The 230,686-nt window shown below is 57.1% G+C and carries 189 protein-coding genes, 3 tRNA genes, 2 pseudogenes, 1 CRISPR repeat array and 2 riboswitches (2 of these 197 cut by a window edge); of the genes and pseudogenes, 129 read left to right on the forward strand and 65 right to left on the reverse strand.

Annotated elements, in window-relative coordinates; all coding sequences use genetic code 11:
- Positions 1–556, reverse strand: the 5' portion of a protein-coding gene (locus tag ACOBR2_RS03655; protein ID WP_420238712.1) for a class I SAM-dependent methyltransferase. Its footprint begins 56 nt before the window's first position; the window shows 556 of its 612 coding nt (coding positions 1–556); its start codon is at positions 554–556; its stop codon lies beyond the left edge, outside the window.
- A gap of 697 nt (positions 557–1,253) precedes the next feature.
- Here ACOBR2_RS03655 and ACOBR2_RS03660 point away from each other — a divergent pair.
- Positions 1,254–1,898: a M16 family metallopeptidase gene (locus tag ACOBR2_RS03660; RefSeq protein WP_420238713.1), complete on the forward strand. Its 645-nt coding sequence runs from the start codon at positions 1,254–1,256 to the stop codon at positions 1,896–1,898.
- A 107-nt stretch (positions 1,899–2,005) separates the two neighbouring features.
- A complete protein-coding gene (locus tag ACOBR2_RS03665) occupies positions 2,006–2,227 on the forward strand; it encodes a divalent metal cation transporter (RefSeq protein WP_420238714.1) in 222 nt (73 codons plus the stop codon).
- A gap of 487 nt (positions 2,228–2,714) precedes the next feature.
- On the opposite strand, the gene ACOBR2_RS03670 is transcribed toward ACOBR2_RS03665, so the two are convergent.
- Both ACOBR2_RS03670 and ACOBR2_RS03675 read right to left on the reverse strand, forming a co-directional pair.
- On the reverse strand, positions 2,715–3,671 hold the full coding sequence (locus ACOBR2_RS03670) for a hypothetical protein (RefSeq protein ID WP_420238715.1): 957 nt from the start codon (positions 3,669–3,671) through the stop codon (positions 2,715–2,717).
- A gap of 51 nt (positions 3,672–3,722) precedes the next feature.
- A complete protein-coding gene (locus ACOBR2_RS03675; protein WP_420238716.1) occupies positions 3,723–3,974 on the reverse strand; it encodes a hypothetical protein in 252 nt (83 codons plus the stop codon).
- 1,854 nt (positions 3,975–5,828) lie between these two features.
- Between ACOBR2_RS03675 and ltrA (ACOBR2_RS03680) the strand changes: the two genes are divergently transcribed.
- The 4 genes from ltrA (ACOBR2_RS03680) to ACOBR2_RS03695 all read left to right on the forward strand — a co-directional run bounded on the left by ltrA (ACOBR2_RS03680) (position 5,829) and on the right by ACOBR2_RS03695 (position 10,144).
- Positions 5,829–7,136 carry a group II intron reverse transcriptase/maturase gene (gene ltrA, locus ACOBR2_RS03680; RefSeq protein ID WP_420236302.1) on the forward strand — a complete coding sequence of 436 codons (1,308 nt, stop codon included), beginning with the start codon at positions 5,829–5,831 and terminating at the stop codon, positions 7,134–7,136.
- A gap of 219 nt (positions 7,137–7,355) precedes the next feature.
- Positions 7,356–8,663 carry a group II intron reverse transcriptase/maturase gene (gene ltrA / locus ACOBR2_RS03685; protein ID WP_420236301.1) on the forward strand — a complete coding sequence of 436 codons (1,308 nt, stop codon included), beginning with the start codon at positions 7,356–7,358 and terminating at the stop codon, positions 8,661–8,663.
- Positions 8,664–9,072: 409 nt separating this feature from the next.
- A complete protein-coding gene (locus ACOBR2_RS03690; protein WP_420239968.1) occupies positions 9,073–9,615 on the forward strand; it encodes a reverse transcriptase domain-containing protein in 543 nt (180 codons plus the stop codon).
- Positions 9,599–10,144, forward strand: a complete 546-nt coding sequence (locus ACOBR2_RS03695; protein WP_420238717.1) for a group II intron maturase-specific domain-containing protein — start codon at positions 9,599–9,601, stop codon at positions 10,142–10,144. The genes ACOBR2_RS03690 and ACOBR2_RS03695 overlap by 17 nt, the downstream gene beginning before the upstream one ends.
- Before the next feature lie 185 nt (positions 10,145–10,329).
- Here ACOBR2_RS03695 and ACOBR2_RS03700 read toward each other — a convergent pair whose 3' ends face one another.
- Positions 10,330–10,914: a TetR/AcrR family transcriptional regulator gene (locus ACOBR2_RS03700; protein WP_420238718.1), complete on the reverse strand. Its 585-nt coding sequence runs from the start codon at positions 10,912–10,914 to the stop codon at positions 10,330–10,332.
- A gap of 130 nt (positions 10,915–11,044) precedes the next feature.
- Here ACOBR2_RS03700 and ACOBR2_RS03705 point away from each other — a divergent pair, with 130 nt between their 5' ends.
- Positions 11,045–11,332, forward strand: coding sequence for a hypothetical protein (locus ACOBR2_RS03705; RefSeq protein ID WP_420238719.1), 288 nt, complete (start codon positions 11,045–11,047; stop codon positions 11,330–11,332).
- Between the two features lie 71 nt (positions 11,333–11,403).
- Positions 11,404–11,787 carry an NAD(P)H-binding protein gene (locus tag ACOBR2_RS03710; RefSeq protein WP_420239969.1) on the forward strand — a complete coding sequence of 128 codons (384 nt, stop codon included), beginning with the start codon at positions 11,404–11,406 and terminating at the stop codon, positions 11,785–11,787.
- Positions 11,788–11,824: 37 nt separating this feature from the next.
- Here the strand turns inward: ACOBR2_RS03710 and ACOBR2_RS03715 are convergent, their stop codons facing one another.
- The 3 genes from ACOBR2_RS03715 to ACOBR2_RS03725 all read right to left on the reverse strand — a co-directional run bounded on the left by ACOBR2_RS03715 (position 11,825) and on the right by ACOBR2_RS03725 (position 13,815).
- A complete protein-coding gene (locus ACOBR2_RS03715; RefSeq protein WP_420238720.1) occupies positions 11,825–11,965 on the reverse strand; it encodes a helix-turn-helix transcriptional regulator in 141 nt (46 codons plus the stop codon).
- A 340-nt stretch (positions 11,966–12,305) separates the two neighbouring features.
- Positions 12,306–13,544 carry a tyrosine-type recombinase/integrase gene (locus tag ACOBR2_RS03720; protein WP_420238721.1) on the reverse strand — a complete coding sequence of 413 codons (1,239 nt, stop codon included), beginning with the start codon at positions 13,542–13,544 and terminating at the stop codon, positions 12,306–12,308.
- Positions 13,545–13,740: 196 nt separating this feature from the next.
- Positions 13,741–13,815: transfer RNA gene (locus ACOBR2_RS03725), tRNA-Val, on the reverse strand.
- Between the two features lie 185 nt (positions 13,816–14,000).
- On the opposite strand from ACOBR2_RS03725, the gene ACOBR2_RS03730 reads away from it, so the two are divergent.
- The 12 genes from ACOBR2_RS03730 (at position 14,001) to ACOBR2_RS03785 (ending at position 27,477) form a co-directional block, all read left to right on the forward strand.
- Positions 14,001–14,963, forward strand: a complete 963-nt coding sequence (locus ACOBR2_RS03730; RefSeq protein ID WP_420238722.1) for an RNA polymerase sigma factor — start codon at positions 14,001–14,003, stop codon at positions 14,961–14,963.
- 42 nt (positions 14,964–15,005) lie between these two features.
- Entirely contained in the window at positions 15,006–15,530 is a 525-nt protein-coding gene (locus tag ACOBR2_RS03735) for an anti-sigma factor family protein (RefSeq protein WP_420238723.1), read from the forward strand.
- 196 nt (positions 15,531–15,726) lie between these two features.
- Entirely contained in the window at positions 15,727–16,365 is a 639-nt protein-coding gene (locus ACOBR2_RS03740) for a DUF3106 domain-containing protein (RefSeq protein WP_420238724.1), read from the forward strand.
- A 144-nt stretch (positions 16,366–16,509) separates the two neighbouring features.
- Positions 16,510–17,130: a putative colanic acid biosynthesis acetyltransferase gene (locus ACOBR2_RS03745; RefSeq protein ID WP_420238725.1), complete on the forward strand. Its 621-nt coding sequence runs from the start codon at positions 16,510–16,512 to the stop codon at positions 17,128–17,130.
- A 235-nt stretch (positions 17,131–17,365) separates the two neighbouring features.
- Positions 17,366–18,070 (forward strand): L-ribulose-5-phosphate 4-epimerase AraD, encoded by a 705-nt coding sequence (gene araD / locus ACOBR2_RS03750; protein WP_420238726.1) that lies wholly within the window; start codon positions 17,366–17,368, stop codon positions 18,068–18,070.
- Between the two features lie 385 nt (positions 18,071–18,455).
- Positions 18,456–21,317, forward strand: coding sequence for an ATP-binding protein (locus ACOBR2_RS03755; RefSeq protein ID WP_420238727.1), 2,862 nt, complete (start codon positions 18,456–18,458; stop codon positions 21,315–21,317).
- On the forward strand, positions 21,310–22,743 hold the full coding sequence (locus ACOBR2_RS03760) for a sigma-54-dependent transcriptional regulator (RefSeq protein ID WP_420238728.1): 1,434 nt from the start codon (positions 21,310–21,312) through the stop codon (positions 22,741–22,743). The genes ACOBR2_RS03755 and ACOBR2_RS03760 overlap by 8 nt, the downstream gene beginning before the upstream one ends.
- Before the next feature lie 320 nt (positions 22,744–23,063).
- Positions 23,064–23,369: an Asp-tRNA(Asn)/Glu-tRNA(Gln) amidotransferase subunit GatC gene (gatC, locus tag ACOBR2_RS03765; protein ID WP_420238729.1), complete on the forward strand. Its 306-nt coding sequence runs from the start codon at positions 23,064–23,066 to the stop codon at positions 23,367–23,369.
- Between the two features lie 90 nt (positions 23,370–23,459).
- Positions 23,460–24,893: an Asp-tRNA(Asn)/Glu-tRNA(Gln) amidotransferase subunit GatA gene (gene gatA / locus ACOBR2_RS03770; RefSeq protein WP_420239970.1), complete on the forward strand. Its 1,434-nt coding sequence runs from the start codon at positions 23,460–23,462 to the stop codon at positions 24,891–24,893.
- Between the two features lie 210 nt (positions 24,894–25,103).
- Positions 25,104–25,895, forward strand: a complete 792-nt coding sequence (locus ACOBR2_RS03775) for a class I SAM-dependent methyltransferase (RefSeq protein ID WP_420238730.1) — start codon at positions 25,104–25,106, stop codon at positions 25,893–25,895.
- A gap of 149 nt (positions 25,896–26,044) precedes the next feature.
- Entirely contained in the window at positions 26,045–26,764 is a 720-nt protein-coding gene (locus tag ACOBR2_RS03780; RefSeq protein WP_420238731.1) for a hypothetical protein, read from the forward strand.
- A 101-nt stretch (positions 26,765–26,865) separates the two neighbouring features.
- Positions 26,866–27,477, forward strand: a complete 612-nt coding sequence (locus ACOBR2_RS03785; RefSeq protein ID WP_420238732.1) for a hypothetical protein — start codon at positions 26,866–26,868, stop codon at positions 27,475–27,477.
- Positions 27,478–28,306: 829 nt separating this feature from the next.
- On the opposite strand, the gene ACOBR2_RS03790 is transcribed toward ACOBR2_RS03785, so the two are convergent.
- On the reverse strand, positions 28,307–29,704 hold the full coding sequence (locus ACOBR2_RS03790) for an IS1182 family transposase (RefSeq protein WP_420236173.1): 1,398 nt from the start codon (positions 29,702–29,704) through the stop codon (positions 28,307–28,309).
- Positions 29,705–30,907: 1,203 nt separating this feature from the next.
- Between ACOBR2_RS03790 and yajC the strand changes: the two genes are divergently transcribed.
- The 9 genes from yajC (at position 30,908) to ACOBR2_RS03835 (ending at position 40,480) form a co-directional block, all read left to right on the forward strand.
- Positions 30,908–31,231 carry a preprotein translocase subunit YajC gene (gene yajC / locus ACOBR2_RS03795; RefSeq protein ID WP_420238733.1) on the forward strand — a complete coding sequence of 108 codons (324 nt, stop codon included), beginning with the start codon at positions 30,908–30,910 and terminating at the stop codon, positions 31,229–31,231.
- Between the two features lie 39 nt (positions 31,232–31,270).
- Positions 31,271–32,911: a protein translocase subunit SecD gene (gene secD, locus ACOBR2_RS03800; RefSeq protein WP_420238734.1), complete on the forward strand. Its 1,641-nt coding sequence runs from the start codon at positions 31,271–31,273 to the stop codon at positions 32,909–32,911.
- A 105-nt stretch (positions 32,912–33,016) separates the two neighbouring features.
- A complete protein-coding gene (secF, locus tag ACOBR2_RS03805; protein ID WP_420238735.1) occupies positions 33,017–33,979 on the forward strand; it encodes a protein translocase subunit SecF in 963 nt (320 codons plus the stop codon).
- 245 nt (positions 33,980–34,224) lie between these two features.
- Positions 34,225–34,950: an energy transducer TonB gene (locus tag ACOBR2_RS03810; RefSeq protein WP_420238736.1), complete on the forward strand. Its 726-nt coding sequence runs from the start codon at positions 34,225–34,227 to the stop codon at positions 34,948–34,950.
- 140 nt (positions 34,951–35,090) lie between these two features.
- Entirely contained in the window at positions 35,091–35,834 is a 744-nt protein-coding gene (locus tag ACOBR2_RS03815; protein WP_420238737.1) for a MotA/TolQ/ExbB proton channel family protein, read from the forward strand.
- A 156-nt stretch (positions 35,835–35,990) separates the two neighbouring features.
- A complete protein-coding gene (locus ACOBR2_RS03820) occupies positions 35,991–36,416 on the forward strand; it encodes an ExbD/TolR family protein (protein ID WP_420238738.1) in 426 nt (141 codons plus the stop codon).
- 68 nt (positions 36,417–36,484) lie between these two features.
- Positions 36,485–36,922, forward strand: coding sequence for an ExbD/TolR family protein (locus tag ACOBR2_RS03825; protein WP_420238739.1), 438 nt, complete (start codon positions 36,485–36,487; stop codon positions 36,920–36,922).
- Positions 36,923–37,184: 262 nt separating this feature from the next.
- Positions 37,185–38,021, forward strand: a complete 837-nt coding sequence (locus ACOBR2_RS03830; RefSeq protein WP_420238740.1) for a tetratricopeptide repeat protein — start codon at positions 37,185–37,187, stop codon at positions 38,019–38,021.
- 152 nt (positions 38,022–38,173) lie between these two features.
- Positions 38,174–40,480 (forward strand): TIM-barrel domain-containing protein, encoded by a 2,307-nt coding sequence (locus ACOBR2_RS03835; RefSeq protein WP_420238741.1) that lies wholly within the window; start codon positions 38,174–38,176, stop codon positions 40,478–40,480.
- A 297-nt stretch (positions 40,481–40,777) separates the two neighbouring features.
- On the opposite strand, the gene ACOBR2_RS03840 is transcribed toward ACOBR2_RS03835, so the two are convergent.
- From ACOBR2_RS03840 to ACOBR2_RS03850, 3 genes are all read right to left on the reverse strand, one after another.
- Positions 40,778–41,848, reverse strand: coding sequence for a SurA N-terminal domain-containing protein (locus tag ACOBR2_RS03840; RefSeq protein WP_420238742.1), 1,071 nt, complete (start codon positions 41,846–41,848; stop codon positions 40,778–40,780).
- Positions 41,849–41,973: 125 nt separating this feature from the next.
- A complete protein-coding gene (locus tag ACOBR2_RS03845; RefSeq protein WP_420238743.1) occupies positions 41,974–42,933 on the reverse strand; it encodes a DsbA family protein in 960 nt (319 codons plus the stop codon).
- Positions 42,934–43,028: 95 nt separating this feature from the next.
- Positions 43,029–45,440, reverse strand: a complete 2,412-nt coding sequence (locus ACOBR2_RS03850) for an LPS-assembly protein LptD (protein WP_420238744.1) — start codon at positions 45,438–45,440, stop codon at positions 43,029–43,031.
- Positions 45,441–45,859: 419 nt separating this feature from the next.
- Here ACOBR2_RS03850 and ACOBR2_RS03855 point away from each other — a divergent pair, with 419 nt between their 5' ends.
- A complete protein-coding gene (locus tag ACOBR2_RS03855) occupies positions 45,860–47,299 on the forward strand; it encodes an RDD family protein (protein ID WP_420239971.1) in 1,440 nt (479 codons plus the stop codon).
- 263 nt (positions 47,300–47,562) lie between these two features.
- Here the strand turns inward: ACOBR2_RS03855 and sthA are convergent, their stop codons facing one another.
- Entirely contained in the window at positions 47,563–48,969 is a 1,407-nt protein-coding gene (gene sthA, locus ACOBR2_RS03860) for a Si-specific NAD(P)(+) transhydrogenase (protein ID WP_420238745.1), read from the reverse strand.
- 443 nt (positions 48,970–49,412) lie between these two features.
- The gene (locus ACOBR2_RS03865) at positions 49,413–51,125 is read right to left on the reverse strand and encodes a HAMP domain-containing methyl-accepting chemotaxis protein (RefSeq protein WP_420238746.1); all 1,713 of its coding nucleotides are present in this window, start codon (positions 51,123–51,125) and stop codon (positions 49,413–49,415) included.
- Between the two features lie 295 nt (positions 51,126–51,420).
- Here ACOBR2_RS03865 and ACOBR2_RS03870 point away from each other — a divergent pair, with 295 nt between their 5' ends.
- From ACOBR2_RS03870 to ACOBR2_RS03880, 3 genes are all read left to right on the forward strand, one after another.
- Positions 51,421–52,788, forward strand: coding sequence for an acetylxylan esterase (locus ACOBR2_RS03870; RefSeq protein ID WP_420238747.1), 1,368 nt, complete (start codon positions 51,421–51,423; stop codon positions 52,786–52,788).
- A gap of 143 nt (positions 52,789–52,931) precedes the next feature.
- Positions 52,932–53,228: a nucleotidyltransferase family protein gene (locus ACOBR2_RS03875; RefSeq protein WP_420238748.1), complete on the forward strand. Its 297-nt coding sequence runs from the start codon at positions 52,932–52,934 to the stop codon at positions 53,226–53,228.
- A 24-nt stretch (positions 53,229–53,252) separates the two neighbouring features.
- Positions 53,253–53,576 (forward strand): DUF86 domain-containing protein, encoded by a 324-nt coding sequence (locus ACOBR2_RS03880; protein WP_420238749.1) that lies wholly within the window; start codon positions 53,253–53,255, stop codon positions 53,574–53,576.
- On the opposite strand, the gene ACOBR2_RS03885 is transcribed toward ACOBR2_RS03880, so the two are convergent.
- Positions 53,573–54,073: a GNAT family N-acetyltransferase gene (locus tag ACOBR2_RS03885; RefSeq protein WP_420238750.1), complete on the reverse strand. Its 501-nt coding sequence runs from the start codon at positions 54,071–54,073 to the stop codon at positions 53,573–53,575. The genes ACOBR2_RS03880 and ACOBR2_RS03885 overlap by 4 nt on opposite strands.
- A gap of 89 nt (positions 54,074–54,162) precedes the next feature.
- Here ACOBR2_RS03885 and ACOBR2_RS03890 point away from each other — a divergent pair, with 89 nt between their 5' ends.
- From ACOBR2_RS03890 to plsX, 3 genes are all read left to right on the forward strand, one after another.
- The gene (locus tag ACOBR2_RS03890) at positions 54,163–54,714 is read left to right on the forward strand and encodes a YceD family protein (protein ID WP_420238751.1); all 552 of its coding nucleotides are present in this window, start codon (positions 54,163–54,165) and stop codon (positions 54,712–54,714) included.
- Between the two features lie 152 nt (positions 54,715–54,866).
- Positions 54,867–55,055 (forward strand): 50S ribosomal protein L32, encoded by a 189-nt coding sequence (gene rpmF, locus ACOBR2_RS03895; protein WP_420238752.1) that lies wholly within the window; start codon positions 54,867–54,869, stop codon positions 55,053–55,055.
- 10 nt (positions 55,056–55,065) lie between these two features.
- Positions 55,066–56,121 (forward strand): phosphate acyltransferase PlsX, encoded by a 1,056-nt coding sequence (gene plsX / locus ACOBR2_RS03900; RefSeq protein ID WP_420238753.1) that lies wholly within the window; start codon positions 55,066–55,068, stop codon positions 56,119–56,121.
- Between the two features lie 348 nt (positions 56,122–56,469).
- Here plsX and ACOBR2_RS03905 read toward each other — a convergent pair whose 3' ends face one another.
- Together ACOBR2_RS03905 and rsmA are read right to left on the reverse strand one after the other, a co-directional pair.
- Entirely contained in the window at positions 56,470–57,744 is a 1,275-nt protein-coding gene (locus ACOBR2_RS03905) for an ABC transporter permease (RefSeq protein ID WP_420238754.1), read from the reverse strand.
- Between the two features lie 146 nt (positions 57,745–57,890).
- The gene (rsmA, locus tag ACOBR2_RS03910) at positions 57,891–58,679 is read right to left on the reverse strand and encodes a 16S rRNA (adenine(1518)-N(6)/adenine(1519)-N(6))-dimethyltransferase RsmA (protein ID WP_420238755.1); all 789 of its coding nucleotides are present in this window, start codon (positions 58,677–58,679) and stop codon (positions 57,891–57,893) included.
- Positions 58,680–59,006: 327 nt separating this feature from the next.
- On the opposite strand from rsmA, the gene cysD reads away from it, so the two are divergent.
- From cysD to ACOBR2_RS03930, 4 genes are read left to right on the forward strand one after another with little or no spacing between them, the layout of a single operon-like run.
- Positions 59,007–59,957: a sulfate adenylyltransferase subunit CysD gene (gene cysD / locus ACOBR2_RS03915; RefSeq protein WP_420238756.1), complete on the forward strand. Its 951-nt coding sequence runs from the start codon at positions 59,007–59,009 to the stop codon at positions 59,955–59,957.
- Positions 59,957–61,723: a sulfate adenylyltransferase subunit CysN gene (gene cysN / locus ACOBR2_RS03920; RefSeq protein ID WP_420238757.1), complete on the forward strand. Its 1,767-nt coding sequence runs from the start codon at positions 59,957–59,959 to the stop codon at positions 61,721–61,723. Before cysD ends, cysN begins: the two co-directional genes overlap by 1 nt.
- The gene (locus ACOBR2_RS03925; protein WP_420238758.1) at positions 61,724–62,422 is read left to right on the forward strand and encodes a phosphoadenylyl-sulfate reductase; all 699 of its coding nucleotides are present in this window, start codon (positions 61,724–61,726) and stop codon (positions 62,420–62,422) included.
- 29 nt (positions 62,423–62,451) lie between these two features.
- The gene (locus ACOBR2_RS03930; protein ID WP_420238759.1) at positions 62,452–63,672 is read left to right on the forward strand and encodes an anaerobic sulfatase-maturation protein; all 1,221 of its coding nucleotides are present in this window, start codon (positions 62,452–62,454) and stop codon (positions 63,670–63,672) included.
- 59 nt (positions 63,673–63,731) lie between these two features.
- Here the strand turns inward: ACOBR2_RS03930 and ACOBR2_RS03935 are convergent.
- From ACOBR2_RS03935 to ACOBR2_RS03945, 3 genes are all read right to left on the reverse strand, one after another.
- Positions 63,732–63,816: transfer RNA gene (locus tag ACOBR2_RS03935), tRNA-Leu, on the reverse strand.
- A gap of 174 nt (positions 63,817–63,990) precedes the next feature.
- Positions 63,991–65,529 (reverse strand): hypothetical protein, encoded by a 1,539-nt coding sequence (locus ACOBR2_RS03940; protein WP_420238760.1) that lies wholly within the window; start codon positions 65,527–65,529, stop codon positions 63,991–63,993.
- A 467-nt stretch (positions 65,530–65,996) separates the two neighbouring features.
- Entirely contained in the window at positions 65,997–68,009 is a 2,013-nt protein-coding gene (locus tag ACOBR2_RS03945) for a glycoside hydrolase family 88 protein (RefSeq protein ID WP_420238761.1), read from the reverse strand.
- A gap of 326 nt (positions 68,010–68,335) precedes the next feature.
- Here ACOBR2_RS03945 and htpG point away from each other — a divergent pair, with 326 nt between their 5' ends.
- Positions 68,336–70,201: a molecular chaperone HtpG gene (gene htpG / locus ACOBR2_RS03950; protein ID WP_420238762.1), complete on the forward strand. Its 1,866-nt coding sequence runs from the start codon at positions 68,336–68,338 to the stop codon at positions 70,199–70,201.
- Between the two features lie 275 nt (positions 70,202–70,476).
- Here htpG and ACOBR2_RS03955 read toward each other — a convergent pair.
- The 3 genes from ACOBR2_RS03955 to ACOBR2_RS03965 all read right to left on the reverse strand — a co-directional run bounded on the left by ACOBR2_RS03955 (position 70,477) and on the right by ACOBR2_RS03965 (position 72,506).
- Positions 70,477–70,563 (reverse strand) — tRNA-Leu (locus tag ACOBR2_RS03955).
- A 211-nt stretch (positions 70,564–70,774) separates the two neighbouring features.
- The gene (locus ACOBR2_RS03960) at positions 70,775–71,206 is read right to left on the reverse strand and encodes an OsmC family protein (protein ID WP_420238763.1); all 432 of its coding nucleotides are present in this window, start codon (positions 71,204–71,206) and stop codon (positions 70,775–70,777) included.
- 208 nt (positions 71,207–71,414) lie between these two features.
- Positions 71,415–72,506, reverse strand: a complete 1,092-nt coding sequence (locus ACOBR2_RS03965; protein ID WP_420238764.1) for an A/G-specific adenine glycosylase — start codon at positions 72,504–72,506, stop codon at positions 71,415–71,417.
- Between the two features lie 343 nt (positions 72,507–72,849).
- On the opposite strand from ACOBR2_RS03965, the gene ACOBR2_RS03970 reads away from it, so the two are divergent.
- From ACOBR2_RS03970 to ACOBR2_RS04005, 8 genes are all read left to right on the forward strand, one after another.
- Entirely contained in the window at positions 72,850–73,710 is an 861-nt protein-coding gene (locus ACOBR2_RS03970; RefSeq protein ID WP_420238765.1) for a hypothetical protein, read from the forward strand.
- Between the two features lie 403 nt (positions 73,711–74,113).
- Entirely contained in the window at positions 74,114–75,490 is a 1,377-nt protein-coding gene (locus tag ACOBR2_RS03975; RefSeq protein WP_420238766.1) for an alginate export family protein, read from the forward strand.
- A gap of 178 nt (positions 75,491–75,668) precedes the next feature.
- Positions 75,669–76,460: a VOC family protein gene (locus ACOBR2_RS03980; RefSeq protein ID WP_420238767.1), complete on the forward strand. Its 792-nt coding sequence runs from the start codon at positions 75,669–75,671 to the stop codon at positions 76,458–76,460.
- A 756-nt stretch (positions 76,461–77,216) separates the two neighbouring features.
- On the forward strand, positions 77,217–79,115 hold the full coding sequence (locus ACOBR2_RS03985) for a 30S ribosomal protein S1 (RefSeq protein ID WP_420238768.1): 1,899 nt from the start codon (positions 77,217–77,219) through the stop codon (positions 79,113–79,115).
- 503 nt (positions 79,116–79,618) lie between these two features.
- Positions 79,619–82,357 carry an alanine--tRNA ligase gene (gene alaS, locus ACOBR2_RS03990; protein ID WP_420238769.1) on the forward strand — a complete coding sequence of 913 codons (2,739 nt, stop codon included), beginning with the start codon at positions 79,619–79,621 and terminating at the stop codon, positions 82,355–82,357.
- Between the two features lie 192 nt (positions 82,358–82,549).
- Positions 82,550–84,760, forward strand: a complete 2,211-nt coding sequence (locus ACOBR2_RS03995; RefSeq protein ID WP_420238770.1) for a S9 family peptidase — start codon at positions 82,550–82,552, stop codon at positions 84,758–84,760.
- Between the two features lie 139 nt (positions 84,761–84,899).
- A complete protein-coding gene (locus ACOBR2_RS04000) occupies positions 84,900–85,451 on the forward strand; it encodes a regulatory protein RecX (protein WP_420238771.1) in 552 nt (183 codons plus the stop codon).
- On the forward strand, positions 85,448–86,389 hold the full coding sequence (locus ACOBR2_RS04005) for a hypothetical protein (protein WP_420238772.1): 942 nt from the start codon (positions 85,448–85,450) through the stop codon (positions 86,387–86,389). Before ACOBR2_RS04000 ends, ACOBR2_RS04005 begins: the two co-directional genes overlap by 4 nt.
- An 83-nt stretch (positions 86,390–86,472) precedes the next feature.
- Here ACOBR2_RS04005 and ACOBR2_RS04010 read toward each other — a convergent pair whose 3' ends face one another.
- Complete coding sequence (locus ACOBR2_RS04010) at positions 86,473–87,192, reverse strand: SDR family oxidoreductase (protein ID WP_420238773.1); 720 nt, start codon at positions 87,190–87,192, stop codon at positions 86,473–86,475.
- A gap of 327 nt (positions 87,193–87,519) precedes the next feature.
- Between ACOBR2_RS04010 and ACOBR2_RS04015 the strand changes: the two genes are divergently transcribed.
- Both ACOBR2_RS04015 and ACOBR2_RS04020 read left to right on the forward strand, forming a co-directional pair.
- Positions 87,520–89,424, forward strand: a complete 1,905-nt coding sequence (locus ACOBR2_RS04015; RefSeq protein WP_420238774.1) for a hypothetical protein — start codon at positions 87,520–87,522, stop codon at positions 89,422–89,424.
- A 120-nt stretch (positions 89,425–89,544) separates the two neighbouring features.
- A complete protein-coding gene (locus ACOBR2_RS04020; RefSeq protein ID WP_420238775.1) occupies positions 89,545–90,876 on the forward strand; it encodes a hypothetical protein in 1,332 nt (443 codons plus the stop codon).
- Positions 90,877–90,915: 39 nt separating this feature from the next.
- Here ACOBR2_RS04020 and ACOBR2_RS04025 read toward each other — a convergent pair whose 3' ends face one another.
- Positions 90,916–92,985, reverse strand: a complete 2,070-nt coding sequence (locus ACOBR2_RS04025; protein ID WP_420238776.1) for a right-handed parallel beta-helix repeat-containing protein — start codon at positions 92,983–92,985, stop codon at positions 90,916–90,918.
- Positions 92,986–93,085: 100 nt separating this feature from the next.
- Complete coding sequence (locus ACOBR2_RS04030; protein ID WP_420238777.1) at positions 93,086–95,353, reverse strand: hypothetical protein; 2,268 nt, start codon at positions 95,351–95,353, stop codon at positions 93,086–93,088.
- A gap of 486 nt (positions 95,354–95,839) precedes the next feature.
- Here ACOBR2_RS04030 and ACOBR2_RS04035 point away from each other — a divergent pair, with 486 nt between their 5' ends.
- From ACOBR2_RS04035 to ACOBR2_RS04045, 3 genes are all read left to right on the forward strand, one after another.
- A complete protein-coding gene (locus tag ACOBR2_RS04035) occupies positions 95,840–97,498 on the forward strand; it encodes an MGH1-like glycoside hydrolase domain-containing protein (protein ID WP_420238778.1) in 1,659 nt (552 codons plus the stop codon).
- 89 nt (positions 97,499–97,587) lie between these two features.
- Complete coding sequence (locus ACOBR2_RS04040; RefSeq protein WP_420238779.1) at positions 97,588–99,858, forward strand: exo-alpha-sialidase; 2,271 nt, start codon at positions 97,588–97,590, stop codon at positions 99,856–99,858.
- A gap of 14 nt (positions 99,859–99,872) precedes the next feature.
- The gene (locus ACOBR2_RS04045; RefSeq protein WP_420238780.1) at positions 99,873–100,841 is read left to right on the forward strand and encodes a glycoside hydrolase family 43 protein; all 969 of its coding nucleotides are present in this window, start codon (positions 99,873–99,875) and stop codon (positions 100,839–100,841) included.
- Positions 100,842–101,142: 301 nt separating this feature from the next.
- Here the strand turns inward: ACOBR2_RS04045 and ACOBR2_RS04050 are convergent, their stop codons facing one another.
- Positions 101,143–102,699: a DUF5060 domain-containing protein gene (locus ACOBR2_RS04050; protein WP_420238781.1), complete on the reverse strand. Its 1,557-nt coding sequence runs from the start codon at positions 102,697–102,699 to the stop codon at positions 101,143–101,145.
- 502 nt (positions 102,700–103,201) lie between these two features.
- On the opposite strand from ACOBR2_RS04050, the gene ACOBR2_RS04055 reads away from it, so the two are divergent.
- The 3 genes from ACOBR2_RS04055 (at position 103,202) to ACOBR2_RS04065 (ending at position 107,492) form a co-directional block, all read left to right on the forward strand.
- Positions 103,202–104,830, forward strand: a complete 1,629-nt coding sequence (locus ACOBR2_RS04055) for an alpha-L-fucosidase (protein ID WP_420238782.1) — start codon at positions 103,202–103,204, stop codon at positions 104,828–104,830.
- Positions 104,831–105,639: 809 nt separating this feature from the next.
- Positions 105,640–106,062 (forward strand): response regulator, encoded by a 423-nt coding sequence (locus ACOBR2_RS04060; RefSeq protein ID WP_420238783.1) that lies wholly within the window; start codon positions 105,640–105,642, stop codon positions 106,060–106,062.
- Between the two features lie 425 nt (positions 106,063–106,487).
- Entirely contained in the window at positions 106,488–107,492 is a 1,005-nt protein-coding gene (locus tag ACOBR2_RS04065; RefSeq protein ID WP_420238784.1) for a PIN/TRAM domain-containing protein, read from the forward strand.
- A 143-nt stretch (positions 107,493–107,635) separates the two neighbouring features.
- On the opposite strand, the gene ACOBR2_RS04070 is transcribed toward ACOBR2_RS04065, so the two are convergent.
- Positions 107,636–107,959, reverse strand: a complete 324-nt coding sequence (locus tag ACOBR2_RS04070) for a rhodanese-like domain-containing protein (protein ID WP_420238785.1) — start codon at positions 107,957–107,959, stop codon at positions 107,636–107,638.
- A 275-nt stretch (positions 107,960–108,234) separates the two neighbouring features.
- Between ACOBR2_RS04070 and ACOBR2_RS04075 the strand changes: the two genes are divergently transcribed.
- From ACOBR2_RS04075 to ACOBR2_RS04095, 5 genes are all read left to right on the forward strand, one after another.
- Positions 108,235–108,666: a hypothetical protein gene (locus ACOBR2_RS04075; protein ID WP_420238786.1), complete on the forward strand. Its 432-nt coding sequence runs from the start codon at positions 108,235–108,237 to the stop codon at positions 108,664–108,666.
- Positions 108,667–108,821: 155 nt separating this feature from the next.
- Entirely contained in the window at positions 108,822–109,688 is an 867-nt protein-coding gene (locus ACOBR2_RS04080; protein WP_420238787.1) for a PilZ domain-containing protein, read from the forward strand.
- Between the two features lie 75 nt (positions 109,689–109,763).
- The gene (locus ACOBR2_RS04085) at positions 109,764–111,161 is read left to right on the forward strand and encodes an IS1182 family transposase (RefSeq protein WP_420236173.1); all 1,398 of its coding nucleotides are present in this window, start codon (positions 109,764–109,766) and stop codon (positions 111,159–111,161) included.
- Positions 111,162–111,429: 268 nt separating this feature from the next.
- Positions 111,430–111,738, forward strand: coding sequence for a type II toxin-antitoxin system prevent-host-death family antitoxin (locus tag ACOBR2_RS04090; protein WP_420238788.1), 309 nt, complete (start codon positions 111,430–111,432; stop codon positions 111,736–111,738).
- A complete protein-coding gene (locus ACOBR2_RS04095; RefSeq protein WP_420238789.1) occupies positions 111,735–112,175 on the forward strand; it encodes a type II toxin-antitoxin system VapC family toxin in 441 nt (146 codons plus the stop codon). The genes ACOBR2_RS04090 and ACOBR2_RS04095 overlap by 4 nt, the downstream gene beginning before the upstream one ends.
- On the opposite strand, the gene ACOBR2_RS04100 is transcribed toward ACOBR2_RS04095, so the two are convergent.
- Positions 112,144–113,013: a TerC family protein gene (locus ACOBR2_RS04100; protein WP_420238790.1), complete on the reverse strand. Its 870-nt coding sequence runs from the start codon at positions 113,011–113,013 to the stop codon at positions 112,144–112,146. The genes ACOBR2_RS04095 and ACOBR2_RS04100 overlap by 32 nt on opposite strands.
- Before the next feature lie 274 nt (positions 113,014–113,287).
- Between ACOBR2_RS04100 and serS the strand changes: the two genes are divergently transcribed.
- The 8 genes from serS to ACOBR2_RS04140 all read left to right on the forward strand — a co-directional run bounded on the left by serS (position 113,288) and on the right by ACOBR2_RS04140 (position 121,317).
- The gene (gene serS, locus ACOBR2_RS04105; RefSeq protein WP_420238791.1) at positions 113,288–114,616 is read left to right on the forward strand and encodes a serine--tRNA ligase; all 1,329 of its coding nucleotides are present in this window, start codon (positions 113,288–113,290) and stop codon (positions 114,614–114,616) included.
- Complete coding sequence (locus ACOBR2_RS04110) at positions 114,613–115,035, forward strand: hypothetical protein (protein WP_420238792.1); 423 nt, start codon at positions 114,613–114,615, stop codon at positions 115,033–115,035. The genes serS and ACOBR2_RS04110 overlap by 4 nt, the downstream gene beginning before the upstream one ends.
- A gap of 90 nt (positions 115,036–115,125) precedes the next feature.
- Entirely contained in the window at positions 115,126–115,821 is a 696-nt protein-coding gene (locus tag ACOBR2_RS04115; RefSeq protein WP_420238793.1) for a LolA family protein, read from the forward strand.
- Between the two features lie 81 nt (positions 115,822–115,902).
- Complete coding sequence (locus ACOBR2_RS04120) at positions 115,903–116,541, forward strand: HAD family hydrolase (protein ID WP_420238794.1); 639 nt, start codon at positions 115,903–115,905, stop codon at positions 116,539–116,541.
- A 324-nt stretch (positions 116,542–116,865) separates the two neighbouring features.
- A complete protein-coding gene (locus ACOBR2_RS04125) occupies positions 116,866–117,258 on the forward strand; it encodes an energy transducer TonB (protein ID WP_420238795.1) in 393 nt (130 codons plus the stop codon).
- Between the two features lie 643 nt (positions 117,259–117,901).
- Positions 117,902–118,954, forward strand: a complete 1,053-nt coding sequence (locus tag ACOBR2_RS04130) for a DUF5715 family protein (protein ID WP_420238796.1) — start codon at positions 117,902–117,904, stop codon at positions 118,952–118,954.
- Positions 118,955–119,089: 135 nt separating this feature from the next.
- A complete protein-coding gene (locus tag ACOBR2_RS04135) occupies positions 119,090–119,851 on the forward strand; it encodes a YIP1 family protein (protein ID WP_420238797.1) in 762 nt (253 codons plus the stop codon).
- Positions 119,852–119,919: 68 nt separating this feature from the next.
- Positions 119,920–121,317: an IS1182 family transposase gene (locus ACOBR2_RS04140; protein WP_420236173.1), complete on the forward strand. Its 1,398-nt coding sequence runs from the start codon at positions 119,920–119,922 to the stop codon at positions 121,315–121,317.
- 348 nt (positions 121,318–121,665) lie between these two features.
- On the opposite strand, the gene fabF is transcribed toward ACOBR2_RS04140, so the two are convergent.
- A complete protein-coding gene (gene fabF, locus ACOBR2_RS04145) occupies positions 121,666–122,910 on the reverse strand; it encodes a beta-ketoacyl-ACP synthase II (protein WP_420238798.1) in 1,245 nt (414 codons plus the stop codon).
- 3 nt (positions 122,911–122,913) lie between these two features.
- Positions 122,914–123,156: an acyl carrier protein gene (locus ACOBR2_RS04150; protein ID WP_420238799.1), complete on the reverse strand. Its 243-nt coding sequence runs from the start codon at positions 123,154–123,156 to the stop codon at positions 122,914–122,916.
- Positions 123,157–123,512: 356 nt separating this feature from the next.
- Between ACOBR2_RS04150 and rmuC the strand changes: the two genes are divergently transcribed.
- Positions 123,513–125,126 (forward strand): DNA recombination protein RmuC, encoded by a 1,614-nt coding sequence (rmuC, locus tag ACOBR2_RS04155; RefSeq protein ID WP_420238800.1) that lies wholly within the window; start codon positions 123,513–123,515, stop codon positions 125,124–125,126.
- A gap of 41 nt (positions 125,127–125,167) precedes the next feature.
- Here the strand turns inward: rmuC and ACOBR2_RS04160 are convergent, their stop codons facing one another.
- Together ACOBR2_RS04160 and ACOBR2_RS04165 are read right to left on the reverse strand one after the other, a co-directional pair.
- A complete protein-coding gene (locus ACOBR2_RS04160; protein WP_420238801.1) occupies positions 125,168–125,743 on the reverse strand; it encodes an HIT family protein in 576 nt (191 codons plus the stop codon).
- An 84-nt stretch (positions 125,744–125,827) separates the two neighbouring features.
- The gene (locus tag ACOBR2_RS04165) at positions 125,828–126,637 is read right to left on the reverse strand and encodes a YqjF family protein (protein WP_420238802.1); all 810 of its coding nucleotides are present in this window, start codon (positions 126,635–126,637) and stop codon (positions 125,828–125,830) included.
- Positions 126,638–126,974: 337 nt separating this feature from the next.
- Between ACOBR2_RS04165 and ACOBR2_RS04170 the strand changes: the two genes are divergently transcribed.
- The 11 genes from ACOBR2_RS04170 to ACOBR2_RS04220 all read left to right on the forward strand — a co-directional run bounded on the left by ACOBR2_RS04170 (position 126,975) and on the right by ACOBR2_RS04220 (position 137,136).
- A complete protein-coding gene (locus ACOBR2_RS04170; RefSeq protein WP_420238803.1) occupies positions 126,975–128,501 on the forward strand; it encodes an FAD-dependent thymidylate synthase in 1,527 nt (508 codons plus the stop codon).
- A gap of 180 nt (positions 128,502–128,681) precedes the next feature.
- Positions 128,682–130,127 (forward strand): TolC family protein, encoded by a 1,446-nt coding sequence (locus ACOBR2_RS04175; RefSeq protein ID WP_420239972.1) that lies wholly within the window; start codon positions 128,682–128,684, stop codon positions 130,125–130,127.
- A gap of 136 nt (positions 130,128–130,263) precedes the next feature.
- Positions 130,264–131,061 (forward strand): 6-phosphogluconolactonase, encoded by a 798-nt coding sequence (gene pgl / locus ACOBR2_RS04180; RefSeq protein ID WP_420238804.1) that lies wholly within the window; start codon positions 130,264–130,266, stop codon positions 131,059–131,061.
- A complete protein-coding gene (gene glk / locus ACOBR2_RS04185; RefSeq protein ID WP_420238805.1) occupies positions 131,058–132,077 on the forward strand; it encodes a glucokinase in 1,020 nt (339 codons plus the stop codon). Before pgl ends, glk begins: the two co-directional genes overlap by 4 nt.
- A 117-nt stretch (positions 132,078–132,194) precedes the next feature.
- Entirely contained in the window at positions 132,195–132,479 is a 285-nt protein-coding gene (locus ACOBR2_RS04190; protein ID WP_420238806.1) for a hypothetical protein, read from the forward strand.
- A 164-nt stretch (positions 132,480–132,643) separates the two neighbouring features.
- Positions 132,644–134,041 carry an IS1182 family transposase gene (locus ACOBR2_RS04195; RefSeq protein ID WP_420236173.1) on the forward strand — a complete coding sequence of 466 codons (1,398 nt, stop codon included), beginning with the start codon at positions 132,644–132,646 and terminating at the stop codon, positions 134,039–134,041.
- Between the two features lie 194 nt (positions 134,042–134,235).
- Entirely contained in the window at positions 134,236–134,418 is a 183-nt protein-coding gene (locus tag ACOBR2_RS04200) for a hypothetical protein (protein WP_420238807.1), read from the forward strand.
- A gap of 126 nt (positions 134,419–134,544) precedes the next feature.
- Positions 134,545–135,291: a 3-oxoacyl-[acyl-carrier-protein] reductase gene (gene fabG, locus ACOBR2_RS04205; protein ID WP_420238808.1), complete on the forward strand. Its 747-nt coding sequence runs from the start codon at positions 134,545–134,547 to the stop codon at positions 135,289–135,291.
- A gap of 252 nt (positions 135,292–135,543) precedes the next feature.
- Entirely contained in the window at positions 135,544–136,527 is a 984-nt protein-coding gene (locus tag ACOBR2_RS04210; RefSeq protein WP_420238809.1) for a hypothetical protein, read from the forward strand.
- Positions 136,528–136,611: 84 nt separating this feature from the next.
- The gene (locus ACOBR2_RS04215) at positions 136,612–136,872 is read left to right on the forward strand and encodes a type II toxin-antitoxin system RelB/DinJ family antitoxin (RefSeq protein WP_420238810.1); all 261 of its coding nucleotides are present in this window, start codon (positions 136,612–136,614) and stop codon (positions 136,870–136,872) included.
- A 135-nt stretch (positions 136,873–137,007) separates the two neighbouring features.
- A complete protein-coding gene (locus ACOBR2_RS04220) occupies positions 137,008–137,136 on the forward strand; it encodes a type II toxin-antitoxin system mRNA interferase toxin, RelE/StbE family (RefSeq protein ID WP_420239973.1) in 129 nt (42 codons plus the stop codon).
- A gap of 216 nt (positions 137,137–137,352) precedes the next feature.
- On the opposite strand, the gene hcp is transcribed toward ACOBR2_RS04220, so the two are convergent.
- Positions 137,353–138,996: a hydroxylamine reductase gene (hcp, locus tag ACOBR2_RS04225; protein ID WP_420238811.1), complete on the reverse strand. Its 1,644-nt coding sequence runs from the start codon at positions 138,994–138,996 to the stop codon at positions 137,353–137,355.
- 147 nt (positions 138,997–139,143) lie between these two features.
- Between hcp and ACOBR2_RS04230 the strand changes: the two genes are divergently transcribed.
- The 4 genes from ACOBR2_RS04230 (at position 139,144) to ACOBR2_RS04245 (ending at position 141,944) form a co-directional block, all read left to right on the forward strand.
- Positions 139,144–139,335, forward strand: coding sequence for a hypothetical protein (locus ACOBR2_RS04230; protein ID WP_420240055.1), 192 nt, complete (start codon positions 139,144–139,146; stop codon positions 139,333–139,335).
- A gap of 91 nt (positions 139,336–139,426) precedes the next feature.
- The gene (locus tag ACOBR2_RS04235; RefSeq protein ID WP_420238812.1) at positions 139,427–140,482 is read left to right on the forward strand and encodes a glycosyltransferase family 9 protein; all 1,056 of its coding nucleotides are present in this window, start codon (positions 139,427–139,429) and stop codon (positions 140,480–140,482) included.
- Positions 140,479–141,111, forward strand: a complete 633-nt coding sequence (locus tag ACOBR2_RS04240; RefSeq protein WP_420238813.1) for a methyltransferase family protein — start codon at positions 140,479–140,481, stop codon at positions 141,109–141,111. The genes ACOBR2_RS04235 and ACOBR2_RS04240 overlap by 4 nt, the downstream gene beginning before the upstream one ends.
- Before the next feature lie 116 nt (positions 141,112–141,227).
- The gene (locus ACOBR2_RS04245; RefSeq protein WP_420238814.1) at positions 141,228–141,944 is read left to right on the forward strand and encodes a DUF3108 domain-containing protein; all 717 of its coding nucleotides are present in this window, start codon (positions 141,228–141,230) and stop codon (positions 141,942–141,944) included.
- A 64-nt stretch (positions 141,945–142,008) separates the two neighbouring features.
- On the opposite strand, the pseudogene tnpA reads toward ACOBR2_RS04245, so the two are convergent.
- Positions 142,009–142,368 (reverse strand): annotated as a pseudogene (tnpA, locus tag ACOBR2_RS04250) (IS200/IS605 family transposase).
- Between the two features lie 78 nt (positions 142,369–142,446).
- On the reverse strand, positions 142,447–143,664 hold the full coding sequence (locus ACOBR2_RS04255; protein ID WP_420238815.1) for an MFS transporter: 1,218 nt from the start codon (positions 143,662–143,664) through the stop codon (positions 142,447–142,449).
- Positions 143,665–143,964: 300 nt separating this feature from the next.
- Here ACOBR2_RS04255 and mtaB point away from each other — a divergent pair, with 300 nt between their 5' ends.
- A complete protein-coding gene (gene mtaB, locus ACOBR2_RS04260; RefSeq protein ID WP_420238816.1) occupies positions 143,965–145,383 on the forward strand; it encodes a tRNA (N(6)-L-threonylcarbamoyladenosine(37)-C(2))-methylthiotransferase MtaB in 1,419 nt (472 codons plus the stop codon).
- 3 nt (positions 145,384–145,386) lie between these two features.
- Here the strand turns inward: mtaB and ACOBR2_RS04265 are convergent, their stop codons facing one another.
- Complete coding sequence (locus ACOBR2_RS04265; protein ID WP_420238817.1) at positions 145,387–145,779, reverse strand: type II toxin-antitoxin system VapC family toxin; 393 nt, start codon at positions 145,777–145,779, stop codon at positions 145,387–145,389.
- A complete protein-coding gene (locus ACOBR2_RS04270) occupies positions 145,776–146,033 on the reverse strand; it encodes a type II toxin-antitoxin system VapB family antitoxin (RefSeq protein ID WP_420238818.1) in 258 nt (85 codons plus the stop codon). The genes ACOBR2_RS04265 and ACOBR2_RS04270 overlap by 4 nt, the downstream gene beginning before the upstream one ends.
- A 278-nt stretch (positions 146,034–146,311) precedes the next feature.
- Between ACOBR2_RS04270 and infC the strand changes: the two are divergent.
- The 4 genes and pseudogenes from infC to ACOBR2_RS04290 all read left to right on the forward strand — a co-directional run.
- Positions 146,312–146,845: pseudogene (infC, locus tag ACOBR2_RS04275) on the forward strand (translation initiation factor IF-3); the annotation flags it as partial.
- Positions 146,846–147,183: 338 nt separating this feature from the next.
- Positions 147,184–148,296 (forward strand): LacI family DNA-binding transcriptional regulator, encoded by a 1,113-nt coding sequence (locus ACOBR2_RS04280; protein WP_420238819.1) that lies wholly within the window; start codon positions 147,184–147,186, stop codon positions 148,294–148,296.
- Positions 148,297–148,537: 241 nt separating this feature from the next.
- Positions 148,538–149,275, forward strand: a complete 738-nt coding sequence (locus ACOBR2_RS04285) for a response regulator (RefSeq protein ID WP_420238820.1) — start codon at positions 148,538–148,540, stop codon at positions 149,273–149,275.
- 26 nt (positions 149,276–149,301) lie between these two features.
- Positions 149,302–149,967 (forward strand): response regulator, encoded by a 666-nt coding sequence (locus ACOBR2_RS04290; RefSeq protein ID WP_420238821.1) that lies wholly within the window; start codon positions 149,302–149,304, stop codon positions 149,965–149,967.
- Between the two features lie 199 nt (positions 149,968–150,166).
- Here the strand turns inward: ACOBR2_RS04290 and ACOBR2_RS04295 are convergent, their stop codons facing one another.
- The 4 genes from ACOBR2_RS04295 to ACOBR2_RS04310 form a co-directional block, all read right to left on the reverse strand.
- The gene (locus ACOBR2_RS04295) at positions 150,167–151,564 is read right to left on the reverse strand and encodes an IS1182 family transposase (protein WP_420236173.1); all 1,398 of its coding nucleotides are present in this window, start codon (positions 151,562–151,564) and stop codon (positions 150,167–150,169) included.
- Between the two features lie 75 nt (positions 151,565–151,639).
- Complete coding sequence (gene nadB, locus ACOBR2_RS04300) at positions 151,640–153,235, reverse strand: L-aspartate oxidase (protein ID WP_420238822.1); 1,596 nt, start codon at positions 153,233–153,235, stop codon at positions 151,640–151,642.
- Positions 153,236–153,260: 25 nt separating this feature from the next.
- The gene (locus ACOBR2_RS04305) at positions 153,261–153,527 is read right to left on the reverse strand and encodes a BrnA antitoxin family protein (protein ID WP_420238823.1); all 267 of its coding nucleotides are present in this window, start codon (positions 153,525–153,527) and stop codon (positions 153,261–153,263) included.
- A complete protein-coding gene (locus ACOBR2_RS04310; protein ID WP_420238824.1) occupies positions 153,524–153,799 on the reverse strand; it encodes a BrnT family toxin in 276 nt (91 codons plus the stop codon). The genes ACOBR2_RS04305 and ACOBR2_RS04310 overlap by 4 nt, the downstream gene beginning before the upstream one ends.
- A gap of 118 nt (positions 153,800–153,917) precedes the next feature.
- On the opposite strand from ACOBR2_RS04310, the gene aroB reads away from it, so the two are divergent.
- Complete coding sequence (aroB, locus tag ACOBR2_RS04315; protein ID WP_420238825.1) at positions 153,918–155,009, forward strand: 3-dehydroquinate synthase; 1,092 nt, start codon at positions 153,918–153,920, stop codon at positions 155,007–155,009.
- 187 nt (positions 155,010–155,196) lie between these two features.
- Positions 155,197–156,111 (forward strand): bifunctional enoyl-CoA hydratase/phosphate acetyltransferase, encoded by a 915-nt coding sequence (locus ACOBR2_RS04320; protein ID WP_420238826.1) that lies wholly within the window; start codon positions 155,197–155,199, stop codon positions 156,109–156,111.
- A gap of 70 nt (positions 156,112–156,181) precedes the next feature.
- On the opposite strand, the gene ACOBR2_RS04325 is transcribed toward ACOBR2_RS04320, so the two are convergent.
- A complete protein-coding gene (locus ACOBR2_RS04325) occupies positions 156,182–157,642 on the reverse strand; it encodes a glycosyltransferase family 39 protein (RefSeq protein WP_420238827.1) in 1,461 nt (486 codons plus the stop codon).
- A gap of 231 nt (positions 157,643–157,873) precedes the next feature.
- Between ACOBR2_RS04325 and ACOBR2_RS04330 the strand changes: the two genes are divergently transcribed.
- The gene (locus ACOBR2_RS04330) at positions 157,874–161,443 is read left to right on the forward strand and encodes a glycosyltransferase (protein ID WP_420238828.1); all 3,570 of its coding nucleotides are present in this window, start codon (positions 157,874–157,876) and stop codon (positions 161,441–161,443) included.
- Positions 161,444–161,947: 504 nt separating this feature from the next.
- Here ACOBR2_RS04330 and ACOBR2_RS04335 read toward each other — a convergent pair.
- Positions 161,948–164,032 carry a S9 family peptidase gene (locus ACOBR2_RS04335; RefSeq protein ID WP_420238829.1) on the reverse strand — a complete coding sequence of 695 codons (2,085 nt, stop codon included), beginning with the start codon at positions 164,030–164,032 and terminating at the stop codon, positions 161,948–161,950.
- 71 nt (positions 164,033–164,103) lie between these two features.
- Between ACOBR2_RS04335 and ACOBR2_RS04340 the strand changes: the two genes are divergently transcribed.
- Positions 164,104–164,913: a TPM domain-containing protein gene (locus tag ACOBR2_RS04340; RefSeq protein WP_420238830.1), complete on the forward strand. Its 810-nt coding sequence runs from the start codon at positions 164,104–164,106 to the stop codon at positions 164,911–164,913.
- A gap of 99 nt (positions 164,914–165,012) precedes the next feature.
- Positions 165,013–165,603 carry a LemA family protein gene (locus ACOBR2_RS04345; protein WP_420238831.1) on the forward strand — a complete coding sequence of 197 codons (591 nt, stop codon included), beginning with the start codon at positions 165,013–165,015 and terminating at the stop codon, positions 165,601–165,603.
- 104 nt (positions 165,604–165,707) lie between these two features.
- Here the strand turns inward: ACOBR2_RS04345 and ACOBR2_RS04350 are convergent, their stop codons facing one another.
- The 3 genes from ACOBR2_RS04350 to ACOBR2_RS04360 form a co-directional block, all read right to left on the reverse strand.
- Positions 165,708–168,620, reverse strand: a complete 2,913-nt coding sequence (locus ACOBR2_RS04350) for an IPT/TIG domain-containing protein (RefSeq protein WP_420238832.1) — start codon at positions 168,618–168,620, stop codon at positions 165,708–165,710.
- A gap of 561 nt (positions 168,621–169,181) precedes the next feature.
- On the reverse strand, positions 169,182–170,111 hold the full coding sequence (dapA, locus tag ACOBR2_RS04355) for a 4-hydroxy-tetrahydrodipicolinate synthase (protein ID WP_420238833.1): 930 nt from the start codon (positions 170,109–170,111) through the stop codon (positions 169,182–169,184).
- Between the two features lie 122 nt (positions 170,112–170,233).
- On the reverse strand, positions 170,234–171,094 hold the full coding sequence (locus tag ACOBR2_RS04360) for a TIGR03435 family protein (RefSeq protein ID WP_420238834.1): 861 nt from the start codon (positions 171,092–171,094) through the stop codon (positions 170,234–170,236).
- A gap of 165 nt (positions 171,095–171,259) precedes the next feature.
- On the opposite strand from ACOBR2_RS04360, the gene ACOBR2_RS04365 reads away from it, so the two are divergent.
- The gene (locus ACOBR2_RS04365) at positions 171,260–172,024 is read left to right on the forward strand and encodes a LamG domain-containing protein (RefSeq protein WP_420238835.1); all 765 of its coding nucleotides are present in this window, start codon (positions 171,260–171,262) and stop codon (positions 172,022–172,024) included.
- A 50-nt stretch (positions 172,025–172,074) separates the two neighbouring features.
- Positions 172,075–172,536: direct repeats of the CRISPR family, unit length 37 nt; unit sequence GTTGCATCTACTCGATGCACTTTATCTGCGATGTAAC.
- A gap of 432 nt (positions 172,537–172,968) precedes the next feature.
- Here ACOBR2_RS04365 and ACOBR2_RS04370 read toward each other — a convergent pair.
- Together ACOBR2_RS04370 and ACOBR2_RS04375 are read right to left on the reverse strand one after the other, a co-directional pair.
- Positions 172,969–173,817: an FkbM family methyltransferase gene (locus ACOBR2_RS04370; protein ID WP_420238836.1), complete on the reverse strand. Its 849-nt coding sequence runs from the start codon at positions 173,815–173,817 to the stop codon at positions 172,969–172,971.
- 13 nt (positions 173,818–173,830) lie between these two features.
- Positions 173,831–174,322, reverse strand: coding sequence for a hypothetical protein (locus ACOBR2_RS04375; protein WP_420238837.1), 492 nt, complete (start codon positions 174,320–174,322; stop codon positions 173,831–173,833).
- A gap of 526 nt (positions 174,323–174,848) precedes the next feature.
- Here ACOBR2_RS04375 and nrdR point away from each other — a divergent pair.
- Together nrdR and ACOBR2_RS04385 are read left to right on the forward strand one after the other, a co-directional pair.
- On the forward strand, positions 174,849–175,325 hold the full coding sequence (nrdR, locus tag ACOBR2_RS04380; protein ID WP_420238838.1) for a transcriptional regulator NrdR: 477 nt from the start codon (positions 174,849–174,851) through the stop codon (positions 175,323–175,325).
- Between the two features lie 226 nt (positions 175,326–175,551).
- Positions 175,552–175,776 carry a hypothetical protein gene (locus ACOBR2_RS04385; RefSeq protein ID WP_420238839.1) on the forward strand — a complete coding sequence of 75 codons (225 nt, stop codon included), beginning with the start codon at positions 175,552–175,554 and terminating at the stop codon, positions 175,774–175,776.
- A 76-nt stretch (positions 175,777–175,852) separates the two neighbouring features.
- Here ACOBR2_RS04385 and ACOBR2_RS04390 read toward each other — a convergent pair whose 3' ends face one another.
- From ACOBR2_RS04390 to ACOBR2_RS04405, 4 genes are all read right to left on the reverse strand, one after another.
- Entirely contained in the window at positions 175,853–176,620 is a 768-nt protein-coding gene (locus ACOBR2_RS04390) for a PAS domain S-box protein (RefSeq protein WP_420238840.1), read from the reverse strand.
- Between the two features lie 3 nt (positions 176,621–176,623).
- Positions 176,624–177,580: a diguanylate cyclase domain-containing protein gene (locus ACOBR2_RS04395; RefSeq protein ID WP_420238841.1), complete on the reverse strand. Its 957-nt coding sequence runs from the start codon at positions 177,578–177,580 to the stop codon at positions 176,624–176,626.
- Positions 177,581–177,760: 180 nt separating this feature from the next.
- The gene (locus ACOBR2_RS04400; RefSeq protein WP_420238842.1) at positions 177,761–178,537 is read right to left on the reverse strand and encodes a PAS domain-containing protein; all 777 of its coding nucleotides are present in this window, start codon (positions 178,535–178,537) and stop codon (positions 177,761–177,763) included.
- A 5-nt stretch (positions 178,538–178,542) separates the two neighbouring features.
- Positions 178,543–179,517 (reverse strand): diguanylate cyclase domain-containing protein, encoded by a 975-nt coding sequence (locus tag ACOBR2_RS04405; protein WP_420238843.1) that lies wholly within the window; start codon positions 179,515–179,517, stop codon positions 178,543–178,545.
- A 260-nt stretch (positions 179,518–179,777) separates the two neighbouring features.
- Between ACOBR2_RS04405 and asd the strand changes: the two genes are divergently transcribed.
- The 4 genes from asd (at position 179,778) to ACOBR2_RS04425 (ending at position 184,656) form a co-directional block, all read left to right on the forward strand.
- Complete coding sequence (gene asd, locus ACOBR2_RS04410) at positions 179,778–180,821, forward strand: aspartate-semialdehyde dehydrogenase (RefSeq protein WP_420238844.1); 1,044 nt, start codon at positions 179,778–179,780, stop codon at positions 180,819–180,821.
- Between the two features lie 167 nt (positions 180,822–180,988).
- Positions 180,989–182,407, forward strand: a complete 1,419-nt coding sequence (gene lysC, locus ACOBR2_RS04415) for a lysine-sensitive aspartokinase 3 (RefSeq protein ID WP_420238845.1) — start codon at positions 180,989–180,991, stop codon at positions 182,405–182,407.
- A gap of 242 nt (positions 182,408–182,649) precedes the next feature.
- Entirely contained in the window at positions 182,650–183,327 is a 678-nt protein-coding gene (locus tag ACOBR2_RS04420) for a 4-hydroxy-tetrahydrodipicolinate reductase (RefSeq protein ID WP_420238846.1), read from the forward strand.
- Between the two features lie 105 nt (positions 183,328–183,432).
- Positions 183,433–184,656 (forward strand): aldose epimerase family protein, encoded by a 1,224-nt coding sequence (locus ACOBR2_RS04425; protein WP_420238847.1) that lies wholly within the window; start codon positions 183,433–183,435, stop codon positions 184,654–184,656.
- Between the two features lie 82 nt (positions 184,657–184,738).
- On the opposite strand, the gene ACOBR2_RS04430 is transcribed toward ACOBR2_RS04425, so the two are convergent.
- Positions 184,739–185,194, reverse strand: a complete 456-nt coding sequence (locus ACOBR2_RS04430) for a GNAT family N-acetyltransferase (RefSeq protein ID WP_420238848.1) — start codon at positions 185,192–185,194, stop codon at positions 184,739–184,741.
- Positions 185,195–185,566: 372 nt separating this feature from the next.
- Between ACOBR2_RS04430 and ACOBR2_RS04435 the strand changes: the two genes are divergently transcribed.
- The gene (locus ACOBR2_RS04435) at positions 185,567–187,639 is read left to right on the forward strand and encodes a tetratricopeptide repeat protein (protein WP_420238849.1); all 2,073 of its coding nucleotides are present in this window, start codon (positions 185,567–185,569) and stop codon (positions 187,637–187,639) included.
- 68 nt (positions 187,640–187,707) lie between these two features.
- On the opposite strand, the gene ACOBR2_RS04440 is transcribed toward ACOBR2_RS04435, so the two are convergent.
- Together ACOBR2_RS04440 and ACOBR2_RS04445 are read right to left on the reverse strand one after the other, a co-directional pair.
- Positions 187,708–189,342, reverse strand: coding sequence for a nitronate monooxygenase (locus ACOBR2_RS04440; protein WP_420238850.1), 1,635 nt, complete (start codon positions 189,340–189,342; stop codon positions 187,708–187,710).
- A 212-nt stretch (positions 189,343–189,554) separates the two neighbouring features.
- Positions 189,555–190,814, reverse strand: a complete 1,260-nt coding sequence (locus ACOBR2_RS04445; protein ID WP_420238851.1) for a magnesium transporter MgtE N-terminal domain-containing protein — start codon at positions 190,812–190,814, stop codon at positions 189,555–189,557.
- A 283-nt stretch (positions 190,815–191,097) separates the two neighbouring features.
- Between ACOBR2_RS04445 and ACOBR2_RS04450 the strand changes: the two genes are divergently transcribed.
- On the forward strand, positions 191,098–191,526 hold the full coding sequence (locus ACOBR2_RS04450; protein WP_420238852.1) for an ATP-binding protein: 429 nt from the start codon (positions 191,098–191,100) through the stop codon (positions 191,524–191,526).
- Positions 191,527–191,613: 87 nt separating this feature from the next.
- Positions 191,614–191,958 (forward strand): STAS domain-containing protein, encoded by a 345-nt coding sequence (locus tag ACOBR2_RS04455; protein WP_420238853.1) that lies wholly within the window; start codon positions 191,614–191,616, stop codon positions 191,956–191,958.
- An 88-nt stretch (positions 191,959–192,046) separates the two neighbouring features.
- Here the strand turns inward: ACOBR2_RS04455 and ACOBR2_RS04460 are convergent, their stop codons facing one another.
- Complete coding sequence (locus ACOBR2_RS04460; RefSeq protein WP_420238854.1) at positions 192,047–192,529, reverse strand: GatB/YqeY domain-containing protein; 483 nt, start codon at positions 192,527–192,529, stop codon at positions 192,047–192,049.
- A 218-nt stretch (positions 192,530–192,747) separates the two neighbouring features.
- Here ACOBR2_RS04460 and ACOBR2_RS04465 point away from each other — a divergent pair, with 218 nt between their 5' ends.
- Together ACOBR2_RS04465 and serA are read left to right on the forward strand one after the other, a co-directional pair.
- The gene (locus ACOBR2_RS04465) at positions 192,748–193,917 is read left to right on the forward strand and encodes a pyridoxal-phosphate-dependent aminotransferase family protein (protein WP_420238855.1); all 1,170 of its coding nucleotides are present in this window, start codon (positions 192,748–192,750) and stop codon (positions 193,915–193,917) included.
- 175 nt (positions 193,918–194,092) lie between these two features.
- The gene (gene serA / locus ACOBR2_RS04470) at positions 194,093–195,913 is read left to right on the forward strand and encodes a phosphoglycerate dehydrogenase (protein WP_420238856.1); all 1,821 of its coding nucleotides are present in this window, start codon (positions 194,093–194,095) and stop codon (positions 195,911–195,913) included.
- Positions 195,914–196,263: 350 nt separating this feature from the next.
- On the opposite strand, the gene ACOBR2_RS04475 is transcribed toward serA, so the two are convergent.
- The 3 genes from ACOBR2_RS04475 to ACOBR2_RS04485 all read right to left on the reverse strand — a co-directional run bounded on the left by ACOBR2_RS04475 (position 196,264) and on the right by ACOBR2_RS04485 (position 199,275).
- Positions 196,264–196,962 (reverse strand): anaerobic ribonucleoside-triphosphate reductase activating protein, encoded by a 699-nt coding sequence (locus ACOBR2_RS04475; protein ID WP_420238857.1) that lies wholly within the window; start codon positions 196,960–196,962, stop codon positions 196,264–196,266.
- Positions 196,943–197,119, reverse strand: a complete 177-nt coding sequence (gene nrdD / locus ACOBR2_RS04480) for an anaerobic ribonucleoside-triphosphate reductase (protein ID WP_420238858.1) — start codon at positions 197,117–197,119, stop codon at positions 196,943–196,945. The genes ACOBR2_RS04475 and nrdD overlap by 20 nt, the downstream gene beginning before the upstream one ends.
- Before the next feature lie 137 nt (positions 197,120–197,256).
- Positions 197,257–199,275 carry a ribonucleoside triphosphate reductase gene (locus tag ACOBR2_RS04485; RefSeq protein ID WP_420238859.1) on the reverse strand — a complete coding sequence of 673 codons (2,019 nt, stop codon included), beginning with the start codon at positions 199,273–199,275 and terminating at the stop codon, positions 197,257–197,259.
- A gap of 102 nt (positions 199,276–199,377) precedes the next feature.
- Positions 199,378–199,590: riboswitch (cobalamin riboswitch) on the reverse strand.
- A 258-nt stretch (positions 199,591–199,848) separates the two neighbouring features.
- A riboswitch (cobalamin riboswitch) is annotated at positions 199,849–200,044 on the forward strand.
- 221 nt (positions 200,045–200,265) lie between these two features.
- Here ACOBR2_RS04485 and metE point away from each other — a divergent pair.
- Complete coding sequence (gene metE / locus ACOBR2_RS04490) at positions 200,266–202,560, forward strand: 5-methyltetrahydropteroyltriglutamate--homocysteine S-methyltransferase (RefSeq protein ID WP_420238860.1); 2,295 nt, start codon at positions 200,266–200,268, stop codon at positions 202,558–202,560.
- Positions 202,561–202,641: 81 nt separating this feature from the next.
- Here metE and ACOBR2_RS04495 read toward each other — a convergent pair whose 3' ends face one another.
- The 3 genes from ACOBR2_RS04495 to efp form a co-directional block, all read right to left on the reverse strand.
- A complete protein-coding gene (locus tag ACOBR2_RS04495) occupies positions 202,642–203,025 on the reverse strand; it encodes a hypothetical protein (RefSeq protein ID WP_420238861.1) in 384 nt (127 codons plus the stop codon).
- 95 nt (positions 203,026–203,120) lie between these two features.
- Entirely contained in the window at positions 203,121–203,411 is a 291-nt protein-coding gene (locus tag ACOBR2_RS04500) for a hypothetical protein (protein ID WP_420238862.1), read from the reverse strand.
- Positions 203,412–203,467: 56 nt separating this feature from the next.
- Entirely contained in the window at positions 203,468–204,028 is a 561-nt protein-coding gene (efp, locus tag ACOBR2_RS04505) for an elongation factor P (RefSeq protein WP_420238863.1), read from the reverse strand.
- Between the two features lie 575 nt (positions 204,029–204,603).
- Between efp and ACOBR2_RS04510 the strand changes: the two genes are divergently transcribed.
- Positions 204,604–206,016: a UDP-glucose dehydrogenase family protein gene (locus tag ACOBR2_RS04510; protein WP_420238864.1), complete on the forward strand. Its 1,413-nt coding sequence runs from the start codon at positions 204,604–204,606 to the stop codon at positions 206,014–206,016.
- Between the two features lie 73 nt (positions 206,017–206,089).
- A complete protein-coding gene (locus tag ACOBR2_RS04515; protein ID WP_420238865.1) occupies positions 206,090–207,019 on the forward strand; it encodes a UDP-glucuronic acid decarboxylase family protein in 930 nt (309 codons plus the stop codon).
- Here ACOBR2_RS04515 and ACOBR2_RS04520 read toward each other — a convergent pair.
- Positions 206,987–207,376 carry a hypothetical protein gene (locus tag ACOBR2_RS04520; RefSeq protein WP_420238866.1) on the reverse strand — a complete coding sequence of 130 codons (390 nt, stop codon included), beginning with the start codon at positions 207,374–207,376 and terminating at the stop codon, positions 206,987–206,989. The genes ACOBR2_RS04515 and ACOBR2_RS04520 overlap by 33 nt on opposite strands.
- Before the next feature lie 79 nt (positions 207,377–207,455).
- Between ACOBR2_RS04520 and ACOBR2_RS04525 the strand changes: the two genes are divergently transcribed.
- The 18 genes from ACOBR2_RS04525 to ACOBR2_RS04610 all read left to right on the forward strand — a co-directional run bounded on the left by ACOBR2_RS04525 (position 207,456) and on the right by ACOBR2_RS04610 (position 227,772).
- Positions 207,456–208,028 carry a UpxY family transcription antiterminator gene (locus ACOBR2_RS04525; protein WP_420238867.1) on the forward strand — a complete coding sequence of 191 codons (573 nt, stop codon included), beginning with the start codon at positions 207,456–207,458 and terminating at the stop codon, positions 208,026–208,028.
- 133 nt (positions 208,029–208,161) lie between these two features.
- Positions 208,162–208,758: a TetR/AcrR family transcriptional regulator gene (locus ACOBR2_RS04530; protein WP_420238868.1), complete on the forward strand. Its 597-nt coding sequence runs from the start codon at positions 208,162–208,164 to the stop codon at positions 208,756–208,758.
- A gap of 174 nt (positions 208,759–208,932) precedes the next feature.
- Entirely contained in the window at positions 208,933–210,138 is a 1,206-nt protein-coding gene (locus ACOBR2_RS04535) for a glycosyltransferase (RefSeq protein ID WP_420238869.1), read from the forward strand.
- Between the two features lie 218 nt (positions 210,139–210,356).
- Positions 210,357–212,549: a GumC family protein gene (locus tag ACOBR2_RS04540; protein WP_420238870.1), complete on the forward strand. Its 2,193-nt coding sequence runs from the start codon at positions 210,357–210,359 to the stop codon at positions 212,547–212,549.
- Positions 212,542–213,486 (forward strand): polysaccharide biosynthesis/export family protein, encoded by a 945-nt coding sequence (locus ACOBR2_RS04545; protein WP_420238871.1) that lies wholly within the window; start codon positions 212,542–212,544, stop codon positions 213,484–213,486. Before ACOBR2_RS04540 ends, ACOBR2_RS04545 begins: the two co-directional genes overlap by 8 nt.
- A 79-nt stretch (positions 213,487–213,565) precedes the next feature.
- A complete protein-coding gene (locus tag ACOBR2_RS04550) occupies positions 213,566–214,675 on the forward strand; it encodes a hypothetical protein (RefSeq protein ID WP_420238872.1) in 1,110 nt (369 codons plus the stop codon).
- Positions 214,676–214,786: 111 nt separating this feature from the next.
- Positions 214,787–216,031 (forward strand): glycosyltransferase family 4 protein, encoded by a 1,245-nt coding sequence (locus ACOBR2_RS04555; RefSeq protein ID WP_420238873.1) that lies wholly within the window; start codon positions 214,787–214,789, stop codon positions 216,029–216,031.
- Positions 216,022–217,389, forward strand: a complete 1,368-nt coding sequence (locus ACOBR2_RS04560; RefSeq protein ID WP_420238874.1) for a hypothetical protein — start codon at positions 216,022–216,024, stop codon at positions 217,387–217,389. Before ACOBR2_RS04555 ends, ACOBR2_RS04560 begins: the two co-directional genes overlap by 10 nt.
- A 163-nt stretch (positions 217,390–217,552) precedes the next feature.
- A complete protein-coding gene (locus ACOBR2_RS04565) occupies positions 217,553–218,809 on the forward strand; it encodes a glycosyltransferase family 4 protein (RefSeq protein WP_420238875.1) in 1,257 nt (418 codons plus the stop codon).
- The gene (locus ACOBR2_RS04570) at positions 218,806–219,234 is read left to right on the forward strand and encodes a hypothetical protein (protein ID WP_420238876.1); all 429 of its coding nucleotides are present in this window, start codon (positions 218,806–218,808) and stop codon (positions 219,232–219,234) included. Before ACOBR2_RS04565 ends, ACOBR2_RS04570 begins: the two co-directional genes overlap by 4 nt.
- 122 nt (positions 219,235–219,356) lie before the next feature.
- Positions 219,357–220,466, forward strand: coding sequence for a glycosyltransferase family 4 protein (locus ACOBR2_RS04575; protein WP_420238877.1), 1,110 nt, complete (start codon positions 219,357–219,359; stop codon positions 220,464–220,466).
- A 65-nt stretch (positions 220,467–220,531) separates the two neighbouring features.
- Positions 220,532–221,143: an acyltransferase gene (locus tag ACOBR2_RS04580; RefSeq protein ID WP_420238878.1), complete on the forward strand. Its 612-nt coding sequence runs from the start codon at positions 220,532–220,534 to the stop codon at positions 221,141–221,143.
- 23 nt (positions 221,144–221,166) lie between these two features.
- Positions 221,167–222,108, forward strand: coding sequence for a hypothetical protein (locus tag ACOBR2_RS04585; protein ID WP_420238879.1), 942 nt, complete (start codon positions 221,167–221,169; stop codon positions 222,106–222,108).
- Positions 222,109–222,199: 91 nt separating this feature from the next.
- Positions 222,200–223,453 (forward strand): hypothetical protein, encoded by a 1,254-nt coding sequence (locus ACOBR2_RS04590; protein WP_420238880.1) that lies wholly within the window; start codon positions 222,200–222,202, stop codon positions 223,451–223,453.
- Between the two features lie 117 nt (positions 223,454–223,570).
- Positions 223,571–224,521, forward strand: coding sequence for a hypothetical protein (locus tag ACOBR2_RS04595; RefSeq protein ID WP_420238881.1), 951 nt, complete (start codon positions 223,571–223,573; stop codon positions 224,519–224,521).
- Positions 224,522–224,602: 81 nt separating this feature from the next.
- Positions 224,603–225,667 (forward strand): GDP-mannose 4,6-dehydratase, encoded by a 1,065-nt coding sequence (gene gmd / locus ACOBR2_RS04600; protein ID WP_420238882.1) that lies wholly within the window; start codon positions 224,603–224,605, stop codon positions 225,665–225,667.
- Positions 225,664–226,623, forward strand: coding sequence for a GDP-L-fucose synthase family protein (locus tag ACOBR2_RS04605; protein ID WP_420238883.1), 960 nt, complete (start codon positions 225,664–225,666; stop codon positions 226,621–226,623). The genes gmd and ACOBR2_RS04605 overlap by 4 nt, the downstream gene beginning before the upstream one ends.
- 165 nt (positions 226,624–226,788) lie before the next feature.
- Entirely contained in the window at positions 226,789–227,772 is a 984-nt protein-coding gene (locus tag ACOBR2_RS04610; protein ID WP_420238884.1) for a hypothetical protein, read from the forward strand.
- Between the two features lie 289 nt (positions 227,773–228,061).
- Here ACOBR2_RS04610 and fliB read toward each other — a convergent pair whose 3' ends face one another.
- Both fliB and ACOBR2_RS04620 read right to left on the reverse strand, forming a co-directional pair.
- On the reverse strand, positions 228,062–229,366 hold the full coding sequence (gene fliB / locus ACOBR2_RS04615) for a flagellin lysine-N-methylase (RefSeq protein WP_420238885.1): 1,305 nt from the start codon (positions 229,364–229,366) through the stop codon (positions 228,062–228,064).
- Positions 229,367–229,550: 184 nt separating this feature from the next.
- Positions 229,551–230,686 carry the 3' portion of a M3 family metallopeptidase gene (locus ACOBR2_RS04620; protein WP_420238886.1) on the reverse strand. The gene runs 853 nt beyond the window's last position, so only the last 1,136 of its 1,989 coding nucleotides appear in the window; its start codon lies off the right edge, out of view; the stop codon is at positions 229,551–229,553.

The following is a 230,686-nucleotide window of genomic DNA, read 5'->3' on the forward strand; positions in this document are numbered from 1 at the left end:
TAGTCGTCTTCAGCGGATCCACAAGCACTGCATCCATCTCATCTGTCAATTCCAGGAGCATCTCCTCATCCACCAGGAACCACTTGGAACCATCTCCAATCACAAAGACATTGCGACCTACCCGCTCGAAGTCCATTCCAATTCTGGAACCCAATCGGCAGAACAGCATGCCACCAGGCCTCAGCACCCGCCATAGCTCTGTCAGCATAGCCCGGAAATGTTCTTCATCCCGCGCAAAGTGAAGCACCGAGTTGCAGATCACCACATCTGCAAACCCGTCTGGAAACGGTATCTGTTCAATGAACCCGACCTGGAAGTTCTCCGCGGGCAATCCGGTCAAAAGCGAAGCAGAAAGCAGGCGAACATGCTCAATACTGTCGGCATCCTCATCCACTGCAAATACTTCGCATCCTTCACGCAACAGATGGACCAAATTTCTTCCGTATCCACAGCCGGCATCGAGGACGCGCATACCTGCGGCGATGTTTCCTCGCAGAATCTGATCAAATACGTAAATATCAATCTGTCCGAATTGTTCCTGAACATTGAGTGCCACTCTGTCACCGTCCCGTCCCGTTGCGCTTCCACTCGTTGACTCGCTTGCATTCGCCACGCATTCCACACTCTATAGTGCCTCCAAAACTTGATTGGAGCGATTGAGCGTGCAAGGCTCATCTGTGAGTTGTAGCAGACTACTGACTGGTGACACCATAGGTCCCAATGCAAACGGAGTACTGAATGAAGATTTCAGTCTGGTCTAGTTCGATGCCAAGGACAGGGAAGCGATCGGGACTCAGGTGTCGTATTCTAGCAATTTCGAAAACAGTAACGGGAAAACTCCCATGTGGCCAGAATCGATTCTGGAATGATGCAAAATTCTCAATGTACTCCTTAGCCTTCTATGAGTGCATTGAGAATTGGCAACAGCTGAAGATGATGAGCGCGCTCATTCTCTGGACTGCCGATTATCGAGTGTCTGGAACGGATGGCGACCATATGAGTCTATATTCCACTTGGACGAAAGTCTAGACGCAAAGATGTTGTTCCAGCATCTGAAGGCTGGCGGGCACCGCATCAAGGGCTCGTCGCCGGCCTGCATCCCTCAGAGCGAAGCAGGCGGCCCGGTCGTCTATCTCCCAGCATGGCGTTTACGACATGATTCCCATTCACTGGAACTCCGCTGAGATAGCCCGCACCACCGCTGGGTATAATCGGGGCCGAAAATCGTACCCAAAAAACTGAAAGGAGAAAGCGTGCGCATACGAAGACTTTTCGCAATCTTCTTCACGTCCATTGTTCTGGCTGCCACAACTCTGGCTCAGAGTTTGCCGCAAGGCGTTCAGAAAGTTACCTCCATTGAAGGTGTCTCGGAATATGCTTTTCCGAATGGTTTGCATGTTTTGTTGTTTCCAGACAACTCCAAACCCAAGATCACCGTTAATGTCGTTTACCTGGTTGGCTCGCGCAACGAAGGTTATGGCGAAACCGGTAGGGCGCACCTGTTGGAGCATATGACCTTCAAGAGCTCGAAGTCGGGCAGAGAACTCTTCAAGGAACTTACCGACCGGGCGGGCGGCTTCTTCAACGGAACCACTTCCTACGACCAGACGATGTATTTTGAAAACTTCAACGCGAGCGACGAGAACCTGCGTTGGGCTTTAAACCTGGAAGCCGATCGCATGGTCAATATGACCATGCTCAAGAAGGATCTGGACACCGAAATGACGGTGGTTCGGAATGAAATGGAAGCCGGCGAGAACAGCCCGGAGCGTGTTCTGGAGGAACGCGTTCTGGCTGCGGCCACGAAATCAATTATGCCTTCATGCTGCTCCTTGACGCGTTGCATCTGTCCAATGCACTTTAACTTCATTACGCTATCGCGACACATCGATATTTGATACGGGATGCTGTTGTTGCATCTCTACGACGCACTCATACGGATATGACTCTGGGATTCCAACGGCGTTTAAAATGATTTGATGTCGGCAGCGTTTGCTGATGCAGAATGCGCACTATTGAAATTTTTATTCTGCCCCAGACTCAGCCCGGTTTTCTGGAAATGGGGCAGGCAATGATTTCGCCGCATATTCGTCAAGCCGGGCTCTTATACCTCGCCATCGGTATCATCGGCGCAACCGTAATGCCCCACAACCTGTACCTGCACTCGGCTCTGGTGCAAACGCGCAAGTTCCAGCAGGACGAACCGTCCAACCTGATGCAGCGGTAAAGGGCTTTGAAGGCTTGTTCTCAGGACTGTCGCCGCAACACTGCTGATGCCGACCCGGTTCAGTACCGAGATCGGCTAGTCGGAAGCAATCCGCCCAGGCGTTTTGAACTGACGAGAACAGGCATTACCACGTTTCCAGACTGAATGCCGTCGTTTTAAACAATCCGAACAGGCCTCCGTCTTTGCACGGTAGAGGTCAACACGAAGATACCTGGGCTTTAATACAATTGGGGGTGCTGAACAGGGTGCCGAATAATTGATGGCGCTATGGCGAAACATTCCGGGAGTAATCTGTGGGGGAAGCTCTTGAGCTTCCCTAGGCCGGGGTCTGTGCTCTCCCAGGTGCCCAAAGGCGAAGCGAAGCACCTGGGGCACCCATCTTCATTGGTTGTTCTCACTTCTCCCTGCACCTTGGGCCACCCGCCGTTCAATGCTGATGCTGTATTCCAGATGGCGTAGAAATAGCCTACAGAGTAGGGGCTATTGTTTAGTGTTTCTTCGGTGAACTGTGCAGTTCTCCCAATATTCGATTTTCAAAGGATGCAAGCGCCCGTTCGCTGAAGCCTAGCAACATCGGCACAGTAATGACAATCAAAGCCTTGATAATTGCCGCGCATGGAGATGAAGGCGCAGAACAGACATTCAAGGCATCTGAAAAGGTTTGAGTCTGAATCGAGATTGGCAGGACGCCCCATCCCAACAGGCCGCACCCAATGATACTTGCAGTAATACCAACACCAATTCGTGAGAGTACACGGCGACGATATGCGTCAAGTTCACCTGAGAGACTAGCATCCAACGCTGGCATTTTGGCCATGACGCTGATACAGCTTCCCGTTGCACCAGCAAGCAACAGGGCTGAAAAGATCAAGAACGGAAACTTTGGCGCAAGATACAGCGCAGCGATTGCCAGCAACAACATACCTACGCTTGTGCCAAACAACCAACGCATGTATGTGTCCATCGTGTCTTCATAGTCATCTATGAAGTCTTTCCATGCATCCGCTTCTGCGTAAATGGAATAGAGTGCTCCGCGGGCGCTATGCGGGTCATTGGCAGCATTCTTCAGTTTGTCAGTAAACAATTCACGGAGCCTCTTTGGTGATGACTTCGGTATTCCCCAACCTTCAACGGTGTCTATTTCAAGAATGGCTTCATCATAAATTTCATTGACAGGGCAAAAATAAGCAGCGAACAACCCCTGTGATTCTCCGTCTTCCTTAAAGTCGTCTAAGTCATCCGCAGTGGTGGCGTCTTTGGCTTTAGTTTCAATTTCTGTAAGACGCTCCAGCACTGTTTTCAATAGGTCAGTGTTCAGCTTGTCATCTTCAGCGCGTGGGCGCTGCGCCATCAACTCAACACGCAGCCTGTCACCAGTGATGCTTGACAGAGCCCCAATGCGAGCCTTTTCCAACTTGCGGGCTTGACGTGTCGTTTGAGCCATCAGCATTCATCACTAATTCAGTGTTTGAGTGTGGAAGCAGTTGGCAAGTTGCTATTCGTGCAACTTGCCAATGTAGGTATGTGCGCCGGAATCAAAGCCAATCCAGTTGCCTTCATCGTCAATGTCACAAGCTGGCGGAATAGTCAAGTTGGCTTCTTCAGCAGCAGCTTCAACAATCTCTTCAGTGATGCGCTGACCGTATAAGGCATCCAGCATCCAGCGCCAGCCAATTACGGTGCCGCGATGGTATTCCATGCTGCGGCTCTCGGAACTCCGCTCATATTCAGCGTGGAACGTCTTCAACAGGCTTGCTCCAAAACTGGCGAGCGCCTTTTTCTCGTCTGGCGTTGGCGTTTGCTTCAAAATGGCTATACCACATTTTAGGCCCCTTTTGATCCCGCCGTGCTGCTCCGGCCCCGGCAAGCGGAAGTCTGGAGTGAAACCCCACAATGCGCCCTAGAGGATGCCAGTTTCACTTTACTTTCACTGGAATCCGGCTTGATTCGTCTAAGTTGTTGATTTTGTTTGCGTACCCAACGGAATTTGAACCCGAGTTATCGCCGTAAAAGACGGATTGGTCTTGAGAAACGGTGCGTCCAGCGAAGGCTGGCATGATCAGTGGGTGCAAGTCCCACCGGGGTAAAAGTCCAAGCCCCGTAGCTTGAATGGCAGGAAGGCTGGAAACTGAGATTCCTGAAGCCCATTGACGAAGCCATCTACAAGGATGGTGAGCGAGTTGCCGGGCCGTAACGCAAGTAAACCCATATGGCCTCGAAAGGACAAAATCCGAAGGCCGAGCCTCCCGTTTTCAGGCGAAGGCAGCATGGAGCATCGCATGGACTGTTGCGGCGCAACACTTCGGCGGGGTTGGTAGGGACAGCACGGTGACAAGGTCATGCTAAGCAACTGGAGAAACCCTCCTCGTCCCGTCGAGAAATCGGCGGAGCAGGGAAGCCGTATAACCGGTGACACCGGGAAGTCTGTAGACGGCGAGAGGGATTCGGCCGGGTCTGTAGTGTGCGCTGAGCAGCGCATTGTTCAGGAGGGTTGAAGTCCCTCCAGCGCCCGGATGAGGGGCGCTGTATCCAAAAGCGGGGTTAACGCCTCGCTGGCCGGAGAAGAGAGAAGGTATGGAGAAGCCTAAACGGGCACGAAGGCGAAAGCTTGATACAGCCAAGGTGAACCTGAAGCCGCTCTCTGCGTTACTCCGGAGGACAGGGTGTCCGCCGTGAGGCGGAATCCGAAGGGTATGCGGAGAAGTACCGGGCCGTAATCGACGGGGGCCACCCCGATGATGAACTGGTCGGCCAAAGGTGGGGCAAGGTCGAGCCCGCACTATGGGGGCGAAGGCGTTCTCATTCACCCACCGCACCAAGGTGTTTGCAGACAGCACGGTACGGAAGAACATTGCGTGACCTCAGGAGGACTGGCATCGTCTCCGGGTGGCACCGGAGTAAGCAGACCTATAAGCGAGAGCGAAATGGCGAGCGATGCGTTGCCAGTAGTCGGACGGCTGAATAGTGTGCGCTGAGCAGCGCATTGTTTAGGAGGGTTAAAGTCCCTCCAGCGCTCGGATGAGGGGCGCTGTATCCAAAAGCGGGGGTAATGCCTCGCTGGCCGGAGAAGAGAGAAGGTATGGAGAAGCCTAGACGGGCACGAAGGCGAAAGCCGGATACAGCCAAGGTGAACCTGAAGCCGCTCGCTGTTGTACTTCGGAGGACAGGGTGTCCATCGTGAGGTGGAATCCGAAGGGTATGCGGAGAAGTACCGGGCTGTAATCGATGGGGGCTACCCCGAAGATGAACCGGTCGGCCAAAGGTGGGGCAAGGTCGAGCCTGCACTATGAAGGCGAAGGCGTTCTCATTCACCCACCGCACCAAGGTGTTTGCGGGCTGCACGGTACGGAAGAACAATGCGTGACCTCAGGAGGACTGGCATCGTCTCCGGGTGGCACCGGAGTAAGCAGACCTATAAGCGAGAGCGAAAAGGCGAGCAATGCGTTGCCAGTAGTCGGACGGCTGAACAGTACCTGAAGCATGGTGAAAGCCATGTGACCGGGCAACCGGCGGCGGAAGTGGGCCGGGGAAGGCAGCCGACGAAGGCGGTTGGGAAGAAAGAGAAGGGCAGTGAGTAAGGACGGAAAGGTGGATCAGTTCCATGAGTGAAATACCCGTACATTTCCGCCCGAGGAGACTGTCTGACTGGATCAACCCGACGGATGCAAAGAAGGTCCATTCATTAATCGACAAGGTATACAAGCGGAAGAACCTGGAGATGGCCTGGGAGAAGGTACGGAATAACCGGGGCAGTGGAGGAGTCGATGGACAGAGCCTGGAAGAGTTTTCCGCACAACTGGATCAGCAGTTAGATCGGTTGCACAGGGAACTCAAGGATGATGTCTATCAGCCACGACCGGTGCGGCAGGTGCAAATCCCGAAAGCAGGCAAGCCGGGGGAGTATCGGATGCTAGGGGTCCCGACAATTTTTGATCGGGTATGCCAGCAGGCGCTACTCAATCGGTTGGAGCCGATATTCGAACCAGTATTCGATGAAGCCAACTTCGGATATCGGCGAGGGCGATCGACGCAGGACGCAATGCGCAAGGTGTGGAAAGAAATCCAGCGCGGATCGGAGTGGATTGTGGAAGGGGACTTGAAGGACTTTTTCGGGTCTGTCAACCATGAGAAGCTTCTTGCGCTGGTAGCCCAACAAATAGCCGACGGCCGGGTGCTGCGCCTGATACAGGCAATGCTCAAGGCTGGAAGTTATGGCAAAGGGCGACTCTATCCTACCGAGCGTGGGACTCCACAAGGCGGGGTGGTTTCACCCGTTTTGAGTAACGTACTCCTGACTCCGTTTGATCGGGAAATGCGTCGCAAGGGGTATCTGGTAACGAGGTACGCGGACGACTGGGTCATCACCTGTAAATCCGCGGCAGAGGCGCGAGCGGCGATAGTAGCAGCGCAAAAGATACTGGAGCAATTGGATGTGGTACTTCATCCGCAGAAGACGCGAATAGTCCACGTTCGACAAGGATTCGAATTCCTTGGTTATAAGATCAAGCGAGGCAAGCGGCCACTCCGGCTGATGCCTCACCAGATCAAAACCGGGGTGCGTGACGGTGATCTCTATGCGTACCCAAAGGAAAAGTCGATCCGTCGCTTCATGGATCAACTGCGCGAGCGAACTCGGCGACGCGTGCCACTGAAAACTTCAGAACTGATCGCGAACCTCAACCCTGTAATCCGGGGATGGGGCAATTACTACAAGCGCGCCCACGTCCGAAAGCTCTTCAATCGTCTCAACGGCTGGATCGTACATCGCATCCGGTCGCACCGCTGCAAGCGCTGGCGTAACGGTGGCTGGAGACAGCTACCCGAAACCAAGCTGTACGGGGAGTACGGGCTTGTGAACTTGGTTCAGTTAATACCTTCAATTGCATCCCGGAAGCGAGAGTCTTCGTGAAAGCTGGATGCGGGAAAACTGCACGTCCAGTTTGAGCGGCGGACGGTGGCCAGCATCTGGGAAACTCGGTGCGCCACCTCCGACCCGACACCTGAAGCATGGTGAAAGCCATGTGACCGGGCAACCGGCGGCGGAAGTGGGCCGGGGAAGGCAGTCGGCGAAGGCGGTTGGGAAGAGAGAGGAAGGCAGTGAGTAAGGACGGAAAGGTGGATCAGTTCCATGAGTGAAATACCCGTACATTTCCGCCCGAGGAGACTGTCGGACTGGATCAACCCGACGGGTGCAAAGAAGGTCCATTCATTAATCGACAAGGTATACAAGCGGAAGAACCTGGAGATGGCCTGGGAGAAGGTGCGGGCTAACCGGGGCAGTGGAGGAGTCGATGGACAGAGCCTGGAAGAGTTTTCCGCGCAACTGGATCAGCAGTTAGATCGGTTGCACAGGGAACTCAAGGATGATGTCTATCAGCCACGACCGGTGCGGCAGGTGCAAATCCCGAAACTAGGCAAGCCGGGGGAGTATCGGATGTTAGGGGTCCCGACAATTTTTGATCGGGTATGCCAGCAGGCGCTGCTCAATCGGTTGGAGCCAATATTCGAGCCGATATTCGATGAAGCCAACTTCGGATATCGGCGAGGGCGATCGACGCAGGACGCAATGCGCAAGGTGTGGAAAGAAATCCAGAGCGGGTCGGAGTGGATCGTAGAAGGGGATTTGAAGGATTTCTTCGGGTCTGTCAACCACGAGAAACTTCTTGCACTGGTAGCCCAACAAATAGCCGACGGCCGGGTGCTGCGCCTGATACAGGCAATGCTCAAGGCTGGAAGTTATAGCAAAGGGCGACTCTATCCCACCGAGCGCGGGACCCCACAAGGCGGGGTGGTTTCACCCGTTTTGAGTAACGTACTCCTGACTCCGTTTGATCGGGAAATGCGTCGCAAGGGGTATCAGATAACGAGGTACGCGGATGACTGGGTTATCACCTGTAAATCCGCGGCAGAGGCGCGAGCGGCGATAGTAGCAGCGCAAAAGATACTGGAGCAATTGGATGTGGTACTTCATCCGCAGAAAACGCGGATCGTCCATGTCCGACAGGGATTCGAATTCCTTGGTTACAAGATCAAGCGAGGCAAGCGGCCACTCAGGCTGATGCCTCAAAAGATCCGAACCGGGGTACGTGACGGTGATCTCTATGCGTATCCGAAGGGAAAGTCGATCCAGCGCTTTATGGATCAAGTGCGTGAACGAACTCGGCGACGTGTGCCACTGAATACATCAGGACTGATTGCGCACCTCAACCCTGTAATTCGGGGATGGGGAAATTACTACAAGCGCGCCCACGTCCGAAAGCTCTTCAACAGACTCAACGGCTGGATATTGCAACGCATCCGGTCGCACCGTTGTAAACGCTGGCGGAACAAGGGCTGGAGACAGCTCCCTGAAAGCAAGCTGTACGGTGAGTATGGGCTGGTAAACCTTATTCAATTAATTCCTTCGATTGCATCCCAGAAGCGAGAGTCTTCGTGAAAGCTGGATGCGGGAAAACTGCACGTCCAGTTTGAGCGGCGGACGGTGGCCAGCACACGGGGGAACCCAGTGCGCCACCTCCGACCCGACAGCGAGGAAGCGGAGTAATGCCCGCAGAGCGAAGAGGCCCTGCTGTTTGTAACGGCTCTAACAAAAAGGGAGGCAAGGGTGAAATGACAAACACGCCCATCAGTTTGCAGGACCTGAGAAGGAGTCTATATGTCAAGGCGAAGACTGAACTGTCTTGGCGTTTCTGGGGACTATACGTCCACGTCTGCAAGATGGAGACTTTGCGCGAAGCTTACCAGATGGCGGGAAGCAACCGCGGGGCACCGGGTATTGACGGAGTCACGTTCGAAGCCATTGAGGAAAGCGGAGCGGAGAGCTTTCTCGTGCAGATTCGAGATGAATTAGTTACCAACACGTATCGGCCCATGCCAGCAAGGAAGAAGGAGATTCCAAAAGGTGGGGGACGAAAGTCCGCACCCTGTCGATTCCCGCTATCCGTGACCGCGTGGTCCAGGGGGCGTTAAAACTCATCCTGGAGCCGATCTGCGAAGCTGACTTCCAAGCAGGGTCGTTTGGATATCGACCGAAACGGACGGCACATGAAGCCGTGGCCCGGGTGGCCAGAGCGATCGTCGAAGAGAAGACGCGCATTATTGATTTGGATTTATCCGCCTATTTTGATAACGTGCAGCACTCGCTGCTGTTAGATAAAGTGGCTCGGCGAGTCCGTGATGATGCGGTCATGCATTTGCTCAAGATGATTCTGAAGGCAACCGGTAAGAAAGGCGTTCCCCAAGGCGGTGTGATTTCACCTCTTCTCAGTAACCTCTATCTGAATGATGTAGACCGGATGCTGGAAAAGGCGATGGATACCACACGAAGGGGGCAAGTCAACCAACATCCAGTATGCGCGTTTTGCGGACGACATGGTGATCTTGATTGATGCTGAACGGCGGAGTGACTGGCTGGTAAAGGCGATAGACAAACGGCTGCGCGAGGAGTTCGCGAATCTGCGCGTTGAGATCAACGAAGACAAGAGTCGAATGGTGGATCTGAAGAAGGGAGAGGACTTTACTTTCCTGGGTTTTGAGTATCGGCGCATACTCAGCTTTCGGCAGAAGGGACGGCCATACTACGCGCCCAAGCTGAAGAAGCGAACAGCGTTGTATGCAAAACTCAGGGAGGTCTTCCGGCAGCATGTCAGCTGGCCCGTTGAAAGTGTGATTGCGAAAATCAATCCGATATTGCGTGTCTGGGTGAACTACTTTCGGTACGGTCATACGAGTTCCTGTTTTTCAAAGGTCAAACAATGGGTGGAAATGAAGATCAGGAAACATCTGAAACGTGCCCGGGGACGCAACGGCTTTCCCTGGAAGCGACGGAGTAGTGAGTGGCTTTATGATGGGCTGGGTCTGTTTAACGACTACCAGCTTCTTCGATGGTCCGGCACGAAAGTTGCCCCAGTAAGATAGGCCCCATAAACCCTGGCAAGAAGCAAACAGGTGCGCCCAGTGCGGTAAATCCGCACGCTGGGTGCGATGTGGCGGGGGCTGGAAACGGATTCACGGTTTGGCTGCTGAGGCACTCCCAAAGGAAACAGGGAGAAACGGCTAGGCCAGACCTACGGGACACCGCGCCAGTCCTCGACCCGACCGGCCTATTCGATGGGGCGTGAGCCTGTGATGAGGATTTCCACCAGCCTCCTGGCGCTTTGTTGCCAGCCAGCACCGGAGGCTACGTGGGCAACCCCGATCAGCGCTCGAAGCAGGTCGAAGGGGACAAGATCCCGCCGTATATCGCCGCTCTCGATCGCGCGTTTCACCAGCGCGTCAATCGCTGCCTGGACCTGGCCGCGAGAACCCTCAAATAGCTTCGATGGACCGCCAACCATGCTATTCAGTGCCGGCGCAATGATCTGCTTGGCGGCGATGTGGTCGACGAACAATAGCATCCAGGCTCGCAATGCCTCAACCGGGGGCATGGTCTCAGCAAATTTTCCCTCTGCCGCAGCTAGTTTTTCCACTTCGCTGCGATAGACCGCTTCGATCAAGGCATCGCGCGTGGGAAAGTGACGATACAGAGTCCCAGGGCCCACTTCAGCCTGTTTGGCAATCTCGTCCAAACTGGCATCCGCGCCAAAACGTGTAAACGCCTCCTTCGCAACCTCCAAAATACGCTCGCGGTTTCGCTGCGCATCCGTGCGCGGCTTTCGGGGGACGGGTTGTGAACTCTTCTTCGCCATGGGTAAAAATAATTGCAACCGGAGGCAGTCTCCGGTAATCTGTTAATTCGGAGGATGTCTCCGTTTTAATCGGAAAACTTGGACCTGTCAATAGCGGTCTCTGATTCTTGCAGCTTGGGGGGCGCGGAATATGAATCAAATCGTTTCTTATGGATCTTCGAAGAACTCCAATCCACGCACTGTTGGCCTGATGAAGTCAGCGGAGCAAGAGTTGGCAGCATTCTTCAACGCCGTCAAACAATTGTTCGGGAGAGAACAGGCGGAGCTTTCAGCGGAAGATTGGCTGCACGAGTTGGCTGAAAACGATGGCTCACCCTTCTCAACCTGCGACTGGCGATTGATCACCGTCAAGGTGTCGACTCGGCTCGCAACCCGAGTGAACGTTTCTTCCTTATTAACCGAATTCACAAATGTGTAGGAGGAACAGAAGATGCGGTTTTTGTCACAGGAGCTACAGGCTTCATAGGTTCGACTGTCGTCCGTGAGCTAATCGATGCTGGTCATCAAGTGCTTGGCCTTGCTCGCAGCGATGCGTGCGTAAAATCTCTGATCGTCGCCGGCGCTCAGGCGTATCAAGGCGACCTCGAAGACCTGGAGAGCCTGCGCAGCGGAGCAGCCGCGTCCGATGCTGTCATCCACACTGCCTTCCAGCATGACTGGTCGAGGTTTGCGGAGAGCTGCGAACTGGACAAGCGCGCCATCGAAGCCGTCGGCGCAGTTCTTCAGGGTTCCAGCCGTCCGTTCATCGTTACTTCCGGCGTTGGAGTAGCTCAGGGCCGCGCCGCCACCGAAGACGATCCACCATTTTCTTCTCCATCCCTTCCTCGTGTATCTGAGGTGACGACTCCCATTAGCGGCCATTCTCCTGTGTGAGTCGTGCCGCAATCCAGGTTTCAATATCGGATTCCAGCTAGGCCACGGCCCGCGAGCCCAGGCTATGCGGCGCGGGAAATTCGCCACGTTTGATGAGCAGATAAATCTGCGAACGGCTGAACGGTACTCGGCATTGCACCTCTTTTAAGCGAAGAAATTTGTGAAGTTGATTGCCCAATCTACATCCTCTTCATGCGATGACAGAAAATCGTCGAAGGTGATAAACCTGTCTGCCTTCTCTGCATTAGGAATGTAGGGCGTTTAGAGAAAAAATGCATATTTGCCAAAGGGGGATAAATCCGTTCCTATGCACTAAAAGTGGTGCTTTTTGGTTAAACAAAAGACACGAGGAAGACTGTAGGGAATGAGTGGAATATATGAGCGGCGCAAAAAATAAATTTCCATGGAGTCGCAAAGATAAATTTCTTGTGGATCGGTTCACAGGGCGAGACAAAAGGCGGTTGCTCATGGCCTTCTTTCGTCTATTTCGTTTCTTTCGTATTAAGAGGTTGCCGTATTTAGGCAACTACCGCCTGATGTGTAAAAGGCAAGAGTTTGCCACCGCGTTGTGTCTTTTCCAGATAGTCTGCCCAGTCCTGCATCATTTTGGCGCGCGGCTCCAAGTAGAGTGCCTGATTGTAAGCGGCGCTCACCGCATTGCGCGGCGCATGGGCAAGCTGCAATTCGATGTGCTCATGCGCATAGCCTTGCTCATGCAGAATGGTCGAAGCCAAACCCCGGAAGCCATGACCTGTCATCTGCCTTTTGTACCCCATACGCTTGAGAGCCATCAGAATCGTCATATTCGACATGGGACGTTTCACACTGCGTTCACTCGGAAGAACGAGTTCGCTGGTGCCGGAAAGAGGCCGCAACAGTTCCAGGACTTCGATGGCCTGATCGGACAACGGGACAATATGAGGCAAAGCCATCTTCATGCGCTCAGCCGGGATATTCCAACGGTGCGCCTCAAAATCTATTTCGCTCCAGTGCGCCTCGATCAACTCCGAGGTGCGTACAAAGGTCAGCGCTAGAAGTTTCATGGCCAACCGCGTGACCACCCTGCCGCGATAAGTTTCTATTGCGCGCAACAGAACAGGAAGCTCCTGCACATCGATGCGCGCCATATTGATCTTCTTGTGAGGTTTCAGAACATCCGCAGGGCGAAAATCAGCCACTGGATTTCGCATCGCGTAGCCGTGCGCGATTGCGTAGCGAAAGATCTGCCCACAGGTCTGCAAAAGCCGTTTGGCCAGATCCGCAACGCCGCGCTCTTCAACAAACTTGACCAGGGAAACCAGTTCCGCAGCCTCGATTTCGTCGATAGGCCGGTTCCCCAGAACGGGCAAAACATCTTTTTCGAGTCTGCGACGTGTAATTCCAACATGCTGCGCGCTTTTATCCGTTCCCCAGTGCTCTAGCCAGAGTTCGGCAATCGTCCGGAAAGAACGCTGTCCAGAGGCCCGCAGGATAGCTTCCTTCTTGGCGTCCCTCTCATCCTTCCTTTGCGCCATAGGATCGACGCCAGAGGCCAAAAGACGAGATTCTGCAGCGTGTCTTTCCCGGACCTCGGCTAATCCGACCTGAGGATACTTGCCCAGAGGCATCAGCTTCTCTTTTCCCTCGAAGCAATACTTCCAGCGCCAGAGCTTGCCACCGGCGGGCGTCACCAAAAGAAACAGCCCTCGGCCATCGGAGATTTTGTACGCTTTTTCGGTAGGAGTCGCCTTGCGGATTGCGGTGTCGGTCAGCGCCATCGAAAGCCAGGATTCCTTCTTTGAAAGTACCCCCCAGAAAATACCCCCAGGGGTAAATCAAATACCCCCAGAAGTACCCCCCAAAGAGCATGGCTTTCATGGTACGTCTTTCGACGTCTCTGTACAACTAAGTTGTTTATTTGTAAGGGTGTTTTTGAATTCTCAAGATTTTTTTGGAGGGCTTTGGAAGTAGTCTTGGTGGGCGCTGCAGGATTCGAACCTGCGACTTCCACCGTGTGAAGGTGGCACTCTACCGCTGAGTTAAGCGCCCAAAGTTTCATGTGGTCTGGGGGTTCCACAGGACCAATCTGTAATTTAGAGTATCATCAGCAAGGCCTTAAGGCCAAGCCGGACCGAGGAAAACTCGGGAAATGGCCGTCTGGAGCGGGGAAGCGTGAATCGCGCGCCGCCGGGCGGACCAAAGTAAATAAAACCGGCGGCTGCGGTTGGATTTGAATGCTCTCGAAGCCTGAAAAAACGGTGCTTGCCCTCGGCTGGACCGTACGCATGTGTCTTTTTTCGTCCCCTGCCCAATGGCTGGGGCGGCTTAAGGCCATGGTGTGCGAGCCAGCGCAGGTGCTTGCAGGCGCAGCGGCGAGGCTGGGGTCCGGAATTGACCACCAGCAGAGAGCATGGCAGGTTGTCTTTGCCGGGGACTTCGAAGCTGGCCGGGTTGCGCGTTTTGGGGATGCGAAGCCCGATTTTCTGGTCAAAATGAGCCAGGAAAATGCAAACAAGGCGCAACATCAGGGCCAAACCGGTGTTCCAGAAAGTATGGCAACCATGGTCATGGACAATTCGACCCTGGAAGCGACGGCTGCCTGGCCCATGGGAACGGGAAAGCCGGAGCCTGGTGAAGATGCGGCGCTGATGCTGCGCGCGGCGGCCGGCGACGATAGCTGTTTTAGTTTGCTGGCTGAAAAATATCACCGTCCGATGATTCATTTCCTCTTCCGGATGGTGCATAACCAGGCGGTAGCGGAAGAATTGGCGCAGGAAGTGTTTCTGCGCGTTTACCGCGCCCGGCAGAGCTACCGTGCCGAAGCGCGCTTCAGCACTTGGCTTTACCGGATTGCCACAAATCTGGCCGTGAACTACGCCCGCGATACGCGCCATGAACGCGCAGCGCAGACCATTTATCTGGATGCTCCCGATGAGGAGACAGGGTCTACGCCCGATCTGGCCAATGGCGAGATGAGCGTGGAGCAGCGACTGTTGCAGGATGAGCGCATGGCGGCGATCCGCGAGCATGTGATGGCGTTGCCTGAACGGCAGCGCATGGCAGTGTTGATGCACAAGTACCAGGGCCTGGATTACAAGCAGATCGGTGAGGTGCTGAAGTTGAGTGAGTCAGCCACCAAGTCGCTTTTGTTCCGCGCGTATCAGACGCTGCGCGAAACGTTAAAGGAATTTGTTTAGCCGAGAGCCGGATTCAACCGGCCCGGAAACGGGGGAATCCCGATGAAACAGAAGATGATGAATTGCACTACAGTTCGGACGAAGCTCGCGGATCTGCTCTTTGATCCGGAGCAGGTTCCTGCCTCGGTTCACACACATGTGGCGGCATGCGCCGATTGCCGCAAGGAAGTGGAAGATCTCAGCGCGATGATGTGTATGCTGGATGGCTGGCATGCGCCCGAGCCTGCTCCTTTTTTCATGACGCGCATGCAGGCCCGCCTGCGAGCTGAGCGCGAGGCTGAGCCGAGCGGCTGGCTGGCGCGGCAGATTGCGCAGATTCGCAATGGCTTTGCCTTTGGCCCGCAGGCCAATGTGCGTCCGGTGGCCGCGCTTTCGCTCACCGTTCTGCTGCTTTTGGGCAGTGGCACCTATATGGGTATGAGCGACTGGAGCCACTCTCAGCCCAAGGAGCAGGTGCAGACGGCTGTGGTGGACGATTTGCGGACGATGGACAAAAACGCCCAGCTGCTGGACCGGCTTGAGACGCTTTCGAACAGCGATGACAGCAATCAGGAATCTGGAAATTAAGCATTTCGAAATTACTGTAGGCTGAAGGAAGGCTCCGGGGTGTTTTTATCAATAAACACACTGCCGGACGCTTAAAAAGGTTACGTGTCTTCCGAAAATGCTCGTAGCATGTTCAAGGAACACTCATTTGTAGTAAAAACGATACAACATCACAGGTTTGGGCATGATGCAGGTACTGAAATCGCGGAGGACGGCTATGGCTGCGGCTATGGTCGCGGCATTGCTCTGTGCTTCTGTTTCTGCACATACTCAGGGGTTTGGACCACGCAGAGAACAGGGATTGCCGCGCGCTTCGGCCCCGGAGCATGCCAACAGTAATCCGTCGCGCAGTTCCTCAGAAGCCCCCATGCGGGAGGCGCCCAACAGCGGCGAACGGGCCTATGGACGCAATGCCCAGCCGCCTGCAGGTCACCTTGGAGCCTGGCTGAATCAGCATGGTAATCTGCCGCCGCAGGAGCGGGAGCGGATGCTGCGTTCCGATCCCAGTTTCAATCGTTTGCCGGCCAGTGAACAGCAGCGTTTGGTGGAGCAGTTGCGGCAGGTTGGTCAGATGAACGAGCAGCAGCGCCAGCGCAGGTTGGCCCGCAGCGAGGCGCTGGAGCACCTTTCGCCGCAGGAGCGCATGAGCCTGTACCGTTCCAATCAGATGTTTTCCGCTCTGCCCTCCGATCGTCAGGTTTTGATCAAGCGTGCTTTTCAGGATCTGCGTTCCGTTCCCGTGGAGCAGCGGCAGACGGTGCTGAATTCGGCCCGCTATCAGGGGGTCTTCAGCCCCGACGAGCGCGGTGTTTTGCGGGATTTTCTGCGCGTTGAGCCATTCGAACCTGCCCATTGAGATAGTTTTTCTGCTTCCGGATTGTTCTCTCCTTTCTTTCTTCGTACTATGATCCACATATAGTTGTGTGTGCCGGGGAGAGCTGTCGTTGCTTCCTGGATTCGATAGAGAGTAGTAAGTAATTGCAATAAATAGAGATATTCCATGGCCAAAGAGCTTCACTATCACGCTGCCGAACATATTGCTGCGGAGACGGCCTCCGACCCTTACCTGCGCCCGGCCTTCGGGTTGGCGGACCGGCTGCGGAGGCTGGTCTGGAATCTGTGCTGGCTGCTGTTTTACCGCATTTCGCCTCGTCCGCTGCATGCTTGGCGTTCGTTTCTGTTGCGGTTGTTTGGGGCAAAGATGGGGCCAAACTGTCATTTTTATCCGGGATCGAAGATCTGGGCACCTTGGAATCTGGTCTGTGCCGATCAAGTGACGGCCGCCGACGGAGCGGATATCTATAATCAAGCCCCTGTGTACCTGGGTTCGCATGCGATTCTTTCCCAGCAGGCCTATCTATGCGGAGCGACGCACGACTTCGACGATCCGGCCTTTCCGCTGCTGGCTTTCCGCATGACGGTGGGCGCGTATGCGTGGATCTGCGCTCGGGCCATGGTTGCGCCGGGCGTCAATGTGGGCGAAGGCGCGGTGCTGGGGCTTGGCTCAGTGGCCACGCGCGATCTGGAACCATGGACGGTCTATGCCGGGTCGCCGGCGACGGTGGTGAAGAGCAGAGGGCAGAGAGCAGAGAACGAGAAGCAGGGGAATAGAGGGCAGTGAGCTTTTCCTCTGAAGCTGGGTGCCCCGGGTCTGGATTTTCAGATCCGGGAAAGCACGAACCTCCGTGGTTGTTCCATCCCGGGTTTCCAAATGCAATGGCCCGGACAGCCATTCATTCTGGCCGACACAGACCGGGGTAAAGCGTAAAACTGTTCTCTGTCCTCAGTTCTTTGCCATTCTTGCTACACTGTTTGGGAAAACGCTTACCAGGGGCCACCGCCCCGTGGAGGTTCACATGCTTTTGCAATCGCTTCGCGCTCAGGTCCTGGCTGCCAATCTGGAGATCAGCCGTCGTGGACTGGCTCCGCATACCTTTGGCAACGTCAGTGGCATTGATCGCTCGGGCCCGGAGCCGCTGGTGGTGATCAAGCCCAGCGGAGTCAGCTACGCCACCATGACCGCAGTTGATCTGGTGGTGACGGATCTGGATGGAAAAATCGTGGAAGGAACGCTGCGGCCATCGAGCGATCTGGATACGCACACTCTGCTCTATCGTGAGTTTCCCGGGATTGGCGGCGTGGTCCATACGCATTCGGAGTTTGCCACCAGTTGGGCGCAGGCAGGCCGCTCCATTCCATGTCTCGGAACCACTCATGCCGACTACTTCCACGGTCCGGTGCCGGTGACGCGTCCGTTGACTGCGGCCGAGGTGGAAGAGGCCTATGTGCGCAATACGGGAGCGGTGATTGCCGAGCACTTCAAGACGCACGATCTTGATCCGCTGGCAGTTCCCGGCGTGCTGGTGGCTGGCCACGCCCCGTTTGCCTGGGGCAAAAATGCTCTGGAAGCGGTGGAACACGCCGATGTACTTGAGTACATTGCCCGCATGGCGTACCGCAGTATGCTCCTCGGAGCGTCCGAAAATGGGATTCCGGCGTACGTGAGCGAACACCACTACGCGCGTAAGCATGGTCCGGGCGCAACCTACGGTCAGAAATAGCAGGGAGATAGAAACCATAACAATGCAGCGCGTCGCCCATTAGAGCAAATTCAGTATTTGCTCTAATGGGCGACGCGCTGCATTGAAAAAAATGATTTTCTTCAGGAGTGCTTACTTCCTGACAGGAATTTTTGAGGGTCTGCTCTGTAGTTCCGCTCAAAACTAATACTGTTTCCCATAGAATCGATACTCTCTATGGGATTTGGATTCATTTTTTTGCATTTCTGGAAAGGACTTCTGCGCAGAGTGGTTGACCTGTCCCGGAACTGTCCGTCAATATCCTGCGTATTGTCTATTGTTTGGAAGTGAAAGACGCTGCACGTACCCATTGCGGTACGCATGGCAATCAACGTGCTAGTAAGAGTATGAAAGCCCGACGGCCGCTATGGATACCAATCTTTACAATCGCGTACAGGCAACGCTGCTGGCACTAGTGACGGCTGCCCTGTTTGTATTGGCGGCGTTGAACTTTATGGAAGAGCGCGACTGGCAGCAGCCGGACGACGGTGTCTGGTGGCGTGAGGCGAGCGGTGGACTGGTTGCCGAGCGGGTACTGCCGGGAAACGCCGGTGAAGTGGCCGGCATTCACGTCCATGATCTGCTGACCTCGGTTTCCTCCTGCGCCAGTTGCAACGATCTGCCCACCCTGCAGCTTTCCAGTCTGGAGCGGGCGCTCTATCGCAGCGGTTCATACGGTCTTCTTTATTACTCGATTACGCGCGACGGCATTCCTCTCGATCAGCCGGTGAAGGTGATTCCGCTGCCGGTGGATCGCAGTCTGGCGCAGGTTTTGCGTCTGATTGGCCTGGTCTACCTGATCATCGGCCTCTACGTCCTCTTCCGCCGCTGGGGTGCGCTCCGCGCCACCCACTTCTACATCTTCTGTCTGGTTTCGTTCGTGTTGTACGCCTTCAAGTACACCGGGCGGCTGGCGGGACTGGATCTGGTGGTCTTTTGGGCCAACATTGCAGCGGAGTCGCTGCAGCCGGCTTTATTCCTGCACTTTGCCCTCAGCTTCCCGGAAGAGCGCTTCAAGCGCCTGCGCGGCTGGCTGTTGCCACCGGTTTATTTGCCGGGCGCGGCGCTGCTTTCGCTCTGGATCTGGGCGATTCAGACGCGCGAAGCCACTGGCCTGCTCAAGCACCGTCTGGAGCAGACGGGTACGGCCTACGACGCGGCTTTCTATCTGCTCTCGGCCATCTTTTTCCTGCGTTCCTACGGCAAGGCCGACACGCCGCTCTTGCGCCAGCAGCTGAAGTGGGTAACGCGCGGCACGCTGCTGGCGGTGTTGCCTTTCACGCTGTTCTACGCAGCGCCGTTTCTGTTTGATCTGAATCCGCCGCATCTGCTGACCAATCTGGCCGGTCTGTCGCTGATCTTTCTGCCGCTGACCTTCAGCTGGGCCATCGTTCGCTACCGGCTGATGGACACGGACTTAATCTTCAAGCGTGGCGTGGCCTATACGCTGACGACCGGTGTGATTCTGGGCGGCTACTTTGGCATCATCGCCCTGATCTCGGTCTGGGTGCATCAATCGCTGCCCGGTGCGGTGCGGGAGTGGGGCCTGGTGGTGGCCATTCTGGTGACCGCAGCGGTCTTTGATCCGCTCAAGCAGCGCATTCAAAGCTGGGTGGATCGCGGCTTTGATCGCCATCGCTACGACTACCGCAAGGCGCTCGTCGAGTTTGGCCGCGGCCTCAGTTCGGAAACCAACATCGAAGCGCTGCTTGAGTCGATCGTCGAGCAGCTGCCGCGCACTTTGCAGGTGGCGCGGGTGGCCGTTTTTCTGAATCTGGAGAATGGCCTTCTACTGGCCACTTCGCATGGCCTGCCGGAAGATGCTGCGGGTCAGGCGCTTGATCTTGGCTTCCTTGATTTTGATGAGGACGCAGGCCACTCGCACATCTTTTTGGAAAACGCCCAGCAGGCCCTGCATCTGCCCGAGAGCGAACAGCGCACGGCTGCTCTGCTTGATCTGAACTACTATCTGCCCTGTCGTGTTCAATACGGAGAAACCACGCGCACCATCGCCGTCATTGGTCTTGGCCGGACTCTGGGCGGCGATTTTTTGTCGAGCGAAGACGTGGAACTGCTGGAGTCGCTGGCCAGCTACATGGGTATTGCCCTGCAGAACGCCAGCCTGTACGCTCGCCTGCAGCTGCAGATTGCCGAGTTCGAACGGCTGAAGGACTTCAACGAGAACATCGTCGAGTCCATCAATGTGGGTATCTTTGCTCTCGATCTGGAAGGCCGCATTGAGAGCTGGAATGCGCAGATGGAGGCCATGTACGCGCTCAGCCGCGCCGAGGCCCTTGGTCAGGTACTTCGTACCGTTTTGCCCCTGGACTTTGTGGACGCCATTGAAAACTTCCGCGACGAACCAGGCGTGCACCACATTTACAAGTTCCAGCTGACCACGCGCGCCGGTGAGCAGCGTACGGTGAACGCAGCGGTTGCGCCGCTCATGTCACGGGATTTTGTGCCCGTGGGCCGCATCGTGCTGGTGGACGACATTACGGCCCGCGTCTCGCTGGAGGCGCAGTTGGCGCAGGCCGACAAGCTCAGCTCTATTGGTTTGCTGGCGGCAGGCGTGGCGCATGAAATTAACACGCCGCTGGCCGTCATCAGCTCGTATGCGCAGATGCTTTCCAAGCAGCTGAAGGGCGATGCCAAACTCTCGCCAGTGCTCGACAAGATCATCCAGCAAAGCTTCCGCGCGGCGGACATTGCCAACGGCCTGCTGAATTTTTCCCGCACCTCGACCACCGAGTTTCGCTCCACAGATCTGAATCAGGTGATTCACGATACGCTTTCGCTTGTGGAACACCAGTTCAAGACGGCCCGGATCGAAGTGGACGTGGAGCTGGCCAAGGATCTGCCGCAGATTCATGGCAATCCCGGCAAGCTGCAGCAGGTATTTCTGAATCTGCTGCTGAACGCCAAGGACGCCATGCCGACTGGCGGCCGTCTGCGCGTGGCCACCGCCTCCAACGGTCATGTGGAAGCCATTATCTCGGACAGCGGCTCCGGCATTGCGCCCGAGAATCTGAAGCGTATTTACGACCCGTTTTTTACCACCAAGTCCACCCCCAAGCCTGGCGAACGGCGCGGAACCGGCCTGGGACTTGCAGTTTCCTACGGAATTATTCAGGAGCATGCCGGCAAGATTCATGTCGAGAGCGCCATCGGCGCCGGCACTACTTTTCATCTTGAGTTTCCGCTGACAAGGAATTCCGTCCATGCTTGAGGTTGATCTGCCTGTGAATGTTGCTGCTGAGAACTTGACTGAAAATACCGCTTCCATCCTTGTCATTGATGACGAGGCCGGCATCCGTGAATCGCTCGAAGTGTTGCTGACACTGGAGGGTTACTCGGTGACTATGGCTGTGGATGGCGAGGTCGGGCTGAGCATGATCGAAGGCGGAAGCTTTGACCTTGTGCTGCTGGATCTGGCGCTGCCCGGACAGAGTGGAATGGAGCTGCTGCCGCAGATCAAGGCCCGTCAGCCGGAGTTGCCGGTCATCATGATTACCGCCTACGGCACGGTGGACAATGTGGTGGAAGCGGTGCGTGCCGGTGCCGACAACTTTGTGCAGAAGCCCTGGGACAACGAGAAGCTGCTGGCCGATATCCGCTCCGCCATTGCCCGCCACAAGGCCGAAGAAGAAAATATTCTGCTCAAGCGCACGCTCAAGCAGCGCTATAACTTCTCGAACATTGTGGGCAAAAGCGAGATCATGCTGAAGGTCTTCGATCTGGTTGCCCAGGTTGCGCCTTCGCGTTCCACGGTTCTGATTCTGGGTGAAAGCGGCACAGGCAAAGAGCTGATCGCCAAGGCGCTGCACGCCAATTCACCGCGCCGCGACAAGCCTTTTGTGCCCATCAACACCGGCGCTATGCCTTCTGAGCTACTGGAAAGCACGCTCTTCGGCCACGTGAAGGGTGCATTTACTTCGGCCATCGCCAGCAAAAAAGGCCTCTTCGAAGTGGCCAACGGCGGCACGCTTTTCCTGGATGAAATTGCCACCATGGGCATGGACACGCAGGCCAAAATCCTGCGCGTACTGCAGGACCGGCGCTTCATGCATCTGGGTGGCATTCAGGAGATTCAGGTGGACGTGCGCATTATTGCCGCCACCAACGTTGACCTGCGTCAGGAGGTCCGCGAGGGTCGCTTCCGCGAAGATCTTTTCTATCGCCTGAACGTTATCACGGTGGAGCTGCCGCCCCTGCGCGCCCGCCGCGAAGACATTCCTCTGCTGGCCAATCATTTTCTGGAGTTTTATACCAACGAAAACAGCATGTCTCCGCGCAAGCTCTCTTCCGATGCGCTGCGTGCGCTGGTCGATTACGATTGGCCGGGCAATGTGCGCGAACTGGAGAACGCCATCGAGCGCGGCGTGGTGCTTTCGTCGGGGCCGAACATCGGCAGTGACCTGCTGCCCGGCCACATTACCGGTCGCAGCTTTCAGGATGCGCTGCTGGAGCACAACCCGGACGCCTCGCTCTTTGACATCATGGAGACCATCGAGCGGCGCATCATCGTGGAAAAGCTGGAGCGCTGCAACTGGAATCAGACTGAAGCAGCCGAGCAGTTCCACATCCCTCTCTCCACGCTGAACCAGAAGATCAAGCGCCTGAATATCGAGATTCGCAAAAAAGGCCGGGAGTAGGAGGGCAGATGTCAGCTCTCAGCTTGTCCTGCGGATCGCGGCTGTATTGATTTTTGTGTGAGCGGTGAACCCGCGCCGTAGCCGTAGCAGCAACGAACAAAGTCCCGTAGGACGATGCAAGCCTTGCACATGAACTCTGTTGTGCCACGCGAAGCAGTTGGCCCCACCGCAGGTGGGCTCAGTCTTTTCTTTGTCATGAAAAAAGCTGAAAGCTGACAGCTGTCAGCCGTCCCCTCTCGCGCCGTATACTTGAACTTCGGAGCCGGCGCGGAACCTCTTTGCGCTCAGGGCCGGGACAAATGCCAATCCAAAGGGAAACCATGACCGCCAAAGTCAGTGTGCAGGAAGTGGAGCGTGTGGCCGAGTTGGCTCAGCTGGAGCTGAAGCCCGACGAAACTGCGCGCATGTTGACGGATCTGAATGCGATTCTGGACTACGTCGCCGAGCTGAACGAGCTGGATACAACCGGCGTAGAGCCGCTGGAGCAGGTGGGTGAGTTGAGCGGTGCGCTCAGCGTCCTGCGTGAAGACGCCGCGCGGCCCTCGGTTGATCGCGCTCTGGTGATGGCCGAAGCTCCCGAGAGCGACGGCGCATTCTTCAAGGTTCCCAAGGTGATTGAGCGCTAGTTTTCACGCGCCAGACCCATACAAGAGAAAATCCGCCCTTCCGGCGGGAATAGAAGGAAGGTTCGATTGCCGACAAGCGCCGAAAACTACCTGGAAACGCCGAAAAGCCTCGCCCAGCTGCGCGGGGAGATTGCCAGCGGAACGACTAAAGCCACGGATCTGGCCGCCAGCTACTATGCCGCCATTGAGCAGAAGAATCCGCGTCTGAATGTATACCTGAGCCTGACCAAAGAGCGTGCGCTCAAGCAGGCTGCCCATGTGGATCAACTGGCCGCCAAGGGTGATCCGTTGCCCACGCTGGCCGGCATTCCCGTCGGCATTAAAGACGTGCTGGTGATGCAGGGCGCGCCCGCGACGGCAGCCTCGAAGATTCTGAAGGGCTACCATCCGCCCTATGACGCCACCTCCGTCGCCAGGCTGGATACTGCCGGTGCGGTGCTGCTCGGCAAGCTGAACTGCGACGAATTCGCCATGGGCGGCTCCAATGAAAATTCGGCCTACGGGCCGGTGCTGAACCCGCATGATCTGGAGCGCGTTCCGGGCGGCAGTTCGGGCGGCTCAGCGGCAGCGGTGGCGGCCAATCTGGCGGCGGCCACGCTCGGCACCGACACGGGCGGCTCCATCCGCCAGCCGGCCAGCTTCTGCGGCGTGGTGGGCGTGCTGCCCACCTACGGACGCGTCTCGCGCTATGGCCTGATCGCCTTTGCCTCTTCGCTGGACCGCGTGGGGCCGTTCGCAGGCAATGTGCGAGATGCGGCCACCCTGCTGGGCGTCATCGCCGGCCACGATCCCAAGGACGCCACCAGTCTCGACGCTCCCGTGCCCGATTACGCCGCTGAAAGCGACAAACCCGTCGAAGGGCTGAAGATCGGCATTCCGGCCGAGTATTTTGCCGAAGGTCTGGATCCGGAAGTCCGGGAAAAGGTGGAGAAGGGAATTGAGGCACTGAAGGCGGCTGGTTGCACGGTTCAGCCGGTCCATCTGCCCCACACCAAGTATGCTGTGCCGGTCTACTATCTGATTGCCACGGCCGAAGCCAGCGCCAATCTGGCGCGCTTTGATGGTGTGCGCTACGGCCACCGCTCTGCCGACGCCGCCGCACTGGCAGCCATGTACAAGAACTCCCGCGATGAGGCCTTTGGCGCCGAGGTCAAGCGCCGCATCCTGCTGGGCACCTACGCGCTTTCGGCAGGCTATTATGACGCCTACTACCGCAAGGCGCAGCAGGTGCGCCGTCTGCTGGCCGAGGAGTTCCTGCGTTCCTTTGCCGAGGTGGACGCCATCGTAACCCCAACCTCGCCCACCCCGGCCTTCAAGCTGGGCGAGAAGACGGGTGATCCGGTTTCCATGTACCTGGCCGACATCTACACCGTGACGGCCAGCTTGGCAGGCATCTGCGGCGTGGCCGTGCCCTGCGGCAAAACGGCTGCCGGCCTGCCGGTGGGTATGCAGGTTCTGGCCAAGCACCTGAACGAGGCAACGGCCTTCCGCGTGGCGCGGGCAGTGGAAGCTGCCGGGCTGTAAAAGGCGGTTTTTTCCTGTTGTCTCACTGGAAAGCATCAAAAAGCGCACAGATTTCTGTGCGCTTTTTGTATTTCTGCGGTGCAGAGGATCTGGATCGGATAAGATTTTCCGTACCGCACGAAGACGAATGGAGCGGCTGCATCTTGTCCGTTCGCTGCCAGGACAAGAGTTTTTTTGCTCTGGATCATTTGCGGCAAGGAATAAAAATAGATGGCGTCTACGCTCTATAGCTCCTCTTTTTACTCTACGTATGTGGAAGAGTCCCGTGGATCCGCCGGGGAAATTCTGGCGTTTCTGGATCAGACGTTGCATCCGCAAAGCGTGGTGGACGTGGGATGTGGCATTGGAACCTGGCTGAGCGTTTGGGCCGATCTTGGCGTGGATCGCTTGCTGGGAATCGATGGGCAGTATGTACAGCCTGCCGATCTGCTGATTCCTTCCGCTCAATTCCTGCCAATGAATCTGGAAGAGCCGGATACTTCCTTGCAGACGCGTTTTGATCTGGTCGAATCGCTGGAGGTGGCAGAGCATCTGGCGGAAGACAAGGCTGCTGGCTTCGTGGAATTTCTCTGTTTGCTGGGGCCGGTTGTGTTGTTCAGCGCGGCTATTCCTCACCAGGGAGGCGTACACCACGTCAACGAACAGTGGCCGGAATACTGGGCAGAACTCTTTGCGCGGCAAGGGTATAGGGTCATCGATGGAATTCGTCCGCAGGTGTGGAACAACCCGAAGGTAGCCTACTATTACGCACAGAACAGTTTTCTTTACGTCCAGGAAAGCCGTACGGATCTGATAGAAAAAATAAATCTTCATCGGCTCGAATCAGAGCCGCTGGCACGGGTGCATCCACGCAAGTGGCAGGAAAAGAACGAGGTTAAACCAGGCATTCCCCCTCTGGAGTCCCTGCTGCTGCAAGTACCGGCCAGCACAGTGGATCTGGGCAGAAGGGCAGTACGCCAGTTGCTGCGGATTCTGCACGGGGGCAAAAAGGAAAATCATTAGATTTTTTTGCCACAGGACAAAAGAAACAAGCTACGATGGCGGCGAGCTGTTTTTCAAAGATTTTCTGCCTCATTCCTCTTTTCCCCGATGCGTTGCTGATCCTTGATTTTTTGACTCTGGCGCACTTTTCCCGCCGGAGGGGAGGCATCATGCGACGTTTTTTCCTCTCTCTTCTGATGATTCTGCTTTTTCTGATGGGTGCCGCGGTGATCGTCATCGCCGCGCCGCACAAGACGCACGTCATCGCGCTGGGCATGGCCAAACAGGTTTCTTACTCGCTGGTGGGCGATCCGGCCGGGGCTGCAAGCAGTGAAAAATTCCTCAAGGTGCGGCCGATTCTGGTGGATGGGGTTCTGAAGGAATGGACCACAGGCGATGCGCATGACGTGACCGACCGCAGCTTTGTGGTGCGCCGCGCCATCCGCATCAATGACACGCTGCCCGGTGAGCCGGTGGGGCGCTGGGTCTGGCAGCGCGGGCCCTGGATGATGGTGGACCGCGTTACCGGCCATGTGGTCATGCTGCATCTGCCGGATTATGACCCGACCGTCAGCCGGGTGAGCTGGTTCCGCGACTATGCCGCCTACTGCGGGCTAAATGCTTCGGGCAAGGGTTTGTTCGCTGTGGTGACGCAAATTGGCGCGCGCAAGCCGGTTTTGTCCAAAAAAATGGGCGATTACGATGCTGCCAGCCGTCCTGATCCGGTCTGTGGCCCGGTGGAGTGGCAACGCGAACCGCTGCGGGCTGCCTTCCATCCCACCGGGCGCGAGGCGATCAGCTATGACGTGGTTCCCGGCTCGGCCGTGCTGGTGGAGGAGTCAGCCGACGAAGCGGACGATGAGCCTGCAACTCCGGAAAAAGAGAAATAAATCTCCTTGATCGGGGATTTTTCCCATGCTTTTCTGCCCGCAACAGGATGACAGCCTGCCTTGCGCCGGATACGATGGCAGAAGGAGCTTTTGAAGGCAGCATGGAGAAAAGAAGCGTCGAAGAGACGCCAGAACCAATACAGGTCGAAGGAAAAACGCCCACCAGACGGCACCGTCCGCCCAACGAGCGCGAGCAGAAGATTCTGGAGTATCTGCGTTTTCATCCGCAGGCTACCTATGTAGCCCTGCAGGTGGCTACCGCGCTCAAGACCCACGAGGTGGAGTGGGCGCTCAAGGAGATGCGCAAAAAGGGCTGGGTCGACAGCGGTTACCGCGTTAGCCCCACGGCGCTGGGTTTTCCCGAGCGCTACCGGGTAGACATCTGGGTGTTGCCCACGGTCCTGCGCAACGGCCTGGGCGGTCGCGCCCAGGATCTGGATCAGGCGCGCAAGCGTCTGGTGGTGGACAGTCAGGAGCGGCTGGGCCGCTACATCATGGAGACGCTGGCCTACGATCCGGCTTTCAAGGACCGGATTCTGATCGAGGATGTGCATATTCTGCTGGGTGGACCGGCGGATATGTCGGCCACGGTGCGGGCGCGGGACAACAAGTCGATGCTGGACTTTGTGGTGAATGGTCTGAGGATCTGCGAAGGCGTGCAGCAGACGACGACGGGCCTGCTGTCGTGGTCGTTCCCGGATCTCAAGCTGTAGGACAAAAGAATTGCCCGTATTTCGGCCTGAGTGCCGGAATACGGGACAAGTAGAGGAATCTTCAGTAGCGACAGAAGGCGCTTTTCCTCTGATAATGGGCACTGTTAGTAGGGTGCTTATAGTAAATCAGGCAGAATAAATTATCTAAAATACTTGTGTTGGCATTTCTAAAACAATATCAGCAGAAAAATCCTCAAAAAACAGATGAATTTACGCCCTGATCGGCGAGAGTGAAGGCATCGAGTTCGTCTTGACCGGCACTGCTGGCGGGAACGGATTCGCTGCAGGCAACCTGCCTTGGCTGGGAGGCCAGGACCCAATCTCTGCAAGTGCAGAACGGGGTGGGCGTGCGGCAGCGGGGCCAGGAAGCTTAAGTATAGGAATAAGCACGGGATCCGGACGGTCCGGGTCAAAAAAAGCTGCACCAACCGGGGTTCTGTATGCACGCACCTCCACGTGCGCATGGGGAAACAGAATCTAGGGCTGTCAAAAGCCAGGCGTCGATCTGTCCTGCAATACAGAGGGGATGTTCTCAGGCAACGGGAAGCTGGGGAGCGTTTCATCGGCACGGGAACAGGGCGGAATGGGTGTCGACACCAGGCCGACAGCTAGCCGGTTGGACGAAGGCCACTGTAGAGATACAGTGGCCTTTTCGCGTTTGCAGGCGGAAACGCGCTCTAGGAGTCTGTCGCTCATAGCGTTTGCGATTTTTGCAGGAGATGTCGGCCTGGCTGCGCAGTACTGGATTTGTCTGTTGCTGTCAGTTTTTCTCTACCGCACCGTATCTTTGAGGCGCGACTCTGATTCGGATTCTGATCTTTCGTTGTTTTTACGCGTTTTGCAGTGCCCATCCGGAGCGAAAGAGCTTCAACAGATTGCTGACCGCGCACACCAGCCTCCACTCTCCGCTCACATTCTGTTTGCCGCGCATGCTGAAGCGACGAAAACCGCGGCACTCCTTGATTTGTCCAAAGACCGGTTCCACGATCGCCTTGCGTCTTTTGTAGACTGCGCGTCCGGCCTCGGTCTTCAACTTATGTTGCATTTGTTCTCGTGCCGTTGCATCTGACGGGGCTTCACCACAGGCTATCTCCGTTGGATCACTATGTTTGTCGCGGCCTGTGGCGATGTATAAGTCGATTTCAGCTACCGTTGCGTCGGTCACATTTGCTTCGCTGAAGTAGCCGGTATCAGCGCTGACTTTCTCGGGCTTTTGGGCAAGATTCTTTTCGATCTGTGCCACCATCGGCAGTAATTGTTTTTTGTCGTTCGTCTCCTGCGTAACCGCGGCGGCCACGATTACCTGCGCGATGGAATCGACCGCGATCTGCGCATTATAAGCCTGTAAAAAGCTGCCTTTATTGGCGCCATCCGGCATGATGCGGCTCTCCGGATCCGTGAAGTTGCGCTGATCCTTGTCTGCGGGTTTTGCCTTGTCCGGATCAGGGGGATTCGACTTGCGACCACGTTTCTTTTTGCCCGCGCGACGATCTTCTTCCTCGTCAGCCTGTTTCTTTTCTGCTTCAGCAAGTTTCTGCTCAGCCTTCTCGCGGGCCTCGTCTTCGAGTGCCTGCTTCGCTTCGCGAATCTTCTGCAACCGGCTCTCGCGTCGCTGTAACTCGTCGGGAAGTTCTTCGCCGTTCCGATCCTTGCCGTACTGCGCGTCCTCGTCGGCATCCGCTTTTTCCGCAGCAGCCAACAGAGCGTTGATTTCCTGCTTCAGGCGCGCCTCGCTCTCGGTCATGCGCTGGTAGCTCATCGCCTTGTGCTTGCTGGCGTTCGCCCTGATCTTTGTTCCATCGATCGACACATGACCCAGCTTAACCAGACCGGCTTTTGCGCACAGCAACAAGGCCTGCGTGAACAGTTCGGACAGCGCAGCCAGATGCCGTTTGCGAAACTCGGCCAGCGTGGCGTGGTCCGGATGCTGGTCGCCGGAAAGATAGCGAAATGCCACGTCTTCCCAGGTATGCTTCTCAAGCCTGCGTGAGCTGTAAACGCCCGTGGCATAACCGTACAAAAGAAGGCGAACCATCATCTCCGGAGCATAAGCCGACTGGCCGCGACCATCCTTCTCGCGATACGAAGCATAGATCGATTCAAGATCCAATGCCGAAACCACATCCACGACAAAACGAGCCAAATGGCCGTCAGGTAGCCAGTCGTGAAGGCTGGGTGGAAACAGAAGCGTCTGGTTGACCGTGTCTGGAAGGAAGTTCTGGCCCATAACAAAATCGTAATCTGCTGGGCCTGGTCTGGACCAGGACCTCGGGCAATTCTATGGGCGACAGACTCCTAGGGAGCAGAGAGCTTTCAGGCATTCTTCCTGCCCCGGCAGGGGCAGAGCGATAGGAGTCCAGGGTGTAGCGGAGCGGAACCACTGGGAAAGTTCTGTGTTTTTTTAGAGAAAAAACAGAGTAAACACGCTTTTGAGAAGAGCATTCAAAGGGAATTTTCTTGAGGAAAAAGGCCCTTGAGAGGATTGCCTCTGGGCAGAGCCGCTCTGCTTTTGCTTTACGCCTGAACTTCGCAGCGCCCTTCCGGGGCGCAATCTGTTCTTTGCTGCATACCCCGGGTTCCTCCTGACTCTTTCCCTTCGACTACGCTCAGGGGCAGAGCCATGATCCACCCGGGGCTACTTTCGCTTTACCCCGCCGGGGTGAAAACCTGATTGTCGATGCTGGCTAGTTCTTTCTTTTGTGGCTTTCCTGGTGCATTTTCCACAGAACCCAAAGCAGGAAGGCGACGGAAGGAATGGCCGGAGTCAGCCACAGGGATTCGAGAGAAAAGATGTGCATCGCTGTCTTCTTTCCCGGCCGAAGCGGTTGAAGGCGTGCTTCGCAGCGGCCGATCTGGAGGGCTGACACCAGAGAACGCCTAAAGAGCGAAAGATTTGCTCAGAAAGAAATAAGAACTTTGTAAGGCGTAAGACTTTTAAAACCGGGGGCAGGTAGTTTGGCTGAGATAGCGTTAAGCTTGTGCCTTGACACCGCGCGGGGCACGCGTATCTTATCTTTCTAGGCATTCTTTTGGCTTTCGGGGAGACTTGTGCGCCGCAGCAGGGCACAAGAACGGCCTCCGCAGGCAAATAGAGGTCATGTCGAACAGGAAACAGGCGGCAGGGAAGCTTTCGGACTGGACTTGCAGGGCGCGTAGAATGCGCGTGCGGTTGGTCTGGCGGATTCTCCTTCCAGACCTTAGGCCGAATAGACTAGAGCTTTTCTCCAATACACGTGCAGTGTCGAATTGCGTGCAAGGGGTTTTTTCTTAAGGAAAAAGCCACTCGGCATCCAGTTTTCGGTCTACAGCAATTGGAGAAATGCTAGAGCGGTCGGGTACCATTCCCGTAGACAAATCTGGATTGCAGGCGCCGGCGCGTTGCCGGTCGAACCTGTGCCTGCGGGCCATAAGGCTTGGTAGGCGGTAAAGGATGAGTGTGGCAACGAGTATTGCGTTTTTCCTGGCAGGCGGTCCATTGGGCGGCAATAACATCATGACGCTGTTGCCGCTGCTGCTGATTCCGGTTCTGTATCTGTTGATGATCCGGCCTCAGCAAAAGCGTCAAAAACAGTGGCAGCAGATGCTCACGTCGATCAAATCGGGCGATCGGGTAACGACGGCCGGCGGCATTCGCGGTATTGTCCTTTCGATCAAGGATGATGCGGTGGTCATTCGCGTGGCCCCGGATGGCCTGAAGCTGGAGATCGCCAAGAACGCCATTGCCTCGGTGACCACGCAGGATCCCGCGGAATAAAGTAGACAGCGGCACGACGGGAAGTAGAGAAACGGATCAATGAAGACAAATCTCAAGAACAAAGTAGCCCTGATCATCGCGGTGTTGCTGGTGTTCACCTATGGCATCATCGGCATTCCGTCGGGTGTCAGCGGCAAGGCGTTGGTTGACGCCATCAGCAGCCGGATTCACCTCGGCCTGGATCTGCAGGGCGGAGCCCATCTGATTCTTCAGGTGGAAGTGAAGGAAGCCATCAACGCCGACACCGACAACACGGCGGCGCGCGTACAGCAGGATTTGCGGACGGCCAATCTGAGCTTCAGTCAGATCATCAAGCCGCAGCCGCTGACCCGCGACAGCCTTGGCAAGTACACCGGTCGACCGGAATTGGTCGAGATTGACGGTGTGGCGCAGAACAATTCCAGCGCGGTGCGTTCGCTGCTCGAGTCGAAGTATGGCAACGAGTACGACATTGCGGGTGGCACCGATACGCCCTTCACGCTGACCATGAAGCCGCAGCTGGAAAAGCAGCTGGAGGAGAAGACGGTCGAGCAGGCGATTGAGACGATCAATGATCGTGTGAATTCACTGGGCGTGAGCGAGCCGAAGGTGGCTCCTTACAGCCTGGGAGCCAACCAGATTCTGGTGGAACTGCCGGGCGTCAGCGACCTGGAGCGCGTCAAGTCGATCATCAACTCGACGGCCCGTCTGGAGATTCACGCCGTGGCCGGTGGTCCTTATCAGGACGAAGCTGCCGCGACGGCTGCTTTGGGTGGCGCGGTGCCGCCTGATCAGGTTCTGGCTCACTTCAGTGGTTTGGGCAGCGGCGCCAACGACTCGGTTTACGTGCTCAAGCGCGTAGCCGTGGTGGCTGGCTCTGACTTCCGTTCGGCTGATCCGGGTACCGACTCGAATACCGGCCAGCGCACGGTCCGTTTTTCGCTGACCAACGAAGCAGGCGATCGCTTCTACGAGTACACCAGCAAGAACATCAACACCTCAATGGCGATTCTGATGGGCGGCCGCGTACGTGAAGTGGCCAACATCGAGAGCGGAATCCGCGATCAGGGCGAGATTCGTGGCACCTTCAGTGAAGAAGAAGTGCGCGATCTGTCGAAGTTGCTGCGTACCGGCGCATTGCCGGCCTCGCTTGACTACCTGGAAGATCGTACGGTGGGCGCTTCGTTGGGTGCTGACTCGGTCAAGGCGGGCGTGACCGCTGCTGTGGTTGGCGTGCTGGTCGTTATGGCCTTCATGCTGATCTACTACCGCAGCTCGGGCATCAACGCCAATCTGGCGTTGTTCCTGAACCTGGTGATTCTGCTTGGCTTCATGGGCTTCTCCAAGGCTACGCTCACCCTGCCTGGCATTGCCGGCGTCATTTTGACGATTGGTATGGGCGTGGATTCGAACGTGCTGATCTTTGAGCGCATTCGTGAAGAGATTCGTGCCGGCAAGGCGGCTTCGGCAGCCGTCGATCAGGGCTTTGCCCATGCCTGGACCACCATTCTTGATACTCACGTGACCACCATCGTCTCGGCCGCCATCCTGTTCTTGTTTGGATCGGGTCCGATCAAGGGCTTTGCCGTTACGCTGACCTTCGGTCTGGCAGCCAACCTGTTCACGGCGGTTTTTGTTTCGCGCGTCATCTTTGACGCCCACCTGAACAAGCTGAAGGCTGGCGAGATGGTCTCGATTTAGGGACCAGGGACTAAGGACTTAGGGACCGGACAACTGGTTCCAGGTAGAGACAGGATCGCCGGGGTTGAGCAACGTCCCGGCCCCCAACAAAGGGGAGAGATAGAAGTGGAATTTTTTCGTAGCGTAAACATCGACTGGCTCGGGAAGAAGTGGTATTTCCTGGGTTTCTCGCTGATCTTCAGCGTGGCAGGTCTGATCTCAATGGGCATGCACCTGGCCAGCATCGGCAGCATCGTTCCTTTGGGCGTTGACTTCCGTGGTGGCACCGAAGTACAGGTGCAGTTCCAGCAGACGCCCGACGTGGGCGCGATCCGTACGGCGCTCAACCAGGCCGGCATCCGGGACGCCAGCGTGGTCACCTACAACGTGGCCTCGGCCAACGAAGTGCTGGTGAGCCTGCCCGAGCAGCAGAATGAAAGCGCGCTCGACCAGGGCCGTCAGCAGATCGTGGACGCCCTCAAGGGCCACTATGGTAATCCGTTCAACGTGCGCGACGTGCAGGTGGTAGGACCGACGGTGGGCAAGCAGCTGGAGATTCAGGCCATCAAGGCCACTCTGCTCTCCATGGCCGGCATGCTGGTCTATCTGTGGTTCCGCTTCCAGCTGATCTATGGCGTGGCCGCCGTGGTGGCATGCTTCCATGACACGCTGATCACGGTGGGTGCCTTCGCGCTGCTGGACAAGGAACTCAGTCTGACGGTGATTGCCGCCATTCTGACGCTGGTGGGTTATTCGATGAACGACACCATCGTCGTTTTCGATCGCATCCGCGAGAACCTGCGCATGAGCCGCAAGGAAACACTGCCTGACGTGGTGAACCGTTCCATTAACCAAACGTTAAGCAGAACAGTGTTAACCTCAGGGCTGACCTTTTTGACCGTTCTGTCGCTGTACGTCTTCGGCGGTCAGGTTCTGAAGGGCTTTAGCTTTGCGTTGGTGGTGGGCATTGTAATCGGCACGTATTCGTCGATTGCCGTGGCGGCACCGATGCTGGTGGCCTATCAGCAGTGGCGCGGGCAGAAGGGTGGCGACGTATCGCTGCCGACGGCCAAGCGTTCACGCGTATAAATTTTTCTTCATGTCCCGCCTGCTAGGATGGACGCTATGGGGCAGAGAGACTCAAGGGAGCTCGAACTTACCGGGGAATCTGCCCTAAACGAAGGAATGTACGGGTTTTAGCGCAATATGCAAGGGGATGTGGGGGCCGTTTTTGACGGCGCCTTCCTTCCGAGGCCGAAATTGCACCGCCGGGAACAAATTCCTTTCCTGCGGTGTCTAAAGAGAGGTAACAAACACCCGATTCGAGGCTGGCCATGTTTGAAGACTCCACTTTTGAATCCGGAGGCAAGATCAAAACCAAGAGCGGTCGTTGGATGATGTTTACGTTCATCACCAATGCGTCGATCGTGGTCATGCTGATCTTGATTCCGTTGATCTATCCTGAGGCGCTGCCGAAGGGGGCTATGCAGACCCTTCTGTTTGCGCCGCCTCCGCCGCCACCGCCGCCACCGCCACCGCCGCCGCCGGAGGTTGTGCATGTGGTGCATGTGCAGTCGGAGATGATGAATAATCAGCTTACGGCGCCGACCCGGATCCCGCACGACATCAAGATGGTTTCTGAAAAGGAAGCACCGCCTTCTTCAGGCTTTGGTGTAGCCGGTATGGAAGGTCTTGGTGGTTCGAGCTCGGCTGTGACGGACAGTATGTTCCAGAGCGGCCCCAAGGTGAAGGTTCAGGCTGCGGCCCCCAAGAAGATCACCATTTCGGCCGGTGTGGCCGTGGGTAACCTTCTGGTCAAGACTCAGCCGGTCTATCCTCCCATTGCCAAGGCTGCTCGTGTCAGCGGTACAGTTGTGCTGCAGGCAACCATTTCCAAGAGCGGTACCATTGAGAATCTGCGCGTCGTCAGCGGTCCGGCTATGCTGCAGCAGGCTGCACAGGATGCAGTCCGTCAGTGGCGCTACAAGCCGTATTTGCTCAACAACGATCCGGTAGAGGTTGAGACCACGGTCAACGTGATCTTTACCCTGGGTGGATGATGAAATTCCTGGCTCTCCGCTTGCGTCTAAGTGTAGGGGAGCCGCGATCTTGACCTGAATGCGAATCAGATAGAAGCGCATTCCCACCCCCCGCAAGGGATTTTTCAGTACACAAGAAACTCCGTAGGAGGAACGATTCAGTGATTCTCGCTCAGTTCGCACATTTCGCTTCGCATATGGTCAGCAGCCTTGCCTTCTTCCAGGAAGAGGGTCAGACCGTCGGTTTTAGCCCCCTCGAACTCTGGGGCCACATGGGCGTCCTCGCCAAGTGCGTAGCCGTTCTGCTCTTCGTTGAGTCGATCTGGTCTTTGGCCGTGATGATCGACCGTTACCTGTACTTCACGGCTGCCCGCAAGCAGTCGCGTGAGTTCGCTCCCAAGGTGGCCGGCGCCCTCAAGGATGCCAAGCTGGATGAAGCCATCAAGATTGCTGATCGCAACAAGAAGTCGCACCTTGCGGAGGTTGTTACCGCTGGTCTGCAGGAGTTCCGTTCGGCAGGCAACGTTACCTCTGAAGAGTCGATTGCCAGCGCAGGCCGCGCTCTTGAGCGCGCTGAGGCCATCGTGCACGCCAAGCTGAAGCGTGGTCTTTCGGTTCTGGCCACCATCGGTGCCACGGCTCCGTTCGTTGGTCTGTTCGGTACCGTCGTCGGCATTCTGAACGCCTTCCAGCAGATCGCCACCCAGAAGACTTCGGGTATCGGCGCGGTTGCCGGTGGTATTTCGGAAGCCCTCGTCACGACCGCTTTCGGTCTGCTCGTTGCCATCCCGGCCGTTATGGCCTTCAACTACTTCACGGGTCGTGTAGAGTCGTTCGACGTCGAAATGGACAACTCTTCGAGCGAGCTGGTGGATTACTTCATCAAGCAGAGCCACAAGAAGTAGTTCGGGCTTCAGGGTTCGAGCGAGAACCTGCGGAGGGCTGGGGCAGATAACCACTGCTCCAGTTCCTCCGGATCCTTCTCGAACGGTTTCCGGTTTGAACGGAATCACATGCTGACTTCGGCCAGCCCAAAAATTCAAACGCACGGAGTCCCGACAATGGGAGTTGCGGTTCGCGATGTAAGTAAAAATGTCAGCTCCAACATCAACGTCACCCCTATGGTGGACGTCATGCTGGTACTGCTGATCATCTTCATGGTCATCACCCCAATGCTGCAGAACAAAGTGGCCGTCGATATGGCAAAGGTGGAAAACGCCGCCGCCATGCCCGACGCGGATAAGGAAGACGCCATTGTTGTTGCAGTGACCCGGGATGGTGGTGTGTTTCTGGGACAGAACAAGGTTGCAGTAGGCGATCTTGGTCAAAAGGTGAGCGAGAAGCTGGCTGACAAGCCGGGCAAGATGATCTTTGTCCGTGCCGATGCGCGCGCGCAGTACAAAGCGGTGGAAGATGCCATCGACAATGTACGTACCGCGGGTGTGGATGAAGTTGGCTTGCTGACGGAGAAGAAGGAAGCCAACTAGTTTGGTGGTGAGTCTTCGCGCTTCTGTTCCATTAACGATTATCGCGGTAAACTGAGGAGTTTTAAGCCATGGCAATGACAATGGGGGGCGGGGGTGGCTACTCGTCCGACATTAACGTAACGCCCATGATCGACGTGTTGCTGGTGCTCTTGATCATCTTCATGGTCATCGTGCCGGTGACCCCGAAGGGTCTGGACGCGATGGTGCCGCAGCCGCCGAAGAACCCGACCCAGCAGCAGAAGAGCAGCGATCGTACGATCGTGGTTCAGGTTTTCTTCACGCGTGGCGCTGCGCCGACCTATAAGATCAACGAAGACGATGTTCAGAAGACCGATCTGAAAGCCCGTTTGGATGCAATTTATGCCAACCGCGCTGAAAAGATCATGTTCGTCCGTGGGGACGACGATCTGAGCTTCTCTTATATCGCTGAAGTGATCGACATTGGCCGTTCTGTGGGCGTGGATCACATTGGTTTGATGACGCCGAAGATCCAGGCGGGTCAGTAAACGCGCTGCGGCAATCGGTTCCGGCCTCCTGGGTCGCGCCGGTTGCAGCGGACGGTCAGCTAAGGCTGGCAGACTGACAATCTGGTAGAGGCGCAACAAGCCTCTGCGCGGGTGGACCAGCTCCAGCTGGCGAGCCGCATGCGGTCGGCAACGGAGTACAATTCGTCTTTGATCCTGGTTTCGGTTGCTCCCGCCCGGAGCCAGTTGCAACAGATTCCAGGCGCGAACCAAGAGGCACCGCCTGAAGGAGAAGGATACGAACATGAATCGACCCGCACGTATTACGGCGTTCGCGGTGACCCTTGCCGGCATGGTGCTTACCATGAGCGGGTGCAACCAGCTTGCAGCCCGCGATCAGCTGAACAAGGGAGTGGAAGCTTACAAGAGCGCCCACTATGAAGAGGCGATCGGACACTTCCAGAAGGCGACGCAGCTGGACCCGAAGCTTCCGATGGCCAAGACCTACCTGGCGACCGCGCTTGCCCAGAACGTAGTTCCCGGCCTCGATACTCCTGAGAACATGAAGAGCGCCCTGCAGGCGGTCGATCTGTTCAAGGAAGTTCTCGACAAGGATCCCAACGACATCAACAGCATCAAGCAGATTGCCGGCATCTATTATTCGGTGAAGAAGACCGATGAAGCCCGGGAATGGCAGAAAAAGGTGCTGGAGAAGGACCCCAAGGATCCTGAAGCGGCTTACACCATTGGTGTGATCGACTGGGATCTGGCCCACAAGAATGTTCTGAGCGTTCTTGGTGCAGCCGGTCTGAGCGATGATGGAAACGGCAACCCCAAGGCCCCCAAAAAGGTCATGGATGATCTGAAGAGCAAGAACGCTCCTCTGGTTGACGAGGGTCTGCAGTATCTGAACATGGCTGTGGGCAACCGTCAGAACTACGACGATGCAATGGCTTACCTGAACCTGATCTATCGCCGCAAGGCCGATGTGGATTTTGGCAATGCTGGTGCCGTGAAGTCTGATCTGGCTTCTGCCGAAGACTGGCGCACCAAGGCCATGGGCGTCCGCAAGGCCAATGAAGCGAAGAAGAATCAGGGACCGCAGGGCATCACGATGGATGCCAGCGGCAATCTGAAGTAAATTCGGCCATAAACCGAATTGCAGCGGCCCCCGTCACGACGGGGGCCGCTCTCTTTTTGTAGGATGTTGTACTGAGGTATTGAAGCCCTATGATTGCTTTTCCTAAAGCATTTTTTCCCTTGGTTTTTTCTACTCTGGTTGCAGGCGGTTCGATGATTTCGAATGCGCAGAGCAACCTGATTGAGACGTATCCTCACCCCGCGGCGATGAGTGCTGAAAAAACCGCCAGCGGCCTGAAGGCGCACAACGAATACGACGAAATCGAGCTCAGCTTTTCTGCTCCCGGCATCCTCCATGTACAGAGCCATCCGGCAGGCAGCGCGCAGCGCAACGATCCCCGCCCATGGATCGAGGAGGGCGCGGAAAATCGCCCGAGCAATTTTGTGACCTACAGCGCAGACGCTGAACGGGTACAGATCAGCACGGCAGAAGCGAGCGCCGAACTGAATCTGGGAGAGGGAAGCCTGCGCATCAAATCGCCTGACGGCAAAGGTCTTCTGCAGGAGCGGGGCGATCTTCCGCGGACGTATCAGAATTCCGAAGCGACTGGTCTACTCCACGTGATCGAGCGCTTCTCTCCAGATGCAACCGAGGCGCTCTACGGCCTTGGCCAGCACCAGAGCGGGCTGTTCAACTATCGCGGGTCGACGGTGGAGCTGGGACAAAACAATACCGACATCAGCATCCCGCTGTTGCTCTCCAGCAAGGGCTACGGCATTCTCTGGAACACGGCATCGTTTGGGTACGTGGACAATCGCTTTCCTCTAGAGCTGAATTTTGAGGCAATGGCTGTCGACCATCTCGACTATTACGTCCTCATTGGGCCGGAGTTCGACAAGATTTTGCATGAGTACCGAACGCTGACTGGCCATGCGCCGCTGTTGCCGGAGTGGGCTTATGGCTTCATTCAGTCGAAGGACCGCTACAAGACACAGGCCGAGATGCAGGACGTGGCGGCCGGCTATCGTTCGCGCCACATTCCCATGGACGGTCTGGTGCAGGACTGGTTCTGGTGGCAGAAGGACCGCGAGGGCGACCCGCTCTTCAACGAGGGCTACACAGACGTGCCCGCCGAGCTGAAGACGCTGCACGACGAGCATGTGCATGCCTTGATTTCAGTGTGGGGCCTGATGGACAGCAGCTCGAAGAATTATCAGGAGCTGGCGGCGCGCGGCTATGAGATTCCCGGCACCCATGTCTACGATCCGAGCAATCCGGCGGGGCGCGACTATTACTGGCAGAACCTGCCCGGCAAGCTCTTCCAGCAGGGCTGGGACGGCTTCTGGCTGGATAGCGCCGAGCCTGAAGAGGTCTGGCCGCATATGGGCGACGCTATTTTGCGCTATAAGCCACTGAGCATCGGCAATGGCCTGGAATACACCAACATGTTCGCCTTCCAACACAACCTTGGCGTACAGGAGCACTGGAAGCAGACCAGCAGCGAGAAGCGCGTACTGCTGCTGACGCGTTCGGCTTTCCTTGGCCAACAGCGTGTGGGGGCCATGGTGTGGTCGGGGGACGTGTATTCCAGCTGGTGGGCGCTGCGCCATCAGGTTCCGGCGGGGCTCAACTTTGCGCTGTCCGGCTATCCGTACTGGACGACCGACATTGGCGGCTATCATCCGGTGGGCAATAAGCAGGGCGATATGCAGGCTGACCGGCCTGAGTATCAGGAGCTGTATGCACGCTGGTTCGAGTACGGCGCCTTCTGCCCGATCTTCCGCACTCATGGGCACCGCGACCATAACGAGCTATGGAGCTGGGACCAGAAAATTGTGCCCGCGTTGGTGGATGTGGACAAGCTGCATTACCGCCTGATGCCGTACCTGTATGCGCAGGCATGGCGCGTCACCAACGAGGACTCTACCATTCAGCGGCCGCTGGTAATGGACTTCCGCATGGACGAAAACGCGCGCGAGATCAGCGACCAGTTTTTGTATGGCCCGGCCATTATGGTGAGCCCAGTGCTGAGGGAGCACGCTACCAGCCGACCGGTCTATTTACCGAAGGGCGCAGAATGGTTTGACTTCTGGACCGGAAAAAAGACGAATGGTGGCACGGAGATTGTGGCCGATGCACCGCTCAGCCGGATTCCGCTGCATGTGCGTGCGGGTTCGATTGTGCCCATGGGGCCGGAGATCGAATACACCGGCGAGAAGAGTGATCCGATTGAGCTGCGCATCTATTCTGGAGCGGATGCGAGTTTTGACCTCTATGAAGATGAGGGCGACAGCTACCGCTACGAGCAGGGCGCGCACGCCATTACCCCCATCCGCTGGAACGACGCGAGCCATACGCTGGAGATTGGCGACCGCCAGGGCAGCTACAAGGGGATGGCGGAAAAGCACAGCTTTCACGTGGTGCTGGTACGCGAAAACCACGGCGTGGGAGAAGGCGTAACGGTCAAGGCCGACAGAACGGTGGAGTACACGGGAAAGAAGGTAGAGGCGAAGTTCTAGGGACAGGTTCCAGGTGCCAGGTTCTAGTCGAAAGATCTGTGGTTGTTCTTCAGGGATCTTCCGCGGAAGTGGATGTGCCTTTGGAGCCAAAGTTCATGGAGGCAGAGGCGAAAAGGAACCGCAGATCCTTCGACTACCTGCGCTCGCTCAGGAGGACAGGCTGAAGTTCTGAGTGCTGGGAGGTGTTTGCGCTTCTGGCTGATCCTTCGCCCGATTCCATTTCCAGTGGCAGCAAAAAATTAAAGGGCGGCTGAAGCAATCTTCAGCCGCCCTTTAATTTTGATCGATTGCAGGTTCTTACTGGCCGCTCTGCTTGAGGATGCTCTCGGCCAGATAATTCTTGACCTTGGCTTCGTTGTGCAGGGTTTCCAGGTAGGCGCTCTGCAGCAGCTGGGAACGGGTGTTGTGCAACTGGGTGTGAATGCTCTGCTGTACGCGGGGATCGCTCAGGTCGTGCTGTCCGGCCTGTTCGCGGCCAATCAGCTTGTAGATGGCGTAGCCCATAATCTGGTGGTTCGGCCCCGGGATGGCCAGCACATCGGTGTACTGATCGGGCTTGAGCTTGCTGATGGCAGCATAGACTTCAGGATCGGAGTGCAGGGCTGACTCGGCCACGGCACCCATGTCGCCGCCGTTGGGGGCAGTGTTGGGATCCTCGGAGAAGTTCATGGCTACCTGGCCAAAGTCCTCGCCGCTATCCAGACGATTGTGCAGGGCGGTGACCTTCTTTTTGGCATCGGCATCGCCATTGGCCTTGTTGTTCTGCAGGTTGCCGGGCTGCTGGGCGGGCGTGGTGGTCACCACAATGCGGGCGATGCGATACTGCGGCTCAATCAGGTTGTATTCGGACTTGTGGGCCTGATAGTAGGCAGAGATTTCAGAGTCAGAGATGTTGATCTTCGACTCGATTTCCTTGTTGATGAGTTTGTTGTGCGTGAGCTGCTTGCGCAGTTCGTGCTTGAATTCATCAAGCGTGAGGTTACGCTGCTTGAGCTGGTTGTTGAACTCCTCTTCCTGAGGGAAGCGGGCTTTGATCTCGCTCAGCTTGGCGTTGATTTCGTCGTCGGTGGCAACCAGATTGACCTTGGCGGCATGCTGCTGCAGGATCTCGTCCTCGATCATCTGACGCAGGATGATGAGCCGCTGGGTATTGGCTTCCTCTTCCGAGGGCTTCTGCGGGGCAGTGCCTACATTGGCCTGATAGTAGCGTTCCAGGTCAGCGCGCAGAATCTCCTTCCCGTTGACCGTGGCCACCACATCGGAGGAAGGAGCGCGATGGCAACCAGCAACGCCGGCAAGGACGGCCGCGCAGGCTGCAGTGAGGATCATCCATCCGAAACGTGAGTGGAACTTCGAAATAACGTGCAAGCTGCGATCTCCTGGGAGCCAAACCTGGCTCCGGTTTTCAAGAATAAATCCCGACCCCACTGCGGGGGTAGAGTGATTTCGGTAAAAATACGCCCCACCCTGCAGAAAGATCAGTGAATCAAAGTTTATTGGCTCTCTGCGGGATTGGACGCAGGCTTTTTGGCGGGGGTAGCAGCATCCGGAGCGGGCGGAGGAACGATGCCTTCGGCGCGCAGAGCGCGGTCAATGACCTTCCAGACGTCTTCCTTCGGTACTGCGCCGCTGATGCGCTCGCCATTCACATAGAGCACCGGTGCGCCATCCAGGCCGAGTTCCTGAGCTTCCTTGAGCGAGGCGCGCACTGCAGTTTCGTCCTGTGCGGTGAGGCAGGCGCTCAGCTTGTTGGTGTCCAGGTTGGAAATTGTGGCCAACTGGCGGGTGATGCGGTCCAGAGTCTCATTGCTCTTGGAGATGTCGTGGTCCTTACCGTTGACCTCGTCGCCGTGCGCATGGAGGTAGTCCACATAGTTCCAGTAGGATTCCTGACTCTGCGCGCCCAGGCAGTCGGCGTCGATGGCTGCGCGCATGGCCCAAGGGTGGATTTCCAGCAGGGGGAAGTCCTTGTAGATGAAGCGCACCTTGTCACCGTAGCGGGCCTGCGTGGACGGAAAGAGCTGCTGGTGCATGCGGGCGCAGTAGGGGCACTCCAGATCGTCATAGCTGATGATCGTGACCGGGGCCGAAGCATTGCCACGCACCGGGCGATTGGCGGTGTCGATTTTGAAGGCCAGCTGGTTGGTCAGATCGATTGTCTCCAGGCGGCCGAAGGTCTTGCCGTCGGTGGAGATCAGGAAGTCAATGCTCTGGGTGCGACCGGCGTGGCTGAGGGTGATCGGCAGGGTATCGAACCCTGTGATGCTGCCTGCCTTGCGCGCACCGATCGAAACGTCGAAGTCGGGCGGTAGGTTGTACTGCGCGCGAACCATCACCTCAATGCGGCGAGTGCGTGCAGCATCGTCCAGATTGGCGTTGGCGGGGGACTGGGCCTTGCAACCCACGGTCAATGAAATGGCCAGCAGAACGGCCAACAGGCGTATATGCGACACGTGCGGAATCCTCTGTTGCAAGAATACAGGTTCCAGGGGAATAGCTCCTAGCCTCCAGCTTCTAGCCTCTAGCAACTGGCTCCCTGTCCCTGCACTTAAAATGCCGGCGGCAGGGATGGATCGCGGAAGACGGAGTTGGAGCGGCGAATGTCACCGACCGAACCGAAGTTGGCGAGGGTAAAGCTGTAGAGCCACTGGGTTTCGTTACGTACACTGCCCAGCTCAAAGCGGCGATAGCCGAGCGTGAGTCCACAGCAATCCCAGTTGTAGGTGGCCTGTGCGCCGCCGTATTGCAGCTCATTGAGCACAAAGTCATAGCCGACATTGGCGGCCATGTTCAGGCCGGATTTGCTGGGTTTGCCGATGCTCACGAAAGGCTGCAGCAACTGGCTCTTGATGGTGGAAGCCGAGCCACGGCTCTCATCGACGGCATTGAGCAGCGCATGGCCCAGACCGATGGTGGTTGTGCCGTGGGTGTAGCCGGCATAAAGGTTGTCGGAGCTCAACTGGCCCTGATGGGGATCGTAATCCACATCCCACTCAATGCGAATGTCGTCGATGGCCTCAAAGCGCAGGCGGCTGATAATGGGCGAGATGGTGTGCGGATCGGTCAGGAAGGCCACGCCCGTCAGGTCCAGTGTGGAGTCGAAGACGTTGCGACGGCCGGTGATGATGGCCCCGCCAAAGTCGGGATCGATGAAAAACTTTTGACCGACGGTCCAACTGGCCCACTCGCGCGGTTTGGCCGCGCAGGGTTTGTCGGGCTGGGGCGTGCAGTCAGACTCATGGAGCGGCTTGAGGTAAAAACGTTGATTTACCCAGAAGCCGACCTCATTGGTGTCGGTGGCAATGTCCGTGGTGTCAATCAGGACTACGTTCTGTTCCTTCTTCCCAACGCCGCCCACGTAGTGGTAGTAGGCTTCCGGCTCAATCACGTGACGCAGAACCCGGTTCAGGCCCGGCAGCACAAAGTCGCGTTCGATGGCCGGGGCGTGGGCGTCCAGGCGGGCTTCGCCGTAAAAACGGTTCAGCGGATTCTGATTGACGCTGGGTACGCCGTGGCGCAGGTCGGCCAGGTCCGGGTTCTGGCTGATGCTGTAGGTTGTATTGCGGAAGCCGACCTCCGGGGTCAGGCTCCAGCCGTCGGCCTTGAGCGGTAGCGACAGATGCGGATAGAGGTCAAAGCGGCCCACATTGCGCGCATGAAAGCGGGGCTCGGAACGGTCCATGAAGCTCAGAGAGCTGTTCATGCCCCAGTAGAAGGGGGAATCGGGACCAAGTTGTTGATCCACGCTGTCAAAGTGCAGGCTGGGCAGATGGAGGATGCGTGCTTCGTCGCCGGTGGTGGAGCTGGCAAAGGTCTCAAAGCGGTCCGTCTGGATGGAAGGAACGTAAGCCTTGTAGACGCGGCTGAGCGACAGATCGCTGGCTACCTGCGAACTGATGGCCTGCGAATAGTTGTCGTTGAAGACCAGCCGGTATTGGTAGTTGGACAGGTATTCAACCGTGCCGGCAACGTGCGTGGAGGAGTCCAGATCCTTGCGACCCTGCGCCACCAGATCCACGCCGCCCTGATTCACCTTCTCGAAGGTGGTGGTCGTGGTGGTAACGCCGGTGCTGGAGTAGACGTAGTTGGTTACGTTCTCCCAGACGCCGCGATCAAGCAGCGCATTCCAGCGCACCAGCATGTGATCAAGGCCGTTGCCCTTGTAGCGGAAGTCGCCATTGGGCGCCCAGCCGCGCTTGCTGTAGAACTCGGTGCCCACCACCATGTCCATGCTGCGATTGATGGCCCAGTAAGCCTGCGCTCCGGAGATGAAGCCCTTGATAGAGGAGTTGCTGATGAGCGGAATGAGGATGCCGCTCTCCCGTCCGGTTTCATCCATGGGGCGGCGCAGGTAGGGAAGATAAAACAACGGCATGCCCAGGAACTTGAAGACTGAATTGTTGGTGGAGGCAGTCTTTTCATCCATGTTGATGGCGTGCGCGATGACCTGCCAGTCGGGCTTGGGCAGGTTGCAGTTGGTCATGGTGCCGTCAATGAGGTGGAATTTGCCTTCACCCGATTGCAGCAGTACACGCCCCGTAAAACGCAGGGGCGTGGGGGTGGAGTAGATCGACCGTCGGCCGTCGGTGTGAATGCCCTGCGTACCGCTCACGTTATAAAAACGGGCGGTATGCATGTTCAGGCGCATGTCTCCCTGGGTGGCCTCAAGATGCAGATTCATCGGTCCGCCATCCAGCTGCAGATGGCCTTCGGCTTCCAGCTCGCTGGAGGCGCGATGGTAGACGACGTGATCGGCATGCAGGATGTAGTTGCGGTAGTGAAAGACGACGTGACCGGTGAGGGTGAGCACGTCTCCGGCGCGGTTTTGTTCATCGGCATCCCACTGGACAGGAATGCCCTCGGGAGTCACCGGCTCGGGCTCGGCCACAGGAATCAGTTCCTGGCTGGGATCGTCGGGCAAAGGCTCGCTGACAGGTTGCAAGGCCGGCGCTGGGGACACAATTTCGCTCGCCACTGGCTGAACCACAGCAGTAGGCGTTGCAGAGGGTAGCGAATTGGTCAACGTCTGAGCCCTCAGAACCTGATGACAGAGGGCCAGCAGCGTGATACACAGTAAAGTACGAGGACGCATCCGATCTCTTGGCATGGAACCAAGGCTCAGCATAGCAAACCCGGCTCCCAGTCGGTTGGACGCAATCTTCGTTGCTCTGGTAACAAGACAATACGAGCCGTCTGATTTTCCCCTCGCAGATGCATTTCTGTCGAGGACGGCCTCGCATGGTTCCGCGTACCTTCTTCCTCCAAATCTGATTGTTTTGACCGGACCGGATATTCTCCGTTCTGGCCGGGATCTTCGAGCAGTGGCTTGCCAGCCGGATGGCGGCAGTCCACGAGGAAGGAGAAGCAACCTTGAGCACCATGCCAAATCCAGTGTCGATGGCCTGGAAAGAAGAAGTAAACCGGCGCGTGGCTGCGCACAGGAGTCGCAAGAACGGCGAAGTTGCCGATCAGGGCGCGGCTCCGGAGACATCGATCGCAGCCAGCAGTCGCGCCGCTCAGGCCATGGCCCGAGTGACGGCCCGCTACGCCAATGCGCCCAGCTACAGTCAAGTGCTGGCCGAGGAAGCGCGCGTTGCCGTGCGTGCCGCCGAAGCTGCCAGCCGCGCCGCACAGCAGGCGCACGCCGCAGTGCAGTCGGTTCTGGCCGGGCTTGAAGCTCAGGTGGCCAACGACACAAAGCGTGCCGTGGAAGCTGCGCAGGTGGAGCGTCCGCAACTGGAGCGTCCAAAACTTGTGGGTCGCAAGCCGGTCGTGGAGAGCCCCTGGCTGATCGCTTTGCCGCAGGCTGCGGTGGAAGGCCCACAGGAGGCCAAAGTCAGTCCGCCTCTTTTGGAAGAGTTTTTGCCAGAGCAGACTTTGCCGGAGCCCGCTTTGTGTGTGGCGGAGCAGACGCCCCCCCCGGTTCAGATCATGCTCGCTCCGGTTGCCGTCGCAGAGCCCCTTCCCGCTCCCGTTGTGTACGATCCGGGCGAACTGGCTATCCGCTGGGAGCCAGCCTTGCCTGAGCGGCCTCAGGCACCGGTTGCCACACCGGAGCCCGACCTGTTCCAGGCTGCCGTGCAGGATTGGAACGACGTCCGGGAGGCGCTGGAGAGCGCGGCCAATGGCGTGATCGAACCAGCGCTGCCGATCCACGCCAACCTGATCGAGTTTCCGCGCGAGCTGGTGGCCACGCGTCGGGTGCGTCCACGCCTGATCGAAGGGCCGTTGGCTGCCGAGTCCGAGTCGGAGCAGATGAGCATCTTCGAGGTGGATCCCGCCACTGTTGCCACCGAGGTGGCCGAAGCCTGCCAGCCTGCCGCTGAGGCTGCCTGGCCCTCCATCCAGCTGGACGAGCAGCCGGAAGAGGAGCTGCTGGCCGAAGAGGAGCTCCGCGGCGAGGCGCGCCCCATTGAAGCCGTTTCGGCGGACTGGCGCGTGATGGCAACGGTGGTGAATTTTTCTCTGGTACTGGGCGCCACGCTGGCGGCATCGCTGGCTGCGGCCAGCTACACCGAGCAACTGCCGTCGCTGCGTATGGTCGAGGTGGGGTCGATCCTGGCTTTTATCGCCATTGCGCTGCTTTACAGCCTGTTGTTCAACGTTCTGGCTGGCGGCACGCCCGGCATGCGCTATGCGCAACTGCGGTTGATCACCTTTGAAGGCAGCAGGCCCGGCAGAATGCGTCGATTGGCACGTCTGGCGGCCATGCTGCTTTCGATTGCTCCCGCCGGTCTGGGGTTGGTGTGGATGATCTTCGACGAAGATCATCTTTGCTGGCACGACCGCCTGACCCGCACCTACCTGCGGCGCTACTGAAGAACAGAGAACCCTCAGCTTTTAACCTACAGCTGAGGGTTCTTTGTTGTGCGCGGAAGGCTGCCTGCAACCCATCCGCAGTCTGCAAAAAACAGCTCTGAGCCACCGCATCTCACCGCCCCTCCAGGGCGGATCCCCCTGCTCGCAGCCATCCCAGGGCTTCCCCTTCGACTTCGCTCAGGGGCCACCCTGGGCTACTTTCGCACTGCCCCTTGCGGGGCAGATAGAATCTTTCCACGCTCGATGCGCTGATAGCGGTACTTTTAGTCCGGCTGGTATTTCGACAATCTGCCCAGTCCGTTGAAGGCGGCCACTTTGTAGCACTCGGCCAGCGTCGGGTAGTTGAAGACCGCGTCGATGAAGTACTGGATGGTTCCGCCCAGCGCCATGACGGCCTGACCAATGTGCACCAGCTCGGTGGCGCCCTCGCCGATGATGTGAATGCCCAGCAGCAGTTTGGTTTCCGGGTGGAAGATCAGCTTGAGCCTGCCATTGGTGTCGCCGCGGATCTGGCCGCGAGCCGTCTCACGGTAGTAGGCCATGCCTACCTCGTAGGGCACGTCCTCGTTGGTCAGCTCCTCCTCGGTTTTGCCAATGAAGCTGATCTCGGGAATGGTGTAGATGCCGTAGGGATAAAAGGCTGGCTGGGAGATGGCGCTGGCGTCGTCAAAGGCGCGGGCGGCGGCAATGCGGCCCTGCTCCATGGAGACGGAGGCCAGCGACGGGAAGCCGATAACGTCGCCTACGGCAAAGATGTGCGGCACCGAGGTTTGGAAGTGCTCGTTGACCTCGATGCGGCCACGGCTGTCGGCTTCCAGACCGGCGACGGGCAAATTCAGTTCTTCCACATTGCCCTGGCGGCCTACGGCGTAGAGCAAAGTATCGCCGCTGACCCGTTTGTTGCTCTTCAGGTTGGCAACCACCGTGCCCGGCTGCGGCTCCTCCACGGTGTCTACCTCTTCGCCCAGGCGCAGGGTCATGCGCAGGTCGCGCAGGTGATAGCTGAGCGCCTCGATGATCTCGCGGTCGGCAAATTCCAGCAGGCGGTCGCGTTTTTCCACCAGCGTAACGCGTACGCCCAGCACGGCGAACATGCAGGCGTACTCCACGCCCACCACGCCGCCGCCCACCACGATCATCGAACGGGGCAGCTTCTCCATGCCCAGAATCTGGTCGCTGTTGATGATGGTTTTGCCATTGATGGGCACATGCTCGCTGCTGGCCGGCTTGGTGCCCACGGCCAGAATGATGCGGTCGGCCTCCAGGAAGGTTTCGCCGCCCGGATTGCGCACGCAGAGCCGATGCGGATCCACCAGGCTGGCCATGCCGTGCACCACGTCAATGCCGTTGCGCGAGAGCTGCGCCTCGGTCACGTCCACCTCGGTCTTGATCACCGCCTGAATGCGATAGGCCAGATCGGCCATGGTGATCTTCTCTTTGACCCGGTAGTTGACGCCGTAGATGGCGCGGTAGTTGAAGCCGGAGAGGTGCATGACGGCTTCGCGCATGGTCTTGCTGGGAATGGTGCCGGTGTTGACGCACACACCACCCACCACCGTGCGGGCCTCCACCAGCGCCACGCGTTTACGCATTTTGGATGCGGCTACAGCCGCGCGCTGCCCGCTGGGGCCGGAACCGACCACGACAAGATCGTACTTGACACTGCTCATGAGCTATAGACTCCGTTGCACCTGATTGTAGGATGAACCGCAGCCCGGCTGGACGCGAAAGTTTGCAAGGATTTTTGTGCGAATGGGGGAGGGGACGTTGGCGGACCGGGAAAAGTGGAACAGGAAAGTCCCTTGCGTGATTATGCCGTAAAAGAAAACATCGCGCCATCTATGAAAGATGGCGCGATGAGGGCTAGGGGCCACCGCACTGGAGACGGCGATGGAGGGGTAAGGATCGCCGCTACGCAGAGAAAAGGTCCAGGAGCGGCCGTGCCCAACAGGAATACAAGACCGAAAAACCAATCTGGAGTTTCTGCGCTCGGAAGGTTCCAGCCAATGTCGCGCGGCCCGCAGGCTGTGCGATCGTTTTGTATCTGCCGGAAAGACTTCCGTAGTGCAGGTTTCAGAGCCCCAACAGAGCAACTCTGTTGGGGGCTGCAGTCTTACGAGTTGGCAGTGCGCAGAGTGCTTTGATACGCCGGACGGGACGAACCCGTTAAGCGTCCACCATTCTGCCGTGCCTGTTCAATCTGGAACTGACGGATCATGCCGTCCAGATCGGAGGCCAGTTCTGCCAGGTTCTTGAGCGCTTCAACAGCCTCTTCAGCGCCCTGTGCGGTTTCGTTGGAGAGTTGCGAGATCTGGCCAGCAGATTCCGAAATCTCGCCGGAGGCCGCGGTCTGCTCGGTCGCAGCCGTGGCAATCAGGTTGATCTGGTGTTCAACGTGTTTGGAGGAATCGATGATGGCTTCCAGGCTCTGATGGGCCCGCGAGGTTTCCTTCAGGCCGTTCTCGACTGCCGTGCGGCTTTCTTCCATCAGATCCAGAGTGGCGCGGGTTTCATCCTGAATGCTGCGGATGGTTCCGGCAATCTCTTCGGTTGCGCTCTTGGTACGTTCGGCCAGACGGCGGACTTCGCCAGCCACCACCGCGAATCCACGACCGTGTTCGCCGGCGCGGGCAGCTTCGATGGCAGCATTGAGAGCCAGCAGGTTGGTCTGTTCGCTGATCTCCTGAATGACGCTTACTACCTTGCCGATCTCTTCCGAGCGGCGGGCCAGGGATTCCATCTTTTCCGCGACCGAATGGGTGGCAGTTGAGATCTTCTCCATGGTCTGTGCGGCAGCCTGCATCACTTCGCCACCCTGATCGGCGCTGGCGGCCGAGGTGCGGCTGGCTTCAGCGGCAGTTTCCGCGTTGTGGCTGATTTCGCCGATGGTGGCCGTCATCTCCTGCGCGGCGGCCGCAATCTGGTTGATCTTGCTGGACTCAACGCGGGCATTGCCGGCGCTCTCGATCGAACGGGCGCTCATCTGCGTGGTTGCGCTCGATAGCGTGTTGGCACCCTGAGCCACCGAGGCCAGCACTGCGCCAATGGCTTCGGCACTCTTGTTGTAGGCCTCGCCCAACTGGCCGATTTCGTCGCCTCCGGTAATCTGCATGCGGCGCGTCAGATCCTTGTTGGCCATGGCTTCCAGCGCTTCATGCAGATGCCCCAGGCGGGGAGCGATTTCACGGGTCAGCAGAACACCGGTGATAGCGCACAGACCCACGATCAGAAGTGTGACCAGCGTGTCGATCCAAAGCGCATGAGCGCTGTTGTTAGAAAGGTCTTTGGCGGAGTGCATGCCGCTTTCGGTTTTCAGCTCCGAGTCTTTGGTGGCAGACTGCATCGCATCGGCATATGTCTTGGCCACGCTTTCAGAGGCAAGCACGTCAAGCGCTGTCGCGGCGTCTCCTGCCTGCAGCTTCTTTACGGCGGTGTTGCTCTGTTCCAGATAATTGTCAAACAGTGTTTTGAACTGATTGTAGTTCTGCCGCTCGGCATCGATGACAATCAGTGGTTCGTAGGTGGCCAGCGCCTTGTGATACCTGTCGATGGCGCTGTTACGCTCTTCCACCTTCTTGGCGGTGCACTCTGAGGACTGGCAGAGCAACAGGTCAAGATCACTGCGCCGTACGCCATTCATGCCTCCCAGTGCCTCAGTAAGAGCCGATACCGCGGGAAACTGTACCGTGCTTACTTCGTTGCTTGCAGATGCAATCACATGAAAGGTGGAAAATGTGTAGATTCCAAGTGCGATGCAAAGACCGCACACGATGCCGAATGCATAAAGAAATTTACTCGCTACGGGAAGATTGCGAAGCCACTGCATGGTGTAATTACCCCTTCCAAGGAAACTCCCTTTGTGTATCGGCAGATAGCGGTACGGCATGAGGAGCACGGGGAGGTAAATGGGGGGAAATCCGGAAAATAATTATCCGGTTCAAGATGCGGAACATAATGCAGCACAAATAGTTCATTTGGCCGCTTCCGGTTTTGGGAGCTATGCTGTCAGGGTCCGATTTCCGCCTGCGGAAACGTTCTGAAAGAGGTCAATGATCATGAGAAAAAACTCATGGCGCGGGTTCTGTGCCTGCTTCCTTTTGCTGTGTTCAGGTTTTTCCAGCGTGCTAAGGTTGTCGGCGCAGACTGCTCCTGCTGCTCCCGCTGAAGCTGTCGACAGGGCTTCCCGTCAGGCTGCGGAAAAGGCTGCCGCCCTGGCCGACCATCAACAGATGATGGGTCAGCTTGGCATTCAAACGCTGCGTCCGGCGGCCAGCCACGATATGAAATTGCCCAATCACGTGAACTACGACGAGGCCAAGGCCAATCCCTATCCGAATCTGCCCGACCCGCTGCGCTTGAACAATGGTGCGCCGGTGAAGACGGTCGACCAGTGGTGGAAGCAGCGCCGTCCGGAGATTGTGGAAGCGTTTGACCGCGAAGTGCTGGGCCGCGTGCCGGCGGGTGCTCCCAAAGTGCGCTGGGAACTGCTGAGCCAGAGCGAGGCGACGCTGGGCGGCGTGGTGGTGGTGGAAAAGCACTTGGCCGGGCACATCGACAATTCCGCCTACCCCGCGCTTGCGCCCACGATTGACTTGGTGGTGGGGCTGCCCAAGGCGGCAACCAAGCCCGTGCCGCTGGTGCTGGAACTGGCCTTCAGCCCCCAGGTGCTGGCGGCAATCGCCCACAGCCTGCCGGAGATGATTCCCGGTGGCCCGGGCAATGAAGGGCCCAGCTGGCAGGAGCAGGTGATCAAGCGTGGCTGGGGCTACGCCGTGATGCTGCCCACCAGCTTTCAGGACGACAGTGGAGCCGGTCTGCGTTCGGGCGTGATTGGTCTGGTGAACAAGGGGCAGCCGCGCCATCCCGACGACTGGGGCACGATCCGCGCCTGGGCCTGGGGCGCCAGTCGGGTTTTCGACTACTTTGAAACCGATAAGGGCATTGATACCAAGCATGTGGCCATCGAGGGCCATTCCCGCTTTGGCAAGACGGCGCTCACCACTATGGCCTATGACCAGCGCTTCAGCGTGGCCTTTATCAGCTCGGCCGGAACCGGCGGCGACAAGCTCTATCGTCACGTGATGGGCGAGCAGCTGGAAAACCTGACCAGTGCGCCAACCTTTTATTACTGGATGGCGGGCAACTTCCTGAAGTATGGCGGACCGCTGACCACGGGCGATCTGCCGGTGGATGCGCATGAGCTGATTGCACTTTGTGCGCCGCGGCCGGTCTTCATCAGCGTGGGGTCGGATACGGCGGGGGACGCCTGGGCCGATCCGGTGGGTGAGTGGCGGGGAGCGGTTCATGCCGGCCCGGTTTACCGGCTGCTGGGCAAAAAGGATCTGGGCACAACGACCATGCCGCCTATGGAGCAGGGTCTGCTGGCGGGCGATCTGGCCTTCCGCCAGCATCGCTTTGGCCACACGCCGGGGCCCAATTGGCCCACCTTCCTGGACTTTGCCAATCGCTATCTGGTACCGGCGAAGTAAAAGTCAGGAAACAGCAAAAATAAAGACGGGCGGCCATGGAGCCGCCCGTTCCTGTTGCCGCGGGATGGTTCTCTGCGGGAGAAAATCTCCACATTGCAGCAGAATTCATTGAATTCGCGGCTCTGCTGTGGCAAAGTTGCGCTATGGACCGGACTGCTGTGCTCGAAACTCTTCGCCGCCACGAACCTGAACTGCGGGCAGAAGGTGTCGTGCATCTGCGCCTGTTCGGATCGGTTGCGCGGGGCGAGGCTACGGTCGGCTCTGACGTCGATCTTGTGGCAGATTTCGATGCGGCTTATCGCCGGACTCTGGTGACCATGGCGCATCTGGAAAATCATCTGAGCGATTTGCTCGGTGTGCGCGTTGATCTTGCCCTCTTCAATGCGCTCAAGGAACCGGTGCGGGAGCGGGTTCTGCGCGAGGCGTTCCTTGCCTTTTAAGGACGAGTATGCCTGTTTCGCGATATGCGGGACAGCATCGGGTTGATCGAAAGCTTTATCGACGGTATGCAACTGGAAGATTTTCGTTTCGACGCCAAAACACAGGCTGCGGTTGAAAGAAAGATGCAAATCATCAGTGAAGCAGCCATCCGCCTGAGGGATCGCGCCGATGAGCTTTGTCCCGGATTACCCTGGCGGGATATTCGAGGCATGGGCAACTGGCTGCGGCATCAGTATGACTTTGTTGACCTCGATACAGTCTGGAACACCATACAGGATGATCTGCCCCGGCTGAAAATGGCGATTTTGCCCGTCCTGGCGCGTATGGAAGCACAAACGACGACTTAGATCTGTTTCACCATCACGATGCCGTGCACTTCCACGCCGTCCTTGACGGTGCGTCCGCACAGGCACTCCTCGGTGCCGTCGGCGACGAATCCCCAACTGCGATAGATGGGGTGGAGTTCGGTGCGCAGGTTGAGGACGACGATTTCGGCCTCACTGCAGCCAGCCTCGCGCAGGCGGCGGGTGGCTTCATCGGTCATCAAGTGGGCCAGGCCGCGTTTCTGGTGGGCGGGATGGACGGCCAGCATGCCCAGATAGCCGCGTTTGCCGCGCAATTCCATGGAAAGCGAACCGAGCAGGTCGCCCGCCGGGCTTTCGGCGATCAGGATGGGGCCTTTGGCCATTGCTGCCGCCAGCCGGGAGGGGTCGGTACGGGTTCCCTCCAGAAATTCCTCTACCGCAAAGGCGGCGTTGATCATCGGAATCAGGCGGCTAGCGTCCTCGGCCGTGGCCAGACGATAGCGCACTTCTGAAGAGAATATTTTTTCTTTTTCCGGCATGGAAAGAGGATAGGTCCGTATTGCGTTGACGCCAAGCAGAGAATGGAAACGGACTACCGCGCGGGGCGGGAATAGGGTAGGCTCAGAGTATGGAATTCACGATTACAGAGCTGGAGCGGGAGCCGATCGAGTTCGACCTTGAGCTGGCTCCGGGGGCTGTGGAGCTGGGCGAAGAGGCCGAGCAGACGACTCCCCTGGCGGTTCAGGGCCAGGCCGAAGTCTTGCACGAACATCGCGGACCCCACGATGTGGTGGCCGACATCCGGTTGCGGGGCAAGTTTCAGGGAAGCTTTCTGGTTCCCTGTGCGCGTTGCCTGGAGCCCGTTATGGAGCCGCTGGAAGCGGAATTTGACCTGATTTTTCGTCCTGCGGAGGTAGATTCGGAGGGCGGTGAGCGAGCAATCTCAGCGCAAGAAACCGAAATCGGGTATTATCAGAAAGACAGTCTTTTGCTTGAAGACGTGTTGCGCGAGCAGGTTCTTTTGTCGTTGCCCGCCCGCACACTGTGCAAGCCAGACTGCAAAGGGCTCTGCCCGCGTTGCGGCACGAATCGCAACAGTCAAAGCTGCAACTGCGAAGAGGGTCCATCCGACCCCCGCTGGGAGGCTCTGGCTGGACTCCGCAATCAGGTCAAGCTCTGAGAATTCAGCCCCCTGTTGAGAGCAGGGTGTCCGGCAAATAGCCCCTGTGCCGTTCCACGAGCTGCCTGGTTCAGACTGGGTAGAGGGCGGGAACGACGCGAATCTTCGCGTGTGCACGGAAGGCAGAAACCGGCTAGGAAAGGAATTACATCATGCCTAATCCAAAACGGCGCCACTCGTCGCGTCGCACCTCCATTCGTCGCGCCCATGACTTTTTGACTGCTGCTGGCCTTTCTGAGTGCCCGGCTTGCCACGAGAAGAAGCTGCCCCATCGCGCCTGCCCCAAGTGCGGCGAGTACAAGGGTCGCGCTGTCCTCGTAGTGAAGGAAGTCGAGAAGTAGATCGACGCGCATGCTGATCGATATCGCGCTCGACGCCGTAGGTTCCGATAAAGCACCCGAGCCGGAGATTCGCGGGGCAATTCTTGCTTGCAAGCAATTGCCCGTACGCGTTCATCTGGTTGGGCCTGAACGGGAGTTACGCGACCAACTCGACGAGCTGCTGGGCGATGATGATCTGCCCATCACGATTCACCATGCCTCCGAAAGGATCGGCATGGAGGAAAAGGCTGCGCATGCTGTGCGCACCAAACGTGACAGCTCGATGCGCGTGGGCCTGAAGATGGTCCGCGAAGGCAAAGCTGCAGGTTTTGTGACCGCTGGCAACACTGGTGCCGCCATGGCTACGGCCAAGATGGTGCTGGGTGCGTTGCCGGGTGTGGATCGCCCGGCGCTGGCCACACCCATGCCTGCCGCCACCGGAAGCCCCTGCGTGCTGCTCGACGTGGGTGCCAACGTGGACTGCAAGCCGAGCAATCTGCAGCAGTTCGCGGTGATGGGAGAGATTTATGCCCGCACCGTGCTGAAGATTGAATCGCCGCGTGTAGGCCTGCTTTCGATTGGCGAAGAAGAGACCAAGGGCAACGATCTTACCCGCGAAGCCTTTCCGCTGCTCAAGGCGCTGCCGATCAACTTCATCGGCAACGTTGAGGGACGCGACATCTTTTCCGGTCTGGCAGACGTTATTGTGTGCGACGGCTTCGTCGGCAACGTAGCGCTGAAGACCAGCGAAGGTGTGGGCCGCTTCGTGCGTGAAGTGCTGCGCGATTCGCTTACCCGTACGGTTACGGCCAAGGTTGGAGCTCTGCTCAGCCGCCAGGCCTTCAATGAGTTCCGCCACCGTCTCGATTATCGCGAGTACGGCGGTGCACCGCTGCTTGGTGTGCGGGGCGTGGCCATCATCGGCCACGGTTCGTCGAACGACCGCGCCATCTATAACGGAATCCGCGTTGCCTATGAGTTTGCCAAGGGCGGCACGGTGGCCCGCATCGAGAAGGAATTTGCCAGTGCTCCGCGTCTACGCGGTAGCGAGGCTCAGCCTGCCCCGGAGCTACAACCCGAAGCATAAGCGACGAGTCCTTCTAGAGAGATTGCAATGAAGTCCAGTCCCGCAAGGGACTGGACTTTTTTGTTGAAGCGTGTCTGGAGAAACTTCAGAATCACCGTGGGCTTGAAAGGTTTCTTCTCTCTTAGTATCTTGCAAAATTCAATTGAGACGACATGATGTGTGAGGGTAATTTTGCAAGCATCGTGCAGGGAACAGAGCATAGGCTGAATCAAAGAGGCTTATTGCCCGCAAGAAGCCATCAGTCGCCTTTTACTGCAAGAAAAAGGCTGTACCGGCCTGAGTAAAAGCCGATACAGCCTTGGTCTGCAAGATGAGCTGGAAGCTGGGAGCTAGAGGCTTCCAGCTGCCTTACTCGTACTTCAATGCGTCCACCGGGTCCATCTGGGCGGCGCGGGTGGCTGGAATGGTGCCGAAGATGACGCCTACGGCCATGGCCGAGGCCAGAGCGACCAGCACCGACCAGATCGAAATGGGCAGCTGATAGTCGGTGAAGAGGCGGATGAAAAGAGGCACAATCAGGCCGAGCATGGTGCCGACCAAGCCACCGGCCAGCGAGATGAGGATGGCCTCGGTGAGGAACTGCATGCGGATCTCTTTGTAGGTTGCGCCCAGCGCCTTGCGGATGCCGATTTCGCGGATGCGCGAACGCACCGTGGCCAGCATGATGTTCATGATGCCCACACCGCCCACCGCCAGAGTGACGGTAGCCACAGCCACCAACATGGCAGTAATGCCCCAGAGAATATTGTTGGCGATGGTCAGTTCGGAGCTCATGGTTTGCGCCTTGTAGACCGAGTTGGAGCGATGGCGGGTCTGGATAATACGCACAATCTCTTCGGATGCGGCAGGCACTTCATTCATGTTGCGCATGGAGAAGTAGATCTGGTTGACCCTTTCGCTGCCGGTAAAGTAGCGCACCACGGAGTAGGGGATCAGGATGGTTTGATCGGCGATTTCCGTCTGGCCGAAGTCATCGACTGCCAGCTTGAAGACGCCCACGATGGTGAAGGGAATGCCGCTGATCTCGAAGGTCTGGCCGACGGCCGCATCGTCACTTCCGTAGCGTTCTTTGGCAAAGAGTTCGCTGACGACGGCGCACTTCATGTGGGTATCGTCGTCGTATTTTTCCAGAAAACGGCCAGAGAGAACGACCAGATTGCGAATGTACTGGTACTGGTCGCTGACGCCCAGAATCAGGGTGTCTTTTGTAACCCCACCGCCAAAGTTGATGCGGTCATGCATGTCGGTAATGGGCGAGGAATAGATGATACCGGGTAGCTGCGCATCCACAGCCTTTTCGTCTTCGCGGGTCAGGCTGTCGGAATTATGTACCCGCGCACTGGCCATGGGGCCGGCTCCGGAGTATTCCACTTCCACCGCGTTTGTTTCGATTTTTTGCAGCTGTTCCATGGCATACTGTCTGCCAGTCAGGCCGATGGTCACCACCAGAATCACCGAGGCTGTGCCGATCACCATGCCCAGGGCGGTGAGCGCAAAACGGGCCTTGCTGGCCTTAAAGCTGTCGATGGCAATCTTCAGCACTTCGCTCAGCCCCATGGTCTGGCTGGCGCTGTGCAGCGTTTGTTCAAAGCTGCTGCGGGAACGTTGATCTGTCTGATTCATGAACTTCCTGAGTTGGACGCATCCGGAAGGGTTTTCCGCTCTGTACTGTTTACACCTGGTCCGGGTTTGTCTGGCGTGCGCAATTCAATGATTCTAGATTACGCGGTTTGGGCGGCAGGAAGAAAATCCGGCCATCAGACTGGTAACTATTTTGGATAGATTTTGGCCAGGCGGGCGAAGGCTTCCAGGGGCAAGGCCTCGGCCCGGGCCAGCGGATCGATTTCCGCCTTCTGCAGCATCTCTGCGGCTTCGGCTGAAGTGAGCCCGGCAGCACGCAGATTATTGGCCAGGGTTTTGCGTTTTTGCGCGAAGCTGACCTGCGCCAAACGCAGAAAATCGGCCTCGCCAATGCCAAGCTCGGTAAAACGTGGCGCAAAACGCCAGCGAAAAACCGTGGAGTGCACCTCGGGCGGCGGATCGAAGGCTTCGGGCGGCAGGGTGAAGAGCCGCTCCACGGGGCCGAACATCTGCGTGGTTACGCTCAGCAGGCCGTAGTCGCGGGAGCAGGGATGAGCCGCCACGCGGTCAGCCACCTCGCGCTGCACCATCAGCACGGCGTACTCGATGGCCGCCGAGTGCTCGGCCAGCCGGTGCAGAATCGGTGAGGTGATGTAGTAGGGCAGATTGCCCACCACCAGCAGCTTTTCTCCGGCGGCCTCGGCTGCGGCCGTAAAGTCGAAGTGCAGCACGTCCTGCTCCACCACTTCCACCGGCTTGTTCTCAAAACGCACCTGGATGCGGATTGCCAGTTGGTGATCGACTTCGACTGTAATCAGTTTTTTGGCCTGCGCGGCCAGCAACTCGGTGATGGCGCCCGCTCCGGGGCCCACTTCGACCACCGTGCGTGTTTGCGTTGCACCCAGCGCGGCCACAATGCGGGTAATCGCGCTGCGGTCGTTCAAAAAGTTCTGTCCGAGTTTTGATTTTGGCGGCATCTTCTTCTTTTGAGGATAGACGATAGCGGCCGAAAGTGCTGGTTTTCAAGGCGGTGGCATTTTGCAAGGCGGAAAATCCTGCCCACAGCAGCTTTTGGCCAAATTTGTTCATCCGGGCGGCATTTGTTAGCATCTTGAGTACATGGTCCGCGCTTTCTCCAGCTCGTGCTGTTGTTGCCTGTCAATGCACTTTGACGGGTGTAATTAGTCTTTCCCTCCTGTTCCCCTATCAGGCGCCAGAAGACGCACCCGCAGCCGCAATGGTCCGGGTCGCGCACATTTCCAGCTTCTTCCCGGCCACAGTGAATCTCTACGAATGAGGTACAGATGTCGGTAGACGCAATTCAGCTTCATGCACCCCTCCCTTCCAGGCTTGATCCGCAACGTTTAAGCCATCTGCGGCTGCTCGAGGCCGAAAGCATTCACATTCTGCGCGAGGTGGCCAGCGAGTTTGAGCGGCCGGTGATGCTCTACTCCATCGGCAAGGACTCTTCCGTGATGCTGCGGCTGGCGGAGAAGGCATTTTATCCGGGCACGATTCCGTTTCCGCTGCTGCATGTGGACACCGGCTTCAAGTTTGCCGAGATGCTCACCTTCCGCGACCAGATGGCCAAGTCTCTGAATGCTGAGCTGTTGGTGTGGCGCAATGAGTCGGCCATTGCTGCCGGAACCAATCCTGTGGCGCTCGATACCAAGCGCTGCTGCGCGCTGCTGAAGACGCAGGCCCTGCTGGACGCGCTGAAGCATTACAACTTTGACGCGGCCTTTGGCGGAGCGCGGCGCGATGAAGAAAAGTCCCGCGCCAAGGAGCGCATCTACAGCTTCCGCGATGGCGCCGGACAGTGGGACCCCAAGAACCAGCGCCCCGAGCTGTGGAACCTCTACAACGCCCGCGTGTATCCGGGCGAAAGCATCCGCGTCTTTCCGCTTTCCAACTGGACCGAGATGGACGTGTGGCAGTACATCCACCTGGAAAACATTCCCATCGTCGATCTTTACTACGCCAAAGAGCGCCCCATGTACGTGCGTGGCGAGTCGCTGATTCCCATCGAGCAGTCGTTTGTGGCGCTGCCCGGCGAGCAGCCGCAACTGGTGAAGAGCCGCCTGCGTTCGCTTGGCTGCAGCCCCTGCACGGGCGCCATCCGCAGCGAGGCCGACACGATTCCCAAGATCATCAACGAACTGCTCAGCTTCCGCTCCAGTGAACGCGCCAATCGCGTCATCGACCACGACCAGGAAGGCTCCATGGAGCTGAAGAAGCGGGAGGGCTACTTTTAATGGCGAGTTATTCGATCGATCAAAATCAAAACGGGCAAAATCAAAACAGGCAAAATCAAAACGACCGCAGTATCGACCAGTATCTTGCCGAGGATCAGCAGAAGGACCTGTTGCGCTTCTCCACTGCCGGCAGCGTGGACGACGGCAAGAGCACGTTGATTGGCCGCCTGCTCTACGACACGCAATCGGTCTACGAAGATCAGGTGCGCTCGATTGAAGGCAAGGGCACCACTGCGCCGGGGCAGATTGATTTTGCGCTGCTCACCGACGGCCTGCGCGCGGAGCGTGAACAGGGCATCACCATTGACGTTGCCTACCGCTACTTTTCCACGGCGAAGAGGAAGTTCATCATCGCCGATACGCCCGGCCATGAGCAGTACACCCGCAACATGGCTACTGGCGCATCCACGGCCGACGCCGCCGTGGTGCTGGTGGACGCCAGCAAGGGCGTGCTGATCCAGTCGCGTCGTCACGCCTTCATCGCCTCGCTGCTGCGGGTGCGCAACGTGATTGTGGCCGTCAATAAGATGGACTTGATCGGCTACGAAGAACGTGCTTTCCGTGCTATTGAAGCGGACTTCCGCGATGTGCTCGGCAAGATTGCAGCCGATACCGGCAACGCGGTTGATCTGACCTTTGTTCCCGTCAGCGCTTTGGCGGGCGATAACGTGGTGCACAAAACCGACGCCATGCCGTGGTACACCGGCGCGTCGCTGCTGGAGCTGCTGGAAGCGCTTCCGCCCACCGATGGAGCACTCGACGCAGGCTTTCGTTTTCCGGTGCAGCGCGTGATTCGTCCCGACCACACCTTTCGCGGATTTGCCGGGCAGATTGCTTCCGGCATTGTGTGCGTGGGCGATGCGGTGCGGGCGTTGCCTTCGGGCCGCGAAGCGAAGATTGCCCGCATTGTTACCTATGATGGTGACCTGAACGAAGCTCGTGCGCCGCTCTCGGTGACGCTGGTGCTGGACCGCGAGATCGACATCAGCCGTGGCGATCTGATTGCCTCAGCCGATGCGCTGCCCGAGGTGTCGCGCCACGTAACGGCCTCGCTGGTATGGATGGACGAGAAGCCGCTGGTACTGGACAAACGCTATCTGGTGAAGCACACCAGCCACACCGCGCCAGCCTACGTGCGCGCGCTCAACCACCGCACCAACATTGCCACGCTTGCGCATGAAGCCGCTGCTGAGCTGGGCATGAACGGCATTGGCAGCGTGAATCTTGAGTTGCTGCGTCCGGTGGCGTTTGATCGCTATGGGGAAAATCGTGCCACCGGCGCATTCATCCTGATTGACCCGATTACCAACGGCACGGTGGGCGCGGGCATGGTGACGGCCATAGATGCAGACACCGGTGATGGCGTGGACGATGTGGCGGAAGCTACGGGTCCCGTGACGGCGGAAGAACGCGCTGCGCGTTGGGGCCACTCTGGTGGCGTGCTGGCGCTCGATGGTCCGGAAGAGCTGATGGATCGCGTGGAGCGCTCGCTGTTTGCCGCAGGCGTGATTACGCGCCGCATTGAAAGCACCGATGAGGCAAAGGTCACGCAGCCTGATCTGTTCGCAACGCTGCTCAAGATCGAAGCCAAAGCCGGCCTGCTGGTTCTGCTGACCACGCGCAATGATGAGGAGCAACTGCTGGCGCGGGTGGGCGAGCGCAAATTGCTGGTGGATGGCGCGAATCCTGCGGCGGTGATTGCGGGTGTACACCGTCTGCTGCACGAGGCAAAGATCCTCTTCGACGTGGAAAGGGTGGGGCTGTAGATGAGTACTGCAGAGATCAATGAAGCCGTGAATGCCAAGCTGGCTGCAGTGCGCGCGGCTTTGGTCGCTGAGGTGAAGGGTGCGGGCGATGTATGCCTGACCTGTAGCTTTCAGGCCGAAGACGTCCTTCTCCTCAAGCTCGCGCTCGAACTGGATGCAAAGATTCCGGTGCTCTTCCTCGATACCGGCTATCACTTCCGCGAGGTCTATGAGTATCGTGACCAACTAGCAAGCGCGTGGAATCTGAACCTGGCCAACCTGCTGCCCGCCCAAACCGTGGCCGGGCAGGAGGCTGAGTTCGGCAAGCTCTACCAGAGTGCGCCCGACCAGTGTTGCAAACTACGCAAGGTCGAGCCGCTCTTCAAGGCCGTGGCAGAGTACCGCGTGTGGATTACCGGGCTGCGTCGCGAGCAGGCCAAAAGCCGCGCCGAGCTGGAGGTATCCTCCATCTTCCATCTGCCCGGAGACAAGCAAGTGCTCAAGCTAGCGCCGCTGGCCGACTGGACGACGCGCGATGTGTGGTACGCCTGTGAGCAGCTGGCGATTCCGCGCCTTTCGCTTTACGACAAGGGCTATTCCTCGATTGGCTGTGAGCCCTGTACCACGCTGCCGCTCGATCCGAACGATCCACGCTCAGGCCGTTGGGCGGGTCACAAGGTGGAGTGCGGCATTCACATTGAGGCCGCGCCGCAGAAGTAATTTTTATACGAGGTCTCGCAGAGGAACCTATGGCCAACTTTCATGTCATGACCAAGCCCACGGGGCCGATCTGCAATCTGGATTGCACCTATTGCTTCTATCTGGAAAAGGAAGCTCTCTACAAGGGCGACGCCAAGAGCTTTCGCATGCGCGACGAGCTTCTGGAGAGCTACATCCAGCAGTATCTGCAGTCGCAGGACCGGCCTTCGGTGATCTTTGCCTGGCAGGGCGGTGAACCTACGCTGCTGGGGGTGGAGTTTTTTGAGCGCGTGGTAGCGCTGCAGGCCAAACATGCGGGTGGCAAGCGCGTGGAAAATTCCTTCCAGACCAACGGCACGTTGCTTGACGATCACTGGGGTGAGTTTCTTGCCCGCAATCATTTTCTGGTGGGCCTGTCCATTGACGGCCCCGCCGAACTGCACGATGCCTACCGCGTGGACAAAGGCAGCAAGCCCACGCACGAGCGCGTACTGCGCGGTCTGGGCGTGCTTAAAAAGCATGGCGTCGAGTTCAACACACTGACCGTCGTCAACAATCTCAACTCCCAGCATCCGCTGGAGGTCTATCGCTTTCTGAAGGAGATTGGCAGCCAGTACCACCAGTACATTCCCATCGTGGAAGAGATGGCCGCTGAGCCTGACGCCAGTGGATTGCGCCTGCTCAAGCCTTATGCACGCACCGCCACGCAGGTCTCCGAGTGGTCGGTGGATCCGCAGCAGTACGGCGTCTTTCTTACCACCATCTTTGATGAGTGGGTACGCAATGATGTGGCGCGGGTCTTCGTGAACCTCTTCGACGTGGCACTGGAAGCATGGATGGGACTGGAGCCAAGCCTGTGCGTCTTTGCCCGCCAGTGCGGCAATGCGCTGGCCCTCGAACACAACGGCGACCTCTACTCCTGCGATCACTTTGTCTACCCGGAGAACAAGCTGGGCAACATTCTGCAAAAGCCCATCGGCCAGTTGGCTGTTCTTCCCCAGCAGCGCAAGTTCGGCCAGAACAAGGAACTGGGCTTGCCCCGCGCCTGCCGCGAGTGCGACGTGCTGTTTGCCTGCAACGGCGAGTGCCCCAAGCATCGTTTTCTGAAGACCGAGGATGGCGAGTATGGGCTGAATTACCTCTGCGCCGCCTACAAGCACTTCTTCCGCCACATCGATCCCTACATGAAGTTCATGGCCAGCGAACTGCGCCAGCAGCGTGCGCCCATGAATGTGATGACGTTTGCGAGGGGAGTGGCAAAGAGGGACTAGGGGACTGAACGAATGTGGGGGATTGCAACTGGATGAACTGAAAGCTGAGAGCTGCTTTATGGTGCGAAAGGGGGGACTCGAACCCCCATGGATTGCTCCGCCAGATCCTAAGTCTGGTGCGTCTGCCAATTCCGCCACTTTCGCACGGCTGGGAGCGATGGTATGAAGCATCGCTCTGTCCCATGAGAATTATATCGTTTTCTGGCCTCTGGAATTCTTGCCGTGCACCGGTGTTTTTTAAGTTGTGGGTGAAATCAGAAGCCAGAAAGAGGAAAGGCCGCTCTTGATGCAGAGCGGCCTTTGGTTTGGGAGTAAAAATCAGCCACGCAGAGTCAGGCGCAGTGCGGAGGCATGCGGCACTTTGATCTGTGCCCGGCCCCCCTGCACACGGATGGCTTTGCCTGCAGCCAGTTGTGCCGTGCGGCTGTCGAGAGCTGCTGCGGTCAGAGTTTCCACGCTGGCCATGCCGTGTTTGCCTGCGCCAAAGTTTACGGTCAGCTCCACGTCTTTTTCCAGGTCCTTGTTGAGGACGATCAGAGTCGTGCTGCCGTCGGCCAGTTTGGCTGCGTAGGCCGTGGCATTCACACCTGCCGCCTGCAGCGCCGCTGTCAGATCGGCCTTGAGCAGCGTGCCGCCGTTCAGCCTTGCCGCAAACTGCAGGCCGTAGCCCACAGGCTGCAGTTCGTAATGCCCGTTGAAGGTTCCAATGGGCGTGTAGAAAGGATGTGGATGGCTCTGCACCTGCTCTTCCATCAGGCCCTGTTCCCGCAGCATGACGTCACCGGGGAAGACGCCGCCCACCGAGTCAGCCGTTGACCTGCCGGTTCCGCCATGCAGATTGATGCCGGAATAGTTGTTCGTGGCCAGATACAGCGCATAGTCGGCGGACCAGAGCGCGGCGGCAAAAACATCGCTCACGCCGGGCTTGCCGCCGCGATAGCAACTGTTGCCCTCGGTCATGCGTACACGCACGCCCATTTTGTTTGCGGCGGCCGTGGCAGTGTCGGCCATCTGCTGCACCCGGACCATCGTCTCCGGCTTCAGCAGGTTGGGTATGTTCACCGCCGGATTGGTGGCCGGGCCGTTGAAGTAGTAGTGATGGCTGAGGGTGGTAATGTGCGGCGGATTTTCAACCGTGGCCCACTTGGCCGCCACGCCGGTCAGCCAGTTCACATTGCTGGCCACGTCGGGCAGGCCGAAGCGCGCATCGGGCACGCGGGCCACAATGGCGCGGGCGAGCGTGAGCCACTCCTCCAGATACGTTTCCGTCGACCACGTTTTGGGATCGCGCAGGTGGCGGTCGAAAAGATCCACCTCATTGCCCAGCTGGAAGTATTGCAGGTTGTGGCCGAGCGTTTTGGCCACGTAGGCAGCTTCGTCGGCGGCACGGTCGGGTGTGTTGGTGCCCATGCCGATGCCGTAGAGGCAGCTCCAGCCCGTGGCCTGCAGAAATCCGGCCAGATTATCGACGGCCTCTGCACGAACGGCGTAATAGCGGGCCTTGGGTTCGCCTTCTACTTCACGCGTGGGCGGATGCGCGGGTTCGGGCGTGTTGGCTGTAGGCATCCAGCAGGCAAACTCGCTGGTGTTGCCGCCCAGCCGCAGCACGCCTTTGCTGGAAAGCTTTTTGAAGGCCTCCACCAGTCCGGTGTTTTCGGTGGAAAAGAACTTGGGGTCAACCAGTTGCTGAATTTCATAGGAAAGGCCGAGGAAGTCCTCGGGAACGTGCGGTCCCAGGGTTTCGGCAGGCAGTGTGAGGGTGGCGGGCACAGCGGAACTTTCCAGGGCATGAAGGCGCAAAGTTACGGCGGAAGACGCGGCCGTAGCAAGAAAATGACGGCGACTCAGTGTGAACATTGGAGAGGTTTTTCCTTCCTCAATTTGAGTTGCGATCCAGTATAGGCGTGCAAGTGCACAGTGCAAAAGAAGACGCTGCTCCGGGTGGAACAGCGTCAGGCAGATGACGAAAGTGTGTTTTGAAAGGGCACGGCTTCAGCTGTGCCAAAATGAGCGTAAAAGTGGACCGGCTTCACAGGCTGCGGAAAAACGGTTGAATCCTTGCGGGGGGCAGGAGAGAAACGTCCCTCAGGGGCTAAAGCCCTGTTGATTTTATTGCGTTTATTTGGCACGGCTGAAGCCGTGCCCTTTCAAAACCGAGCCCCAAGAGAGTTTTTCCGCAGCCTGTTTAGCCGCTGAGGGACGTTTTCTGCCTATAGCCTAAAAACATCCCTCAGGGCCTGAAGGCCAGAGCCCTTGGGCTTTTGTTTGTCACGGCTGAAGCCGGGACAAACAAAACAGATTCAAGCCTGGGTTGCTCAGCACATTTACGGTATGTAGGCGGAGATGGTCTTGCCCTTGGCCGAGAAATCATCGGCCAGCGGATCGTCCTTGAGCGCCTTCAGTCCGCTCACCACGGCTGCGGCGTTCAGCGTTGCGCCGGCGGCTGTGGTATGGGTGTGCGGGTCGCCGAACATGGCTTCGACGGCGTTCTGCCCCATCTGATCGTAGACGCGGCCCACCATCTCATTCAGATCGATGAAGCCCACATGGTCGCGTTCGGCAATCGTCTGCGTCCAGCCACGATAGGTGCTTGTCTGCCGCTCAATGTGGCCATCCTTCCAGTTTTTGCGCGGCACCAGGGAGCACAGAATCACGGTTGCGCCCTTGGCCTGCCCCTCTTTTACGTACTCATCCAGATAGCGGCCAAAGGTGTAGACGGTTTCGTTCACGTGGCGCACGGGATTGTAGATATCTTTCGACTCGTCGCTCACGCCATTGATGCTGCCACGGGCGCGGTCGTGGTCGTCCAGGGGCCCCGTATCGTTGTGGCCGAACTGCACCAGAATTACATCGCCCGGCTTCACCAGCTTGAGCGTCTCGGTCCAGTGGCCTTCCGTGATGTAGGTGCGGGAGCTGCGTCCGCCAATGGCGCGGTTCACTACGTTCACCTTCTTGGTGTCGAAGAACTGGGCCAGCTCATCGCCCCAGCCCATCTGGTTGTTCTTGCCGTCGCCGCTGCCGTTGCGCATCGTGGAGTCGCCCACCAGCAGAATGTTCTTCAGCTTGGGATGCTCAGGCGAGGGTAGATGCTTTTTGGCGTATTCGGCGGCGTCCACGTTGGCCACAATGTCGGCCGAAAGGTGCGGTGTAACCATGGTGTGCAACTCGGCCGCTGCCAGCAGAAATCCGCCTACGCCGTAGTTGAAGCTGGAGGAGGGCAGATAATACGCAGGCTCCGCGCCGGTCTGCTGAATGCCGCCCAGGCGGCCATCGGCGTAGATGTGTTCGCTGACCATGGCATGCCAGGCGCGTTCAATCACCGGCCGGTAGGTGGCCGCATCCAGATAGCCCTTGTTCACGCCGTAGGCCATGCCAAAGACGATCAGCGCCGAGCCGGAAACCTCGGGGGCGGGAAAGTGCTCGGCGTCTAGCAGACTCGCGTGCCACAGGCCGTCCTTGTCCTGCAGTGTGGCCAGCCGCGCGGCCAGCTCGCGCAGGTTCTGCAAATAGAAGGCGCGGTGCGGATCGTCCTGGGGCAGGGAATCGATCGTACGCGCCAGACCGCCCATCACCCAGCCCTCGCCCCGCGACCAGAAGATCTTTTTGCCGTTCGGCCCCAGCTTGCCAAAGTAGCTCTGGTCACGGGCGTACAGGTGCTCGTCCTTGTCCCACAGAACGGCATAGGTACGTGCCCACTGTGTGTTCAGGTAGTCCACGTATTTGGGTTCGCCGGTAGCCTCATACATGCGGACCCACACCGGCGGCGCCATGAACAGGGAGTCGCACCACCACCACGGGATGCGATCATCACCCGGCCGCAGCGTGGGCAGGCCGATTACCGAATCAAGCGCCGTACGGGTCTGGTCGAGCAGTTCCTTGTTCTGCTTGTGGCCCTCCAGATACAGCTCCAAATAGGCCTGGGCAATGCTCTGGTCGTCGGCGTTGGGCAGCTTGTTGCGGAAGCCGTAATGAAAGCCCGCGGCCATTTTGGCCATGGCGTCGCGGTACTTGGGGTTGCCGGTCTGATCGGAAGCAGCCATGAAGCCGGCATACATCACGCTGGAGGTCCAGATCTGATCCCAGTAAGGCTCGCTGCGCTGGAGCTGCCAGTCGGCCACCTTGCGGGTCACCTTGTCGATGGCCTCGGGGGTGAGCGCGGGCGAAAGATCGCTGGCCAGTGGACTGGCTTCGGCCGGCGCATCGCCAAAGTGGCGGCTGGTGTCCTTGTCGATGATGGCCTGCATCTCCGGCGTGGGTTTGGGCAACTGCTGGGCGGTGCTGGCCATGGCTGCGGCCAGTATCCATGCGCTGCAGCAAAGAACGGCGTTCTTCATCATGCTCTCCTCGGGGCCATGGAGGGATATCGGACCCGGACTATTTAAAATTGAAAACATTTTACGTGTTGAATGTTGCCCTGCGCCATCGTTCTTTGCCTTGCGGGCATTCTGCCTGCGTGAGGCAAGCAATGGGGCGAGTGCGGCTGGCCTGGGCGGATTGGGCCGGGCTGGGGTGGGCTGGTGCCATGGTTGAATGTTATTGACTAAGATTTAGTGTTTAATATCTGCGCCTGGTTTGCTAAGATTTAACGTGCGTGGATGGGTTTGCGCTGATTTTGCATAGCGTGAGCGCAAATACCAGGAAATCCGAGGCAGGATAAGGAAACATGGCGAAACAAGAATTTCAGACCGAAGTCAGTCAACTGCTGCAACTGATCATTCATAGCCTTTACTCGCATCCCGAAATCTTTCTGAGGGAGTTGGTCTCGAACTCTTCCGATGCGCTCGACAAGTTGCGTCATCTGACCCTGACCGACGATGCCTTTAAGTCATTGGCCTTTGAGCCGCGTATCGACCTGACGCTCAATGCGGAGCAGAAGACGCTGACGATTGCCGATAACGGCATCGGCATGAATGAAGCGGATCTGATCAGCCATCTGGGCACGATTGCCCGCTCGGGAACCAAGAATTTTCTCTCCCAGCTTTCCGGCGATGCGCGCAAGGATTCCAATCTGATTGGCCAGTTTGGCGTAGGCTTCTACTCCGCCTATATGGTGGCCGACAAGGTGGAAGTTGTCAGCCGCAAGGCTGGCGAAGAGAAGGCGTGGCGCTGGACGAGCGACGGCAAGACCGGTTATGAGATTGAACCGGCGGAGCGCGATGCGGTGGGAACCACCGTACTGCTGTACTTCAATGAAGAAGGCGAGCCGTACGCGAATGGCAATCGTCTGCAGGAGATCGTGCGACGCTACTCCAACCACATCGCTTTTCCGATCTATTTGACCTACGACAAGAGCGAGTGGAATGCAGAAGAAAAGAAGAACGAAGAGAAGCGCGTCACCGAGCAGGTGAATAGCGCCAGCGCTCTTTGGCGTCGCTCCAAAAGTGAGTTGAAGGACGAGGATTACAAGGATCTGTATAAGTCGATCAGCGGCGATTGGGAGGACCCACTTTTCTGGTTCCACACCAAGGCCGAGGGCACGTTTGAATACACGACGCTCTTCTATATTCCCAGTCAGGCGCCTTTTGATCTGTTTCACTCCGACTACAAAAGCGGCGTAAAGCTCTACGTGAAGCGCGTCTTCATCATGGATGATGCCAAAGAGCTTTTGCCGCAGTATCTGCGCTTTGTTCGCGGCATTATCGACAGTGAGGATCTGCCGCTGAATGTGAGCCGCGAGATTCTGCAGCAGAATCGCGTATTGCAGGCGATCCGCACGGCCAGCGTGAAGAAGATCCTGAGCGAGTTGAAGCAGGTTTCCGAAAGCCGTCCCGAGGATTACCAGAAATTTATTGCGAACTTCAATCGCCCGCTGAAGGAAGGTCTGTACAGCGACTATGCCAACCGTGAAGTGCTGCTCGATCTGATTCGGGTGAAGTCCACCAAGGTGGAGGGGCTAACCAGCCTGGCCGAGGTGAAGAGCCGCATGCAGGAAGGGCAGAAGGCGATCTACTTCCTCTCTGGCGGCACTGAGACTCTGCTGCGCACCTCGCCCCTGCTGGAGATTTACAAGAAGAAGGATATCGAGGTACTGATTCTCGATGACGACATCGACGAGATCGTCTTTGGCGGCATCGAAAAGTATGGCGATATCGAGCTGAAGTCGGTCAACAAGGCTGCGACCAGTGAAGACCTCAAGGATGCGGTCAGCGAAGACAAGAGCAAGGAACTGCAACCGTTGCTGGAGCGCCTGAAGCAGACGCTCGGTGAGCGGGTGAAGGATGTGCGTGCATCGGTGCGCCTGGCCGATAGCCCATCCTGCATCGTCAGCGATGAGGAAGAGCCCTCCATGCGGATGCAGCAGATGCTGCGCGCCATGGGGCAGAAAGACCTGCCTGCGGCCAAGCCGACGCTGGAGATCAATCCCGATCACGAGATTGTGCAGAAGCTGTTAAAGCGCAACGACGATGGCATTACGGAAGATGCTGCCTGGCTGCTTCTGGAACAGGCTTTGCTTCTGGAAGGCATTCCGCTGGCTGATCCTGCCACATTTGTGCGCCGCCTGAATCACGTTCTGAGCATTTCTCTGTAAGCAAGCTCCAAAAACCGCCATGCGCTTTACCGCGCATGGCGGTTTTTTGCATTGCAGCGAGATTTATAGCAACGTGAGATCTGCTTAGCAGCGGAGCCGCATCGTCGGAGTTGGAAATTTTCAGCAGAGAAATTGCGGAAAGACGCTCACGGATTGCAATTTGCAGAAGAAATCTGTCTTCATGCTTGCAATATCTGAAATGTGGTGAGATTGGATCTGATTGGATCTGTGTGAAGGACTTGAATATTTATTGTGTGTTTCTATTTTTTAAATTTTGGTGCCGAAGAAGGGACTCGAACCCCCACACCCTTGCGAGTACATGGACCTGAACCATGCGCGTCTGCCAATTCCGCCACTTCGGCACTTCTACAGGATTCATGCCTCACGCTTGCGCGCTGCACTCGTCCAGCAACATTTTCAATTCTCTGGGAAGACGGGAGGAATGTCAAATCGCTTCCGTGGAAAACTTACACAAATTCAATGAATACAATGATTTTAGTGGCTTGTCGCCGAATTTTCCTGCAGGCTGCGGCTGGGGGATTTCCCTGCCGCAAGCCTGAAGAAAAACATTTTTTAGACCAGCTTGGCGTCCAGCACAATCTCGGTGTTGCCCGCGAAGAGCTTCGAGATCGGGCAGCCGGCCTTGGCGTCGCTGGCAGCCTTGGCGAAAACTTCCTGGGTTGCGCCGGGGACCTTGGCCACGGTGGTGAGCGCAATGCGGGTGATGGCAAAGCCGTCGCCCACCTTGGCCAGCGTTACGGCGGCCGAGGTTTCAATCTTTTCCGGCGTCAGACCCGAGCCGCCCAGAATCGCGCCCAGTGCCATCGAGTAGCAGCCGGCATGCGCGGCGGCAATCAGTTCTTCCGGGTTGGTGCTGGAGTTGTCATCCTCAAAACGGGTGGCGAACGAGTAGTTCGCGTTGCTCAGCACTCCGGTGGCCGTCGAAATTGCGCCTTTGCCTTCCTTCAGTGAACCGGTCCAAACCGCACTTGCCTTGCTAGCCATAGTCTCTCCTTGCGAGATGTTGGGGTGAATGTTGATGAAAAAACTGCCTGCACCCGGCGCGGCTTTTGCTCCACCACGCCCAGTGTTACCGGTTGAATGGATGCGCCTGCAGGCGGAGAAGTTGCGCGAAGTTCAGGTTGTGCCGGTTTTGCACCGCATGGCGGTAAGGCGCGGCAGCAGATGAGAAAAACTGCAGGCAAAGCCGCGCTCAGGCCGGGCTGAGTTGATCGCGTGGCGCCGTCGGCAGCAGACGCGTGCGGGAAAGTACCTTGCGGGCCAGCCCCGTCAGCGGCAGTTGGGTGGCTTCATCCAGCCGCACCCAGCGCCGTTCGCCGTTCTCTACGGCTAGGGTCGGCACATCGTCTTCAAAAACAGTGCGAATCCGCACGTAGTAGTTCACTTGCATAATGGCGTGGCGCAGGGTCAGGCGCAGATCGCTTTCCGGCACATCGGCCGAGCGTAGTGTGGGCAGTTCCCACAGGCCGGGCATGACGGTTTCCGCTGCGGGCCGCTGCTCCAGCAGCACCTCGCGCAGCGCCTTGGCAGCCGACGGCTGGGCGCTGGGGCTGATGCGCACCGAGAGCGCGTAGCTCACCGGGCGGCTGGTCATCTTGGGTCGTTCGGCGGTCTTGTGTTCGCCTTGCGTCTGGCATTGTGGCTGCCAGGGGCATTGTGCGCAACTGGGCGAGCGCGGGGTGCAGATGGTTGCGCCCAGCTCCATCATGGCTTGGTTGAAGTTGTCGGGATGCTTGGGGTCCAGCAGCATATTGGCCAGCGTTTCGATGCGTTTGCGCATGGTGGTACCGCCGGTGCGCGAGGGCGCATCCCAGCCGGCCAGGCGGCAGAGGACGCGCTGCACGTTGCCGTCGATGACCGCAATCGCCTCGCCGTGCGCAATGCTGGCAATGGCTGCGGCCGTATAGTCCCCTATGCCGGGCAGTTGGCGCAGTTCGGCGGCCGTTTTGGGCAGATTGCCCTGGTGAACGTCGGCCACAAACTGGGCGGCCTTGTACAGCATGCGGGCACGGCGGTAGTAGCCCAGGCCACTCCACAGCGCCAGCACGTCGGCTTCTTCAGCCAGCGCCAGTGAGACCAGGGTGGGAAAGCGCGCGACAAAGATTTTGTAGCGATCTGTCACCACCGCCACGCGGGTCTGTTGCAGCATGATTTCGCTGATCCAGATTAGATAGGGGTCGCGGTTTTCGCGCCAGGGAAGCTCGCGCCGGTTGACCTCGTACCAGTGGAGAAGGCGACGGCGCAGTTGGGGGATGGGCAGGTTGGCAGCAAGCAGCGTGGGCACGCATTCAGATTACGGCATTCGAGCAACTTAGGTGTACCGCAATCGGAGAATAGACCCTAAGGGCACGCAGGGGGCCGTTCTCTGATAAAAAGCCACTTGGTAGCCAGCTTTCGGCCTAGGTCCATTCCGAAAACGCCATAAGCCCAAAATGGGTTCTATGGCCGCATCTTGTCTCTCTTAGTGAAGACTCATTCATTGTCCTCCTGCAGACAACTGCTACCATGGCAGAAATCCCGGAATCACTGTTCAGATCAAAATGTAAAAGTAATGTTGATCCGGGGAAGCTTCTGTCTGTTCCTGAGCGCGAACAGCCATGAAGCATCGATCTTTCGGAGGGCTCCTTTTGAAACGAATTACGCTTTGCCTGATGGCGTCTTTACTGGCCGCGCCCCTGCTTGCAGCGCCCTTGTCGGCCGCTGTCCAAACCACTTCGGCTCCTGCTGACCTGCAGAACCCCAGCCTGAGTCCCACTCCGCGTAGCCACGTGGGCGCACCGGCCAAAACGAAAAAGCCGCAGCAGGAGGTCAAGCCGTTTTCGCGCATTGGCCTGAGCGGCGGCGTCTCCGCCATGGGCATCAACATGCAGGCTGCCGTGAATGTGGACCGCTACCTGAACCTGCGTGGTGTGGGCAACTACTTTAACTACAACCTGAACAACCAGAAGATTGACAGCTACACCGTCAACGGCAATTTGCATCTGGCCTCGGGCGGCGCTCTGCTGGACTTTTATCCCTTCCCGCATCACGGCTTCCGTCTGAGCCCCGGTGTGATTTTTCACAACGAGAACCGGGCCAACGGCACCTTTGTGATCAATGGAGGTACGGATCTGACGCTGAACGACACTAAGTATTATTCGTCGGCATCCAATCCGATTACCGGCAGCGGTGGCGTGGTCTTGAATAACAACCAGCCTGAAGCTATGTTCACCACCGGTTGGGGCAATCTGATTTCGCGCAAGGGCGGCCACTGGTCGGTCCCCTTTGAAATGGGCGTGGTCATGATTGGCACTCCCGGCGTCAACGTCAGCCTGACCGGCGGCCAGGCCTGCGATTCCACGGGTGCCAACTGTGTGAATGTGGCCACCGACGCTACCGTGCAGTCGAACCTGCAGAGCCAGATCGCCAAGTACAAAAATGATCTGAACGATCTGAAGTTCTATCCGGTCTTTTCGATCGGCATTGGTTATAACTTCCGCATTCGCTGATTGCGGGTCAGATACAGAAGTACAGAAGTGGCCCGGGCAGAAGGTATTTTGCCCGGGCCACTTTTTGTAGCTCAGGAGATCGGTGTTTTTTTTGGAGATGGCTCTAGCGATTTGGCTTTATCCAAAAAAAGGATTTGCGAAAAAGAAGGAGAAATTTTTCGGGAAAATGACAGAGCGGAATGTCGTTCTTTGAAAGATACTTCCCTAACTTAATTAGTTATCTCTAACTCTTCCCGTATTGCAACTGCATGACACGCTGTGAGGGTTTATTTCTAAATAAACTCTGAATATCTTTACCCCGTTGACGATCTTTGGATACGTGCAGATGTCTTCTCAGAAGTACATCCTTTGGACCGCGCGCCGTTTCTCTTGTGTGCGGATACCCGTTCTACGGAGGTATGCAATGCCTGTTTTTCAATCGATGAGTAATGCCCGTATCGTGGGCCGATTTAGTTTGGGGCTCGTGATGCTGGCCTCATTGTTTGCAGCGACCGTGCACCTGGCGGCACAGCAAGAAATCTATCCTCGCAAAGAGGGTATTGAGCAGTCTTTTAAGGTACAGGGCGTGCCGTCCTGGATGACGCTGAACATGGAATTGCGTGCCCGTACTGAAGAGCAGACCGCGCTTGGCTATGTGTCGGGCAAAGATCGTCTCTATGAACTGGAACGCGTGCGTGGCGGCCTGGAAGTGCGGCCTGCGCCGTGGTTGACCTTTTTTGCGCAGTTTCATGATTTGCATGCGCTTGGTCTGCCGTTGCGCGACACCTCTTCCAATATGCGCGATACCTTCGATCTGCGTCAGGGCTATCTGAACTTCCACTACCAGAAACAGGCGCAATTGTTTGTGGGCAGGCAGGAGCTGAAGTTTGGCGATGAGCGCGTGATCGGTATCAGCGACTGGACTCAGACCAGCCGCACGTTTGATGCCATCGATCTGCGCCTGATCCGAGGAAAGAACCGGGTGGACATGTTTTCCTCATCGGTGGTGACGATTGCTCCCACCAGTCTGGACAAGCATGGAGCGGGTTTGACCTTTCATGGCATCGAGGGCAATCTAACAGGCTTGCATCCCAACACCTCGATTCAGCCTTTCTTCCTGGTGCGCGCTCTGCCGCGGGTAACCAGTCTGCAGAAGATTGTAGGCAGCGAGACCGAGTACACCTTTGGCTCGGCGTGGGAGGTCAAGCTGCCTTTCAACTTTGATACTTCTGGTACTGGCGATTTGCAGCGTGGCAGCTACAGCAACGATTCGATTCACTCGGGTTCTGGCATTGTGCGCGGCGGCTATCGCATTCCTGACGTGCCCTGGAAGTTCCATCTGCAGGGTGAGTACGACTATGCCACCGGCAATCCGCATGTGAATCTGAAGCGCATCAGCACCTTTGACCAACAGTTCCCGAGCAACCACAACGTCTTCGGCCTGGTGGATCTGTTCGGCTTTGAGAACATCAAACAGGAGCGCGGCAATTTGTTTTTTGAGCCGACCAAGACTTGGATGGTGCTCTTCCAGGCGGAGTCGTTGCATGTGGCCAATCGGCACGATAACGTCTACAGTGGTTCAGGGTCGAGCGTGGTGACTGCACCTACCGGAGGCTTACTGCATGATGGCATTGGCACCGGCTTTGATGCTTCCAGCAAGTACATCTGGCATAAGTCCTATGTGGGCAACTTTGGCGTAGGTCACTTCTTCCCTGGGTACGTGATGACCAGCCATACGCATGGGGCTCCGCTGACGCTGGTCTATGCGCAACTCACCTATCGCTTCAAGGTCAGTCAGTAGGAACAGGAAAACCTCATGCCGGCCAGGCGCAGCAAGCGCATGGCCGGCATTCCTGCGCAAGAAGGAGCGAAGCTCTACCGAGGACCCACCTCCCCAGCAAGTGGTCTCCTGTGGGAAGATGGATAGCTTACGGGAACATTGGGTTTGTTCGAGCGCTTGAAAAGGAAGAATGCCTACCATGAAACTTCGCTCTTTTTTGTCCGTCCTGGTTCTTTCCTGTGTTTTCAGTCTTGTGGCCGTGGCGCAGAAGCCGGCCGCCAGCGGCATTGCCCACGTGGCCTATCGCGCCAGCAATGCTGATGCAGAACTGGCCTTCTTTGCCAAACTTGGCTATCAGCCCTCCTTCAGCTTTACCAACAAGGAAGGCAAGGTTACCCAGATCTTCGTCAAGATCAACGACCGCCAGTTCATTGAGGTCTATACCCAGCTTGCGGCTGCCCAGCCGCTCGGCTGGCTGCACGTCTGCTATGAGTCCGATGATCTGGCCGCCTACGCCACCGCGCTGGCCAGCCGCGGATTGCAGCCCGGTCAGGTTCACAAGGCCGGCGCGGGCAATCTGATTACCGCCTTCAACGATCCCGATGGTCGCACCACCGAGTTCACCCAGTACATGCCCGGCTCCAAACACATGCTGGACCAGGGGCAGCATCTGGGCGCAAACCGTATCTCTACGGCCATCGTGGGCGTTGAATTTGCCGCGCCCGATCAGGCAGCGGCCCGCAAGTTCTATGAGCAGATGGGCTTTGCAGTCACGTCCGTAGGGCAGGGGCTGCACATCCAGATCACCGAAAAGCCTTCCCCGTGGATCAGCCTGCAGCCAGCCGGCAGCAAACCCGCGCTCTACCTGCATGTGGACGATCTAAAGCAGGCAGAAGCGAAGGCCAAGGTGGCTGGCTTGACGATTGAGGAGCAGAAGAAGAGCTTCTCCACCACCGACCCCGACGACAACCTGTTCATTTTCGAGGAGTAGCGGACCACCTGCGGTGGGGCCATAGCATTTTCGGAATTGCTGTAGACCGAAAGCTGGGCGCTAAGTGCCTTTTTCCTCAAGAAAAATGCACCTTGCAAGCCCTTAAAAAGGGCTACGTGTATTCCGAAAATGCTCTAGCTGCTTCGCGTGGCACAGCAGGGCTAATGGGAAAGGCTTGCTTCGTCCCTGACGGGACTCATTCCCCACGCTGAAGCGTGGGGCTAACCTAGTTCACAACCGTTGCCTCCAGCTGGATTTTGGCTGGGTCCGGGCACCTGATTTTCAACTTTTCAAGTTGTTACAGAAGGCTTCAGGTCTGCCGGAGGTCTTTTCCGTGGCAAGGAAAAACTGACAGCTGCTTCACGCTGCCTCATTCCACGTGCAAAACGGCCTTATTTGTGGGCTAATGGGAAAAAAATTGCTGGAATGTGGGATTAGAGCCCTTTCACGGTCAACTTTCATTGACGCTCCAAAGCCAGCGTTGCTACACTTTAGATGTAGCTTCCTGCGCGGATTCCAGCAGCGAGTTGCGGCCGCCGCCTTGGCGCCGTCGCCTGCCCGGTAATTTCCTAGGAGACTCAAGCCCCTGTACAGTCGGTCTTCGGACCGAAGGGCGAGTCTTCGCGAGAGAACCGCAGAGTTCCGGCTCCAATTGTATGTGGTCGCCAGGCCTCCTTGGCCTGTGCTCGATTGCGTGGAGCCATCCCAGTAACGGTTCAAGCCGTTGCGGGAGCCAGGAGTCCGGAGTACTCCGTAATGTCTGACGTCCTCAATCCCGAAACCGAGAGCACAACCCTGAACACCGAATTGGAAATTTCTACGCCTGAAATTGCGACGGAACTCCAGCAGCCGTCGTCCGAATCCACGTCCACCCCTGAAACCGCTGCCATCGCAGCGACCACGGACGCCGATACCACCACTGAACCCGAAATTGAAGAAGCAGCCGATGGCATGGCTGATCACTTTGATAACGTCGATTTCTCGGCCGCCCTCGAAGCCTTCGAGCGTGAGCAGGCCGCGGAAGCCGCCGCTGTTGAAGCCTATGGCGACAAGGTTGTTGCCGGCACGGTGATCAAGCAGACTGAAAAGCATCTGGTTGTGGATGTGGGCTTGAAGAGCGAGGGCCTTGTGCCGCTCGAGCAGGTCCAGGATCACACCGGCGCGGTGAAGTTCGTCGCCGGCGATGTGATCGATGTGGTGATTGAGCGTGAGGAGCCCGAGGGCGGCTACCTGGTCAGCTACGAAAAGGCCCAGCGCCTGCGGGTGTGGGATTCGATCGAAAAGGCTGCTGCTGATAAGACTGCCGTCATTGGCACCGTCGTCAGCCGCGTTAAGGGTGGTTTGACGGTTGACATCGGCATGAAGGCCTTCCTTCCTGGTTCGCAGCTGGAGATTCGTCCGGTCCGCAACCTGGATGGCTACCTCGGCCAGCAGCTTGAAGTTCGCGTGATCAAGCTGAACAAGAAGCGTGGCAATGTCGTCGTCAGCCGCAAGGAGATCCTCGAGGAAGAGCAGACGGTTCGCCGTTCCACGACTCTTGAGCATCTGGGCGAAGACGCCGTGCTGACTGGCACCGTCAAGAACCTCACCGATTACGGTGCGTTCGTTGATCTGGGCGGCATTGATGGCCTGCTCCACATCACCGATATGAGCTGGGGCCGCCTGACCCATCCCCGCGATCTGGTCAACGTCGGCGATGAGATCCAGGTCAAGGTTCTCAAGTTCGACAAGGATAAGCAGCGCGTATCGCTTGGCTTCAAGCAGCTCACGCCTGATCCTTGGCTGGACGCTTCTGAGCGTTACCCGGTTGGCGCACACGTCAAGGGCCGCGTTCTGTCGGTGACCGACTACGGTGCGTTCGTTGAGCTGGAGCAGGGCATTGAAGGTCTGGTTCACCTTTCCGAGATGACTTGGTCCAAGCGCCTGAAGCATCCCTCCAAGATGGTCAAGCCCGGCGACGAAGTGGAGACTGTGGTTCTGAACGTGAACCCGGCCGACCGCCGCATCTCGCTCGGCATGAAGCAGCTGATGGAGAATCCGTGGGAGAACCTGAGCGAGCGCTACCCGGCCGGTACCCTGGTCGAAGGTCGCGTCCGCAACCTGACCGACTTCGGCGCCTTCGTCGAAATCGAGGACGGTATCGACGGTTTGGTCCACGTTTCGAACCTCAGCTGGACCAAGCGCGTCAAGCATCCTTCTGAAGTTGTGAAGAAGGGTGAAAAGGTTAAGGCTGTTGTTCTGGGTGTTGAGCCGCAGAACCGCCGCCTCTCGCTCGGCATCAAGCAGCTGCAGCCCGACGTCTGGGAAAGCTTCTTTGCCGCGCACCGCGTGGGCGATGTTGTCCACGGCAAGGTGCTGCGCACCGCCCAGTTTGGTGCCTTCGTCGAAATCGCCGAGGGTGTCGAGGGTCTCTGCCACATCAGCGAAGCTGGTGAAGGTGAAGAAGGCGCAAGCAAGCTCGAAGTCGGTCTTGAGCACGAGTTCAAGATCATCAAGATCAACGTCGAAGAGAAGAAGGTGGGCCTCAGCCTGCGTGCAGTTGGCCAGGAAGCCAGCCGCGCTCAGGTGGAGAGCTACAAGGCAGACCACAAGCACCAGGTCTCCAGCTCCACCACGACTCTCGGCGATCTCATCAACTGGAAGAGCGAGCGGTAAATCGCTGCTTGACTTCAAAAACAGAACGGCCGCCCTTCGGGGTGGCTGTTCTGCTTTTGGATGCAGCTTTTCAGCTTTCAGTTCATTCTGCAGATCGAAGCAGCATAGAGTTTGGTACAAGACAGTAAAAATTCCGCGCCGTAGGCGCAATGCAGGTTAGCCCCACGTTTCAACGTGGGGGTACGCGGCAGCAGCGACGAACAAAGTCCCGTAGGGACGGCGCAAAAACTCGATCAAGAATCCAGGCCAAGTCACGCGAAGCAATTAGCCCTACCGCAGGTGGCACGCGAAGCAATTAGCCCCACCGCAGGTGGCCCGTAGGGAGGGTGCAAAAGCAGCTTTCAGCGGACCGAGGCTGTACCATCTTTTGGCAAGTCCAGGAAAATCTGCAAGCAGGACCTTCCCTTACTTCGCCACAAAAGAGCGGAAAGCTGACGGTTGAGAGTCGAAAGCTGTTTCTCCCCTCCCAATCTCATGGCCTGCCCAATTACACTGTTAAGGCCATGCAATATCGCTCTGGAAACGACATTCGCGAGACCTTCCTGCGGTTTTTTGAGTCGAAGGGCCACCGTCGGGTTCACTCCTCGTCCCTGGTGCCAGCCAACGACCCCACCCTGCTCTTCTCCAACGCTGGTATGAACCAGTTCAAGGACGTCTTTTTGGGCGCCGAGAAGCGGGATTACAAGCGGGCCACGACCTCGCAGAAGTGCGTTCGCGCCGGCGGCAAGCACAACGATTTGGAAAACGTCGGCTTTACGCGACGTCACCACACCTTCTTTGAAATGCTGGGCAACTTCAGCTTCGGCGACTATTTCAAGTCCGAAGTGATTCCCTTTGCCTGGGAGCTGATCACCAGCGAAGAGTGGCTGGCCATCCCCAAAGACAAGCTCTACGTGACCATCTTTGAAGGTGCTGACGGCGTGCCCCGCGACACTGAGGCCGAAGAGTTCTGGATCAAGGCAGGCGTTCCCAAGGAGCGCATCTTTGAGCTAGGCCTGAAGGACAACTTCTGGCAGATGGGCGAAACTGGCCCCTGCGGTCCCTGCTCTGAGATCTTCTACGACATGGGCGTTGAGGTGGGCGACGAGCCCGGCGTTGACAAGCCCTTCGGCCAGGACGACGCCCGCTACGTCGAAATCTGGAATCTGGTCTTCATGCAGTTCGACCGCGCGGCTGTGACCGTGGACGACAAGACCACCTACACCCTGACTCCGCTGCCCAAGCCCTGTGTGGATACCGGCATGGGTCTGGAACGTGTGGCCGCCGTGCTGCAGGGCAAGATTTCCAATTTTGAGACCGACCTGTTCACGCCGCTGATTGCCCGCGCTGCAGAACTGACCGGATTGAGCGAGTCAGCGAGTCAGCAAGTTGGCAAGTCAGCTGAAGAGCAGGAAAAAGAATTGGCAGAGCTGCTGAAAAACGCCAGCCTGCGCATCATCAGCGATCACGCCCGTGCGGCTACCTTCCTGATCAACGATGGCGTGCTGCCCTCGAATGAAGGTCGCGGCTACGTGCTGCGCAAGATTCTGCGTCGTGGCATCCGCCATGGCCGCCTGCTCGGGCAGGAAAAGCCCTTCCTCTACCAGATGGTCTACGCCGTACGCGATCTGATGTTGGGCGCATATCCTGAGCTGGCCGATTCGGCTGATCGCGTGGCCAAGGTCATTGAAGCGGAAGAAAAGCAGTTCGACCGCGTGCTCAAGGTTGGTCTGGTCCGCCTGGATGAAGAGCTCAAGGGCAACTTCACCGGCGAAAAGGCCTTCCATCTGTACGAGACTTTCGGCCTGCCGCTGGACTTTATGGTGGACGCCGCCCGCGACGCTGGTGTGAAGTTTGATGAGGCCGGTTTTGAAGCCGCTCGCACCGAAGAACAGGCCCGCGCCCGCGCCAGCTGGAAGGGCGGCAGCCAGAAGACAGCCAGCCCCGTCTTCCGCGATCTGGCTAAAACCACCTTCCTGGGCTACCGGCAGCTCCATGCCGCAGGCGAAGTGATTGCCCTCGTCAAGGACGGGGTGAGCATTCCTGCCACGGTTCCAGGTGATGTGGTTGACGTTGTTCTCAGCCACACCAGCTTCTACGGCGATTCTGGCGGCCAGGCTGGCGACACTGGTGTTTTCCTCACGTCCGATGGAAATGCTACCGTTGCCGAAATCACCGGTTGCGTGCTGCCCGTGCAGGGCGTGCGCGTACACAAGGCCGTGGTCAAGCATGCGCTGAAGGTAGGCGATGCCGTCCAGACCATCGTGGAAGCCGAACGCCGCGACGCCATCAAGCGCAACCACACCGGCACGCACATTCTGCAGGCCGCGCTGCGTCAGGTGTTGGGCGCGCACATAAAGCAGGCCGGTTCGGCGGTGAATTCCGACCGTCTGCGCTTCGACTTCTCGCACTTTGCCCAGGTGGCCGACGAGGAACTTACCGAGATTGAAACCCTCGTCAATCGCGAGATCATGGGCGATGCGCTGGTTGAGGTCTTCGAAGACATTCCCATCGATCAGGCCGTCAACGAGTTCCACGCCATGGCTCTCTTCGGTGAAAAGTACGGCGACAAGGTGCGCATCATCAAGCTGAGCAACGGCTTCTCTACCGAGCTCTGTGGTGGAACGCACGCGGGCTCAACCGGTGAGATCGGCCTCTTCAAGATTCTGAGCGAAAGCTCGGTCAGCTCAGGCGTACGCCGCATTGAAGCCATCACCGGCTTTGGTTCGCTGGCCGCCTTCCGTGAGAATCACGCACTGGCACAGTTCACCGCCCAGCTCGTGCCTTCCGGCGGCAATCTTTTGGAGCAGTTCAAGGGCCGTGTGGCGGCACAGGAAGACGAACTGAAAAAGCTGCGCCGCGAACTGGAAGAACTGCGCATGAGGTCCGCTGCGGGTACTTTGGACGAGGCGGTCGAAAAGGCCGTTGAGGTCAAGGGCATCAAGCTGGTGACGCTGCGGGCCGATCAGCTGGAACGCGGTGCGTTGCGTACGCTGGTGGACAACCTGAAGGGAAAGATTGGCGAGGGCGTGGTGCTGATCGCTTCCGCACAACCCGATGAAAAGGTCGCCCTGATTGCCGGTGTGACTCCGGGCCTGACCAAGCGCATCCAGGCAGGTAAGCTGGTGGGCGCGGTGGCCAAGCTGCTGGGTGGTTCGGGCGGCGGCAAGCCCGAGATCGCCGAAGCTGGCGGCAAGGATCAGGCGCAGATCGACGCGGCGCTGAAGGCTGTGGCAGAAATTGCTTCCGGGCTGATCGTGTAGCGAAAGACAGCTATCAGCTTTCAGCGTATTTTGCACATCGAGGCTGTATCGGCTTTTACTCAGGCCGGTACAGCCTTTTTTCTTGCATGAAAGCCGCTGGAAGCTGGAAGCTAGCAGCTAGAGACTGCTTTTCGGTATACACTCTGTAGTCGAGTAGCCTCACACCCATGCGGCGCTCGTTTCAGGACCCCCATGCGCAAACTTCTGTTACTCTCTGCACTCTTCGCCTCTGCCCTCACCCTTGCCACGGCCCAAAACACCCTGCAAAAGCGGCCCATGACCTTTGCAGACATGATGGCCATGAAGCGACTGGGCGAAACCGCCGTTAGCCCCGATGGCAAGTGGCTGGCCTACTCTGTCACCACCGTCCATCTTGACCAAAACAAGAAGGACACCGAGTGGTGGATGCAGCCGGTGGCAGGCGGCGCGGCCAAAAAAATCACCGAACTCCGCCCCGGCGATAGCGGCCTGCAGTTTGCCGCCAGTGGCAAGCGGGTGCTCTTCCTCAGCAGCCGCACGGGCTCCAGTCAGGTCTGGCTGGCCGACTTTGATGCGGCTACGGGCGCGGTGGAAAATGCCGATCGCCTGACCCTGATCTCGACTGGCGCAGACAATGCCGAGTGGTCGCCCGACCTGCAGTCCATCGTCTTCACCTCGGCTGTCTACCCCGACTGCAAGGCCATCACGCCCGAAGACTCAACCGGTGACAAATGCAACAGCGACCGCGATCTGGACGCTGCCACCAGCAAGGTGAAGGCGCAGATTTTCACTCACCTGCTCTATCGCCACTGGGACCACTTCACCGGCGAAAAGCGCTCGCACCTTTTCGTGGCAGCGCTCGGAAACAGCGCGGTGCGTGATCTGACCCCCAACGATCCGCGCGATGTTCCTCCCTTTGCGCTGGGCGGCGGCAGCAGCTTTGCCTTTTCACCTGACTCGAAGGAGCTGGCCTTCACGGAAAATCTGGACGAAGAACCGGCCATCAGCACCAGCGCCAGCATTTTTACGCTGGATCTGACGAACCCCGGGGCCAAGCCGGTAAAGATCAGCACTTCGAAGGGCGGAAACTTCAATCCGGCGTATTCGCCCGACGGCAAGTACATTGCATGGCGCTCGCAGGAGCGGCCCGGATATGAGAGCGACAAGTTCCGGCTGATGGTTTACGACAGAGCGAAAGGCAGCGGGTCAGCAAGTCAGCAAGCCAGCGAGTCGGCGGTGCGGGATCTGCTGCCCAAGTTTGAAAACTGGGTGGATGAGTTTGCGTGGGCGTTTTCCTCGAAGAGCATCTATTTCATCAGCGGCAATCATGGCGAGGCCGGCATTTATATTACCGGTCTGAATGCGGGAGAGCCTGCGCGAATCTCTGCGAAAGGTGAATTCAGCGACCTGCATCCTTTGCCCGCGAGTCCGGATCCACGCATCGTGGCCGGTTTCCCTGGACCGATCCTCGCCACCCGCATGACGGTCGATCAGCCCTCCGAGGCTATTCTGCTTCAGCAAAGCGATGTGATCGAAGAGGCTGTGAACGAGCAGGGATTTAAAACATTTCGAGCCACTCTCGCTCCGCTGACTCACCTCAACGACGATCTTCTAACCCAGCTCGATCTGCCCAAGATGCAGGACTACTGGTTCACGGCCAAGGACGGCACCAAGCTGCAGGGCTTTGTGATTCCGCCGCCCGCCTTTGATCCCACCAAGAAGTATCCGGTAAAGTTCCTCATCCACGGCGGACCGCAGGGTGCATGGGGCGATGCGTGGAGCTACCGCTGGAATGCCGAACTCTTTGCCGCCAACAGCTACGTGGTGGTGATGGTGAATCCGCGCGGCTCAACCGGCTACGGGCAGAAGGTAGTGGACGGCGTCAACGGCGACTGGGGCGGCAAGCCCTTCACCGATCTGATGACCGGCCTGGACGAAGCGGAGAAGAAATTTCCCTTCATCGACAAGACGCGCGAGTGCGCACTTGGTGCCAGCTACGGCGGCTTCATGGCCAACTGGATCCTAGGCCACAGCGACCGCTTCAAGTGCATTGTGAGTCACGACGGCATGTTCAACCCCGAGTCGGCCTACGGATCGACCGAAGAGATGTGGTTCAACGAGTGGGAATTCAAGGGCCATCCGTGGGACTACTACGGCAAACCTGTGGATGAAAACCCGTTCGAGAAGTGGTCGCCCATGCGCTCGGCCAAAAACTTCAAGACGCCCACCCTGGTCATTCACAGCCAGCTGGATTACCGCTTGGACGTGAGCGAGGGCTATCAGCTCTTCGACACGCTGCAACGGCTCAAAGTGCCCTCCAAGATGCTCTACTTCCCCGATGAGAGCCATTGGGTGCTCAAGCCGCAGAACTCTCAGCTCTGGTACAGGACGGTGAACGACTGGGTGGACGAGTGGACGAAATAAAGCAGCCTCTAGCTGCTAGCCTCCAGCTTTTTTGTCGGAACAACAGCCTGCCTGCCCTTGCACAAAGAGCAGGCAGGCAAACTTTTGCACTTGCACCCACAAGCTGGAAGCTGGAAGCTAGAAGCTAGGAGCTGTACTTTTGCCCTTCAATACCCAATCCCGCAAGCCCAAGGCCCCACTCGACGCAGCTGGCCTCTTCGACTATGCCGTAAAGGCGCTAGGCCGACGCATGCGCACCGAGGCTGAGCTACGGCGGCAGATGGCCACCCGCGTTGAGCCGGACGCGACAGGCGAGCATCTGGTCACTGCCGTTCTCGCACGCCTTAAGGAATACGGCTACCTGAACGATGCTTCTTTTGCTGAAACCTACGCCCGTCTACGGCAGGAAAACGAACGCTTCGGCCAGCGGCGGGTCCGGCAGGATCTGCAGCGCAAGGGTGTGCATGCTGATTTGGTGGACGAAACGATCGAAGCCCGCTACGGCCAGACCGACGAGGTACAACTGGCCCGCCAGCATCTGGAGCGCAAGCGCATCAAGCAACCCACCAACGATAAAGAGACAGCACGGGTGATGCGGCGGCTGATTGGGGCAGGCTTCTCCACCACCACCATCTACAAGGTGCTGCGCCAGTGGGATGTGCCCGACGAGACGCTCGCCGCGCTCGAAAGTGTGGATTTGGACGCGGAGTGAAGATTCCTACGCGCACCATCGCCATCGACTGGTCGGGCAGCCAAGCGGAAACAGCGCAGCGGACGCACATCGTTGTGGCGGAAGTGGACGCCGAAAGCATCCGCCTGACCCGCGGCCGCATCCGCGCTGAAGTCTTCGCATGGCTCACCACGGAGCTTCTGCAAGAAGAGAAAAACGTCGTGGTCGGGCTCGACTTCTCCTTCTCGTTTCCGGCGGATTTCTTCCGGCGCAACAAGCTCAAGAGCATCGAAGAACTTTGGCAGCTGGTGGCCGAGAAGGGTGAAAGCTGGCTTGCCAACTGCCCCGCGCCCTTCTGGGGCAAGCCGGGCAAAAAGCGGCCAGTGCCCTTTCCCGGCGAGCAACTGCGGCTGTGCGAAAAATCGATCAACGTGGCTGGAATCCAGCCAAAGTCGATCTACCAGATCGGCGGCGCAGGCTCAGCCGGAACCGGATCGCTGCGGGGAATGCCCCTGCTGGCCGGTTTGCGCCGGGCAGGCTTAGCCATCTGGCCCTTTGACGCACTGCAGCTACCGCTGGTGGTGGAAATGTACCCCCGCCTGCTGACTGGTCCTGTGGCCAAAAGCAACGCCAATGCCCGCCGCAGCTATCTTGCGGCAATGAACCTGAACAGCCTGCCTGAACTCTCGCCCGCAACCAGAAAAACCGCCGAGGAAAGCGAAGATGCCTTCGACGCACTGGTTTCAGCGCTGGCAATGTACCGACGGCGAGCAGAATTTACCCACCTTACAACTGCCAGCGACCCGGTAGCGCGGCTGGAGGGAGACGTGGCCTTCCGCAAAAAACAGCTATCAGCTCTCAGCTTTTTGGGGGCGCATTGGAACGGCATTGACTTTGATACGCTAGAGCCAAAATCTACGCCTAGACGCAGCACAGCCTTCCCTACGTCGAAACGCAGGGAAGGCTGTGCGGTGCGATAAAAGGGTCCAGGGACGCATAAAACCCGCCCCATGTCCTATGTCCTTGCTGTGCCACGCGAAGCAGTTAGCTCCACTGCAGGTGGCTAGCGGTTCATCCAGCCGCCATCGACTACAAGAATGTGGCCGCTGACGTAGTTGCTTGCCTCCGAGGCCAAAAAGACGGCAGCACCGCCCAGATCGGAAGGCTGGCCCCAGCGACCTGCCGGAATGCGCTCCAGAATCTGGCGACTGCGCTCTTCATTCTTCTGCAACGCTTCGGTATTGTCGGTGGCGTAGTAGCCGGGCGCAATGGCATTCACGCTCACGCCCTTCGCCGTCCACTCGTTGGCCAAAGCCTTGGTGAGTTGCGCGACTCCGCCTTTGGCTGCCGCGTAGCCGGGCACCGTGATTCCACCCTGGAAGCTGAGCAGCGAGGCAATATTGATGATTTTGCCCGAACCACGCTCCAGCATGTGACGGCCAGCCAGCTGCGATAGACGAAAAACACTGTTCAGATTCACGTCAATCACCGCAGCCCAGTCTTCTTCACTGTGCTCGGCAGCGGGCGCGCGGCGAATGATTCCGGCGTTGTTCACCAAAATGTCCAACGAGCCCAGCTGTGCAATGGTCTGCTCGATCAGATATTTGTCAGCCGCAGGATCGGCCACATCACCCGTCAGTTCAATGTGACGCACACCGGTGGCGGCAACTGCATTGACGCTTTCCGCAGGAACCGAACGCGAACCATGCAGCGCGATGTTGGCTCCAGCCTCGGCAAGAGCCAGTGCAATGCCCGCGCCAATGCCGCGTGAAGAGCCGGTCACCAACGCATTCTTACCCTTCAGATTAAATTTATCGAGGATCAGTTGCGTGCTTCCTTTCCGGACATAATGCCTTTTACAAGTAAAAGAAAATGCGACAGCAAAGCTGACCGCACAGAAGAACCGGACTGAAAAATGTCTGCATCCGATCGCATACAGGATACAGAGTTGAACGAACAACAGACAAGACGTAATCGGAACAATCACGGCACGCTCATGGCCTGTTCCATAAGAAAAGCCTCGACGGACGCGCTCTTTTGTCTGAAAGCGGCCTGCGCGCCGACGTGCAATCTACTTGACAGCGCGGCAACAGCCAACATAATCGTAGCCATGCGTTCCTTTCACTCTTTTGCCTGGTTGCCTTTGGTTTTCTGCACGCTCTGCGCATGGTCGCAAAGCGCGCTCGTGCTCTCTGACGCCAACACGCCGCAGGGCGCAATGCTCGATCACTACAAATTTGTTTCTGATGGCCCTGCAGGCGCAGGCTGGTCGCGACCCGACGAGATTGCCCGCGCCTACTTCCATGAGGAGCTTTCGCCTCTCTTCGAGCGCACGCTCACTCTTGATCAACCGCTGGAACAGCACACAGCGCTGCGCTGGATCTTCACCGGACCCCACGCCGGATTCATCGTGGAACTAAGCGAAAGCAAGGTCCGGATCGCGGAACACTCCTATGATTCGTACGGCCTGTACGATGGTCAGGGAAACCATCCCGACAAGAAAATTCTCGAGCAGGAACGACAGTTTCTGGGTCCGGTGCATTCGCTCACCGTCGTTGCCGATGCGCATCTTGCCGTCCGCGTTCTGCTCAATGGGCAAGCTGTGCTGGAAGTGCCGCTGCTCTTCGACGTAACCCGCCATCAGTTGCAATTCTCCGCGCTGCGGAATCAACACAGCGTCGCATCCGGTACACTCATCGAGCCACAGGCCATCGCTGCATCTATTGAAATCAAGGAAGGTCAGAAACATCAAAAGATGCTTGGCTTCGGCGGTAGCCCCAGCATTCCCGCCTATAACGAGCTGAGTGAGCAGGGAAGAAATGCTTACTGGAATCTGATCAAGCATTACAATCTTCTGCTACAACGCGAGTACCCCATGGGTACGGAGTTGAAGCCCGACCTGAGCAACATGGACAACGCCGCCGAAGCCACGCCGCACTACTATGGCGATAACTTTCCCAACAGTGAAGTCTCAAGCTTCGACTACAACCGGAAGATTACGGCGCTGGGCGGCGATGTGATTTACGAGCTGTGGGCGCTGCCTAAGTGGGCCACGGAAGCCTACGACGGGCCGCACGTCTACGACGCATGGAATAAGTCCATCAAGACGCAGGCCAAGGCCGATGAGTATGCGCGCATCGCGGTCGAATTCTGCAAAAAGGAAAAAGAAAAGACCAGTGCAGCCCCGCTGATCATTGGCGTACAGAATGAAGTGGAAGAACCGCCCGCCGTCTTTGCCGCCATGGTTCTGGCCTTGCGCCACGCCCTCGACAACGCAGGCTTCACCTCGACGCGCATTCACATGGCCGATGCACCTTACATGTACATGGGCTCCAGCCGCGCCAAGGATCTGGCGCAGAACGCTGCCGCATGGAAGGCGCTCGACTACACGGCCACGCACGAGTACGACTTTCAGGAATTCGCTGCCAATCCCGATATGTATGATGCGCGTCTGAAGGCCATGCGCGAGGCCAGCAAAGACAAGGAGTTCATTGCCACCGAGATCTGCCTGAACGATGCGCATTTGCAGGAGGCGTCCTACCGTGTGGCCTTTGCCGCGGCGCAGCTTTATCACAAGAATCTGACCGAGCTAGACGCCGTTGCATTGATGTACTGCTGGGTGCTGCTTGACGTGGAAGAGCCAAGCTTTGGCGCATCGCGTTCGCTGCTCGTTCCCGACCGCACCCAAGGCTGGACGGTCGCGCCGTCGAGCTTTCAACTGCGCGTACTCGGTGCTTACAGCCGCCACATCCACAAAGGCATGCTGCGCGTGAGTGCCAACAGCAACGATCCGGATTTACTAACCACGGCCTTTGCCGACAGCAAGGACGAGACGGTGGTGATGATCAATCGTGGATCCGTGGCACGCAGCATCCAGCTAACCGGAGCAACGCATGCCTGGGCAGAGATTGAACGCACCAGCACAGAAGAAGAGAACGCCGTGAGCACACCCGCTTCCAGCCTCGTTCTTGCGCCGGGTGAGATTGTCGTTCTGTCCACGATCCACGCGAACTAGCTTTTCTCCTGAACCGACAAGAAGGGCAAGAATGTCTTCCTGGCCCTTCTTGATGAGGAATCCATGAACCGCAGAGATTTTATGCGCAGCACAGCAGCCATATTCAGCGCGTCCTGTTTCATGCAGCGAACGCTGAACGCCGCGACCATCCAGGCGACGCTACAGATTGATCGCACGAAAACACTCGCCACCGTTCCCGAAGGCTTTCTTGGCCTCAGCTATGAGTCAGCACAATTGGCGACCCCCGCCTTCTTTTCCGCAGAAAACCATGCGCTGATTGCGCTATTTCGCGAACTCGGCGCACAGGGCGTTCTGCGCATCGGCGGCGGTACAAGCGAATTCACCGCATTCACGCGCGAGACGTTGAACACACCTGCTCCCTTTGACACAGTCGGCCCCGACACAAGCAAAAATGTAAAATCCGACACGCCGATTACTCCGCTCAGCATCAAGAATCTGCGCGAATTTCTGGACGCTACGGGTTGGCGTTGCCTCTATGGATTGAACCTTGGGCGTGGCCCACTCAGTCGTGCAGCCGAGGAAGCCGAATGCGTGCAAAATACGCTCGGCGCAAGACTGATCGCCTTCCAGCTCGGCAACGAACCCGACGCATGGCGCACGCGCTACAGACCAGACTCATGGGCCTATGCCGATTACTGGAAGGAGTGGACGGCTGCCCACAAAGCCATCCTGGCACGCGTACCCAATGCGCGCTTTGCCGGGCCGGATATTTCCAACAAAATGCCCTACGTAACAGGCTTTGCCGAAGACGTGAAACAGAGCGGCGCAAAGATTGAAATGCTGACCTCGCACTACTACGCCATGGGTCCAGCCGGTTCACCGGGCATGACTATTGAAAAGCTTCTGGGGCCCGATCCGAAGCTGGAACGCGAGATGAAAACCATCCTCGACGCAGCGCATTCCATCGGCGTTCCCTATCGCATGTGCGAAGGAAATTCCTGCTGGAATGGTGGTCAGGAGGGTGTGAGCGATACTTTTGCCAGTGCGCTCTGGGCGGCTGACGTCATGCTGCACTTTGCCTCGCTTGGCTGCGCGGGCATGAATCTGCATGGTGGCGGAAACGGCTTTTACACGCCCATTGCAGGAAGCCTGCAGCTGGGATTCACGCGTCGGCCAGAGTTTTTCGGCATGTTGATGATGCGCCAATTCGTGGAAACCAAGCTCGTAGAGTGTGCTCTGCAAAACACCAACAGTCTGGTGCGAGCGCATGTGGCTGAACGCGACGGCGCATTGCAGATCCTTGTTTCCAACCCCACCGCCGACGCTCTATTTCTGCAAACTCCATTACGGCATGCACATACACAATGGACGCTCAGCGCCCCTTCGCTCGACGCCAAACAGAACGTCACGCTCACGCAGAGCAAGCCCCATGCACTTCACAAAGGAGCTCTGCAAATTGCTCCATACTCCGCGGTTCTGGTGCGCGGCTGATTCTGCAAAAAAGATGGGCGGAAGATTCTCCGCCCATGCCTACTTTGTCTCGTCGCCAGCCCCCGGCCTCGCATCGCCGTAGGCCACCGGACCAGCATTCGCCTCAATGCCCGCGTCCTTCATCACCGCGCGCGCTTCGTCTGGCCACTTTCCATCCTTCACCAGATGATCGTCGAGGATGAGATTGTTCTGATAGTTGGTCCACAATCCCCCGATCTGTGTTCCATCGTGCCAGTTGGAAATTGCCGTGTTATCGGGCGAAACGCGCACCGGCATCATGGCGTGCACAGTGTTCACATTGAGCCACTCGCATTCCGCGCCCTCCACAACATTGCGCCGCAGCGTAATAGAACGCGATCCTTCATCCAGATAGAGCCCGATCATTTTGTTGTTGTCAAAGATGTAATTTTCCGTAATCAACGTTCCCGGGCTAGCGGACAAATTGTAAATTGCGCCTCCATCGTGGAAGTATTGCTTGGCGCCATGAATACGGTTGCTCGCCACCACAACGTCGCGATGCGTGGTGGGCGTATCGTAAACAAGATTCTCTTTCCAGTCGTATCCATGCATGCGCGAGCGATAGTTCGGATTGCCACCCGGATCCTGAATGCCCCATCCATAACCAATATCGATGGCATCATAAGGAACATCGCTGATGTCGTTGTGCAAAATGACCGCGCCCAGAACATAAGTGCTCAAAATTGCGGTATGGTCGCGATACTCCTTGCTGACGGAACGAATGCGATTGTTGCTGATCACGATCTGGCGATTCGTCTGCCGCTGCTCGTGTGGATGATGCGCGTCGCGGCTCACTCCACCCGCTTCAATTGCGCCGCCAGCGTCGTCCGTAAACACCGAGCGCGTCACCGTTACATCGCTTGCGCCCAGGCCTACACCGGTCAGATTCGCTGCGGCATCATTGCCAATCCCCAAGGCGTACTGGCCCAGATGCGCAAAAACATCGTCCTCAAAACGAATGCGCTCCGCTGCGGCCACCTGCACAGAGGCGGGAATTTGCGTCCACTCATTGCGCCGCGTTTCAAAGGCAGGACAGCCCTCATGGCAACTCGATAAAGGATCGGCAGGATACTGCGCCGTCAGTCCTTTCAGGTAAGCTCCGCTCTGCTGGCTCGCATAGCCATCGCTCGCAGAAGCGCCCAACCAGGTTGTATGCGAAAAGCGAAGCCCCTTGAAGGTCAGGTCCTGCACCGGTACGTCCAGGTTGTTGCCTACAGCCAGCAACACGCTCAAGTGCGGCAACTCCACATCCATCTTTGCCACATCCGCGCCCATCGGAGGAATCAAGTAGAGCTTGCCGGCTGCGGGATCGATATACCAATCTCCAGGCTTGCTCACAAACTCCAGCGCATTCACCAGGAACAGGCGCGCAAACTCCGGATGATAGGGCGTCTCCATCGTGTCATAGCCCCAAATATTGTTCTTCCATGCGGGTTGCTGCATGTGAAGCACGCGGCCTTCGATCTGCTCCACAGGAGAAAATCTATCTGTAAAAAACCCGGTTGCTTCCACTTCGATGCGGTTCTGGTTGGTCAGTTTTTTTAGCTCGTCATACTTTGCATCCTCGAAGAAAATTCCTTCGTTTTTGAAGTCAATATCGGCACGCGGAATCTCTCGCGCTCCGCGCTGCATAAGCTGGTCATTCACCCAAAGCTCGCGTGCGTCCAGTCCCTTGGGCGTCTCCGCGACGTAAAGATTGCGTGCCTGATCCAAGAGCTTCCAGTCTGAAACAAGAATCGCTCCGGAGAGAACCGGCGCATTCTCCATGGTTGTGCCCGCAGCGGCTTGCCACACGACATGATGGCCATTGCGTCCACCATCCGTTGCCGCAAAGATGAGCGGTGACTGTAGCCGATAGACTCCGGGAGCAAGCTCAACCTTCACATCGATTGCTTCATTGTGTTTGCGCACCTCAGCCTGCGCACGAGTGAGCGTGCAAAATGGTTTTTCTGCAGTGCCAGGATTTTTGTCGTCTCCCGCCGGAGAAACTGTGATGGTAAAAGACGGCGTTTCCGCTTTTTTAGCGCACACAGGTATTGCCTGCACCATCAGAGCGATCATTCCCACGGCGGAGAAGAAAACTCGATGCATTCTTCTCCACTTCTTGTTTTCTACATTTATTTCCATGCACAACCTCGGCAAACACTCTCTGCACTTTATTCGCAAGAACCCACAAATTAATTTCATGCGGTCAGAACTGCACGTCCAGATCAACGGGCCCCGTCAGATTCTTCAGCATAACTGTATTGCCCGTCCCATTGGTAATGGATTGGCCATTGCGCTTCACAGAGCGCAACTGCATTCCATCGGGCAAGGGAAAGCGCACAGTTGCTTCATGCACCGTAGTCGTCGGCTCAAGATGCAGCCGCATGTGGCCAGCCTCTGGATATTCAAGCCGCAAGGAAACCTTGCCGCCCAGCGTGGTAGGAGCATCGGTCAACGCAAGATGCTCACCCGGAGCAATCCAGTGCGCAGGCAAACCAGCAAGCAGATGCAGCGTGTCATGGTCTTCATATAAAAGCATGTCCCGCACCAGTAGGATCAGATTGGCTGGCCCCCAGCCTTCGGGCATATCGCCGGTGCCATTGCCATCTTCCACCTCTTTGGAGACGCCACTGGCGCAGGCAACCAGCCTGCTTTTGTCCACCTTGATCTCTTCCTTGAAGGCGTCGGTCGAATAGGTGTGATTAAGCGTGGCCATCAACAGGCTTTCCATCTTTGTGAGTTCGCCGCGACGCAAGTATGTTTCTGCCACATTCAAGGACTCGCTCGGCCACACTCCACTCGGCCCCATCCACGCCATGTGCGTGGGCAGACCTTCGAGTTCGTCGCGCCGCATACGCTTGAGCAGGTTCGTCACCCACGGATCGTTTGCGCTGAGCAGATCAGTAGGATAGACCGCAATCAGACTCTGCGAAACGCCAGCATCGGGCTCGGTGGGCAAGGCAGGAAGATAAGGTTTATCTTCCGTCTCCAGTTCAATAGAACGCCGCATGGAATCCATGTAATCCTGTTTGTAACTCGCATACATCGCAGCAAACTGTTTTTCGTCGTCGGCATGGCCGAGCACATGCGCCGCCTGCTCGGCAATTTTGATAGCGTACAGTGACCATGTATTGTGCGGATACGCATGCCCTTCCGGTAAACCGCTATCGCCGTAACTCCACGGCAAAAGTCCCCACCAGTAGGGTTTTTCACCAGGCTTGAGTGTGGGCGAAATTTCGCTTACGCACTTCCACGGAATCTGACGCTGTATGCCTTGCGATGCCGCTGGCGCATCGGCAGGCAGCATCGTCTCTTGCCGGTGCAGATCGATCCAGCGCGCTGCCGCAACCAGATGCGGATAGCCTTGCGCAAGCCATGTTGTATCGCGTGTAAGCAGATAGTAGTCCCACACACTGGCCGCATTGCCGCCGATGTTATCCCACGCCGGCCATCCACTCGTCACCGGGCCATCCCATTCCCCATCGCTCTTCTGCAAGCTGAAGGTATGACGGATGGTTTTAAGCGCAGTGGGCAGATAGCCCGCAAACTCGATGGAGCGGGCCTGAAAATATTCGCCGCGCCCCCAGAACTCGCGATAAAAGGCTGGGCCATCGAGCGTCCATAACTCACCATTTTCATCCCGCTCGGTCAGCATCAGAATGTAGGCCACCGAAGCCTGATAAAAATCCGCAAGTTCTTTTTCGCGCACCGGCAATTCAAGCTGTGCGCCTTGGCTCCAGAGTGCATCCCAGTCGGCGCGCACCTGCCGCAGTAGCGTCGAACCATTGAGCGTGGCCAGTCGATCCACACTAGCCTCCGGGTAATCGTACGGCAACACCACCCAGAAAGTGATGGAGCCATGCGCGGGAACCACGCGACGCTCCACCAGCATCAGCCCTTCGGCCTCAGAGGGCCGTACTTCTACGCCAGACTGCGGCAGAACCGTTGCCAGCAACTGACCGTCGCGCGTGGCCAGATGCGCACCACTCACAAAGGCGGGAAGATTGCGCTGTTTACCATCCAGACGCAGTTCCAGAGTGCGCTGTGCTTCGCTCGCATTGGTCACCGTCAACTGCACGACATCCAGCCCTTGCTCACCCTGCAATGCGGCAAACGCCGTCTCCTCTACCTGCAGCGATCCACCCTTCCATTCGGTCAGAACAAATGGATAGCGCATTGCATCCAGCCGCTGCTCACCAGCCACCAGATCGGTATTTCTTCCGCCGCTCACCTCACGCAGACGCAGACCGAGCGCTCCATCTAGCTGCTCACTGAAGCCGAAGGTAACCGCGCGGCCCTTCTGCTTCAGACTCCACTGCGACCATTGCAACTGGCCGTCTTTCGTCACGATGGTTTTATGGCTCCCGAGCGGCAGACCAATCATGCTGCGCGCATCGCGATTGGCGTACTGATGCGTAATGTGCAGCGCGTCTTCGGCCTGCATCTGCAGACCAGAAAAAAGAACCAGAAGCAAGAGGCAACCTGAGGCAAACCAGCGATTCAAGGTAGATCCTTTCGTGCGCAGCCTGTTTTTTCTTTCCCGAAAAACGGAATCCTGCCGCCCTGCGCAAAGCTTAGGAAAGGTCTATCAAACTCGCTTCCCTCAGGAGAAGGACATTGTGTGGAGGAGAGACAGGCCGAGGAAGGAATCCATAAAATACCTCTCGATGAAGGGCGCAATGCATGCAGCAATTCCGGCGAACACGTCAGAAGCTCGGCCGACACTGTTCCTCTCGCCAGTTCAAGCACTGAAATGCATGTTCCGTAATTCGGAACAAGCTAGGAGCACATTCAGGAGCAGGGCGCTGCGCCAACATCCCGTACGCAGGCAAAAGCCAATGGAAACTCGGGAGCTAGGGGTCATCAAAGAATCATGCTCTGCAAACAAGGCTAAAGCTGCTGCAACAGAATCTTTCCCTGCTTGCCGCTGCCGCGCACAGCAATTACACTGCATTTCGCGATGCGGACTCTCTTTTCCTTCACGATCCTGGCGCAACTCTGCGCTGTTAGTTGCGGATTGCTCACGGCGCAAACGACGATACTGCTGCCAGCCAGCGCAGGCAACCCCGTGCAGCGAACCGGCATAACAAAGCTTTTGCATGCCGAGGACTACCACGGCTATGTGTCGCAGTTTGCGCACGACGAACAGGAAGCAACCGGCCAGGCACCTCGCGATGCATGGCCATGGATGGCTGCGCACGTTCCACTTTTTTCCAGTTCCAACAAGCAGTTCGAAGAGATGTACTACTTCCGCTGGTATGCATGGCAAAAGCACATCGTGCAGTCCAAGCAGGGATGGCTTGTGACCGAGTGGCTGCCCAAGCCCGACGCAACCGATGGATTCTTTGGCGCCCTACCCGATGCGGCGCCCTTTCATCTGGGCGAGGCACGCTGGCTGCGGAATTCCAGCATCGCCGAGGACTATGCTCGCTTCTGGACTCGGCCCGATGCCGGCGCGCGCAAGTACAGCTTCCCGCTGGCAGCCAGTGTGCGCGACGTAACTCTGGCCACCGGCAAAGAGAAGCTTGGCATGGATCTTTTGTCGGCGCTGGAAGCCAACTACAGCGCATGGGATGCGAGTAATCTTGATGCTTCCACCGGACTCTACTGGCAGATCGACACACGCGATGCCATGGAAAAGTCGATTGGCGGCGATGGCTATCGTCCGGTGCTGAACCTCTACATGGCTGCCGATGCGCGAGCCATTGCAGAGTTCGCTCGTGCTGCCGGACAAAATGAGATTGCCACACAATACGATCAGAAAGCTGCAACGCTCGAAAAACTAATGGAAGCGAAACTGTGGAACGATAAGGATCAGTTCTACGAAACGCTTTCTCCAAGCGCCGATTCAGGCATTCGCAAGCAGAAGCGGTTCATTGATCCGGGTACACAACTGCAATCCTCCAATGTACGGGAGTTGATCGGCTACATTCCGTGGCTCTATGCAACGCCTGCGCCCGAGCATGCCGTGGCATGGAAGCAGTTGTTTGATCCACAGGGATTTGCAGGAAAGTACGGGCCCACAACGGCCGAACGGCGCAGCCCACGCTTCCGCTTTACATCCAGCGATCAATGCACCTGGAATGGCCCTTCCTGGCCGTTTGCAACTACGCAAACACTACTTGCTCTGGCCAACATACTCAATGAAAATACAGAAAAAATTGTCAGCAAAGACGATTACTACAAGCTATTTTCAAGTTATGTAAATGCGCAGCACTTGACGCTGCCTTCAGGGCGCAAAATCGACTGGATCGATGAAGATCTGGACGCTGACACCGATGAGTGGATTGCCAAGGATATGCTGCTGGCCAAGCACAAACAGGTTGGCCGCGGCAATTACTACAACCACTCCGGATTTGCTGATCCGCTGATCACTGGCCTGATCGGTCTGCGTCCGCAACATGGAGATGCAGTACATCTGAACCCATTGCTGCCTGCCGAATCGTGGAGGTATTTTGCACTCGACGGCCTGCCCTATCATGGCCATCTGCTCACGATCCTCTACGATGCAACGGGCAAACACTATCATCGCGGACGCGGATTCATGTTGTTTGTCGATGGCAAACTGGCTGCACAACGCAAGGAGCTTGGACCGCTGCAAGCATCGCTCACGCACTAAAGCGGAGACACACAAACAAAGCTAAGGAGCTGCTGGACCTGATGAAAATGAAATGCTTTGCCTTGGATGGAATCAGAAAGACTGCGCTGATGGCGTTTTGCGCGGCCATGCCGTTGCTGGCGCAGAATCTTAACGAACACAACAATATTGACCTGGTGAAGATTCACTCCGGCAGCTTCATCCAGGGAGGCGATGGAGTTACCCTCAGCGGAGCGCAGATCAGCGGCATGGGCGTGAGTTCCGACCGCCCTGCGCGGGGCGATTACGATGAATACCCCGCGCACCGCGTCACGCTGAGCCACGATTTTTTGATCGCATCTCATTTGATCAGCGCCGAAGAGTACCAGAAGTTTGATCCGAGTTATAAACCGAGTGCAGCGTTTTCCAGTTATGCCTCCGGCATCAGTTACGAGCAGGCTGTAGCCTTCTGCAAATGGCTCTCCGCCAAAGAGGGCAAGCACTACCGTCTACCCACCGAAGCCGAATGGGAATATGTGGAACGCGCTGACACGCAGACGCCGTACTTCACCGGCGCTGCAGCGCCCGCTGCGGGCACCGCGAATCCCTGGGGCGTGGTCATGGGCGAAGGGACACCGGAGTGGATAGCCGACTGGTACGGCCCCTACACTGCGACTGCACAGACAGATCCGACGGGCGCAGCCACTGGCCTTTTCCGCGTAGTGCGTGGCGGCGGACTGGATTCGAAAGAGCAGAAGTCGAAGGAGGTCGTCGCCAACCCTTCCGCGATTTATCCCGCGATGGCGCCCTTCTTCGCTCGTTCAGCCAATCGGGCCAGCATGGCGCCTAGTTATGCTTCGGCGCACGGTAACATCGGCTTCCGCGTAGTGCAAGCGGATGATCCAGCAGCGAATCTAGCGCCGGTAACTCCACTCTTCTTTCAGACCGGCGTGAAGCAGACTGCAGCCGACTTCACCAAGGGCCCCCATGCAGCCAAGCCCTTCTATCACGAGCATGAAATCTTCCCCAACCTCGGTGGAAAATCCATGCCCGAGGTAGGTTGGAAGCTTGGTCTGGCGCAGGGGCTGGGCATCAACTATCACAACTCGGCCGTGCAGGTGCTCGCCAATGGCGACGTGGTTGCCGCATACTACAACACTCCCAACAAGGAAGATGATCCTGACCAGACAATCATGATGATGCGTCGCCGCGCAGGTAGTGAAGAATGGGATATGCCCGAGCCATGGCCCTTCTTTGCCGATGCTGCCAACGCCGCACCGGTCTTCTGGAAGGATCATGGCAAGCTGTGGCTGTTCTGGGGCTTTCCGCGCTTGATTGGCGCGCCTCCGTTTACTTACACACAATCGGACGATAACGGCGTGACGTGGAAGCCGGTCGAGTTTCCGCACTTCACCGCGCCGGTGGGCCGCTATGTTTCGCAGCCCATCAACTCCATTGTGCGCACGCAGGATGGAACGATTCTGATTCCCACCGATGCCACCGGCAAGGATGCGGATGGCAACAGCTCTGTCTCCGTCGTGTGGGGCACGCACGACGAGGGCAAAACATGGTACGACGCGGGCGGCCGCACCGCAGGCCGTCACACCACGATTGTGCTGGCACAGAACGGCGACATTCTCGGCTTCGGCGGCAAGAATTCCAACATCGGTGGTCGCATGCCGCTGGCCACCAGCAGCGATGGCGGTAAAACGTGGACCAAATCGAAGACGGACTTTGACGTGCTGGCTAGCGGCGAACGTCCCAGCGTGATCCGCCTTGCCTCCGGCCGCCTGTTCTTCGTGGCCGACTACAATCCGAAGGTGCAAAAGCACATTCACAAGGACGGCGCTTACGTCGCACTTTCTGGCGACGACGGCAAGACGTGGAGCAAGAAGAAACTTCCCGAAAACATCGTGACGGTTGGCTACGTAACTTCAACGCAGGGGCCGGACGGCGTCATTCACATTGTTACGTCCAAGAATCCGGTGAATGTGGAGATCGAGCTGAACGAAGCCTGGGTGCTTGATGTGCAGGCTGGCAAATCTGCCGAAGCCACCAGCAACGCAAAGCGCGTTCAGCATAGCGAAAAATGGCCGCATGGCACGCTCAAGGCTACCTGGTCTACCGTGCAAGCAAGCGATGGCCGCACCCTGCTGGAAGGTCCGCAGACGCTCTTCGATGCGCAGGGACACAAGCAGTGGACTTCCGCCTACCATCTGGGCCGCAAGATTGGCGAAGAGGTTTTCTATCGCGCGGATGGCAGCATCGCATGGAAGAAAACGCATGCTGCGGATGGTAGCTGGAGCTGGACAGTTTATGATGCCACCGGCAAGCAAACTGCCGAGTCGCACTGGAACAACATGACACTGGCGAGCGACAGCATCAGCGCACCTGTCCAGTAATCAAAGAGGATCGCATGAAACTCATCTGCAAATTTTTCGTTTTGCTTCTGGCGGTATGCAGTGTGGCTTCGGCAAGGCCAAAGCCGAAGCCCGCGCCCGAGCAGGGCTACTGGCTGTTTGCCTATTTCATTGAGCCTGCCAAGCAGGGAATCTATCTGGCCATCAGCCGCGACGGCCTGCACTACACACCGCTGAACGATGGCCAGCCGTGGGTAAAGCCCGCCGAACAGAATGAACTGATGCGCGACGTCTACATTACGCGCGGGCCCGACAAGCTCTTTCACATGGTGTGGACCTGGGGATGGCATGTGCCAACGTTGGGCTATGCCAACTCGCCCGATCTGCAGCACTGGAGCGCACAAAAACAGATTCCTATCATGCAGGATTACCCCGACACCAACAACGTCTGGGCTCCGGAAATCTATTACGACGCAGCCCAAGCCAAGTGGCTCGTGCTGTGGTCCAGCGCCTCGAAGACGACCAAGGGAGAGCATCGCATCTGGTCGTCGCTTACCGCAGACTTCAACACCTTCACCAAGCCGCAGATCTACTTCGATCCTGGCTATGCGGTGATCGATCAGACGATCTTCCACGCCGAAGGCGAACCGTACCGGCTGATCTTCAAACAGCAATCCACCGAGCCGCTCACCTATTGGGAGCGCGTTGCCACTGGTCCCACGCTGGAAGGTCCGTGGAGCAACTTCTCTGACCCGATCAACGAGAACTGGTCCGAGGGTCCGTCGGCCATCAAGCTTGGGGATCGTTACGTCGTCTTCTACGATCACTATCGCGGCGATCACATTCGCTATGAGGCCGTGGCCTCCCGCGACTGGCAGCACTGGGAAGACATCACAGCAGAAACCGATCTGCCCGCGCACTGCAAGCATGGCAGCTTTCTGCACATCAGCGATGCGGAAGCCAAAGCGCTGCTGGCGCGGCATGATCCGGCGGAGCCTGCAGCTACTACCACGCCTGCGAAATAGTTGGATCTTGGTAAGCGTAAAAAACTCGCGTCGAGTGGATGCAGCAGGGTGGTGTTTTGAAAGGGCACGACTTCAGTCGTGCCACTCGAAAGGAAAAGTGGACCGGCTTTAGCCGCTGAGGGCGTTCTTTGCTTCGAACACGCTGAAGATCATCCCTCAGGGGCTAAAGCCCGCATCTTTTCATAGCTTTTCGGCACGGCTAAAGCCGTGCCCTTTCAATGCAGATTCAAGCCTGAATTTTTCAGCGTAAAAAAGCCTCGCATCCAATTGAATGCGAGGCTTTTTTGTTCCAGCAAGAGACCTAGGCTTTGGTGAACAGCACGGCATGGTATGGCTTGCCGGGCAATGCGATCTTGCTTTTTCCGCTGAATACGCCCTCCAGCGGCGTGCGCGTCATGGCCCACGGATCGATCACCTCAGCCTTGAACTTCGTCTTTTCCGGAAGCGGAAATTCGTACTCGCCCACGCAGTGAAAGTCGAAGTACCAGAGATATAGTTTGTCGGCATTGAAGGCGTTCAGATAATAGGGATCGTTGGCTGTGGTCAGGCCCGTTGTGCCTGTGCTTTCGAGCACCTTACGCAAAAAGGTGATGCGCTCCGCACTGTGGCCGCGCAGCTTGCCTGCATCGCTCCAGGTCGGAATCCCCTCGGTCTCCGCGAAGGTTTCTCCATGCGTGGCATAACTTCCATAAACAATGGCGCGCCAGAAGCGGTGCGTCATTTCTTCCGCGGAAAGATTGCCCCAACGCCGTGCGATGTTGCCTTCGTACATGATCTCGTCATAGATGATCGGCTTGTTCCATGCGGCAAAACGCGCGGGCGACTTTTCAAAGTCGGACTCCTGCAGACTGGCATGCGTGCACCACGGCTTGGAGTGATCGTAGATTACCTTGCTGTGATGGATCGAACGCAGGCGGCTGTACGGATCGTTCTCCTGAATAATACGGAAGAAGCGATCCCAGTCGGTCATCGATTTGGTCTTCACCAAATCGTATTCGTTGGCCACCGACCACCAGACGTTGCGATAGGCAGAAAAACGCGCAATGGCATAGCGCAGATAACGATCATCGGTCGCTGAATCCATCGCGGAAAAACCATGCGCATCGTAAGGATGAAAGAGGATGATGTCGGCTTCGATGCCGGCCTGCTGCAACTTCGTCAGGCAGCTTTCAAAGTGCGCGAAATAGGCAGGATTGAGGCGAGTCAAATCGAAGCGCTTGCTGGCCGGTTCCGATTCTCCATCAGCAGGCACTTCAGCCGGCTCCGGGCCAATGCGCACAAAGGGCATGGCCACGGCCTTGCGCTTGCCCAGCGACTTGGGCAGCAGGCAGAGACGCACCTTGTTGAAACCCGCCTGCTTCATGTCCTCCAGCGTCATGCTCTCCACCGGATCGCCCACAAAGCCGAGCGAGTAGCAGGTGGTGCCAAAGGGAAAGTACGGCGAGCCATCAGCATATTGAAAGTGGAACTGATGCGCCGTCTGCACCGGACCGCGATTTGCCTTGACTGCAGCCACACATTCGAATGCGCCCGTGCGACCGGAGAGTTCCTTCGCGCTGCTGATGGTTTCAAAGCTCCACGGGCCCGGCACATCGGGCGAAAAGCGCACCTTGTACTGGCCATTGCCATCGTAGAAGCCATTCACTTCAATGTTGCGGTGCCCTAGCGTAAAGCGCGCGCCAAAGCTCACGTCCACAAAGGGATTGCCCCCCGACGGCCCCTGCGACTGCAACTCGAAGACGCTCCACTGCTCCACAGCGCCATGTTTTTCTTTTTCTACTGCGGCCGATGCACCGCGCACTGCGGCTCCGGCAAGCGTTGCCGCGGTTCCCCACTTGATCAGTTCCCTGCGATTCATCTTTACTCCTGCTTTTTTGTTTCCGCATTCCCAAGGCATAGCGGAAAGAAGTCCGCTCATTCAACCTACACAAAGATGCAACACAGTGAGTATCAGAGAAAGCTTCCCCTTGCGCAATGCTGATCGCCACAACACATGCGCATGGCGCATGCAAGCCAGCCTCTTTCTCGCATTCTGTTTGCCTCCCATCCATCCTTGCCTTGTTCCCGCACCTTGCTGCAGCCAGAACAATCCTTGCGCGAAGCAGGAAAGTAGTTCCGTCAAGCGGAACCTCGATTCTGCATTTCACCAGCCCCCGGCAGCGCAACGAAAGCGCAGGCGCACGGAATCCGTGCATTTTTCGCAGAGCTTCACACAAGCCACAACGCGCCTGCTGCAGCGCACTGTGCAGAGCCGCTTCCGCATGGCACATTGAAGGTGCGAGCACCTGAGCCTGTCGGGGCCAGTGAAGAGAGCATTCCAGATTTTGCTTCAGCCCGCAGAAGAGGACTAGACGGTGAGTTTGAAAACACCTTTTCAGATTTCGCGGCGCACACTCTTGAAGGCTGCCAGTGCAGCCGCTCCCGTGGCCGCATTGCAGTCGTGGTTGCCTGTTAGTCTCCATGCGCAGACTGGTGCTCCAGCGGGCGCGCCCGATGCCTACGCACACGCCAAGCCCGATCTGGTTGGCCCCGTGCAGTCCACCTGGCAGAGCATTCGCGATTTTTACACCGTGCCGCGCTGGTTCAATCAGGCCAAGGTCGGCATCTTCATCCACTGGGGTCTGTACGCCGTGCCCGCGCACAAAAACGAGTGGTACGCCAAGTACATGTACACCACCGACGTGGCGTGGCACACCCAGCACTACGGCCCACCCGACAAGTTCGGTTACAAGGACTTCATTCCCATGTTCAAGGCGGAAAAGTTCTCCGCCGACGAGTGGGTTCAGCTCTTCCAGCAGGCTGGTGCGCGCTACATGTGTCCGGTGGCCGAGCATCACGACGGCTTTGCCATGTGGGATAGCGATCTGACCCCCTGGTGCGCCGGCAAGATGGGCCCCAAGCGCGACCTGATTGGCGAAATGGAGCGCGCCGCCCGCAAGCGCAACATGGTTTGGGGCTGCTCAACGCACCGCATGGAGCATCACACCTTCATGTACCCGGCCAAGGGCGTGCCCAACGATCAGTTTGACCCGAAGTATGCCGGCTTCTACGGCCCACCCATCCCGGACGTGGACATGAACGGCCCCAACGCCAGTCTGGCCTTTCAGGAAGACTGGCTGGCCCGCGTTCAGGAGCTCGTCGACAAGTACCACCCCGAGCTGATCTACATGGACAACGGCGTGAATCCCCGTGAGTACGACGCGGTAAAGATCCGTGCTGCAGCCTATATGCTCAATCGCGCCCACGAGCACGGCCTGGAAGCCACCATGTGCACCAAGCAGTGGGCCTACCTCTTTGGCGCAGTGCAAACCGCCGAAAGCATGGGCGGCGCACCGGAGTGGGTCTACCCCGGCGCATGGCAGTGCGATACCTCCATTGGCAATTCGTGGGGCTACATCCACGGCCTGCGCGTGCTGGATGGCGCTACCCTTGTGCGGCAACTGATGATCATTGCCAGCAACGGCGGCAACTACATGTTGAACGTTGCGCCCATGGCCGACGGCACCATCCCCGCTGACCAGCAAGCCTCCCTGCTGACCATGGGCGACTGGCTACGGCGGAACGGCGAAGCTGTCTACGGCTCGCATGCCTGGATCCGCCCCGGCGAAGGCCCTAGCGTGCCCGACGAAGCGCCCCAGACCTGGCGCGGCTGGCCCACTGCCCTGGGACTGCCCGGCGGCGGCGTACACAAGAAATTGCCTCCGCCCACCCCCGCCGATTTCCGCTTCACCATCAATCATGGTGCGCTTTACGCCACCGGTCTGCTGGTGCCGGAAGACTCCAGCGCAGGCTTTGAGGCCAGGCTGAAGAGCTTCCGCAAGGGGCAGGCCCACGTCGAGCGGGTTACGCTGCTGGAAAATGGCCAGCCCCTACGCTTTACCCAGACTGAAGAAGCGCTGGTCTGCACAGTGCCTCCCCGCGAAGCCAGCCAGGCCGCTCTGCCCTACACCTTGAAGATCGAGGGAGCCATGAACTCCTTTGGCGGGTAATTTCGCATTGAAACTTACTTGTTCCTAACTTCCGCAGGGCAGAACAAAACTTCTGCCCTGTTTTTTTATGGGTCTTTCTATGTCTACTCAGGCAGCAAAAGCAGCTCGCAAAGCAGCAAAAAATTCTTCGCGCGCAGGCTGAATTTCGGAGTGGATTCAGTGATGAAAAAGTGAGGAAAACCCGCATAAAATGAGGAAAACACGCATATTACTCTCACTCATCTTTCGTCTCGCTGCTGACCCCAAAAACGCAATTGGACGGGTTCTCCACAGGGTGTGAATTTTTTCTGGAGACTTGACAGATTTTTGGTCGCACCAGCTTTGTGGCAAATGACCTGCTTTTCCGTCCGGGATACACACAGTTTCAACAGGTCTTCATCAAGGTAACTCTTCTGATTTGTGAATCCTAAGTAATCGGTGGAAGACTCCGCCCTATTTCCGGGCCAAATTTCGCCTTTTATTCTCTCTTTCTTTCGTGCTCATCCCGCCGTAGTCTTGCGAAGCGTTGAGAAATTCACCGGTTCACGCCGAGCATTTTTAAAAGAATTTCCCATCCGTTTGTCGCGAGAGAAGAACGGCCCTAAGTCGATCCTCCATTGAATCATTCCCACGCAAACCACCCACCGAGCCGGTGTGTGCCCTTTGCACGGCGATAGATCACTGGACGTAGACCGATCTTTCAAGCTGCTCAGAAAGCGACCGCTGTGCAAAGGCAAATTGCCCCAAACCGCTCCACTGGAGCGGTCAGGAGAGTTGTGTGTCTGCACGCCGGATGGAACAAACAGATCACAAGGAGCGGGTAGCTAAACATGAGGCCGAAGAAAATCATTCTCTGCGTTAACGATAATGAACAGGAACTTTCCGTACTGAGCTTCATGCTGTCCACCAACGGGTATCGTGTTCTGTCGGCCACCAACGGCCAGGAGGCGATTGAAGCCTTCCAGAGCGCCCCCGTGGACTTGGTGGTCAGCGACTACTCCATGCCGCAGATGAACGGCGCCCAGCTGGTCAGCCGGCTGAAGAACATTGCCGGCCACGTGCCGATGCTGCTGCTGGGCGATCCGCAGACCATGGCTGGTGAAATGCACTCGGCCGACGCCCTGCTGAACAAGAAGAACAGCTCGTCGCAGGAGCTGCTGGAGCGCATCAAGCAGATGAGCGCCCGCAAGCGTGGCCCGCGCAAGGGCACCGTGCGCCACACGCCCATGCTTGAGTTCGCTCAGGCCAGCTAAAGTATTTTCTGAATGGCTGCAGTGGGAGGCAAATGCTGTTTTCTCCGGAAAACAGCCCCCGGAACACTCTTTCAGACGAAGCAGTAATTTTGAAATTGCGCCAAAGCATTCCGTTACAATCATAAAAAGCTACTGCAGGCCGGACCCTCCGCAGAGAATCCGGCCTGACTCTATAAAGCATCTCTACAATGGGCAAACAGCCTTCTTGCGTACAACATATTCTTCTACTCGTAGAGCCCAGCAACAGCCGACCTCCCATGCCAATACGATCAAAAGCCTTTGGCCGGAAGCAAAAAATGAGCCAATTCAACTGATTCTTGCTTCTTCCTGCGATTCTTTACTTGACGTATCCGCCTATGGGTCGGCATACTCGCCAGTTGTGCCGGGCGGAGTGGGCAATGAGGCTTTCTGTCCGGGGTGGGCCCATGGATTTGATACTGGTTCGCATTCTTTTCGTAGTCCTTCTGTCTGGCATCTGTTTTTTTCTTCATCCATTCGGTATCCAGAACAGTTGGGCAAGTGCGGCAGGCGGCATGATCACCGCTCTGGCCGTGATTTTTTTCGAACTGCGCGTACGGGCAATGAGCCTGCGCCGGCTGCTTGGCGCCATGGCTGGCAGCGTACTGGGAATCTTTGGCGCGGCTCTTTTCTGTATGGTGTTGCGCTCGGCTATCAGCGATCCGTCAACCTCAGCCGCAGTGCAGATTTTTGTACTTCTACTGATGACCTATGTTGGCCTGCTGGTGGGAGCCAGCAAGGGCGAACAGCTGAACATGTCCGTTCTGGGTACGGTCTTCAACGTGGAGCGGCCCACCCGGCGCAGCGCCAAGGTGCTTGACACCAGCGTCATTATTGACGGGCGCATCGCCGACATTGCCGAAGCCGGCTTTATGGACGGCAATATCGTTGTCCCCGAGTTCGTACTGCGCGAGTTGCAGACGGTGGCCGACTCCACCGACGGCTCCAAGCGCCAGCGCGGCCGCCGTGGGCTGGACATGCTGCAGCGCATGCAGGCCAACTCCGCCCTGCAGGTGCAGATCGTGGCCGACGACTTTCCCACCATTCGTGAAGTTGATCTGAAGTTGCTGGAACTGGCCAAGAAGTGGGAAGCCAAGGTCGTCACCAACGACTTCAACCTGAACAAGGTGGCACACATTCACCACGTTGAGGTGCTGAACATCAACGATCTGGCCAACGCGCTCAAGCCAGTCGTACTGCCCGGTGAACGGATGAGCATCTTCGTTCTGAAGGAGGGCAAGGAGTTCAACCAGGGCGTGGGCTATCTGGACGACGGCACCATGGTGGTGGTCGATCATGCCCGCAAGCTGATCGGCAAAAATACGGAAATTATCGTCACCAGTGTTCTGCAAACCGCCAGCGGCAAGATGATCTTCGGCCGTCTGGAAGAAGTTCCAGCCGTCGGCAAATAGTTTTGTAAAGCGGCTGTCAGCCGTCAGTTTTTAGCTCTCAGCTTTCAGCTCATTTTGCGGATCTAGGCTGTATCGGTTTTTGCTCAGGCCGATACAGCCTTTTTTCTTGCGGCGAAAAGCATTTGATGGCGAATGGCCGAATTTCAATACTGCGGAATGGCAGGATCGATCTCACGCGACCAGGCCAGGATGCCTCCCGCCAGGTTTGAAACGTTGCTGTAGCCGGCTCGGGCCAGGAACTCGCAGACCATCTGCGAACGGCCTCCAGCCTTGCAGTGCACCACCACCGGCTGGTCGCGGGGAATTTCGTCCAGCCGGGCAGGCAACGTGTTCATTGGAATCAGCGTACCGCCCAGATTGGCGAACTGATACTCGTTTGGTTCGCGCACATCGATCAGCACCGGCGGCTGGCCGGCATCCATGCGCTGTTTCAGTTCCGCGACCGTAACCTGCGGAATTCCGTTCATTCATGACCTCCAGATGCGTCCGGAACAACCCTTGGGCTGTGGGACAGGAAAGATTTCTGGCAACCTGCGGAATTCATTGCCGTCAGAGCTGCCAATGTGCGAAATTGAGTTATAGCATTTTCGGAATGGGTATAGGCCGAAGGAATGCTCTTAAGTTCCTTTTTCACCAGGAAAAAGGAACCCTGAAAAGCACTCAAAAAAGCTCTATGCATTCCGAAAACGCTCTAAAGTTGTAGCGCGGGCCTTTTGGGCCTACCGCAGATTGGATGACGAGGATGAGCAAAAAGTCGCTTCAGGAAAGCTTCGATCTGATTCTGGACCTGCTGCGGGCACGCGGATTTGAAACTGTTCCGTATGCGGCCGCAGAGGCCGTAGATGGAAGCGTGCTGGTCAGCAAGGCTGGCGTGGCGACTGTGCTTGCGCCTGGTGATCCGGTCAGGATTGTGCTGGACGCTGGCCTGCTGCTGCAGGGCGAGCTGGCCCGGCTGCTGGATCGCGGCTACCAAAAGTTTTTCAAGTCCTCGTGTTTCGAACTGCCCGCCACGGCCGACCGCCTGCAAGCCATTCACGGCTTCCGCGAAGAGCTGAAGCTGTTCACCGGCGTCGACAGCCTGTTCAACGAGTCGCTTGGTACCACCAGCGACAGTTATCAGTATGATCGAATCAAGGGCCGTGAAACTCGAACGAATCCCCCGGTTCCCCATTGAGGAACTGCCACCAGCCACTGATCTTTTTTGATCTTTAGCCGATTTATACCTTGAAAAAGTCTCATCACAGGGGATGGGCGGAGGTGTGCGTCTACATAGACCACACGGCGGTCTTCCCTTAGATACCATGAGAACTTTGCATTGCAGGAGTGAAAATGTCTGCAGAGCAGATAGAAGAGATAAAACAAATTCACCTGATTCAGGATACGGAAGACTCATCTTCTGCCCAGAACCGGCGGCTGGAAACGCGTTTTGACACCGATGCCAGCGCCCGCGTTCTGCTGGTGCTGCAAAGCTCTGAGATGGTCGGCCGGATTGAGAACCTGAGCCTGGGCGGGTGCTGCTTAGAAACCATGGCCAAATGTGCCCCGGGCCCCGGCTCCATCGTGGAAATTACTTTTACCATCAATCGTCTGTCTCTCCGCCTGGGAGGCACCGTGCAGTGGAGCGACGGCTGGCGGCAGATGGGCGTTCGTTTTGCGCACATGAGTGCTCGTCGAAAAGACGATCTGAAGATGCTGATCTGCGAGTTGCAGGCTGCTGAAGCAGAGGTTGCCGACAAAGCGCAGGCTGCCGCCCGGGCCAAAGCCGCTGCCCGGGAAGAAGCAGAAGCCGCCGCTGCTGCATTGGCCGCGCAAGTCGCTGATGCGGAAGAATCTTCCGACCTGCAGAACGCCACCGCCCCAGACTCCCGCGATCGTCGCACGCAAAAGCGCCATGAAATCAACAACAAGGCCATCATCTATCCGGTTCGCTCCGGAGGCCAGATCGAATGCCTGATCCTGGATCTGAGCCTGGGAGGCTGCCGCCTGCGGACGCTTGAAAAATCGCCCTTCAACATCTACACACGCATTGAAGTTGGCTTCCAGGCCGAAGGTTTGCCCTTCCGCATCTCCGGTGTGGTGCAAAACACCAAGGAACTGCAACTGGTGGGCATTCGTTTTCTGGACGTGGGCGAACGCAGCCGCGAACGCCTGCAGGTGCTCATGCGCGAACTGGAAGAAAAAAGGGAATTGCTTTAGCTGCTAGGAGTCTGTCGCCCATAGAATTGCCCGAGGTCCTGGTCCAGACCAGGCCCAGCAGATTACGATTTTGTTATGGGCCAGAACTTCCTTCCAGACACGGTCAACCAGACGCTTCTGTTTCCACCCAGCCTTCACGACTGGCTACCTGACGGCCATTTGGCTCGTTTTGTCGTGGATGTGGTTTCGGCATTGGATCTTGAATCGATCTATGCTTCGTATCGCGAGAAGGATGGTCGCGGCCAGTCGGCTTATGCTCCGGAGATGATGGTTCGCCTTCTTTTGTACGGTTATGCCACGGGCGTTTACAGCTCACGCAGGCTTGAGAAGCATACCTGGGAAGACGTGGCATTTCGCTATCTTTCCGGCGACCAGCATCCGGACCACGCCACGCTGGCCGAGTTTCGCAAACGGCATCTGGCTGCGCTGTCCGAACTGTTCACGCAGGCCTTGTTGCTGTGCGCAAAAGCCGGTCTGGTTAAGCTGGGTCATGTGTCGATCGATGGAACAAAGATCAGGGCGAACGCCAGCAAGCACAAGGCGATGAGCTACCAGCGCATGACCGAGAGCGAGGCGCGCCTGAAGCAGGAAATCAACGCTCTGTTGGCTGCTGCGGAAAAAGCGGATGCCGACGAGGACGCGCAGTACGGCAAGGATCGGAACGGCGAAGAACTTCCCGACGAGTTACAGCGACGCGAGAGCCGGTTGCAGAAGATTCGCGAAGCGAAGCAGGCACTCGAAGACGAGGCCCGCGAGAAGGCTGAGCAGAAACTTGCTGAAGCAGAAAAGAAACAGGCTGACGAGGAAGAAGATCGTCGCGCGGGCAAAAAGAAACGTGGTCGCAAGTCGAATCCCCCTGATCCGGACAAGGCAAAACCCGCAGACAAGGATCAGCGCAACTTCACGGATCCGGAGAGCCGCATCATGCCGGATGGCGCCAATAAAGGCAGCTTTTTACAGGCTTATAATGCGCAGATCGCGGTCGATTCCATCGCGCAGGTAATCGTGGCCGCCGCGGTTACGCAGGAGACGAACGACAAAAAACAATTACTGCCGATGGTGGCACAGATCGAAAAGAATCTTGCCCAAAAGCCCGAGAAAGTCAGCGCTGATACCGGCTACTTCAGCGAAGCAAATGTGACCGACGCAACGGTAGCTGAAATCGACTTATACATCGCCACAGGCCGCGACAAACATAGTGATCCAACGGAGATAGCCTGTGGTGAAGCCCCGTCAGATGCAACGGCACGAGAACAAATGCAACATAAGTTGAAGACCGAGGCCGGACGCGCAGTCTACAAAAGACGCAAGGCGATCGTGGAACCGGTCTTTGGACAAATCAAGGAGTGCCGCGGTTTTCGTCGCTTCAGCATGCGCGGCAAACAGAATGTGAGCGGAGAGTGGAGGCTGGTGTGCGCGGTCAGCAATCTGTTGAAGCTCTTTCGCTCCGGATGGGCACTGCAAAACGCGTAAAAACAACGAAAGATCAGAATCCGAATCAGAGTCGCGCCTCAAAGATACGGTGCGGTAGAGAAAAACTGACAGCAACAGACAAATCCAGTACTGCGCAGCCAGGCCGACATCTCCTGCAAAAATCGCAAACGCTATGAGCGACAGACTCCTAGAGGCTGGAAGCTAGAAGCTGCCTTCCAATAAACTGAGAAACACCGCGAAATTTCCAGCAGGTTTCCAGTTTCGCGCTACAATCTGGTCAGATAGTCAGATTGGAGCCAATCCCGCCATGCCTCCTGCATCCAGCCGCAAAACTCCTGCCTCTCGCATCAAGCCTGCGGCCAAGCCAAACCAGTGGAAGCTGGAAGACGCCAAGGCCCGCTTTAGCGAGGTAGTGCGTCAGGCTGCGGCCAGCGGACCACAACTGGTGACGGTACGAGGCAAGGAAGCCGCCGTGATTCTAGCCCCCGCAGAGTACCGCCAGCTGCTGCCCAAACCCAAGAACCATCGGCCCTTGGTGAGCTTTCTACAGAGCCTCGGTCTGGACGAAATCCACCTGAAGCGCGAGCGCGACCTGGGCCGGGAGATCGAGCTGTGAAGGGTTGGCTGCTCGACACCAATGTAATCGCCGAAATCGGTTCCTCCAGGCCAGACCCAAAGGTAGTGCGCTGGGTGGAAGCGCTACCGGAACCCACGCTTTATCTGAGCATTCTGACGCTGGCCGAGTATCGCAAGGGCATTGAACATCTGGAACCAAGCAGCCCTCTCCGGCCCCGGCTGAACCGCTCACTGGTAGCACTGGAAAGACGCTTTTCCGGGAGGATTCTGCCAATTTCGAATGAAGTGGCCTTGCGCTGGGGAGCGATCAGCGGCGAGGTCAAGCGCCTCACCGGCCATCCTCCGCCGGTCATAGACACCATGCTGGCCGCAACGGCCCGTGAGCACGATCTGATTCTGGCCACGCGCAATGTGGCCGACGTGCAGCACTGCGGCGCAATCGTCTTCAACCCGTGGAAGGACGATTTCCCGTTCTAAAAAGCAGCGAAAACAGCACACAAACGCCCAAAATCAGCCCCATGATCCCGAGCGACCAGAGAATGGGAATCTCCAGCCAACGGGCGGCCAGCATCTTCAACGCCACAAAGCCCAGCAGCACGCCCAGGCCGTAATGCAGGTAGCGCAGCCGGTCGAGCAGGGCGCTGAGCGCAAAATAAAGTGAGCGCAAGCCCAGAATCGCCGCAATGTTCGACGTGTAAACGACGAAGGGATTGTGCGAGACGGCCAGCACCGCCGGAATCGAGTCCACGGCAAAGAGCAGGTCCGTCAGTTCGACGGCCACAATCACTGCCAGCAAACTGCCGGAGCGCTTTTGCAGACGACGCACCCAGGCGGGAATCGCCGCTGCTGCATCGCCTCCGCGCACCAATCGCCAGCCCGCCACCAGCAGAATCAGGCCAAAGACGTAACTGATCCAGGCAAAGTGATTCAGCAGCGCAATGCCCGAGCCAATAAAAATCCCCCGCAGCACCAGCGCGCCGCAAACGCCATACAGCAAAGCCTTGTGCTGGCGCTCCACGCCAATCCGAAAACCCTGAAAAAGCACCAGAAAAACAAAAAGATTGTCGATGGAAAGCGACAGCTCAACCGTGTAGCCAGCCACGAACTCCAGCGCCGGCTGGCGGCCCTGGGAAAGTCCGATGGTCACGGCCATCAAACCAGCGGCCATGATCAGGCCGGCCGTGCTCAAACCAGCGCGCAGGCTGTTCGGGCGGCCACGCGTCAGCCACGCGTCGCCTGCCAGCAGCAGTGCCGCCACCAGATGAAAGCCCAGCCACCAAACCCACGAAACCCCGGCGATCGAACCCAGGTGCATGAAGAGAATGCTAGCGCACTCGCGGTCTTTAGGAGAAAAACCTCACCCCGGGCGGGTATAGCATTTTCGGAATTGCTGTAGACCGAAAGCAGGATTCTAAGTGCCTTTTTCCTCAAGAAAAAGGCACCTTGCAAGCCCCTTAAAAAGTCTACGTGTATTCCGAAAATGCTCTAAGCATCGGACTGTGAATTGTTGGCCTTAACGGGTCCTCTCCGCAAAAGTGCAACGTTTGGTGCATTCTGAAACGCGGCGGATCGTTTAAACTGGGAAAGTTATGCTCGATCTCGGATTTGTCAGAGGAAACCTGGAAGTTGTGGAAGCCAAGCTGCGCGCGCGTGGAGCCGATCCCGCTGCGCTGCTGGGCGATTTCCGTGCGCTCGACGTGAGCCGCCGTCAGGCCATCACGCAGTCCGAGCAGCTTAAAGCTCGCCGCAATGAGCTCAGTCAGCAAGTGGGCGCGCTCAAAAAGGCCGGCCAGAATGCCGACGCGCTCATGGAAGAGACGCGTCAGCTCAAGGAACAGCTCGATGCGCTGGATCGCGCCGCCGCTGAGTATGACGACAAAATGCGGCTGGCTCTTTCGCGCATTCCCAACCTCACCCGCGACGAGGTTCCCGCCGGCCTGAGCGAGGCCGACAATCCGGCGCTCAAGTTCTGGGGCGAAAAGCCGCAGTTCGATTTTGAGCCCAAGCCTCACTGGGAGATTGGCGAGGCCCTGGGCATTCTGGATCAGGAACGCGCCACCAAGCTGAGCGGTGCACGCTTTGCCGTCTACATGGGCGCAGGCGCGCGGTTGGAGCGGTCTCTCATCAGCTTCATGCTTGACCTGCACACCACCAAGCACGGCTACACCGAAGTGCTGCCGCCCTTCATGGTGAACTCCAAATCGCTCTTCGGCACCGGCCAGCTGCCCAAGTTTGCCGAAGACCTCTTCCGCTGCTCCGATGCCGACGCCACCGCTGCCGTCAATGGTGAATTCAAGGACAACGACCACTGGCTGATTCCCACCGCCGAGGTCCCGGTTACCAACCTCTATCGCGACGAAATTCTGGACGAAGCCCGCCTGCCCATCAAGCTGACGGCCTACACGCCCTGCTTCCGCGCCGAGGCTGGAGCCGCCGGCAGGGATACGCGCGGCATCATCCGCCAGCATCAGTTCCAGAAGGTTGAGCTGGTCAAGTTCGTCAAGCCGGAAACCAGCGACGAAGAGCATGAAAAGCTCACCCGCGACGCCGAAGAGATTCTGGAAGCCCTGAAGTTGCCCTACCGGCGCGTATTGCTCTGCACCGGCGACACCGGCTTCAGCTCGGCCAAGACCTTCGATCTGGAAGTCTGGCTACCCGGCCAGCAGCTCTATCGCGAGATCAGCTCCTGCTCCAACTTCGAAGGCTTCCAGTCACGGCGTGCCAACATTCGCTATCGTGCGGCTGGAGCCAAGGCCAAGCCCGAATTCCTGCACACCATCAACGGCAGTGGACTGGCCGTGGGTCGCACCTGGTTGGCCATTCTGGAAAACTATCAGCAGGCCGACGGTAGCGTAATTGTTCCCGAGGTACTGCGCCCCTACATGGGCGGGCTGGAAAAGATTGAGAGGCAGAAATGACCGAATCCACTGCCGCTGCAGCTCAGACCATTGAGCCCAAGCGCGGGCCGAAGCAGATTTTGCTCAGCTACTTTTACTGGACCTACTCACGCGGCACCCTCCACTACGACGTGATGGTGACGCTGATTCTGGCCTTCATCTTTGTCACGCCGCATCTGTGGGACTACGGCGACAAGCCGCAGACCACAGCCCACGTGCAACACCCCATGCAGGTCATCAGCAACGGCGAACGCGGCATGATCATCTCGGTTTATGACGCCGACGCACAGGTGCCTGCCGGGGCCAGCTTCTCCGAAGTGAAGAAGATCCTGCGCAAAGCCGTGGAACCAATCACCGGCGACGCCGTCTTTGTCGACAGTTGGGAAACCACCACCGACAGCCAGGGCAATCTGCTCTGGAAAGTCGCAGCACACCGATAAACAGAGGACAGAGAGCAGAGAAAGTAGATCAGAGCAGGGGAAGTACTGGTCTCTGTTCTCTGCTCTCTGGTCTTTGCCCCAGGACACAGCATGCATTTGACACGCAAATCGATCCCTGCCGCACTGGCGGCTGTTCTTCTCTTGATCCTGCCGGCGGCCATCCGCGCCCAGGACAAGGAGACCGTGCTGCGCAAACTGGATGCCGCAGCTAAAAATTTTCACTCCGCTCAGGCTGAGTGCGAGTTTGATTCGGTCACTACCGAGCCGATTCTGGATAAAAACACGCAGAAGGGCGTGGTCTTCTACGAGCGCAAGGGCACTTCCTTCCAGATGGCCGCTCACCTTCAGGAAGAAAACGGCAAAAAAGCACCCAAAACTTACACCATTTCCGCTGGAACGGTTCGCCTGTATGAGCCCAAGCTCAATCAGGTAACCGTGCTCAGCAAGCTCAGCCAGTACGAAAGCTGGTTCATGCTGGGCTTTGGAGCCAGCGGCAAGGATCTGGAGCAGAAGTGGGAGATTACCTACAAGGGCTCCGAGGTCCTGGACGGCAAGAAGACCGAAAAGCTGGAGCTGGTGCCCAAAGACGCCGGCATCCGCAAGAATCTGCCCAAGGTTACGGTCTGGATGGACACGGAAACTGGCGTGAACCTCAAGCAGGTCTTCGATGAGGGCCCCGGACAGTACCGCGTGGCAGTTTACTTCAACCTCAAGGTAAACCAGCCGCTGCCCTCCACGGCCTTTACCCTCGAAACCAACAAGACCACCACCACCGTTTCCCGGTAGACAGAGAGTAGAGAACAGAGGCAGGGTACAGAAAAAGCAAGTCTCTGTCTCTCTGCCTCTGTTCTCTGTAAAACTAAAAGCATGCCTAGCCAACTTCCTGCCCTCATCTTTGATCTTGATGGAACCCTTACCGACTCCAAGCCAGGAATCCTCGGCTGCCTGCGAAAGGTCATCGACGCCCACCAGATGGGCGATCAGGGCGACCTGAACCGCTTTATCGGCCCACCCGTCGAGGGCTGGTGCGAGGAGCTGCTGCCGAACGGCAGCGAGGCGGAGCGCACCCAGCTGGCCCGCGACTACCGCGCCTGCTATGACCGCGAAGGCTGGTCGAACAACTCCGTTTTTCCCGGCATCGCCGATCTGCTGGTGCAGTTGGAAGCAGCCGGCTACCCGCTCTACGTCTGCACCAGCAAGCAGCAGCACTTTGCTGAGCGCATCCTCACCCATTTCGGACTAACAAAGCACTTCCGCGCCATCTACGGCGACAAAACCGAGTATCCCAGCCACGCCAAGCCTGACCTGCTGGCCCTGCTGCTGCACGAACAGCCCATTGACCCTGCCCATGCCTGGATGATCGGCGACCGCATCCACGACCTGGAGGCTGCCGAGGCCAACGGCGTACGCTGCCTGCTGGTGGGCTGGGGCTACGGCATGGCAGAAGAACGCGCCCGGGCCGGGAAAATTCTTCAAAGTCCCTCGAATCTTATACCTGCACTTTGATCTCACTTAAGTAATCAACAAACGCAAAAAAACTTCTTGGCGCGTTTGCTCTGCCTCGGCCTGAAAATGCCGGAACGGCAGAGCAACGCGCCTGACTTATTTCTACAGGCGAATCAACCACATACGGACGATCTTGCGGCCCTGCTACCGGAGAGGATGGCCTCAAAAATATTGTTCGAGAAGACTAAAAAATAAAGATAAGTTATTTAAAAACAATAAAATGATTGATAGTTAAAATAATTATTGACAATCGTATCGAATGTTTTATATTCTGGTTGCGGACACGAAACACACAATGTCACGACATTAAAGGAGATCAACACTATGCGCACCATCCTTACTGCTTCCCTTATGCTTGCCTCTCTCCTCGCTCCCGCTGCTGCCAACGCAAGCACCTCCGCCGCCGAATCCACCGATTCCGCCACCCCCGTCCGTGTAAGCACCGGCGTCGTGGCCCCCGAGCTCGTGAAGAACGTTGCCCTGCAGATCCCCAACGACGTTGCCTGGCAGACGCTCCCCACCGACGCCAAGATTGGCGTTTCCATGACGGTGGACACCACCGGTCAGACCAAGAACATCCAGATCACCAAGTCGCTGAACCCCTACTGGGATGCTCGCGTTGTGGATGCCCTTTCCAAAGCTCAGTACCACCCCGCAACTGTCAGCAAGTCGCCCGTTGCAATGGACGTCAATCTGGTGGTCAACATCCAGCGCTAATCCCCACTCCAGCAGCAAACACCCGGCCCATTCGTAGGTTGCCAGGTGTTCCTCAGGCCAGTCCCCTGAGCCGCTGCCAGAGTACTCACAGAATACCAAGTTCCCCTCTGTCCAACATTTCCGGGTATGGCCTCCACTCTATGGATGCCATTACCCGGTTCTTTTTTTGCCCCAAAAAAGGCACCTGACAGCAATGGCAGGAAGCCCGGGACCAAGATCGCAGGAACGGCTAAAACGCTTCTCCTATTGCTGTACATCGAAGCCACCTTGCACGATCTACAAAGGGCAACACCTATTGGAGAACAGCTCTGAAGCCATGACCCTTCAAAACAGATTCATGCCAGGAGCTGTCATCCATCTGTGCCACCTGAAATCTGCTTTTTAGGGCTTCCTCCACGCTTCCCCCTGGAGTACTTTGGTTACGTATTACAAGGCTACCAATCTTTCGCCTGTATCTCATAACCAATTTATAAGCAAAAACTTAGCTATTTCCCCATCCCTGGACAAACCTCAAAATACCTTCATTATCGGACTCAAATGTATCCGGTTCGTCACTCACCCCCGCAATCCTTTCGGGCGTACTCTGAAGATGCTCTCGACTGTTCGCCCTCAACGGATGCATAGAGCGGCGATCTTACTGTTTTTGCTGACGTTCTCCTTGATTCCCGGCTCGGCGACCACCGTGTCTCCCCGCCCCGGGCATGAACGGGCGCATGTTTCTACCGGATCTTCAGCGCGGCCGCAGCGGCATACCGCCGTTGCAACTGCACCCACCGGCAGCAGCAAGCGCCCCCAACCCTTAGCAGGCTTTAATGATGGCTACCGCAAGGGTTACGCAGCCGCGCAAGCCGATGCGGCCCGCCTGCAGCACAACGCCGTCTGCAAAGGCGCACCGCCTCGCCTGGAGCGTACCCCCACGCAGCCAGCCGCAGTTGCGGAACCGGCTGTCGTGCACCTTCCCGCGCGTCACACCAGCCTGCATGCTTCCGCCCGACCTGCCGTGGCTGTAGCGGCCACATATACGGTCCAACCCTCCCGGTCCAGTCCCTTCGATCAGCCCATCGACCCGCAGCGCAGCGTCGATGCCAACACCCTGCGCGGCTCCTACGACTCACTTTGGCGGCAGAACGAGCGGCTGGAGGCGGAAGGACTGGAACGGATTGAGAGCGACACGGATCTACAAAGCCGCATCAATCACCGGATGCTGGTTCCTTTGCCTGCTTCTGGAGCCTTGGCTGTCAACGGCGATCTTCCACCCCTGCGCCGTTATTGCCGGCCCTGGACGGCGCAATTTCTGGCCGATCTGGCGCGGGCCCACGAGGGCGCTTTCCACAAACCGATTGAAGTCAGCAGCGCGGTTCGTACCGTGGCCTACCAGAAGCGTCTGAAGGGCACCAATGGCAATGCCGCCCCGGCAGAAGGAGACGTCGTCAGTCCTCATCTGACCGGCGCAGCCGTTGACATTGCCAAAGGCAGCTACAGCCCCCAGGAACTGGCCTGGATGCGCGCCCACCTGCTCGTCCTGCAGCAGGCTGGCAAAATCGATGTGGAGGAAGAGTTCCAGCAAAGCTGCTTCCACATTACGGTCTACAAAAGCTACCTGCAGACCTCCGCTCCTGCCCGCACCTCTGACAACCCCGAGGAGGACGACGCCTCCGCCACCCGGCCCCGGGGCGAAGCACCCCCCGGAGAATAAGCCGCTTGCAGGCAGGCAGACTGGCTTCTGCCTGCCCGCAAGCGCATATCTTCATGAATTCACTTCATCGCAGCGACATCGAGGGAATACAATCGCGGGCATAGCTTTCATAGATTCCTACGCGAGGTACCCTCAATGAGCGACCTTCAGGCTCCCATAGCCCCCATACCCACAGATGCGCCCGCTGCCCTCGGCGAGCTTGCCCGCCTGAGCAACACCTTTAGCGCACCTTCCAAAACCTTTGGTGAAATCGCCCTGGGCCGCAAGAGCTGGTGGTTGCCCTTTCTGCTGATGATTATCTTCAGCTATGCCTTCTTTGGCGTCGTTTCCGCCCGAATTGGCTGGCACACGGTTGCGGAAAACACCATGCATATGAACCCCAAAGCCGAGGCAAGACTAGCCCAAGCCACGCCCGAAGCCAGCGAACAAGCCATCAAGTTTACCGAAACCATCACCAAATCAATCTTTCTGGCCACTCCACTCGTCCTGCTTTTCACTGCCGTTCTGGTCACGCTGCTCTTCTGGGGAACCATCAACTTCGGTTTTGGCGGCAAGGCAGATTTCGTCAGCGTACTGACCGTCAGCTTCTATGCCTGGCTGCCCAGCCTGATCAAGAGCGCTTTGGGCATTGTCGTTACCTTCTTTACCGCGCCCGAGTCCTTCAACCTGGCCAACGCAGCCCCCACCAATCTGGGCGCATTCCTGAACCCGCTTGAAACCAACGCCGCGCTTTACAAACTGGCCACAGCCATCGACGTTACAACCATCTGGACGCTGGTTCTGTTCTCCATCGGTCTGGCTGTGGTGGCCAAAACCAAACGCAGCACCGGCTACATCACGGTCTTCGGCTGGTGGGGCCTGGCCACGGCCATCGGCGTTGGTTTGGCTGCCCTCTAGGAGTCTGTCGCCCATAGAATTGCCCGAGGTCCTGGTCCAGACCAGGCCCAGCAGATTACGATTTTGTTATGGGCCAGAACTTCCTTCCAGACACGGTCAACCAGACGCTTCTGTTTCCACCCAGCCTTCACGACTGGCTACCTGACGGCCATTTGGCTCGTTTTGTCGTGGATGTGGTTTCGGCATTGGATCTTGAATCGATCTATGCTTCGTATCGCGAGAAGGATGGTCGCGGCCAGTCGGCTTATGCTCCGGAGATGATGGTTCGCCTTCTTTTGTACGGTTATGCCACGGGCGTTTACAGCTCACGCAGGCTTGAGAAGCATACCTGGGAAGACGTGGCATTTCGCTATCTTTCCGGCGACCAGCATCCGGACCACGCCACGCTGGCCGAGTTTCGCAAACGGCATCTGGCTGCGCTGTCCGAACTGTTCACGCAGGCCTTGTTGCTGTGCGCAAAAGCCGGTCTGGTTAAGCTGGGTCATGTGTCGATCGATGGAACAAAGATCAGGGCGAACGCCAGCAAGCACAAGGCGATGAGCTACCAGCGCATGACCGAGAGCGAGGCGCGCCTGAAGCAGGAAATCAACGCTCTGTTGGCTGCTGCGGAAAAAGCGGATGCCGACGAGGACGCGCAGTACGGCAAGGATCGGAACGGCGAAGAACTTCCCGACGAGTTACAGCGACGCGAGAGCCGGTTGCAGAAGATTCGCGAAGCGAAGCAGGCACTCGAAGACGAGGCCCGCGAGAAGGCTGAGCAGAAACTTGCTGAAGCAGAAAAGAAACAGGCTGACGAGGAAGAAGATCGTCGCGCGGGCAAAAAGAAACGTGGTCGCAAGTCGAATCCCCCTGATCCGGACAAGGCAAAACCCGCAGACAAGGATCAGCGCAACTTCACGGATCCGGAGAGCCGCATCATGCCGGATGGCGCCAATAAAGGCAGCTTTTTACAGGCTTATAATGCGCAGATCGCGGTCGATTCCATCGCGCAGGTAATCGTGGCCGCCGCGGTTACGCAGGAGACGAACGACAAAAAACAATTACTGCCGATGGTGGCACAGATCGAAAAGAATCTTGCCCAAAAGCCCGAGAAAGTCAGCGCTGATACCGGCTACTTCAGCGAAGCAAATGTGACCGACGCAACGGTAGCTGAAATCGACTTATACATCGCCACAGGCCGCGACAAACATAGTGATCCAACGGAGATAGCCTGTGGTGAAGCCCCGTCAGATGCAACGGCACGAGAACAAATGCAACATAAGTTGAAGACCGAGGCCGGACGCGCAGTCTACAAAAGACGCAAGGCGATCGTGGAACCGGTCTTTGGACAAATCAAGGAGTGCCGCGGTTTTCGTCGCTTCAGCATGCGCGGCAAACAGAATGTGAGCGGAGAGTGGAGGCTGGTGTGCGCGGTCAGCAATCTGTTGAAGCTCTTTCGCTCCGGATGGGCACTGCAAAACGCGTAAAAACAACGAAAGATCAGAATCCGAATCAGAGTCGCGCCTCAAAGATACGGTGCGGTAGAGAAAAACTGACAGCAACAGACAAATCCAGTACTGCGCAGCCAGGCCGACATCTCCTGCAAAAATCGCAAACGCTATGAGCGACAGACTCCTAGAGCAACTCTCCTGATGCTGTGAAGTGGCAAAAGTCTTGCCAGGTTGCCGCTCTCTGGGGGTCGCGTCAACGATGCTGCATCGACTCGCTCTATACCTTCAGGAGAGATGCTCTAATCCATTGCAGGCTGCAAAACGCAGAACGGCGCATCCCGAGGGATGCGCCGTTCTGGCATAACTGAAAGCTGACGGCTGCTTTTACTCCATCCAGCGCTTCATGATCAGCGAAGCGTTGATGCCGCCAAATCCGAACGAGTTCGACAGAGCGTACTCAAAGCTGTGGTCTACGGCCTTGTTGGGCACGTAGTCCAGACGGCACTCCGGATCCAGATTCTCCAGATTGATCGTCGGGGGCAGCTTCTGGTTGATCAACGCCAGCGTGGAAATGCCGGCTTCAAGACCGCCCGCACCACCCAAAAGATGGCCGTGCATGGACTTGGTGCCGCTGATCTTGAGCTTGTGGCTCAGGGCGTGCTCGCCAAAAACCTTCTCGATGGCCAGCGATTCGTTGCTGTCGGCCGAGGTCGAGGTGGCGTGCGCATTGATGTAGCCCACCTGCTCGGGAGCAAGGCCAGCATCCTTCAGAGCGGCCCGCATGGCGCGCTGGGCTCCAAGGCCCTCGGGCGCAACGCTGGTCATGTGGTATGCGTCGGCACTCATGCCGTAGCCCACCACTTCGCCCAGAATCTTTGCACCGCGTGCCTTGGCGTGCTCCAGCTCCTCCAGAACCAGGATGCCGGCGCCTTCGCCAATCACAAATCCGTCGCGATCCTTGTCAAAGGGGCGGCAGGCGTGGGTCGGGTCGTCGTTGCGCGACGACAGGGCCTTCATCGAAGAGAATCCGCCCACCGACATGGGTGTGACGGCGGCTTCTGCTCCGCCGGCAATCATCACATCGGCATCGCCGTGCTGGATCAGCCGGAAGGAGTCACCAATGGAGTTGGCGCTGGTGGCGCAAGCCGTGGCGGTGGCCGAAATCGGCCCCTGTGCGCCATAGCGAATGCTCACCTGACCGGCGGCCATGTTCACGATGGCGGCGGGAATGAAGAAGGGCGAAATCCTGCGCGGACCGCCATTCATCAGGTTGGTGTGTTCGCGTTCGATAATCTCGAAACCGCCGATGCCGGAACCGATAAACACGCCCACCCGCTCCGCATTCTCCTCAGTGATCTGGAGACCGGATTGGGTGAGTGCTTCCTGGGTCGCGGCGAAGGCAAAATGAATGAAGCGCCCCATCTTGCGCGCTTCCTTCTTATCCACGAACTGCAGCGGATCGAAGTTCTTGACTTCGGCGGCGAAGGTGACCGGAAAGCCGGTGGTGTCGAAGCCCTGAATGGGGGCCATACCGCTGACCCCATTCATCAGGTTCGCCCACACCTCTGGCGCGGTGTGGCCCACACCGCACACCAGCCCCAGGCCGGTGATAACGACTCGGCGTGTCAAGGCTTACTTGCCGCCTTTCGCGTTCTTCTCGATGTAGTCCACCGCATCCTTGACGGTCTTGATCTTTTCGGCTTCCTCGTCGGGAATCTCCAGATCAAAAGCCTCTTCGAACTGCATCACCAGCTCGACCACGTCGAGCGAATCGGCGCCCAGGTCTTCCTGGAAGCTGGCGCCAGGGGTCACTTCAGCTTCATCTACCTGCAGCTGCTCGACGATGATCTGCTTTACTTTTTCCTCAACGGCCATGCGTGCTTCTCCTCGTATTTTTCCGGGATTCGGAACATTCACGGGGCTCCGGCATTCCGTCCCCGAACCGAAAGCCTACGCTAACGGGCGGGTCCAGGGCAAGAGATCCAGGCGCACAAAGCGCGCATGTCCCCGAAATTCTAAGTGTAAAGGTCCGCCCGATGCCTGTAAAGGCAACCCGCAAGAACGTTGCGTCGACTTTTCAACGAATGGGAAGGCGCTTCCGGCCGGTACGAATTCTGCACGGAGCGCCAAAGCCCGCGCACCCCGTGAAAATCCACATTCCCGCCCCCGCAACCACGCTTTAAAGTAGCTGCAGGACGTACAGTGGAAGACACCCCCCGGAGGCGCACGCGTTGACCCCGCTCACAATTCTTGGAATTTTCATTCTTGGCTCTATTGGCGGCTTTTTTGCCAGCCGTCTGGCAGGCAAAAGCGAACGCGAAACCCTGCGGGAGAAGTCCACGCTGCTTGGCCTGCAAAACGCCACGCTCAGCGACCAGAACCAGCGCCAGAGCCAGGAAATGGCCTCTGCCCGCCAGCAGTTGGAAGTCGTACGGACGGAGCTCGACCGTCGTTCCGGCTTTGAGCGACTAGCCGAGGAACGCGCCCAGGTCCTGAACCAGACCGCCACCGAGCTGGCCCAGCTACGCACCCAGACTGTCACAGAACTCTCCCGCACGCGCACCCAGGCTGCCGCGGAGCTGACGCAGTCCCGTGTCGAAGCGGCTGCGGAACTGGCTCAGATCCGCAGTGAACTGACCGCCAAAACCGAGGCCGAGGCCCAGGCCCGCGCCCAGATCAGTCGCTTGGAGTCCGAGCTGAAGAGTGAGCGTGCCGGCCTGCAGGAAAAAGTTGCCCTGCTGGAAAGCTCCAAAAAGGCCCTTTCCGATCAGTTCGAGGCGCTGGCAGGTAAAATTCTGGAGGAAAAGAGCAAGAGCTTCAGTGAGGCCACGCAGAAGGATCTGGGCGGCGTCCTGCAGCCCCTGCGCAGCCAGATCGACGACTTCCGCAAAAAGGTGGAAGAGGCACAATCCGACTCCAAAACCAGCACCGCCAAGCTGGAGGGCCTGATCGGCAGTCTGGGCAGCCTGAACCAGCAGTTGGCCGCCGAGGCCAACAATCTGGCCACCGCCTTGCGTGGCTCCTCCAAAGCCCAGGGCGACTGGGGCGAATTCATCTTGCGCGATCTGCTGGAAAAAGCCGGCCTGCGCGAGGGCGAGCAGTATAGCTTCCAGCAGGTTTTTACTGGCGTTCAGGTAGAGGGCGAAAAGGAAAAGACCGCCCGCACCGACGTGATTCTGCTGCTGCCCGGCGGCCGCAATCTGGTGGTGGACTCCAAGGTTTCACTCACCGCCTACACCGACTTCACCAACGCCGCCAGCGAAGAAGCCCGCAAGGTCGCGCTCAAGCAGCACCTCGCCAGCATGCGCGGCCACATTACCGAGATCGCCAAATCCGGCTACCATCGCCTGCCAGGCATCGAGGCACCGGACTTCGTGGTGATGTTCGTGCCCATCGAGCCGGCCTTCCTGATGGCGCTGCAGGCCGACGCCGAGCTGTGGTCGGACGCCTACAAGCAGGGCATTCTGCTGGTTGGCCCCACCACGCTGCTCTACGTGATTCGCATCGTGAACGTGCTCTGGCAGCAGGAGGCACAGGCCCGCAACGTGCGCGACGTAATGGAGCGCGGCGCGGCTCTCTACGAAAAATTTGTGGGCTTTGTGAGCGACCTTGAGGCGGTGGGCAAAGGCCTGCGCACGGTGGACAGCAACTACAACAACGCCATGAAGAAGCTGGCGCAGGGTCCGGGCAATCTGGTGCGTCAGGTGGAGATGCTGAAGGAACTGGGCGTGCGCAGCACTAAATCCCTGCCCAAGCCGCTGCTGGATCAGGCCGAGGAACCAGTGCTGGAGTCGCTGGAGACATTAGAGCTGGCAGCCGTGGCGGACGAGACGGAGAACAGCTAAAAGCAGCTTTCCGCAAACTACAAAAAGCTGGGAGCTGGAAGCTAGAGGCTAGCTTTCAGCTGCTCTCTCAACCGCTTCCAGGTCGCTTCCGGAGCTTCGGGCAGAACGCGGGTTTCAGCTACCGTGGTCATGAAGTTGGTGTCGCCCACCCAGCGCGGCATGGCGTGCAGGTGGATGTGTCCGGCCACGCCTGCACCGGCTGCCCGGCCCACATTCATGCCGAAGTTGAAGCCGTCGGGGTGGTAGATCTGCTCCATGGCGCGCTCGGTCTGCTGAGCCAGGTCAATCAGCTCCTGCGCAGCCTCGGTGGGCAGCTTGGCCAGCCGGTCCAGATGCGCGTAAGGCATCGCCATCACATGGCCGTTGGTGTACGGAAAAGCATTCAGGCAAATAAAGCAGTGCTGGCCGCGCAGCACGATGCCGCCCGCCAGCTCGGCTTCGTCCCGGTCCATGCCCTGCTCGATCGCCCAGTCCACCGAAGCCACCAGATTGCAGAAGACGCAGTTGAAGTCGCCGGGCCAGGCCGAAAGTTTGCTCGGTACGCCGGGTTTGACCGTCGTATCAGCCGTTGAAACATATGCATAACGCCAGGGAGTCCACAGATGATCCATCGTCATTCACCGAAGAATCAGTATAGAGGACGAAGACGAGGTTCTAGGTGCTAGGGGGGCTGGAAGCTGGAGGTTGAAAGCTGTCTTTCCCTACCCCGACGGCGAAACCGCCACCGTCACCGGCCGGGCGGCCAGTACCGGATGCACCAGCTCCGATCGCCAGATGTAGAGGGCCAGCCTGCGCGAGTAGTGCAGCACGGGCGGCGTGGCGGGCAGGTGCAGGCCAATGCTGGCGGCCAGATCATTCTGCTCAATCTCGGCCTGAGCCTCTTCAAGCGGCCATGGAATCGAGTGCAGATTGGAGCGCACCAGCTGGCCGGAGCGGTTCAGGGTGAACAGGCAGTTGCGCTCGCTCATGTAGTACTCAAAGGAGCCAGAGCAGTGCTCGGCAGTGCGGCTGCTGGGGCCCAGCCCTCGATAGCGCGCCTGAAAAACGACCGGTTCACTCACAAAGCGGCGGCGACTGAAGAAGGAAAATTCGCGCTCGGAGCGCTGCTCCAACTTCATCTCGGCCCAGTGGTAGGGTAGATTGATGAAGAAGCGTGCCGCCGTAACGGCCAGCAATTGGCTGGCGTCGATGGAAAAGCAGTAGGTTCCGGTGGTGCCCGTGGTGCGATCCCGCACATAGGTGCGCATGGTCAGGTCAGGGAAGCGGCGCACGCCGGGCAGCGACGGCAGACCATGCACCTTCAGGCGGTCCAGCCAGAAGGGCACAATACCCAGCCACGCCATGCCCTGATGCGTATCCACATCCAGCCCGTCGGGCAACAAGGCGGCCATCTGCGCTTCAGGAACCGGCCAGTGCGCAAACAAAAGATCGTTCCAGCGCTGACGCAGCACCCACCGCCCCGAGGGCAGCGGACGTGGCCGAAACGACGTGCGAATCTGGTATTCCCGCATGTGCAATCCTAGAGCAAATTCAGAATGACCGGGCAGTCTGAAAGAGAGTGCAGGGTGCCGTTTTCTTGGGAAAAAAGGCGCTTTACCTCATCAACTTCCGCTACACCAATTCCGGATTTGCTATAGCCGTACCCTGCCAGTGTACGGCGGTTGTACGGCAAAATCATGAATACCCCGCCGCCACTTGCCCCGGCAGGGCCATTTCCGAAACGCTGCTGGGTTGGACGCCTTTTGTCTTCGCTTTGTTACCCACGCCGACGTAATTGGCCCAGCAGCTTGCACAGTAAGAAGTCCACAGCAGGACCCAATGCCGTATTCTGTTCGCTAGAGATTGAGAATGTCCAGCAAATCTTTTTTACCCCCCGAAGCCCGGAATCAGACCGACGTCTTCGCCGTTCACGGCGCCGATCCCGAAGTTCTGGCCTATGCCATGGCCAAATATTCGCGCTCAGCCTTGAGCCTGCGTGAGTCGATTGCCGAAATCAGCGCCCAGCGCGCCGAACAGTTCTTGAACACCTTTTATTTTCAGTATGGCCACCGCTCCATTGCCGATCTGGCGCACCTTGCCATGGCCATTGAGCGGTTGAGCCTGCTGGCCGCCATCGATCTGGTGGACGAGCAGCGCTGGGACGGGCAGGAACGCTCCACCCGTTACCAGAACTTCCTCAAATCTGGCTGGTATCTTCCTGATTTTGGTGAGGATTCGGACTCAGCAACGCTTTATGCCGAAACCATCAAGCATCTTTTTTTCACCTACCAGCAGACCACCGGAGCCGTCTTCGAGGCCCTGCGCCGCCGCATTGCCTGCCCGGAGGGGACCAATCCCGACGCCTACGAGCGCACGCTCAAGGCCCGCGCCTTTGACGTGGGGCGTTACCTGCTGCCGCTGGCCACCAACACCTCCCTCGGCCAGATCGTAAGCGCCCGCACGCTGGAGACCCAGGTTTCCCGCCTGCTTTCCAGCCCCACGGCCGAGATTCGCGACCTGGCTGCCAAACTGCGGGACGCCGCCACCGGTCCGGCCTGGAATGCCAGCCCCGACCTGAACCACGAAGTCCACAGCGCGCCTACGCTGGTCAAGTACGCCCAGCCCAACCAGTACCTGCTAGCCACCGAAGCTGAATTGCGGCTGGCGGCTAGCGAGATCCTGGCACCGCTCTCGTCCGAAAGATTGCCCTCCGCAGGTGTGGACCTCGTTGAAAAGACGGAATCGCTGGAAGTGGAGCTGGCGGCAACGCTGCTCTACTCGGTCAGCCACCACAGCTACCGCCAGATCCGCGATCTGCTGGCCAGCCTGCCGGAAGCTCAGGTCAGCGAAATCGTTGAACTGGGCCTGAAGCATCGGGGCCGCCACGACGAAGCCCTTCGCGCCTTCCACGCCGGAGCTGAGCTGCGCTTTGACATTCTGATGGACATTGGCGGCTTCCGTGACATGCACCGCCATCGCCGCTGCACCCAGATTGTGCAGGGCTTTACCACGGCGCACGGCTACGAAACGCCCACCAACGGCGATCTGGCCGCTGACGTAAACCTGCTGGCCGAGGCCGGCATGCTCAGCCAGTTCCAGTCGGCCATCGACGCAGCCCACGCGGCTAGCAACAAAATTGCCGCCGGAGCAGCCCCCGAGGCGGCCTCGTCGGCGCTCTACCTGCTGCCGCTGGCCACCCGTTGCCGTTCGCTCTTCAAAATGGACTTTGCCGAAGCCCAGTACATCAGCGAACTGCGTTCCGGTCCGGCCGGCCACTTCAGTTACCGCCGTGTGGCCTGGGAAATGTACGTGGCTTTTCAGCAGCAGCATCCTACGCTAGCTAAGCACTGGCGTGTCACAGACTTCACCCAGCCGATTGACTTGCTGAAACGGTAGCGAGACAGAGGGCAGAGGCCCGGGATTCAGTGGCAAGGTCAGTAAACGCCCTGTCCTCTGCTCTCCGCTCTCTGGTCCCTGTTCTCTGGTCTCTGATCTCTGTTTCGGTACTTCCTCCCAGAAAAAACCTTCTGAATCCTTGCCTTCAGCGCTGCATCTGAGAGAATAGGATTTGTGAGCATGCTATTTCATATTTCACTTCGCTCCCGTCTGGGGGCTACTCTTTGCCTGGCCATGGCGGCGGGCGCGGGCTCTATTGCCCTGGCGCAGAACCCCACTTCGGCCCAGAATCCCTTCTACGGCAGCGTGACGGCGGCTCCGGCCACCGGCGATGTGCTGAAGCTCTCGCTTGACGAGGCTGTCAGCCGCGGCCTGAAGAACAACCTTGGCCTGAAGGAGTCTGAAAGCCAGCAGAAGTATCTGCACGGCCAGAAGAACGAGGCCGAGCAGTACTTTCTGCCCACCATCGTGCTCAACGGCAGCACGGGGCCCCATCAGTACAACCTGGTGCAGAACGGCTTCAGTACAGGAGCCATCAATGAGTTCGCCAAGCTGCTGGACACTTCGTTTGCCGGGTTTTCTCCCGTTACGCACGATGAACTGACCGAAGGCAAGATCTTCTACAGCCAGACGCTCTTCTCCGGTCCGGTGATTGCAGCCTTCAAGGGCGCCAGCGCCGCCGAGAAAGCTGCCTACTACGACAGGATGAAGGCCCGCGAAGAGGTGGTGCAGCAGGTGGCTGCGGCCTACCTGCACGTGATTGCCGCCCAGAGCGAGATTGAAAACGCTCGCGCCCTGGTGCGTCAGGCCGAACTGTTGGCCAGTCAGACCCATGAGTCGCATGAAGCCGGTGTGGCCGCCAATCTGGACGAGCTGCGTGCCCAGGTGGAACTCAAAAACCGCCAGCAGGCACTGATCGCCGCCGAAAACGCCTACGAAAAGCAGCAGATCCTGCTCAAGCGCGAAATCGGCCTGGATCCGGGGCAGAAGATCGAGCTGACGGACCCGGCCCCCTACAACGAACTGGCCTCTGAAACCCCGGCCGAAGTGCGCGCCGTGGCCTTCAAAAGCCGCCAGGACTACAAGAGCCTGCAGAATCAGATGGTGGAGAATACGGCCATCCATCAGGCCTACCGCTACCAGCGCCTGCCCAGCCTGAGCTTCAACGGCTACTACGCCGTCAGCAAGGTAACCGACGTGGCTTCACGCGGCAACTTTGCCGCCGTCGGCACGGTCAGCATGCCGCTCTTTCGCGAAGCCGGTCTGCGTGGCGCAATTGACGCCTCCGGAGCCCAGCGGGAAGCCACCCGCGCCCAGTTGGAAGACCTGCGCGGCCAGATCGACGCCCAGGTGCGCACCGCTCTTCTGGACGTGGACGCAACTGAACAGCTGGTCAAGGTAGCCCGCTCGAACGTAGAACTGGCCACCCGCACCGTGAGCGACGAAACCGATCGCGTAAGCGCTGGCGTAGACGACAATCTGCCGCTGGTGACAGCGCAAGCCTCCCTCGCCTCAGCCGAGAGCAATCTGGTGGAGAGCCTTTACCAGTACAACCTGGCCAAGCTGGCACTCGCCCGTACGGCTGGGGTGCTGGAAACCCAGTACCGCGAGTACCTGGGCCGATAGCTTCAAGCAGCGTTCAAAAACAAAAATCCCCGCCCCGGCGGGGATTTTTGTTTTTGCTTCCATAACCCGTGAAAAATAAAGCCACAAGCCGCTGCTTTCAATCACAATAAAGACAATCCATTCCCCGAGGAGACCGATGGCAGGCTCATTGCAGATTCGTTATTGTGTGGAGGCAGACGCCCGCGCGCTGGCTGTAAAAGCGGCAGAGTATCTAACCCTGAAGATTGAAGCAGCGGTGACAACCCGCAAGGTGGCCCGCGTTGCCCTGAGCGGCGGTTCAACGCCCAAGGCGGTTTTTGCGCTGCTGGCCGATCCCAGCCAGCCTTACCGCGCCCGCATTGCATGGGAAAAGCTGGAGATTTTCTGGGTGGACGAGCGTATGGTTCCCCCCGACCACGCCGAGAGCAACTACCGCATGACGCGGGAGGCACTGTTGGACCACGTGCCGATGCGCCCTGAGCAGATTCACCGCATGGAAGGCGAGCTGGACCCGGAAGTGGCCGCCGCCCGTTACGAATCGGAGCTGCGTAACAGCTTCCGGCTGGAGGGAGCCGAGCTGCCGTGCTTTGATGTGCTGGCGCTTGGGATGGGGCCTGACGGCCACACGGCATCCATCTTCCCCAACACTGAAGCGATTTATAACCTGACTTCGCTGGTGACCGCCAACCATGTTCCACAAAAGGAAACCTGGCGGCTGACGCTCACCTGGCCGGTGATCAATCAGGCCCGCGAGGTATTCTTTCTCATCAGCGGAAAAGACAAGGCAGAAACCGTGCGCAGCGTCTGGATGGGCGAGCGCGATGTGGATCGTCTTCCCAGTCAGTTGATCCGTCCGGCTGGAGGTATACTGGCGTTGCTCCTGGACAAGGATGCGGCCCGCCTTCTTTCTGCCACAGCAGGAAACGGCGAAGGCCTGATCGAGAGGAAAGCATGATTCTTGCAGGCGATGTGGGAGGCACCAAAGTTCACCTGGCGCTCTACGACTTCACCGACGGCGAACTGAAATACCTGCGGGACAGAATTTTTCCGGCCAAGGATTACACGGGTCTGGAAGAGATCGTCCGCGAATTTGTGGTTTCGGAAAAGATCACGGCAGCCTGCTTTGGCGTGCCGGGGCCGGTGCGCGACGGACGTCTGCGCCTGACCAACCTGCCGTGGACGCTGGACAGCCGCGAACTGAGCGTCGCGCTGAAGATTGACTATGTATTTCTGATCAACGATCTGCAGGCTAACGGCTATGGCATTGCCGAGCTGGGCCCCGAGCAGATTTACACGCTGAGCGATGGCGACTCCAGCCAGATTGGCAACCGCGCCCTGATCTCGGCCGGCACCGGCCTGGGCGAAAGCTTTCTGATCTGGGATGGCCGCTCCCATGAGCCCTACCCGAGCGAAGGCGGCCACGCCGACTTTGCACCGCGCAACGAGGACGAGTTCGACCTGCTGCGCTTTTTGCGCCAGAAGTACAACGGTCGCGTCAGCAGTGAGCGCGTGGTCAGCGGCCAGGGCATCACCAACTGCTACGAGTTCCTGCGCGACGTGCGCGGCATGGAAGAACCCGCCTGGCTGACCGAGCGCTTGTCCAACGAAGACCCCAACGCCGTAATTACCGACTGCGCCCTGAAGGCCAAAAACAGCCTCTGTGAGCACGCGCTCGATATGTTCGTCTCCGCCTTTGGCGCACAGGCTGGCAATATTGCGCTCACCGTGCTTTCGGTAGGCGGTCTTTACGTGGGCGGCGGCATTGCTCCGCGCATTCTGGAAAAGCTGAAGGACGGCACCTTCCTGCGCGCCTTCACCGACAAGGGGCGCCTGAGCCAAATGCTGGTCAACATGCCGGTGCGCATCATTCTGGAAAGCCGCTGCGCCCTGCTGGGTGCCGCAGCCTATGCCGAAAGCCGCGCCGCCGGACTAAGCGGTATTTCGCCGCGCGCCGCCTCGGTCAGATTCTAGCTCTTCCTTTAACCGCAAAGTCGGAAGGCCAGCCCTAGGGCTGGCCTTCCGACTTTGAGCTGGATTTATGCTTAGGTACAAAGCATTTTCGATTCTGATCCACGAAAAGAGAACTGGATGGGAAGTCTGATTCTTCGCTGGCTGGTGCGCGGCGCAGCCGTGCTGGTGCTTGCATTTTTAGCGGTATACGCGGTCGACTCGGCCATCTTCCTGCTGCGCGGCTCGCCCTCCAGCACGGTTACAATCAACCGCTTTCTGGCCATTCCGCTCAAGGACTCGCGCACCGAATACGACTACCAGGGCAGCAGCGATCAGCCCTGCTCCCGCTCCCTGTTTGCGCAGGGCGGCAAGCCGGCCTGCTGGCAGCTGCAACGCAATCCAAATCAGTTCACCAAGCTCTAGACAAAGGCCAGCAGGTTTCTGCCAGGAAACCTGCGCCTGAAAGATCACAGATCCATGTGACAAGAATCACAAACTTTAGTGAAATGTCCCATCTAGGAGTCTGTCGCCCATAGAATTGCCCGAGGTCCTGGTCCAGACCAGGCCCAGCAGATTACGATTTTGTTATGGGCCAGAACTTCCTTCCAGACACGGTCAACCAGACGCTTCTGTTTCCACCCAGCCTTCACGACTGGCTACCTGACGGCCATTTGGCTCGTTTTGTCGTGGATGTGGTTTCGGCATTGGATCTTGAATCGATCTATGCTTCGTATCGCGAGAAGGATGGTCGCGGCCAGTCGGCTTATGCTCCGGAGATGATGGTTCGCCTTCTTTTGTACGGTTATGCCACGGGCGTTTACAGCTCACGCAGGCTTGAGAAGCATACCTGGGAAGACGTGGCATTTCGCTATCTTTCCGGCGACCAGCATCCGGACCACGCCACGCTGGCCGAGTTTCGCAAACGGCATCTGGCTGCGCTGTCCGAACTGTTCACGCAGGCCTTGTTGCTGTGCGCAAAAGCCGGTCTGGTTAAGCTGGGTCATGTGTCGATCGATGGAACAAAGATCAGGGCGAACGCCAGCAAGCACAAGGCGATGAGCTACCAGCGCATGACCGAGAGCGAGGCGCGCCTGAAGCAGGAAATCAACGCTCTGTTGGCTGCTGCGGAAAAAGCGGATGCCGACGAGGACGCGCAGTACGGCAAGGATCGGAACGGCGAAGAACTTCCCGACGAGTTACAGCGACGCGAGAGCCGGTTGCAGAAGATTCGCGAAGCGAAGCAGGCACTCGAAGACGAGGCCCGCGAGAAGGCTGAGCAGAAACTTGCTGAAGCAGAAAAGAAACAGGCTGACGAGGAAGAAGATCGTCGCGCGGGCAAAAAGAAACGTGGTCGCAAGTCGAATCCCCCTGATCCGGACAAGGCAAAACCCGCAGACAAGGATCAGCGCAACTTCACGGATCCGGAGAGCCGCATCATGCCGGATGGCGCCAATAAAGGCAGCTTTTTACAGGCTTATAATGCGCAGATCGCGGTCGATTCCATCGCGCAGGTAATCGTGGCCGCCGCGGTTACGCAGGAGACGAACGACAAAAAACAATTACTGCCGATGGTGGCACAGATCGAAAAGAATCTTGCCCAAAAGCCCGAGAAAGTCAGCGCTGATACCGGCTACTTCAGCGAAGCAAATGTGACCGACGCAACGGTAGCTGAAATCGACTTATACATCGCCACAGGCCGCGACAAACATAGTGATCCAACGGAGATAGCCTGTGGTGAAGCCCCGTCAGATGCAACGGCACGAGAACAAATGCAACATAAGTTGAAGACCGAGGCCGGACGCGCAGTCTACAAAAGACGCAAGGCGATCGTGGAACCGGTCTTTGGACAAATCAAGGAGTGCCGCGGTTTTCGTCGCTTCAGCATGCGCGGCAAACAGAATGTGAGCGGAGAGTGGAGGCTGGTGTGCGCGGTCAGCAATCTGTTGAAGCTCTTTCGCTCCGGATGGGCACTGCAAAACGCGTAAAAACAACGAAAGATCAGAATCCGAATCAGAGTCGCGCCTCAAAGATACGGTGCGGTAGAGAAAAACTGACAGCAACAGACAAATCCAGTACTGCGCAGCCAGGCCGACATCTCCTGCAAAAATCGCAAACGCTATGAGCGACAGACTCCTAGCATCAAACAATCCTTAAAGCAAGCGAGTGATTGCTCAAGACGATGTACAGCCGTACCCAAAACGAAAATGGCAGCTATAACACCCGCTGTCTGGACTGCTTCATGACCGTGGCCACCAGCGTGGCGACGGAAGAAGAACTTGTGCTGGTAGAGAAGCGGCACATCTGCCCGGAAAAGGCTTTGGCACATCTGCTGGAGATGGAAAAGAAGCTGCGACAGGCTTAGATCTGGAAAAACCGAAAAAACAGGGGCCCGATGGCCCCTTTTTCCTTGCTCTGAAGCCGGACCCGCACGCATTTACAATCGTATGCGGTGGCCTCTGCAGCAAGCAGAGCGCCGAACGAGGAAAACATGACGGGATTGCAGGGAAGAATTGCGCTGGTAACCGGAGCCAGCCAGGGAATCGGCCGGGCTTGCGCCCTTGAGTTGGCCAAGGCCGGAGCCACGGTGGCGCTGGCGGCCCGCAACCAGGCCAAACTCGCCGAAGTGGTGGCAGAAATTGAAGCTGCTGGCGGCAAGGCCGCGGCCTTTGCGCTCGACGTTTCCAGCGAAGAGTCGATCAAAACCGGCGCCAAGGCCGTGCTGGAGCAGTTCGGCAAGGTTGAAATTCTGGTGAACAACGCCGGCATCACCCGCGACGGCCTGATGATGCGCATGAAGCGCGCTGACTGGGACGACGTTCTGGGCACCAACCTGACCGGCGCATTCCTGCTGACGCAGGCCCTCATCAGCCCCATGATGAAGAACCGTTGGGGCCGCATCATCAACATTGCCAGCGTGGTGGGCCGCACTGGCCAAGCCGGGCAGGTGAACTACGCTGCCAGCAAGTCGGGCCTGATCGGACTGACCCGCTCGCTGGCCCGCGAAGTGGCCTCGCGCGGCATCACAGTGAATGCCGTAGCACCGGGCTACATTGAGACGCCCATGACGGCCGTGCTCAACGAGCAGCAGCGCACCGCCATGATGGCCACCATTCCGCTGGGCCGTCCGGGCTCGGACGTTGAAATTGCCCAGTCGGTGGCCTTCCTGGCCAGCGATGCAGCCGCTTACATTACCGGCGTGGCGCTGGATGTAAACGGCGGCATGTTCATGGGATAAACCCCTCGCTCCGCCTGCGGGACCGCGCAACCGGTCCCGCATTTCTTTTTTGAAGGCAATCCCTTGCCTTCTTCACGACTTTCCTGCCCTTCGGCGCTCTTTTTCAGCGGCTTTTCACGCTCCCTGATCTACAATTTGGCCAAGCCGTTGGAACAATCTGGAGCAAGTCCGGAGGAATCACTCTGAACCAGCTCAGGCAGAGCGTTCCATACACATAGATTCCATTCCTTCGCGGCCCACCAGGACTCCACCATGAGCGAATTGACTGGGCTGACGCCCACACTGCCTCCAGCGCCGGGCTTTGTCGCCCTTGGCTTCGGCCAGGTGCTTACGCGCCTCTTCCAGTTGCTGAAAGAGAACCTCCGCACCTATGTTGCGATTGCCGCCATGCCACTCGGCGTGATGCTCGCCTTTTACACGCTGATGCTGGTGGGAGTTTTCACGCTGCTTCCGGGACTGACCGCCAAGGGTGCTCCACCCCCTACCCTTGCGGTTCTGGGCAGCCTGATGAGCATCTTCGCGCTGGGCACGATTCCGATTCTGATGATCTTCGCCCTCTACGAAGCGGCTCTGAGCTATGCCGCGCTGCGACTGAACGCCGACGCTCCGGCCACGGCCCACGATGCCTGGCAAATGGCGTGGGACAAAATGGGGCGCTACCTGGGTCTGGCCGCGCTGCGCATGGTGATTGCACTGGCTCCGCTGCTGCTCTTCGTTCTTCTGATGGGGCTGGGCGCAGGCGCTTATTTTATGTCCATTCACGCTCAACCGCAGAACACGGGAATCATTCTGCCGCTCTTCCCGCTGCTGATGCTGCTTTATCTGGCGGTGATGGTGTGCGTGGTCATGCTGATGCTCTGGCTCTCGTTCAGCTATCCGGCCAGTTTGAATGAAAATCTGACCGCGTGGCAGGCAGTGCAACGCAGCTGGCGGCTAACGCGTGGCGTGCGAGGCTGGATCTTTCTGGCCACGCTGGTGATCTATGCCATCAGCTACGCGGTTTTTCTGATCTTTGAGTTGCTGCTGGCGGCACTGGTGCTGCTGGGCGTACTGATTGCCTCCACCATGCCGCTGCCGCAGTTTCTGGGCTTTGTGGCGCTGGGCGTGGCTGGCATTGTACTGCTGGTTGCCTTGTTCCTGTTCATGGCACTCACCATGGGGGCTTACATCACAGCCTTCAGCATCTACTACCAGGACCAGCTAAGGCGGGAGGCCTGGAAAACCGCTCTCGGCTAAAGACGGCTGTCAGCTTTCAGCTGAGCTTTGCGTGTGGCAGACCTACACCTGGATTCGTATTACAATGTAATTCAGAGGTGCGGTATGGCAGCGAATGCTCTGGTACAAACGCGGATAGATGGCACGATCAAGGACGAAGCTGCAATCGTGCTGGAGGCCATAGGACTTACCGTTTCAGACGCTGTGCGCTTGATGCTTACCCGTGTGGCCCGCGAGAAGGCCCTGCCCTTTGAGCCTCTGATTCCCAATGAAACCACCATCGCGGCCATGAAGGATGCGCGTGCAGGCAAGTTGGAGCCCACCACGCTCGACGACCTGCAAGCGGTGATCGATGCGGCAGATTAGACAAACTTCCACTTTCAAAAGAGATTTAAAACGCGAGTCCAAAGGCAAGTATCGAGTCTTCCTGGCTGAAAATTTTGTCTCGGTGGTTCGGAATCTTGCCTTGGACCAACCATTACCGGGTGTCGGGACCACGCACTGACCGGAAACTGGGACGGCTATCGGGACTGCCACATTCGGCCGGACCTGATCCTGATCTATGCCGTGCCAGATAGTTTCTCGCTCGACTTGGTCCGACTGGGATCACACGCAGAACTTGGGCTGTAAAAGCGTAGAGCACCCCCCTTCGAACAAAAAAACGGTCTGAGGCATATTCAGTCCACGCGGTGAGGGAACCTGCACATCGAGTGCATGGCCTTTCCCGGACTCCAGAATCGGGACCCAGGGCACCCGACACTGCTTTCATTCGCAAGAAAAAAGGCTGTACCGGCCTGAGTAAAAGCCGATACAGCCTCAATTTGCACAATAAGCTGATAGCTGTTTTTACCCCAGCATGGCGGCCAGATCAGCATCGGCCGTGGTGATGGCCATCAGGTTGAATTTTTCGCCCAGCAGCTTGAGCACGTCGGGCGAGAGGAAGGCCGGCAGCGTCGGTCCGATGCGGATGTTGCGCACGCCCAGATGCAGCAGCGTCAGCAATACAGCCACAGCCTTCTGTTCATACCAGCTGAGCACCAGCGAGAGCGGCAGATCGTTTACGCCGCACTCGAAGGCCTTGGCCAAGGCCAGAGCCACCTGCAGGGCGGAGTAGGCGTCATTGCACTGCCCCATATCCAGCAGGCGAGGCAAGCCACCGAGCGTTCCCAGATCCAGCTTGTTGAAGCGGTACTTGCCGCAGGCCAGCGTCAGGATGATGCAATCGGCGGGAATCTTTTCCGCCAGCTCGGTGTAGTAGTTGCGGCCCGAGCGGGCACCATCGCAGCCGCCCACCAGGAAGAAGCGGCGGATTGCGCCCGCCTTCACGGCGTCGATTACCTTGTCGGCCACCGAGAGCACGGCGTTGTGGGCAAAGCCCACGGTAATCGTATCGTCGGGGCCGTCTTCCTCGTAGCCAGGAGCCGCCAGCGCGGCGGCAATCACCAGGCTGAAGTCCGTGCCGCTGATGTGCTCCACGCCCGGCCACTGCACCGGGCCAGCGGTAAAGATGCGGCCCTTGTAGCTGGTCTTGGGCTGCTGAATGCAGTTCGAAGTCATCAGGATTGCGCCCGGGAAGGCGTCAAACTCATCGGCCTGATCCTGCCATGCGCCGCCGTAGTTTCCTGCCAGATTTTCAAAGGCCTTCAGCTTGGGATAGCCGTGGGCGGGCAGCATCTCACCGTGCGTGTACACCTGAATGCCGGTGCCCTTGGTCTGTTCGAGCAGCGCGTACAGATCGTGCAGATCGTGGCCGCTGATCAGGATCGCCTTGCCCTTGCGCGGATGGATGCGCACGGCCGTCGGCTGCGGATGGCCAAAGGTCTCGGTGTGGGCGTGGTCGAGCACTTCCATCACGCGGTAGTTCAGCTCGCCCACGGCCAGAGCCGCGCCCAGCAACTCATCGGCAGTCAACACCGGACGAGTCAGCAGGTCCAGCGTCTCATGAACCTTGGCAAAGCTGGCCGGATCGCCCGCGCCCAGCGCCAGAGCATGGGCAGCATAGGCGGCCACGCCCTTGATGCCGTAAAGCACCAGCTCCCGCAGGTTGGCAATCTCCTTGCCTTCACTCAGGAAGCGGGCGGGCAGCAGAACATTCTTGCCCTGCGCCAGCATTGCGTCCAACGTCGCGGCCGGCTTGAGGGCAGCCTGACCGCCGAGTTCGACGGGGAGCTGACCGGCAGCCACGGCAGCCTTCTCATAAAGGTCGCGGGCGGAGGTACGCACCTGCTCCGCCTGCTGAATCAGCTCCACCAGCCGCTCAGGATCGAAATTGACGTTGGTAAGGGTGGCGAAGACGGCCTGAATGGTGAAGGCGTCCACCTCGGGGTCAGCTGCACCCACCTGACGGGCGCGGTGCGCGTACATGGAAATGCCCTTGACGACTTCCAGCAGCAGATCCTGCAGCGTAGCCGTGGTTTCATCCTTGCCGCAGACGCCCAGCGTCTGGCAGCCCTCGCCCTTGGCGGTTTGTTCGCACTGATAACAGAACATGTTGGATCCCTTCCTGAGACAACCGGATGAAACGAGAGTAGGACGATCCGAAAAGCGGGGCAGCGACTAAAGTCACTCGGCAGCAAAATCCGCGCATTTCATTGCGCTCAAATCAGCGGCCGCCGACCATCAATACTGCGCCAAGTAATGCAAAACAGCATTACAATACAGGCAGGATTACGCGTACTGGCCGCAGGCGGCGACTTTGCCGATGGAGCCATCGCGTATGAGGGCGCCTGGATGGGCGGCGAAACCTTTGTTTCCTTTGATCGCAAAACCGTGCGCCTGCTGGCGCAACAGGGAATGAAGACGCAGATCGCCGGGGGCACTTCTGCCTGAAATCAACGAGCGTTCGGATCCCTGATCCCCTTCCGCTCTTGCCCCCGCCAGCACCAATACGCCGCCTGTGAGAAAATCAGTCCTTAGACAGATGCAGACACGCTATCGAGTCCTTGTGGTCCGGCTTGGGGCCATGGGCGACATTCTTCATGCACTTCCGGCAGTGACAGCGCTGCGCGAGGCTCATCCCAGTTGGGTAATCGACTGGGCTGTTGAGCCGCGCTGGCGGGCGCTGTTGTCGGCTCCCGGCGCGCAAGGGCGCGGCACGGGACGCCCCGTTGTGGACCGATTGCATTTTGCTGCCACCAAGCTGTGGCGCAAGGCTCCGTTCAGTTCGGAAACTCTGCAAGGCCTGCGCCTGCTGCGTCATGACATGCGCTCGGTTGGCTACGATACGGTTCTGGATCTGCAGGGAGCAATTCGCAGCTCACTGCTGGCCCGCATGACCGGCTGCCGCCGCCGCATTGGCGAGGCTGTACCGCGCGAAAAAGCCGCTCGCTGGATGTTCAACGAGAAAGTGCCCACCACCGGCACGCACATTATTGAGCAGGACATCGAGCTGGCCATGGCCATTGCTGCGGATGAGCTGGAGCACACCCTGCCCCAACTGCCCGTCGATCCGGCCAGCGAGGCCTGGGCTGACCAGATCTTGTCCGAAAGCCAAGGCCCTGTGGTGCTGCTGAATCCAGGCGCGGGCTGGGGAGCCAAGCGTTGGCCCATCGAGCGCTATGCCGCCGTGGCGCAGGATCTGATCGCCCGCGGCCAGCGCGTCTTTATCAATTTTGGCCCCAATGAAGAACAGCTTGCCCAACAGATTACCCTGGCCACCGAGGGCCGCGCCAAGCCGCTTTCGGCCACGCTGGACCAGTTGATCGCCTTTACCCGGCGCATTGACCTGTGCATTGCTGGCGATACAGGCCCGCTGCACTTGGCCTGCGCTTTGGGCAAACCTGTGGTGGGCATTTATGGCCCCACGGATCCAAGCCGCAACGGTCCCTACGGTGTGCCCTATCGCGTGCTGCGCAGTCCGCTCAGCCGCCGCGACCACACCCGCCTGCCCGATCCCGAGGCCGGACTGCTGACCATCGATCCCGGCCAGGTGCTTGAGGCCGCCAGTGAATTTCTTCCCCTTGAGGCGCACGTATGACCCCGCAAACCTCTCATCCTGAATTCTGCTCCATGCAGTGGTGGCAGAAGGTGGCCAAGCGGATTCGCGTTCCGCTGGGTTTTTTGACGGCCGCCCTTTACGTAGCGGAGCTGTGGCGTCATGCGCCCCGGCCCTCTGCTGTGCTGTGGAGCCTGCTGCTGGTACTGCCCGGCCTGTGGCTGCGCGCCTACGCTTCGGGTTACGTGAAAAAGAACGCCGAGCTGGCCGTCACCGGCCCCTACGCTCACACCCGCAACCCGCTCTATCTGGGTTCCATGCTGATGGCCGCCGGCTTTGCCGTTGCCATTGAAAGCTGGGCCGTGGCCGCAGTACTGGCTTGCGGTTTTGCCCTCATCTACATTCCGGTGATTGCTGGCGAGGAAAAGTTCCTGCGCTCGGCCTTTGCCGGTTTTGACGACTACTGCCGTCAGGTTCCCCGCCTGCTTCCGCGCCTGACGCCAGCCCACATCGGGCAGAACCCGGCCGATGAGAGCCAGAAGGGCAGTTTTTCCTTTGTCCTCTACCGACAACACCGCGAGTACAATGCTGCTATAGGCGTTGTGTTGCTTTACCTGTGTCTGGAATGTTTGCGACCGGTCTTTGTGACGGTATTGCATCTGGCACGATAAGATTGCCCGAACGGTCCCCCGGATTGAATACACATACCGAACTGAAGGAGTCTGGCTGCTTGAACAAGCGCATGCATTTGATTGGACTTTTTTGCGCCCTCCTCCTGGCGGCTGCAATGCCCGCCCAGGCCCAGGCTCCGCAATTGCCCACACCTCGGGCTGGTTTCAGCTTTCCGCAGCGCCAGACGCTCACCTACTCGGTGGACTGGCGGGTTTTTCCCGCTGGCACCACCGTGCTGCACTTTGAATCGAATGGTGACCGCGAGCGGATTTCGGCCAACGCCGATACCGTCGGCGCCATCAACATGCTCTTCCACGTCAGCGACCACTTCCAGTCCACCTTTGACCGGCAGAAGGGCTGCACCTACGGCTTCGACAAGCAGACCGTCGAGGGCCGCCGTCAGATGAACAGCACCCAGCGACTGGACTATGCGCAGGGCAAGTCCATCATGGACGAAAAGAACCAGGTCTCCGGCCAGACCAAGCACATGGAAACCCCGGTGCAGGGCTGCCTGACCGATCTGCTGACCGGCGTCTTCTACATCTCCTCCCTGCCCCTTGAAGTGGGCCATGACGTTGTTCTGCCGGTGGTGGACGCCCAGCGCATCGTGCCCGTCACGCTCAAGGTAGAAGGTCGCGAAGAGATCAAGACCCCGCTCGGCACTTTTAAGACCATCCGCGTGGAACCAACCGCCGACGCTGGTGTCGTCAAGAACCGTGGCAACATCTGGATCTGGTACACCGACGACGAACGCCACCTGCCCGTGCAGATGCGCGCCCGCCTCTTCTGGGGCACCATCACCTTCCGGCTGACGGGAAACGAGAATCGGTAAAGCAGCTGCTAGCCTCTAGCTGCTAGCTTTTAGCTCATCGGGCAGAAAAAGGCTGTATCGGCTTTTACACAGGCCGGTACAGCCTTTTTTCTGCCCGAAAATAGCGGTCAGAAGCTTTCCGGGTGCATCTCCCCGGGTCCCTCGCATTTGGAGATGCATCCAAAACAGTAGAAAACTGATAGCTGCCTCCTCCAGCCCGCGACACGGACACATTGGGTGGAATGCCGATCAGCATATGCACATGGTCCCGGTTGATTGACCCTGCGTAGATTACCAATTCAATACTCTGCACGATCTCGCGAAGCAATTCTCGACAGCGCTACCCTACATCTCCGCCTAGAACTTCATACCGGTATTTCGCCGTCCACACCACGTGATATTTACAATCCCACACCGTGTGGCTGCCAGGCCTGTAGTCTTCCACACCTACAAGCCTGGTACTCCCCGTCGTCTAAAGGCGAGAGGGGTACGGATCCCCTATCGGGGGACTCTAAAAGTTGCTTTAGCTGTTCTTCGCCGCCTGCCGCCGCAGCACAATCACGATGGTAAGAGCCGTGAGGACGGCCAGCAGTGCGAACAGGAAGACGCTGGCGTAGCCGAATGCGCCAATGATGGCTCCAGCTACGGGTCCAACCAGGAAGAAGCTCACATCGGAGAAGGCAGTGTAGACGCCCAGTGCCGTACCGCGATTCTGCTCGGAGACGCGCTCCACGGCCTCCACGCCAATGGCGGGAAAGACCATTGAGAAGCCCAGACCGGCAAAGAACGCACCAGCCAGCGCCATCCACGGTATATTTGCCTGCCAGAGCAGGAGCATACCGAAGGACTCGACCGCGAGGCAGACGATGGCCACCGGGTAGCCGCCGTAGCGGTTGATGGTCTGGATGAAGAAGATGCGGGCCAGAATGAAGGCCGCGCCAAATGAGGTGAGGCAGAGTGCCGCGCCGCCCCAGTGGCGGCTGGCGTAAAACAGGGTGACAAAAGTGGCCAGAACCGAATAGCAGGTGCCGCCCAGCGCCAGTCCCATGCCGTGCGGAAATACCCGCCACATGACGTCAGTAAAGGGCATGTGCTCGCCCGGCACTACATGCACTGGATCCTTGCGCGCGGCCAGAATCAGGCTGACGGCTCCGATCAGAATAGTGAACAGACCCAGCGAGGAGAGTCCCCAGTACTGGTCGAGCAGAACGCCCAGCGGAGCACCAATTGCCATGGCTCCATAGGTGCTGATGCCGTTAAAACCGATCACCCGGGCCATGTTCTCCGGCCCGGTGGCGGTAATGCCCCAGAGCGTGGAGCCGGTGGAACCGAGGCTTTCACCAAAGCCCAGCGCCAGACGGCTTAGTACCAGCACGGAAAGGCTCAGCCACTGAATGTGACCGGCCACGTCGGCCAGCACCAGCAGTACGCCGCTCAGGGTACAAAAACTCATGCCCCAGATTACGGAAATTTTGGCACCCAGACTGTCGCTAATGCGTCCTGCCCAGGGGCGGCTGACCAGAGTAGCCACATACTGAATGCTGATCACCAGTCCAGCCAACCATGCGCTGTAGCCCATCTTCAAATGCACAAAGGGCGGCAGTACGGCCAGCGGTAAGCCGATGGACATGTAGCAGATAAAGGTGAAATAGACGAAGCTGATGATGCGCCACGTGCTGCCCGCGCCAGCGTCTGGCAGGTTGGTTGCGTCTTGTGAAAACTCTGCGGCAGATTCAGTCATCGGTAACGTGGCCAGGAAACGCTTCTAAGGTGGTCAGTCCACAGTATAGCGGAGGTGGTATAAGTTTCGTTATTTAAAATAATTCCTGACTGAATCTTTCTGATCCTATGTGCTTATTTTCTCAGACGTCTGCAGAGCATTCCGCTCTCTGAATGCGCGCTCCCCGTGGCTTGAATATTTCTGCCTGGAGGGTGGAGTTTTTAGATCGATGCGAGGGGCTTTTCTTCAGAAAAAGGCCCCTTTGAATGCTCTCGGAAAGGGCACGTTTACTCTGATTTTGCTCTAGCCTACACTGAATCTGTGGCTGAGTTTTTTGTAGAGAATTTTGGATGTCGTGCCGCCCGCGCCGATGGCGAGGCGATCAGCGCTCAGTTGCGCTCCGCCGGGCACTGCCTGCAGCAGGCCGCCGAGGCCGATGTGGTCATCGTGAACACCTGCAGCGTAACTGCGGAGGCCGATCGTGAGGCTCGCGCCTTCATTCGCCGCACCCATCGCCAGAATCCGCAGGCCCGCATCGTGGTGACCGGCTGCTATGCCCAGCGCGCTCCCGCAGAACTGGCCGCCATGGAAGGCGTGGCCGCCGTGATTGGCAATAGCCACAAGGCGCTGGCTCCGGGGCTGGTGCGTGGCCTTCTGGAGCCTGCGCAAATTGCTTCCGCAAAAGAACTTGTACAGATAGAGTCGGCTAAACCACAGGGGAGCCGCAGTCAGCATGAACCTTCAACCGCGCAAGCGGTAGTGGCCCCACCGCAGGTGGTAGTTGATGATGCCTTTGCCCATTCGTTCCTGGAAGAGGATCAGGTGACGCCGGGTGAGCAGACGCGGCCTAACCTGAAGATTCAGGAGGGCTGCTCGAACCACTGCACCTTCTGCGTGATTCCGGCCACCCGGGGTCCGTCTCGAAGTTTGCCGAGCGCTGCCGTCTTGAAGCAGGTGGAGGGTTTTATCGCCGCAGGCGGCAATGAGCTGGTGCTGAGCGGCATTAACCTGGGCCGCTGGGGACGCGATGGCGGCGAAAGCCATTCGCTGGCGTGGCTGGTGCGGAGGATCTTCACAGAAACGCCGCTGCCCCGCCTGCGTCTGAGCTCGATTGAGCCGATGGACTGGAATGCGGAGTTGGTCGGGCTGATGCAGGAGTATGGCTCCAGCCGCCTGGCCCGCCACGTGCATCTGCCGCTGCAGTCCGGCTCCGACGCCGTGCTGCGTCGCATGCATCGCCGCTATCGCCCCTGGCATTATGTGCAGAAGGTTGAAGCACTGCTGGCTGCTGCAGGTGAGGATCTGACGCTGGGAGCCGACGTAATGGTGGGTTTTCCCGGCGAGACCGATGCGGAGTTCGAGGAGACGGCCGCCCTCATCCGCCAGCTTCCCTTCGGCTATCTGCACCTGTTTCCGTTTTCGTCGCGTCCCGGAACCCCTGGCGAGGCATTGCATGCAGCGGCTCCGGTTGCTGCCGGGGTGGTTGAAGAACGGATGGCGGCGCTGCGAGTGCTAGCGGCAGAAAAGATGGCCGCGCATCGGGCCCGCTTCGTGGGACGTACGCTGCGGGCCATTACCCTGCGCACACCGGCGCGGGTGGCGGCGCTGGGCCGTACGGCCGCGCTGAGCGAGAATTTTGTGCCCATGGAATTGGAGGGGGCTCTGGCTGCCAACCATCTGGTGAATGCCCGCGTGCGTGGTCTGACCACGGAAGGTAGCCTGGAAGCCGAATCTGCCTGATGTTCAGTATTGCGCCACAAGTACGTCGGTCTGGCTGAAGTCGGTTCCCTTGAAGAGTAGTTCCTCCGCCGTTTCCCGGGCCAGTGCATAGCTGATGCAGTCGCCAAAGTTCAGCCCGGCCGGGTGGCGGCCCTTGCCGTAGCGGCGGAAGGCCTCCCGGGCCAACCGCGCCTGAAGTTCGGTAAAGGGGACAATCTGAACCTGCAGGCGGAGAAGCAGAGCATCCAGTTTTTCCAACGCTGACTCACCTTTGCGGGAGAGCAGCACCATCGAAACTTCCAGTTGAGAAGCGGACGACATGCTGGCCGGTGCGGCATCGAAGATGGCCTCAATCAGCCGATGACCCTCGGGCTCTTCCAGCAGGATGGCCACAATGGCCGAGGCGTCAACGATCATGCCGGAATCCCGTTCTCGTCGTAGCCCAGAATCTCGTCTTCACTGCGCTTGTCCAGCGTGGGCAGTGCGGCGCAGCGATGGCTGATGGCGCGAATCTCTTCCAATAACAATTGGCGGTTCTGACGTTTGCGGCGTTCCCTGCCGAGCTTTTCCTCCACCGCAGAAAGCACCGCCAGGGTGATTGACTCCCCAGTGAGCGCGGCCAGTGCTCTGACCTTTTGCTCGGCTTCGGCGGATTTGATGCTCAGGGCCATGGAACCTTTCTACCTTTTTCTCTACCTTTCTATAAAGTAGCATGAATCTGCCTGATTCCAGCGGATTTTTGCGCAGAGGAGCGGGCGTTGCGACGGGATGGCAGGAAGTGTCCGCTGCCAGACAGTTTCAGAGTGGTTTTCCGGAGGCAAAAATCTTTGCAAAGCCCTTTGTTCATGAGGATTCATGCAATGTTATACTCAGTGTGCATTGACTCATGGACCAAGGTCGCGCAGAGTTGCGCCGCTGAACGTCTCTGGGCCCCCATTGGAGGAGTACCATCGCACTCGACAAACGTTCGGCCAAGTCTTTTATCCGCATCAATGATCGCATCCGCGCCCGTGAAATCCGCGTGATCGACGAAAACGGTGAGCAGATGGGAATTATGGTTCCCTTTGACGCTCTGCGTGTCGCGCGGGAGCGCGGTCTGGACCTCGTAGAGGTTTCACCGAATGCGGTCCCCCCTGTCTGCCGCATCCAGGATTACGGTCGCTTCCTTTATGAGAAGGAAAAGAGCGAACGCGCTGCCAAGAAGAAGCAGAAGGTAATTACCGTCAAGGAAGTCAAGTTCTCGGTTACTGTGGACGAGCACGACTACCAGACGAAGAAGAATCAGGCCGTGCGCTTCCTGACCGAGGGCGACAAGGTCAAGGCCAGCCTGCGCTTCCGCGGCCGCCAGATGGCCCACCGCGACTTGGGCTACAACATCATCAACCGCCTGATCCAGGACATTGGCGAGGCTGGTGTGGTGGAGTTCATGCCCCGCATGGAAGGTACGATTCTGCACGCCATTCTGGCTCCGTCCAAAAAGGAACCGCCCAAGCCCAAGCCGGTTGCTCAGGCTCCGGTGCAGGCTGCCATCCCCCAGGCAGCTGTCACCACCCAGGCATAAGTACAGCAGTGAATGCCAAGGCCGCCCATAGGGGCGGCCTTTGTTTTTGTCACTGGCTTTTGTCATTCATTTGCTGACCGAGCAAGCAACGGGGGATTTTCCCAGGAAACGCTTACCACGAGGCGCATTTTCAGGTCCTTCTGTTTTTTGCCAAGGAAACAATTCCTGCCTGAAAATCCTTGTTTTAAAGGGGTTTTTGGATGAATTCTGCTCGTTATCTTCTTTCCTTCCGCCGAGAAAAGGTTACAATCTTTCCCAAGATGAGTGTTCCCCGCAAAAAGCCCTCCAACCGTCGTGCCGTCGTCAGCATTCGGGACGTGGCCAAACGAGCCCGTGTTTCGATTGCCACTGTTTCGCGTGCCGTCAATCGCATCACCACGGTGGATCCAGAGTTGGCGCGCCGGGTCTGGAAGGCGGTGGAAGAGGTTGGCTATGTGCCCAATCCTCAGGCGCGCGCGCTGGTTTCGGGGCGCAGCCACATTCTGGGGCTGATTGTCAGCGAAATCACCAACCCATTCTTTCCCGAGCTGATTCATGAATTTGAGAATCTGGCGGTGGAGCAGGGTTACGAACTTCTGATTGCCTCCACCAGCCATGATCCGACGCGTACCGAGTCGGTGGTCCGGCGTATGCTGCAGCGCAGCGTGGACGGCGTGGCCGTGATGACCTTTGGCCACGAGGCGCAACTGGTTCGGCTGCTGGAGCAGAGCCAACTGCCGCAGGTCTTTGTGGATGCTGGCCCCAGCCAGGAAAACGCCCGTGTGCTGAAGGTGAACTATGGCGAGGGCATTCGTGAGGCGGTGCAGCATCTGGCCGCGCTTGGCCATCGCTCCATTGCCTTCATCAGTGGCCCGCTGGCGTTGCGTTCGGCGGTAGCCCGGCTTGGCGCCTTTCGCAGCTCGATGGCCGAGCTGGGGCTGACGGTGCCAGCCGAGCACATTGTGGAAGGCGATCACACGATGGAGGGCGGCATGGCGGCAATGGAAAAGCTGATCGTGTTTGAGCATTTGCCCACGGCCGTCGTCTGCTCCAACGACATGACGGCCATCGGCGTACTGCATGCGCTGCATCACACGGCGCTGAACGTGCCGGAGAACATCTCGGTGGTGGGCTTTGACGATATTCATCTGGCGCAGTTCATGCTGCCGCCGTTGACCACCGTACAGATGTCCTGCCGCGATCTGGCCACGGCTGCCATTCAGGCTTTGCGGGCCGGCATTGAGCCGGATCATCCCAAGGTGGCGCAGAAGGAGTGGGCAATTTCAACCCGCCTGGTGGTGCGCCAGTCCACGGCCTTTCCGGTGGGAACGTTGCCGGCGCAGCTGGGGAAAACAGAGAGCAGAGGACAGAGAGCAGAGAGTAGAGAACGATAGCTAAGAGCTGAGGCTGTTTCCTGCCCTTCAGCGGACTTTCCCTCAATGCATCGAGGCTGAAGGCCATCCCGTAGCGCTGCCTCATTCAGGGGCCTGAAGGCCCCTGCTCTCTCCGGTTCCAGTCCTGGAACTGCCGGCCGCGCAATAGGCCCGCGTTTTCTGCCGCAAGCCCCGTGCCGCATCAGGTACAGGACGTTGAATTTCGACCTCACCTCCGTCCTCCTCGTTGCACACTGAAGCCATGCCGAGTTCCGATGCGCAGAGCAGATTGCCCCTTCTCTTGCTGGTGGACGACGATCCGGTCAGCCGCGAAGTGACCATGGCCCTGCTGACGATGAGTGGTTACAAGGTGTATGCGACCGAAAGCGGCGCAAGCTCACTGCGGATGCTGGAGCGTGAGGGGTGTGCGCCCGACGTTATCTTGATGGACGCGCAGATGCCCGGCCTCAGCGGCGTGGAACTGATCGCCGCCTACCGTGAGCGTACGCAGGCTCTGGTCTATGTGATCAGCGCCAGTCGTCCGCCCGCTGGGGTGATCGGGGCTGCCGACGGTCTGCTGGTCAAGCCCTTCACGGTAGAGGATCTGGACCATCTGCTCTCCCGGCGCAAGGAGCGCGTAGCAGCCGACGAGCCCAGCCCGAGTGCTTCTTTTGTCCATTCTGAAACGCTGGCGCGGCTGCGGGAGAGAATGCCGCCCCGGGCCGTGCGCGAGCTTTATCAAACTGTGGTCAGCGATCTGCGTGAGCGCGCCGTGCTGATCGAAAAGGCCATTCAGCGCAAGGATCCGACGGAAGTGCGCAGGCAGGGCCACGCCATCAAAGGCGGCTGCGGCATGGCTGGAGCGCAGGAAGCGGCACAGATCGGCGCCCGCTTGGAGGGTATCGGTAACCAACTGGATGACAGCTTGGTGCTGCTCGAAGATTTGCGTACAGCCACGCAACGGCTGGAGCGTATGCTGGAGTCGAACCTGACCATCTGAGGTTCCCGCGGAGGTTTGGGAAATCGATGGAACGTCCGATACAGATTGTGATTGCCGACGATCATCCCGTTGTACGCATTGGTGTGCGCAGCATGCTGCAGGAGAGCGACGGCTTTCTGGTGGTGGGCGAAGCGGGTGACGGCGACGAAGCCATTGCCCAGACCATCGAACAGCAGCCCGATGTGTTGCTGCTGGATGTGCAGATGCCCCGCCTGCCTGGGTTGGAGACGATCCGCGCTATCATGAGCGGTCCGTCCACGGCCAAGATTCTTCTGCTGACTTCAACCATCAGCCCCCAGCAGGTAATTGAGGCACTGCAGATTGGCGCGCGTGGCATTGTGCTCAAGGAGGCGTTGGCGGAGCATCTGCAAAGTGCCATCCGCACAGTTGCTGGCGGCGATTACTGGATTGGTGGCCGACGCGTAGCCAATCTGGTATCGGCTTTGCATGAGCTGACGCAGCAGGCCGCCGTGCCCCAGCACAAGACCTACGGCCTGACTCCACGCGAACTCGAAGTGGTGGGCTGCATCGTCGAGGGTTGCTCCAACCGCGACATTGCCAAACAGTTCAGCCTGAGCGAAGAGACCATCAAGCGCCATCTGTCGAACATCTTCGACAAGACCGGCGTTTCCACCCGTCTGGAACTGGCGCTGTTCTCCATTGCGCATCATCTGGTGGAACCGCAGCCGTAAGCGGCTGCGGTTCCACCAGACTGGAAGTGCGCGGCACAGGAAAAGCCCTAGGAGTCTGTCGCTCATAGCGTTTGCGATTTTTGCAGGAGATGTCGGCCTGGCTGCGCAGTACTGGATTTGTCTGTTGCTGTCAGTTTTTCTCTACCGCACCGTATCTTTGAGGCGCGACTCTGATTCGGATTCTGATCTTTCGTTGTTTTTACGCGTTTTGCAGTGCCCATCCGGAGCGAAAGAGCTTCAACAGATTGCTGACCGCGCACACCAGCCTCCACTCTCCGCTCACATTCTGTTTGCCGCGCATGCTGAAGCGACGAAAACCGCGGCACTCCTTGATTTGTCCAAAGACCGGTTCCACGATCGCCTTGCGTCTTTTGTAGACTGCGCGTCCGGCCTCGGTCTTCAACTTATGTTGCATTTGTTCTCGTGCCGTTGCATCTGACGGGGCTTCACCACAGGCTATCTCCGTTGGATCACTATGTTTGTCGCGGCCTGTGGCGATGTATAAGTCGATTTCAGCTACCGTTGCGTCGGTCACATTTGCTTCGCTGAAGTAGCCGGTATCAGCGCTGACTTTCTCGGGCTTTTGGGCAAGATTCTTTTCGATCTGTGCCACCATCGGCAGTAATTGTTTTTTGTCGTTCGTCTCCTGCGTAACCGCGGCGGCCACGATTACCTGCGCGATGGAATCGACCGCGATCTGCGCATTATAAGCCTGTAAAAAGCTGCCTTTATTGGCGCCATCCGGCATGATGCGGCTCTCCGGATCCGTGAAGTTGCGCTGATCCTTGTCTGCGGGTTTTGCCTTGTCCGGATCAGGGGGATTCGACTTGCGACCACGTTTCTTTTTGCCCGCGCGACGATCTTCTTCCTCGTCAGCCTGTTTCTTTTCTGCTTCAGCAAGTTTCTGCTCAGCCTTCTCGCGGGCCTCGTCTTCGAGTGCCTGCTTCGCTTCGCGAATCTTCTGCAACCGGCTCTCGCGTCGCTGTAACTCGTCGGGAAGTTCTTCGCCGTTCCGATCCTTGCCGTACTGCGCGTCCTCGTCGGCATCCGCTTTTTCCGCAGCAGCCAACAGAGCGTTGATTTCCTGCTTCAGGCGCGCCTCGCTCTCGGTCATGCGCTGGTAGCTCATCGCCTTGTGCTTGCTGGCGTTCGCCCTGATCTTTGTTCCATCGATCGACACATGACCCAGCTTAACCAGACCGGCTTTTGCGCACAGCAACAAGGCCTGCGTGAACAGTTCGGACAGCGCAGCCAGATGCCGTTTGCGAAACTCGGCCAGCGTGGCGTGGTCCGGATGCTGGTCGCCGGAAAGATAGCGAAATGCCACGTCTTCCCAGGTATGCTTCTCAAGCCTGCGTGAGCTGTAAACGCCCGTGGCATAACCGTACAAAAGAAGGCGAACCATCATCTCCGGAGCATAAGCCGACTGGCCGCGACCATCCTTCTCGCGATACGAAGCATAGATCGATTCAAGATCCAATGCCGAAACCACATCCACGACAAAACGAGCCAAATGGCCGTCAGGTAGCCAGTCGTGAAGGCTGGGTGGAAACAGAAGCGTCTGGTTGACCGTGTCTGGAAGGAAGTTCTGGCCCATAACAAAATCGTAATCTGCTGGGCCTGGTCTGGACCAGGACCTCGGGCAATTCTATGGGCGACAGACTCCTAGCACCTAAAACCTCACCGTTCCCCGCTCCACGACGGAGTGTCGTGCAAAACGCTGGTCGTTGCGTGCGGGAAAGTCGGAGCGGAAGTGTGCGCCACGGCTTTCGGTGCGGGCTTCGGCGCTCAGCAGCAGGGCTTCGGCCAGCGTGTTCAGGGATACTGCTTCGCTCAGGCGGCGGCTGGTTTTCTTGGCTTCAAGCAGGGCTTGCAGCGTGTGTGCAACTTCCTTTTGCGCTTCTGCTGCATACTTGAGCGTCTCTGCCGAGCGCAACAGGCCAGCGCCTGCCCAGAGCGCGTTTTGCAGCTTGGCAATCGTCTCTTCCACGAGCACTGCTTCCGCTTCCGTGAGTGGCGCATGGGGTCCAGACTCGGCCTCGACGGAAACGAGCGGAAAGCCGTCGTCGAGGATGGCGCGGGCAGCGCGGGCACCAAAGACCAGCCCCTCCAGCAGTGAATTCGAAGCCAGACGATTGGCGCCGTGCACGCCGGTGCAGGCCGCTTCGCCTGCCGCATACAGTCCGGGCAAACTGGTGCGGCCATCCAGATCGGTGCGAATGCCGCCCATCATGTAGTGTGCTGCGGGACGGACCGGAATCAGGTCGCGGCTTAACTCCAGGCCAAAGCGAGAAAGAAAGTCGCTGATGCCGGGAAAGCGCTGCTTCGGGTTCACGCTTGTTACGTGGTGCATATCCAGATAGACCGGCCGCGCATGGCCCTCTGCGTCCAGCCCTTCGCGGGCGATGGCCCTTGCCACAACGTCGCGCGGCGCAAGCTCGGCCAGAGGATGCGCGCCCTCCATGAAGCGCTCACCGCGATCATTGCGCAGCCATGCGCCCTCGCCACGCAGTGCCTCGCTCAGCAAAAAACGCGGTGCGCCGGGATGATAGAAGGCGGTAGGGTGAAACTGATAGAACTCCAGATCGGAGAGCGCCGCTCCTGCCGTGTAGGCTAGCGCAATGCCGTCCCCCGTGGCCACGGCAGGATTGGTTGTGTCGGAGTAAAGCTGTCCTGCTCCGCCTGAGGCGACCAGCACGGCCCGCGCAGCCACGCGATAGGATTCGTCGGCAGCCGTCTGCGCTGCGGCCGAGGCCAGATCCGCGCCCACGATGCGCCCATCGCGCTCAATGAGCGCAGCCACGCGGGTCCACTCGGCAAAGCGGATGCGTTTGTGCAGTCGTGCGAAGGTGGCCAGAGCCCGGCCAATCTCTGCTCCAGTCGCATCGCCATGGGCATGCAGAATGCGCGGTAGGGAGTGTGCTCCCTCGCGGGTGCGGTGCAGTTGGCCATCGACCGAGTCAAAGTTCGCGCCCCATTCGATCAGCTCGGCCACGCGCAGCGGACCTTCATGCGCCAGCACGTCGGCTGCTGCGCGATCCACCAAGCCGTCTCCGGCGTTGAGCGTGTCTTCAATGTGCAGAGCCACGTCTTCCGCGCCGCCCATGGCCACGGCAATTCCGCCCTGCGCATAGTGCGTGTTTGATTCGTCCGCAGCCTCTTTGGTAACCACCAGCACCGAGCCATGACGCGCCAGCTCAATGGCCGCGCGCAGCCCCGCCACGCCCGCTCCCATTACCAGAAAATCGACCTGCTCCGCCTGTGTCATTTCCCTTAGAGGCTACCACTTTCAGCTAACAGGCTTGGCGCAGTTCCTCCCGCACAATGCGGCGCAGCGTTTCCTCCAGATGCGGTGCCTTGCCGTCCATATGTTGCCGCAATGCCTGGTTGATGAGCGTTTGATAGCCGGTAGCGCCACCTGCGGCATCGGCCTCGGCCAGAAAATAATCGACAATATCTTCGTCCAGACGGATGGTGATGCGGGTTTTGCCGCGCGGTTCAACCTTTTCTGCCGTGATTTTGCCCCGCTTTGCGCTGCTGAAATCGTAACTCTGCTTCATCGGTTCTCCTCGTATGCGCGCCGCTCATGGGTTTCAGCATTGCGGGCGGAAATGACACGGATCTTTTCACGACGGTAAGCGTAAACCACCACCAGAACACGGCCTTTGGCACCACTGCCAATGGAAACGAATCGGGGCTCGCCTGAATCCGACTCTTCGTCCGTAATCGTCAGAGCATAATCGTCTTCAAAGACGGGGAGCGACTCGGCAAAGCGCACGCCGTGCTTTTTGAAATTGCTTTCGGCCTTGCGCGGATCCCACTCGAAAGCCATGGCTGTATTGTATGTACAAATTGTACTCTATAGTCAAGCGCGATCTCTGTTCCTGCGTGCTTAGCCTCAAAATGGGCTTGACCTCCCACCCCACCGGCTGCATTACGATAAAAGCATTGTGCAGACCATTCGCGTAGAAACTCCTTCGGCAAAGTACAACGTGGTGGCGGGCAGCGGGCTGCTAGAGACGCTTGCGCCGCGCATCGAACGCGCTTTGGGCAAGCTGCCCCGGCGGGTTTTTGTTCTTACCTCGGCTCCCATCTGGGCGCTGTGGGGGGAGAAGTTTCTGGCTTCCTTCCGCGAGGCACCCATCGTGCTCTTTCTGGAGCCGGGAGAAAAGTTCAAGACGTTGAAGAGCGTGGAACGGCTGGCCCGGGAGATGGTGCGGGCAGGCGGCGACCGTGGCAGCCTGATTATCGCCCTGGGGGGCGGCATTGTGGGCGACGTGGGCGGTTTTCTGGCCGCCATCTTCATGCGCGGCATTCCCTTTGTGCAGGTGCCCACCACGCTGCTGGCGCAGGTGGACTCGAGCGTAGGCGGCAAGACGGGCGTGAATCTGGCCGAGGGCAAGAATCTGGTGGGCAGCTTCCATCAGCCACGCGCTGTTTTTGCCGACATTCAGACGCTTTCCACTCTGCCGGAGCGCGAACTGAAGGCTGGTTTGATGGAGAGCGTCAAGGCAGGCATCATTCGCGACCGTGCGTTGGTGCGCTTTATGGAGGCGAATGCCAAGGCCGTGCTCAAGCGCGAGCCGAAGGCGCTCGAAAAGGTGATTTCCGCCTCCATCCGCATGAAGGCCGGAGTGGTGAACAAGGATGAGCGCGAGAATGGCCTGCGCATGATTCTGAACTTTGGCCACACGCTTGGCCACGGGATGGAGCAGGCCACTGGATTCAAGACGCTGTTGCACGGTGAGGCCGTCGGCTGGGGCATGATTGGTGCGCTCTGGATTGCCCGTGAGCGTGGCACCGTGAGCAAGGCGCAGTTCGAGCGGCTGGAAGCTCTGGTCCATCTTTATGGTCCGCTGCCGCAGGTGAAGGTGAGCGCCGCCCGGGTTCTGGCCGCTGCCGGGCACGACAAGAAGAACGTGAACGGGGTGCGCCGCTTTATTCTGCCGGTGGGTATTGGCGATTCCGGCGTGGTGGAGGACGTGACCTCCGCAGAGATGGAAGCCGCAGCCAAATATATGCTGGACTGCGCGGCGGAGTAATTGTGTAGCGGAGTAAGGTTGAGCCAACCGTTGGATGCAGGTTCTGGTGGTCGGCTCCGATTTCCCAGAATATAGGACTAATCACCACATTGTGACTCACAACACACCGCCCGAGTCCTTCCGGGAGAGAAAATAGACCGGTAGGCTCGTCTGCCCTCGGCTGCGCGCCCCAGGAGAATAAGCACAAATGGCTGATTTGCACATCTTCAATAAGTTCATCGAGCGCACCAAGGCGCTTCCCGCTATGCCCACCGCCGTGGTGTGGCCGCTGACCGATGTTGCCCTGGAGGGCGCGGTTGAAGCTGCCAAGGAAGGCATCATCGATCCGATCATGATCGGACCTGAGGCCAAGATCAAGGCACTGGCCGCCGAGCTGAAGTTTGACGTCAGCAACTACAAGTTCATTGAGGCTGCTACCGAGCCCAAGGCTGCTGAACTTGGCTGTATTGCCTGTCGCGATGGCAAGGCTCTGGCCATGATGAAGGGCTCACTGCACACCGACGACCTGATGCGCGCCGCCATGAACAAGGAAACCGGCCTGCGTGGCCGTGGCCGCATCTCGCACGTGTTCATCCTGGACACCCCGGCCTATGAGCGCACCGTGATGGTGACCGACGCGGCCATCAACATCGCTCCTGAGCTGGAAGACAAGTTCCACATCATCAACAACGCCATTGCACTGGCGCACGGCCTCGGCATCGAGAAGCCGAACGTGGCCATTCTGGCTGCGGTGGAAACCGTGAACCCCAAGATGCCTGTCACGCTGGAAGCCGCTGCCCTGTGCAAGATGGCCGACCGTGGTCAGATCACGGGCGCTGTGCTTGACGGCCCGCTCTCGTTCGATACCGCCATCAGCACTACCTCGGCCAAGCTGAAGAAGCTGGTTTCGCCGGTTAGCGGCCATGCCGACATTCTGGTGGCCCCCGACCTCGAAGCCGGCAACATGCTGGTGAAGGAGCTGGTTTACTGGGGCGGCGCACAAGTTGCCGGTCTGGTGCTCGGCGCTCGCGTGCCGATCATTCTGACCAGCCGCGCTGATTCGGCGGCCACCCGCCTGACCAGCTGCGCTGTTGCAGCTCTGCTGCAGTACGCCAAGAAGTAGTTTTTCCTGTAAGACAAGCAAAACGGGCGTCCCTTGTGGGACGCCCGTTTTAGCTTCCAGCCTCTAGCTTTTAGCTTCTAGCTGCTTTTCCGCGCAAGCTGGTCGCCAGGGCTACGCCGGCCAGGGCGAAGAGCATGGGGAAGCATTCCAGGGTGTAGCGGGCTTCGGGGGCTTCCACGGTTGTCAGCAGGGCACTGCGCAGCACCATGTAAGCCAGCATGGCCAGCCAGAAGCGCGGTCTGTGGCTGAGTCCGATGGCGGCGGCCAGCAGGTAAGCCAGATTCAGCCCGGCCCAGGTCCAGCTGAAGCGGGTTTCAGCACGGTGCTGGCGGTAATCCCACCAATCGATGTCGACGGGCAGATTTTCGTTGCGGGGACGCAGCCACATATCGGCCATGCGGCCCAGAGGGAGCCAGAGGTGGGTGCGCCAGGGATGGAGTGCGGCGCGTTCGGCGGCCAGATGAGCGAAGCGGGCGTCAATTTCTGGGGTCAGCACGTACTTCTGGTTGTAGTCGTCGGCCAGTTGCCGGGTTTCCTGGCGTTGCGCGGGGCTATCAAAGGCGCGCTCGGGCAGCAGGCTGACGTCCAGCCGGTCATCGGGGACGTTCCAGTAGATGAAGTAGGTGGAGTTGAAGTCCAGGCACCAGCTTTTAACCCATGCCTCCCAGCCCAGGTGTGGATCTTCGCCGGGATCGGTGGCCAGGCGTGGGGCCAGCGGCTGAAAGACGTGAAAAACCTGCCAGTTGCGGACTGTCCACAGGGCAAAGGGGGCAAGCGCCAGCAGAACGCACACCAGGGCCATGCGGGCCAGACGAGCCGGAGCCAGCCTGAGGTGGTCCAGATTGGCGTGATCAGGATTGGCGCGGTCGGGATTGGCATGCTTCCGGCCAAGCAGCAGCGCCGGAGCCAGAGCCACGGCCACCAGAGCGCCGTCGGGCCGCAGCAGCGTGGCCCAGGTGACGGCAAAGGTGAAGAGCAGGGCAAAATTCCAGCCGGGCCGCTGGCGAAAGCAGGCCGCAGACCACAGCGCCAGAGCGATGGCGAACAGGGTAGGGGTTTCAGCCAGTGGCGTGGCGCAATAGGAGGCGGTAAAGGGGCAAAGCGCGGCCAGCCAGAGGGTGATGTGGGCGGCGCGGCGGGCTTGCGTGGCAGGAGCAATGCGGCGGGCAAAGTCAGCCAGCAGCAGGCAGCCAGCCAGTTCCAGGGCGATCTGCAGGCAGGCGGCGGCGTAGTAGTTTTCCACGCCAAAGAGCCGGAAGCAGCCGATCAGCAGGAAGGGGTAGCCGGGCAGGCGGATCAGGGTGGGAACGATGGCATTGCCCTGGGTGAGCCCATAGACGCCGTGCTGGAGCAGGTTTTTGGCAATGTCGCCGTAGATCAGCGAGTCGCCGATGGGCTGAAAGAGCCTGTGCAGCGCATAAAGCCGCAGTCCCAGACCCGCCATCAGGGCCAGAAGAATGCTGGTCCATACGCCGACGGAGGCTCGGAAGCGGTACTTGAATTCAACAGGAAAGAGTTTGCCTGGGGTCATGGATCCGTACGTACTGTATTCTAGAGCCTGCAATGCGTAATTTGTGAGCGGCGCAACAGATATAGCAAATTCAGAATGGGTGTAGAGGGAGTGGATGGACCAAAGTACCGTTTTTCTTAAGAAAACGGCATCTGGCACATGCATCCAGGCTGCACAGTCCTTCTGAAATTGCTCTAGAAACCGAGTTTTGCATGTGGCTGTGCAAGCCGACGACAGGTGAGAAGACCGGCAATGGCCGAAGGACAGATATTTTACGATCCGGAGCGGAAGCGCTGGAAGCGCCTGCGCCGGATTTTCGACATCACTGCGGTGGTGTGTACGCTGGTCCTGGCCGGCTTTATTTTCAATGTTTTGCGTGGGCAAAAGCTGCCTGAACTGTTGCTGCCGGTGCCCCGACACAACTATAAGGCGCTGTCGGACCGTCAGCCGGTGCAGCATGCGTCGCGGCCAGCGCGCCGCCACAGCGACAAGAAGGCCAGCGAAATCCAGTTCAACACGGGCGAGGGTCTGCGCGCTGCCTATTATGTGCCTTACGACGAGGCCAGCTACGCCAGCTTCAAGCAGCATGTGCACCAGATCGACATGCTCTTTCCCGAGTGGCTGCATGTGAACAGCACGCGGCCCTGGTTGATGGGCATCGATAATGACAGCCATCGCGAGTACGCGGTGGTGCAGGGCAATTCCGTGCACGATCCGGACGAGATGAACCGGATCAAGCGGACGATTGCCTCCGCGCATGAAGATACCGAAATCTTTCCCCATCTGAACAACTACAACTCGGTGACGCAGGTCTGGGATCCGGCGGTGGGCAAAATGCTGCACGATGCCAATAACCGCGCCAAGCTCATCGAGCAGATCGTCCATTTTCTGACCAACTACCGGCAGAAATCCCAGAGCGATCCGAACAAGTACGAGTGGACCTATCCCGGCATCTCGCTGGACTTCGAGAGCCTGTCGGATGAGGACGACGCCTACTACCTACAGTTCATCCGCGAGCTTTACAGCTCTCTGCATCAGCGCAATCTGCGTCTGTATGTGAATACGGTGGTGGCCAGCGACGACGAAGAACTGCGTACGGTTGCGGCCAATAGCGACGGCATCATCCTGATGAACTATGACGAGCACGAGGCCACCAGTGAACCGGGGCCGATTGCCAGTCAGGAATGGTTTGTTGCCAATCTGCGGCGGGTGCTGAAGTCGATTCCGCGGGAGAAGCTGATTTGCGCTCTCGGCAGCTACGGCTACGACTGGACGCTGTCGATGCCCGAGGGAAAAGCCAAGGGCAAGAACAGCAAAAAATTCAAGCCGGAGATTCTGAACACCGAAGATCTTTCGGTAACGGAAGCATGGCAGCGAGCCTCCGATGCCGACGCCGATCTGGACCTGAACTACGACTCGCTCAATCCTCACTTTGAGTACATCGATGAGGACAATCATCAGCGCCATGTGGTGTGGTTCCTGGATGGCGTGACGCTTCTGAACGAGATGCGCGCCGCCCGCCAGCTGGGTCTGCAGACATTTGCACTGTGGCGGCTGGGCGAGGAAGACAACTCGTTGTGGAGCGTGTGGGATCATCCGAGCAGCGCTAGCGCGTTGCAGGAACTGGGCACCGTGCAGCCCGGCCACGATGTGGACACCGAGGGCGATGGCGACATTCTACGCATCACCAGCCTGCCGCAGGCGGGCCGCCGCACGGTCACCGTGGACACCGACGAAAGTGATCCACGCAAGAAGCTCATCATCGATGAGCAGATGGATGTGTACCCGCGCACCTATACGCTGCAGCAGTATGGATACCATCCCAATCAGGTTGCGCTTTCTTTCGACGATGGACCGGATCCGAAGTGGACGCCGAAGATTCTCGACATTCTGAAAGAGAAGGGTGTGAAGGGTACCTTCATGCTGATTGGTGCCGAGGCTCAGGAGTATGTGAGCCTGATGCAGCGCATCTATCGTGAAGGCCATGAGATCGGCAATCACACCTACACGCATCCCGACATCAGCAACATTTCATCGCGCCAGCTTGATCTTGAAACCAAGCTGACCGAGCGCCTGTACGCGAGCAAGCTCGGGATTCAGCCGCTCTACTTCCGGCCGCCGTACGACATTGATGAAGAGCCTGACACCGACGATCAGGCCGCGCCCGTCGAGCAGTTGCAGCGTGCCGGCTACACCATCATCGGCAACAAGATCGACACCGATGATTGGAACGAGCATCCGCGCAAAACGCCCGAAGAGATCGTCAACTCGGTGCTTGAGCAGCTCGAGACAATGAAGACCAAGCCGCAGTTCCGCGGCTCCATCATTCTGATGCACGATGGCGGCGGTGATCGCTCGGTTACGGTTGCGGCGCTGCCGGAGCTGATCGACGCGCTGCGCGCCCGTGGCTACCAGATTGTTCCCGTCTCGGCATTGATGGGAAAAACGCGCGACGATGTAATGCCGCGGCTGGGCTTCTGGCAGCGGTTGCGCGCTCTGCCCGATTCGATTGCGTTTTCCAGCCTGGCTCTGGTTAGCAAGGCCATCTTCTATATCTTCCTCCTCGGTGATATTCTGATGAGCACGCGCCTGCTTCTGGTAGGTATTCTGGCCATTATCGATCGTCTGCGCAAACCGCACAGCGCGGCCACGCCGGGCTACAATCCCCGCGTGGCGGTGTTGGTTCCGGCCTTCAAGGAAGAGACGGTGATTGTGCGGACGATCCGCTCGGTGCTCAACTCCGACTACAAGAATCTGCACGTGATTGTGATCGACGACGGCTCTCCGGATCGTACTGCCGAAGTGGCACGCGAGGCTTACAAGGCCGAGATCGAGTCAGGTATGGTGCAGGTGCTGGTGAAGCCCAACGGCGGCAAGGCTGCGGCGTTGAACTACGCGCTGGAGCGCATCGACGAAGAGGTCTACGTAGGCATTGACGCTGATACGCTGATCGCCGCCGACGCCATCAGCAAGCTGATTCCGCACTTTGAGGATGAGCGCATTGGTGCCATGGCGGGCAACGCCAAGGTGGGCAATCGCGTGAACCTGTGGACGCGCTGGCAGGCGCTGGAATACATCACCAGCCAGAACTTTGAACGGCGCGCGCTTGATCTGATGCACGTGGTCACCGTGGTTCCGGGCGCGATTGGCGCATGGCGCACCAAGGCCGTGATGGATGCCGGTGGCTATCCGCTGAACACCGTGGCCGAAGACGCTGACCTGACCATGAACCTGCTGGAGCACGGCTACCGCGTGGACTACGAAGACCGCGCGCTGGCCTTTACCGAAGCGCCCATCGACATGGGCGGTCTGATGCGGCAGCGTTTCCGCTGGTCTTTTGGCACGTTGCAGGCGATCTGGAAGCATCGTGCGGCATTTGCGCGCAACAAGGCGATGGGCATTTTCGCACTGCCGAACATTCTCATCTTCCAGATGATTCTGCCGCTGGTTTCGCCCTTCATCGATCTGATGTTCGTGGCTGGCGTCATCAACTTCTTTATCGACCGCTACTATCATCCCGAGGCTGCTTCGTCGGCCAACCTGATGAAGCTGGTGGCCTACTTCATGGCCTTCCTGGTGATCGATTTCGTCACTTCGTCGGTGGCTTTCTCGCTCGAACGCAAGCACCCGGCCAACAAGGGCGATGGATGGTTGCTCTTCCACATCTGGCTGCAGCGTTTTGCCTACCGTCAGGTCTTCTCCATCGTGCTGCTCAAGACGGTCAAGCGTGCCATCGATGGCAAGTCCTTCAACTGGGACAAGATTCAGCGCACGGCCAAGATGAGCAAGGCAACCGAGGCGCTGACGGAGACAAAGGGATAGCTGTACAGAGAGCAGAGAACAGCGCAAAGAATAAGGCCCGGCAAATGCCGGGCCTTATTCTTTGTGGACAAACTGAATGGAGTTTTGTAACAGGGCCCGACTTGAGTCGGGCCGAAATGCCACATAAAAGACGAGGGCTTTACAGGCTGCGGAAAAACTCGTAGCGGAGGGAGGCAGGGGTTTTAGAGCAAATCCAGAGTTTCCGTGGGGGCACGAAGAAGGTGTCAGGTGCAGTTTTCTTGAGGAAAACTGCACTGGAAAGCATTGACTCGCACTACACCAACTCTGGATTTGCTATAACCCCCGCCAAAAGAGGCAAAATGAGCGCGGGCTTCAGCCCCGGAAGTCTTTCGGAATTTCGCCGCCAAAGTAAGAAAATGCCCGCGCCTAAAGGCGATATTTGCACCATTGATGCTTCAGGGGCCTGAAGGTCCCTGCTCCCTCCACAAATACCAACCCACTTTAGCGCTAGTTTTTTCGCAGCCTGTTTAGCCCCTGCTTTGCTTATCCGTCGAGCAGGCCAAGCTCTTCCAGCAGGAAGGCGTAGTCGAGCGCAATCTCTTTCAGGTAATCATAGCGTCCGCTGGCTCCGCCGTGGCCAGCCTGCATGTTGGTTACCAGCAGGAGCGACCGCGCATCGGTTTTGAGGGTGCGCAGTTTGGCCACGTATTTTGCGGGTTCCCAGTACATCACCTGGCTGTCGTTGAGCGAGGTCTTCACCAGCATCGCCGGGTATGCGCCGTGCTTCAGATTGTCATAGGGAGAGTAGCTGAGCATGGTGCTGAAGTAAGGTTCTTCGTTGGGATTGCCCCATTCCTCGTACTCGGGCACGGTCAGCGGCAAGCTGGCGTCCAGCATGGTGTTCATCACGTCGACGAAGGGCACATGCGAAAGAACGGCGCGGAAAAGTTCAGGCCGCAGATTGGTGACCGCGCCCATCAGCAGGCCGCCGGCGGAGCCGCCTTCAATGGCCACGCGGTTCTTCTCGCCGTAGCCCTTCTGCACAAGGTGCTCGGTGCAGGTAATGAAGTCGGTGAAGGTGTTCATCTTGACCAGCATCTTGCCGGCGTCGTGCCAGGGTTCACCTAGATCGCCGCCGCCACGGATGTGCGCGTAGGCCAATACCACGCCGCGATCCAGCAGGCTCAGGCGATTCGAGCTGAAGTTTACCGGCAGCGAGTAACCATAGGATCCGTAGCCGTAGACGTAGAGCGGATTGCGGCCTGCAATGAATCTGTCCTTGCGATAGACGATGGAGATGGGAACTTCAACGCCATCGGCAGCCTTAGCGTGAATGCGCTCGCTCGCGTAGAGCGAGCGGTCAAAGCCGCCGGGAATCTCGGTCTGCTTGAGCAGTGTGGAGCTCTTTGTGGCAAGGTAGTATTCAAAAACCGAGTTGGGTGTGACCAGCGACTGATAGCCGTAGCGGAATTTGGTTGCGTCAAAGATGCGGTTGATGTGCGGATAGGCGCTGTAGGCAGGCTCAGGAAAGCGGATTTCTTCACCGGCGATGGCCACGCCACTCTTAAAGTGCCACAAACGCAGGCGGGGCAGGCCATCTTCACGATCGCAGGTGATAAAGAAGTCCTGGAAGAGTTCCACGTCTTCGAGCATCACGCCGGGACGGTGCGGAATCAGCTCGGTCCAGTTGGCGCGGTCGGGCATGCTGACGGGCGCGGTGACCAAGCGGAAGTTGCGGCCCGCATCGTTGGTGCGGATGTACCAGAGGCCGCTGCGGTGGTCGATGGAGTACTCGTGATCGTCTTCCCGCGCGGTAATCAGCTGAAACTTTCCGGTGGGATTGCTGGCTGCCAGCACCTGTGATTCGCTGGTGATGTGGCTGGCCGAATCCAGCACAATGTAGGCACCGTCGCGGGTGCGGCCCACGGCAAGGTTGAAGCGCTCATCCGCCTCTTCGTAGACCAGCACGTCTGCCGTGCCCTGCAGAACGCTGTGCCGGTAAAGCTGAAACTGGCGCTTCTGCACGTCGTCTTCGATGGTGTAGAAGAGCGTCTTGTTGTCGGCGGTCCAGACGACGGAACCGACGCGCTCCACGAGGTTGGCCCGGGTTACACCGGTGCGCAGATCCTTGATGTGCAGCGTGTACTGGCGGAAGCCGGTCAGATCGGTGGTGTAGGCCAGCAAGTTGCCGTCGTCGGTAATGTCAGTGTCGCCAATCGAGAAGAACGCCTGCCCTTCCGCGAGCTGGTTGCCGTCCAGCAGAACCTCTTCGGGCGCGCTGGCGTCCATGGCTTCGACGGTGCCGGGCTTGCGGCAGAAGATGGCGTACTGCTTGCCCTCCTCGGTGCGGGAGTAATACCAGAACTGTCCGTCGCGGTAGGCTACGCTGGCGTCGGTTTGCTGAATGTGGGAGAGCATCTCGCCGTAAAGTGCCTCGCGCAATGCGTCGTGGGGCTTGAGCCAGGCCTCGGCATGGGCGTTTTCCGCCTCCAGATAGGCGATGGTCTCGGGATTCTCCTTCTGGCGTAGCCAGGCGTAATCGTCGACGAGCGTTTTCCCGTGCAGTATGGTTTCCGTGTGCTCGGGGCGGCAGACAGGGGGCGTGGGAAGTTCGTTTCGGTTCATCATTGACCAGTGTAGAACCGCGGGGAGGGGAATCAGGGAACTTCTGCAACCCGGTCCGCGTAGAATGGAGTGCGATGGAACCGATTCGCGCAACCTTCCGGAGGCTGGGCCTGATTTTAGGGCTGGCGCTCGTCTGTCTTCTACCTGTGGCGGCTCTGGCCGAGCGGGTGGAGGACTTGCCCCAACCCGTGGATTACGTAAGTGACTTTGCCCATGTGCTTTCGCCCGAGGCGATTGCCCGCATGGACGCGCTCTGTGCGCAACTGGCGCAGAACGGAGCCAACGCCAAGCTGGCCGTGGTGACGGTGCGTACGCTCGAAGGCGATGACGCGGCGGACTACGCCACGCGCCTGGAAGACCACTGGAAGATGGGCGACAAGCAGCAGAACCGCTTTGCGCTGATTCTGCTGGCCAGTGACGATCACAAGTACCGCATCGAGATTGGCTATGGGCTGGAAGGCATTCTGCCCGACGGCAAAACCGGCGACATTGGCCGTTCCATGGTTCCGCTGCTCAGGAGCGGCGACTACGACGGTGCGCTCGGCGAGGCCACTGGCTCGGTTGCCCAGGTGATTGCCGATGACGCGCATGTAACGCTGACCAGGGACACGGCAGACGATCAGGAGGCCGTGAGCGCGCGGCAGCGGCACCACTCCAGCGTACTCGGCAAGCTGATCGTGATCATCCTTCTTCTGCTGCTCTTTGGTGGCTTCTCGATCTTTCGCATGCTCTTTGGCTTTGGCATGTTCTTTGGCGGATTTGGGGGCGGAGGTGGCTTTGGCGGAGGCGGAGGTTTTGGCGGTGGCGACTCCGGGGGTGGCTTTGGAGGTTTCGGCGGCGGCGGCGGCGGATTTGGCGGCGGCGGAGCTGGCGGAGATTGGTAGGGAACAGGTGCTAGATTCCAGGAACTAGGGACTAGAAGCTGGGAGCTAGAGGCTAGCAGCTAGAAGCTGTTTTTCACAATGTTTAGGAGAAGGCAAAGTATGAGTCGTGGAGTTGCAATTACGCTGGCGGTGGTGGGTGGTTTGTTTGCGCTGGTTCTGCTGGTGGCGGCCGGGCTTGGCTTGAACTATGTGCATGCGCGCAATGCGATGGTCGAGAAAGACCAGTCGGTGAAGGAAGCATGGTCGAACGTCGATACGCAGTTGCAGCGCCGTGCGGATCTGATTCCGAATCTGGTGGAGACGGTCAAGGGCTTTGCCCGGCAGGAAACCACGGTCTATGGCGACATTGCCAATGCCCGCGCCGGCCTGCTGAACGCGCAGGGTCCGGCTGCCAAGATGCAGGCCAACGGCCGGCTGGATTCAGCCATTGGTCGCTTGCTGATGCTCACCGAAAACTATCCGCAGCTGCGCTCGAACGAGCAGTTTTTGCGCCTGCAGGATGAGCTTTCCGGAACCGAGAACCGCATCAGCGTAGCCCGCAAGCGCTACAACGATTCGCTGAAGGACTACAACACCTTCGTGCTCTCGTTCCCCAACAACATCTGGGCCGGCATGTCTGGCTTCCAGCCGAACAATGCCTACTTCCAGGCCAGCGAGGCTGCCCGCACCGTTCCTCAGGTGAAGTTTTAGGAACAGAGAACAGAGCGCAGAGGTTGCTGTCTGCTGCGAATGAAAATCAAGCCCCGTGCGTGCGACCATGGTTGGTCGTTCTCACGGGGCTTGATCTTTTTGATTTAGTTGCTCGGATACCGTTCCACGGTGGCATTTGCTGTGGCCGTATAGCCGCTGGTGGCCAGCGCCTTCAGGGTGGTGGCTGTGCCGCTGATGGAGATTGGGGTAAAGCTGACCAGCCCGTTCAGATCGCTGGTGGCAACGCTTGAGGAGGTGGCCAGCAGTGCTCCGGAGCTGCCGCTGCCGCACTCCTGGTGGGCGGGGCAGCTTTGCGTCCAGGCGTACAGCGCCTGATAGAGCACGACGGTGCCGGAGGCCATCTTGTTGCCACCCATGTCCAGGATGCGTAGCACAATGGACGCGGGTGCGGTGCTGGTGGAAACCGACTGGCTGGTGCCGCTGACTGCTTGTAGTTCCGCATACTCTGGCCGTGCACCGAGGGCACTGAAGGTGGCGCAATAGCTGGTGCCGTTCACGCACGCATTGATGGAAACCTCTTGTCCTTCGCTCAGCGGACCCACCGTGAGCGTCATGGTGGCAATGCCCGAGGTGTTGGTGGTGGCTATGTTGGCACCGGTCGGGGGAGTGATGCCGGTTACGCCTGTTTGCCAAACCACCGACTGCCCGGAAGCCAGCGCGCCATTCAGAATGACCTGCGCTTCGACGGTCCAGGTAATGGTTTGCCCGGCTGCTACCGACTGCAGGCCAGTGAGCGCCGTAACGCGTGCCGGAGTGCCTCCGGTAAAGTGGGCCTGCACGTTTGCTGCATTGGTAAGCTTGGCAGTCACCACGCTCAAAGTTGTGGTGTCATTGGCCGTGACGTAGAGCGTGGCATAGCCGTCGCCGCTGGTGGTGACGGCGCAGGAGCTGGCACCGCATCCAAGCGAGGCTGTGCCGCTGGTCAGCGTATAGGTGACGGTGGCATTGCCGATGGGTGCAAGGTTGGAGTCCAGCGCCTGCACGGTAAAGGCCAGCGGCGTCATCATGGGAACGGTGTTCTGTGGCGCGGTGATGATGGTAAGCGCGTCGCCGGTGCCGGAGTCGTAGCTGATGCCGTCGGTGACCACGGTGGCAGCGTCAAAGCCCGTTTCGTCGTCTACCTCAACATCGGCGGCACCAGCGCTGGCGGCAGGCGCGATGGCGGTAATTTCGTTGGGGCTGATGCTGGTGACCACGGCCGCCTGTCCGCCCACCAGCACGGTGTCATTTGCACGGAAGCCCATGCCCTGAATCGTGAATGCGCCGCCTGCAGTGGTCAGGTGCGAGGGCGAAACGTTGTCGGCATAGAGCACCCAGCCGCTGTACTTGTAGTCAGGGCGGCCGTCGCCGCGCGCGTCGGCAATGGCCATGCGCATCAGATTGTCGCTGCTGGTGGAAACCTGCAGCCAGCACTCGCCGGCTTCACCACCGTTGAGCGCCTCGGCATACCATGCGGGGGAGCTGCCCAGATCGTCGCTTTGTTCCCACACGCCAGCCATGGGCATGGCCTTGGCGTTGCTGGGATTTCCGTTTTCGTCCAGCGCCTGAGTCACAACGGTGAAGGAGTGGCCCGCACGCACGCTGAAGTTCAGCCAGTCGGTCTGGCCAATCTGGCTGAGGCGTCCTACCCAAAAACCGCTGGAAGGCAATGCGCGTGGTTCGCCTTCGCTGCCGATCGCATCCTTTGAGCCGCCTTCGGCAGAATCTCTCACAGTAACGTTCAGTGTTTCGCTGGCGCCCGCTGCCAGATCGGAATACGTGGTGGAGGAAAGCGTTCCAGAGGGTTCAACCTGCCCCTGTACGTACGGGCCAACGGATGCGGCGTTGATGTAGTCGGCTTCGATGGTCTCAAAGTAGATTTTGTAACTGGCTGTGGTGAGCCCCGTGGGAAGAGGAATGCCGCTCAGATCGAATGCGCCTTGCAGCGCGCTGTTGTTGGAGCCCCACTTGCTGTAGGCCACACCGCTTGTATTGCTGGTGCCCACAATCGAATTGCCCCATGTGCCGCGATAGAGCGCTCCGGTAACGGTGGAAACCGTGTACTCGTAGAGCGGATTGCCGCTGCCGTCGTAGGGTAGCGCCACCACGTTTACGCCCTGCATGCCATAACCCGAGCTGAAGCTGATCGTACCCTTGATGCTGATGGTATTGTTCGCGGTAAGTTGCTTGCCGGTAAAGTTGGAGAGGTTGGAGTCAGTGACGGGATAGAGGCGATTGAGCGCGGCAATGTCGTCGGAGTGCAGTGCGCTGGGCAGCGGCACGCAATCGCCACCGGCGCTGGTGCAGACGCCATCAAGCGGCTGCATAATGGGCCAGGCCTGCGTCTGGCCGGTAATGTTCGCAGTCAGTGCGTTCGGATAGATCTGCGCATAGTCCAGACCGAGCACGCGGCCGAAAGCGCGCTCAATGTTGAAGCTCATCATGGAGATCTGATCGCTCGAGGACGTGCAGAGACCGTTGAGCAGGAGAACGCCGTGGGCGATGGTGGCGTCGGTGTTGATGTTGTCGATCCACAGGAAGACGTCGGTGCTGCTGCAACTGTTGGGGCCGCTGGCGTCGGTGCCGTAAATGGCATTGATGACCGAGCCGTCGTAGTCGAAGATCACGGCCAGTGGCGTGGTGGTGGCCGTGGGCGTTACGTCCGCAGGCGCGGTGATTACGCTCGAACTGTTCACTGCGATGTTCGCGCCGGAGACGTCTTCAGCGAGCGTGCCCACGTCGGTCAGTTGCACGGCGGCGGTGCTCACGCTGCTCCACAAAGCGGCGGCTGCATCCACCATGGCCACGGCCTGCGCATGGGGCAGGCTCGCGCTCAAATTGCCCTGATCAACGCTGTAGTTCACCACGCCGCCGGACCAGTGCGCGGGCGTTCCCATCACCGAGGAATTGAAGTAGGTGGAGCCTGCAACGTACTTTGGTCCACCGGCCCAGGCGGAGAGCGTCATCCAGCCAAAGACGATGAACAGAAGCAGCGTGAAGCGTGTGCCCTGGATCATGTGTGCCACTCCGGCGGCGGTTTGCCGCGGCATCCGGAGTGCGGCTGAGCAGTGGAAATACCTGCTCCGGACGTTGCAGGTCGTTCATCGGGAGCGGGCAGGAGTGGCTGGAATGATCAAAGTCATTAGTGGGCTGTGTTGTGCGAGGACAGCTCTCATGAAGCCGTTCGTGTTTTGTCTCGATTGCGGTGTATTTGTCTGGAACTGCGACGCAGAGTGGCTCGCGGCGGGATGATTCTCATGAAGCGCGGAGATTTTCCCCATTACTTCGGTTTGGAAACAACCGCGCGATACCTGTGTGTCCAGGCGCAAAAAAACTTTAGCTTGTTGTGAAACAGGGCGCACTTTGGTCCGGTTGGATGAGAAAAACGCTCCAGGTGGATGCGTTCTCATGAAAGCCGTGTTGCATGCTTGGCCACTCGGCGGCCGCAGCAGGGGGCGCGGCGTACGGCGATGAAACAGCTACTCTGCTTTTGCTTGAATCGTTTCAGGCAATACTTTCCCACCACAAAACAAAAAGGACCGCTTGAAGCGGTCCTTTTTGTTCTCTGTTCTCTGTCGTTAGTACACTTCGGCTCTCAACCCGGCTGGCGGCGGAACGTTCTTGAGCAGGCCCAGTTCACCGGCCAGCCGTTCCAGGCGGGCGCGGGTGGCAGGCTGCGGAGGCACCAGCGGCAGGCGCAGCTGATCGCCGATGCGGCCCATCAGGTGCAGAACCGTCTTGACCGGAGCCGGATTCGACTCCCAGAAGTTGGCCTCGAAGAGGCGGCTGAAGCGGCGCTCCAGTTCGCGGGCTTCCTGCCAGTTGTCCTCAAGGGCGGCACGCACCATGCGGCTGACTTCTGCGGGAATCTCATTGGAGGCCACGCTGATCAGCCCATGCGCACCGGTGCCGATGGCGGCCAGCGCCAGACTGTCGTCGCCCGAGAAGACCTTGAAGCCGCGCGGCATAATGTGCACCAGCTCGGAGATCTGCGGCAGCTTGCCGCTGGCTTCCTTGATGGCGCGGATGTTGGTGGCAGCCTGGGCCAGACGCAAGGCCGTGGCCGGTTCCAGATTGGCGGCCGTGCGCCCCGGTACGTTGTACAGGCAGACCGGCAGCGGGCTGACCGCCTGCGCCAGCGCCAGAAAATGCTGGAACTGACCCTCCTGCGAGGGCTTGTTGTAGTAGGGATTGGCCGAGAGCACGGCGCTCAGGCCGGGAATCTGGCGTAGCTTTGCGGCCATACGCACCAACTCACGCGTGGAGTTGTGCGAACAGCCTGCCCACACCGGAACCCGCCCGGACGAGGCATCCACGATCAAACGCACCGTCTTCAGCCACTCTTCTTCGTCCAGGGTGGCCGCTTCCCCTGTCGAGCCGCAGGCGACGATAAAGTCCACGCCTGACTCGATCTGCCAGTTCACCAAATCCCACAGCGCCGACTCGTCCACCGAGCCATCCGCGCGGAAGGGCGTCACAATTGCCGTACCACAACCCGTCGTTTCCATCTCAAGCAAAGTTTATAACGAGCCGGGCTGGAGGGGCACAGTCTTTTCTTGGATTTCGCTCATCCCTGTGCTCTGTACAGACAGGATCCGCCGACAAAACCAGCAGAAATATGCGTATTTTCTCAGTTCTCGCTGGGGCGCTCGATGTGGTTCACGATCACTACCTCGACCGGAGCCTTGCTGGCCACCAGCTTCAGCCCCAGCTGTTCTTCAAGCGCCGTGAACAGCCCCGGTCCGGCGTCGGGCGTGCCCTGCAGTTCATCCCGCGTATAGGTCAGTGAAAAGTCGAATTTCTTTTCTAGTAGACCGGTCTTATCAACTACTGTTTTTCCGATGTTGCTGGTCAGGTTGTTAGCAAAACTGCTCATAGGAAATCCCTTAACGTGAAACTCATTCAAGCTCCCCTTCGAACTGGTCCCTAACTGGCCAATCACATCCGGCGCGCTCTCCTTCATCTTCACACCGCCCTTGGCGACGATCAGATCGTAGGCCGCAAGCTGACGAGTTTCGGTGTGCTCCCTGAACTTGAGCTGGTCAGCCAGCAGATCCTGCATCAGCATCTGCTGAAATGTCCGCCGGTCCTCACGCGAGAGCTTCTTTGCTAACGCCGTCGTGTCGTCATCTATCTTGGCTTCAATGTCATAGCGGTCATCGATGGCCCATTTGGGCAGGCCCACCACGGCTTCTTCAAGTTTGATGCCATAAGCCGGCTGCACCAGATTGCGCAGCGGCATATTGACGAAGGCAAAACCGTTGGGCGTCGTACGCCACGACATTCCTGGATCGTCGGCCTTGTGCGGCTTGATGGAAACCACCTCGTAGTGGAAGCTTTTGCCCGCCAGATTGGAGAGCTTGACCTCAGCCGGGGTTGCATCCTTCGGCTGGGGCATGGACATCATCGAGGGTATCTGGCCGCCTGCCCCGACCACGCCTGCCAGCGCCACCCAACAGACTCCGAAGATCCACATCTTCTTCAAAAACATGCACTGCTCCTTTCGTCCCTGGCAGTATCGCCTGGTTCGTACAGCGTCCTATTTGTCGGGGCCGGAATCTCGCAGCTAGTATAACGGCAAGATCCACACCGGTAGTTGCGGTCCATTTAAGCCTGTTTTTGCCGGTTGGACTCCGTGACGAACAAAAGGAATCTCATGCGTCGCTTCTTTTGTACCGCGTTCATGCTTTTCGTCGTTCTCTCCTGTGCGCTCCTGGCCAGCCACGCGCAGGCCACGCCCCAGCCCCCGGCTCCGCAGCCGGAGCAGACCTGGCGCTTCGACAATCTGAGCTCGATTGGCGGCCATCCGGTACAGGTGGTTGGCCATCCGGAGCTGATTGGCACGCCCTACGGCAAGGCGGTCCAGTTTCATGGGCCGGGAAATGGTCAGGGCGACGGGATCTTCGTGCCTGCGCATCCGCTGGCTGGCGCTTCCACCTATACGTGGGAGGTGATCTTCCGCCCCGACGCCGATGGCCCGCAGGCCCAGCGCTTCTTCCACCTGCAGGAGCAGAATCCGGACACGGGCGAGGATACGCCCAACCGCATGCTCTTTGAGATTCGCATTGTGGACGGCCAGTGGTGCCTGGACAGCTACGCCAAATCGAACGCCAGCTATCGCACGCTGCTCAACTGCAAGGCGCTGCATCCGCTGGGCCAGTGGTACCGCATGGCAGTGGTCTACGATGGCCACATGCTGCGCAACTATGTGGATGGCGAACTGCAGGGCGAGGGCGAACTGACCCTTACGCCGCAGCTGGCGGGCCGCAGTTCGGTTGGCATGCGCATCAACAACAGGGACCCATTCAAGGGTGCGATCCTCCTCAGCCGCACCGTGCCGCGCGCGCTTACTCCAGCCGAGTTTTTGCCCATGTCGACCACCTGCGGTGGGACTGATCGCTTCGCGTGTCACCTGCGGTGAGGCCAACCACCTGCGGTGAGGCTAACTGCTTCGCGTAGCTACTTCAAAAGGTTGCATCTGCCCGACGCACTTTATCTGCGATGTAACAAATCGGCGCTCGCCTTCTGCTCGTCCGTCAGTGTTGCATCTACTCGATGCACTTTATCTGCGATGTAACGCCGCATCCTTTTCGGAGACAGGGATCTCCTGGGTTGCATCTACTCGATGCACTTTATCTGCGATGTAACATTGCGATGATGGTGACTTGGCTGTTATTGCAAATGTTGCATCTACTCGATGCACTTTATCTGCGATGTAACGCTGGAGAGTTCGTTAACAATTGTCTGAACATTCTCGTTGCATCTACTCGATGCACTTTATCTGCGATGTAACCGAGACATTGTTGTAATACAGTTTCGTCGTGCAGTTGCATCTACTCGATGCACTTTATCTGCGATGTAACTTCACCGCCGCATAGGCAAAAGGAGTACACCATGTTGCATCTACTCGATGCACTTTATCTGCGATGTAACCGCTCCATTTTAACTCTTTTGTTTTGAAAAGGCTACGGAGTGCTTTCCGCTAACCGCGCTCATCTGCAATCTTTCGGCTGTGACGTAGGATACATGAGGCCATTTATCTCCTTCAAAATCAGTCCTTTCATCCTTCCGCTCACCCCTTGGCTTTTTGCCGGAGCTAGAGGTAAGCGGAGAACTACTTCAAACAATCAGAGGCCCATCGAAATCAATCGCCTTGAAATAAACATAGTGTGTGCAACTTGCCTCAAGTTGCATCTGCCCGATGCACTTTATCTGCGATGTAACGGCGCGTAGAGAGGAGAAGTGGTTGCGGCGCTACTGCGTATAATTTTATAGAACTGTATAAAATGCGCCGGTTTTTGATTCCTCACATAGAAGTAGAATCAAAACTCGGCGCGAGGTTACTACAGAAAACGACGAAATACATTACAGCTTAGAGAAGATAACTCCGTCATCGCTTTCTTCCAAATCATACATATCATTGAGAACTTCTGAAAATTTCTCCTTTTTGACCGTTAATTTTTTCGATGGAAGATATAGCATGTCAAAATAAGGGTTAATAACCGATAGAAAATCATCAACGGAAACGGACGCAACATTTTTTAGATGATGCGGAACGAACTCCACAATTAAATGTCGTGCATCCGAAAGCAATCTGGGCATTCCCTTCAGTGCAAAATATTCAGATCCTTCAATGTCCATAACAATCAAATCGAATTTATTAGAGATGACTGAGTCCAATTTGTTAGAGTGTACCTCGATAACTTCTGGGTTATCATAAAAATACATATACTTATGGATCAATGGCATTCTTTTTGATCCACCAGAATTAGATTTGCTAGCAACAAAAGACAGATTCCCCTCCCGATCACTAGCGGCAATCTGAATGGCGTTAATGTTACTGCACTTATTAAGCAAAATGTTATCTGAAAGAAGTTGAAAGGTACGTGGATTTGCTTCAATCGCAGTAACTATCTTGGTTTTTTTTGAAACGGGAATGGCCAATGTACCGATATGAGAGCCAACAAACAAAACGCTGTTTTCGGCCCCGACGAGAGAGCAAATTCGTTCGATCTCTCCTTGCCCATAACTGTTTTTTTTGATAAGTTTTCCCCCAACGCCAATATCTTCTGGATCGATCAAAAACCGGCCATTGCATGTATTAACGGCAAACGCCTCAACGTTTCTACCGATCATAATCCTTCGAACACGGGAGATATTCCCCTTCACAAAAAAAGAAAATGTCTGCACAATTCTTGCCAACATTGTACTCATGGTATTAACTCCTTTAGGCGCAACCAGTTGCGATTCCGTTTACGAAAGTGATGGTTGTCGCGGATGCACAGGTTCCACTATAACCTGTGCCGGTGGATAGGACCATTTTACCAGATCCGGTGTATCCAGTGGCAGAGGTAGGAATCAAAATTCCATTAGAATTGCTTATAGACCCTTGGAAAAATGCGCTTCCATTGTTCCCGTTAATATAAGCTCTAATAATATCTCCGTTTCCATCCTCGAACTTCCAAATAGGAGAAGTTTGGTTGGAATTCGTCCAAAATGTCATGTCCCCATTTGGGTCTGGGGAAGTAGTTATTCCTCTCCTCGGGGGAGCCGTTGATCCGCTATAGATTTCGATGCCGTCAGCAACGTTACCAACAATAAAAACTCCGTTTACAAAAGTTCCTGACCCAAGTCCTATAGTTGGTCCAGTACTTGTGTATGCGTACTGACCGGGGGATAATGTTTGCCCGCCAGTTTGGTATAAAAGACCGATTGACATGTGACCATGAAAACTGCGTTGCATCTACTCGATGCACTCTCCGTTCATTGCCACACTCGTACGACAGGTTACATTGCAGGTCAGTATATGTTGCATCTCTCCGACGCACTTTCCACCTGCGGTGGGGCTAACTGCTTCGCATGACGTTGCCTGGATTTTGGGCTGGGATTTTCCGCCGTTCCTACGGGACTTTGTTCCTTCCCGCCACCGCTTTCCCCACGCTGAAACGTGGGGCTAACCTGCATTGCGCCTACGGCGCGACTTCGAAGAGACAGGTGCAGCCCAGGCTCTCGTCTTTTTGCTTCTCTCGTCCCTCGCCTGACCTTGCCATCTTTTGCCCTTTGCTCCCTTTCTTTCTCTTCGCACCACCTTTCCTTACTCTTTGCCCCGCGCTCATGCGCTTGGTCTTTCGTCCCTGTTTTTTGCTCTCTGTTCTTGGGTTCTTTGGCTCCTGGTCCCCTTAAGTTTCCTTCTCCTTCATCCCTGTTGTTTGCGGTTCTTCCCGAATGCCTTAGAATCTGTCTTCATGAAGTGTCCTTACTGCGGATTCGGCCAGGACCGGGTAGTAGATTCCCGGGAGAGCAAGGAAGCCGACGCGATCCGGCGGCGGCGAGAGTGCGAACGTTGCAATCGTCGCTTTACCACCTACGAACGCATTGATGAAATTCCCTACATGGTGGTGAAAAAGGACGGGCGGCGGGAGCGCTTCGACCGGCAAAAGGTGCTCAGCGGTTTGCTGCGCGCCTGTGAAAAGCGGGCGGTCTCTTCCAGTCAGCTGGAAAAAATTGTGGATGCCACCGAAAGCTTCCTGATCGACGCTCCGGAGCGGGAGCGCACCACGTCGGAAGTCGGCGAGCTCATCATGCAGCATCTAAAAGGTCTTGACACTGTGGCTTACATCCGTTTTGCCTCGGTCTATCGCGACTTCAAGGATGTGCGCGAGTTCAAGGAAGAGCTGGAAGGGCTGCTGGGAAGCCATCGGATGGGGAAGGGGAAGAAGTAGGGCTAGTCAGGTTCTAGGTGCTAGTGGCCAGAAGCTGGAATCTATCGGCTTCTTCCCGGAAAAATGCTGACTTTGAAACCTGCGAGTTTTGCCGTATATTTTTTCGAGCAACTTTTTCTTGTGGATGGCGTCAATTTTCCAGTTGGAAGTGGGGCTTGCCCCACAGCTTCTGCTGGAAGGCAACAATTTGGATGAGGATGCGGCAAAGACCGCACCGGGATGGTGAATGATGGGTTTTCCAATCAAAACATGCGTTGTTTGTGGAGAAGAGTTTGAACTGAGGCCTGATAAACCGGGCTTTGCCAACCGTTGCTGGAGCTGCAGCGAACCGGAGGAAGAGGACGATGAGGCGCAGTCGAGCGCTGATCCTTTGGAACGCCGGACCGAAAGCGAGATGAATGCGGCGCGGCGCAAGGCGATTCGCGACCTGCTTTATCGTAAGGAAGCCTGAAGCAGAAAAGCCTTCGCCGGGTTGGCGAAGGCTGAAAGTACAGCAGGGTGCGGACTGGGACCGCGCCCTGTTTGCTTTATGCGACAGGGAGCAGAAACAGGCGGCTGATGACGCCGCTGATGTGGCCGGTTTCCAGATCGACTACCGGCGAGGAATGGAATTCGATGCACAGGGAACGTCCCCGGGCGTCGAGGCATGTGACTAGTACTTTGTTGGGCTTTTCAATGGCGGTGCTGTAGGGCGGCGGAGCCCCAATCTCGGGCGAACTGGGAATATAGGGAAGCGCCTGATCAATCAGCCTTCCGGCCAGCTCTTCCGACTTCCAGCCAAGCATCTCTTCGGCGGCCGGATTCAGGTAGAGAATAATGCCGATCACGTCGGTGAGCAGAACCGCTTCAGCCAGCGAACTGAGGGCGCTTTTGAACCAGAGTGCGGTGCGGCGCGCCTCGGCAAGTTTTTGCAGTTTGCGGCTTACGTCCACGCAGAGCATGCGCATGCCCACGGCCTCGCCTTTTTCATCCAGAACCAGCGAACGGTGGAATTCATAGGTGTGGAACTGACCGGTGGAATCGTAGACATTGTAGCGCACCGGCTTGGAAACATCGTGGTTTTCCAGCGCCGTGCAGTAAGCGGCAAAGCTGGGCGCCATCTCTTCGGCGGCCACCAGATCCCAGACCATTCTCCCAATCAGATTGCCATTTTCAATCGGGTTCAGATCGATTGCCGCACGGTTCGCGCGCACGATGCATCCCCGGCGATCAAGTTCAATGTAGGGCAGGGGAAGAGGATCGAGGATCTCGTTGAGGTCCTGGGTGTGTGTGGACGAAGTCAAAGGCTCTTTCATGGATCACCTGAGGGGCGTTTGTCGGACGGAGATACGGAGCAGGTCATCCGGCGAGCGCAGCTGTTGGATAGGGGTAAGGTCGAACGTGACCGGGATGCGCAGCATGACGGAACGGCCCGCAATCTGGATGGTGCTTTCACGATTCTGGGCAATGATGCGTTCCAGTTCGGCCGTCAGAATCAGTTCACTGGTGCGTCCCTGCAAAATGGCCAGCAGCGTGGAGTCGCTCCAGTGGTAGATGGCGTCGTCGCCCTGCAAGCCGGCGGTCAGGTAAGCGCTGATGGCCATCAGACAGTCCTCCACGGCTTCCGTGCCAAAGCGTTGGCTCACAATATCCAGACAGCTGAGGCGGAACAGAACAATGTATCCTTCCCCGGCGTTGTCCATGATGCGTTTTAAGTGCTCGACAGCCGCGCCACCACCCCGCAGACCGGCCGCGTTATCGTTGGCGGTGGATTTGTCGGCGGAACGCAATTTGGCGGCGTAGTCCTCCGCTGGGCTTTTTCCGCTGGCCGGATGCAGAAATGAGTCCATGCTGTTACGCCAGTCCTGAATCTCACTGGGCGAACTGAGGCGGCGCGCATCCTTGATCAAAGCCGCTGCTCGGGCTGATTTGGTATCGATGCCCAGCAGGGCGAACAGTTCGTCCTGCATCATGGCTAAAACGCCGCGCCAACAGGTCTGCTGCTCGCGCAGGTAGGACTCGGAACTGGTGCGATAGTTTTCGAACTCCTGCAGAATGGAGCGGATCAGGGCCAGCTTTTCATCGTCGGGCAGGCGGTCAGGCAGGCCTCGGGAGAAAGTTTCAACGTTGCTGCGGAAACTGGCGTAGGCCACCGGATCGATCTCCGGAAGACCGCGTGTAGCACCATCGGCAAGCAGCGTGAGGCAGCGATCAATGCCTGAGGCATCGGGATTCGGCTCTTCGGTGGCCTTTGTGGATCCCCATTTGATTGCCATCCAAGCTCTCCTGTTTTGATCTATCGGCAGCAAACATGGAGGACTGCAGAGAAACGAGGGAAACAGACCCAATCAGGGCATATGGAAGGCAACGCTCGAATAAAAATGCTTCGGGAAGGCACAGGGCGATCCCGGGAGGGCAAGGGCTTCGGTGTAAAGCAATTGGAGAACCGCTCTAGCCTATGCCGGTCCTTCTACCAGCCGCATCACGTTGACGACGCCGATGGTGGAGCTTTCCGCCTGATCGATGACCGGACTGGTGGAGAGATGAACCCTGATTTGCTGGCGGTTACGGTTAAGCAGTGTGGCGACGCCCGCACAACGGCGCTCCAGCAGTAGACGATGATTGAGCGGCACGCCATCGGAAGGGACGTAGGTCAGGATCGGCATGCCCTTTTCTATGGTCATGTGTTTCAGATCGTTGATGTTCCAGCCGGTCAGCTCTTCTGCGGCAGCATTCACAAAGCGGATGAAGCCAAGCACATCGGTAACGATGACGGCCTCGTTCATGGAATCGGAGATCGACTCCAGCCACATGCGCGCCTTGCGTTCCCGCTCCAGTTCCAGCTGGCGTTCAGTTACATCGAAAAAAATCACGCGCATGCCGGCGGGCGTGCCGTTGGCATCCAGAATTACGTTGCGATCAAAGCGGAAGGTTCGGAAGCCGCCGCTGGGAGTGTACATGGCACGGTAAGTCACCGGCGGATTCACACCGGTCATCATGACGGCATAAAATGCGCTGCGACTGGTTTCCTGTTGATCATGGACCACCAGATTCCAGATTTCCTTACCCAGCAGTTCGCCCAGCTCAGAGCGGTGAATTTCCTGAGCCATTTTGTTGCAGCGGTAGATGATCCCATTCACATCACATTCCAGATAGGCGACGGGAAGGTCATCAATCGAGTCGATTCCGCTGGAAGCGACAGCAGGGTGAGGGACTAAGGCAGTTTCAATCATAGGCATCATTGGGTGTGGTTGGGGGTGTAGCTGGCTTCCAGGCTGAGCTTGCGCAGGTCTTCCGAGCTGCACAGGCGGCTGAGGGGAATGATCTCGAACTCAATCGGAATGCGCAGCATGACTACGCGATCACCGATGTTGATGTTCACGTCGCGGTTCTGGTTGGCGATGCGCTTCAGTTCGGCAGCTAGAATGTGCTGGTTGGTGCGGGCCTGAATAATGGCCAGCAGGGCGGAATCACTCCAGTGGTAGATTGAGTCTTCGCGGTGCAGACTGCGGATCAGATAGTTGGAGATGGCCATCAGACAGTCCTGCACGGCTTCGTCGCCAAAGCGCTCGCTGATCAGTTCCAGGCAGCCCAGGCGGAAGAGCACCACAAAGCCCTTGCTACTCTGTTTGATCAGCTCATCCACTCTGCCCATGGCGGCACCGCCGCCGGGCAGTCCAGAGGCGTTGTCGTTGGCCATGGAGCTGTCGGTGGCGCGCAGGCGCGCGGCGGTACTCTCTTCCGGAGACTGACCGGCGACTGGCAGCAGGTAGGCGTCCAGGCGATCTTCCCATGCCCTGATTTCATCTGCTGTAACCAGATGGCGAATGTGCTGGGAAAGACTGAAGGCGTCCGGGGCGTTGGCCTCAATGCCAATGCTGCCCAGCAGCTTGGCAAACAGCTTGGCCACCAGACTGCGCCAGCCGCTCAACTGCTCGCGGATCGCATGCTCGGATTCGGCCCGGTAAAGCTCGAATTCGTGAATGATTGAGTGGATCAGGGCCAGCTTGTCCTCAGCGGGCAACTGGCTGGCCAACTGATGAACCATCTGCTCAACATTGGCGCGGAATTTGCGGTAGGAAAGTGTGTCAACTTCGGGGACACCCAGCGAAGCCCCTTCCACCAGAAGGGTTAGGCAGAGCTCGGGGTTATAGATGGGCGATCCACCTTTGCCAGCAGCGCTGTTCCACGATGTTTTTTGCATCGCGCTCATGGGCCCGTCCTTGGTCCGGTTATCGGCCCTGAGAAGTCTGCAAAGAGGAAAACTGCGGGGGACAAAGTTATTTTGGGCACGTGACGAATGTCAGGTCCCAGCTTGGCATGAAGTGCAACTATTTTTACCAGTAGCGAGGCCCGCCACAGAAAACAAAAAACGCAGAAAAACCATCAAAAACAGGAGCTTTTTGCCTCGAGCATACGACTACCGGCAGAAAATGAGACCTTTTCCTGTACACTGAAAGGTCGAAGACAACCATGAAAAAATATCAAATTGGCATTCTGGGTGCGACCGGTATGGTCGGCCAACGCTACATTCAGCTCCTTGAGAACCACCCGTGGTTCGAGATCGCCTGGCTGGCAGCCAGCGACCGTTCGAGCGGCAAGCCGTATGGCGAGGCCGTCAAGTGGCGTCTGGAGACTCCGCTGCCGGAGAGAATCGCCAAGATGGTGGTTTCTCCGGCCGATCCCGCAGGCGCGCCCAAGGTGATTTTTGCCTCCATCGACGCGGGCATTGCCCGGGAGCTGGAGCCGAAGTTTGCCGCTGCCGGTTGCGCCGTGCTGTCGAACTCCTCGGCCTTCCGCATGACGCCGAACGTTCCTCTGGTGATTCCCGAGGTCAACGCCGAGCATCTGCATCTGATCGAAGAGCAGCCCTGGCGCAAGGAAGCGGGCGGCTACATGGTCACCAATCCGAACTGTTCCACCATCGGTCTGGTGATGGCGCTCAAGCCCATCGAAGAGGCTTTTGGCATTGAGCAGATCTTTGTGAGCACCATGCAGGCCATCAGCGGCGCCGGCTATCCGGGCGTGGCTTCCATGGACATTCTGGACAACGTGGTGCCCTATATTGGTGGCGAGGAAGAAAAGGTGGAAGCGGAAACGCTGAAGCTGCTCGGCAAGCTGACGGGCTCGACCGTGGCTCCGCTCACCGCTGGCATTACCGCCCATTGCAATCGCGTGGCGGTGGTGGACGGCCACACCGAGTGCGTTTCGCTCAAGCTGCGCAAAAAGGCTACGCAGGAAGAGATTCTGGCAGCCTGGGTCGCGTATCAGCCGCTCCAGGGCCGCGATCTGCCCACGGCGCCGAAACAGCCCGTGCAGTGGATTGCGCAGGCCGACCGTCCGCAGCCGCGTCTGGATCGCAATCGCGATGGAGGTATGGCGGTTACGGTAGGCCGTTTGCGTCCCTGCAATCTGCTGGACTGGAAGTTTGTGGTGCTTAGCCACAACACGGTGCGTGGCGCAGCCGGCGCAACCATTCTGAACGCCGAGCTGCTGGCCAGTCTGGGCAAGCTGTAAAATACAGCTTCTAGCAGCTAGCTTCCAGCTTCTAGCTCTTTTGTTGCTCGAGGACGCATGTTGCGCTTATGCAATATGCGTCTTCGTGCAATCTACGAAAGATGGAAAGCGGAGCTAAGTAAAATAGCTAGAAGCTAGCAGCTAGAAGCTGCACTGGGAAGACTCCGATGAATCTGGTAGTGATGAAGTTCGGCGGCACGTCGGTGGAGGATCCGGCGGCCATTGGGCGTACCGCGGCCATCGTGGCCGGGCGCGTGGCCTTGGGCAAGAGCCCGGTTGTTGTTGTCAGCGCCATGGCCAAAGTGACCGATCAGTTGCTGCGTACGGCCTCGGCCGCAGCCAGCGGTGATCGCACCGGAGCGTTGGCCATCAGCGAGCGTCTGCGTGCCCGCCATCGCGATACGGCGGCGGCCCTCGTCAAGGATCATGCCGCGCTGGCCACGCTCACCAACACCATTGACGAAGAGTTCGACGCCCTCGATGAGATTCTGCGTGGACTGGCTGCCATTCTGGAGCTTACGCCGCGCATCAGCGACTTGATCGTCAGCTACGGTGAACGCCTGTCGAGCCGCATCGTCACCGCTGCCTTCCGTGAGCTGGGCCTGAACGCCGCCCATGTGGACGCGCGTCAGATCGTTATCACCGACTCGCAGTTCCAGAAGGCCGTGCCCAACGATGTGCTGATCGAAAAGAAGGCGGAAGAAATTCTGCGTCCGTTGGCCAAAGAGGGCAAGGTTCCGGTGATGGGCGGCTTTATCGCCTCGAACGAAGGCGGTATTACTACCACGCTCGGCCGCGGCGGCTCGGACTTTACCGGCGCGCTGGTGGGTGGCGCTCTCACGGCCGAGGCCATTGAGATCTGGACCGACGTGGACGGCATCATGACCACCGATCCGCGCATCTGCCCGGACGCTCTGCGCGTGAAGACGATCAGCTTTGAAGAAGCCGCTGAGCTAGCCTACTTTGGTGCCAAGGTTCTGCATCCGGCCACTATTCTGCCGGCCGTGAAAAAGAGCATTCCGGTGCTGGTGCTCAACAGCCGCAACGCCAACTGCGAGGGTACGCGCATCACCGCGATTGCGCCCCACTGCCAGAGCCCGTTCAAGTCGATTGCGGTCAAGAAGAAGCTGGCCATCATCGACGTGGTGGCCAGCCGCATGTTGATGACCCACGGCTATCTGAAGACCATCTTCGACATCTTCGACAAGCATCAGTGCGCTGTTGATATGGTTTCCACCAGCGAGGTCAGCGTTTCGCTCACGGTCGATTCCAATGAGAAGCTGCCGTCCATCGCCGCTGATCTTTCCAAGCTGGCCGATGTGAAGTATGAAGGCCAGAAGGCGCTGATCTGCTTGGTGGGCGAAGACATTCGCGGCCAGAACGGCATGGCGGCCCAGGTCTTCAACGCCGTCAAGCACGTGAACGTGCGCATGATCTCGCAGGGAGCCAGCGAAATCAACATGAGCTTCATGATTGAAGAAAGCGACGCCGACGAAGCCGTCCGTTCGCTGCACGCCGCCTTCTTCCAGAATCCTGATCCGAATGTCTTCGACGTGGAGGCGAGAAAGCCAGCGGCAAGCCGCTGACTTTCAGCTTCTAGCCGCTAGCTTCCAGCTTCCAGCTTTTCTTGCCACCGCTGGCAAAATCAAATCCACTGGGTGCCCCAGGTCCCGCTTTTGGGACCTGGGAAACCACCAGCCTTGTTTTAAGCTCAACATAGAACAACAATAGGGCTGAAAGCTGAGAGCTGCTTTTAAGATCAATGCGGGGCAATTCCGTTTCTTTCGCAATTCACAAGCTAGAAGCTGGCAGCTAGGAGCTGTACTTCATGAACATCCTCGTATTAGGCAAGGGCAAGACCGGCTCGCTGGTGGCGGAAATCGCGCAGGAGCGCGGCCACACCGTGACATCGCTTGATGAAACTCAGAATGCAGGCGCTGCAGCGCTGACGGCCGAGCGTCTCAAGAACGTTGACGTGGCTATCGACTTTACTTCTCCTGAAGCCGCCGTGGCCAACATTACCGCCGTGCTGCGGGCGGGCGGGCGCATCGTCGTCGGCACCACCGGCTGGTATGCGCATCTGGAGGCCTTCAGTAAGCTGGCTGCCGAGACCGGCGGCGCTCTGCTTTACGGCACCAACTTCTCCATCGGCGTGCAGAAGCTCTTTCAGTTGACAGCGACGCTGGCGGAGTTGGAGGGCTACACCTTTTCGATCGACGAGACGCATCATGTGACCAAGTTGGATGCGCCCTCGGGCACGGCTCTTACCCTGAAACAAATCATCACCGCAAAGCGGCCCGACGCCGTGGTGGAGATCACCTCATACCGCATTGCCGACGCCAAGGGCGAGCACATTGTGCGCGCGGTGAACGACATTGACACGATTGAAGTGCGCCACGACGCCACCAGCCGCCGCGGCTTTGCGCTCGGTGCGGTTCGCGCTGCGGAATGGGTGGTTGGCAAGACGGGTTCCTGGGAGTTCCGCGAAATCTTTCCGACGCTGTAAGAGCCATGCAGTTTTCTCTGTTTCCCGGCTTCCACGAACGGAATCCGGGAGCGGAGGAAGGTGCTTTCGGTGCATGAAAAATCGATTTTCCTGCAGGAGCAATGGGTGGCCGGTTCAGGAAATGTTGGCGCGAGGAAGCATCTGCGTGCTATTGTCCTAGATGCCCGCGCGGGGAAGGCGGAAAGCGCTTTCTACGAGACCCCGCAGGGCATAAAGGCGACGACGATGCGCATTTTCAAGCTGCTGGTTTTCGTTCTGGCAATGGCTCTGACGGCTGTTGCGCAAGGAGAGGTGAAAATGTCGGTTTGGGGACACACCAAGGATGGCGTTGAAGTTCCAATTTATACGCTGAAGTCAGCCGAACTCGAAGTGCGAGTGACTGCCTATGGCGCACGGTTGGTCAGCGTGAAGAGCGCAGACCGCAATGGCAAGACAGCCGATGTGGTGGTTGGTTTTGATTCGCTCGATGGCTATCTGGCCGACAATCCGTACTTTGGTGCCATTGTTGGTCGCTACGGCAACCGCATCGCCCACGGCAAGTTTTCGATTGACGGCCATCCGTATCAGATTCCCGCCAATGACGGCGTGAATGCCCTGCATGGCGGTCCCGCAGGTTTTGATACCAAGGTGTGGCAGGCCCAGGAAGTGCCGAATGGCGTGGAGTTTACGCTGGTAAGCCCGGATGGCGACATGGGATTTCCGGGAACGTTGACGGCCAAGGCCAAGTACACGCTTTCCGGCCATACCCTGCGCATTGACTACACTGCCGCAAGCGACAAGCCGACCATCGTGAACCTGACCAATCACTCTTATTTCAATCTGCATGGCGAGGATCAGGGCACCATCCTTGATCATGTGGCGCTGATCCATGCGGACAAGTACACCCCCACCGACGCGGGTCTGATTCCGACCGGCGAACTGGCTCCGGTGGAAGGCACGCCGATGGACTTCCGCAAGCCCGAAGTGGTGGGCAAGCGCATTGATGAGAATTTTGAAGCGCTGAAACTGGCCGGCGGTTATGACCACAACTGGGTGCTGAACGGCGAAGCAGGCAAGCTGCGTGTGGCGGCCGTCGTCTCCGACCCAGAGAGCGGTCGCGTGCTGACGGTGGAAACCACTGAGCCGGGTGTGCAGTTTTATGCCGGCAACTTCCTGGATGGAACGCTGACCGGTCGTCACGGCGTCAAGATCCTGAAGCGCAGCGGCTTCTGCCTGGAGACGCAGCACTTTCCGGATGCGCCCAACCATGCCAACTTCCCCAGCACGCAGTTGCGCCCGGGCGTGACGCGCCACTCCACCACTACGTTCTCGTTCACCGTAGCCAAGTAATTCTTTCCTGGTTTTGGTGCAAGAGTAGTGAAAAGCCGATCCCCGAGGGGATCGGCTTTTTCTTTGTATAAGCGGGCAATCGTCACAGTTCTTCGAGGTAGCCCTCGGCAATCTGTTCTTCCTGATTTTGAAAGATGGCCATGGCCGTGGTCATTTTGCGGAAGCCGAGCTTGTGATAGAAAGCTTCTTTGCCGCGCACGGAGTAGAGAAGGATCTTGCGATGGCCGCGGGAGAGCTCGACGAGCCGCTCGACGAGCTGTTTGCCCAATCCCTTGCCCTGATAGTCGGGTAGTAACGCCACATCACAGAGGTAGGAGCAGTCGGCTCCATCGGCCAGAGCGCGGCCCGCGCCCACCAGCCGTGCTCCATCGTAGACAAACAGGCGATAGGTGCTGTTGCTAAAGGCGGTGCGCAGTGTCTCCGCACTTTTGGAGCCCAAAGAAGCTGCCCGGTACAGAGCTTCCAACTCTTTCCAGTCAATTGCGTCGAGCGCGGACTTCCAGAGGAATTGTGTTGTTGCGGAGTGCGCTGTGTCCATGCCTTGATTGTATGAAAAACGGACAGAAAAAATCGACTAGCAAAATCAGGGATGCTGTACCCGCAAGCCACAGGTCCAAAGTTGCCGTGACCATTAGGGAACGGCAACCTTGCACGATTTTTCTGGGGCTACCTTTCCTGATTTTGCTCTAGATGCCACTCAGCACGATCTACAAAGGGCTAGGGCCTGTTGGAGGACCGCTCTATAAGAATCTGCTGAGCTGTTTACGGCAAAGATGGCTTGTTACGTGTAGTAGATGGTATTGCATGTCGGTTTGTTTGTGGCTACCTGAGAGCGCATGGAGAAATCCCTGCTGGAAAGCTGTAGCGAATGAGCTTCAGGGGGCATGATCGCAAGGAGACTTATTTCATTTTGCAAAATGAAATCCAATCCAGGCTTGCTGAGGCATTGCTCTTGCACAAGAGTGGTCAGTTGCCTGCGGCAAAGGCGATTTATGCAAATTTGATGGCCCGTCACGGGGATCTGCCCGATGTATTGCATCTGGCCGGAGTCGCGGACTATCAGAGCGGCGAATACGAGAAGGCCGAAAAGAAGATTTTGCGCGCCATTCAGCGCAACGGCCATGTGGCCAGATATTACGGTCATTTGGGTCTGGTGCTGGAGGCTTGCGGAAAAACGCGCACAGCGGAAGAAAAATATCGTCACGCCCTGCATATGAATCCGGAGGATCCGGATACGTATCTGAACCTTGGCAATCTGCTGTTGCGGCAGGAACGCGCGGTGGAGGCGGCCAGCGTTTTGCAGCAGCTTTTGCGTCGCCATCCGCGGCTGAGCGCGGGCTACAACAGCCTGGGCTGTGCACTGCTGGCCCTGAACAAACCAGAAGCTGCCATCAACTGCTTTCAGAAGGCGCTCCAGATTGATCCGCGCAACGTCAAGGTGATGTGCAATCTGGGAGGCTATCTGCAGCGTGAGGGCAAGACCGATGAGGCATTGGTCTGCTTTCGCAGTGCGGTTCGCATAGAGCCTGGATTGCGTGAAGCCTTGAATCCGATGGGCGTTTTGCTGCGTGAAAACGGGCATGCCGCCGAGGCTGTAGAGGCGCATCGTGCCGCGCTTGGCTGCGATCCCAATCATGTGGAGACGCTGGCCCAGTTGGGTATGGCGTTGCGCTATGCCGGAGCTTACGACGAGGCTGCCGCGCAGTTTCGCCATGTGCTGGCGCTTCAGCCCGGCAGTGAACGTGCCATGGTTGGACTGGCCAATGTGCTGGTTGAGCAGGGAAAACTGGATGATGCCAAAGAGACTTTAGGCAGTCTGCCCGCGACGAACAGCATGAGTGCCGAGACCTTCAATACGCTGGGCGTGATTCTGGATCGCGAGGGCAGCATCGATAAAGCGTGCCTCAGTTTGCGCAAGGCCATTGACATTAAGCCGGATTTTTACGAGGCCTATAATAACCTTGGCCTGATGTACTGGAACCGGCGGGCTATTGTTGAGGCGCGCGAGCTGTTTGAAAAATCTTTGCGCCTGCACCCCAATTATGCAGAGGCGCGCTGGAATCTGGCTTTGCTGCAGCTGATTACAGGCGAGTACCAGGCTGGCTGGAAGAATTATGAGGCGCGTTGGCATCGCAGGTCAGCGCCGCGCAGCTTCGATCGTCCGCTGTGGAGCGGCCAGCCGCTGGCCGGCAAAAGAATTCTGTTGCACCATGAGCAGGGGCTGGGCGATACGCTTCAGTTTTTGCGTTTTGTGCCGCTCGTGCAGCAGGCGGGTGGGCAGGTGATTCTGGACGTGCCGGAACGCATGATAGCATTGGCCGCTGCGTTGCCACGGCTGGTGGCTGTGACGGTTCCCGGCAGCAGGCTGCCGGAGTTCGACCTGCACTGCCCGCTGATGAGTCTTCCTGGTTGTTTCGGAATCACGCTCGAAAATCTTCCCGCGCCGCCGTACTTGCAGCCGACGGCGCATGCGCGGGAGCAGGCACAAGAGTTCCCGTGGACCGGCAGTGGTTTGCGCGTCGGGCTTTGCTGGGCAGGCAGCAACAAGAATGCGACCAACGCGCTGCGCTCCATTGTGCTGGATGATCTGGCTCCGTTGCTGGGCGTCAAGCATGTGCACTTTGTCTCGTTGCAGATGGACAAAGAGGCGCAACCGCGGAGCGCCGCTGCCGCCTCCATGCAGGATTGCACCGCGTTCATGCAGGATCTGGATACAACCGCCGCACTGATCGAACAGTTGGATCTGGTGATCAGCGTGGATACGATGGTGGCGCATCTGGCTGGAGCGTTGGGCCGTCCGGTATGGACCATGCTGCCGCAGGCTGCGGATTGGCGCTGGCTGCTCGGGCGCAGCAGCAGCCCGTGGTATCCCACCATGCGCCTTTTCCGCCAGAAGACTCCGGGCGATTGGGCTGCCGTGGTGGCAGAGGTGCAGGCAGAGCTGGAAACGCTGGCGGCTACTGCAAAAACAAGATTGCAGTAAGTCCGTTGGTAAAGGGCAAAGAAAAACGGCGCGGATTTCGATCCGCGCCGTTTCTTTTGCCTTTGAATTTATGCGAAGGCTGGATTCATGCCCGGAGCGCCAAAGCTCTCCGGCTCACTGGCCGTCTGATTATCGCGTACGCGGCTGAGCAGATGATCCACAACATCGGCAGCGGTATAGCCTTCACGGCCCGCAACCATGAATTCCATGGCGGAATTCAGATCATCGCCCGCGGTCACCAGAGCAGGTTCCACGCTGCCGTCCTTGCGGGGCTGCGCATAACCAACGTTGGCCAGCAGTGCGTTGCACAGGCACTTGCGGCCCTCGCAGTCTTCTGCCTTGCCGCCCTTGGCCACATAGTTTGCCACCGGCTCAGCGGCGCAGCGATAGCCGATGCGCTCTTCGCCGTCGGCGTATGCTTCCCGCAGATAGCCCAGATCGCAAACCCGCTTGCGCTCCTGGTAGATAGGCAGCTGCGAGCCTGTTCCTTCCAGCACCGCAACCTTGAACGGAAAGCCGGTGGGTGAAGCCAGACGATCGGTATAGATGTGGCCACGGTTCTCACGCGCTTGCCGCAGTAGTTCAGCCTTCAGGTCTTCGCGCAGGCCAGATTCCTCCGTCAGCGAAAAGACCGAGCCTACCTGCACACCGGTTGCGCCCTGCTCAATGGCCTCGCGCACCTTGCTTGGGCTGCCGTAGCCGCCCGCCAGCCAGAAGGGTACACCCAGCTTGGTGAGTTCTTCGATGTTGATGCGGTCGCGCTCACCGTAGATAGGCTCGCCCGCTTCATTCACCTGCAGCTTGCCGCGTGGCGGCGCGTTGTGGCCGCCGGCGATGGGGCTCTCGTACACCAAGCCGTCAACCTTGCCACTGGCGCGGCGCAGCATGGTGGTGGCCAGCGTATTGCTGCTGACGATGGCCAGAAAACGCGGCCGCTCAAGCTTGGGCAGCTTGTCTTCGGTAAAGTCCGAGGGATTGAAGTGCATGAACACGTCGCCGGTTGCACCGGCCACGCTGAGCTTGTAGCTGGTGGGCTGTTCGGCCGCCAGAGCATCCAGCACGCCGGGAATGTGCAGCGGAATGCCCGCGCCCATCAGCACGTAGCCTACGCCGGCCAGCATGGCGCCGTAGATCGAGGCCATGTGCGGCATCTGCACCTTCTCCAGGAAGTTGATGCCCACTGGATTCTTGTGGCCTTCGCGGGCCAAAAATACTTCGGCGAAGTTGGACACCATCAGCAGTTCAGCCAGCTTGCGCGGCTGCTTGGCCTGCTCCATGGGCAGCACCGGGTAGGGCATATTGGTCGGCTTGCCGCCGGGCACAAAGTAGTCGTTCCAGATGCGCCGGGCCATCTCCTGAAAAGGAAATGCGTCGATAGCGCGGCGCATGTGGCCGCCCTTGTCGCCATCCACCAGACGGCGGACAAACAGCGTGTCGAGCGCCGTGCCGCTGACTACACCCAGCTGGCCCACCTTGCTGACCGCCTGCGCCAGTCGCCAGTTCGAAACACCAACACCCATGCCGCCCTGAATGATTCTGGGCAGCTCAAAGCGCGCCAGATTCACCTTGGGCATACTCATCTTGGGCAGCTCGAAGTCGGGCAGTTCGAAGTCAGGCAGCTCGAGCTTCGGCAGCTTGAAGTCGGGCAATTCGAAATCGGGGAGTTCGAGCTTGGGGAGCTCGAGCTTGGGCAGATCCATCATGGCTAAATTCTTTCATATTCCAGGGGGTTCACAACTATATTCCTGCGCCAAAATGACACTAAAGGTCCACCTTTTCATCCCGCATTCAGATACGAAAAAAAGATGTGAAATTCAACCCTTGGCGAAGAAATAAAGGCTCATCTTTCGGCACACACTGTCGCTAAGCCGGAAATTCCCCAGATCTACTTGCTATTTTATTGAATCTTCTAGGTTTACAGCCGCTCACGCAAGTAGCCAATCACCTGATCGGCCTGCACCACACCTACCATGCGGCTCTGTGCGTCCACCACCGGCAGCGCATGCAGGTTGTACTTGTCGAAAAACTCGGCCAGATCCTTCTGGTGCAGGTCGGCCAGGCAACTGAGCACGCGGGCTTCAGTCAGCACGCATAGTCGCGTTTCGGGCTGGGCCATGATCAGCCGTGCCAGCGGAATGGTGCCGCGCAACACCTGCTTGCTGTCCAGCAGGTAGATCTCGGTAACGGCCTCGGGATCGCCATCAAAGCTGCGCAGCGCTTCTACGGCGTGGCTGACGGTAGCGTCCAGGCCCAGCGCGATGAAGTCGGTGGTCATGCAGCCAGCGGCGGAATCCTCGTCGAATTCAAGCAGATCCTCAACCTCTTGCCGCTCCTCGGGTTCCATCTCTTCGAGAATGGCGTCGGATTGCTCTTCGGTCAGCTCGGCCAGCAGATCGGCGGCCGCGCCCGGGTCCATCTCTTCGACAATGTCGGCGATCTTTTCTTCGTCGAGCTTTTCGAGCAGGGCTTTCTGCAGCCGGGGCTCAACCTCTTCAAGAGCTTCGGCTGCAACCTCCTCGTCCAGGGAGGAAAAGACGGCCTCGCGCTCGGCGGGAGCCAGATCCTCAAGAATGTCGGCCAGATCGGAGGGGTGAATCTCAGAGAGCCGCTCGAACTCAATGCGCAACTTCACACGGCGGGCCGGATCAACCTCGATCACATCCACAAAGTGCCAGGGAATGCCGCTTGGCTTGAAGCGGCGAGAGGTTTTTTCCAGCATGGCGCGGGGAATCAGCCCCTTGAAGACGCGGCGGAAGGCTCCGCGCAGACCCACTTCCACCTCGGCCACGCGCAACAGATGGGCTGCGCCCTGGCCCATCCACTCCAGGTCAACATCATTGACGCGCACGACCTTGCGTCCATGCAGATCGATGATCTGCCGGTCGACCAGATCCTGTTGCAGATAAAGAAAGCTGCCCTGATGCTCACCGAGTGGCACTAGCGCTTCGGAGGAGCGCAGCTCAAGCGTTCCGGCGGGCGTCTCCATGACTTCCTGCGAGGGCACCAGCATCAGACCGGCGCGGGTCTTCAGCACCAGTCCAGCCACCTTGCCGGCATCGGGTCCGGTGGCCACGGCAATATCCTTCAGGCGGCCGCGTAGTTGGCCGTGTGCGTCGGTGACCGGAGTGCCCAAAAGGGCGGTCAAACTTACCCGGGCGGTGGCGCGCGTCTGCATGATTGGTCTTGCTCTCCTGCAAAGAAAATTGCGGTAAAAATCGGTGGCGAAAGGTGCTCTTGGGGCAGTGTACTCTTCCCGCCTTGCTTCTTCATCCATACATGCGGGAAAAGCCTCTCTCTGCCTCGCCCTAGCACACTTTACGCGGTAGGAAGGCGACAGCCCTCTTCGAGAGACTTGACAGGGGAGCCTCTGGCGCTGAACACTGCCAGAGAGCACAGGGGGCGCATCGGACAGGCGATCTCCCGGGCAAGGTGGAACGTCACACAACGGGAGCACCCCGATGACAGGACGACAGAGTTTCCGGCTCAGCTCGACCATGCAGAGCGTCGATCAGGTGGAAGCCGCCGCCAGCCGGCTGGCCAGCGACGCAGGATTCTGCGAAGACGATCTGTTTCACATTGCCATGGCTGTGCGCGAAGCCACCGTGAATGCCGTGCTGCACGGCAATGAATACGATCCTGATCGCGCTCTTAACGTCTCGCTCGAAAACAACGGTACAGCACTGATCATTGTTATTGCCGACCAGGGCAGGGGACTGGATCCTGAAACATTGCCCGATCCGCTGGCCCCTGAAAATCTGCTCCGCGGAACCGGGCGCGGTATCTTCCTGATCCGCTCCTTCATGGATGAGGTACACTTTCGTCAACTGCATCCCGGAACAGAATTGACCATGGTCAAGCATCTGAACGACGGTCAGGCAGCTTCCTGAAGTAGCGCTGCAATCAATCCCGCTGCGGTCTTTTGCTCAACCGCCTTTCAAGCTTAACCAACGTCATTATCTCAAGGAGAATTCTTTATGGCTCTCTCGATTGCTTCCCGTGAAGTGGACGGCGTAACCGTTCTCGACCTCAGTGGACGCATCACTCTGGGGGAAGGCAGCGTGCAATTGCGTGACGCTGTGCGCGACCTGATCAGCAAGGGCCAGAAGGCCATTCTGCTGAACCTGGGCGAAGTCAACTACATTGACAGCTCGGGCCTAGGCGAACTGGTCAGTGCCTTTACCTCTTCCAAGAATCAGGATGCCACCCTCAAGCTGCTCAAGCTTACCCAGAAGGTCCACGACCTGCTGCAGCTCACCAAGCTCTACACCGTCTTTGAAACCTACGATGACGAAGCCAAGGCAATCGCTTCCTTTCGGTAGAACGCTTGCTGCTAAAAAAAGCCATCCCTGAGGGGATGGCTTTTTTAGTTCTCAGCTACAGATAAAAACGCTGTTTGATTGCAATAACCTACCCAACCAACGCCTTTTTGACCAATTCGCTGACGGTGCGGCCTTCGGCGCGGGCGCCCTTGGCGGCCAGCATGGCCTGCACGGCCTTCATTACCACGCCCATCTCTTTGGCGGTGGGTTTGTGGCCGGCCTGAGCCTCAACCTCGGCGACGGCCTCGGCCACCAGCGCGGTGAGCGCGGCTTCGTCCATCGGCTTGGGCAGAAACTCTTCAATCACCACGATTTCAGCGGCTTCCTTGGAGGCAAGATCCAGACGGTTGCCCTTGGTGAACTGGTCGATCGAGTCGCGGCGCTGCTTGATCATGCTGGCCAGCGTCTGTTCGCCCTCGGCCTGGGTCAGCGGCTGGCGCTTGTCAATGGACTTGCTCTTGAGCGCTGTCTTGATCAGGCGCAATGTCTGGGTGCGCTCCGCATCCCTGGCCTTCATGGCCGTAATCATCTCTTTTGTAATGACCGCTTCCAGTTCGCCTGCATCGCTCATTGTTTGTCTCCAGATGTGATTGTAGGCGGTTGTCGAAGCCCGGAGCAAACGAAAGCCGGGGGAAGGGGCTTGGCAGCGAGGAAAAATAAAAACCACATAATCAACATTCTTGTGTATTCTGTGGGTGGCGATTCAAGCCGCTCTCCCTGGTTGGAAGAGTGGTTCCTGCACCATCGGTCGCACCCCATTCACGCATCTTTCACTAAAAGAGGAAACGCATGATTCGCAAAACGCGCTTGTTTACGCCCGGTCCAACGCCGCTGCTGCCTGCGGCGCAGTTTGCCATGGCTGCTGCTGACATTCACCATCGCACCCCCGAATTCCGCGCCCTGTTTGAGAAGGTTCTGAAGCAGGCCAAGATTTTTGTGGGCACTGAGAACGACGTGTTGATTTTGTCGAGCTCGGGCACGGGCGCCATGGAGGCTTCGGTCACCAATCTGACCTCGCCCGGTGATCGGGTTCTGGTGCTGACGGCCGGTAAGTTCGGCGAGCGCTGGGTGGAGCTGGTGAAGGCCTTTGGCTGCGTGGCCGACGTGCTGGAAAAGCCCTACGGCCAGACCTTCACGCTGGACGAAGTGAAGGCCGCACTCAAGCCTGAGCACAAGGCCGTTTTTGTGCAGGCCAGCGAGACCTCGACGGCGGTGAGCCACGACATTGAAGGCATTGCCAAGCTGCTGAAGGGTACTGAGACGCTGCTGATTGTGGATGGCATCACTGGTCTGGGCACGCAGAAGATCGACGTGGACGGCTGGGGCGTGGACGTGCTGATTGGCGGCTCGCAGAAGTCGCTGATGATTCCTCCGGGCCTGGCGTACCTGAGCGTGAGCGAGCGGGCGTGGAAGGCGATGGAGACCTCGAAGAATCCGCGCTTTTATTTTGACCTGCGCAAGGAGCGCAAGAATCAGGCCAAGGGCGAAACCGCCTACACGCCGGCGGTGGCAATTATTGCCGCCATGGGCGCGGCTTTTGATTACATTGCCGGTCAGGGCGATGGCGATTTGGCCAAGGGCCGCGACGCGCTGATCCACAACGCACAGGTGAATGCCAAGGCGACGCGCGCTGGTTTGGTGGCGCTTGGCTTCAGGTTGTTTTCTCCCGACGCGCCGTCGGCTGCGGCCACTGCCGTTGCCGTGCCGGAAGGCTGCGATTCGAGCGATGTGGTCAAGGCGCTCAAGACGCGCTTTCGTGCGATCAGTGCCAATGGTCAGGGCTCGATGAAGGGCAAGATCTTCCGCGTGGCGCATCTGGGCTTCTTTGACTATCTGGACACCGTGGCCCTGCTGGGCGCAATGGAGCACATCGCCAAGGACACGCTGCATCTTCCGGTGGAGTACGGCTCGGCCGTGGCTGCGGCGCAGAAGGTCTTTGTGTCTGAGGCGAATCAGTAGAAGCACGAGCAAGTCGGCGAGTCAGCAAGTCAGCTTTGCGCTTATCGCTGCCCCGCTGACGGCGCTGACTTGCTGACCTGCTAACGTAGCTGGCGCGCTAACATCGCAATCCCTGGTCCGCACTTCCCCGTGGGCCGAAACCTAACCTGAACACATTGACCTTGAGAAGTCTTCCATGGGCGAACTTACTTTTGGCGAGAAGCTGCTGATCGCACGCAAGCAGCTCGACCTGTATCAATACCAGATGGCGGAGCGCCTGGGCGTTCACGCCAACTCGCTGACCAAGTACGAGCGGGGCGAGGGCAAGCCTCACGCCGCAGTGGTGCGCATGTTCGATCTTTTATGCGAGCAGGAAGGCATCCGTTTCGAAGCTTTCGAGACCGTTGGAAACAAGGTCAAGGGAGAAAAAATGAAGATCGTACTTGCGGAGAAGGTATCTCCGGCGACACGGGCTGTTTTTGCCGCTGAACCGGAGTGGGAGGTCCTGACGCACGATCAACTCACCGGTGGACTGGCGGCGGCTTTGGCCGATGCCGATGCGCTGGTGGTCCGCTCGGCGGTGCAGGTGGACGCGGCACTGCTAGCCAGCGCGCCCAAACTGCGCGTGATTGGCCGCGCCGGTGTGGGCGTGGACAACATTGACGCCGAGGCGGCAACCAAGCGCGGCATTGTGGTGATGAATACGCCGGGCGGCAACGCGATTGCCGTGGCCGAGCTGACGCTGGGCATGATGATTGGTCTGGCGCGCAAGATTCCTGCGGCCAACAGCACCATGCATGCGGGCCTGTGGGAGAAGAAGAACCTGCAGGGCTCGGAGCTGCGCGGCAAAACACTGGGCATTCTGGGTCTGGGCCGCATCGGTCTTGAGGTTGCGCATCGCGCCCGCGTCTTTGGCATGGAGATTGTCGGCTGCGATCCGTTTGTGTCGGCGGCCGTAGCCCGCGAAAATAATATCTCTCTTGTTTCGGTTGAGGAGTTATTTGCGCAGGCGGATTACCTGACGCTGCATGTGGGCCTTACGCCGCAGACGCATGGCGTGGTCAATGCCAAGTCGATTGCCAAGATGAAAAAGGGCGTGCGCATCATCAACTGTGCGCGTGGCGAACTGATTGAAGAAGCCGCGCTGGCCGAGGCCTTGAAGAGTGGTCAGGTCGGTGGTGCGGCGCTCGATGTTTTTGTGGAAGAGCCACCGAAGGATTCGCCGTTCTTTGCGCTCGACAATGTGATTCTTACCCCGCACATTGCCGGATCGACGGCGGAAGCGCAGGAGGCCGTAGGCATTCAGATTGCCAGCCAGGTGCGCGATTACCTGAAGGATGGCGTGGTGCAGAATGCCGTGAACATGCCTTCGCTTTCGCATGAAGAGTACACGGTGCTGGCGCCTTACATCGAGCTGGCCAGCCGCATGGGTGCGTTTCTGGCGCAGGCGGGCAAGGCCAACATCGAGGCCATCGACATTGTGTACAGCGGCAAGTTACGCGACGCCAAGATTGAGTTGGTGCGCAATGCCGTACTGGCCAGTCTGCTGGATGGTGTGGAGCAGGTGAACCGCATCAATGCATCGAGCGTGGCGACGGCGCGCGGCATTCGCGTGCACGAGGAGAAGGAAGACAGCCATCGCGGCGCGGCCACTACACTTGGCGTTGTGCTGCATACGCCTGCGGGCCGCAGCCATGCTACCGGCACGGTAATTCATCAGCGCCAGCCGCGTTTGCTGGAACTCGATGGCATTGACATTGAGATTCCCCTCGAAGGCAATCTGCTGGTCTGCCGCAATCAGGATGTGCCCGGTGTGATTGGCAAGATTGGAACCACACTGGGTGAGCACGGCGTGAACATTGCCAGCTTTGCCCTGGGCCGCGAACGCACGGGCGTGAAGCCGGTGAAGGCGCTGGCCGTGGTGCAGGTGGATGCGCCGGTCAGCGACGTTGCGCTCGACGCTCTGACGCAGATCGATGCGCTCTACGAGGCGCGGCTGGTTCGGCTGGCGGAGTAGGAAGACCAGCTTTCAGCCGTTTAACCAGCTTTCAGCTTGTTTGTGTAGCTTGCAGCGTGTTTGCAGGAGCGAACAAAAAACTTGTGGGGTTCTGCCGAACTCGACAGGGAAAGAACCACCGCCAACCAGCGGTGGTTCTTTCTGTTTCTCGCAGGATTTCACAGCGCCCCGCCGGGGTTTGCCGTCTCTCTGAGACAGCAAACCCCGGGTTCCTCCTTTCTCTTCGCATACGCTCAGATTCAGGATCCACCCGGGGCTATTTTCGCTTCACCCCTCTGGGGTGAAAAACGAATTATCGATACGGCTTAAGGGCAAGGCTCGAGAGCAGAGTCAAAGCTGACAGCTGTTTTTCATCGCAGAACGAAGTGCTTGAAGCCGGTGCCGAAGTCTGCGGGCAGCGTATAGGCTGGCGCGTTGTTCAGCACGGAAAGCCGGTCGTTGCGTGTGCCTTCGCTGCGGAAGCCCTGCACAGCGTAGTTGCGTACGCCCAGCGAGAGCAATTCCTTTTTAAGCGAGAGCATTTCTTCGAGCGGGAGCAGGCCGGTGTGTAGCGTGGTGCGCACTTCGTGGGCGGTGTTGCTGGCCAGCAGATGGAGCAGGCTGGCGCGGGCGCGTTGGCCGCTCTCCGCTACGCCGGTGGTGCGTTCGTATTGATCGAAGGGAGCCTTCACGTCGAAGCCGACCCAGTCCACCAACGGCAGCACTTCGCGAAAGCGTTCCGGGTGCATGCCAGCGGTGTGCAGGCCTACCTTGAAGCCCATGGCGCAGACTTCTTCCATGGCTGCCGCCAGAGCAGGTTGCAGGGTGGCTTCGCCGCCGGTAAAGACGACGGCATCGAGCAGGCCGCAGCGCGTGGAGAGGAACTCCGCGATGCTCTGCCATTCGATCAGGCCGGGGGCCGTCGCGGGCTGCAGGTTGGGATTGTGGCAATAGACGCAATCCCATGCACAGCCCTGACAGAAGATGGTGGCAGCCAACTCACCCGGCCAGTCGACCGTCGACAGCCGCGTGAGTCCAGCTATGCGCAGTTCAGCAGCACTTGGTTTCAACAAAGCACGTCCGCTCGTGGTATTCGCCCTGCTTGCCGCGGTTGAAGCTGGCCACGGGGCGGAAGTAGCCCATCACGCGGGTCCAGACTTCGCAGGCCTGGCGCTCTTCGTCCTTGAGCTGAATCGTCGTCGGTTCTTCGATGGTCATGGTCGACATATCTTTCCTCCGTTGGGGAATTTCTTGTGGTGCGGACTGGAGCCTTGCAGCATGGCACAGTCCGGCAGTATTTGTGTTTTCCCAGCTCCCAAAAGCAGGAGCTGGGGCACCCAATCTACGGCAAAAAACTTTCCGTCCTACGCCTGTGCTTCAGCCTGCTTGCGGGCGACCAGGTCAGCGTCGCACTTGGGGCAGAACTGGTGCTCGCCTGCCAGATAACCATGCTTGGGGCAGATGGAGAAGGTTGGCGTAATAGTGATGTAGGGCAGGCGGAAGCTTTCGAGCGAACGGCGCACCAGCTTCTTGCAGGCTTCGGCCGTGCTCACGCGCTCACCCATGTACAAATGCAGCACTGTGCCGCCGGTGTACTTGGTCTGCAGCTCTTCCTGCATGGCCAGCGCCTCGAAGGCGTCGTCGGTGTAACCCACCGGCAACTGACTGCTGTTGGTGTAGTAAGGCTCTTCCTTGCTGCCTGCCTGCAGAATATCCGGGAAGCGCTTTTTGTCTTCGCGGGCGAAGCGGTAGGTGGTGCCTTCGGCGGGCGTGGCTTCCAGGTTGTACATGTGGCCGGTCTCTTCCTGGAACTTGATGATGCGCGCACGCACATGGTCAAGGAAGCGCACGGCGAGGGCACGTCCGGCTTCGGTGGTGATGTCGTCAGCGTCGTTGCTGAAGTTGCGCACCATTTCGTTGATGCCGTTTACGCCGACGGTGGAGAAGAAGTTGCGCAGCGAGCCCAGATAGCGCTTGGTGTAGGGGAACAGGCCGTTGTCCATGTGGCGCTGAATCACCTTGCGCTTGATCTCCAGGCTGGTACGGGAGATTTCCAGCAGCTCGTCCAGGCGGGCCAGCAGCGCAGCTTCGTCGCCGCGATGCAGATAGCCGAGACGCGCACAGTTGATGGTGACCACGCCCACTGAACCGGTCTGCTCAGCGGAGCCGAAGAGGCCGTTGCCGCGCTTGAGCAGCTCGGTCAAATCAAGCTGCAGACGGCAGCACATGGAACGAACCATGTTGGGTTTCAACTCGGAGTTCAGGAAGTTCTGGAAGTAGGGCAGGCCGTACTTGGCCGTCATCTCAAAGAGCAGTGTGGCGTTTTCGCTCTCCCACGGGAAGTCGGGCGTGATGTTGTAGGTGGGGATGGGGAAGGTGAAGACGCGGCCCATCGCATCGCCCGAGGTCATCACGTCAATGTAGGCGCGGTTGATCATGTCCATTTCCACCTGCAGATCGCCGTAGGTGAAGGGCATGGTCTTGCCGCCAATGACGGGCTGCTGCGCGCACAAGTCTTCCGGGCAGGTCCAGTCAAAGGTCAAATTGGTGAAGGGCGTCTGCGTGCCCCAGCGCGAGGGCACGTTCAGGTTGTACACCAGTTCCTGAATGCACTGGCGCACTTCGCTGTAGGGCAGGTTGTCCTTGCGGATGAACGGCGCCATGTAGGTGTCAAAGCTGGAAAACGCCTGCGCACCGGCCCACTCGTTCTGCAGTGTGCCCAGAAAGTTGACGATCTGACCAACGGCGCTGGACAGGTGCTTGGGCGGACCCGCTTCCACCTTGCCGGGAACGCCGTTCAGGCCCTCCAGCAGCAGGGTGCGCAGCGACCATCCGGCACAGTAGCCGGCCAGCATGTCCAGGTCGTGGATGTGCACGTCGCCTTCGCGGTGAGCGCGGCCAATTTCATGCGGATAGACGTGGGAGAGCCAGTAGTTGGCTACCACCTTGCCGCTGACGTTCAGAATCAGACCGCCCAGTGAGTAGCCCTGGTTGGCGTTGGCGTTCACACGCCAGTCGGCGCGGTCCAGGTACTCGTTGATCGACGAGGCCACGTCCACCATGGTGCGCTGGTCGTTGCGCAGGCGCGAACGCTGCTCGCGGTAGACAATATAGGCGCGGGCGGTGGCAAAGTGATTGGCCGAGATCAGTACCTGCTCAACCACGTCCTGAATCTGCTCAATGTGCGGAGCGCGATCGTGGAAGCGGTGGGAGATGACCTTGATGGCCTGAATGGATAGCAGTTCGGCCTCGGCCGGGTCAAATGCGCCGCTAGCCTTGCCGGCCCGCTCAATGGCGGAATGGATCTTGGCAGCGTCAAAGTCGGCGGTTGCGCCAGAGCGCTTGACGACGGAGCGCGGAGGAAGTGTAGTGAGGGCGGACATTGGGTTCCTTTCCCGCAGACGGCGATGTGGAGGAGGGTACTGCAAAAAACGGGCGCGTAAAACGCAGCCCAGGCAAGCAACCCTCTGGTACACCCCGTCCGAGGACGTAAATCTGAATACGGCAAGCCTCCCGGCATGCGAGTCGCAGCGGCAATCCAGCCTTCCCACTCCACTGAGGGGCAGTGGTATGAGCGGAGAGCGGCTCTTCGCTTTCAGTTGCGGGCACAGCGTTGGAGTGGTTCGGTCAGAACGCACCAACTTCCCTCTTGGCCCAACATCTTGTGTTGCTTGGGAGACGTAACACTGCCCAATGTAGCTCTATTACGGAAGTGCGTCAAGCATTTATGGGCGTGGAAGTGGTGGAAAAGAATCGCATGCAGTGCAGAAACGGGACTTTGCCGGGGTTCATCGCTGTGTAAAAGAAAGACCTCCACAGGAGCGTCAGTCCCACGGGGTGAAACGCTGTGGGAGGAGGGAAAATCACCACCAGGCAGCGTCCTTGTGGAGGGATTGTGTCGAATTTCCCCGGTGCTGGCGTCGGCTTTGCGTTGACCTTGGCCAAGCCTCTGCTCTATAGTGAGGCTACTTTATGGTGCCCGGTTTCTGCGACCGGGCTTAAAAGGGAATCCGGTGAAAATCCGGAACTGCCCCGCAGCGGTAAGCAGGAACGAACGCTCCGAAAGAAGCACTGGTCCAGCCATGGACTGGGAAGCTGGAGCCACTAGGTAGCCTGCGAGTCCGAAGACCTGCCGTAGAGCCTGTCCAGAACGGACAGAACATGCACACGCCTCCGAGGGGAGGGCCGGGTGTTGCGGTTTTTCAACCGCTACATTTGTGACTTCACGTTTTTGGAAGACCGTAGAAGCCTGAGGGAGAGTTGTATCTTTTCCGGCCCGTGCGGGAGCTTTCAACACGTTGGCCATGGCGGCAGGGATGCGTCTCTGCAGCCAGCGCTTCGGTGTGTGTGCCCATTGTTTAGAGGAGATAAGGATGAGTTTGGCGATTGCGAGCAATCTCGGTTTCCCCCGCATGGGCAGTCAGCGTGAGTTGAAGTTTGCGCTGGAGAGCTTCTGGGGCGGAAAAAGCAGCGAAGCAGAACTACTGCAGGTGGCGCGTCAACTGCGCAACCGGCACTGGCGTATGCAGGTGGAAGCGGGCATTGCCGTGCCGCCGAGCAACGACTTTTCCCTGTACGATCAGGTGCTCGACATGGTGGCGACGGTGGGCGCGGTTCCGCGGCGTTTTTCTAGCCCCGACGAGCAGGTGAGCTTGGCCACCTACTTTGCCATGGCGCGTGGTGCACAGGACGCTCCTGCTCTGGAGATGACCAAATGGTTCGATACGAACTACCACTATGTGGTGCCGGAGTTCGAGCCCGGTCATCATTATTCTCTGCGTTCCAGCAAGGTGGTGGACGAGTACGTGGAAGCGCGCGAGCAGGGCATTGAGACGCGTCCGGTTCTGCTGGGGCCGGTTTCGTTTGTACTGCTGGGCAAGCCGACCAACTCCAGCGTCACCCGCGCCTTTGTGCTTAAGCAGATTCTGCCCATCTATCGTGATCTGCTGGGACGGCTGGCGGCGGCAGGCGCAGGTTGGGTGCAGATCGACGAGCCCTGCCTCTGTCTGGATCTGGACGAGGCGGCACAGAGCATGTATCGCGAAGCTTACGCGGAGCTGAACTGTGCTTTTGCGTTGCCGAAGTTTATGCTGACCACCTACTTTGGAGCGCTACAAGAGAATCTTGATCTGGCGCTATCGCTGGGTACCGCTGGCCTGCATGTGGACTTGGTGCGCGCGCCGGAGCAACTGGATGCGGTGCTGGCCAAGGCTCCTGAGGCGCTGGTGCTCTCGCTTGGTCTGGTGGACGGACGCAACGTGTGGCGCACTGATGTTTGCCAGGCGTTGCGCATTGCGGCCAAGGCCACATTGGTGCTCGGCAAGGAGCGTGTGCAGATTGCGCCTTCCTGCTCGCTGCTGCATACGCCCGTCGATTTGGCCACCGAGACGGCGCTGGATGCCGAGGTGCGTGGCTGGATGGCCTTTGCCCGCCAGAAGCTGGAGGAAGTAGCCCTGCTGAGTCGCGCGCTGGAGGGGGGCATAGAGGTTGAGACTGAACTGACCGAGAATGCGCGTCTGATGGAAGCGCGCCGTCAGTCCACGCGCATTCATCAACCCCAGGTGGCCGAGCGCCTTGCCGCGGTTACGCCGGTGCAGCTGGAGCGCACCAGTAGCCATGCGCGGCGGCGTGAAGTGCAGCAGAAGACGCTGCGTTTGCCTTTGCTGCCCACCACTACGATTGGCTCGTTTCCGCAGACGGCGGAAGTGCGCAAAATGCGCGCCGAGTTCCGCAAGGGCAAGATCGACATCCAGAGCTACGATGCCTTTCTGCAGGCCGAGACGGAGCGCTGCATCGGTTTTCAGGAAGAGGTTGGGCTGGACATGCTGGTGCATGGCGAGTTCGAGCGCAACGACATGGTTGAGTACTTCGGCGAGCAGCTTGATGGCTTCGTCTTCAGCCAGAATGGATGGGTACAGAGCTACGGTTCGCGCTGCGTCAAGCCGCCGATCATCTTTGGCGATGTCTCGCGTCCGCGGGCAATGACGGTGCGTTGGGCAAAGTACGCGCAGTCGCTCACCGCAAAGCCCGTCAAGGGCATGCTCACTGGGCCGGTCACGATTCTGCAGTGGTCGTTTGTGCGCGACGATCAGCCGCGCTCCGTCACCTGCCAGCAGATCGCTCTGGCGATTCGCGATGAAGTTGCCGATCTGGAAACAGCTGGCATTCGCGCCATTCAGATCGATGAGCCGGCCATTCGCGAAGGTCTGCCGCTGCGCCGCGCCGACTGGGCGGAGTATCTGCTCTGGAGCGTCGATGCCTTCCGGCTGGCCTCTGCCGGAGTCGCTGACGCCACGCAGATCCATACCCACATGTGCTATTCGGAGTTCAATGACATCATTGAGGCCATTGTGCGCATGGATGCCGACGTGATCTCGATTGAGTGCTCTCGTTCGCGCATGGAGCTGCTGGATGCATTCACGCGGGTGCGCTATCCCAACGAGATCGGCCCCGGCGTCTACGATATTCACTCGCCGCGTATTCCCAGCCGGGAGGAGATTGCCACGCTGTTGCGTCGGGCGCTGGAGGTACTCAATCCAGAGCAGCTATGGGTCAATCCCGACTGCGGCCTGAAGACGCGTGGCTGGCCGGAGGTACGCTCCGCGCTGGAAGCCATGGTGCAGACGGCAGAGGGTGTGCGCGACGCACTGGCCTGCATGCCGCGGTAAACGCACCCGCTACAAAACAGAACAGCCACCGCGAGCTTGCGGTGGCTGTTTCTGTTGGAGAAGCGCTGATCTTCGTCTGTATCAGCGGATGCGATAGACGAAGGCTTCCTCAATATATCTGTCGCCAAAGGTCTGGCCACCCAGGCGCATGCCATATACATCTTTTGCGGAACCTAAAAAACGGCGCAATTCCTCAATCATGAGACTCTTCATGGGGCGCATGAAGATCGGGGGTTGTCTGTGAATGGGAATTTCTGCTTTATCCAGTGCCTCGTGAATCTGTGTGTAACCAGTAAATTGAGAGGATTGGTCGAGATGCTCGGAGGCCAGAATCAAGCGCCAGTCTTCATAGTCTGGCAATTTTGCCCATAGCGCTACATTCGGCTCTCTGCCTGCCTTGTCCAGGGCATCAATGACATTGCTGCCATTTTCAATGTCGAAACTTACCAGTGTTTCCGTACCCATGGGAGAAACCCTCCTCCGGTCTGATCCTCAATAGCCCTTAGTAGTTCAGAAGCTTCCTGGTCGGTTTTTTCGATCCGGTATCGTCCTTCTTCCGACTAGTTTCTCAAGATGTCCCAAATGATCCTCATTGCCGGATCGGCTGCAAGTATGTCGCTCAACTGTGCGAGCCTCAGCAGATCGTTCAGTTTATGAGTGTGATTATCCACAACAAGTTTTTTGTCAGGGAAGTCGTGTTCTTGAGTCTGTCGGGCGATGCAGGCTTTTAGGGCACATTCGACTGCGTAGCCGGCCAGATAGTATGCGCCGTCGTCAAGTCCCTGCTCCAACAGGGTTTTGGCTTCGCGAAGGCGCAGATTGGACAGATTTTGGAAGTCCAGACGATTCATGGTCCAGGAACCCTTCCTGGACCATGATCATAACGCGAATTTGATTGTGCTGGAGTTTACGCGCGGCTCATGTAGGTGCCTTCGCTGGTGTCGACGCGGATCTTTTCGCCTTCGTTGATGAAGGGCGGAACCTGGACCATCAGGCCGGTTTCCATCTTGGCCGGCTTGGTGACCGACGAAGCGGTGGCCGACTTCAGGCCCGGCTCGGTCTCAATAACCGTCAGCTCGACGAAGGTGGGCAGGTCAATGCCTACGGCCGTGCCGTCGTGGTAGCTGACCTTGATCTGCAGATTCGGCGTCAGGTAATCGACGGTATCTCCGAGCGTGTCGGTCTTGAGCACGGTCTGCTCAAAGTCTTCGGGGTTCATGAAGTAGTAGTCGTCGCCGTCGTTGTAAAGGAACTCCATGCTCACTTCATCCACGACAACCTTTTCGATGGAGTCGGCCGAGCGAAAGCGGTGCTCAAACATGGCGCCCGACTTGAGGTTGCGCAGTTTGGCCTGGATGAAGGCGCGGAGGTTGCCCGGGGTACGATGCTCGACCTTGAAGACAAGGTGCAGGCCATCGTTGTGCTTGATGATCATACCGGGGCGCAGTTGCGTGGCGGGAATCGCCATAAGAGAGGAACTCCTTGCTGGGTTGCGTGCGGAACGCGAAAAATTTCGGCCTTAACGCAAAATCCGGGATGCTGTATCCGCAGGCCAGTAGCCCACAGTTGCCGTGACCAATAGGGAGGGTCAACCCTGCACGAATTCTCTGGGGGCGATCTTTCCGGATTTTGCTTCAGCCCATCTGTTATTGTAGCTCAGGGCCGGAAGCACGGGGCCGGAAACAAGGATTTGCCCCGGGAATTGCTTTCCAGGCAACGGTAAGACGTAAACCTGAATCTAATCAAATTGAAAAGATAGATCCGTAGTATATTGAAAGCGTGAAGTTTGGCCAGCCTGTGTGGGGTCTGAAACGGATCTGACATAGGAGTACGCCGGCAAACCAGCTGGCAAGGCAAGGCTGACCGAACCGAAGGCCCGGTTCGGGGTTTATTTATATAAACCTCGTATTTTGTGATAAATACAGCCTATATCCGGGGCGTAGATTTTCACTTCCCATACTGTATTTCTCACTCCCCCGAGTGGCGTTTGCCTATGAAGCGCCGCCTCAAGCTGCCTTGGCAGCCAGGAGACAGAGCCAGTCGATGTCAAATTCAGTTTCTATCTGTGTAATCGGGTCCGGTTACGTTGGACTCGTCGTTGCGGTTTGCTTTGCCGAGATGGGGCACAAGGTTACCTGCGTTGATAATGACGAGCGCCGGGTAAAAACCCTGCAGGAGGGTGGCGTTCCCATCTATGAAGAGCATCTGCCAGAGCTGATGGTTCGCCATCGCGGCAACATTGAGTTCACCGGAGACCTGTCCGCTGCAGTTGAAAAAAGCGAGGCGGTTTTTATTGCCGTGGGCACTCCCCAGGGAGACAGCGGTGCAGCCGATATGTCGTACGTTGAGGCTGTGGTCAGTGAGATTGCCCGCTCCGTCTCCGGCTATAAAGTGATTGTAGAAAAAAGCACGGTTCCCGTTTACACCAATGAGTGGATTCGTCGCGTGCTCTATCGGCACGGTGTAGCCGCGCAGAACTTTGATGTGGTTTCCAACCCCGAATTCCTGCGGGAGGGAACGGCTGTCATCGATTTTCTGCATCCGGACCGCATCGTAGTGGGTGCGGGCAGCGAGGCTGCGGCCGAACTGTTGCGCCGCATCTATGCGCCACTGACCTCAGGCAGCTATTACCAGCAGGCGGATGCGCTGGCCGGTTGCTGCAGCACGGACGCTCCGCCCGCGCTGCTGGTGACTTCAGCGCAAAGTGCCGAGATCATCAAGCATGCTTCGAATGCTTTTCTGGCACTTAAGATCAGCTTTATTAACGCGGTTGCCAATCTGGCTGAAAGCGTGGACGCCAACATCGAAGACATTGCCCGGGGGGTAGGTCTGGATAGCCGCATTGGACCCAAGTTTCTGCACGCCGGCCTTGGCTATGGTGGCTCCTGCTTCCCCAAGGATGTGGCGGCTTTTCACTGGGTGGCGCAGCAGCGCGGCATCAACTTCCAGTTGCTGGAAGAGGTGCGCAAGATCAACGAGACGCAGAAGGAGATCTTCTTCAACAAGGTGCTTTCGGCCTTGTGGACGCTGCGCGGTAAGCGTCTGGCGGCGCTCGGACTGGCTTTCAAGGGAGATACCGATGACATTCGTGAATCTCCTGCCATTGCCGTCGTCAAAATGCTGATTGATGCAGGTGCCGTGGTGACAGCCTATGATCCGGCTGCCGCCGAACGTGCTCAGTCCGTGCTGCCAGCTTCCGATAAGTTGCGCTACGTAGACAATCTTTACGATGCGGCGCAGGATGCGGATGCGGTGCTGATTCTGACCGACTGGAAGGAGTTTGCCGGGATCGACCTGACGCGGCTGAACCGCGCCATGCGTTTCCCGATCATTATTGATGGCCGCAATCTGTATACGCCGGAAAAAATGGCGGAAAGTGGCTTTACTTATGTGAGCGTGGGGCGGCCTGCTGTCTATCAGGGACAGCAGGGCAAACCCAGAGTCTTGTCGCTGTAAATTCCACGGGCAGCAGGCTGGTATTTTTTTGCCCAGCCTGTTGCTTTGGTTTTGAACTTAGGAAATTGAATTGATGGATATCCTTGTTGCGGGTGCTGCTGGTTTTTTGGGTTCTCATCTGACGGATCGATTACTGGCCGATGGCCATAGCGTGATTGGTGTGGACAATCTTTCCACCGGAGATCCGGCGAATCTTGCGCATCTGGCCACCGAGCCGCGCTTTCGCTTTTTAGAACACGACATTTGCCAGCCCTTTGATTCGGGGCCGGTCGATTATGTCTACAACATGGCTTCCCCAGCCAGTCCTCCCGAGTATCTGCGTTTGGCCATTGAGACCCTGCAGGTAGGGTCCATCGGCACGGGTAACATGCTGGCGATTGCCGAGAAGTACAAGGCGGGATTTCTGCATGCTTCCACTTCGGAGTGCTATGGCGATCCGGCTGTGCATCCGCAGACGGAAGACTACTGGGGCAATGTGAATCCGGTGGGGCCGCGCTCGGTCTACGATGAGGCCAAGCGCTTCAGCGAGGCGCTCACCATGGCTTATCACCGCATGCGTGGCGTGAATACGCACCTGGTGCGCATCTTCAACACCTATGGGCCGCGTCTGCATCCGAGCGATGGTCGCGTCATCTCTAACTTCATGATGCAGGCGCTCAAGGGTGAGCCACTGACCATCTACGGCGATGGGCAGCAGACGCGCAGCTTCTGCTATGTGGATGATCTGATCGATGGTATTGTGCGTTTGGCGGCCAGTAATGAGCATATGCCGGTCAACATCGGCAATCCCGATGAGTTCACCATTCTGGAGTGCGCCCAGGCCGTGTTGGATGTGACTAGCTCGAAGAGCAAACTGATTTTTGCAGAGTTGCCGCAGGACGATCCAACGCGCCGTCAGCCCGAGATTACCAAGGCTCGCACGCTGCTTGGATGGGAGCCGAAGATTCCTTTGCACGAAGGGCTAGAACGTTCACTGGAATTCTTCAAGCGCAGTTTTTCCTGAGTGTGGGCGCAGGGAGCAACTGCGCACGGCAGTGTGCATGAAAGAGAAAACGGGCAACATACTCAAAGACAGCAGGGGCAGGCCACCAGGAAGATCCAGTACAAGATGCGCAGGCATGGAGTTGCTTTCGTGACTGTGGGCCTGCCAGATTTTCCCTGGGAGCTGCAGTAAAGTGAAAAAATTATGTAATCGCTCATTTTTTGATGGAAACCGGTTCTTTACTGGTATAGTAAGATCACTTCGTAAGTAGAAGATAGTTTTGTACTCGTTGGTAGATTGAATGAAACCGCTTGCTTCTATATGTGATTCAAGAAACATGGATTCCAAAAAATAACTTGATGCTTTCAAGGTCTGCACTTCAGGCCTGCTCTACTTTTAACTTCTTTTTGAAAGCGCACTGTGGAAAAAGCCCCACCCAAGTGAGGATGGCGAAGCCATGCTTAACAGCGAATATCCTTCGATAGCAAAACCTGACCCACAAAGCATTGCAGGTGTGTGGACGGAGCCTTCCACGGCCAGTTGGTTTGCGCTCTACACCACTGCGCGACACGAAAAAAGCGTGGCGCGTTTTCTTGAGCAACGTCAGATTGAGCACTTCCTGCCGCTGTATCGCTCCGCGCGCAAATGGAAGGATGGATCCCGGGTGCAACTGGAATTGCCGTTGTTTCCAAGTTATATTTTTGTGCATATTCCACCTACCCAGAAGGTGCGTGTGCTGCAGGTTCCCGGCGCGCTTTCGGTTGTGTCAGGTATCAAGGGTGAACCGGCCGCGGTGCCAGATGAAGCAATTGAAGTGTTGCGCTCTGGAATGCAGTCCTACGCGGTGGAGCCGCATCCTGTGCTGACAGAAGGGCAGCGGGTAAGAATCCGTAGCGGTGCATTGGCAGGGTGGGAAGGCATTGTGGTGCGGCCCAAGGGGCAGTGGCGCGTTGTTCTGACTCTGCAGCAGATCATGCGCAGCATCTCGGTGGAAGTTGGTAGTGAAGATCTGGAGCTGTTGACGGCCTGACGGGCGGCAATGATCTGGAACAATAAAGTAGATATGCGTTCGGTGATTGCCAAAGAGCAATCGGCATCTTTTTTCGCTGTCGTCCCGATGGCGAAAGTCAGGAATGTGCAGTATGGGCAGGATACCTAAATTAATGAAAAATGGAGCAGAGGCGCAGATTCTAAGTGCGGCGTCCAAGCTGTTTTCCCGCTATGGCTATAACGGCGTAAGTACGCGCGATATTGCATCTGAAGCCAGCGTAAACGAAGTAACTATCTATCGCCATTTTCCGCGCAAACGCGATCTGTATATCGCTGTTCTTGACACGGAACTACAGCAGATCAAACTTCGTGGTGATCTGTTGGGACGGCTGGCCGATGCGCCCGATGCGAGGGTGGCATTGCAGCGCGTCTTCGAACTGATTTCTTCTTCTCTCCTGCAGCGCCCGGACCTGCTGCGCCTGTTGCAGTTCAGCTCTCTGGAACTGGGTGAGGAAATGGATGCGATGTTACGCCTGTATCTGGGCGAACCGGTTGAGCTGATTACTCGCTATCTGGATCCGTGGCTGCAACGTGGCGAACTACACTGCAGTAGCGCCAAATCGCTGGTGCTGGCACAGGTTTCCATCGTGCTCAGTCATGGCGTATTGCACCGGCTATTTTTGCGCGATGACACCGGCCCGGATGCGTTGTTTCAGTCGCTGTGCGAAGCCTGCGAAATCAAGACGGATGAGGCCTACAACGCAGGTTGATACTCTAGAGCGGTTCTCCAATAGGTGTAGCCCTTGTGAGACTGTGCAGGGTGGCTTTTTCTTGAGGAAAAATCCACTCAGCTGCTGAGGCTTCGGTGTACAGCAATTGGAGAACCGCTATAACTCCAATCTTGGCCAGCGTTCATGGCGCAAGAAAAAGTGGTTTAGATAAATATGCTTATTCTTCACGTTATTGATACATTGAATCCTGACCGGGGCGGCCCGCCGGAAGCGGTACGGCAGCTGATTGCAGCCTATGCGAATATCGGCGCCAGTACAGAGATTGTTTGCCTGGATGATCCCGAGGCAAGCTATCTGAAAAATTTCACCTGCCCGATTCATGCCATGGGGCAGTCCTATCTGGGGCGTTATGCCTTCTCGCCGCGCCTCTGGCACTGGATGGATGAAAACATCGAGCGTTTTGATGGCATAGTGATGAACGGAATCTGGAGCTTTCCGGGGCTGGCGCTGAACCGTATGGCCAGGCGCAGAAGGCGGCCTTACGGGGTATTCGTGCATGGTGCGCTTGATCCCTGGTTCAATCATAAATATCCACTCAAGCATTTGAAGAAGATGCTCTACTGGGGCGTGCAGTACATAGTTCTGCGCGATGCTTTGGCTGTCTTTTTCACCACGGACACAGAGAGCAGGTTGGCGCAGCAAAGCTTCCGTCCTAATTTGTGGTCTTCCGTTGTGGTTCCCTACGGCATCAATGATCCGCTCCTGCAGTGGAAGGACGAAGAGGCGCAAAAAGAGGAATTCTTCCGTCTGCATCCCAGGCTTCGTGATCGGCGTTATTTGTTGTTTCTGGGCAGGCTGCATGAAAAAAAGGGATGCGACTTGTTGGTGGATGCCTTTGCTCAGGTAGCAGATCAGGATCCGGAACTGGATTTGGTAATGGCCGGTCCGGATCAGGCCGACATGCAACTGCGCATCAAGCATCTGGCCGACCGCATGGGAGTTATGGATCGTGTGCACTTTACCGGGATGATTCGGGGCGCGGCCAAATGGGGCGCACTGCAGGCCGCTGAGGCTTTGGCACTGCCCTCACATCAGGAGAATTTTGGCATTGCCGTTGTTGAGGCTCTGGCCGTGGGCAAGCCCGTGTTGATCAGCAATCAGGTCAACATCTGGCCAGACATCAAACAGGACCATGTCGGGTTAGTGGAAGAGGATACCAGCGATGGTACGCGCCGCCTTTTGCGCCGCTGGGTAGAAATGTCAGCGATTGAGCGCGCCCGTCTGACCAGTGGTGCACGATCCTGTTTTCAACGTCGCTATGCCATGAATCGTGCTGCCGTGGCCATCAATGATATTTTTTCTCCCTACGAAGCCAGAAGATCGAAGCAGGAGAACCTGGTTGTATCGCTCCATTCTTAAAGAAGCGCACTGGGCGCCATACGGTGAATAAAATTCACAAGGAAAGTTTGGCGCAGAAGAATTCAACCGTAAAAATAGTGTGATTGACTTAGTAACATATCAAGCTGGTTTATACCTTAGGAGTGCAAATGCCTCACGAATCCCAGGCGGAATCGCAGCCTAAAGCAAATCGAAACAATACTGAAAACGTCGTCCAATTGGAAACCAAGATGTCTTTCATGGACATTTGGCGTACTTTAAGCAAGCAACGTTATACGATTTTGGTGGTAACAATCATCTGTGTAGCGTCTGCGGCCTATTATGCATTCCATACAAAGCCGGTTTATGACAGTGTTGCTCGCATCGAGATCAAACCCAACGAGTCTCCTAACCTTGGTTTTGAGTCACTGACCAGTGAACACAAGGTTGAGGCAAACTCTGAAGTGGCTACCGAATTGCGCATCCTGCAAAGTGACTCGGTGTTACTGCAGACGGCACAGAACTTAAATATTCTGCAAAGAACATACGGTGTGGCTGCCAAAAATATTCGTGCATCGAATGGGGGGTTGGAAGTGGCTCCCGTGGATCGAGTGCGCATGATCAAGACCATGCGCCGCGGCTTGCAGGTGACGCAACTGCTGGGTACGAATATTGTGGAGATTCACTACCGGGGTTCTGATCCACGCCTCGATACTGATATCGTCAATAAGTTGGTGGAGTCCTATTCGGACGCGGATCTGCGCGCCAAGTACGAGCGCTCGATGCACGTTTCCGACTGGCTACAGAAGCAGATGAACGACCTACAACAGAGCGCGGCTGATTCGCAGCGCAAGCTGGTGGATTTTCAGAAGCAATATAACATTGTCGGGTCGGATGAAAACTCCAACCTGACGCTGCAATCCTTGACGCAGATCAGCAGTGAACTGGAGACCGCGCAATCTGATCGCATAGCCAAGGAAGAGCGACTGCGCGAATTCAAAAACCTCTCTCCTGACATGGTGGCGCTGCTCGGCGATAATCAATCGCTTGGCATTTTGCGCACGCAACTCAACGACCTGAAGTCACAACGTGCGCAATTGGCCTCCAAGTACGGTGACAGCTATCCGCGCATGCGCGAATTGAACGTGCAGATTGATAAGTTACAAAACACACTAAAGCAGGAAACAGATCTTTCCCGTAGCCAGATTCAGAAAGAATATGATGCGGCAGTTGGACTGGAGCAGACGCTGCGCAAGCGACTGCAAGACCAGGAAGATGCTTCGTACAAACTCAATGAAAATGTGGCCCAGTTCGAGATCCTTCGTCACGAGGCCGAACAGAGCCGCGAACTCTACGACCATTTGCAGACTCGCCTAAAGGAATCCAGCGTTTTGGCTGGACTTTCCGCGGCCAATATCTCAATCATTGATCGCGCTCAAGTTCCGGTTTATCCGGTTGAGCCGCGCAAGGCTGCCTCTCTACTGGCAGGCTTCTTCGGCGGATTGCTGGCGGGCTGCGTAGTGGCCTTCGTGGTGGAGTCGATCGATGATCGTTTGCAGACCAGTGAAGAGGCTGAGTCGGTTTCCCATCTTCCTTCGCTGGCCACGGTGCCACACATACAGGATGATACCCAGAAAAAGAAGCGCTTTGATCTGGAAGAGATGGAAGATAGTAAGCCAAATCTTCTTGAACTAACAGTACTTTCCAATCCCAAATCCATGGCGGCGGAATCCTATCGCGGGTTGCGGAGTTCGTTGCTGTTGTCTTCCATTGACAAACCTCCCCGCCTGATTGTTCTGACCAGCGCCTTTCCCGGCGAGGGCAAAACAACTACAGCGGTCAACTGCGCTGTTGTTCTGGCGCAGCGTGGAGAGCGGGTGTTGCTGATTGATGGCGATCTGCGCCGCGGCACTTTGGATCGGGTTTTCGGCATCGACGGAAAGACCTTCGGATTGTCAACGGTACTGGCCAAACCGGGTAGTCATTTTGATCTGCCTGCGCCATTGCCTGAACTGCCTACGCTGCATGTGTTGCCCACCGGACCGCGTCCGCCTAATCCTGCTGAAATGCTTTCTTCGCAGCGCATGATTGAACAGCTCAAACTGTGGAGCAAGGAATTCGATCGCATCGTAATCGACACTGCACCGGTGCTGGCAGTATCGGATACTCCGGCTGTGGGCGCACTGGCCGACGCTGTGGTACTGGTGGTGCGCGCCGGATACACTCGGCGTCGTGCTTTGATCCGGGCACGCGACCTGCTTTGGCGGATGAATATACCTATCACAGGCGTGGTGGTGAACGACGTCGATATGCGTCTGGAAAACTTCTATACCTACCGTTACGGCATGTATGGCTATCGCTATGGATACAGCTATCGCTATGGCTCCAGCTACTACACTGACCTGGCTTACGGCTACGAAGAAGATGAGAACAACGGAGAGAAAAATGCATAAAACTTTGCTGTTCTCCATTTTGTTGGCGATGACCTTGGACGTCCTTTCGGTCAGCCTGAATGCGCAAGACAAGAAGCTGGATGAAAGTGCCTCGCCGGTTATATCCGAACTGCAGGTTGGTCCTGGCGATATGCTTGACGTTTCCGTGTGGGATTGCCCAGACCTCTCTGGCCGCTTCCGTGTGAATGCCACGGGAGAGATTAGCACTCCGTTGCTGGGAAAAATTTCGGTTGCTGGTCTGAGCGTTGAAGATGTCCAGCGCCTGATTGAGCGGAGTTTTATCCAGGCCGATATTCTCAAGCCTGCGAGCGCCCACGTCACAGTATTTATTGCGGAGTACGCAACGCAGGGAATTACGGTAGTGGGCGAAGTTCGTGCACCGGGTGTCTATCCATCTTTGGGCGTACGCATGTTACTGGATGTGATTACGGCCGCAGGTGGAGAAACAGAAAATGCAGGCGGGCAGGTGGTCATCAAACGTAAGGCCGATCCCGAGCATCCGGTCAGCGTTGCGTATAACCCCACGGCTCCCATGCCGATTATTTCAAAAGTACAACTGTTTCCGGGCGATACGGTTTTTATTCCTTCTGGAGGCGTTGTCTATGCGCTCGGAAACGTAACTCGTCAGGGGGTATTCCCTATGCATAAAAATGAACCTCTGACTGCGGAAAGGTTGCTTGCTATGGCGGGCGGAAGTGGAACTTCTCCAAAGATGAGTCGGGCGCAGATTGTGCGCACCTATAGCGATGGCCACAAGGAATTAATCCTTCTCAATATGCATGAAATCATCAAAGGCGCGGCGACAGACGTTGCCTTGCAGAATGAGGATATTCTTTACATTCCAACGAATCGCGGAAAACTTATAAGCCTACGTGCGATTGAGGCCATGCTGGGTCTTGGTACCAACTACATGACCTATCACTATGCACAGCGATAGTTATAAAATTGCCTGACCATGAGTCAGATGGCCAGCAGATAATTTCACTTTACCCCTGGATTAACCTGTGATATTTGCCATGCCACATACAAAAAATCAAACACTCCTCCAGATTGTGCCGCGCATTTTGCCCGGTCAGTGCGGCGTCAGTGATCACGCTCTAACTCTGGCGGATGAGTTACAGCGTTCGTTTCAGATCGAAACTGTTTTTATCGCTCTGAATCAACAGAATCCGCTTGGTGGGGCCATTAGCTGCAAGGCCAGTCAGCTCGAAGAACTGTGCAATATCTACAGGGAGCGTGGTGCAGTCTCCATCCTGGTGCATCTTAGCGGATATGGATATGCTGCCAGCGGTATTCCTGCGGAACTGGCCAAGGCGTTTGCTTCCATTCAATCCAGTCGGCGCTTCCGTTCCGCAGTTTATTTCCATGAACTGTTTGCCCGTGGATGGCCATGGCAGAAGGCCTTCTGGTACTCACGCGGTCAGCGTTTGGCCGTGCGACAGATTGCAGAATCCTGCGACCTTGCCCTGACGAACATTGAACTTAATGCACGCTGGCTGCATAGCGAACCAAAGTTGCGTTGCGAGGGGGTAAGTATTCATCCGGTATTCTCAACGATTGGCGAAACCGCAACGCCGCTGCCATTTGCGCAGCGCTCTCAGTCGCTGATTGTCTTCGGACTTTCTGGTTCACGGCAAAAAGCATATCGCCACTTGCTGCAGATGGAGCAAACGCTACATCATCTGCAAATAAAAAAAATTCTTGATATAGGCCCCGGCTTTGTACCTCCGGAAAATCTTCATGGAATCCCCGTTCATCGCCTTGGGCAAATACCTTCGCAGCAGGTTGCAGAACATATTGCACACGCCCGGTTCGGCTTTGTTCCTCACGAGCCACGCTGTATTGCCAAGTCTTCAATCTTTGCTGCTTACTGTGCATATGGAACTATTCCTCTTTTGATGGAGCCTTTCTCGACCAGAATCGACCAATTACAGGATGGTCTGAATGTGATTAGCATGAAGAGCGCCAGTCTTATGGATACTGCAGCCGTCATTCGTTGTGGCCAGAAGGCCTTCGAATGGTATTCAGGTCATAACCTTTACTCACAGGCTGCCTTCTATGCGCAATGGATGAGGCATGACCAGAAAAATTGCCCGGAAAAAGATTTATCTCTAGCCTTGAATTGAATATCAAGAGCCTTTCCATTGCAATTCATGCGAATATAAAACTAACTATTGTGTCATAGTTGTTGCTGAAAATAATAATTTATAACCTATCCAGCTGTATGAGGTAAATTCGTGAACGCGGAAAATCCTGCGGTGTTGTTTGCACATCCTACCGGAAACCAGAATTCCAGAAATGCCCTGCGCAGCCTGAACGAGCGTAACATGCTGGCCGCGTTCTGGACGACGATTTGCTGGAAGACAAACACACCATTAAATAATGTTCTTTCGCAAAATCTGAGGCGTCGCCTGAATCGTAGATCATATTCTGAAGTACCTGAGTCTCTCATCCACAATACGCCTTGGCGCGAAATGCAGCGCTTGCTGTATCTGAGCATGGGAATCAGAACTCCAGTTGGTACCGATGAAAAACCCTATTCTGTGGTGGGGGTCTATCGCGACTTTGACGCGCATGTTGCACGCTGGCTTTCCAGACACGCAGTGGACGCAGTCTATGCCTATGAGGGAGGTGCGCTCAATACATTCCGAGTTGCAAAAGAAAAAGGGATTCCAACATTCTATGAACTGCCGAGTAGTCATTGGTACTGGAATCTGCGGCTTTTGCAGGGGGAAATTTCCCGCAGCCCGGAATACGCAAACCTCTTGAAGATCCTGCGGGATTCAGAAAGCCATCTGAAGTGGAAAGATCAGGAACTGGAATTGGCTGACCACATTATTGTTCCCAGCTCTCATGTGCGTACAACATTGTCAGGAGTCGTCCCTGAAGAAAAAATTCATGTTGTCAATTATGGCGCTCCTGTTGTGTCCGTGGGGGCAGCTAAAAAAAATTCTCCTGGTGAAGCTATACGTGTTCTGTATGTAGGTGCCTTGCATCAGCGAAAGGGAATCGGCTATCTTCTGCAGGCTCTGGAGCAATGCAAGGTTGAGGTTGATGTGACTTTGGTGGGAATGAAGGATGCACCGAATGCTCATGTTGACAGCGCCTGCAAGCGCTACCGGTGGTTTGAATCAGTACCCCATGCAAAGGTTTTGGAGTTGATGGCAGAAGCAGATGTGCTGATTCATCCATCGCTTTCTGAGGGATGTGCCCTTGTGGTCCTGGAGGCCCTGGCAAATGGCCTTCCCGTGATCGTGACGCCTAACTCTGGGACATTGGATTTCGTCCGCGATGGACAGGAAGGTTTTGTCATTCCTATTTGCGATGCACAGGCAATTGCAGACTGTATTCTGCAACTGGATACAGATCGGGAACTTTTATCTAGAATGTCTTTGCAGGCGCAACGGACTGCAACGGAGAACAGCTGGGGAAATTATCGTGAAAAGTGGGCAGATGTTATAAAGGCGTCCTTATGCAGATAGCCAAAAATGTTATTAAAATCCAGAGAATTGGAAAGAAGAGGATGCCAACAGTTAAGGTCCTTTTCTGGATTTACTGTCTTCTTCTTGTCTTTGAGGGATCACTGCGTAAGTGGGTAGCTCCAGGACTTTCTGCCCCCTTGTTGGTCATTCGCGATCCGTTTGGTGTGTTGATTTTGTGGGAGTCCATTCGTAGCCATCGCTGGCCAAAACAATATTCTGTACTGACGGGTTCTTTGGCGGTGTTTTTCTTGAGCTTGGCCATTATACAAGTCCTTACAGATACTTGCCCTTGGTTTGTCTGCGTGTACGGCATTCGCTCTTATCTTCTTCCGTTTCCTGTAGCGTTTGCTATTTCCAATATAATCACCAAGGAAGATATAAAAAAAATATGCAGATTTGCAATGTTTATATCATTACCAATGACTGCTCTTTATTATCTACAATATAAATCTGGAGCAAGTTCCTGGATAAACCTTGGCGCATATGAAGGAGGATCTCAGATTGATTATGTCGGACTGCATGTGCGTGCTGCAGGAACCTTCAGCTTTGTGACAGGAGCAATTGGGTTTCAAAGTTTTTTGGCAGGACTTGTACTCTATGCCATGACAGAAGCTGAAGTCGCAAAACGCTGGTTGGTTTATGCTGCTCTCACGTGCCTGATTTTCTCGGTTCCGTTCGTTGGTGCTCGTACGCTTGTATTTATGTATATTGCTGAAATAGGGTGCTTGGTCGTTGCCTCGTTTCTTGGAATTTCGCATTTAATGCAGACACTCAAGTTACTTATTCCGATCCTGATTATAGGTATTGTAGTCACAGTAATTCCATCATTCAAAGAGGCTTTGGGTTCACTGACAGAGCGCTTTTCCTCTGCTGAGCAGTCACAGGGAAGTACGGGAACAGAATTTTATCGACGTATGGCTGGTCCTTATATTACATGGATCGAGCAGTCAGGAGATGCACGTGCGTTCGGCGTTGGAATGGGACGCGGAGCAGCTGCTATCACACAATTGATGGTTGGTAGACCTACCTTCGAAACCGGAGAAGACGAACTTACAAGAAATATTCTAGAATTAGGATATATCTGGGGCATAGGGTTTGTTCTCTTTCGCATGGTCTTTGCTTGTGTGTTGTTTTCAGACTCCATCATAGCCGCTCGAGAGAATAAAATGCTTGCGCTCTTTTTGTTGCCATCTTCGATTTCCGCAGTAATGTTTGGAATTCTAGAACAGCCTACAGGGCAGGGGTTTATGATTATTAGTCTTGCCCTAATGATTGCTGCAATGAGGAAAGAGGCGATGCCTCAGAGCGTACGCATTATCCCGCAAAACAGACTAAGGCTTAATTATGAAGAAAGTTAGATTGATAGACATATTTATCTGGAGAAGGTTTGTCCTCGATCGTTTATATTTTGGCTTAAATTTGCGGAGAATTAAGAGCGTTGGCTACAGATCGTTATCTGGGCGTGCATTTAAGTAAGCGAAGATATGTCTTAATACTACTTGGATAGTGTTGGTGGTGAATATGAAAATTATGATGATTAGTATTAATTACTGGCCTGAAGTTACAGGGATAGGCGCGTTTACTACATATCGTGCAGAGTACCTTGCAGCGTCCGGCCATGAGGTTGAAGTTTGTACGACATTTCCATATTATCCGGAATGGAAAGTTAAGGGCAAATATAAATATAAATTATGGCAAAATGAAAATAAAAATGATGTAAAAATAAGCCGGACGTGGGCGTATGTCCCTGCAAAAGTTCGCTCGTTCAAACGTATTTTACATGAGGCAAGTTTCTCCTTGTCGGTATTGCTTCGGGCGTTACTATGCAGAAAACCAGATGTGATGCTTGTAGTTTCTCCCCCTCTTGGGCTAGCGATGGTCGCAATAACCCTGAGTAAACTATGGGGCATTCCATACGTATTCGATGTAGAAGATCTGCAGCCGGACTCTGCCGCAGACATGGGAATGTTGCCTCTTTGGACCGTAAAAGTACTCTATTTTATTGAGCGCGCTGCCTACCGGCATGCTGGACTAATTAGTACAATAACGCGTGGCATGAAAGATAAAATAGCTAGTAAGGGAGACTGGGAGAAAAAGATAGTCCTCTTCGAGCCTCGCATGAACGCTTCATTGCTAAATACGACCAACAGCGAAGCTGATGCGTTTTGCAGAAAATATGACCTCGAAAATAAATTCTTTGTCACTCATAGTGGAAATATGGGAGTAAAGCAGGCTTTGGGGACCGTAGTTGAGGCTGCAAAAATTATGGCTATGGAGGAGGAATACTGCTTTCTATTGGTGGGGGACGGTTCTGCTCGTGAAGAAATTTATCAAAAAGTATTGAATGAAGGGTTGAGGAATATAACCTTTCTTCCTCTACTAGAGGATGAGGACTATCGTGGCGTTCTGGCAGCAAGTGGAGTGTGTTTGGTAACTCAACAGAAGACAGTTTCCGAAATAGCTTTTCCGTCCAAAATCGTCAGTTATTTTTCTGCAGGTTGTCCCGTGATTGTCTCAGCGAATGAAAGTTGCGAAGTAGCACGTACGGTAAATGAGTCTGGAGCTGGTTTCGTTGTCCCGGCGGAAGACGCAGAAGCCCTTGTTGAAGCGATTCGAGAAGTTAAAGAACAGGATAAAGCAGAGATGGAACGGAATGCCCGGAACTATGCAATACAACGCTGGTCAGATCGGCGAGTTCTAGGTTATCTAGAAAAATGTCTCGTCAGGGCTGCAGGCAAAGAGCGCCTATATCAGCCGCAGGAAGAGGTAAATCAATGAACTGTATTTTGCGGGAGATAAAACTTATTTTACTTGTATTTATATTCATGGAGCTCTCCGGTAATGCACAGCAGGGTGCATCCTCGTGGGGCGAAAGAAGCGAGGTAAAAAGAAGAGTGTCATTTGCTACTTCAAATTCTGCAGAGATGAAGAGCGGTTCTGGGACGACCTGGGAACCAGGTAGGGGACAGTTTGGTGAGACATGGCAATCACCTTTGGGCAGTCAATCCACTCAAAAATCAACTTCTGTCAGCGTGCATTCTTCTATAGTCAAGGCAAGCACATCTAAAAGTTTCCAGTTGCATGGGGCAGTTTCTAGTTATCAGCTATCCAAGTCACAGAATGCATCAAAAAAAAATAGAGACTTGCAGAAGACTAATAAGTCAGCAGTTCAACATGGGAAAACATATCAGAGCATAAAATGATAAAAGGCTGGTTGGATACTGTACAGTGCAAAACCTAGAGCGTTGAGATTTTGATGGTAATGATACGTGCGTGGGTTTGAACGCCATAATCTAAGCGGTACAAAATACAATAAGAGGCGACTATGAAGATCCTGCTTGTAGGAAATTATATATATGATGGCTCTGTTAGCATGCAGGCATTTTCGTCTGTTATTTATAATGAGCTAAAAAAACATGGTGCGCACGTAAAAATTATTGCTCCACGCCCACTTCTTGGGAAATTAAAGGCATCCAGTTATGGAGTTGGAAAATGGCTTGGGTATATAGATCGCTATGTCATTTTTCCTTTTCAATTAGGCAGAGAAGTAAAGAAAGCAGACATTATACATTTTTGCGACCAAGGAAGTGCTTTATACATTAGTCCAAAGTGGAAAATTGCAACGATTGTAACGTGTCATGATGTGTTGGCAATTCGTGGCGCAATGGGAGAGGTTCCTGATTGTGCAGCTTCAAGGTTCGGAGAAATACTCCAAAATAAAATACGCAACGGTTTGAAAATAGCAACAAAAATTGCATGCGTCTCCGAAGCAACAAAGGAAGATGCAGAACGGATTCTTGATCGCAAGCAAGGCATTTTGCTTCTGCGAAACGGGCTTAATTATGATTTTACTGTGTTGCCTGAAGCCGAAATAAATAGGCGCTTGGCTGGCGTAATTGATGACGATTTGCGATACATTCTCCATGTCGGCTCAAATCAACCCCGAAAAAACCGTAAAACCGTGCTCAAAGTCATGGCAGAAGTGAAACAGAGCACGTCACTGCACCTTATAATTGCCGGCTATACACTAAGCGATGAATTGATGGCCATGGCAAAGAGCTTAAAAATTGAAGATCGTCTGGTTCAAATATTTCGTCCTCCTGTACAAATACTAGAGGCGTTATATAACAGGGCGGACGCATTAATATTTCCTTCCAGGTATGAAGGGTTTGGATGGCCATTGATAGAGGCGCAGGCATGCGGATGCCCTGTTATCGCTAGCAACATCAAGCCGTTTTATGAAGTGTTAAATAATACCGCAATACTATGTGCGCATGATGATTTTGAGAGCATGGCCAGAAACTTAAGAGAGATATACCTTGATCATGCAATTAAGAAAAAGCTTGTACAAGCTGGGCTAAAGAATGTGGAGGATCATTATTCAAAAAGCACAATGATTCGTAGATACATCAGACTCTATGAGGAGAATTTATGAGGAAGATGAGAGTGCTTGTCGTGCTTGCACTGAATCTATTTCCATGGCGGCTAAGATGCTACGTGTTGAATAAGATATTAGGGTATAAGGTTCACAAAAGTGCGTACATATCATGGTTTTCTTTGATAGATGCAGATGAAGTGAAAATGGGGCCAAAGGCAATAATCTCAGCCGGAAATGTCATCAAGGGATTAAAAAGAATAGAAATGGGCGAATCTAGTTATATAGGTACACTGAACTGGATTAGTGCATTTCCTCTGGGCGAGAGGAGCCTACATTTTAAATCAGATCCTCAGCGTAGCACATCATTGAAATTAGAAAGACATGCGGCAGTCACTTCCCGTCATATCATAGATTGTACCGATTCTGTTACGATTGGCGAGTTTGCGACGATTGCAGGCTATCGATCCCAGATCCTAACGCATAGCATTGATCTTCATGATTCGAAACAAAGATGCAAGCCCATCACCATAGGCAAATACTGTTTTATTGGTACGTCAGTAGTAATCCTTCCAGGAAGTAAAATACCTGACTATAGCGTGCTTGCTGCGCAATCCATTTGGAATAAAAAAGAAGAAATTCCATGGCGCCTTTATGCAGGAGTACCTGCCATTGCAAAAGGGGGAATTGATCGTTCAGATGCGTATTTTACAAGGGAACACGGATTTGTCGAATAAAGCAAGTTTACGATGGAGACAAAATGCATAGCGCGCAGCCCAAGCGTGGAATATATGTTGTTGCTAATCATCGAAGCAAGGATATGTGCGACAATCTTATTTATTCGATACGAGCCTCTGGCTGCATATTGCCTATTCGTGTAATTGAATTTGGAGGACGCCCATATTCCCCTCCACAGAATGTTCCAGATGTAGAAACGAGATCGTTGGAACAATTTCCGCAAGAAGGTGTGGATCTTGTCCAGGAGTTGGCTGCATCAATGCCACGCTGTAATCCAGGATTTTTTAGACGATATCTGGCATGGTTTGGTGAGTATGACCAGTTTTTATATTCCGATAATGATATCGTTGCCCTGATGAATTGGGAATGTATGTTTAACTACATTGGTGAGTATGATATTGTTCACGCTGATCAAGAGTATGCAACGAAGGGGAAGTATAATTTTGTAAAATCTGAGGTAATCGAAAAGTTATGGGGTGTTGGGGTCCATGAACATGCAGTAACGGCTGGGCATTTTTTATGTAGGCGCACTGAAAAACAAATCGCTGATATTCGCACTGCACTGCAGTGGATGAAGCAGCATTCTAATTTGGTGAAGTGGCATGATCAGACGTTATTGCAGATATCGATAATGACAGGTGGTTGGAACAAAATCAATCTATGTGTCGAGCCAAATATGTGGGGATCTACATGGTTCGGGGACTACAAAAATACGCTCGATATTATTCATAAAATTCAATTCGAAAAACATATCATCAGTCATATCCACTATTCAGGCATTCAACCTAACGGTGTGGGACCGGTAGAAGAATTATTTTTTTCATATTGTACATGGGACGAACGTCTAAAGAAGCTTGCTAAATCTGCGCTCATAGAATTTGTAGGATTGAATAAATTTGAATATTATCGAAAAAAAATAAAAAACAGAGTTCAACGTCTAGGACGTGGAAAAACAAATGCATGATTGGCTGAATAATATATCAACGAATCGCTTTCTAAAGGAGAGCGCGTTGCTGCGTAGAATCATAATCTATGCTTCTCCTAAGATAAGCAGGATGGCTGAATTTTTATTTGCCCAGGGATTATCTTCAGTCCTTAATATGATTTATGGTCTGATGTGCATTCGAATACTTTCTGTTCCTGAGTATACGAAGTATGTTGTAGTGTTTACTGTACAAGCCACAGTTACCGTCTTGATGGATTCTGGAATTACTGGAACAATCGTCCCATTGGTGGGTGAAAAGTCCGACGATACGCAGCTGATTGCAGACTATGTAGCATCGCTGCGAGGGTTGGCACATATTTTATACTTCATTGTTGGCATACTTCTATTCGTAGCGTTTCCGCGTGTGGCAAAGGCACGAGGATGGGACTTTATTACGGAGTTACAGATAATTGCAGTACTGCTAGGTTTGACCTGGTTCTCACGAGTAACTTCTGCCTATGGTTCTGTTCTTATCATCAGAAAAGACCGGAATTATTGGTATAGAACCCAGATTTATTCTAGTGTGTTCATGCTGATTATGCTGTTGCTGGCATATGCAGCTGGAATTATGACTGCAGTATGCGCAATGATCATTAACCTATGTGGGGTTATATATATTGCTTGGAGGTATTACGTGAGGTCGAAGGCGCTGCTGCAAGTGAAGGGAAAAAAGGATTGGCGAAAGCAGAAATCTATCCTACAGCTTGCATCGCCTTCGATTCCAGGTGTTATGTTCTATTCATTCCAGGGGCAGATTGGGACCTACGCTCTGACCTTCATTGGTCGATCTGAATCAGTTGCCAGTATCGGGGCTCTTGGCAAGGTTTGCCAAATATTTAATTTTCTTACACCGATGAACCCAGTTCTGGTTGAGCCGTATTTTGCGAAAATACGGAGAGACAAGCTAAAAGCAAATGTTTCAGTTGCCCTTACGTGTGTGACGCTCAGCGCTGTTCTATTGCTTCTGATAATAAACATTGCGCCACATGTGTTTCTGTGGGTTCTTGGGCCGAGGTATCATAATCTCACGTATGAAATATTTCTTGCGGTTGTGCCTGGAGTAATGTCTCTGGTGGGTGGGATGGTGGCTTCAATCAACGCTGCAAGGCGTTTTAATTTCTACAGATTTAATGTTGCAAATATTTTATTCAGTATCGCCATACAGGCAATATGTATGATGAAAATGAATCTTGGAAATCTTCAAGCTGTATTGATATTTAATATTCTTTCAGGTTGCCCGGGCCTTATCTTAGTTGTAATGGCACTTCTGTACGGATTTAAAAAAGGCGGTCGAGTCGTTGCAGCAGATTATGGACTGGTATAAATATCAGGTAGCAGGCTGCTTTGAGAAAATAATGTATTTGCAATAGAGACTTCTATTTGAGTGCGCTAAGAAAAGTGTTGTGTGTTGATAGCTGCACGAAGAGAAAGGATATATAAATTGGAATCATGGAGAGAAACTTCTGGCAGTAGTGGTCAGGCGATCTGTACCATTGCCGAAGGTGACTATCATTATGGACTTGCAGCGTTCATTAATTCATTGAGCGCATATGGTTATGTGGGACATGTTTTTGTCGGAACTCGTGGAAAGCTTCCTGAGTGGCTGGAGCAATGTGAAAATAATGGTCAAGACTGTAGTTATAAGACTGGATCAATTATTGTCGATATCTTCGTCATTGACTCAGATCGTCACCTGACGAATTACAAGCCGATATTCATGCAGAAAATATTTTGCGAAAATAAGGACATACAGTATTTGTGGTATATAGATCCGGATGTATGCATAAATTTTAAATGGTGGTTTTTTGAGAAATGGAGCACGCGCGGAGTCGCACTCTGTGAAGAGATTGTACGTAGGGGATTGTCGGAAAATAATCCTTTGCGATTGCTGTGGAAGGAAATTGGAGAAGCACATGGGCTGCAATGCAAGAGGCTTCTTCCGGGATACTATAATGGCGGCTTGCTGGGAATAGGGCGCGGCCAGATTGAATTTCTTTCTCTTTGGAGAAAAATTATTGATATTGCTGAGGCGTCTGGAAGGAATCTACAAAGTTTCGCAGAATCTGAGATGGAGCATCCCTTCAGCATGGCTGACCAAGATGCATTAAATATGGCAGTAATGTTCAGTGACGGTGCCATCAGTACTCTTGGACCAGAGGGAATGGGCTTCATTCCAGGATGGAATGCAATGTTCCATACTGTTGGAGCAAAACCATGGAGAACATCTTTTATCCTTGCAGCACTCAGCGGAATTCCTCCTACCCGGGCTATGAAAGTTTATATAGAGCATAGCAATGGACCGCTGCGAGCTTATTCGAAGAATAGATATTGGTGGTTGAAGTTCTCGTCCAAGGTTGGCGCGTTCATCGGCAGGATATATCGGCGAAGCTAGGTGTTTCATGTGCAGCACTAAAAATATCAAAAAACAATAGTCTAGCAAGGCATTGAAAAAGATATGAGAGGGGTGTGAGTTATGAAGAAAAGTGCTCTTATTACAGGAATCACAGGCCAAGATGGATCGTACCTTGCAGAACTGCTGCTCAATAAAGGGTATATTGTGCATGGCATAAAGAGACGATCATCGTCGTTCAATACCGCACGTATAGATCATATTTATCAGGATCCTCATTTTCCGGAAAAGAAGTTTCAAATTCACTATGGAGATATGACGGATTCGACGAATCTGATCCGGATTATACAGGCAATTCGTCCAGATGAAATCTACAATCTGGCCGCACAGAGCCATGTTCAGGTTAGTTTTGATACCCCGGAATACACGGCGAATGCGGATGGAATTGGTACGTTGCGGATACTGGAAGCGATCCGAATTCTTGGTCTGGAAAAGTCGACACGGTTCTATCAGGCATCAACGTCGGAGATGTATGGCAAGGTGCAGGAGACACCACAGACCGAAACCACACCGTTTTATCCGCGCAGCCCATATGGGGTTGCCAAGTTATATGCATACTGGATCACAGTAAATTATCGCGAGGCTTATGGCATGCACGCCTCGAATGGAATTCTGTTCAACCACGAGAGTCCCGTACGTGGCGAAACATTTGTTACGCGCAAGATCACACGCTGTGTGGCTTCAATTGAGGCCGGGTCGAAAGCTCCACTCTATATTGGCAATCTGGAGGCTCGGCGCGATTGGGGACATGCCAAAGAGTATGTTGAGGGCATGTGGCGCATGCTCCAGCAAGATACTCCGGATGATTATGTGCTGGCTACGGGGGAGACACATAGTGTGCGTGAGTTTATAGAACTAGCATTCGCACAGATTGGGCGCAGGGTGGAATGGCAGGGAACCGGTGTGGATGAAGTGGGCTGGGATGCAGACACAGGGCAGATTCTGGTGCAAATTGATCCTCGCTATTTCAGGCCTACAGAGGTTGATCTGTTACTGGGTGATCCGTCCAAGGCAAGAAAAGTTCTGGGTTGGAAGCACGAAATCAAGTTTCGAGACCTTGTTGAGGAAATGGTGATAGCGGATATCAAGAGTCTTGACGGAAAAGCGCTGGCGGAAAGGGAAGTATGAGCGTCGGGGAAAAGTATTCGTTGCAAGGAAAACGAATCTGGGTGGCTGGGCATAGGGGAATGGCAGGCTCTGCAATCGTAAGAAGGCTGGCCGATGAGCAGTGTGAAATTGTTGTAGCAAGCCATGCGGAACTTGATCTTTTGCGGCAGGATGCTGTGCTTTCCTGGCTGAAGAACGCTGGAGTCGACGCTATTTTTCTTGCAGCGGCAAAGGTAGGTGGCATTCTGGCGAATTCAACTCGGCCGGCAGAATTCATCTACCAAAATCTGATGATCGAGTTGAACGTGATTGAATCTGCTCGTGTGTGTGGAGTGGAAAAACTTTTGTTTCTTGGCTCGTCCTGTATTTATCCACGCTATGCAGCGCAGCCGATGACGGAAGATATGTTACTGCAGGGCGCGCTTGAGCCAACCAATGAGAGTTATGCTGTGGCAAAGATCGCAGGAATCAAGCTATGCGAAGCCTATCGACGGCAGTATGGTTGCGATTACATCTCATTGATGCCTACCAACCTGTTCGGTCTCGGGGATAGATATGATGCCGAGGGCGGTCATGTTGTTGCGGCCCTGATCATGAAGATTCATGATGCAAAAATGAGCGGGATAAAGCAGGTCATTCTTTGGGGGACGGGGCAGCCAAAGCGCGAATTTCTATATTCCGGTGACCTTGGAGATGCTTGTGTTTTTGCTATGAAGAATTATTCAGGCGATAGTTTTTTAAATGTTGGTACGGGGAAGGAAATGACTATTCGAGAGTTGGCGGACCGGATTGCCGGGGTAATTGGATGGGAAGGAGAGTTTGTCTACGATTCGTCCAAGCCGGACGGGATGCCGAGAAAAGTAATGGATGTAAGCAGGATGGAAAAACTTGGCTGGAAGGCAAAGACATCCTTCGAAGAAGGAATGAGAAGTGCCTACGACTGGTATCTGCAGCACATCACCACGAAACATATCTAGAGCAAAACCAGAGCCCTGTGTCCTTGTTCAGTTCATGCGAGATTGCCGCTCCCTGGAGGTCGCGTCTACTCGAGTGAACTGCTTGCGGGCTACATCAATTCTGGTTTTGTTTAATGTGTCGGAACGAGTCAGGGGCCTGGATTGTAGCTGGTGAGAGGGATGGGAATGCCTGAGACGGAAGTAGCAAATAAAATACTGAAGTCATCAATCTGCACACTGTATGAAGGGGATTACCATCTGGGTGTTTCTGCGTTGGTGAATTCACTTGTCAATGCCGGATTTTCCGGGACGATTTGGATCGGCTACAGGGGAGAGTTGCCGCCCTGGCTGAATCAGTTGCAGGAGGTGGACAAGGAAACTCATCGATATTCTGTTTCGGGACGGGCGGCACTTGTCTTTGTTTCAATCGAGACGGAAATGCATTTTACGAATTACAAGCCGCAATTCATGTTGGATATATTGAATCATCACGATGTGGAATGTGATTATTTATGGTATTTCGATCCTGATATCTATCTGTTCACAAACCCCGGAGCTGGCTTTTATTGTCCTTGGTCATTTTATGAAAAATGGAGCAGGTATGGAATTGCAGTATGTCAGGACATGCTGTATCAGGTTATGCCCGAATGCGATTTGTTGAGGCAGCAGTGGAGAGAGATTATCCTCTCCAATCAAATGCAGGTCAGGCGTTCTCTTGTGCAGCATTACAACGGAGGGATGATTGGGGTTCCCAGGGCGTCTGCAGGATATTTAAATACATGGAAGAGCTACATTGAGTATGCCGGGGGTGAAGGGTACGAAATAGATGGATTCCTGGAGGGATCTCGCATCGATCCAATGCATGCCGTGGATCAGGATGCAATGAACATTGCGCTCATGTGTACGGAGTATCCGTTTGCGTCCATGGGGCCAGAGGCAATGGGGTTCATTCAGGGTGGATTTACGATGTTTCATGCAGTAATTAACAAGCCATGGAAGTATCGATTTGTTCGTAATGCGCTTTCCGGCAATCCTCCAGTGAGTGCCGTGAAGGAGTTTTTTAATCACGTATCCGCACCGATTCAATCCTATGGAAGTTTGGCACTGAAGTGGAAACTCTTCGAGTGTAAACTCGCTGGTTTTATCGGTAGATTTTATGCCAGACGATAGGTGGAATATCTTGGACCATTCGAGTCCGGGATATTGAATGGATGTGTTTCAGCGTTTGTACTAAAAGAACCACTGACGCAATATGCGCCAGTGGTTCTTTTAGTACGAACGCTGAGTAAGTTCTGAGAGGTGTGCAAAGCCATCCCTCAGGGCTAAAACCCTCGTTCATTTTGCGTGGGATGCGGCACGACTGAAGTCGTGCCCTGACTCAGCATCCTTAATGAATGATTTTTCTATAGCGAGTAAATACCTCACTCATTTGCGGTACTCACGGCCCGACTAAAGTTGCTTAGTGATGAGTGGTGGACAAGGAAGCTTGTTCTGGATTTCTGTCTGCAACCAAGAAACGTTTTTGTAGCGGTGCATCATTGAGCAATTTACTCATGCCATGCAGGTCGTTCAGTCCTGCAGTGCGCAGCAGAGTGCGGGCCTTGGGCAGAAAATCGGGATGATGTTCAAAGTGCCTGGAGGCTGATTGCATGGTGTGTATTGCATGAGCCGAGGAGAAGTTATCGCGATGGAAGCCAGCCACGCCCGTCAGCAAGCCCCGCATCAGGGCAAAGTTGGCTGCCAGCGCCTCAAATTGATCGACGGCTGAGGTTGCCTGGCGGTCTTCGCGGTTCAGGGAGCCGAAGGGGAAGCGATGGCAGAGGATGGCGTTGACCAGCCAGTTTTCCAGCATCTTCGGTTGCTGTACCAGGAAGGGCGCAAGCCACTGGTCGCGGGCACGGTCGTAGCCTGCACTCAGTGAGGCCAGAGTGGCTCCCGGGCCATTGCCGATTCCAGTGGTGAAGGCGTGCACGCACTCCAGAAAACGCGGTGTCAGATTGGATTGCGACAGAAGTAGTCCGGCCAACTGCAGAACCGCGTCCAGTTGCACTTCCGTGGAAGCGGGCAGGCGATCCATGGAGGCACGCAATGTTCCAGAGAGGATGCGGGAGTGGAAATCAGCCAGCAGCGCAGGGATCCGCTCTTCCGTGTTGTTGGCATGCAGAGCATCCAGGCGATGGCAGAGAATGCGCAACAGAAACATCCGCTGCCAGAGCGGATAATTCTGCTGTCCGGCAACGATCCAGAGCACAAGCCTGCGCACCGGCCCGGCCCAGGCCAGCAGGGGCGTGTCGGCGTCGGCTTCCGGTGTCGCAGAAAATGCAAGCGGATCGTGCAGGGTGCTCTGTTCAAGCAGTGCAGGATGCAGTAGCACTAACCGGGCCGCTTCCGGGCAGGAAAGCGCCAGCGAGATTTCGGTTTGGCCGTTGATGGACTGGCTGTAGCGCGGATACTGACGGCAGGTATTGGCCAGCATCTCTGCGCCATGGGTGGCATGCAGGCTGCAGAGTTTGTTGGAGGTCAGCAGCGGGCAACTATGGTCTTCCTTCATGCGCAGCACGGCAAAGTGCGGGCTGGGCGCGTTCTTTAACTCAATGCTGGCCAGCAGATCTGTTTTTAATTGGCTGGGCGGAAGCTGTTGAAAGCGGTCGAAAGCGGGCTGGTCGACAGGCACTGTCCAGCCTCCGCAACAGGTGTCTTCGCAGTCGGCGCCGATGCACGCAAACTGTGTGGCGTAGGTAACCGCCGGATAGGCTTGCTCCAAGTTCCTTCTCCCCAGGGTGTGAGTAGGCGGGAAATGCTCTTCATCCGCTTCACAGGTAAAGGGAGCAGTTGGAGCGCCAAAGTAATTGTCGTGAAATTGGACAAGACTTAAAAACGGCCAAGAAAATGCCCGCCCTCTTTCGCTTGGAAGAAGACGGGCTTTTTCTTGTCTTACAAAGGAGCGGTCAGCCGATCAGGCCGCTGGAAAACTCTTCATTGAGCCACTCGCTGAAGGCGGCAAACTCCTCTTCACGGCCGAGGAAGTCGCGCACTATCTGGCGGCCCGGTTTGGAGCCGCCCTGTTCGAGTACGGCCGAGCGGTAGCGTGCAGCAGCCGGACAGCCCAGCAGGTCTTTGGGGTCGAACTGGGCAAAAAAGTCCAGCGCGATGGCCTTGTCAAAGGCGTAGGTGTAGTAGTTGGACGAGTAGCCGGTCAGGTGGCCAAAGCTGGCGTACATGCGGTTGCCCTCCTGCCACGTCCAGGGTTGCAATGCGGTGTAGAGCCGCTTGGTAATCTCGTCCAGATCGATTGCCGCCGGGTCCTGATCGTGCAGGTCGAGCGAGAGCGTGGTGTAGTAGAGCTGCGCCCGCAGCCAGTCGGCGCGGCCAAATGCGCCTGCGCCCTTCATTTTGCGGATCAGCTCAGAGGGCAGCGCTGCGCCGGTCTGATAGTGCTTGGCGAAGGACTGCAGCAGCTTTTCGTCGCGGAAGAACTCTTCCAGCATCTGCGAGGGAACCTCGATGAAGTCGCCCTCGGTGGCAAAGCCAGAGAGCCCGGCCCACTCGGTGTGACCGCCCAGAATGGCATGCATCAGGTGGCCGAATTCATGAAAGTAGGTCACCACGTCGGAGTACTGCAGCAGGCCGGGATCGCCCGCTTCACCGCCGGGAAAATTGCAGATGAGCGCGGCTTCGGGCAGGTAGCGCCCCTGCACACCGGTGACGATGGGCGCAGCGGAGAACCACTTGTCCTTGCCGTCGCGGGGGTGCATGTCTAGATAAAAACGGCCGGCCAACTGGCCCTTGTCATAGACATCGTACACCGAAACCGATTCATGCCAGGCCTTGGCCGTGGAGGGGCGGAACTCCACGCCCAGAAGCTGGGCCGCCGTGGAGAGCACACCGGCTTCCACCTGCGGGTAAGGGAAGTAAGGCCGTACGGATTGCGAATCGAAGTCGAAGGTCTGGCGGCGGAACTGTTCGTACCAGTAGCCACGACTGGTGATGTCGATGGCTGCAAGCCCGGGCTGCTGGCTACGCACGTAGTCGAGGATGAGCTTGTGCTCTTTGGCTGCGCCGTCGGCGCTGGCGTCATAGAGCT

It is taken from the genome of Telmatobacter bradus (genome assembly GCF_048629425.1).
Classification (GTDB): domain Bacteria; phylum Acidobacteriota; class Terriglobia; order Terriglobales; family Acidobacteriaceae; genus Telmatobacter; species Telmatobacter bradus.

Coding starts and splice junctions, on each gene's coding strand:
- ACOBR2_RS04445 (WP_420238851.1), bottom strand. CDS start 190,814: ATGCAGACGCGCGCCACCGCCCGGGTAAGTTTGACCGCCCTTTTGGGC.
- ACOBR2_RS04150 (WP_420238799.1), bottom strand. CDS start 123,156: ATGGCCGTTGAGGAAAAAGTAAAGCAGATCATCGTCGAGCAGCTGCAG.
- ACOBR2_RS04375 (WP_420238837.1), bottom strand. CDS start 174,322: ATGTCAATCGGTCTTTTATACCAAACTGGCGGGCAAACATTATCCCCC.
- ACOBR2_RS03790 (WP_420236173.1), bottom strand. CDS start 29,704: ATGGGCCAGAACTTCCTTCCAGACACGGTCAACCAGACGCTTCTGTTT.
- ACOBR2_RS04310 (WP_420238824.1), bottom strand. CDS start 153,799: ATGGCTTTCGAGTGGGATCCGCGCAAGGCCGAAAGCAATTTCAAAAAG.
- ACOBR2_RS03855 (WP_420239971.1), top strand. CDS start 45,860: ATGCCAAATCCAGTGTCGATGGCCTGGAAAGAAGAAGTAAACCGGCGC.
- ACOBR2_RS04570 (WP_420238876.1), top strand. CDS start 218,806: ATGAACTGTATTTTGCGGGAGATAAAACTTATTTTACTTGTATTTATA.
- ACOBR2_RS04540 (WP_420238870.1), top strand. CDS start 210,357: ATGGACATTTGGCGTACTTTAAGCAAGCAACGTTATACGATTTTGGTG.
- ACOBR2_RS04295 (WP_420236173.1), bottom strand. CDS start 151,564: ATGGGCCAGAACTTCCTTCCAGACACGGTCAACCAGACGCTTCTGTTT.
- ACOBR2_RS04400 (WP_420238842.1), bottom strand. CDS start 178,537: ATGATTGAAACTGCCTTAGTCCCTCACCCTGCTGTCGCTTCCAGCGGA.
- ACOBR2_RS04405 (WP_420238843.1), bottom strand. CDS start 179,517: ATGAGCGCGATGCAAAAAACATCGTGGAACAGCGCTGCTGGCAAAGGT.
- metE (WP_420238860.1), top strand. CDS start 200,266: ATGAGTTTGGCGATTGCGAGCAATCTCGGTTTCCCCCGCATGGGCAGT.
- ACOBR2_RS04035 (WP_420238778.1), top strand. CDS start 95,840: ATGCGGACTCTCTTTTCCTTCACGATCCTGGCGCAACTCTGCGCTGTT.
- ACOBR2_RS04495 (WP_420238861.1), bottom strand. CDS start 203,025: ATGGGTACGGAAACACTGGTAAGTTTCGACATTGAAAATGGCAGCAAT.
- ACOBR2_RS04195 (WP_420236173.1), top strand. CDS start 132,644: ATGGGCCAGAACTTCCTTCCAGACACGGTCAACCAGACGCTTCTGTTT.
- ACOBR2_RS04050 (WP_420238781.1), bottom strand. CDS start 102,699: ATGAATCGCAGGGAACTGATCAAGTGGGGAACCGCGGCAACGCTTGCC.
- ACOBR2_RS04165 (WP_420238802.1), bottom strand. CDS start 126,637: ATGCGGGAATACCAGATTCGCACGTCGTTTCGGCCACGTCCGCTGCCC.
- ACOBR2_RS04025 (WP_420238776.1), bottom strand. CDS start 92,985: ATGCATCGAGTTTTCTTCTCCGCCGTGGGAATGATCGCTCTGATGGTG.
- nrdR (WP_420238838.1), top strand. CDS start 174,849: ATGAAGTGTCCTTACTGCGGATTCGGCCAGGACCGGGTAGTAGATTCC.
- ACOBR2_RS03705 (WP_420238719.1), top strand. CDS start 11,045: ATGAATCAAATCGTTTCTTATGGATCTTCGAAGAACTCCAATCCACGC.
- ACOBR2_RS04440 (WP_420238850.1), bottom strand. CDS start 189,342: ATGATGGATCTGCCCAAGCTCGAGCTCCCCAAGCTCGAACTCCCCGAT.
- ACOBR2_RS04485 (WP_420238859.1), bottom strand. CDS start 199,275: ATGTCCGCCCTCACTACACTTCCTCCGCGCTCCGTCGTCAAGCGCTCT.
- ACOBR2_RS04290 (WP_420238821.1), top strand. CDS start 149,302: ATGGAACGTCCGATACAGATTGTGATTGCCGACGATCATCCCGTTGTA.
- gmd (WP_420238882.1), top strand. CDS start 224,603: ATGAAGAAAAGTGCTCTTATTACAGGAATCACAGGCCAAGATGGATCG.
- ACOBR2_RS03875 (WP_420238748.1), top strand. CDS start 52,932: ATGGACCGGACTGCTGTGCTCGAAACTCTTCGCCGCCACGAACCTGAA.
- ACOBR2_RS04430 (WP_420238848.1), bottom strand. CDS start 185,194: ATGGACACAGCGCACTCCGCAACAACACAATTCCTCTGGAAGTCCGCG.
- ACOBR2_RS04575 (WP_420238877.1), top strand. CDS start 219,357: ATGAAGATCCTGCTTGTAGGAAATTATATATATGATGGCTCTGTTAGC.
- asd (WP_420238844.1), top strand. CDS start 179,778: ATGAAAAAATATCAAATTGGCATTCTGGGTGCGACCGGTATGGTCGGC.
- ACOBR2_RS04285 (WP_420238820.1), top strand. CDS start 148,538: ATGCCGAGTTCCGATGCGCAGAGCAGATTGCCCCTTCTCTTGCTGGTG.
- serS (WP_420238791.1), top strand. CDS start 113,288: ATGCTCGATCTCGGATTTGTCAGAGGAAACCTGGAAGTTGTGGAAGCC.
- nrdD (WP_420238858.1), bottom strand. CDS start 197,119: ATGTCGACCATGACCATCGAAGAACCGACGACGATTCAGCTCAAGGAC.
- ACOBR2_RS03835 (WP_420238741.1), top strand. CDS start 38,174: ATGATTTCGAATGCGCAGAGCAACCTGATTGAGACGTATCCTCACCCC.
- ACOBR2_RS03825 (WP_420238739.1), top strand. CDS start 36,485: ATGGCAATGACAATGGGGGGCGGGGGTGGCTACTCGTCCGACATTAAC.
- sthA (WP_420238745.1), bottom strand. CDS start 48,969: ATGAGCAGTGTCAAGTACGATCTTGTCGTGGTCGGTTCCGGCCCCAGC.
- ACOBR2_RS03880 (WP_420238749.1), top strand. CDS start 53,253: ATGCGGGACAGCATCGGGTTGATCGAAAGCTTTATCGACGGTATGCAA.
- ACOBR2_RS04360 (WP_420238834.1), bottom strand. CDS start 171,094: ATGTTTTTGAAGAAGATGTGGATCTTCGGAGTCTGTTGGGTGGCGCTG.
- rpmF (WP_420238752.1), top strand. CDS start 54,867: ATGCCTAATCCAAAACGGCGCCACTCGTCGCGTCGCACCTCCATTCGT.
- ACOBR2_RS04395 (WP_420238841.1), bottom strand. CDS start 177,580: ATGGCAATCAAATGGGGATCCACAAAGGCCACCGAAGAGCCGAATCCC.
- rsmA (WP_420238755.1), bottom strand. CDS start 58,679: ATGCCGCCAAAATCAAAACTCGGACAGAACTTTTTGAACGACCGCAGC.
- ACOBR2_RS03740 (WP_420238724.1), top strand. CDS start 15,727: ATGGCTGCGGCTATGGTCGCGGCATTGCTCTGTGCTTCTGTTTCTGCA.
- ACOBR2_RS03885 (WP_420238750.1), bottom strand. CDS start 54,073: ATGCCGGAAAAAGAAAAAATATTCTCTTCAGAAGTGCGCTATCGTCTG.
- ACOBR2_RS04585 (WP_420238879.1), top strand. CDS start 221,167: ATGCATAGCGCGCAGCCCAAGCGTGGAATATATGTTGTTGCTAATCAT.
- ACOBR2_RS03940 (WP_420238760.1), bottom strand. CDS start 65,529: ATGTTCACACTGAGTCGCCGTCATTTTCTTGCTACGGCCGCGTCTTCC.
- ACOBR2_RS03995 (WP_420238770.1), top strand. CDS start 82,550: ATGCGCAAACTTCTGTTACTCTCTGCACTCTTCGCCTCTGCCCTCACC.
- ACOBR2_RS04085 (WP_420236173.1), top strand. CDS start 109,764: ATGGGCCAGAACTTCCTTCCAGACACGGTCAACCAGACGCTTCTGTTT.
- fabG (WP_420238808.1), top strand. CDS start 134,545: ATGACGGGATTGCAGGGAAGAATTGCGCTGGTAACCGGAGCCAGCCAG.
- ACOBR2_RS04075 (WP_420238786.1), top strand. CDS start 108,235: ATGAGCAAAAAGTCGCTTCAGGAAAGCTTCGATCTGATTCTGGACCTG.
- lysC (WP_420238845.1), top strand. CDS start 180,989: ATGAATCTGGTAGTGATGAAGTTCGGCGGCACGTCGGTGGAGGATCCG.
- ACOBR2_RS03785 (WP_420238732.1), top strand. CDS start 26,866: ATGGAGAAAAGAAGCGTCGAAGAGACGCCAGAACCAATACAGGTCGAA.
- ACOBR2_RS04110 (WP_420238792.1), top strand. CDS start 114,613: ATGACCGAATCCACTGCCGCTGCAGCTCAGACCATTGAGCCCAAGCGC.
- ACOBR2_RS04305 (WP_420238823.1), bottom strand. CDS start 153,527: ATGAAGCAGAGTTACGATTTCAGCAGCGCAAAGCGGGGCAAAATCACG.
- ACOBR2_RS04125 (WP_420238795.1), top strand. CDS start 116,866: ATGCGCACCATCCTTACTGCTTCCCTTATGCTTGCCTCTCTCCTCGCT.
- ACOBR2_RS03865 (WP_420238746.1), bottom strand. CDS start 51,125: ATGCAGTGGCTTCGCAATCTTCCCGTAGCGAGTAAATTTCTTTATGCA.
- ACOBR2_RS04140 (WP_420236173.1), top strand. CDS start 119,920: ATGGGCCAGAACTTCCTTCCAGACACGGTCAACCAGACGCTTCTGTTT.
- ACOBR2_RS04590 (WP_420238880.1), top strand. CDS start 222,200: ATGGCTGAATTTTTATTTGCCCAGGGATTATCTTCAGTCCTTAATATG.
- ACOBR2_RS04550 (WP_420238872.1), top strand. CDS start 213,566: ATGCCACATACAAAAAATCAAACACTCCTCCAGATTGTGCCGCGCATT.
- ACOBR2_RS03670 (WP_420238715.1), bottom strand. CDS start 3,671: ATGGCTCAAACGACACGTCAAGCCCGCAAGTTGGAAAAGGCTCGCATT.
- ACOBR2_RS03735 (WP_420238723.1), top strand. CDS start 15,006: ATGAAACAGAAGATGATGAATTGCACTACAGTTCGGACGAAGCTCGCG.
- ACOBR2_RS04175 (WP_420239972.1), top strand. CDS start 128,682: ATGCTATTTCATATTTCACTTCGCTCCCGTCTGGGGGCTACTCTTTGC.
- ACOBR2_RS04080 (WP_420238787.1), top strand. CDS start 108,822: ATGTCTGCAGAGCAGATAGAAGAGATAAAACAAATTCACCTGATTCAG.
- ACOBR2_RS03980 (WP_420238767.1), top strand. CDS start 75,669: ATGAAACTTCGCTCTTTTTTGTCCGTCCTGGTTCTTTCCTGTGTTTTC.
- ACOBR2_RS04235 (WP_420238812.1), top strand. CDS start 139,427: ATGCAGACACGCTATCGAGTCCTTGTGGTCCGGCTTGGGGCCATGGGC.
- ACOBR2_RS04045 (WP_420238780.1), top strand. CDS start 99,873: ATGAAACTCATCTGCAAATTTTTCGTTTTGCTTCTGGCGGTATGCAGT.
- ACOBR2_RS04170 (WP_420238803.1), top strand. CDS start 126,975: ATGTCCAGCAAATCTTTTTTACCCCCCGAAGCCCGGAATCAGACCGAC.
- ACOBR2_RS03925 (WP_420238758.1), top strand. CDS start 61,724: ATGAGTACTGCAGAGATCAATGAAGCCGTGAATGCCAAGCTGGCTGCA.
- ACOBR2_RS04610 (WP_420238884.1), top strand. CDS start 226,789: ATGCCTGAGACGGAAGTAGCAAATAAAATACTGAAGTCATCAATCTGC.
- ACOBR2_RS04120 (WP_420238794.1), top strand. CDS start 115,903: ATGCCTAGCCAACTTCCTGCCCTCATCTTTGATCTTGATGGAACCCTT.
- ACOBR2_RS04240 (WP_420238813.1), top strand. CDS start 140,479: ATGACCCCGCAAACCTCTCATCCTGAATTCTGCTCCATGCAGTGGTGG.
- ACOBR2_RS03975 (WP_420238766.1), top strand. CDS start 74,114: ATGCCTGTTTTTCAATCGATGAGTAATGCCCGTATCGTGGGCCGATTT.
- ACOBR2_RS04365 (WP_420238835.1), top strand. CDS start 171,260: ATGCGTCGCTTCTTTTGTACCGCGTTCATGCTTTTCGTCGTTCTCTCC.
- ACOBR2_RS04040 (WP_420238779.1), top strand. CDS start 97,588: ATGGCGTTTTGCGCGGCCATGCCGTTGCTGGCGCAGAATCTTAACGAA.
- ACOBR2_RS04525 (WP_420238867.1), top strand. CDS start 207,456: ATGCTTAACAGCGAATATCCTTCGATAGCAAAACCTGACCCACAAAGC.
- ACOBR2_RS04545 (WP_420238871.1), top strand. CDS start 212,542: ATGCATAAAACTTTGCTGTTCTCCATTTTGTTGGCGATGACCTTGGAC.
- ACOBR2_RS03945 (WP_420238761.1), bottom strand. CDS start 68,009: ATGATGAAGAACGCCGTTCTTTGCTGCAGCGCATGGATACTGGCCGCA.
- ACOBR2_RS03930 (WP_420238759.1), top strand. CDS start 62,452: ATGGCCAACTTTCATGTCATGACCAAGCCCACGGGGCCGATCTGCAAT.
- ACOBR2_RS04530 (WP_420238868.1), top strand. CDS start 208,162: ATGAAAAATGGAGCAGAGGCGCAGATTCTAAGTGCGGCGTCCAAGCTG.
- ACOBR2_RS03720 (WP_420238721.1), bottom strand. CDS start 13,544: ATGGCGCTGACCGACACCGCAATCCGCAAGGCGACTCCTACCGAAAAA.
- ACOBR2_RS04230 (WP_420240055.1), top strand. CDS start 139,144: ATGCAAAACAGCATTACAATACAGGCAGGATTACGCGTACTGGCCGCA.
- ACOBR2_RS03695 (WP_420238717.1), top strand. CDS start 9,599: ATGGTGATCTTGATTGATGCTGAACGGCGGAGTGACTGGCTGGTAAAG.
- ACOBR2_RS03830 (WP_420238740.1), top strand. CDS start 37,185: ATGAATCGACCCGCACGTATTACGGCGTTCGCGGTGACCCTTGCCGGC.
- ACOBR2_RS04335 (WP_420238829.1), bottom strand. CDS start 164,032: ATGATGAACCGAAACGAACTTCCCACGCCCCCTGTCTGCCGCCCCGAG.
- ACOBR2_RS03810 (WP_420238736.1), top strand. CDS start 34,225: ATGTTTGAAGACTCCACTTTTGAATCCGGAGGCAAGATCAAAACCAAG.
- cysD (WP_420238756.1), top strand. CDS start 59,007: ATGTCGGTAGACGCAATTCAGCTTCATGCACCCCTCCCTTCCAGGCTT.
- ACOBR2_RS03700 (WP_420238718.1), bottom strand. CDS start 10,914: ATGGCGAAGAAGAGTTCACAACCCGTCCCCCGAAAGCCGCGCACGGAT.
- secD (WP_420238734.1), top strand. CDS start 31,271: ATGAAGACAAATCTCAAGAACAAAGTAGCCCTGATCATCGCGGTGTTG.
- cysN (WP_420238757.1), top strand. CDS start 59,957: ATGGCGAGTTATTCGATCGATCAAAATCAAAACGGGCAAAATCAAAAC.
- ACOBR2_RS03730 (WP_420238722.1), top strand. CDS start 14,001: ATGCTCTCGAAGCCTGAAAAAACGGTGCTTGCCCTCGGCTGGACCGTA.
- ACOBR2_RS04070 (WP_420238785.1), bottom strand. CDS start 107,959: ATGAACGGAATTCCGCAGGTTACGGTCGCGGAACTGAAACAGCGCATG.
- ACOBR2_RS04065 (WP_420238784.1), top strand. CDS start 106,488: ATGGATTTGATACTGGTTCGCATTCTTTTCGTAGTCCTTCTGTCTGGC.
- ACOBR2_RS04100 (WP_420238790.1), bottom strand. CDS start 113,013: ATGCACCTGGGTTCGATCGCCGGGGTTTCGTGGGTTTGGTGGCTGGGC.
- ACOBR2_RS03820 (WP_420238738.1), top strand. CDS start 35,991: ATGGGAGTTGCGGTTCGCGATGTAAGTAAAAATGTCAGCTCCAACATC.
- ACOBR2_RS03755 (WP_420238727.1), top strand. CDS start 18,456: ATGGATACCAATCTTTACAATCGCGTACAGGCAACGCTGCTGGCACTA.
- ACOBR2_RS04270 (WP_420238818.1), bottom strand. CDS start 146,033: ATGGCCCTGAGCATCAAATCCGCCGAAGCCGAGCAAAAGGTCAGAGCA.
- ltrA (WP_420236301.1), top strand. CDS start 7,356: ATGAGTGAAATACCCGTACATTTCCGCCCGAGGAGACTGTCGGACTGG.
- ACOBR2_RS04245 (WP_420238814.1), top strand. CDS start 141,228: ATGCCCGCCCAGGCCCAGGCTCCGCAATTGCCCACACCTCGGGCTGGT.
- ACOBR2_RS03905 (WP_420238754.1), bottom strand. CDS start 57,744: ATGAATCAGACAGATCAACGTTCCCGCAGCAGCTTTGAACAAACGCTG.
- hcp (WP_420238811.1), bottom strand. CDS start 138,996: ATGTTCTGTTATCAGTGCGAACAAACCGCCAAGGGCGAGGGCTGCCAG.
- alaS (WP_420238769.1), top strand. CDS start 79,619: ATGCAATATCGCTCTGGAAACGACATTCGCGAGACCTTCCTGCGGTTT.
- ACOBR2_RS03760 (WP_420238728.1), top strand. CDS start 21,310: ATGCTTGAGGTTGATCTGCCTGTGAATGTTGCTGCTGAGAACTTGACT.
- ACOBR2_RS04465 (WP_420238855.1), top strand. CDS start 192,748: ATGATTCGCAAAACGCGCTTGTTTACGCCCGGTCCAACGCCGCTGCTG.
- ACOBR2_RS04210 (WP_420238809.1), top strand. CDS start 135,544: ATGAGCGAATTGACTGGGCTGACGCCCACACTGCCTCCAGCGCCGGGC.
- ACOBR2_RS04510 (WP_420238864.1), top strand. CDS start 204,604: ATGTCAAATTCAGTTTCTATCTGTGTAATCGGGTCCGGTTACGTTGGA.
- ACOBR2_RS04255 (WP_420238815.1), bottom strand. CDS start 143,664: ATGACTGAATCTGCCGCAGAGTTTTCACAAGACGCAACCAACCTGCCA.
- dapA (WP_420238833.1), bottom strand. CDS start 170,111: ATGGAAACGACGGGTTGTGGTACGGCAATTGTGACGCCCTTCCGCGCG.
- nadB (WP_420238822.1), bottom strand. CDS start 153,235: ATGACACAGGCGGAGCAGGTCGATTTTCTGGTAATGGGAGCGGGCGTG.
- ACOBR2_RS04605 (WP_420238883.1), top strand. CDS start 225,664: ATGAGCGTCGGGGAAAAGTATTCGTTGCAAGGAAAACGAATCTGGGTG.
- pgl (WP_420238804.1), top strand. CDS start 130,264: ATGGCAGGCTCATTGCAGATTCGTTATTGTGTGGAGGCAGACGCCCGC.
- ACOBR2_RS04535 (WP_420238869.1), top strand. CDS start 208,933: ATGCTTATTCTTCACGTTATTGATACATTGAATCCTGACCGGGGCGGC.
- ACOBR2_RS04515 (WP_420238865.1), top strand. CDS start 206,090: ATGGATATCCTTGTTGCGGGTGCTGCTGGTTTTTTGGGTTCTCATCTG.
- ACOBR2_RS04280 (WP_420238819.1), top strand. CDS start 147,184: ATGAGTGTTCCCCGCAAAAAGCCCTCCAACCGTCGTGCCGTCGTCAGC.
- ACOBR2_RS04060 (WP_420238783.1), top strand. CDS start 105,640: ATGAGGCCGAAGAAAATCATTCTCTGCGTTAACGATAATGAACAGGAA.
- ACOBR2_RS04265 (WP_420238817.1), bottom strand. CDS start 145,779: ATGATCGTTGACGCCTCGGCCATTGTGGCCATCCTGCTGGAAGAGCCC.
- yajC (WP_420238733.1), top strand. CDS start 30,908: ATGAGTGTGGCAACGAGTATTGCGTTTTTCCTGGCAGGCGGTCCATTG.
- ACOBR2_RS04325 (WP_420238827.1), bottom strand. CDS start 157,642: ATGACCCCAGGCAAACTCTTTCCTGTTGAATTCAAGTACCGCTTCCGA.
- htpG (WP_420238762.1), top strand. CDS start 68,336: ATGGCGAAACAAGAATTTCAGACCGAAGTCAGTCAACTGCTGCAACTG.
- ACOBR2_RS04330 (WP_420238828.1), top strand. CDS start 157,874: ATGGCCGAAGGACAGATATTTTACGATCCGGAGCGGAAGCGCTGGAAG.
- ACOBR2_RS03775 (WP_420238730.1), top strand. CDS start 25,104: ATGGCGTCTACGCTCTATAGCTCCTCTTTTTACTCTACGTATGTGGAA.
- ACOBR2_RS04090 (WP_420238788.1), top strand. CDS start 111,430: ATGCCTCCTGCATCCAGCCGCAAAACTCCTGCCTCTCGCATCAAGCCT.
- ACOBR2_RS04340 (WP_420238830.1), top strand. CDS start 164,104: ATGGAACCGATTCGCGCAACCTTCCGGAGGCTGGGCCTGATTTTAGGG.
- ACOBR2_RS04500 (WP_420238862.1), bottom strand. CDS start 203,411: ATGAATCGTCTGGACTTCCAAAATCTGTCCAATCTGCGCCTTCGCGAA.
- ACOBR2_RS04115 (WP_420238793.1), top strand. CDS start 115,126: ATGCATTTGACACGCAAATCGATCCCTGCCGCACTGGCGGCTGTTCTT.
- ACOBR2_RS04385 (WP_420238839.1), top strand. CDS start 175,552: ATGATGGGTTTTCCAATCAAAACATGCGTTGTTTGTGGAGAAGAGTTT.
- ACOBR2_RS03780 (WP_420238731.1), top strand. CDS start 26,045: ATGCGACGTTTTTTCCTCTCTCTTCTGATGATTCTGCTTTTTCTGATG.
- serA (WP_420238856.1), top strand. CDS start 194,093: ATGGGCGAACTTACTTTTGGCGAGAAGCTGCTGATCGCACGCAAGCAG.
- ACOBR2_RS04215 (WP_420238810.1), top strand. CDS start 136,612: ATGGCAGCGAATGCTCTGGTACAAACGCGGATAGATGGCACGATCAAG.
- ACOBR2_RS04560 (WP_420238874.1), top strand. CDS start 216,022: ATGCAGATAGCCAAAAATGTTATTAAAATCCAGAGAATTGGAAAGAAG.
- ACOBR2_RS04200 (WP_420238807.1), top strand. CDS start 134,236: ATGTACAGCCGTACCCAAAACGAAAATGGCAGCTATAACACCCGCTGT.
- ACOBR2_RS04420 (WP_420238846.1), top strand. CDS start 182,650: ATGAACATCCTCGTATTAGGCAAGGGCAAGACCGGCTCGCTGGTGGCG.
- ACOBR2_RS03665 (WP_420238714.1), top strand. CDS start 2,006: ATGCGCACTATTGAAATTTTTATTCTGCCCCAGACTCAGCCCGGTTTT.
- efp (WP_420238863.1), bottom strand. CDS start 204,028: ATGGCGATTCCCGCCACGCAACTGCGCCCCGGTATGATCATCAAGCAC.
- glk (WP_420238805.1), top strand. CDS start 131,058: ATGATTCTTGCAGGCGATGTGGGAGGCACCAAAGTTCACCTGGCGCTC.
- ACOBR2_RS03745 (WP_420238725.1), top strand. CDS start 16,510: ATGGCCAAAGAGCTTCACTATCACGCTGCCGAACATATTGCTGCGGAG.
- ACOBR2_RS04450 (WP_420238852.1), top strand. CDS start 191,098: ATGACAGGACGACAGAGTTTCCGGCTCAGCTCGACCATGCAGAGCGTC.
- ACOBR2_RS03890 (WP_420238751.1), top strand. CDS start 54,163: ATGGAATTCACGATTACAGAGCTGGAGCGGGAGCCGATCGAGTTCGAC.
- ACOBR2_RS04160 (WP_420238801.1), bottom strand. CDS start 125,743: ATGACGATGGATCATCTGTGGACTCCCTGGCGTTATGCATATGTTTCA.
- ACOBR2_RS04455 (WP_420238853.1), top strand. CDS start 191,614: ATGGCTCTCTCGATTGCTTCCCGTGAAGTGGACGGCGTAACCGTTCTC.
- ACOBR2_RS04320 (WP_420238826.1), top strand. CDS start 155,197: ATGGCTGATTTGCACATCTTCAATAAGTTCATCGAGCGCACCAAGGCG.
- ACOBR2_RS03960 (WP_420238763.1), bottom strand. CDS start 71,206: ATGGCTAGCAAGGCAAGTGCGGTTTGGACCGGTTCACTGAAGGAAGGC.
- araD (WP_420238726.1), top strand. CDS start 17,366: ATGCTTTTGCAATCGCTTCGCGCTCAGGTCCTGGCTGCCAATCTGGAG.
- ACOBR2_RS03985 (WP_420238768.1), top strand. CDS start 77,217: ATGTCTGACGTCCTCAATCCCGAAACCGAGAGCACAACCCTGAACACC.
- ACOBR2_RS04020 (WP_420238775.1), top strand. CDS start 89,545: ATGCAGCGAACGCTGAACGCCGCGACCATCCAGGCGACGCTACAGATT.
- ACOBR2_RS04390 (WP_420238840.1), bottom strand. CDS start 176,620: ATGAAAGAGCCTTTGACTTCGTCCACACACACCCAGGACCTCAACGAG.
- ACOBR2_RS04460 (WP_420238854.1), bottom strand. CDS start 192,529: ATGAGCGATGCAGGCGAACTGGAAGCGGTCATTACAAAAGAGATGATT.
- ACOBR2_RS04565 (WP_420238875.1), top strand. CDS start 217,553: ATGAAAATTATGATGATTAGTATTAATTACTGGCCTGAAGTTACAGGG.
- gatC (WP_420238729.1), top strand. CDS start 23,064: ATGACCGCCAAAGTCAGTGTGCAGGAAGTGGAGCGTGTGGCCGAGTTG.
- ACOBR2_RS04345 (WP_420238831.1), top strand. CDS start 165,013: ATGAGTCGTGGAGTTGCAATTACGCTGGCGGTGGTGGGTGGTTTGTTT.
- ACOBR2_RS04015 (WP_420238774.1), top strand. CDS start 87,520: ATGCGTTCCTTTCACTCTTTTGCCTGGTTGCCTTTGGTTTTCTGCACG.
- ltrA (WP_420236302.1), top strand. CDS start 5,829: ATGAGTGAAATACCCGTACATTTCCGCCCGAGGAGACTGTCTGACTGG.
- ACOBR2_RS04370 (WP_420238836.1), bottom strand. CDS start 173,817: ATGAGTACAATGTTGGCAAGAATTGTGCAGACATTTTCTTTTTTTGTG.
- ACOBR2_RS04190 (WP_420238806.1), top strand. CDS start 132,195: ATGGGAAGTCTGATTCTTCGCTGGCTGGTGCGCGGCGCAGCCGTGCTG.
- ACOBR2_RS04350 (WP_420238832.1), bottom strand. CDS start 168,620: ATGATCCAGGGCACACGCTTCACGCTGCTTCTGTTCATCGTCTTTGGC.
- ACOBR2_RS04135 (WP_420238797.1), top strand. CDS start 119,090: ATGAGCGACCTTCAGGCTCCCATAGCCCCCATACCCACAGATGCGCCC.
- plsX (WP_420238753.1), top strand. CDS start 55,066: ATGCTGATCGATATCGCGCTCGACGCCGTAGGTTCCGATAAAGCACCC.